At 63.0% G+C, this 224,061-nt stretch carries 211 protein-coding genes, 2 tRNA genes, 1 pseudogene and 1 riboswitch (2 of these 215 cut by a window edge); of the genes and pseudogenes, 117 read left to right on the forward strand and 97 right to left on the reverse strand.

All coding sequences use genetic code 11. The features are described 5' to 3' along the window. Window positions 1-352: the 5' portion of a 2-dehydro-3-deoxygalactonokinase gene (locus tag BHD07_RS05975; protein ID WP_100669269.1), read on the reverse strand. The gene continues 569 nt to the left of window position 1, outside the view; the window shows 352 of its 921 coding nt (coding positions 1-352); the start codon lies at window positions 350-352; its stop codon lies beyond the left edge, outside the window. After that, complete coding sequence (locus BHD07_RS05980; protein WP_100669267.1) at window positions 349-1,119, reverse strand: SDR family NAD(P)-dependent oxidoreductase; 771 nt, start codon at window positions 1,117-1,119, stop codon at window positions 349-351. Before BHD07_RS05980 ends, BHD07_RS05975 begins: the two co-directional genes overlap by 4 nt. Window positions 1,120-1,239: 120 nt before the next feature. Here BHD07_RS05980 and BHD07_RS05985 point away from each other — a divergent pair, with 120 nt between their 5' ends. The 12 genes from BHD07_RS05985 to BHD07_RS06040 all read left to right on the forward strand — a co-directional run bounded on the left by BHD07_RS05985 (window position 1,240) and on the right by BHD07_RS06040 (window position 13,393). Further along, entirely contained in the window at window positions 1,240-2,100 is an 861-nt protein-coding gene (locus tag BHD07_RS05985) for an IclR family transcriptional regulator (RefSeq protein ID WP_338279330.1), read from the forward strand. Between the two features lie 225 nt (window positions 2,101-2,325). Beyond that, window positions 2,326-3,066, forward strand: a complete 741-nt coding sequence (locus BHD07_RS05990; protein ID WP_100669263.1) for a helix-turn-helix transcriptional regulator — start codon at window positions 2,326-2,328, stop codon at window positions 3,064-3,066. Between the two features lie 173 nt (window positions 3,067-3,239). After that, entirely contained in the window at window positions 3,240-4,073 is an 834-nt protein-coding gene (gene nurR / locus BHD07_RS05995) for a LuxR family transcriptional regulator NurR (protein WP_018094375.1), read from the forward strand. Between the two features lie 622 nt (window positions 4,074-4,695). Further along, complete coding sequence (locus BHD07_RS06000; RefSeq protein WP_100669261.1) at window positions 4,696-5,847, forward strand: Mrp/NBP35 family ATP-binding protein; 1,152 nt, start codon at window positions 4,696-4,698, stop codon at window positions 5,845-5,847. Window positions 5,848-6,167: 320 nt separating this feature from the next. Further along, the gene (locus tag BHD07_RS06005; RefSeq protein ID WP_100669259.1) at window positions 6,168-7,148 is read left to right on the forward strand and encodes a magnesium transporter CorA family protein; all 981 of its coding nucleotides are present in this window, start codon (window positions 6,168-6,170) and stop codon (window positions 7,146-7,148) included. A gap of 16 nt (window positions 7,149-7,164) precedes the next feature. Beyond that, on the forward strand, window positions 7,165-9,066 hold the full coding sequence (locus BHD07_RS06010; RefSeq protein ID WP_033047212.1) for a potassium transporter Kup: 1,902 nt from the start codon (window positions 7,165-7,167) through the stop codon (window positions 9,064-9,066). A gap of 205 nt (window positions 9,067-9,271) precedes the next feature. After that, the gene (locus BHD07_RS06015; protein ID WP_100669257.1) at window positions 9,272-10,429 is read left to right on the forward strand and encodes a cell wall hydrolase; all 1,158 of its coding nucleotides are present in this window, start codon (window positions 9,272-9,274) and stop codon (window positions 10,427-10,429) included. A gap of 289 nt (window positions 10,430-10,718) precedes the next feature. Next, complete coding sequence (locus tag BHD07_RS06020) at window positions 10,719-11,081, forward strand: AtpZ/AtpI family protein (protein WP_198516564.1); 363 nt, start codon at window positions 10,719-10,721, stop codon at window positions 11,079-11,081. Between the two features lie 60 nt (window positions 11,082-11,141). Next, window positions 11,142-11,894 carry a F0F1 ATP synthase subunit A gene (locus BHD07_RS06025; protein WP_018094382.1) on the forward strand — a complete coding sequence of 251 codons (753 nt, stop codon included), beginning with the start codon at window positions 11,142-11,144 and terminating at the stop codon, window positions 11,892-11,894. 84 nt (window positions 11,895-11,978) lie between these two features. Further along, window positions 11,979-12,206 (forward strand): F0F1 ATP synthase subunit C, encoded by a 228-nt coding sequence (locus tag BHD07_RS06030; RefSeq protein ID WP_003533642.1) that lies wholly within the window; start codon window positions 11,979-11,981, stop codon window positions 12,204-12,206. 73 nt (window positions 12,207-12,279) lie between these two features. Then, window positions 12,280-12,894 (forward strand): F0F1 ATP synthase subunit B, encoded by a 615-nt coding sequence (locus BHD07_RS06035; RefSeq protein ID WP_338278425.1) that lies wholly within the window; start codon window positions 12,280-12,282, stop codon window positions 12,892-12,894. A 13-nt stretch (window positions 12,895-12,907) separates the two neighbouring features. After that, window positions 12,908-13,393, forward strand: a complete 486-nt coding sequence (locus tag BHD07_RS06040) for a F0F1 ATP synthase subunit B (RefSeq protein ID WP_018094384.1) — start codon at window positions 12,908-12,910, stop codon at window positions 13,391-13,393. A gap of 238 nt (window positions 13,394-13,631) precedes the next feature. Here BHD07_RS06040 and BHD07_RS06045 read toward each other — a convergent pair whose 3' ends face one another. Continuing rightward, a complete protein-coding gene (locus BHD07_RS06045; protein ID WP_100669251.1) occupies window positions 13,632-14,282 on the reverse strand; it encodes a ribonuclease HII in 651 nt (216 codons plus the stop codon). Between the two features lie 187 nt (window positions 14,283-14,469). Then, window positions 14,470-15,627 carry a PA0069 family radical SAM protein gene (locus tag BHD07_RS06050; RefSeq protein ID WP_100669249.1) on the reverse strand — a complete coding sequence of 386 codons (1,158 nt, stop codon included), beginning with the start codon at window positions 15,625-15,627 and terminating at the stop codon, window positions 14,470-14,472. A gap of 177 nt (window positions 15,628-15,804) precedes the next feature. Between BHD07_RS06050 and BHD07_RS06055 the strand changes: the two genes are divergently transcribed. Next, entirely contained in the window at window positions 15,805-16,362 is a 558-nt protein-coding gene (locus tag BHD07_RS06055; RefSeq protein ID WP_100669247.1) for a glycosyl transferase, read from the forward strand. 68 nt (window positions 16,363-16,430) lie between these two features. Here BHD07_RS06055 and BHD07_RS06060 read toward each other — a convergent pair whose 3' ends face one another. The 5 genes from BHD07_RS06060 to BHD07_RS06080 form a co-directional block, all read right to left on the reverse strand. After that, a complete protein-coding gene (locus BHD07_RS06060) occupies window positions 16,431-17,510 on the reverse strand; it encodes a hypothetical protein (RefSeq protein WP_100669245.1) in 1,080 nt (359 codons plus the stop codon). 457 nt (window positions 17,511-17,967) lie between these two features. After that, a complete protein-coding gene (gene moaB / locus BHD07_RS06065) occupies window positions 17,968-18,510 on the reverse strand; it encodes a molybdenum cofactor biosynthesis protein B (protein WP_018094389.1) in 543 nt (180 codons plus the stop codon). A gap of 6 nt (window positions 18,511-18,516) precedes the next feature. Beyond that, complete coding sequence (locus tag BHD07_RS06070) at window positions 18,517-19,422, reverse strand: 4-(cytidine 5'-diphospho)-2-C-methyl-D-erythritol kinase (RefSeq protein WP_100669243.1); 906 nt, start codon at window positions 19,420-19,422, stop codon at window positions 18,517-18,519. 7 nt (window positions 19,423-19,429) lie between these two features. Beyond that, window positions 19,430-21,253, reverse strand: a complete 1,824-nt coding sequence (locus tag BHD07_RS06075) for a tetratricopeptide repeat protein (protein WP_338278431.1) — start codon at window positions 21,251-21,253, stop codon at window positions 19,430-19,432. A gap of 262 nt (window positions 21,254-21,515) precedes the next feature. Continuing rightward, window positions 21,516-22,532, reverse strand: a complete 1,017-nt coding sequence (locus BHD07_RS06080; protein ID WP_010968861.1) for a polyprenyl synthetase family protein — start codon at window positions 22,530-22,532, stop codon at window positions 21,516-21,518. Window positions 22,533-22,639: 107 nt separating this feature from the next. On the opposite strand from BHD07_RS06080, the gene BHD07_RS06085 reads away from it, so the two are divergent. From BHD07_RS06085 to BHD07_RS06105, 5 genes are all read left to right on the forward strand, one after another. Continuing rightward, on the forward strand, window positions 22,640-22,861 hold the full coding sequence (locus tag BHD07_RS06085; protein ID WP_100669239.1) for a putative signal transducing protein: 222 nt from the start codon (window positions 22,640-22,642) through the stop codon (window positions 22,859-22,861). A gap of 34 nt (window positions 22,862-22,895) precedes the next feature. Beyond that, window positions 22,896-23,666, forward strand: coding sequence for a tRNA1(Val) (adenine(37)-N6)-methyltransferase (locus BHD07_RS06090; protein WP_100669994.1), 771 nt, complete (start codon window positions 22,896-22,898; stop codon window positions 23,664-23,666). A 138-nt stretch (window positions 23,667-23,804) separates the two neighbouring features. Then, on the forward strand, window positions 23,805-24,671 hold the full coding sequence (locus BHD07_RS06095; protein ID WP_100669237.1) for a S49 family peptidase: 867 nt from the start codon (window positions 23,805-23,807) through the stop codon (window positions 24,669-24,671). A gap of 145 nt (window positions 24,672-24,816) precedes the next feature. Then, complete coding sequence (locus tag BHD07_RS06100) at window positions 24,817-25,008, forward strand: hypothetical protein (protein WP_003533286.1); 192 nt, start codon at window positions 24,817-24,819, stop codon at window positions 25,006-25,008. Window positions 25,009-25,107: 99 nt separating this feature from the next. Next, on the forward strand, window positions 25,108-26,070 hold the full coding sequence (locus BHD07_RS06105) for a glycine--tRNA ligase subunit alpha (protein WP_018094396.1): 963 nt from the start codon (window positions 25,108-25,110) through the stop codon (window positions 26,068-26,070). Here the strand turns inward: BHD07_RS06105 and BHD07_RS06110 are convergent, their stop codons facing one another. After that, a complete protein-coding gene (locus BHD07_RS06110) occupies window positions 26,071-26,316 on the reverse strand; it encodes a hypothetical protein (protein WP_338278439.1) in 246 nt (81 codons plus the stop codon). 239 nt (window positions 26,317-26,555) lie between these two features. Here BHD07_RS06110 and BHD07_RS06115 point away from each other — a divergent pair, with 239 nt between their 5' ends. From BHD07_RS06115 to BHD07_RS06130, 4 genes are all read left to right on the forward strand, one after another. Next, the gene (locus tag BHD07_RS06115; RefSeq protein WP_018094398.1) at window positions 26,556-27,104 is read left to right on the forward strand and encodes a LemA family protein; all 549 of its coding nucleotides are present in this window, start codon (window positions 26,556-26,558) and stop codon (window positions 27,102-27,104) included. Window positions 27,105-27,222: 118 nt separating this feature from the next. Next, complete coding sequence (locus tag BHD07_RS06120) at window positions 27,223-29,157, forward strand: DUF2207 domain-containing protein (protein WP_100669233.1); 1,935 nt, start codon at window positions 27,223-27,225, stop codon at window positions 29,155-29,157. Between the two features lie 91 nt (window positions 29,158-29,248). Continuing rightward, on the forward strand, window positions 29,249-31,414 hold the full coding sequence (gene glyS / locus BHD07_RS06125; protein ID WP_100669231.1) for a glycine--tRNA ligase subunit beta: 2,166 nt from the start codon (window positions 29,249-29,251) through the stop codon (window positions 31,412-31,414). Between the two features lie 59 nt (window positions 31,415-31,473). Continuing rightward, complete coding sequence (locus tag BHD07_RS06130) at window positions 31,474-31,989, forward strand: DUF523 domain-containing protein (protein WP_100669229.1); 516 nt, start codon at window positions 31,474-31,476, stop codon at window positions 31,987-31,989. A 110-nt stretch (window positions 31,990-32,099) separates the two neighbouring features. Here BHD07_RS06130 and BHD07_RS06135 read toward each other — a convergent pair whose 3' ends face one another. The 5 genes from BHD07_RS06135 to BHD07_RS06155 form a co-directional block, all read right to left on the reverse strand. Next, window positions 32,100-32,582, reverse strand: coding sequence for a plant virulence effector HPE1-like domain-containing protein (locus BHD07_RS06135; protein ID WP_100669227.1), 483 nt, complete (start codon window positions 32,580-32,582; stop codon window positions 32,100-32,102). A 116-nt stretch (window positions 32,583-32,698) separates the two neighbouring features. Beyond that, on the reverse strand, window positions 32,699-33,970 hold the full coding sequence (purD, locus tag BHD07_RS06140; RefSeq protein ID WP_100669225.1) for a phosphoribosylamine--glycine ligase: 1,272 nt from the start codon (window positions 33,968-33,970) through the stop codon (window positions 32,699-32,701). Between the two features lie 127 nt (window positions 33,971-34,097). Then, a complete protein-coding gene (locus BHD07_RS06145; protein ID WP_338278446.1) occupies window positions 34,098-36,470 on the reverse strand; it encodes a putative bifunctional diguanylate cyclase/phosphodiesterase in 2,373 nt (790 codons plus the stop codon). Then, window positions 36,467-37,507, reverse strand: coding sequence for a polyamine ABC transporter substrate-binding protein (locus BHD07_RS06150; protein ID WP_100669221.1), 1,041 nt, complete (start codon window positions 37,505-37,507; stop codon window positions 36,467-36,469). Before BHD07_RS06150 ends, BHD07_RS06145 begins: the two co-directional genes overlap by 4 nt. Window positions 37,508-37,612: 105 nt before the next feature. Continuing rightward, window positions 37,613-38,809, reverse strand: a complete 1,197-nt coding sequence (locus BHD07_RS06155; RefSeq protein WP_018094406.1) for an MFS transporter — start codon at window positions 38,807-38,809, stop codon at window positions 37,613-37,615. Between the two features lie 114 nt (window positions 38,810-38,923). Between BHD07_RS06155 and BHD07_RS06160 the strand changes: the two genes are divergently transcribed. From BHD07_RS06160 to ubiA, 3 genes are all read left to right on the forward strand, one after another. Continuing rightward, entirely contained in the window at window positions 38,924-39,739 is an 816-nt protein-coding gene (locus BHD07_RS06160) for an AraC family transcriptional regulator (protein ID WP_018094407.1), read from the forward strand. Between the two features lie 579 nt (window positions 39,740-40,318). Next, window positions 40,319-41,125 carry a MipA/OmpV family protein gene (locus BHD07_RS06165; RefSeq protein WP_338278451.1) on the forward strand — a complete coding sequence of 269 codons (807 nt, stop codon included), beginning with the start codon at window positions 40,319-40,321 and terminating at the stop codon, window positions 41,123-41,125. Between the two features lie 73 nt (window positions 41,126-41,198). Further along, window positions 41,199-42,158, forward strand: a complete 960-nt coding sequence (ubiA, locus tag BHD07_RS06170; protein WP_100669219.1) for a 4-hydroxybenzoate octaprenyltransferase — start codon at window positions 41,199-41,201, stop codon at window positions 42,156-42,158. A 79-nt stretch (window positions 42,159-42,237) separates the two neighbouring features. Here the strand turns inward: ubiA and BHD07_RS06175 are convergent, their stop codons facing one another. Then, window positions 42,238-42,804, reverse strand: a complete 567-nt coding sequence (locus BHD07_RS06175; RefSeq protein ID WP_100669217.1) for a DUF6101 family protein — start codon at window positions 42,802-42,804, stop codon at window positions 42,238-42,240. A 371-nt stretch (window positions 42,805-43,175) separates the two neighbouring features. Between BHD07_RS06175 and BHD07_RS06180 the strand changes: the two genes are divergently transcribed. Beyond that, window positions 43,176-45,485, forward strand: coding sequence for a DUF1217 domain-containing protein (locus tag BHD07_RS06180; RefSeq protein ID WP_338278455.1), 2,310 nt, complete (start codon window positions 43,176-43,178; stop codon window positions 45,483-45,485). Between the two features lie 40 nt (window positions 45,486-45,525). Here the strand turns inward: BHD07_RS06180 and BHD07_RS06185 are convergent, their stop codons facing one another. The 3 genes from BHD07_RS06185 to BHD07_RS06195 all read right to left on the reverse strand — a co-directional run bounded on the left by BHD07_RS06185 (window position 45,526) and on the right by BHD07_RS06195 (window position 48,639). Further along, a complete protein-coding gene (locus BHD07_RS06185; RefSeq protein ID WP_100669213.1) occupies window positions 45,526-46,959 on the reverse strand; it encodes an FAD-binding oxidoreductase in 1,434 nt (477 codons plus the stop codon). Between the two features lie 46 nt (window positions 46,960-47,005). Further along, the gene (locus BHD07_RS06190; RefSeq protein WP_100669211.1) at window positions 47,006-47,980 is read right to left on the reverse strand and encodes an L-threonylcarbamoyladenylate synthase; all 975 of its coding nucleotides are present in this window, start codon (window positions 47,978-47,980) and stop codon (window positions 47,006-47,008) included. A 65-nt stretch (window positions 47,981-48,045) separates the two neighbouring features. Further along, a complete protein-coding gene (locus BHD07_RS06195; RefSeq protein ID WP_100669993.1) occupies window positions 48,046-48,639 on the reverse strand; it encodes a DUF6656 family protein in 594 nt (197 codons plus the stop codon). Window positions 48,640-48,959: 320 nt separating this feature from the next. Further along, window positions 48,960-49,162, forward strand: a riboswitch (cobalamin riboswitch). A 113-nt stretch (window positions 49,163-49,275) separates the two neighbouring features. Here BHD07_RS06195 and BHD07_RS06200 point away from each other — a divergent pair. Further along, window positions 49,276-50,520 (forward strand): aromatic ring-hydroxylating oxygenase subunit alpha, encoded by a 1,245-nt coding sequence (locus BHD07_RS06200; RefSeq protein WP_100669209.1) that lies wholly within the window; start codon window positions 49,276-49,278, stop codon window positions 50,518-50,520. Further along, window positions 50,517-51,617, forward strand: coding sequence for a hybrid-cluster NAD(P)-dependent oxidoreductase (locus tag BHD07_RS06205; RefSeq protein WP_198516563.1), 1,101 nt, complete (start codon window positions 50,517-50,519; stop codon window positions 51,615-51,617). The genes BHD07_RS06200 and BHD07_RS06205 overlap by 4 nt, the downstream gene beginning before the upstream one ends. A gap of 1 nt (window position 51,618) precedes the next feature. On the opposite strand, the gene BHD07_RS06210 is transcribed toward BHD07_RS06205, so the two are convergent. After that, window positions 51,619-52,680, reverse strand: a complete 1,062-nt coding sequence (locus BHD07_RS06210) for a glycoside hydrolase family 25 protein (RefSeq protein WP_198516562.1) — start codon at window positions 52,678-52,680, stop codon at window positions 51,619-51,621. A gap of 258 nt (window positions 52,681-52,938) precedes the next feature. Here BHD07_RS06210 and BHD07_RS06215 point away from each other — a divergent pair, with 258 nt between their 5' ends. Continuing rightward, window positions 52,939-53,358 carry a BA14K family protein gene (locus BHD07_RS06215; RefSeq protein WP_018094417.1) on the forward strand — a complete coding sequence of 140 codons (420 nt, stop codon included), beginning with the start codon at window positions 52,939-52,941 and terminating at the stop codon, window positions 53,356-53,358. Between the two features lie 14 nt (window positions 53,359-53,372). Here the strand turns inward: BHD07_RS06215 and BHD07_RS06220 are convergent, their stop codons facing one another. Further along, the gene (locus BHD07_RS06220) at window positions 53,373-54,362 is read right to left on the reverse strand and encodes a transporter (RefSeq protein ID WP_100669205.1); all 990 of its coding nucleotides are present in this window, start codon (window positions 54,360-54,362) and stop codon (window positions 53,373-53,375) included. A gap of 192 nt (window positions 54,363-54,554) precedes the next feature. Here BHD07_RS06220 and BHD07_RS06225 point away from each other — a divergent pair, with 192 nt between their 5' ends. From BHD07_RS06225 to mcpU, 3 genes are all read left to right on the forward strand, one after another. Beyond that, window positions 54,555-56,336, forward strand: coding sequence for an acyl-CoA dehydrogenase (locus BHD07_RS06225; protein WP_100669203.1), 1,782 nt, complete (start codon window positions 54,555-54,557; stop codon window positions 56,334-56,336). A 9-nt stretch (window positions 56,337-56,345) separates the two neighbouring features. Next, window positions 56,346-57,098 (forward strand): crotonase/enoyl-CoA hydratase family protein, encoded by a 753-nt coding sequence (locus BHD07_RS06230; protein ID WP_100669201.1) that lies wholly within the window; start codon window positions 56,346-56,348, stop codon window positions 57,096-57,098. Between the two features lie 294 nt (window positions 57,099-57,392). Further along, window positions 57,393-59,489, forward strand: coding sequence for a methyl-accepting chemotaxis protein McpU (gene mcpU, locus BHD07_RS06235; protein ID WP_100669199.1), 2,097 nt, complete (start codon window positions 57,393-57,395; stop codon window positions 59,487-59,489). 78 nt (window positions 59,490-59,567) lie between these two features. Here mcpU and BHD07_RS06240 read toward each other — a convergent pair whose 3' ends face one another. The 7 genes from BHD07_RS06240 to BHD07_RS06270 all read right to left on the reverse strand — a co-directional run bounded on the left by BHD07_RS06240 (window position 59,568) and on the right by BHD07_RS06270 (window position 67,091). Beyond that, window positions 59,568-60,815, reverse strand: coding sequence for a class I SAM-dependent RNA methyltransferase (locus BHD07_RS06240; RefSeq protein WP_100669197.1), 1,248 nt, complete (start codon window positions 60,813-60,815; stop codon window positions 59,568-59,570). Then, window positions 60,812-61,567 carry a TlyA family RNA methyltransferase gene (locus BHD07_RS06245; RefSeq protein WP_100669195.1) on the reverse strand — a complete coding sequence of 252 codons (756 nt, stop codon included), beginning with the start codon at window positions 61,565-61,567 and terminating at the stop codon, window positions 60,812-60,814. Before BHD07_RS06245 ends, BHD07_RS06240 begins: the two co-directional genes overlap by 4 nt. A gap of 51 nt (window positions 61,568-61,618) precedes the next feature. Then, the gene (dxs, locus tag BHD07_RS06250; RefSeq protein WP_198516604.1) at window positions 61,619-63,532 is read right to left on the reverse strand and encodes a 1-deoxy-D-xylulose-5-phosphate synthase; all 1,914 of its coding nucleotides are present in this window, start codon (window positions 63,530-63,532) and stop codon (window positions 61,619-61,621) included. Between the two features lie 220 nt (window positions 63,533-63,752). After that, a complete protein-coding gene (locus tag BHD07_RS06255; RefSeq protein ID WP_100669193.1) occupies window positions 63,753-64,676 on the reverse strand; it encodes a pirin family protein in 924 nt (307 codons plus the stop codon). Between the two features lie 199 nt (window positions 64,677-64,875). Beyond that, entirely contained in the window at window positions 64,876-65,127 is a 252-nt protein-coding gene (locus BHD07_RS06260; RefSeq protein WP_003535810.1) for an exodeoxyribonuclease VII small subunit, read from the reverse strand. A 3-nt stretch (window positions 65,128-65,130) separates the two neighbouring features. Further along, the gene (locus BHD07_RS06265; RefSeq protein ID WP_100669191.1) at window positions 65,131-66,060 is read right to left on the reverse strand and encodes a histone deacetylase family protein; all 930 of its coding nucleotides are present in this window, start codon (window positions 66,058-66,060) and stop codon (window positions 65,131-65,133) included. A 62-nt stretch (window positions 66,061-66,122) separates the two neighbouring features. Continuing rightward, complete coding sequence (locus BHD07_RS06270) at window positions 66,123-67,091, reverse strand: zinc-dependent alcohol dehydrogenase family protein (RefSeq protein WP_338278469.1); 969 nt, start codon at window positions 67,089-67,091, stop codon at window positions 66,123-66,125. Window positions 67,092-67,104: 13 nt separating this feature from the next. Between BHD07_RS06270 and BHD07_RS06275 the strand changes: the two genes are divergently transcribed. After that, on the forward strand, window positions 67,105-67,506 hold the full coding sequence (locus BHD07_RS06275) for an acyl-CoA thioesterase (RefSeq protein WP_018094428.1): 402 nt from the start codon (window positions 67,105-67,107) through the stop codon (window positions 67,504-67,506). Here BHD07_RS06275 and BHD07_RS06280 read toward each other — a convergent pair. The 5 genes from BHD07_RS06280 to BHD07_RS06300 are packed head-to-tail and all read right to left on the reverse strand — an operon-like array spanning window position 67,494 to window position 72,046. Then, on the reverse strand, window positions 67,494-68,687 hold the full coding sequence (locus BHD07_RS06280) for a thiolase family protein (protein WP_338278471.1): 1,194 nt from the start codon (window positions 68,685-68,687) through the stop codon (window positions 67,494-67,496). The two genes, BHD07_RS06275 and BHD07_RS06280, sit on opposite strands and share 13 nt — an antisense overlap. Then, window positions 68,671-70,167, reverse strand: a complete 1,497-nt coding sequence (locus tag BHD07_RS06285; protein ID WP_338278473.1) for a class I adenylate-forming enzyme family protein — start codon at window positions 70,165-70,167, stop codon at window positions 68,671-68,673. Before BHD07_RS06285 ends, BHD07_RS06280 begins: the two co-directional genes overlap by 17 nt. Window positions 70,168-70,171: 4 nt before the next feature. Next, window positions 70,172-70,735 (reverse strand): biotin transporter BioY, encoded by a 564-nt coding sequence (locus tag BHD07_RS06290; protein WP_338278475.1) that lies wholly within the window; start codon window positions 70,733-70,735, stop codon window positions 70,172-70,174. Window positions 70,736-70,766: 31 nt separating this feature from the next. After that, complete coding sequence (locus BHD07_RS06295) at window positions 70,767-71,372, reverse strand: energy-coupling factor transporter transmembrane protein EcfT (protein ID WP_338278477.1); 606 nt, start codon at window positions 71,370-71,372, stop codon at window positions 70,767-70,769. Continuing rightward, entirely contained in the window at window positions 71,366-72,046 is a 681-nt protein-coding gene (locus BHD07_RS06300) for an energy-coupling factor ABC transporter ATP-binding protein (RefSeq protein WP_100669179.1), read from the reverse strand. Before BHD07_RS06300 ends, BHD07_RS06295 begins: the two co-directional genes overlap by 7 nt. A 132-nt stretch (window positions 72,047-72,178) precedes the next feature. On the opposite strand from BHD07_RS06300, the gene BHD07_RS06305 reads away from it, so the two are divergent. Together BHD07_RS06305 and tldD are read left to right on the forward strand one after the other, a co-directional pair. Continuing rightward, window positions 72,179-73,378 (forward strand): winged helix-turn-helix domain-containing protein, encoded by a 1,200-nt coding sequence (locus BHD07_RS06305; protein WP_338278480.1) that lies wholly within the window; start codon window positions 72,179-72,181, stop codon window positions 73,376-73,378. Window positions 73,379-73,480: 102 nt separating this feature from the next. Continuing rightward, a complete protein-coding gene (tldD, locus tag BHD07_RS06310) occupies window positions 73,481-74,896 on the forward strand; it encodes a metalloprotease TldD (RefSeq protein ID WP_338278482.1) in 1,416 nt (471 codons plus the stop codon). Window positions 74,897-74,980: 84 nt separating this feature from the next. On the opposite strand, the gene BHD07_RS06315 is transcribed toward tldD, so the two are convergent. Beyond that, a complete protein-coding gene (locus BHD07_RS06315) occupies window positions 74,981-76,210 on the reverse strand; it encodes a D-alanyl-D-alanine carboxypeptidase (RefSeq protein WP_338278485.1) in 1,230 nt (409 codons plus the stop codon). Between the two features lie 211 nt (window positions 76,211-76,421). On the opposite strand from BHD07_RS06315, the gene BHD07_RS06320 reads away from it, so the two are divergent. After that, window positions 76,422-77,480 carry a polysaccharide deacetylase family protein gene (locus BHD07_RS06320; protein ID WP_338278487.1) on the forward strand — a complete coding sequence of 353 codons (1,059 nt, stop codon included), beginning with the start codon at window positions 76,422-76,424 and terminating at the stop codon, window positions 77,478-77,480. Between the two features lie 23 nt (window positions 77,481-77,503). Here the strand turns inward: BHD07_RS06320 and pdxH are convergent, their stop codons facing one another. Continuing rightward, complete coding sequence (gene pdxH / locus BHD07_RS06325; protein ID WP_018094438.1) at window positions 77,504-78,124, reverse strand: pyridoxamine 5'-phosphate oxidase; 621 nt, start codon at window positions 78,122-78,124, stop codon at window positions 77,504-77,506. A gap of 140 nt (window positions 78,125-78,264) precedes the next feature. Here pdxH and BHD07_RS06330 point away from each other — a divergent pair, with 140 nt between their 5' ends. The 4 genes from BHD07_RS06330 to BHD07_RS06345 all read left to right on the forward strand — a co-directional run bounded on the left by BHD07_RS06330 (window position 78,265) and on the right by BHD07_RS06345 (window position 81,726). After that, the gene (locus BHD07_RS06330; RefSeq protein ID WP_198516561.1) at window positions 78,265-78,720 is read left to right on the forward strand and encodes an RT0821/Lpp0805 family surface protein; all 456 of its coding nucleotides are present in this window, start codon (window positions 78,265-78,267) and stop codon (window positions 78,718-78,720) included. A 215-nt stretch (window positions 78,721-78,935) separates the two neighbouring features. Further along, window positions 78,936-79,979, forward strand: coding sequence for a DnaJ C-terminal domain-containing protein (locus BHD07_RS06335; RefSeq protein WP_275596634.1), 1,044 nt, complete (start codon window positions 78,936-78,938; stop codon window positions 79,977-79,979). A gap of 199 nt (window positions 79,980-80,178) precedes the next feature. Beyond that, complete coding sequence (fabI, locus tag BHD07_RS06340) at window positions 80,179-80,997, forward strand: enoyl-ACP reductase FabI (RefSeq protein ID WP_100669167.1); 819 nt, start codon at window positions 80,179-80,181, stop codon at window positions 80,995-80,997. 102 nt (window positions 80,998-81,099) lie between these two features. Continuing rightward, window positions 81,100-81,726 (forward strand): histidine phosphatase family protein, encoded by a 627-nt coding sequence (locus tag BHD07_RS06345; protein WP_338278491.1) that lies wholly within the window; start codon window positions 81,100-81,102, stop codon window positions 81,724-81,726. Window positions 81,727-81,736: 10 nt separating this feature from the next. Here the strand turns inward: BHD07_RS06345 and BHD07_RS06350 are convergent, their stop codons facing one another. Continuing rightward, window positions 81,737-81,997: a DUF1344 domain-containing protein gene (locus BHD07_RS06350; protein ID WP_003532345.1), complete on the reverse strand. Its 261-nt coding sequence runs from the start codon at window positions 81,995-81,997 to the stop codon at window positions 81,737-81,739. A gap of 438 nt (window positions 81,998-82,435) precedes the next feature. On the opposite strand from BHD07_RS06350, the gene aroC reads away from it, so the two are divergent. Both aroC and ribB read left to right on the forward strand, forming a co-directional pair. Beyond that, on the forward strand, window positions 82,436-83,533 hold the full coding sequence (gene aroC, locus BHD07_RS06355) for a chorismate synthase (RefSeq protein WP_100669165.1): 1,098 nt from the start codon (window positions 82,436-82,438) through the stop codon (window positions 83,531-83,533). A 113-nt stretch (window positions 83,534-83,646) separates the two neighbouring features. Next, entirely contained in the window at window positions 83,647-84,747 is a 1,101-nt protein-coding gene (gene ribB, locus BHD07_RS06360; protein WP_018094444.1) for a 3,4-dihydroxy-2-butanone-4-phosphate synthase, read from the forward strand. A 69-nt stretch (window positions 84,748-84,816) separates the two neighbouring features. Here ribB and BHD07_RS06365 read toward each other — a convergent pair whose 3' ends face one another. Next, window positions 84,817-85,347: an invasion associated locus B family protein gene (locus BHD07_RS06365; protein WP_026168549.1), complete on the reverse strand. Its 531-nt coding sequence runs from the start codon at window positions 85,345-85,347 to the stop codon at window positions 84,817-84,819. Between the two features lie 400 nt (window positions 85,348-85,747). Here BHD07_RS06365 and coxB point away from each other — a divergent pair, with 400 nt between their 5' ends. The 12 genes from coxB (at window position 85,748) to rnhA (ending at window position 95,085) form a co-directional block, all read left to right on the forward strand. Further along, the gene (gene coxB, locus BHD07_RS06370) at window positions 85,748-86,632 is read left to right on the forward strand and encodes a cytochrome c oxidase subunit II (RefSeq protein WP_100669161.1); all 885 of its coding nucleotides are present in this window, start codon (window positions 85,748-85,750) and stop codon (window positions 86,630-86,632) included. 19 nt (window positions 86,633-86,651) lie between these two features. Continuing rightward, window positions 86,652-88,340: a cytochrome c oxidase subunit I gene (gene ctaD / locus BHD07_RS06375; protein ID WP_003532329.1), complete on the forward strand. Its 1,689-nt coding sequence runs from the start codon at window positions 86,652-86,654 to the stop codon at window positions 88,338-88,340. 98 nt (window positions 88,341-88,438) lie between these two features. Beyond that, on the forward strand, window positions 88,439-89,389 hold the full coding sequence (locus BHD07_RS06380; RefSeq protein ID WP_198516603.1) for a heme o synthase: 951 nt from the start codon (window positions 88,439-88,441) through the stop codon (window positions 89,387-89,389). Then, window positions 89,389-89,529 carry a hypothetical protein gene (locus BHD07_RS06385; protein WP_010968907.1) on the forward strand — a complete coding sequence of 47 codons (141 nt, stop codon included), beginning with the start codon at window positions 89,389-89,391 and terminating at the stop codon, window positions 89,527-89,529. The genes BHD07_RS06380 and BHD07_RS06385 overlap by 1 nt, the downstream gene beginning before the upstream one ends. A gap of 11 nt (window positions 89,530-89,540) precedes the next feature. Then, entirely contained in the window at window positions 89,541-90,137 is a 597-nt protein-coding gene (locus BHD07_RS06390; protein WP_100669157.1) for a cytochrome c oxidase assembly protein, read from the forward strand. 61 nt (window positions 90,138-90,198) lie between these two features. Beyond that, window positions 90,199-91,077, forward strand: a complete 879-nt coding sequence (locus BHD07_RS06395; protein ID WP_100669988.1) for a cytochrome c oxidase subunit 3 — start codon at window positions 90,199-90,201, stop codon at window positions 91,075-91,077. Window positions 91,078-91,173: 96 nt separating this feature from the next. After that, a complete protein-coding gene (locus BHD07_RS06400) occupies window positions 91,174-91,275 on the forward strand; it encodes a L,D-transpeptidase (protein ID WP_234819171.1) in 102 nt (33 codons plus the stop codon). Then, complete coding sequence (locus BHD07_RS06405; protein ID WP_100669155.1) at window positions 91,272-91,655, forward strand: DUF983 domain-containing protein; 384 nt, start codon at window positions 91,272-91,274, stop codon at window positions 91,653-91,655. The genes BHD07_RS06400 and BHD07_RS06405 overlap by 4 nt, the downstream gene beginning before the upstream one ends. After that, entirely contained in the window at window positions 91,624-92,391 is a 768-nt protein-coding gene (locus BHD07_RS06410; RefSeq protein ID WP_198516560.1) for an SURF1 family protein, read from the forward strand. The genes BHD07_RS06405 and BHD07_RS06410 overlap by 32 nt, the downstream gene beginning before the upstream one ends. Window positions 92,392-92,483: 92 nt before the next feature. Further along, window positions 92,484-93,494 (forward strand): 4-hydroxy-3-methylbut-2-enyl diphosphate reductase, encoded by a 1,011-nt coding sequence (gene ispH / locus BHD07_RS06415; RefSeq protein ID WP_100669985.1) that lies wholly within the window; start codon window positions 92,484-92,486, stop codon window positions 93,492-93,494. A 152-nt stretch (window positions 93,495-93,646) separates the two neighbouring features. Next, window positions 93,647-94,627, forward strand: a complete 981-nt coding sequence (locus tag BHD07_RS06420) for a homoserine kinase (RefSeq protein ID WP_100669153.1) — start codon at window positions 93,647-93,649, stop codon at window positions 94,625-94,627. Further along, entirely contained in the window at window positions 94,624-95,085 is a 462-nt protein-coding gene (gene rnhA / locus BHD07_RS06425; protein ID WP_018094452.1) for a ribonuclease HI, read from the forward strand. Before BHD07_RS06420 ends, rnhA begins: the two co-directional genes overlap by 4 nt. Window positions 95,086-95,292: 207 nt before the next feature. Here rnhA and BHD07_RS06430 read toward each other — a convergent pair whose 3' ends face one another. Then, window positions 95,293-95,778, reverse strand: a complete 486-nt coding sequence (locus tag BHD07_RS06430) for a peroxiredoxin (RefSeq protein ID WP_018094453.1) — start codon at window positions 95,776-95,778, stop codon at window positions 95,293-95,295. A gap of 55 nt (window positions 95,779-95,833) precedes the next feature. Next, on the reverse strand, window positions 95,834-96,661 hold the full coding sequence (locus BHD07_RS06435) for a protein-disulfide reductase DsbD domain-containing protein (protein ID WP_198516905.1): 828 nt from the start codon (window positions 96,659-96,661) through the stop codon (window positions 95,834-95,836). A 203-nt stretch (window positions 96,662-96,864) separates the two neighbouring features. On the opposite strand from BHD07_RS06435, the gene BHD07_RS06440 reads away from it, so the two are divergent. After that, the gene (locus BHD07_RS06440) at window positions 96,865-97,470 is read left to right on the forward strand and encodes a YqgE/AlgH family protein (RefSeq protein WP_018094455.1); all 606 of its coding nucleotides are present in this window, start codon (window positions 96,865-96,867) and stop codon (window positions 97,468-97,470) included. Between the two features lie 149 nt (window positions 97,471-97,619). On the opposite strand, the gene BHD07_RS06445 is transcribed toward BHD07_RS06440, so the two are convergent. From BHD07_RS06445 to thrC, 4 genes are all read right to left on the reverse strand, one after another. Continuing rightward, entirely contained in the window at window positions 97,620-100,532 is a 2,913-nt protein-coding gene (locus tag BHD07_RS06445; RefSeq protein WP_100674571.1) for a sensor domain-containing phosphodiesterase, read from the reverse strand. Beyond that, the gene (locus tag BHD07_RS06450; protein WP_100674570.1) at window positions 100,532-101,143 is read right to left on the reverse strand and encodes a GNAT family N-acetyltransferase; all 612 of its coding nucleotides are present in this window, start codon (window positions 101,141-101,143) and stop codon (window positions 100,532-100,534) included. Before BHD07_RS06450 ends, BHD07_RS06445 begins: the two co-directional genes overlap by 1 nt. 270 nt (window positions 101,144-101,413) lie before the next feature. Continuing rightward, a complete protein-coding gene (locus BHD07_RS06455; RefSeq protein ID WP_018094458.1) occupies window positions 101,414-102,715 on the reverse strand; it encodes a M16 family metallopeptidase in 1,302 nt (433 codons plus the stop codon). A gap of 15 nt (window positions 102,716-102,730) precedes the next feature. Next, a complete protein-coding gene (gene thrC / locus BHD07_RS06460; protein WP_198516904.1) occupies window positions 102,731-104,137 on the reverse strand; it encodes a threonine synthase in 1,407 nt (468 codons plus the stop codon). Between the two features lie 343 nt (window positions 104,138-104,480). Between thrC and BHD07_RS06465 the strand changes: the two genes are divergently transcribed. Then, on the forward strand, window positions 104,481-105,026 hold the full coding sequence (locus BHD07_RS06465) for a hypothetical protein (RefSeq protein ID WP_275596625.1): 546 nt from the start codon (window positions 104,481-104,483) through the stop codon (window positions 105,024-105,026). A gap of 192 nt (window positions 105,027-105,218) precedes the next feature. Here the strand turns inward: BHD07_RS06465 and BHD07_RS06470 are convergent, their stop codons facing one another. From BHD07_RS06470 to BHD07_RS06480, 3 genes are all read right to left on the reverse strand, one after another. Further along, entirely contained in the window at window positions 105,219-106,325 is a 1,107-nt protein-coding gene (locus BHD07_RS06470; RefSeq protein WP_338278510.1) for an ABC transporter substrate-binding protein, read from the reverse strand. Window positions 106,326-106,481: 156 nt separating this feature from the next. Beyond that, complete coding sequence (locus tag BHD07_RS06475) at window positions 106,482-107,177, reverse strand: HAD family hydrolase (RefSeq protein ID WP_100674567.1); 696 nt, start codon at window positions 107,175-107,177, stop codon at window positions 106,482-106,484. Window positions 107,178-107,361: 184 nt separating this feature from the next. Further along, on the reverse strand, window positions 107,362-108,045 hold the full coding sequence (locus BHD07_RS06480) for an ArsR/SmtB family transcription factor (protein ID WP_338279336.1): 684 nt from the start codon (window positions 108,043-108,045) through the stop codon (window positions 107,362-107,364). Between the two features lie 168 nt (window positions 108,046-108,213). Here BHD07_RS06480 and BHD07_RS06485 point away from each other — a divergent pair, with 168 nt between their 5' ends. After that, window positions 108,214-109,344 (forward strand): site-specific DNA-methyltransferase, encoded by a 1,131-nt coding sequence (locus BHD07_RS06485; RefSeq protein ID WP_324763059.1) that lies wholly within the window; start codon window positions 108,214-108,216, stop codon window positions 109,342-109,344. Window positions 109,345-109,477: 133 nt separating this feature from the next. Here the strand turns inward: BHD07_RS06485 and BHD07_RS06490 are convergent, their stop codons facing one another. Together BHD07_RS06490 and mutY are read right to left on the reverse strand one after the other, a co-directional pair. Continuing rightward, a complete protein-coding gene (locus BHD07_RS06490; RefSeq protein WP_100674566.1) occupies window positions 109,478-110,134 on the reverse strand; it encodes an HAD family hydrolase in 657 nt (218 codons plus the stop codon). Between the two features lie 72 nt (window positions 110,135-110,206). After that, window positions 110,207-111,307, reverse strand: a complete 1,101-nt coding sequence (gene mutY, locus BHD07_RS06495; protein ID WP_338278516.1) for an A/G-specific adenine glycosylase — start codon at window positions 111,305-111,307, stop codon at window positions 110,207-110,209. 90 nt (window positions 111,308-111,397) lie between these two features. On the opposite strand from mutY, the gene BHD07_RS06500 reads away from it, so the two are divergent. The 5 genes from BHD07_RS06500 (at window position 111,398) to ppdK (ending at window position 119,823) form a co-directional block, all read left to right on the forward strand. Continuing rightward, window positions 111,398-111,904 carry a DUF721 domain-containing protein gene (locus BHD07_RS06500; protein WP_026168555.1) on the forward strand — a complete coding sequence of 169 codons (507 nt, stop codon included), beginning with the start codon at window positions 111,398-111,400 and terminating at the stop codon, window positions 111,902-111,904. Window positions 111,905-112,014: 110 nt separating this feature from the next. Next, complete coding sequence (locus BHD07_RS06505; RefSeq protein WP_338278518.1) at window positions 112,015-112,824, forward strand: DsbA family protein; 810 nt, start codon at window positions 112,015-112,017, stop codon at window positions 112,822-112,824. Between the two features lie 77 nt (window positions 112,825-112,901). Next, window positions 112,902-113,273: an endonuclease domain-containing protein gene (locus BHD07_RS06510; RefSeq protein WP_338278520.1), complete on the forward strand. Its 372-nt coding sequence runs from the start codon at window positions 112,902-112,904 to the stop codon at window positions 113,271-113,273. A gap of 196 nt (window positions 113,274-113,469) precedes the next feature. After that, window positions 113,470-116,931 carry a chromosome segregation SMC family protein gene (locus BHD07_RS06515; protein WP_338278522.1) on the forward strand — a complete coding sequence of 1,154 codons (3,462 nt, stop codon included), beginning with the start codon at window positions 113,470-113,472 and terminating at the stop codon, window positions 116,929-116,931. Between the two features lie 195 nt (window positions 116,932-117,126). Next, window positions 117,127-119,823, forward strand: a complete 2,697-nt coding sequence (gene ppdK, locus BHD07_RS06520; protein ID WP_100674561.1) for a pyruvate, phosphate dikinase — start codon at window positions 117,127-117,129, stop codon at window positions 119,821-119,823. 42 nt (window positions 119,824-119,865) lie between these two features. Here ppdK and BHD07_RS06525 read toward each other — a convergent pair whose 3' ends face one another. Both BHD07_RS06525 and BHD07_RS06530 read right to left on the reverse strand, forming a co-directional pair. After that, window positions 119,866-120,114 carry a hypothetical protein gene (locus tag BHD07_RS06525; protein ID WP_018094472.1) on the reverse strand — a complete coding sequence of 83 codons (249 nt, stop codon included), beginning with the start codon at window positions 120,112-120,114 and terminating at the stop codon, window positions 119,866-119,868. Between the two features lie 168 nt (window positions 120,115-120,282). Beyond that, a complete protein-coding gene (locus tag BHD07_RS06530; protein ID WP_100674560.1) occupies window positions 120,283-120,672 on the reverse strand; it encodes a hypothetical protein in 390 nt (129 codons plus the stop codon). A 294-nt stretch (window positions 120,673-120,966) separates the two neighbouring features. Here BHD07_RS06530 and BHD07_RS06535 point away from each other — a divergent pair, with 294 nt between their 5' ends. After that, window positions 120,967-121,875 carry a DUF1499 domain-containing protein gene (locus BHD07_RS06535; RefSeq protein ID WP_324763065.1) on the forward strand — a complete coding sequence of 303 codons (909 nt, stop codon included), beginning with the start codon at window positions 120,967-120,969 and terminating at the stop codon, window positions 121,873-121,875. 53 nt (window positions 121,876-121,928) lie between these two features. Here the strand turns inward: BHD07_RS06535 and BHD07_RS06540 are convergent, their stop codons facing one another. Continuing rightward, the gene (locus tag BHD07_RS06540; protein ID WP_338279338.1) at window positions 121,929-122,837 is read right to left on the reverse strand and encodes an MBL fold metallo-hydrolase; all 909 of its coding nucleotides are present in this window, start codon (window positions 122,835-122,837) and stop codon (window positions 121,929-121,931) included. Window positions 122,838-123,071: 234 nt separating this feature from the next. On the opposite strand from BHD07_RS06540, the gene BHD07_RS06545 reads away from it, so the two are divergent. The 3 genes and pseudogenes from BHD07_RS06545 (at window position 123,072) to BHD07_RS06555 (ending at window position 127,043) form a co-directional block, all read left to right on the forward strand. Beyond that, window positions 123,072-123,146, forward strand: a tRNA-Gln gene (locus BHD07_RS06545). Window positions 123,147-123,483: 337 nt separating this feature from the next. Beyond that, the gene (locus BHD07_RS06550; protein WP_338278527.1) at window positions 123,484-124,080 is read left to right on the forward strand and encodes a hypothetical protein; all 597 of its coding nucleotides are present in this window, start codon (window positions 123,484-123,486) and stop codon (window positions 124,078-124,080) included. 345 nt (window positions 124,081-124,425) lie between these two features. After that, window positions 124,426-127,043: pseudogene (locus BHD07_RS06555) on the forward strand (DUF3772 domain-containing protein). A 93-nt stretch (window positions 127,044-127,136) separates the two neighbouring features. On the opposite strand, the gene BHD07_RS06560 reads toward BHD07_RS06555, so the two are convergent. Next, complete coding sequence (locus BHD07_RS06560) at window positions 127,137-127,550, reverse strand: hypothetical protein (RefSeq protein ID WP_275596615.1); 414 nt, start codon at window positions 127,548-127,550, stop codon at window positions 127,137-127,139. 278 nt (window positions 127,551-127,828) lie between these two features. Here BHD07_RS06560 and BHD07_RS06565 point away from each other — a divergent pair. After that, window positions 127,829-127,905 (forward strand) — tRNA-Pro (locus BHD07_RS06565). Between the two features lie 194 nt (window positions 127,906-128,099). Continuing rightward, window positions 128,100-128,243, forward strand: a complete 144-nt coding sequence (locus tag BHD07_RS06570; protein ID WP_127711632.1) for a hypothetical protein — start codon at window positions 128,100-128,102, stop codon at window positions 128,241-128,243. Between the two features lie 114 nt (window positions 128,244-128,357). Here the strand turns inward: BHD07_RS06570 and cysN are convergent, their stop codons facing one another. The 4 genes from cysN to BHD07_RS06590 all read right to left on the reverse strand — a co-directional run bounded on the left by cysN (window position 128,358) and on the right by BHD07_RS06590 (window position 133,146). Beyond that, window positions 128,358-129,854 (reverse strand): sulfate adenylyltransferase subunit CysN, encoded by a 1,497-nt coding sequence (gene cysN, locus BHD07_RS06575; protein ID WP_338278532.1) that lies wholly within the window; start codon window positions 129,852-129,854, stop codon window positions 128,358-128,360. Then, complete coding sequence (gene cysD, locus BHD07_RS06580; protein WP_127711630.1) at window positions 129,854-130,807, reverse strand: sulfate adenylyltransferase subunit CysD; 954 nt, start codon at window positions 130,805-130,807, stop codon at window positions 129,854-129,856. The genes cysN and cysD overlap by 1 nt, the downstream gene beginning before the upstream one ends. A 48-nt stretch (window positions 130,808-130,855) precedes the next feature. After that, a complete protein-coding gene (locus tag BHD07_RS06585) occupies window positions 130,856-131,650 on the reverse strand; it encodes a phosphoadenylyl-sulfate reductase (RefSeq protein WP_338278536.1) in 795 nt (264 codons plus the stop codon). Window positions 131,651-131,793: 143 nt separating this feature from the next. After that, complete coding sequence (locus tag BHD07_RS06590; protein ID WP_100674572.1) at window positions 131,794-133,146, reverse strand: chloride channel protein; 1,353 nt, start codon at window positions 133,144-133,146, stop codon at window positions 131,794-131,796. 156 nt (window positions 133,147-133,302) lie between these two features. Here BHD07_RS06590 and BHD07_RS06595 point away from each other — a divergent pair, with 156 nt between their 5' ends. After that, the gene (locus tag BHD07_RS06595) at window positions 133,303-133,689 is read left to right on the forward strand and encodes a DUF6152 family protein (protein WP_026168560.1); all 387 of its coding nucleotides are present in this window, start codon (window positions 133,303-133,305) and stop codon (window positions 133,687-133,689) included. Further along, window positions 133,689-134,168, forward strand: a complete 480-nt coding sequence (locus BHD07_RS06600; RefSeq protein ID WP_018094486.1) for a DUF6644 family protein — start codon at window positions 133,689-133,691, stop codon at window positions 134,166-134,168. The genes BHD07_RS06595 and BHD07_RS06600 overlap by 1 nt, the downstream gene beginning before the upstream one ends. 1 nt (window position 134,169) lies before the next feature. Here the strand turns inward: BHD07_RS06600 and betA are convergent, their stop codons facing one another. From betA to betI, 4 genes are all read right to left on the reverse strand, one after another. Further along, window positions 134,170-135,819 carry a choline dehydrogenase gene (gene betA / locus BHD07_RS06605; protein WP_100674555.1) on the reverse strand — a complete coding sequence of 550 codons (1,650 nt, stop codon included), beginning with the start codon at window positions 135,817-135,819 and terminating at the stop codon, window positions 134,170-134,172. Between the two features lie 160 nt (window positions 135,820-135,979). Further along, entirely contained in the window at window positions 135,980-137,443 is a 1,464-nt protein-coding gene (gene betB, locus BHD07_RS06610; RefSeq protein ID WP_338278541.1) for a betaine-aldehyde dehydrogenase, read from the reverse strand. 1 nt (window position 137,444) lies between these two features. Further along, entirely contained in the window at window positions 137,445-138,983 is a 1,539-nt protein-coding gene (gene betC / locus BHD07_RS06615) for a choline-sulfatase (RefSeq protein ID WP_338278543.1), read from the reverse strand. A gap of 103 nt (window positions 138,984-139,086) precedes the next feature. Then, on the reverse strand, window positions 139,087-139,707 hold the full coding sequence (betI, locus tag BHD07_RS06620) for a transcriptional regulator BetI (RefSeq protein ID WP_338278545.1): 621 nt from the start codon (window positions 139,705-139,707) through the stop codon (window positions 139,087-139,089). 144 nt (window positions 139,708-139,851) lie between these two features. On the opposite strand from betI, the gene BHD07_RS06625 reads away from it, so the two are divergent. The 3 genes from BHD07_RS06625 to BHD07_RS06635 all read left to right on the forward strand — a co-directional run bounded on the left by BHD07_RS06625 (window position 139,852) and on the right by BHD07_RS06635 (window position 143,388). Then, a complete protein-coding gene (locus tag BHD07_RS06625; RefSeq protein ID WP_018094491.1) occupies window positions 139,852-140,400 on the forward strand; it encodes an HdeD family acid-resistance protein in 549 nt (182 codons plus the stop codon). Window positions 140,401-140,507: 107 nt separating this feature from the next. Continuing rightward, window positions 140,508-142,307 carry a GGDEF domain-containing protein gene (locus BHD07_RS06630; protein WP_338278547.1) on the forward strand — a complete coding sequence of 600 codons (1,800 nt, stop codon included), beginning with the start codon at window positions 140,508-140,510 and terminating at the stop codon, window positions 142,305-142,307. A 79-nt stretch (window positions 142,308-142,386) separates the two neighbouring features. Then, window positions 142,387-143,388 carry an NAD(P)H-quinone oxidoreductase gene (locus BHD07_RS06635; RefSeq protein WP_100674551.1) on the forward strand — a complete coding sequence of 334 codons (1,002 nt, stop codon included), beginning with the start codon at window positions 142,387-142,389 and terminating at the stop codon, window positions 143,386-143,388. Between the two features lie 301 nt (window positions 143,389-143,689). Here BHD07_RS06635 and BHD07_RS06640 read toward each other — a convergent pair whose 3' ends face one another. Next, a complete protein-coding gene (locus tag BHD07_RS06640; RefSeq protein ID WP_100674550.1) occupies window positions 143,690-144,427 on the reverse strand; it encodes a DUF3750 domain-containing protein in 738 nt (245 codons plus the stop codon). Between the two features lie 71 nt (window positions 144,428-144,498). On the opposite strand from BHD07_RS06640, the gene BHD07_RS06645 reads away from it, so the two are divergent. From BHD07_RS06645 to BHD07_RS06655, 3 genes are all read left to right on the forward strand, one after another. Continuing rightward, the gene (locus BHD07_RS06645; RefSeq protein ID WP_338278550.1) at window positions 144,499-145,506 is read left to right on the forward strand and encodes an asparaginase; all 1,008 of its coding nucleotides are present in this window, start codon (window positions 144,499-144,501) and stop codon (window positions 145,504-145,506) included. Between the two features lie 90 nt (window positions 145,507-145,596). After that, window positions 145,597-146,217 carry a glutathione S-transferase family protein gene (locus tag BHD07_RS06650; protein ID WP_338278552.1) on the forward strand — a complete coding sequence of 207 codons (621 nt, stop codon included), beginning with the start codon at window positions 145,597-145,599 and terminating at the stop codon, window positions 146,215-146,217. A gap of 386 nt (window positions 146,218-146,603) precedes the next feature. Further along, window positions 146,604-147,512, forward strand: a complete 909-nt coding sequence (locus BHD07_RS06655) for a LysR substrate-binding domain-containing protein (RefSeq protein ID WP_338278554.1) — start codon at window positions 146,604-146,606, stop codon at window positions 147,510-147,512. A 30-nt stretch (window positions 147,513-147,542) separates the two neighbouring features. Here the strand turns inward: BHD07_RS06655 and BHD07_RS06660 are convergent, their stop codons facing one another. Continuing rightward, complete coding sequence (locus BHD07_RS06660) at window positions 147,543-148,202, reverse strand: glutathione S-transferase family protein (protein WP_338278556.1); 660 nt, start codon at window positions 148,200-148,202, stop codon at window positions 147,543-147,545. A gap of 262 nt (window positions 148,203-148,464) precedes the next feature. Between BHD07_RS06660 and BHD07_RS06665 the strand changes: the two genes are divergently transcribed. Both BHD07_RS06665 and BHD07_RS06670 read left to right on the forward strand, forming a co-directional pair. Then, window positions 148,465-150,783 carry a putative bifunctional diguanylate cyclase/phosphodiesterase gene (locus BHD07_RS06665; RefSeq protein ID WP_338278558.1) on the forward strand — a complete coding sequence of 773 codons (2,319 nt, stop codon included), beginning with the start codon at window positions 148,465-148,467 and terminating at the stop codon, window positions 150,781-150,783. 185 nt (window positions 150,784-150,968) lie between these two features. Continuing rightward, window positions 150,969-151,748: a L,D-transpeptidase family protein gene (locus tag BHD07_RS06670; RefSeq protein ID WP_275596600.1), complete on the forward strand. Its 780-nt coding sequence runs from the start codon at window positions 150,969-150,971 to the stop codon at window positions 151,746-151,748. Between the two features lie 160 nt (window positions 151,749-151,908). Here the strand turns inward: BHD07_RS06670 and BHD07_RS06675 are convergent, their stop codons facing one another. The 3 genes from BHD07_RS06675 to BHD07_RS06685 all read right to left on the reverse strand — a co-directional run bounded on the left by BHD07_RS06675 (window position 151,909) and on the right by BHD07_RS06685 (window position 153,456). Next, window positions 151,909-152,436, reverse strand: coding sequence for a GNAT family N-acetyltransferase (locus BHD07_RS06675; RefSeq protein ID WP_338278560.1), 528 nt, complete (start codon window positions 152,434-152,436; stop codon window positions 151,909-151,911). After that, entirely contained in the window at window positions 152,433-152,711 is a 279-nt protein-coding gene (locus BHD07_RS06680; RefSeq protein ID WP_100674542.1) for a type II toxin-antitoxin system TacA family antitoxin, read from the reverse strand. The genes BHD07_RS06675 and BHD07_RS06680 overlap by 4 nt, the downstream gene beginning before the upstream one ends. A gap of 268 nt (window positions 152,712-152,979) precedes the next feature. Then, window positions 152,980-153,456, reverse strand: coding sequence for a MarR family winged helix-turn-helix transcriptional regulator (locus tag BHD07_RS06685; RefSeq protein ID WP_275596599.1), 477 nt, complete (start codon window positions 153,454-153,456; stop codon window positions 152,980-152,982). A 108-nt stretch (window positions 153,457-153,564) separates the two neighbouring features. Between BHD07_RS06685 and BHD07_RS06690 the strand changes: the two genes are divergently transcribed. Then, window positions 153,565-153,987, forward strand: coding sequence for an organic hydroperoxide resistance protein (locus tag BHD07_RS06690; protein ID WP_010968954.1), 423 nt, complete (start codon window positions 153,565-153,567; stop codon window positions 153,985-153,987). Window positions 153,988-154,355: 368 nt separating this feature from the next. Here BHD07_RS06690 and BHD07_RS06695 read toward each other — a convergent pair whose 3' ends face one another. Beyond that, complete coding sequence (locus BHD07_RS06695; protein ID WP_100674540.1) at window positions 154,356-155,918, reverse strand: helicase HerA-like C-terminal domain-containing protein; 1,563 nt, start codon at window positions 155,916-155,918, stop codon at window positions 154,356-154,358. Between the two features lie 290 nt (window positions 155,919-156,208). Here BHD07_RS06695 and BHD07_RS06700 point away from each other — a divergent pair, with 290 nt between their 5' ends. Continuing rightward, window positions 156,209-156,601, forward strand: coding sequence for a DUF2780 domain-containing protein (locus BHD07_RS06700; RefSeq protein WP_100674539.1), 393 nt, complete (start codon window positions 156,209-156,211; stop codon window positions 156,599-156,601). Window positions 156,602-156,698: 97 nt separating this feature from the next. On the opposite strand, the gene BHD07_RS06705 is transcribed toward BHD07_RS06700, so the two are convergent. The 5 genes from BHD07_RS06705 to BHD07_RS06725 form a co-directional block, all read right to left on the reverse strand. Continuing rightward, the gene (locus tag BHD07_RS06705; RefSeq protein WP_275596597.1) at window positions 156,699-157,526 is read right to left on the reverse strand and encodes an aldo/keto reductase; all 828 of its coding nucleotides are present in this window, start codon (window positions 157,524-157,526) and stop codon (window positions 156,699-156,701) included. Between the two features lie 139 nt (window positions 157,527-157,665). Then, on the reverse strand, window positions 157,666-158,439 hold the full coding sequence (tam, locus tag BHD07_RS06710) for a trans-aconitate 2-methyltransferase (protein ID WP_338278570.1): 774 nt from the start codon (window positions 158,437-158,439) through the stop codon (window positions 157,666-157,668). Window positions 158,440-158,452: 13 nt separating this feature from the next. Then, complete coding sequence (locus BHD07_RS06715; protein WP_100674536.1) at window positions 158,453-159,115, reverse strand: haloacid dehalogenase type II; 663 nt, start codon at window positions 159,113-159,115, stop codon at window positions 158,453-158,455. Window positions 159,116-159,295: 180 nt separating this feature from the next. Next, window positions 159,296-159,847 carry a phosphatase gene (locus BHD07_RS06720; protein ID WP_324763085.1) on the reverse strand — a complete coding sequence of 184 codons (552 nt, stop codon included), beginning with the start codon at window positions 159,845-159,847 and terminating at the stop codon, window positions 159,296-159,298. 66 nt (window positions 159,848-159,913) lie between these two features. Then, window positions 159,914-160,954, reverse strand: a complete 1,041-nt coding sequence (locus BHD07_RS06725) for a zinc-dependent alcohol dehydrogenase family protein (protein WP_018094510.1) — start codon at window positions 160,952-160,954, stop codon at window positions 159,914-159,916. 153 nt (window positions 160,955-161,107) lie between these two features. Here BHD07_RS06725 and BHD07_RS06730 point away from each other — a divergent pair, with 153 nt between their 5' ends. Beyond that, a complete protein-coding gene (locus tag BHD07_RS06730; RefSeq protein ID WP_338278574.1) occupies window positions 161,108-161,989 on the forward strand; it encodes a branched-chain amino acid aminotransferase in 882 nt (293 codons plus the stop codon). A 76-nt stretch (window positions 161,990-162,065) separates the two neighbouring features. Here the strand turns inward: BHD07_RS06730 and BHD07_RS06735 are convergent, their stop codons facing one another. Then, the gene (locus BHD07_RS06735; RefSeq protein ID WP_100674532.1) at window positions 162,066-162,476 is read right to left on the reverse strand and encodes a VOC family protein; all 411 of its coding nucleotides are present in this window, start codon (window positions 162,474-162,476) and stop codon (window positions 162,066-162,068) included. A 231-nt stretch (window positions 162,477-162,707) separates the two neighbouring features. Here BHD07_RS06735 and BHD07_RS06740 point away from each other — a divergent pair, with 231 nt between their 5' ends. Then, window positions 162,708-163,310, forward strand: coding sequence for a superoxide dismutase (locus tag BHD07_RS06740; protein WP_018094513.1), 603 nt, complete (start codon window positions 162,708-162,710; stop codon window positions 163,308-163,310). A gap of 94 nt (window positions 163,311-163,404) precedes the next feature. Here BHD07_RS06740 and BHD07_RS06745 read toward each other — a convergent pair whose 3' ends face one another. Beyond that, on the reverse strand, window positions 163,405-164,118 hold the full coding sequence (locus BHD07_RS06745; protein ID WP_275596592.1) for a helix-turn-helix transcriptional regulator: 714 nt from the start codon (window positions 164,116-164,118) through the stop codon (window positions 163,405-163,407). Between the two features lie 127 nt (window positions 164,119-164,245). Between BHD07_RS06745 and BHD07_RS06750 the strand changes: the two genes are divergently transcribed. The 3 genes from BHD07_RS06750 (at window position 164,246) to BHD07_RS06760 (ending at window position 166,572) form a co-directional block, all read left to right on the forward strand. After that, entirely contained in the window at window positions 164,246-164,884 is a 639-nt protein-coding gene (locus tag BHD07_RS06750) for a LysE family translocator (RefSeq protein WP_100674530.1), read from the forward strand. Window positions 164,885-165,088: 204 nt separating this feature from the next. Further along, entirely contained in the window at window positions 165,089-165,535 is a 447-nt protein-coding gene (locus BHD07_RS06755; protein WP_013844129.1) for a c-type cytochrome, read from the forward strand. Window positions 165,536-165,657: 122 nt separating this feature from the next. Next, window positions 165,658-166,572, forward strand: coding sequence for a c-type cytochrome (locus BHD07_RS06760; protein WP_338278583.1), 915 nt, complete (start codon window positions 165,658-165,660; stop codon window positions 166,570-166,572). Between the two features lie 23 nt (window positions 166,573-166,595). On the opposite strand, the gene BHD07_RS06765 is transcribed toward BHD07_RS06760, so the two are convergent. After that, window positions 166,596-167,099: a GNAT family N-acetyltransferase gene (locus BHD07_RS06765; protein WP_100674527.1), complete on the reverse strand. Its 504-nt coding sequence runs from the start codon at window positions 167,097-167,099 to the stop codon at window positions 166,596-166,598. Window positions 167,100-167,288: 189 nt separating this feature from the next. Beyond that, window positions 167,289-167,702, reverse strand: coding sequence for a MerR family transcriptional regulator (locus BHD07_RS06770; RefSeq protein ID WP_018094518.1), 414 nt, complete (start codon window positions 167,700-167,702; stop codon window positions 167,289-167,291). 289 nt (window positions 167,703-167,991) lie between these two features. Between BHD07_RS06770 and bla the strand changes: the two genes are divergently transcribed. Then, the gene (gene bla / locus BHD07_RS06775) at window positions 167,992-168,882 is read left to right on the forward strand and encodes a class A beta-lactamase (RefSeq protein WP_338278587.1); all 891 of its coding nucleotides are present in this window, start codon (window positions 167,992-167,994) and stop codon (window positions 168,880-168,882) included. Between the two features lie 134 nt (window positions 168,883-169,016). On the opposite strand, the gene BHD07_RS06780 is transcribed toward bla, so the two are convergent. The 6 genes from BHD07_RS06780 to BHD07_RS06805 all read right to left on the reverse strand — a co-directional run bounded on the left by BHD07_RS06780 (window position 169,017) and on the right by BHD07_RS06805 (window position 177,986). Then, window positions 169,017-171,350: a glucose/quinate/shikimate family membrane-bound PQQ-dependent dehydrogenase gene (locus tag BHD07_RS06780; protein WP_338278589.1), complete on the reverse strand. Its 2,334-nt coding sequence runs from the start codon at window positions 171,348-171,350 to the stop codon at window positions 169,017-169,019. Between the two features lie 230 nt (window positions 171,351-171,580). Further along, window positions 171,581-173,053, reverse strand: a complete 1,473-nt coding sequence (locus BHD07_RS06785) for a protein adenylyltransferase SelO (protein ID WP_338278591.1) — start codon at window positions 173,051-173,053, stop codon at window positions 171,581-171,583. 167 nt (window positions 173,054-173,220) lie between these two features. Further along, window positions 173,221-174,177 (reverse strand): homocysteine S-methyltransferase family protein, encoded by a 957-nt coding sequence (locus BHD07_RS06790; protein ID WP_324763092.1) that lies wholly within the window; start codon window positions 174,175-174,177, stop codon window positions 173,221-173,223. 94 nt (window positions 174,178-174,271) lie between these two features. Then, complete coding sequence (locus tag BHD07_RS06795; RefSeq protein ID WP_338278593.1) at window positions 174,272-174,799, reverse strand: DUF1697 domain-containing protein; 528 nt, start codon at window positions 174,797-174,799, stop codon at window positions 174,272-174,274. 12 nt (window positions 174,800-174,811) lie between these two features. Continuing rightward, window positions 174,812-176,920 carry a S9 family peptidase gene (locus tag BHD07_RS06800; RefSeq protein ID WP_338278595.1) on the reverse strand — a complete coding sequence of 703 codons (2,109 nt, stop codon included), beginning with the start codon at window positions 176,918-176,920 and terminating at the stop codon, window positions 174,812-174,814. A gap of 175 nt (window positions 176,921-177,095) precedes the next feature. Then, entirely contained in the window at window positions 177,096-177,986 is an 891-nt protein-coding gene (locus BHD07_RS06805) for a VOC family protein (protein WP_338278597.1), read from the reverse strand. A gap of 341 nt (window positions 177,987-178,327) precedes the next feature. Here BHD07_RS06805 and BHD07_RS06810 point away from each other — a divergent pair, with 341 nt between their 5' ends. From BHD07_RS06810 to trhA, 3 genes are all read left to right on the forward strand, one after another. Next, window positions 178,328-178,750: a universal stress protein gene (locus tag BHD07_RS06810; RefSeq protein WP_100671998.1), complete on the forward strand. Its 423-nt coding sequence runs from the start codon at window positions 178,328-178,330 to the stop codon at window positions 178,748-178,750. A gap of 59 nt (window positions 178,751-178,809) precedes the next feature. After that, window positions 178,810-179,154 carry a TraR/DksA family transcriptional regulator gene (locus tag BHD07_RS06815; RefSeq protein WP_018094528.1) on the forward strand — a complete coding sequence of 115 codons (345 nt, stop codon included), beginning with the start codon at window positions 178,810-178,812 and terminating at the stop codon, window positions 179,152-179,154. A 264-nt stretch (window positions 179,155-179,418) separates the two neighbouring features. Further along, a complete protein-coding gene (trhA, locus tag BHD07_RS06820) occupies window positions 179,419-180,081 on the forward strand; it encodes a PAQR family membrane homeostasis protein TrhA (RefSeq protein ID WP_100672000.1) in 663 nt (220 codons plus the stop codon). Window positions 180,082-180,103: 22 nt separating this feature from the next. On the opposite strand, the gene BHD07_RS06825 is transcribed toward trhA, so the two are convergent. Together BHD07_RS06825 and msrB are read right to left on the reverse strand one after the other, a co-directional pair. Next, the gene (locus BHD07_RS06825) at window positions 180,104-180,601 is read right to left on the reverse strand and encodes a hypothetical protein (RefSeq protein ID WP_338278602.1); all 498 of its coding nucleotides are present in this window, start codon (window positions 180,599-180,601) and stop codon (window positions 180,104-180,106) included. 190 nt (window positions 180,602-180,791) lie between these two features. Further along, the gene (msrB, locus tag BHD07_RS06830; protein ID WP_338278604.1) at window positions 180,792-181,199 is read right to left on the reverse strand and encodes a peptide-methionine (R)-S-oxide reductase MsrB; all 408 of its coding nucleotides are present in this window, start codon (window positions 181,197-181,199) and stop codon (window positions 180,792-180,794) included. A 252-nt stretch (window positions 181,200-181,451) separates the two neighbouring features. Between msrB and BHD07_RS06835 the strand changes: the two genes are divergently transcribed. The 8 genes from BHD07_RS06835 to mucR all read left to right on the forward strand — a co-directional run bounded on the left by BHD07_RS06835 (window position 181,452) and on the right by mucR (window position 188,235). After that, the gene (locus BHD07_RS06835; RefSeq protein ID WP_275596582.1) at window positions 181,452-183,827 is read left to right on the forward strand and encodes a putative monovalent cation/H+ antiporter subunit A; all 2,376 of its coding nucleotides are present in this window, start codon (window positions 181,452-181,454) and stop codon (window positions 183,825-183,827) included. Then, entirely contained in the window at window positions 183,824-184,243 is a 420-nt protein-coding gene (locus BHD07_RS06840; protein WP_018094534.1) for a Na(+)/H(+) antiporter subunit B, read from the forward strand. Before BHD07_RS06835 ends, BHD07_RS06840 begins: the two co-directional genes overlap by 4 nt. After that, window positions 184,243-184,620 carry a Na+/H+ antiporter subunit C gene (locus tag BHD07_RS06845; RefSeq protein WP_003527393.1) on the forward strand — a complete coding sequence of 126 codons (378 nt, stop codon included), beginning with the start codon at window positions 184,243-184,245 and terminating at the stop codon, window positions 184,618-184,620. The genes BHD07_RS06840 and BHD07_RS06845 overlap by 1 nt, the downstream gene beginning before the upstream one ends. A gap of 6 nt (window positions 184,621-184,626) precedes the next feature. Further along, window positions 184,627-186,192 carry a Na+/H+ antiporter subunit D gene (locus tag BHD07_RS06850; RefSeq protein WP_338278609.1) on the forward strand — a complete coding sequence of 522 codons (1,566 nt, stop codon included), beginning with the start codon at window positions 184,627-184,629 and terminating at the stop codon, window positions 186,190-186,192. Beyond that, window positions 186,189-186,665 carry a Na+/H+ antiporter subunit E gene (locus BHD07_RS06855; RefSeq protein WP_100672006.1) on the forward strand — a complete coding sequence of 159 codons (477 nt, stop codon included), beginning with the start codon at window positions 186,189-186,191 and terminating at the stop codon, window positions 186,663-186,665. The genes BHD07_RS06850 and BHD07_RS06855 overlap by 4 nt, the downstream gene beginning before the upstream one ends. Next, window positions 186,662-187,048, forward strand: coding sequence for a cation:proton antiporter (locus BHD07_RS06860; protein WP_100672007.1), 387 nt, complete (start codon window positions 186,662-186,664; stop codon window positions 187,046-187,048). Before BHD07_RS06855 ends, BHD07_RS06860 begins: the two co-directional genes overlap by 4 nt. Continuing rightward, window positions 187,048-187,398, forward strand: a complete 351-nt coding sequence (gene mnhG / locus BHD07_RS06865; protein WP_100672008.1) for a monovalent cation/H(+) antiporter subunit G — start codon at window positions 187,048-187,050, stop codon at window positions 187,396-187,398. Before BHD07_RS06860 ends, mnhG begins: the two co-directional genes overlap by 1 nt. Window positions 187,399-187,803: 405 nt before the next feature. After that, the gene (gene mucR, locus BHD07_RS06870; protein ID WP_018094540.1) at window positions 187,804-188,235 is read left to right on the forward strand and encodes an exopolysaccharide biosynthesis transcriptional regulator MucR; all 432 of its coding nucleotides are present in this window, start codon (window positions 187,804-187,806) and stop codon (window positions 188,233-188,235) included. Window positions 188,236-188,435: 200 nt separating this feature from the next. Here mucR and BHD07_RS06875 read toward each other — a convergent pair whose 3' ends face one another. Both BHD07_RS06875 and BHD07_RS06880 read right to left on the reverse strand, forming a co-directional pair. Next, window positions 188,436-188,858 (reverse strand): SufE family protein, encoded by a 423-nt coding sequence (locus tag BHD07_RS06875; protein WP_100672009.1) that lies wholly within the window; start codon window positions 188,856-188,858, stop codon window positions 188,436-188,438. A gap of 179 nt (window positions 188,859-189,037) precedes the next feature. Then, entirely contained in the window at window positions 189,038-189,475 is a 438-nt protein-coding gene (locus tag BHD07_RS06880; RefSeq protein WP_100672010.1) for a DUF5330 domain-containing protein, read from the reverse strand. A 515-nt stretch (window positions 189,476-189,990) separates the two neighbouring features. On the opposite strand from BHD07_RS06880, the gene BHD07_RS06885 reads away from it, so the two are divergent. The 3 genes from BHD07_RS06885 (at window position 189,991) to BHD07_RS06895 (ending at window position 192,915) form a co-directional block, all read left to right on the forward strand. Further along, on the forward strand, window positions 189,991-191,568 hold the full coding sequence (locus BHD07_RS06885; protein WP_338278611.1) for a sensor histidine kinase: 1,578 nt from the start codon (window positions 189,991-189,993) through the stop codon (window positions 191,566-191,568). Next, window positions 191,540-192,493 carry a peptidoglycan-binding domain-containing protein gene (locus BHD07_RS06890; RefSeq protein WP_338278612.1) on the forward strand — a complete coding sequence of 318 codons (954 nt, stop codon included), beginning with the start codon at window positions 191,540-191,542 and terminating at the stop codon, window positions 192,491-192,493. The genes BHD07_RS06885 and BHD07_RS06890 overlap by 29 nt, the downstream gene beginning before the upstream one ends. Window positions 192,494-192,579: 86 nt before the next feature. Continuing rightward, entirely contained in the window at window positions 192,580-192,915 is a 336-nt protein-coding gene (locus BHD07_RS06895) for a DUF1491 family protein (RefSeq protein WP_018094545.1), read from the forward strand. Window positions 192,916-193,087: 172 nt separating this feature from the next. Here BHD07_RS06895 and BHD07_RS06900 read toward each other — a convergent pair whose 3' ends face one another. After that, window positions 193,088-194,143 carry a DUF2336 domain-containing protein gene (locus BHD07_RS06900; protein ID WP_338278613.1) on the reverse strand — a complete coding sequence of 352 codons (1,056 nt, stop codon included), beginning with the start codon at window positions 194,141-194,143 and terminating at the stop codon, window positions 193,088-193,090. 242 nt (window positions 194,144-194,385) lie between these two features. Here BHD07_RS06900 and BHD07_RS06905 point away from each other — a divergent pair, with 242 nt between their 5' ends. From BHD07_RS06905 to BHD07_RS06915, 3 genes are all read left to right on the forward strand, one after another. Beyond that, complete coding sequence (locus tag BHD07_RS06905; RefSeq protein WP_338278615.1) at window positions 194,386-195,036, forward strand: SH3 domain-containing protein; 651 nt, start codon at window positions 194,386-194,388, stop codon at window positions 195,034-195,036. Between the two features lie 157 nt (window positions 195,037-195,193). Continuing rightward, window positions 195,194-195,478, forward strand: coding sequence for a hypothetical protein (locus BHD07_RS06910; RefSeq protein WP_018094548.1), 285 nt, complete (start codon window positions 195,194-195,196; stop codon window positions 195,476-195,478). Window positions 195,479-195,765: 287 nt separating this feature from the next. Continuing rightward, window positions 195,766-195,936: a hypothetical protein gene (locus BHD07_RS06915; RefSeq protein WP_013844138.1), complete on the forward strand. Its 171-nt coding sequence runs from the start codon at window positions 195,766-195,768 to the stop codon at window positions 195,934-195,936. A 108-nt stretch (window positions 195,937-196,044) separates the two neighbouring features. On the opposite strand, the gene BHD07_RS06920 is transcribed toward BHD07_RS06915, so the two are convergent. From BHD07_RS06920 to BHD07_RS06930, 3 genes are all read right to left on the reverse strand, one after another. Beyond that, window positions 196,045-196,590, reverse strand: coding sequence for a DUF1254 domain-containing protein (locus BHD07_RS06920; protein ID WP_018094549.1), 546 nt, complete (start codon window positions 196,588-196,590; stop codon window positions 196,045-196,047). Then, window positions 196,583-197,170 (reverse strand): DUF1214 domain-containing protein, encoded by a 588-nt coding sequence (locus BHD07_RS06925; protein WP_100672015.1) that lies wholly within the window; start codon window positions 197,168-197,170, stop codon window positions 196,583-196,585. Before BHD07_RS06925 ends, BHD07_RS06920 begins: the two co-directional genes overlap by 8 nt. Window positions 197,171-197,267: 97 nt before the next feature. Then, complete coding sequence (locus tag BHD07_RS06930; protein ID WP_338278622.1) at window positions 197,268-199,502, reverse strand: transglycosylase domain-containing protein; 2,235 nt, start codon at window positions 199,500-199,502, stop codon at window positions 197,268-197,270. A gap of 120 nt (window positions 199,503-199,622) precedes the next feature. On the opposite strand from BHD07_RS06930, the gene BHD07_RS06935 reads away from it, so the two are divergent. After that, window positions 199,623-200,090, forward strand: a complete 468-nt coding sequence (locus BHD07_RS06935; RefSeq protein WP_003527370.1) for a YcgN family cysteine cluster protein — start codon at window positions 199,623-199,625, stop codon at window positions 200,088-200,090. Between the two features lie 43 nt (window positions 200,091-200,133). On the opposite strand, the gene BHD07_RS06940 is transcribed toward BHD07_RS06935, so the two are convergent. Then, the gene (locus BHD07_RS06940) at window positions 200,134-200,469 is read right to left on the reverse strand and encodes an MmcQ/YjbR family DNA-binding protein (RefSeq protein WP_100672018.1); all 336 of its coding nucleotides are present in this window, start codon (window positions 200,467-200,469) and stop codon (window positions 200,134-200,136) included. A 65-nt stretch (window positions 200,470-200,534) separates the two neighbouring features. Beyond that, window positions 200,535-200,675 carry a hypothetical protein gene (locus BHD07_RS06945; protein WP_003527368.1) on the reverse strand — a complete coding sequence of 47 codons (141 nt, stop codon included), beginning with the start codon at window positions 200,673-200,675 and terminating at the stop codon, window positions 200,535-200,537. 344 nt (window positions 200,676-201,019) lie between these two features. Here BHD07_RS06945 and feuN point away from each other — a divergent pair, with 344 nt between their 5' ends. The 12 genes from feuN (at window position 201,020) to BHD07_RS07005 (ending at window position 215,282) form a co-directional block, all read left to right on the forward strand. Next, entirely contained in the window at window positions 201,020-201,271 is a 252-nt protein-coding gene (gene feuN, locus BHD07_RS06950) for a two-component system FeuPQ modulator FeuN (RefSeq protein WP_003527365.1), read from the forward strand. 41 nt (window positions 201,272-201,312) lie between these two features. Next, complete coding sequence (feuP, locus tag BHD07_RS06955; RefSeq protein WP_003527364.1) at window positions 201,313-201,984, forward strand: two-component system response regulator FeuP; 672 nt, start codon at window positions 201,313-201,315, stop codon at window positions 201,982-201,984. After that, window positions 201,974-203,359: a two-component system sensor histidine kinase FeuQ gene (gene feuQ / locus BHD07_RS06960; protein WP_100672019.1), complete on the forward strand. Its 1,386-nt coding sequence runs from the start codon at window positions 201,974-201,976 to the stop codon at window positions 203,357-203,359. The genes feuP and feuQ overlap by 11 nt, the downstream gene beginning before the upstream one ends. A gap of 214 nt (window positions 203,360-203,573) precedes the next feature. Next, the gene (locus BHD07_RS06965) at window positions 203,574-204,020 is read left to right on the forward strand and encodes a hypothetical protein (protein WP_100672020.1); all 447 of its coding nucleotides are present in this window, start codon (window positions 203,574-203,576) and stop codon (window positions 204,018-204,020) included. 171 nt (window positions 204,021-204,191) lie between these two features. Then, window positions 204,192-205,337 (forward strand): c-type cytochrome biogenesis protein CcmI, encoded by a 1,146-nt coding sequence (gene ccmI / locus BHD07_RS06970; RefSeq protein ID WP_338278630.1) that lies wholly within the window; start codon window positions 204,192-204,194, stop codon window positions 205,335-205,337. After that, a complete protein-coding gene (gene ccmE / locus BHD07_RS06975) occupies window positions 205,334-205,786 on the forward strand; it encodes a cytochrome c maturation protein CcmE (protein ID WP_029958929.1) in 453 nt (150 codons plus the stop codon). Before ccmI ends, ccmE begins: the two co-directional genes overlap by 4 nt. Further along, window positions 205,783-207,765 (forward strand): heme lyase CcmF/NrfE family subunit, encoded by a 1,983-nt coding sequence (locus tag BHD07_RS06980; RefSeq protein WP_338278632.1) that lies wholly within the window; start codon window positions 205,783-205,785, stop codon window positions 207,763-207,765. The genes ccmE and BHD07_RS06980 overlap by 4 nt, the downstream gene beginning before the upstream one ends. Continuing rightward, window positions 207,765-208,220: a cytochrome c-type biogenesis protein gene (locus BHD07_RS06985; protein ID WP_100672259.1), complete on the forward strand. Its 456-nt coding sequence runs from the start codon at window positions 207,765-207,767 to the stop codon at window positions 208,218-208,220. Before BHD07_RS06980 ends, BHD07_RS06985 begins: the two co-directional genes overlap by 1 nt. Before the next feature lie 270 nt (window positions 208,221-208,490). Next, window positions 208,491-210,041, forward strand: a complete 1,551-nt coding sequence (locus BHD07_RS06990; protein WP_338278634.1) for a Do family serine endopeptidase — start codon at window positions 208,491-208,493, stop codon at window positions 210,039-210,041. A gap of 149 nt (window positions 210,042-210,190) precedes the next feature. Next, the gene (locus BHD07_RS06995) at window positions 210,191-210,892 is read left to right on the forward strand and encodes a response regulator transcription factor (protein WP_018094561.1); all 702 of its coding nucleotides are present in this window, start codon (window positions 210,191-210,193) and stop codon (window positions 210,890-210,892) included. Continuing rightward, entirely contained in the window at window positions 210,889-212,286 is a 1,398-nt protein-coding gene (locus tag BHD07_RS07000) for a sensor histidine kinase (RefSeq protein ID WP_100672025.1), read from the forward strand. The genes BHD07_RS06995 and BHD07_RS07000 overlap by 4 nt, the downstream gene beginning before the upstream one ends. A gap of 35 nt (window positions 212,287-212,321) precedes the next feature. Further along, window positions 212,322-215,282, forward strand: coding sequence for a bifunctional [glutamine synthetase] adenylyltransferase/[glutamine synthetase]-adenylyl-L-tyrosine phosphorylase (locus tag BHD07_RS07005; RefSeq protein ID WP_100672026.1), 2,961 nt, complete (start codon window positions 212,322-212,324; stop codon window positions 215,280-215,282). A 10-nt stretch (window positions 215,283-215,292) separates the two neighbouring features. On the opposite strand, the gene BHD07_RS07010 is transcribed toward BHD07_RS07005, so the two are convergent. Together BHD07_RS07010 and pepN are read right to left on the reverse strand one after the other, a co-directional pair. Further along, on the reverse strand, window positions 215,293-217,620 hold the full coding sequence (locus BHD07_RS07010; protein ID WP_198516714.1) for a PAS domain-containing sensor histidine kinase: 2,328 nt from the start codon (window positions 217,618-217,620) through the stop codon (window positions 215,293-215,295). 324 nt (window positions 217,621-217,944) lie between these two features. Further along, window positions 217,945-220,599 (reverse strand): aminopeptidase N, encoded by a 2,655-nt coding sequence (pepN, locus tag BHD07_RS07015; RefSeq protein WP_100672027.1) that lies wholly within the window; start codon window positions 220,597-220,599, stop codon window positions 217,945-217,947. Between the two features lie 429 nt (window positions 220,600-221,028). On the opposite strand from pepN, the gene BHD07_RS07020 reads away from it, so the two are divergent. Beyond that, complete coding sequence (locus BHD07_RS07020) at window positions 221,029-221,967, forward strand: DMT family transporter (RefSeq protein ID WP_018094566.1); 939 nt, start codon at window positions 221,029-221,031, stop codon at window positions 221,965-221,967. A gap of 9 nt (window positions 221,968-221,976) precedes the next feature. On the opposite strand, the gene BHD07_RS07025 is transcribed toward BHD07_RS07020, so the two are convergent. From BHD07_RS07025 to BHD07_RS07040, 4 genes are all read right to left on the reverse strand, one after another. Then, window positions 221,977-223,266 carry an MFS transporter gene (locus BHD07_RS07025; protein WP_338278640.1) on the reverse strand — a complete coding sequence of 430 codons (1,290 nt, stop codon included), beginning with the start codon at window positions 223,264-223,266 and terminating at the stop codon, window positions 221,977-221,979. 260 nt (window positions 223,267-223,526) lie between these two features. Further along, the gene (locus tag BHD07_RS07030) at window positions 223,527-223,682 is read right to left on the reverse strand and encodes a hypothetical protein (protein WP_100672029.1); all 156 of its coding nucleotides are present in this window, start codon (window positions 223,680-223,682) and stop codon (window positions 223,527-223,529) included. A 37-nt stretch (window positions 223,683-223,719) separates the two neighbouring features. Beyond that, window positions 223,720-223,896, reverse strand: coding sequence for a hypothetical protein (locus BHD07_RS07035; RefSeq protein ID WP_100672030.1), 177 nt, complete (start codon window positions 223,894-223,896; stop codon window positions 223,720-223,722). 138 nt (window positions 223,897-224,034) lie between these two features. Then, on the reverse strand, window positions 224,035-224,061 hold the 3' portion of the coding sequence (locus BHD07_RS07040; protein ID WP_100672031.1) for a uracil-DNA glycosylase. Its footprint extends 837 nt past the window's final position; the window shows 27 of its 864 coding nt (coding positions 838-864); its start codon lies beyond the right edge, outside the window; its stop codon occupies window positions 224,035-224,037.

Consider the following 224,061-nt stretch of genomic DNA (forward strand, 5'->3'; position numbering starts at 1 on the left):
GTTGGTCGCGCTGGGCGAGACCGGGGAGAATGCGGATGTCGCGGTCGACATCGGGAATGGCCGTGGCACGGCCGGCAATCTCGGCGAGTGCTGCGGGCGTTTCGATATACCCGGCCTCCTTCCAGCCCTGACGGGCGCCTGCCATGCCGCAGATGATGATCGGCAGATGCGCAGGCGCGGAGACCGCGGCGAGATGGCCGTCGAGAATCGTGTGAAAGCCGGTCTTTGCGGCCGTCGTCATGCCCTCGGCGCTGCGGCGTTCGGCCAGCACCGCACCGTCCTCGCCGATGATCCACAGGCGGAAGCTGGATGTTCCCCAATCCACTGCGGCATAATAGCCTGCCGTCGTCAAAACACGCCTCCATCGATGATCATGGTCTGTGCGGTCATCGCCGCCGAACTGTCCGACGCCAGAAAGAGGCATGGGCCGACGAGATCGTCGGCGACGAGCATGCGCTTGAGGCACTGCCTTTCCTGCATCCGCGCGATCGATTCTTCCGTGAGCCACAAGCGCCGCTGCCGCTCCGTAACGATCATGCCGGGCAGGATCGCGTTGACGCGGATGTTATCCGGTCCGAGCTTGCCGGCGAGCGATTTGGTGAGGCCTATGATCCCGGCTTTGGCTGCAGAGTAGGCGGGGATTTCCGGCATGTTGAGCATGAAGGCGATCGAGGAGAAATTGATGATCGATCCGCCGCCTTGCTGCTGCATGTGGGGCGCGACCGCCTGGCACATGAAGAAGATATGCCTGAGGTTGACGGAAAGGCTTTCGTCCCAGCTCTGCTCGGTCACCGCTTCGAGCGCCTGCCGGTCGTCGCGCGCGGCGTTGTTGACGAGGACACGGACGGAGCCGAGTTTGGCGGCCGCCTCGTCGGCTGCGGCCCGCACGGCCCCGACATTGCGGAGGTCTGCCTGGATGAAATGCGGCGCCTGCCCGGTCTGGGCCGCGACCTTCTCGCAGAGCGCCAGGCTCGCTTCCGCTGCAATGTCCACGAAGGCGACGTGGGCGCCTTGCCGGGCGAACGCCTGCACCAGTGCGGCTCCTATGCCGGAGCCGCCGCCGGTGACCAGAACTCCGCAATCGCGCAGATCAGGAAACTGGCTGCTCGGCAAGGTCATGGCTTCTCCCTGATACCGCGGCTGCGGGATTGGTTGTTCCAATATTCGGAACTGTGTTTTATTATATGGAATTATCGCGCCAATGCTTTTACCCTGTCAAGATAGCGCAGCGGAAAGCGGATAAGAATGAAGCGGAAGAAAGAAGACGATATGGAAGGTGACCTCGTCGGCACCGGCACGCTTGGCAAGGCAATGGCCGTGCTGGAGGCAGTAGCCATGGCCGACCGCCCTCAGCGCTTCACGGATATATTGCAGACCGTTCGTCAGCCCCGCGGAACCCTGCACCGGCTGCTTGGCCATCTCGTCGAAGAGGGCTTGCTGGTGCAGCGCCGGGACTTGTCCTACGAGCCCGGGCTTCGCCTGTTGAAATTTGCTTATCGCTCCTGGTCGGGGAACCGGTTTCGAGAGATCGCCGCCCCCTATCTCCTGCACCTGCACCAATTGACCGGCGAGACGGTGCATCTGGGCGTGCTGCGGGAGACCGAGATCATCTATGTCGACAAGGTGGAAAGCCGGCAGACCGTGCGTATGAGTTCGCAGATCGGCAAGGCGTCGCCGGCCTATTGTACGGGGATCGGCAAGGCGGCTCTGTCGGTTCTTCCCGCAGGCGAATTGCAGCGGATATCGACCGGAATGGCGTTTCACCCGTTCACGGCGCAAACGCATCGTTCGATAGAATCGCTCCTTGCCGAGATCGAGGAAATCCGGCACTACGGCCATGCCCTCGACCGGGAGGAGCACGAGGCGGAGATCTGCTGCGTGGCCGCCCCGATCAGCGTTCCGGAACACGACCTGGTCGGAGGGATCTCCGTGACCGGTCCCTCCTATCGGGTCAGCCTGCAGCAGCTGACCGCCTGGGCGCAGGACGTGCGCGAGGTGGCGGCAGAGATCGAGGAAGAGGTCCGGATCCGGCTTGGCCCGGGGCGGGAAAAGGGTGCTGCGGCGCCGCGTGTCCTGCCGGACGAGCAAAGGTCGCCGTGACGGTTAAGGATTACAGCATGTTTTCCACGAAAAAGTGCGCGGGACCGCTTTACGGTAAATTAGAAGTTTCGACTGGACGAAAAGGTTCAAGATAAGTAGCTTCAATGCCGGTCTGCTGCCACGGCTGGTTGCATCGGGCGGAATTCTGGTGGAAGCGAAGGCGTGGGTATGACAGCGCGAGCGTCATGCTCCAGCTGGAACGCGGATGTGAGAGGCGGGCGGAAGATGATCGATTTCAGCGTGGATATATCCTCATTGGTCCTCCCTGACGGTCACGCTGTCAGCGGGTCGATCGACAGCGAGGATGATGTGCGGAGCGCGCTCGGCCGGGTGTCGGAAGGTTTCGGTTTTCGAGGCTTCATGGTCCTCGCCATTCCCGAGTCGGGGTCCCACAGCCTCACTGCGCAGGCGCTCATGACGACCTGGCCGATGGATTTCCTCAGGCGTTATGACAGTGCCCGCCTGATCGACGGCAGTCCCGTGATACAGCGGTTGCGGCGCAGCACAATTCCCTTCACCTACGATGCTCATCTGCTGGCGCGCGGGCGTGTGGACGGAAAGGGCGAAGCTGCCATATGCGTTTTCGAACAGGCGAACATGCCGCGCGGGGTGTATCTGCCGGTCCATGATGCCGCGGGTCACCGCGCCGCCATCGCCTTCGGCGGTGACAGGTCCGCCGTGTCCGACGACGAGATGCAGGCTCTGAACCTCTGGGCCGGCCTTCTATACAGCCGGCTGAGCGAAGTCCGAACGCGCGACCGACGCGGCCCGGGCAGCCTTTCCCGGCGCGAGATCGAGTGTTTGCGCTGGGCCGCGGCTGGCAAGACGACGGTGGAGATGGCCCGCATCATGGCACTGTCGGAATATACGGTGAACCACTATCTCAACCGTGCGACGCGCAAGCTCGATTCGGTCAATCGCGTCCAAACTGTCGCCAAGGCGATACGCGCGGGCTTGATCAATTGATCGACGCCGGGCGGGACATGAACAGAGCCCCTTTACTCTCTCATCCCTGTGACAAGCACGGGAAATGGAGGCACGCGAACGCGACGCGGCCGTCTTTCGGCGCGAGCGGCTGAAGGCGGGGTCGGCGTTCATCGGCACGGTCGAAATGCACAGGGTTTTGCGCGTCAGAGGTGATGATCGTCAATCACCTGTTGGCATTGCTCGGCCGCTCGGGCTATTTGATAGTCGATGACTGCGATGGAACCGCACCGATGCAAGAGATGATCACGAGGGGGACGACTGATATCGATCTGCCCCGGGGCGGCGATTTCGCGCCTGAGATAGCAAGGCTCGAGACCCAGTTCGACATTATTCGCTACATGCGGCGGATTACGCCGATTTTCGGCTTCAAGACGTTTCTCATCTGTTCGATCCCTGCAGTCGAGGTAGAGCGGCTCTCCGCCACCACGGTGATCTCGAACATGCCGGCCGAGCTCCTCAACAAATATGACAGCCTTTCGATGCTGCGCTTCAGCACCGGGGTGCGACGGTTGAGAGAGACGACGACGCCGTTTCAGATCAAGCTTGAAGACTGGGAGAGGGAGGGAGGCAAGCCCGACTCTGCCGCGGATTACATCGCCATGTTGCGCGACAACGGCATATTCCAAGCCAATTACTTCCCGGTCCACGATGCCGAAGGTGGCCGCGGCGCGGTCATCCTCATGGGCCCGGAAGCGGAATTACCGATGACGGCGGCGATGGAACTGCAGATGATCGCAATTCACGTCTATAACCGGCTTGCCGAGATCGGCTCTGTCTGGAAGAACACCAACACGGTTCTTTCCGAACGGGAGATCCAGTGCCTGAGCTGGACGGCTGCCGGCAAGACCAGCTCAGAAATCGCCGGTATCCTCGGTCTGTCGGAGCACACGGTGAATCATTACCTCAACCACGTCACGAAGAAGCTCGACGCGGTGAACCGCACGCAGGCGGTCGTGAAGGCGATGAAAAAGGGCTATATCAGCTAGGGCCTGTTGAGAGTCATCCTCTGCCATCATCTCTGTGCTTGTCACAGGAATGAGGGTAGCGCCGCGTCTGCGGCGCGGGAAGCGTTCTTTCAGCCCAAGGACTTGGTCTGGCTGGATTCCTGTGACAAGCACAGGAATGAGGAAATCAAACAAGCCGCAGCGGTTATTCGATCTCAACAGCTTTCGCCGGCAGCCCCATCGGCCGGAGCAATGGCCGGCGCATCTGAGAGCATTTCGTGTCCAAATGGCGCGCCTGCTCAGGAAATGAGCAGCGCAGTCTCTTGCGCATCCGCGATAGTTGAAGAGCAACTCATTGGAAACTCTGGTTTTTTCCGGAAGGCTCCAACTGGCACGCATTGTGCATATTCAGTTCCGTGTCCAGAGGGGACCATAATAAGACAGCGCCCAGGAAGGTCGCGACAAGGGCCGCCGCCGATCGCCCGTGATCCCGGATGTACGGACACGATGATCGGTTGGCGGCCCTCTCATTTTCCCACCTGTCGCATTGGCGAAGTGCCCCGGCTCGACTATCTAATACCCAGTTCCTTAAATCGGGTGCGATTTGGGCTAGCGATAGAGCAGTCGAAAGCGTTGCGCGCCAACGAAAGAGCAAGAGGCCGACATGCCGGATGTCACCCGGGAAATGGTTTTGGAGAAGCTACGGACCGTCCGCGGTCCGGATATGGAAGGAAACATCGTCGACCTCGGCCTTGTGTCCGATGTGTTCATTTCCGACGGCAAGGCCTACTTCTCGATCACCGTGCCGGCGGATCGGGCGAAGGAGCTCGAACCGATGCGGGCGGCCGCCGAACGGGTCGTGCGCGAGATTCCCGGCGTGAAGGCCGCCATGGTGGCATTGACTGCCGACCGCAAGGCCGCTCCGCAGAAGGGCCCGGTGGAGCGGCCCCGGCCGGCCCCGACGGGCCATGCGCCGGCGCAGCGCGCGGGCGGTGCGGCACCAAAGGCGGGCATCCCCGGCGTCGGTGCCATCATCGCCGTCGCCTCCGGCAAGGGCGGAGTCGGCAAGTCCACCACCTCCGTCAATCTGGCGTTGGCGCTTCAGGCAAACGGGCTGAAGGTCGGGCTCCTCGACGCGGATATCTACGGCCCTTCGATGCCGCGGCTTTTGAAGATTTCCGGCCGCCCGCAACAGATCGAGGGGCGGCTTATCCGCCCTATGGAAAACTACGGCCTGAAAGTCATGTCGATGGGCTTCCTCGTGGACGAGGAGGTCGCGATGATCTGGCGCGGCCCGATGATCCAGTCGGCGCTCCTGCAGATGTTGCGCGAGGTGGCGTGGGGGGACCTCGACGTCCTGGTCGTGGACATGCCTCCCGGCACCGGTGACGCACAGCTGACGATGGCTCAGCAGGTGCCGCTCGCAGGCGCCGTCATCGTGTCGACGCCGCAGGACCTGGCGCTCGTGGATGCCCGCAAGGGTCTCGCCATGTTCCGCAAGGTTGAGGTTCCGGTTCTCGGGATCGTCGAAAACATGAGCTATTTCGTGGCGCCCGATACGGGCAGGCGCTACGACATCTTCGGTCATGGCGGCGCGCGCAAGGAAGCCGAGCGCATCGGCGTACCGTTCCTTGGAGAGGTGCCCCTGACCATGGGTATCCGGGAGACCTCCGATGCGGGAACCCCTCTCGTGGCGTCCGAGCCCGATGGCGAGGTCGCGCGCGTCTATCGCGACATCGCGGCGCGGGTCTGGGGAGAGGTCACCGCTGCCCGGCAGGACAAAAGCCGTGCGATGCCGAACATCGTCTTCGAATAGCGCTTCGCCGCGGTCATGCCCAAGCGACATGCCGGGGAATTCAGTGCGGCGCGACCGAGACATCCGACAGGGAAGCACCGGATCCCCGAAGGCCATTGATTTTGCGCCGGGGTTGAGTCATATCCCCTTGGCTCGCATAGGCAAGTCAAAGCGAGCCACTGCCATCGCCGGAGACTTTGGTCACCCGACTGCCGTCATGCGGCGTCGAAACGGCTGAAAGCCTTCATCGGATGAATCTGCTTTGTGGAAAATCGTGTGGCGGCTGATCCTGCGAAATCATCAAGGTTCATCGTCGTCGGCTGCATGAAAAAGGCGGCCGCATGATCACAGGCTATTGTGTCAACGGTGAAGCGGTCGCTCTCTCCACGGCCGAACCGCCGTCGGGCCTGCGTCCCGATCTCGTCTGGATAGACCTTGTCGAGCCAACCAAGGCGGAAGACCTGATGATCGAGGGACTGCTCGGAATTCCCATTCCGACGCGGGACGATCTGAGGGACATCGAACCTTCGAGCAGGCTTTATACCGACGACGGTGCCGTCTTCATGACCGCTTCGCTCGTCTATCGAAGCGACACGGAAATGCCGGGGTTGACGGATGTCGGCTTCATTCTGGCAGGCAAGCGCCTTGTCACCGTCCGCTATGCCGAGCCGAGGGCCTTCGGCCTTTTCAAGGCCGGCATGCATCGTATCCCCGGCGGCTGCCGCAACGGCGCGGTGATTCTGACGCGCCTGCTCGAGACGATTGTGGACAGGACGGCGGAAATTCTCGAGCAGGCTGTCGACAGGATCGACGACCTGGCGCTTCAGGTCTTCGGCGACAAGGCGTCTGGCCGGCGGCACCGGCCACCGCACTTTCTCGAAGCACGCCTGCGCGACGTCGCGGGCCATCACCGGCTTGTTGCGAAAACGCGCGACAGCCTCGCTTCGCTCTCCAGGCTGCTGACCTTCGTCTATACGGTTCCCGACGTTCAAGCAGACAAGGAAAGCCGGGAACTTTGCCGTACGGTATCGCGGGACATCCAGTCGCTCTCGGAACACACGGCTTTCATCTCTGGAAATATCACCTTCCTGCTCGATGCCTCGCTCGGCCTGATCAATGTCGAGCAGAATGCGATCATCAAGATCTTCTCGATCGCTTCGGTCGTTCTGTTGCCGCCGACGCTGGTCGCTTCTGTCTACGGCATGAACTTTCGCATCATGCCTGAGCTTGAATGGCAGTTCGGCTATCCGTGGGCGCTTGCGGCCATGGTACTTTCGGCCGTGATCCCCTTTTTCTTCTTCCGCTGGAAAGGCTGGCTCTAAGGGCCTGTTGAGCAACATGTCTCAATTGTCTGCTCCCGCTACACCTGGGGTGGAGAATATTCGCCGCCTGCTGGTTCTGGCGCTTGGCTCCGTCGGCGTCGTGTATGGCGATATCGGCACCAGCCCTCTCTATGCCTTCCGCGAGGCGTTGCGCCCCGTTGCGCACGACGGTGTGACGGACGTCGAGATCATCGGTCTGATCTCGCTGATGATCTGGGCGCTGACGATCATTGTCACGATAAAATACGTGCTTTTCCTGCTGCGGGCGGACAACCAGGGCGAGGGCGGCACGCTCTCCCTGCTTGCGCTGCTCATGAAGACCGCCAATGGTCACACGGCGATACTGTTCTTCATGGGCATTGCCGGCGCCGCACTCTTCATCGGCGACGCGATGATAACACCGGCACTGTCGGTGCTCTCGGCCGTCGAGGGTTTGAAGTTGGTGACCCCGGCCCTTTCGGACTACGTCGTTCCGATCGCCGTGGTCATCCTCCTGCTCCTCTTCGCCGTTCAGTCCAAGGGTACTGCCGCGGTTTCCAATTTCTTCGGCCCGATAACGCTCATCTGGTTCGTCGTCATGGGCGCGATCGGTTTCGTCCATATTTCCGACGACCTGTCGATCTTCAGAGCCTTCAACCCGTATTATTCCGTCACCTTCCTGTTCAACGAAGGCTATGTCGGTATCGTCGTACTCGGCGCCGTCTTCCTGACGGTCACGGGTGCCGAGGCGCTTTACGCCGATCTCGGCCATTTCGGCAGGCGGCCGATCCAATGGGCCTGGTTCACCGTGGTCTTCCCAGCGCTCACGCTGAACTATCTGGGGCAGGGCGCCTTCGTGCTGAAGAACCCGGAGGCGATGTCCGATCCCTTCTTCCTGATGTTTCCGAAATGGGCGCTGCTGCCCGCCGTCATTCTCGCGACAGCGGCCACCATCATCGCCAGTCAAGCGGTCATAACCGGCGCCTTTTCGCTGACGCGCCAGGCCATCCACCTTGGTTTCCTGCCGCGCATGGCGATCTTCCATACGTCCGAGACCCATACGGGCCAGATTTACCTGCCGAACGTCAACACGCTTTTGATGTTCGGCGTCATGGCGCTCGTCTTCCTCTTCGGCTCCTCCGAGGCGCTCGCAACTGCCTATGGCATCTCCGTCACCGGTGCGATGGTGGTCACCACGGTGCTTTCCTTCGAATTCCTGCGTATGCGGTGGAACTGGCCGAGCTGGTGGGCAGCGGGTGCGCTGCTGCCGCTGTTCGCACTGGAATTCGTCTTCCTGGGCGCCAACATGCTGAAGATCCACGACGGGGGCTACGTGCCGATCCTGATTGCGGCGACCTTCATCGTCATCATGTGGACCTGGAAGCGCGGCACAGCAATCCTGCACGCCAAGACCCGCCATATCGACATTCCGCTGGCAAGCTTCATCAAATCGGTCGAGCGCCAGAGCGAGCACGCGCCGGTGTCGGTGACCGGCACGGCGATATTCCTGACCAGCGATCCGGAATCGACTCCTGCCGCCCTGCTGCACAACATCAAACACAACCACGTTCTGCATCAGCAGAACTTCATTCTGACGATCCGGACGGCAAACACGCCGAAGGTGCCGAGGGAAGAGCGGGTCAGCGCGCGGCGGTTGTCGGAGCGTTTCACTCTGCTGGAAATGAAGTTCGGCTTCATGGAAACGCAGAATGTCTCCCAGGCGCTGGGCCTCTTCAGAAAGTCGGGCCTGAAATTCGACATCATGTCCACCTCTTTCTATCTCGGCCGCCGCAAACTTGTGCCCGACGCCCAGTCCGGCATGCCGCATTGGCAGGACCGTCTGTTCATCGCACTCGCCAATGCTGCGATCGATCCCTCCGATTATTTCCGCCTGCCGACGAACCGGGTGGTCGAACTCGGCTCTCACGTGATCATCTGATCCGTTTCACTGCGTCCGCATTAACCAAACATCAAGGTTAATGCCGCATTTTCAAGGCTCAAGCGAAGCGGTCCCGGCGAGCCGGCCGGCCGCTTCCAAACCCTAGCGTCCTGCATGGAATCTTGTCGCTGGCTCATCGCCGGCTTGCGAGAGCGCGTGCTTGAGAAAGAGTTCCTGGAGCCGACCGGTGCGTAAGAGTTGGAAGTTGCGTGACAAGTTTCGGTTTTCGTTCTCGGCCTGGCGCGCCCCGGCGATCCTAGGCCTTGCCGTATTCCTGGGCTTTCCCTCGGCGGTCGCCTATTCGGACATTGCGACGTTTCTGTCCGGCATCAACCGCGGCGGCGAGCGTTGGCGCACCTATCTCACTCCTTCGCCGGCCGGCTCTCTCCACGAAGTCGAGATGGTCTTCACGGACCCGATCACCACCGGTGCGCTCGACGGCGGCGCCGGCATGACCCTGCCGGAAGGCGGCCGCGTGGCGCTGACCGCCGAATCGAAACACCAGGGGACGCCGGACGAGGATCGCGTGACGCGGAAGCTGAAGAAGGGGCGAATCGTCGCGGTAACGCCGGTGACCCCGCCCAAGGACTTCAGCGCCGGATCCATCCTTCAGCGCACGAGCTCGCTTATCGGCCCGGCCCTCGACGGCCCCGAGAAGATGGTCTTCGCCAAGCCGAAGATCAAAGGCAAGGAGATCGAGATCGCCACGGTCTTTTACCGCAAGACGCCGCCGAAGCCGGAACCGGGCCTCTCGCCGATGCTGGCCAAGCTCGTCACCAACGACAAGCCCGACATTCTTGCGACTGCCTATGTCCGGCCCGAGCCGGACTATGCGCGTGAATCACCCTTCGATTCGATCCTGCGGAACGACGAAAATGCAGGGCGCTTCATTCCGGATATCGCGCCCGACGATCATGCCTGGGCGGCAACGCCGCTGCCGCCAACCGTCTTCAGCAAGGAAGAGCAGACCTGTCTGGCCGAGGGAATCTATTTCGAGGCACGCAGCGAATCCGTCAAGGGTCAGGCCGCGGTGGCGCAGGTCATTCTCAATCGCGTCCGCAATCCGACCTACCCGAAGACGATCTGCGGCGTCGTCTACCAGAACAAGGCCTGGCGCAACCGCTGCCAGTTCTCTTTCGCCTGCGACATGATCCGCGACCTGATCTATTCGCGATCGCACTGGAAGACGGCCAAGGAAGTCGCGCTGGCGGTTACCTCCGGAAGGATATGGCTGTCGGAAGTCGGCTCGGCGACCCATTATCACGCCACCTATGTGAATCCCGCCTGGGCGAAGACGATGAAGCGGGTCGGCAAGATCGGACTGCACATCTTCTACAGAACCTATGGCGGCGGCTGGAGCTGACGGCGTGGCCGCCTCCGCGCCCCTGCCAGCCGCCGGAGCCGCGGGCGTGACCCCGTCGTTGGCGGCGATTCCCTCTGCACCTTTGTCGCAGCTTGCCGGATTTATCATTAAGTCGTTGAATTAACACAATAATATTGTCCACGTCGAAGGTGCCTCCATGCCTTGACTATGCGGGTGCCTAAAACTATGTTGCGCGCGACTTCAAATGGGGCCGAAGCGTGGCTTGAACAGCGGCCGTTTGTATGACCGAGATCGCGTTCGACCGCGTGGGGGTGCAAAGGGGAGCCATGTGACGGAGAAGCCGGAAGAAAGTCTGGAAGCGCGGCTCAAGCGTCTCGGCGACGACATCAAGTCCAAGAAGCGGGCGGATGTCTCGGAAGGGGCGGATGGGCGCGCCGATGAAAGCCGCAAGGGGTACGCGGCGGCGATGAAGCTTTCGAGCGAATTCATCGCCGGCATCTTGGTCGGGGCGTTTCTGGGCTATCTTTTGGACCACTTTGCGGGTACAGGGCCGTGGGGCTTGATCGTCCTCCTGCTACTCGGCTTCTGTGCCGGCGTGTTGAACGTGCTGCGTTCCGCCGGTCTGGTGGCGAAGCCCGACGAGCGGAAGGGCGAGCCGGGCACGGACAAAGAGGATGGCGGCGGCGTCTGATACGTCGCCGGGAAGAACAGGATTTCCGCTCGCGGGCGGGCAAAACGAAAGAGAAGCGCGGTGTCAAACGATCCGACCCACCAGTTCCTGGTCAACAAGATTGTCCCGATCGAGATTGGCGGAATTGACTTTTCCTTCACCAATGCGTCGCTGTTCATGGTCGCGACCGTGGGTGCGGCCGCGGGCTTCCTCTATCTGACGACGTCGCAGCGTGGGCTGATCCCGACGCGCATGCAGTCGGTTTCGGAAATGTCCTACGAATTCATCGCCTCGATGCTTCGCGAGGGCGCCGGCAGTCACGGGATGAAATTCTTCCCGATGGTCTTCTCGCTGTTCATGTTCATCCTGACGGCGAACCTGCTCGGCATGGTCCCCTATTTCTTCACCGTCACCAGCCAGATCATCGTCACCTTCGCGCTTGCGGTCTTCGTGATCGGCACCGTCCTTCTCTACGGCTTCTACAAGCACGGCTTCGGCTTCCTCAAGCTGTTCGTGCCGCAAGGCGTGCCGGGCGCGCTTCTGCCGCTTGTCGTCTCGATCGAAATCATTTCGTTCCTTTCCCGTCCGATCAGCCTCTCGGTCCGTCTTTTCGCCAACATGCTGGCGGGCCACATCACGCTGAAGGTCTTCGCAGGCTTCGTCGCATCGCTCAGCGCTTTTGGAGCGCTCGGCATCGGCGGCGCGATCCTGCCGCTCATCATGACCGTCGCCCTCACCGGTCTTGAATTCCTTGTCGCCTTCCTCCAGGCCTATGTCTTTGCGGTGCTGACCTGCATGTACCTCAACGATGCGGTCCACCCCGGAGGCCACTAAGGAATAAACAGTCGCTGGTTTCCGGTCGGCTTGCCGCCGGAAGCGCAAATCCTAAGCCGCAACACCATTTCGAAGGAGTCAATCATGGAAGCGGAAGCAGCAAAGTACATCGGTGCAGGTCTTGCATGCCTTGGTATGGCCGGCACGGCTCTCGGCCTCGGCAACATCTTCGGCAGCTACCTGTCCGGCGCTCTGCGCAATCCGTCGGCAGCTGACGGCCAGTTCGGCCGCCTCGTATTCGGCTTCGCCGTTACGGAAGCTCTGGGCATCTTCTCGCTGCTCATTGCACTCCTCCTCCTCTTCGCCGTCTGATATCGGCAGAAGTTTTGGCCGCGGCCCGTCGGGCCGCGGCCGCGCATATTCTTGAGTGCACCTGGAGGTGAGCATGTTTGTGACCGAGGCATACGCCCAGTCATCCACCACCGAAGGCGCCGAAGCACACGATGCCGCTGCGGCCGGTGAGGTGCACACCGAAACGGGTGTGGCCCACGAAGGCGAGCATGGCTCCGGCGTGTTCCCGCCCTTCGATTCGACCCATTTCGCTTCGCAGCTTCTTTGGCTCGCGATTACGTTCGGGCTTTTCTATCTCCTGATGTCGAAAGTCATCATCCCCCGGATCGGCGGTATCCTCGAGACGCGCCATGACCGGATCGCTCAGGACCTCGACGAGGCATCTCGTCTGAAGGGCGAGGCCGATGCGGCCATCGCCGCCTACGAGCAGGAACTGGCAGGCGCAAGGGCAAAAGGCCATTCGATTGCGGACACCGCACGCGAAGCTGCCAAGACGAAGGCCAAGGCCGATCGCGACGGTGTCGAAGCCGAGCTCGCGAAGAAGATTGCCGCCGCAGAGGCGCGCATCGGCGACATCAAGTCAAAAGCGCTTGCCGATGTCGGCGCCATCGCCGAGGAAACTGCAGCGGCCGTGGTCAAGCAATTGATTGGCGGAACCGTCACCAAGTCCGAGATCGCTGCGGCGTTCAAGGCTTCGGCCGGCAACTGAGGATAAGAGAACAATGGCTCTTGATGCGACTTTCTATGCCCTCGTAGGCCTTATTCTCTTCTTTGCCCTCATCGCCTATCTCAAGGTTCCGGGCATGGTCGGCAAGGCACTCGACGCCCGCGCCGACAAGATCAGCAACGAACTGGCGGAAGCGAAGCGTCTGCGCGAGGAAGCGCAGAGCCTCGTTGCCGAATATCAGCGCAAGCGCAAGGATGCCGAGGCGGAAGCCGCGAGCATCGTCGCCGCTGCCCAGCGCGAAGCAGAGATGCTGACGGCGGAAGCAAGGCAGAAGACCGAAGAATATGTCGCGCGCCGCACCGCACTTTCCGAACAGAAGATCAAGCAGGCCGAAAGCGATGCGATCAATGCGGTTCGTGCTGCTGCCGTAGACCTGGCAATCAGCGCAGCCGAGAAAGTGATCGCGAGCAAGGCCGACGCAGGCGCTCAGGAGTCGCTCTTCAAGAAGGCGCTCGGCGAGGTCAAGTCACGCTTGAACTGAGCGTCGGTTCGACCGAGATTCAAGGGCCCCGCTTCGGCGGGGTTTTTTCGTTGCGCGCATGGGAGGTTGTCTCCGACATCCCCCGGTCGGGTTCAGCGGTTGTGATCGTGTCGACCAAGCCCTTGCCGGGAGGGACGCTCATGCCTACAGCCTGGATCAGGGCGGCGGAGCCGCTTTGCGCGGCGCGGAAGAAAGCTTCCGGTTTACGCCCCCGATCAAGGGCCAGGGCCGACGTCGACTACAATTGTCGGAACGGGCGGAAGCTCATGCGGTGCAGGGAGCAGGGGCCATGGCTTTCGATCGCGGTGCGATGCTTCACCGTCGCATAGCCCGCGTGATGGGCAAAGCCGTAGAGGGGAAAGGTTGCATCGGCCCGGGCCATCATCCGGTCGCGGGTGACTTTGGCGACGATCGATGCGGCGGCGATCGACACCGAGCGGCTGTCGCCTTTGACGATGGCCTTGGCGTGACAGGTAAGCCCGGGAGGGACGTCGCGGCCGTCGACGAGAACGATGCGAGCCGCCACCTCCAGGCCATGAACGGCGCGGCGCATCGCATCGAGGCTGGCTTTCAGTATGTCGGTCGTATCGATGCGGGCCGACGAGGACGAGGCGATCGAGACCGTCGCCGTCGCCAGAATCTCCTCGAACAATGCCTCGCGCTGCTCCGCGCTCAAGAGCTTGCTATCGTTGAGGCCCGCCGGGATCGCCTCCGGATTGAGGATGACAGCCGCAGCGACGACAGGGCCCGCGAGCGGACCACGCCCGGCCTCGTCGGCGCCCGCCACCGGCCAGAGACCGTCGCGCTGCGCCGCGCGTTCGAACGCGAAATCCGGAACGGCCGGCGGAAGAGGGAAAAGAGGGGAATCGGGCTGTTTGCTGCGTGTCATGCGGGCGACATTGGCATACTCGCCCGATTCCCTTCAAGCCCCCGGCTCGGTTTGCGGCGGTTGCCGGGGAAGACCAGCACCGCCCCCGAGGCAAAGGGCGGACACTGGAAGTTTTAAGGCACATCGGCGGTCGAGATCGTGACGTTTTTTCAATCTCCGGTGCGATGGCCTGTCGAAAAGGTCTGCATCAAAGCAGCGACAGTTGAACCCCCATCCCGAGCGGCGGCACGAAGAGATCGCTGCGCAATTGCCGGCGCGTCAGATTGAGACCGAGCCGCTTGGCGGCAAGCTCGAACCGACGGCCGATCTGCCAGGCATAAGGTCCGCTGCCCTTCATTCGTTTACCGAACTCGGCATCGTAATCCTTGCCGCCGCGCATGGAACGGATGAGCGACATGACATGCCGGTAGCGGTCCGGATAGTTTCTGAGAAGCCAATCACGGAACAGGGGGCTCACCTCCAGCGGAAGCCGGAGGAGGACGTAGCTCGCATCCGACGCGCCGGCCGTCTTCGCCGAATCGAGCACGCGCTCGATCTCGTGGTCGTTCAGCGCCGGAATGATCGGCGCGACCAGAACGCCAGCGGGAATGCCGGCCTCGGAAATTGCGCGTAGCGCCTCCAGCCGCTTGGTGGGCGTCGACGCCCGCGGCTCCATGCTGCGCGCCAGTTTCCGGTCGAGCGTGGTCACCGAAATCCCGACCCGGGCAAGCCCCTTTTCCGCCATCGGCGCCAGCAGGTCGATGTCGCGCGTCACCATGGCCGATTTGGTAACGATCATGACCGGATGATTGGCGTCCTTGAGCACCTCCAGGATCTGGCGCATGATCCGCCATTCCTTTTCTATCGGCTGATAGGGATCGGTATTTGTGCCGATCGCGATCGGACGGAGCTTATAGTCCGGCTTCGCCAGCTCGCGCTCGAGAAGACGTGGCGCGTCCGGCTTGGCGAAGAGCTTGGCTTCGAAATCGAGCCCTGCCGAGAGCCCCATATAGGCGTGCGTAGGCCGCGCGAAGCAGTAGATGCAGCCGTGCTCGCAGCCACGATAGGGATTGATCGATCGGTCGAAAGATATATCGGGAGAATCGTTGCGCGTGATCGCGGTCTTCGGCTTTTCTATCTGGACCTCGGTCTTGAACGGCGGCAGCTCCTCGAGCGTTTGCCAACCGTCATCGAAGACTTCGCGCGTCATCGGCTCGAAGCGTCCGGAGATGTTGAGGGCGGCACCGCGGCCGCGCCGACGATCGACGTCGATTCTGATGCCGGTTCCGGCGACGAGGGCTTCCGCCACATCCGCGCTGTTGCCTGGCGCATAGACGCCCTGCTTGAGTTGAGACAGATCGTTCATCGAAATCTCCCGGAACCATGTTCGGTTCGCTTGGTGCTGATTATTTTCCTAGCGTAGAAGAGGGAACAAATCAAGAACAAATATTCAGCACAGGTCCGGGGAAGGTCCGTCATCATCCCGCACCCTGTGCGGAACGGCGCTTGTAGCAATCTGCGCTGCGATGCGGTAGGAACGCCTATGCTGACGGTCATCATGGAAACGAAGGACAACGAAGCGGAGCTCGCACAGACGCTCTCGGCGCTCGTTGCCGGTGCGGTGGAAGGGCTCGTCAGCGATGTCATAATCCTGGACCACGGATCGACCGACGGCTCTCCCAGGATCGCGGATGCGGCTGGCTGCCGCTTCTGCCTCGACTGGGATCTCGGCGATGTCCTTCGTTCGGCCCGCGGCGAGTGGCTGATGCTGCTGGAGCCTGGTGCCCGCCCCATCGGTCGCTGGGTGGATGAATTGGCCGAATACGTCTCTTTGAACAGGAGCCCGGCGCAGTTTTCTCCCTCGCGAATGCATAAGCGCCCGCTTCTCAAGCGCCTGGCACACAGGTCGCCGCCGCTGGAGTCCGGATTTCTGATGCCGAAGGGTGATGCAGTCGCGGCTGCGCGCGGCAACATGCCGCTCAGCGGCCTTACGAGCGGACGAGCTGCCCGCAAACTTGCGACCGAGCTCGTCCCAGCCTGGGTCGCAATGGAGAACCGGTCGACCGGTGAACGGCATCGGACGCCTGATTCCAAGATGTGAGCTTGCGATAGGTTGTCCATTCGCCCCCCGACCGAGGTGTCGGAGGGACCCAAATGGCATCGTTGTTGTCAGAGCGAGCGGACTGCAAGCGAGTTCAATTGCCAGGCCGAGTCGATCGAAATGTCGATGCTGACGTCATTGAGGAGTGCCCAGATGCGATCGGCCACGCCGACATAGATCCAGAGCTCGCGGCCAGCGGGGAAGGCCATCTCGGTGAAGAGGTTGATGATTCTTCGTTCCCCAGGAACGGCCTGGATTGAGGTGCCGGGGAAGCTCTCGCCATCGCCGCTGCAGTCGAGGCCCGAGGCGAACCACTGGTCGCTCACCTCGTTCGCCGGTTCGACATCCTCCCAGTTCCAGAACACAGCCAACACGAGGCGGCCGCGCGTCGTCGCGTGAAAGTCGGACCACCCGAACTCGTCGTAGGTCGAAATGTGATGGCGGCAGATGAGGGCCGACAGGTCGGCCTTGACTTGCAGTATCCCGGTGCGAAGCGTCTTGAACGGCACGAGATAGCCGTTCTCCCGATAGGCACAGAGAAGATCCACGTCGGAGGCATCGCTGTTGCGGGCGATCAGTTTCGATCCAAACCGGCCGGCACAGTCCAGATAGGAACTGTTCTCCACGATTGCTCCGTCGCCGGTTGCCTGATTCTGATCGAGTCTGTCCCAGCAACCTCCAAAGGGCGGGAGAAACAGCTTTTCCTTGTCCGGATCGGGCGCGACATACACGATCGGTGGCTGTTTGAAGATGTCGGTCACGCTGCCGACCACCGTTTCGTGGCGGTGGAAGGCTTCAGGGCTCTTCACCAACGCGCCGACTTCGCCATAGGCGCGCTTATGAAGCCGTTTGAGCGCGTTCAGATCAAGGTCGGCATTCCTGGCCTCCACGAACGACCTGTATCGAAGACCGGGGCCGCGCGGATCATCCCGCAAGCCCGACCTTGCAACATTCTTGATCCTGTCGCGCAGTTCAGGTGCCATAATATGCCGTCGCTGCTCCGCGAAAGACCGGCGCAATGCGTCCAGCCTGTCCACCGTTGCCTGCCATTCATCCTTCCGCCGCCTTTCGTAGAGCGCCCGCAGCCCCAGCGGAATCTCGGCCTCAGGCCAATCCGTTTTCGAATATGTATGCTCTGCCGTTCCCATGACCTCCTCCTTACCCTCGCGGGGTCGCGGCGCGGAGCCTCGAGCGGCGCGCCTGCGTCGTTAGTGAAAACCGGGAAAAGGGGCTCCGAGGCGGTAAACAGGAATGGGGTTTCTCCGGCGACGAGAAGCCGTCATATGCCGGTGGCAGCCCCGAGCTGAGCCTCTTCTCCGAAGCAAGAATGGGGCGTACCTTGCGGTACCCCCCAAAGTGGCTCTCAAATGACCTTGTTTATGCAAATAATCGTCTGTGAAAATGTCTTGCCATGCAGGCCCACCGTTGCGAACGGGCAGCACGTCGTAGCCTTCTCTCTTTTCCCGATATTGCCCCAGAAAAGAGGCCGGACATTCGCTCGAAGCAATTAAACGGTGCTTGCCTTGCCCGCTTCGAGCCAAGCCGACGAAGGCAAACTAACGGGATTCTGGGCGCTGGGCTGTTCCAAACGGAACACGAATTTCGTCAGCCGCGCTTCAGGTGCTCGTCGAGTCTCGGCATGATCTCGACGAAATTGCACGGCATGTGCCGGTAATCGAGTTGCTGCTTCAGGATTTCGTCCCAGGCATCCTTGCAGGCACCGGGGGATCCGGGCAGGACGAAGATGAAGGTCGCGTTGGCGACCCCGCCCGTGGCTCGCGACTGGATCGTCGACGTGCCGATCTTCTCGTAAGAGATCCGGTGGAACACCTCCGAAAAGCCATCCATGCGTTTCTCGAAGAGCGGCTCCAGCGCTTCCGGCGTCACGTCGCGGCCCGTGAAGCCGGTGCCCCCGGTGGTGATGACGACGTCGATCGCGGCATCGAGCGTCCAGGCCTTTACCTGTCCGTAGATCTTCTCGCGCTCGTCGGGAACGATTGTCCGCGCCTCGAGCCGGTGGCCGGCCTCCCGTATTCTCGCTTCGAGCACATCGCCGGACTTGTCGTCCGCGCGTGTGCGCGTGTCCGAGACCGTGAGCACGGCGATGCCGATGGGAATGAAGGGGCGTCTTTCATCGAGGCCGGGCATCTGGCGTTATCCTGATTTTCCCGCGGTTCGCGTCGCCTGAACGTACCATCGCGGGTGGTCGGCGGAAATGGTCTCAGCGGCACGCTCGGCGCTTTTCGTCCCCGTGAACAGTCCGAAGCAGGTGGCGCCTGAGCCGGACATCCGCACGAGCGCGGCGCCTGCATCGTGCAGTGCATTCGAGACGGTTTCGATCATCGGCTCGTGCGCACGTGCCGGCGGCTCCAGATCGTTCCGCATGGCCGCCATGGCCGTCAGCCATTCGGCAGTCGAGCGGGCATCTTCAGGCAAGACCAGCGCAGGATTGGTCTTCCTGACGAGCGATCGGAAGATAACCGGCGTGGAGACCGCGACGAGGGGGTTGACGAGGACGACGTCGAAGGGCGGCAGCTCGGGAAAAGGCGTGATCTCTTCGCCGATGCCTCTCGCGACGAGGGGGCCTCGGTCGAGACACATCGGAACGTCCGCGCCGAGCTGCAGCGCAAGGCTGTCGAGCCTTGCCGCTTCGACGGTTGCGCCCCAGAGCGACAGCAGCCCGCGCAGAGTCGCGGCGGCATCGGCCGAGCCGCCGCCGATCCCCGATGCTATCGGCAGGTTCTTCTCGAGATGCAGATGAACCGGGCCGGCCATTCCACCCTGCGCCGAAAGCTCGCGCCGCAACAGGTCCCGGGCGCGGAGCACGAGATTACCACCATTGCCCTCGGCTGAAAGGTCGGTGGCGAAGCGGCCCGACACCGTGAAACGGTCCCTTTCCGCCGCGGTCAGCCCGACCCGGTCGCCACATTCGGCGAAGGTCACCAGGCTTTCCAGCAGATGGTGGCCGTCGGCGCGCTGCCCGACGACGTGCAGCGCGAGATTGATCTTGGCGGGCGCCGCAAAGGTCAGTGCGAAGCCCGGAATGCCGTCTGCCTGCATGTTACGGTCAGGACTTCTTGTCCGGCGCTGTCTCGGTCTTTTTCGGCAGTATTTCCTTGGCATCCGCCGCGGCCGGGACCGGTTCCTTAAGCGGCGGCAGACCGTTTTCGATCTTCGCCTTGATCTTCGGAATTTCCGCTTCCTCGGGCTTCAGCTCCAGCGCCTGATTCCACTGGAACACGGCTTCGAGCTTGCGGCCGACGCGCCAGTAGGCATCGCCGAGGTGGTCGTTGATCGTCGCGTCGCCGGCCATCAGTTCGGCAGCGCGCTCGAGCTCGGTCACAGCCTCGTCGAACCGGTTCATGCGGAAATAGGCCCAGCCGAGCGAGTCGACGATATAGCCGTCGTCGGGCTTGAGTTCGACCGCCTTGCGGATCATCTCAAGCCCGTCCTCGAGGTTGATGTTCATATCGACCCAGGAATAGCCGAGATAGTTCAGAACCTGCGGCTGATCCGGGTTGAGCTCCAGTGCCTTGCGAAAGTTCGGCTCGGCCTTTTCCCAGAGCTTCTGGCGTTCGTAGGCAATGCCGCGCTGGAAGAAGACGGTCCAGTCGCTCCGCTTCGGCACGGGGCCGATCGCGGCGACCGCGCGGTCGTAAAGCTCGCCCATCTCCTTGTAGTCCTTGGCGTCGGAAAGCACGCTGCCATAGGCGAGATAGTTGCGGATGTTCTTGGGATCGACGTCGATCAGCCCTTTGAGATGTTTTTTCGCCTCGTCTACCTTGCCGATGCCGGCGAGGCTGAGGCCAAGCTGAAGTTCGGAAAGGCGGCGCATCGGCGAGCTCTCCGGCACGCTCTTGTAAAGCGCTATCGCCTCTTCCGGCTTTTTGAGGTTTTCGGCGATCCCGCCGAGCATCACGAGAATATCGGCGCTTTCCGGGTCGAGCCGACGCGCCGTCTGAAGGTAGAGCGAAACGATGTCTTCCGCGCCTTCGCGGTTGAGCGCGCCACCGATCGAAAAGAGAACGGCGGCCGCACCCTGCACGGCGTTGCGTACCTGCTGCTCCTGCGGCTTCCCTTCCTCGACACTCTTCCTCAGCGCCTCGAGCGGAGTGTAGTTGTTGACGAGGCTTTCGCCGACAGCGATCGTATCCAACGCCTTCTGCTTGTTGCCTTCGCGCGCTTCGAATCGCGCCAGCGCCTCGACGGCCCGCATGAAAGTGTCCGGCGCGGCGCCGCCGCCTTCTCGGTCAAGAATGGCGTCGTTGAGCCGGGCGCGCGCCGTCGTCTTGTCGCCGGCCGCAAGCGCAATCGCCCCCGCATGATAGTTCCTGAAGATCCGGAACCATTCCGGGCCATCCAAATTCTTGATCTGCGCCAGCGCTTCCTTCGGTCGGCCCTGGCCGAACTTGGCCCAGGCGGAAAGCAGCGAGCTCATCAGCCGGTCGAGATCGTTCGGACCGTCGTAGTTCAAGAGCTTTTGCGCGTTGCGGTATTCTCGCTTGCGGATGGCTTCAATCGCGCGGACCACCGTGGTGATCCTTTCGACGGCGGGATCCGATTTCAGCTCTTCGGCGATCTTGGCGCCTTCATCGAACTTGCCGCTCATCAGCAGCGTGATCATCAGCCGCTGCTTGACATCGTTATTGCCGGGCTCGAACCTGAGTGCGGTGCGATAGAGTTCGGTTGCCGCCGCAAAGTCGCGATCGACGTCTGCCGTGCGCGCCGCAAGGAATGCGCCGGCAAAGGTGTTGACGCTCCTGATGTCGAAAGGCTCGGCGTCTTCGACCGGCGCCTTCTCCTCGGCAAAGGCCTGCTGGTCGCCGGTCACCGTTGCAAGAACCAGCATTGCCGCGCCGCTGAGAAGGCGAAGGAATGTATTCTGCCGCATATCAAACCTTTCATTACCGGTGGTACGATTGGAGACGCCACCGCTGGTTGGCCCGGAGCCGATTGGAAATCGGGCGCAAGTCTTCAAGAATAGAATGGCTTTTTTGGCGCAGCGCGGCAAGAAAATCCTCCGGAGAGGTCTTCGTCCGCCGCTGCTGCGGCGCCGGGTCCCGTGCCGGAAGCGTAAGCCTCGCGGCAACACTTTGAATTGCTGCATGTTTCTGCCCTTGGATCGGCCGCGATGCAAGGAAACATGAAGTGGCTCAGCTTACCCGATCGATGCAGAAATCGATCACCTCGACGAGCGCCGATTTCCATGGGGAAGCCGGCAGCGGCGCGAGCGCGTCGCGGGCGATCGTACCGTAGTGTTTGGCACGGGCGATCGTATCCGTAAGGCCGCCGTAGCGACGGATGAGACCCAGCGCCTTTTCGAGATTTGCCGCGTCGCTTGCGCCGCCCTCGATCGCCTCGCGCCAGAACGCCCGGTCTTGCGGCGTCCCGCGGCGATAGGAGAGAATGACAGGCAGCGTGATCTTGCCTTCGCGAAAATCGTCTCCAACATTCTTGCCGAGATCGCTCGACGTTCCGCCATAGTCGAGAACGTCGTCGACCAGCTGGAAGGCAAGGCCGAGATTGGTGCCGTAGGACTTCAGCGCGTTGCGGTCGGCTTTGCTTCCGCCTGCGACGATCGGCCCGACCTCGGAGGCGGCGGCGAAGAGGGCCGCTGTCTTGGCGCGGATGACCTGCAGATAGTCGTCCTCGGTCGTCTCCATGTTCTTGGCGACCGAAAGCTGCAGGACCTCGCCCTCCGCGATCACCGATGCGGCGGTCGAAAGGACGTCGAGCGCATCGATCGAGCCGACGTCGACCATCATGCGGAAAGCCTGCCCGAGCAGGAAATCGCCGACGAGCACGCTTGCCTGATTGCCCCAGATCGTCCGCGCCGTCGATTTGCCGCGCCTCAGATCGCTCTCGTCGACCACGTCGTCGTGCAAAAGGGTCGCCGTGTGCATGAACTCGACGCTGGTCGCGAGCTTGATGTGACCATCGCCCTCGTAGCCGAACATCGAAGCGGCTGCGAGCGTCAGCATCGGCCGGAGCCGTTTGCCGCCCGAGGAAATCAGGTGGTTGGCGACTTCCGGGATCATCTGGACGTCGGAACCCGCCTTGGAAAGAATGAGCTGGTTGACCCGCTCCATGTCGGACAGCGTCAGGTCGACAAGCGGCTTCACAGATGCCTGTTTGTTTTTATTGTCTTCCAGCGGTATCACTACGCCCAACGCCCGGACTCCTGTTTCGTTGCGGGTTCGACAATAGAAAGAGGGGCTTCGGGCGGCAAGAGGCGAATTGTCCCGCCCGCAGCTTTAAGACAGGAAAATAGAGCCGGATGAAAGAGCTGATCCGCACCAATGATGCCGTCCTTCTTTCCTTTGCGGAAAGCCTGATGAAGGATGCCGGGATCGGATGCTTCATCGCCGATCAGGACATGAGCATACTCGAAGGATCGCTCGGCCTCCTGCCGCGGCGCTTCCTGGTCGCCGAGGACGATGCCAACCGGGCGCGGCGCATTCTGATCGATGCGGGCCTCGAACGGGAATTGCGGCAATGATCGGCTGCGGCCCTTCCGCGAGGCGGAAAGCGGCATGAGGGGAATTCCGGAGACGGTGGATGCTTTCCACCGCGGCAGGTTCCACCTGATCCAGCCTCTGGGTCAGGGGCATCGTTCGGGAATGGATGCGATGCTGGTCGCATCCCTCGTTTCCTGCCGCAGCGCGTGCCGCGTCGCCGATCTCGGCGCCGGCGCCGGTGCGGCCGGCCTGGCCGTCGCGTCGCGGATCGAGGAGGCCGAAGTGCTGCTGGTCGAGCGTTCGCCGGTCATGGCGGATTTTGCGCGCCGCAGCCTCGCATTGCCTGAGAACGCGCATCTTGCCGGCCGGGTCTCGGTGCTCGAAGCCGATGTCGCGCTGAGCGGCAAGGCGCGCGCGGCCGCGGGTCTCCCGGACGACACATTCGACCACGTGATCATGAACCCACCCTTCAACGACGCCGCGGATCGCAGGACGCCCGACCGGCTGAAGGCGGAGGCCCATGCAATGAGCGGCGACCTGTTCGAAGCGTGGATCAAAACGGCCGGAGCAATCATGAAGCCGGGCGGGCAGCTTTCCCTGATCGCCCGGCCCGAATCGATCGCCGGGATCATCGAAGCCTGCGGCCGCCGCTTCGGCGGCATAGAGATCACCCCGCTTCTGCCGCGGGCAGGCGAAAATGCCGTGCGCATCCTCGTATCCGCGATCAAGCAGAGCCGCAAGCGGCTGGCGCTGCGCGCGCCGCTCGTGATGCACGGGGAGGGCCACCGGTTCTCGCCCGAGGTCGACGATCTCAACAACGGCCGCGCGGCCTATCATCGCCGATGATTAACCGTAAGCAGGGCATTGCGTTTGCGACGCCAATGCATACATGCACGACGACGATTTGGATTGCTGCATGTCTTTGTTCTTAAATCGGCTAGGATTTAAGAAGATATGCAGAGATTGCAGCGGGCAGGAGTTGAAATGGCCGGATTCTTCAGAAAGCTGATGCCGAAGCGCTTCCGCAGGGATGGTGTGACGATTCCGGCGATCAGGCTGCATGGCGCAATCATGGCCGGCGGCAGCCCGCTGCGCCCGGCTCTCAATCTTGCGACGGTTGCGCCGCTGCTCGAAAAGGCCTTCTCCGTCAAAGAGGCCCCGGCCGTTGCCATCTCCATCAACTCTCCGGGCGGTTCGCCGGTGCAGTCCCGTCTTATCTATCAGCGCATCCGCGATCTCGCGCAGGAGAAGAGGAAGCGCGTGCTGATCTTCGTCGAGGACGTGGCGGCGTCCGGTGGTTACTTGATCGCACTGGCCGGCGATGAGATCATCGCCGATCCGACCTCGATCGTCGGCTCGATCGGCGTCGTTTCGGGCGGCTTCGGTTTCCCCGATCTCCTGAAGAAGATCGGCGTCGAGAGACGGGTCTACACGGCGGGCGAAAACAAGGTGGTTCTCGATCCTTTCCAGCCGGAGAAGGAGCGTGACATCGAATTTCTCAAAGGCCTGCAGCTCGAGATCCACGACATCTTCATCCAGATGGTCAAGAGCAGGCGCGGTTCGCTCCTGGCCGACCATCCCGATCTTTTCTCGGGGCTGTTCTGGACGGGGCAACGTGGCCAGGAACTCGGCCTGGTCGACGCTCTCGGCGACATGCGGGGCGAGGTGAAGAAGCGCTATGGAGAAAAAGCGCGGCTGGAGCTGATCCAGCCGGCCCGAAGCCTCTTCGGGCGACGTCAGCCCGGGGCAGCCGTAGCCGGAGCAATCGCGGGGCCGCTCGTCGCAACGGCGGCTGCAGGTCTTGTCGACGCCGTCGAGGAACGGGCGCTCTGGGCGCGTTTCGGTCTTTGAATCGGCCCTGTTCCTTGCGTGAGCGTGTGTTTTTGAAGAACGGTCTCGCGGCATCTGGCCAGCACCGCAAGAGCGCGCTAACACTGCGATTTGCTGCATCCCCTCGCGCCGTCGTTCCATTGGAGGGAAATGCAGAGGAGGAACCATGCCGCAGATCATCCTGCTTCTGATTATCGCCGTCATCGCCTGGATCGGCTATCGCAAGTTCATCGCAGACGCCGAGAAGCTGACGCGTCAGCGTGAGCGCCTGCGCAGGCAGCGCGAGACTGGCGCAAACGGCACGCTCGTCAAGGACGCCGAGACCGGCGAGTACCGCCTGAAGCGCGACGACGAGTGAGGCTGCCTGACCGAATACCGGCGGGTGAAGGCGCTTGACCCTCGCCCTGCGGCATGGCACCTGTCCCCGCAAATCTTGACGAATTCGGACCCGGATCCCATGACGATTGCACCCCTCCCGGACCACATGAACCCGAAGCGCTCCTTTCAGGCTCTGATCCTGACGCTGCACAACTATTGGGCCGACAAGGGTTGCGCCGTGCTTCAGCCCTACGACATGGAGGTCGGCGCAGGCACGTTCCATCCGGCGACGACCCTCAGGGCGCTCGGGCCGAAGCCATGGCGTGCGGCCTATGTGCAGCCGTCGAGGCGCCCGACCGACGGTCGCTACGGCGAAAATCCCAACCGGCTGCAGCACTATTACCAGTATCAGGTGATCTTGAAGCCCAACCCTTCCAATCTGCAGGAGCTTTATCTCGGCTCGCTCGAGGCGATCGGCCTCGATCCGCTGCTGCACGATATCCGTTTCGTCGAGGATGACTGGGAGAGCCCGACGCTCGGCGCCTGGGGCCTCGGCTGGGAATGCTGGTGCGATGGCATGGAAGTGTCGCAGTTCACCTATTTCCAGCAGGTTTGCGGCATCGAATGCTCTCCGGTTTCCGGCGAACTGACCTACGGCCTCGAGCGCCTGGCGATGTATGTCCAGGGCGTCGACAATGTCTACGACCTCAACTTCAACGGCCGCGAGGGCGCCGAGAAGATCAGCTATGGCGATGTCTTTCTGCAGGCGGAGCAGGAATATTCGCGGCACAATTTCGAATACGCCAACACGGCGATGCTGCATCAGCATTTCATCGATGCGGAAAAGGAATGCCTGGCGTTGCTGGCCGCCGGTGCGCCTGATGACTCCAGCAACAACCGCCTGCACAAATGCGTCTTCCCCGCCTATGACCAGTGCATCAAGGCGAGCCACGTCTTCAATCTTCTCGATGCCCGGGGCGTGATTTCGGTGACCGAGCGCCAGAGCTACATCCTGCGCGTGCGTACGCTCGCGAAAGCCTGCGGCGAAGCCTTCCTGCTGACCGAGGCCGGCGGCGCCAACTGGAACAGGGAAGCGGCCTGATCAAGAGGTCGCGGAGGTCCTCCGGCCGCATGGCTGGGCAAGCGGGTCCGATCGCTGCGAGCAGATGTGCTCGCTCCCGTCGAGCCGCCACTTCGGCGCCGGCGCTCTGACGCTCGACAACTCGCCGGCATAGATTTGCAGCGCGCGGCGCACACCGCTCGGCCTTTCGATCGGACCCGCGCTTGCATGGGTCGCGAAAAGGGCGGCAAAGGCGATCACGTTGATGAAGCTCACGGGGGTGTTCATGGCGGCACTAAGCGTTGAGGTTGTTCGATGGATGGACTATCGAGCATCCGCCGACGCGTTGCCGTTACCGGTGGAACAGCCTGAGGCTGCAGACGTCGGCACCACCCGTTAGGCAGGGGCTGGGGGCGGTCTTGTGATCGGCGGCTGTAGAACTTTGAATGGCTGACCGGTTTGTTCTTGAATCGAATAGAATTTAGGAAAACATGCAGTAGGATCGCCGTGATCCAAAGGAGGGTTTGATGATCGGGCTGGCAATTGGCGTCGCCGTTATTCTTTATCTCGTCTTCGTCTATAACGGCCTCGTCAAGGCGCGGCAGATGGCCGAGGAGGCCTGGTCCGGCATCGACGTGCAGTTGAAGCGGCGCGCCGATCTCATCCCGAACCTGATCGAGACGGTGAAGGGTTACGCCGCTCACGAGAAGTCGACGCTCGAGGAGGTCGTTACGCTGCGCAACCGGGCTCAGGCGGTGCCGGAAGGCGATGTCGCGGCGCGGGCCGCGGCCGAAGGCGCGCTTTCGCAGGCGCTTGGCCGCGTCTTCGCGCTCGCCGAATCCTATCCGGACCTGAAGGCCAACGAGAATTTCGCAGAACTCCAGCGTTCGTTGGAAACGATCGAGGGCGAGATCCAAATGTCTAGGCGCTACTACAACGGCGCAGCGCGCGATCTCAACGTCAAGGTCGAGAGCTTCCCGTCGAACCTGATCGCCAACGCCTTCCGCTTCGTCAAGGCCAGCTATTTCGAGATCACCAACGAGGCGGACCGCGCGGTTCCCTCGGTCAAGTTCTAGATCAATTTCACTGAATCAATAAAACGATCTATCGGTTCGAAACCGCGCACTTCCGGACGGAAAACCGTTAAATACTTATCTGGAAGTGCTCCGGTGGGCCTGAAAAAGGGAAATCCCGATGAGGCGGCTTTTCGCGGCGCTTGCGCTCGTCACCTTCGTTCTTGCAGCGCCGCTCGTCGCGGCGGCGGAAGAGTTCATCTCCGCCTACCATTCGGTCATAGAGGTCGCGAAAGACGGCACGCTCACGGTCACCGAGACGATCACGGCGAATGTCGAAGGCAACCGTATCCGGCGCGGCATCTACCGCGACTTTCCGCTGACCTTCGTCGACGAGCGCGGTGGCCGCAGCAAGGTCGACTTCAACCTTCTCTCCGTCGAGCGGGACGGCGACGAAGAGGAATACCGCACGGAATCGATCAGCGGCGGCATCCGCATCTATACGGGAAGCGCCGACGTGCTCCTGCCGCATGGCGCACACACCTTTCAGATCACCTACGACACGAGCCGGCAGATCCGCTTCTTCGACGACCACGACGAACTCTATTGGAACGTGACCGGAACCGAATGGGCATTCCCGATCGAGGAGGCGACCGCCACCGTCACCTTGCCGAAGGGCGTGAAGGCGGAGGCGCTCGACGTCTTTACCGGCGGCTACGGCGCGACCGAAAAGGATGCGCGCGCGGTGGAGGAGGGCGACGAGATATTCTTCGCGACCACGCGCCGACTGCGCCCGCAGGAGGGATTGACCGTCGCGATCAAGCTGCCCAAGGGCAGCATCGAACGGCCGACCGCCTCCCAGGAAAATATCTGGTGGCTGCGCGATCACATGACTCTGGTCATCGCCGGGTCCGGCCTCCTCCTCGTCCTGCTCTATTACGGGCGCGCCTGGGTGCGTGTCGGCCGCGACCCGGCCCGCGGCGTCATGGTCCCGCGCTGGGATCCTCCGCACGGCGTCTCGCCCGCGCTCGTCAACTATATCGATAACAAGGGCTTTTCCGGCGAAGGATGGACAGCGCTTTCCGCGGCGGCGCTCAACCTTGCGGTCAAGGGGCATGTCATCCTCGAAGACCTGAAGAAGGCGGTCGTCATCACCGCCACGGGCAAGAACGGCGAGAAGCTGCCGACCGGCGAAGCGGCCTTGATGAAAGCGGTGGACGCGGCCGGCGGCAAGCTCACCATCGACAGGGCGAACGGCAAGAAGATAGAGGCGGCGGGCTCCGGCTTCCGCAGCGCGATGGAGCGCGAGCATCGCGGCAAGTATTACCGCGCCAATACCGGATACGTGGTTGGCGGCATCGTACTTTCCGTCGCCACTCTCGCGGCGCTGTTCGTCTTCGGTGACCTGAGCGAGGACAGCGTTCCTTTCGTCATCGTCCCGGTCTTCCTCGCCGTCTTCATTTCCGCCTTCGCCGTTTCGGTCGGTAAATCGCTCCGGCGCGGCTCGAGCCTCGCACGCCGAATTCTGTCGATCGTCGTGCTTGCCTTCATCGGCTTCGTGCTGTTCACGGTTTTCTCGAGCATTCTCGCCGCGCTCGTCTTTTCGGCCAGCGATCCGGGCGACCTGCCGCTGTTCTTCGCGATCGGTGGCATCGTCCTCGTCAACGGGCTTTTCTATTACCTCATGGGCGCGCCGACGCCGCTCGGCACGCGCATGATGGATGGCATCGACGGACTCAGGCAATATCTTACGCTCGCCGAGAAAGACCGTCTGAACATGCAGGGCGCGCCGGAAATGTCGCCGCGGCATTTCGAGACCCTGCTCCCCTATGCCGTCGCACTCGGTGTGGAAAAGCCCTGGAGCGAGACCTTCGAGCGTTGGCTGCTTGCGGCTTCGGCGGGCGCGGCGGCAGCCGCCTATCAGCCGAGCTGGTATCACGGCGACAGCTTCGGGCCTGGATCCTTCACCGACACGATCGGCGGTTTCGCCGGTTCGATGGCGGATACGATGACGTCTTCCTTGCCGCCGCCTGCGAAGAGTTCGTCCTCGGGCTTTTCTTCCGGCGGCGGATTTTCCGGCGGTGGCGGTGGCGGCGGTGGCGGTGGCGGCTGGTGACAGCGGATTTCCTCGCCGGCCGTGATGACATTTTCGCCAGAGCTTGCTAAGTCCGCCGCAACCTTCCGGAACAGAACGAAGTCTCGAATCCATGCCCGATCTCCTTATTGAATTGCGATCCGAAGAAATCCCCGCCCGCATGCAGCGCAAGGCGGCCGGCGATCTGAAGAAGCTCGTGACGGACGCTCTGGTTGAGGCGGGGCTCACCTATGAAGGCGCGCGCGAATACTGGACGCCGAGGCGGCTGGCGCTCGACATCCGCGGCCTGACCGCGCGCTCCGCCGACCTGCGCGAGGAGCGCAAGGGTCCGCGCATCGACGCGAACGAGAAGGCGATCGACGGCTTTCTCCGCGCCGCGGGCCTCTCCTCCATCAGCGAGGCTCATGTCCATAACGACCCGAAGAAGGGCGATTTCTATGTGGCGCACATCGTAAAGCCCGGCCGGGAGGCGGAAGAGATCATCGCCGATGTGATGCCGGCGATCATCCGCGACTTTCCCTGGCCGAAATCCATGCGCTCCGGTGCCGCTTCGGCCAAACCGGGCAGTCTTCGCTGGGTCCGGCCGCTGCAGTCGATCGTCTGCACGTTCGGCGCGGAACACGACGAGACGAAGGTGATCCCCTTCGAAATCGATGGCATCGTCGCCTCGAACGTCACCTACGGCCACAGGTTCCACGCGCCGGAGGCGATCACGGTCCGCCGCTTCGCCGACTACGCCGAGAAGCTTGAAAAGGCGAAGGTCGTGATCGATGCGGAGCGCCGCAAGGAGATCATCTCGGCCGACGCCCACAACATCGCTTTCGCCAACGGCCTCGAGCTCGTTGAAGACGAGGGCCTCCTGGAGGAAGTCGCCGGTCTCGTCGAATGGCCGAGGGTGCTGATGGGCAGCTTCGAGGAAAGCTATCTCGAAATCCCGTCCGAAATCATCCGACTGACGATCAAGACCAACCAGAAATGCTTCGTCACGCGCAAGCCCGGCGCCGAAACGCTGTCCAACCGGTTCATTCTCGTCTCGAACATCGAGGCGAAGGACGGCGGCAGGGAGATCGCCCACGGCAACGGCAAGGTCGTGCGTGCGCGGCTCTCCGACGCGGCGCATTTCTGGAAGCGCGACCAGGGCGATTTGCCGGATCTCGAAACGCTGACGGCGTCTGCCGAGAAGTTCGGCCTCGATCTGAAAAAGCCTCTCGACCAGCGGATGGCGAAGCTCGACGCCCTGAACGTGACTTTCCATGCCAAGCTCGGCACGCAGGGCGATCGTGTCGTCCGAATCCGCTCGCTCGCCGCAGCGCTCGCCAAGCTCACCGGTGCCGATCCCGCCTCCGTCGATCGCGCAGTCGTGCTCGCCAAGGCGGACCTTCGCACCGAGGCAGTCGGCGAATTCCCGGAGCTGCAGGGCATCATGGGCCACAAATATGCCGTTCTGCAGGGTGAAAGCGCGGCCGTCGCCAATGCGATCGAGGATCACTACAAGCCGCAGGGACCATCCGACCGTGTGCCGACCGATCCCGTCTCGGTAACGGTGGCGCTTGCCGACAAGCTCGATACCCTCGTCGGCTTCTGGGCAATCGACGAAAAGCCGACCGGTTCCAAGGACCCCTATGCGCTGCGCCGTGCGGCACTCGGCGTGATCCGGCTCATTCTGGAGGGAAGTGCGCGGCTGCCGCTTCTGCCTTGTTTCGATGTGGCGCTCGCCGCCCTGAAGGCACAGCGTCCGGATATCGCAGCCGAGATTTCCGCCGATCTGCTCGCCTTCTTCCACGATCGCCTGAAGGTTTACCTGCGCGATCTCGGCGCGCGATACGATCTGATCGATGCGGTGCTCGCGTCGGATGCGGACGATCTGTTGATGATCGCCCGCCGCGTCGAGGCGCTGACCGCCTTCATCACGGCTGAGGAGGGCAGGAACCTGCTCACCGGCACGAAACGTGCGACGCAGATTCTCGCTGCCGAAGAGAAGAAGGGTACGGAAGTCGCCGAGAGCGTCGACGAAGCATTGTTCCGGCTCGACGCCGAGCGGACGCTGCACGCTTCGATCAAGGTCGCGTCGGACGATGCGCGCGACGCGATCGTCAAGGAGGATTTCCGCTCGGCCATGGAGGCGCTCTCGAAACTGCGCGAGCCGGTCGACGATTTCTTCAACGATGTTCTCGTCAATGACGAGGACAAGGCGATCCGTGCCAACCGCCTCGCGCTGCTGGGCCTCATCCGCTCGGCGACGGGTGAGGTGGCGGACTTCTCGAAGATATCGGGGTAACTCGAAGCGCTCTGCACCGCAGAGGTTGCCGCGTTGACGACCGGCCGATATGAAAACTCATGACCGCCAGGATTCTCGTCAGTGCCTGCCTCATGGGACATGCCGTTCGTTACGACGGCGCATCGAAGCCGCTCATTCACCCGGCGATCGATCGCTGGAGGAGGGAAGGGCGGCTCGTCACCATCTGTCCGGAAATGTCGGCCGGCATGCCGGTGCCGCGTCTGCCGGCCGAGATCGAAGGGGGCAGGACGGGCGCCGACGTGCTCGCCGGCAGGACGCGCGTCCTCGAAAAGACGGGCGGCGATGTGACGTCGGCGTTTCGTCGCGCAGCGGAGAATGCGCTTGCGCTGGCACGCGAGACGAATTGCCGGTTTGCCCTGCTGATCGACGGCAGTCCATCCTGCGGCTCCCGCTTCATCTATGACGGCCGGTTCAGCGGCGAACGTATTGCGGGTGAGGGCGTGACGGCCGCGCTGCTGCGGGCCAACGGCATCGAAATCTATTCCGATCGTGAGATAGAGACCTTGGTCGCAAGGGTCGGCGATGCCGGCAACGAAGTTGGGGTATCGCTCTAAAGATTACGCCCCTGCTTCTCTCAGGGGCGCAACCTCTCGCTTTTGCAGCGAATTTGCCCGTCAGCCTTGAACGTCGACTGACTGGGGCAGGGAACGTTAATAATATGGTATCAATCTAGGCGAAGATCGAAAATAGCCGGATCAATTTTCCGTGAACCGCCGCTGGCCATGGAGGCAGCAACCGCGGCGGTTTTTGCGGTATGGTCGATGGAGATTTCCGCGATCTCGCCGCGGTGGGTGCTTGCCGGGACGTCGGCCACTGCCGGTTCGCCGGTCTGCATTCCCGCGGCCCGGATCGCGACATCCGATGCATCGTTGACGAAAATCACCGGCGAGCCGCCCAGCCACGCCTCCGTGCGCACCGACTTCACCTCTCCATGGATTTCCTTGAGCTCCACGCGATCCGTGCCCGGCGCAAGATCCGGGACGACGTAGGAAGGCTTCCTCTTTGGCTGCAAGGGCGGGCAGGCCGCGCAGGAAACCGTCGCGACGCTCGAATTGACAGCCTCGCCGGAGGTGATGTTGTCGATCGAAGAGGCTGCCGCGGGACCGGCGGTATAGACGAGAGCGGCTGTGATCAGCAGGGAACGCATTGATCTCTCCTCGATTGGTCAAGGTGAGAATAGCGGTCTCCCCTTACCTTCCGGTCAGGAGAAATCATAAAATTTGAACGATACGGCCTTTCCTGCAGCGCCGCTCGCTGAAGCCGTCAGGCAGTCTCGCGCGCGACCGCCCGCCAGCCGATGTCGCTGCGATAGAAGCCGTTCTCCCAGCGAACGCCGCGAACCGCCGCATAGGCTGCGTCCTTCGCCTCACCGACGGTCTTTCCCGTGGCGGTGACGTTCAGCACCCGGCCGCCGGTTGCGACCAGCCCGCCTTCCTTCATTGCGGTTCCGGCATGAAATACCTTGGTCGCGGCGGACGCGTCGGGCAGGGCCTCGATCGGTGTATTTTTTTCGTAGGCGCCCGGATAGCCGCGCGAGGCCATCACCACGGTCAGGGCAACGTCGTCGCGCCACTCCGCTTTCGTCTCTTCGAGCGCTCCGGTGGCCGCCGCGTAGAGCAGCGGCAGGAGGTCGCTCTCGAGCCGCATCATCAGCACCTGGCATTCGGGATCGCCGAAGCGGACATTGTATTCGATGAGTTCCGGGCCCTTGTCCGTGATCATCAGGCCGGCAAAGAACACGCCGGCGAAGGGATGACCGCTTTCGGCCATGCCGCGGACGGTGGGCTCGATTATCTCTTTCATCGTCCGTTCCACCATCTCGGCGGTCATGACCGGCGCGGGCGAATAGGCGCCCATGCCGCCGGTGTTCGGCCCGGTGTCGCCGTCGCCGACACGTTTGTGATCCTGCGCGGAGGCGAGCGGCAGCACGCTCTTGCCGTCGCAAAGGCAGAAGAAGCTGGCTTCCTCGCCGTCGAGATAGGCCTCGACGACCACTTCGGCGCCGGCCGCGCCGAAGGCGCCCGCGAAGCATTCGTCGACTGCGGCAAGGGCCTCGTCGAGGCTCATCGCCACCGTCACGCCCTTGCCGGCGGCAAGCCCGTCGGCCTTGATGACAATCGGTGCGCCCTCTTGGCGGACATAGGCCTTGGCGGACGCGGCATCGGTAAAGCGTCTATAGGCCCCGGTCGGAATCCCGTATCTCGCGCAGAGGTCCTTGGTGAAACCCTTGGAGCCTTCAAGCTGGGCCGCTGCGGCCGAAGGGCCGAAGGTGGGAATATCGGCCGCGCGAAGCACGTCGCCAAGACCGGCGACCAGGGGCGCTTCGGGACCGACGACCACGAAATCGATCGCATGGGTCCTGCAGAAATCGACGACGGCCTCGTGATCTTCCGTGTCGAGGTCGACGATCGTGGCCTCCTCGGCGATGCCCGGATTACCGGGGGCGGCATAAAGCTGGGTCAGCCACGGCGATTGCGCGATCTTCCATGCAAGCGCATGCTCGCGGCCGCCCGATCCGATCAGAAGAACCTTCATCGCCATCCTCGCCGTCAGGAATTGTTGCGCTGCGGTTAAGACGGCCGGCGGGACGAGGTCAAGGAAAAAGCGGCCCGCGCTGCAAATTTCCTGGTGCCAGCCGGCGTGATTCTGTCGGGGAGTAACGTCAGCGCCGGCTTGCAGCCACCGGCCAGCCGTCGTCGTCAGCCGGCTTGTCTGCGGCGAGCGCGACCCGGGAGAGCGCCCATATCGCCAGCTCGGTAAGCGGGAGTGGCTTGCTGATCAGATAGCCCTGAAAGCGGTCGCAGCCCGCCGCCGTGAGCATGGCGAGCTTTTCCGGCGTATCGACGCCTTCGCCGACCACGGTCATCTCCTTCGCGTGGCACAGCGCGACGACCGCTTTGAGTACCGCCAGCGATCGCGAAGCGGCCAGGTTGGAGACGAGCGCCCGGTCGAGCTTGATGGTATCCGCGGCATAATCGATGATCTGCTGAACCGATGTGTAGCCGGCGCCGAAGTCGTCTATCGAGAGCCGGAAGCCTTTGCTCCTGAGTTCTTCCATGTTCAGGCGCAATTGATCGCTGATCTGGACGGCGAACGTTTCGGTGAGCTCGATGTCGATCGATCGCGCCTCCAGGCCGTGGCGCGTGAGGCAGTCCGAAAAATGGTCGTTGATCGACTTCGAGTGCAGTTCGGCCGAGGAGATGTTGATCGCCAGAACCGTATCGGGGCCGAACAGCGCCTTCAGCTGGTGGCAATCCGACATCGCCTTGTCGATAACCCACCAGTCGATTTTCGTGAACAGACCGGAGCTCTCGGCTATCGGAACGAATTCGTCGGGCGTCACATGCCCCAGGACCGGCGAGTGCCAGCGCAACAGAGCCTCGCAGCCGGTGACTTTTCCGCCGGCGTCGACGATCGGCATGTAGACCAGGTGAAACTGCTCGTCGGGATCGAGCGAGCGCAGCTCATCCTGGATCTGCCGCTGGCGGGTGCGCTTGTCGTTGAGCGCGCGGGAGAAGCGGGCGGACCGGTTCTTGCCGGCGCTCTTCGCCTGGTACATGGCAGCGTCGGCATTCGAGATCAGCTCCGCGACCGAGCTCGCATCATCAGGACATGCGGCAACGCCGATGCTTGCCGTGACCGGATAACGCTTGCCGGAAAGCTCGAACCCGTCTGAAAACAGAGCGAGGATCGCGCCGCAAACTTCCCGCACCGCGCCGTCGCCGAGCTGCGAACGCAACAGAACCGCGAATTCGTCGCCGGAGAGCCGCGCGAGGATGGCCGGCTCCTGTCCGCGCCTGCGCGTGATCGCTCCGACATCGCGTGCGATCCGGGCGGCGAGCGTTTTCAAGAGCTCGTCGCCGACATCGTGGCCGTGCTTGTCGTTGACGAACTTGAAGTTGTCGATGTCGATGAAAAGCAGGCTGCATTTCTCGCCGGATGCGACAGCCTCCTGGACGGCCTGCGCGGCAAGCATGTTGAAGCGTCCCCGGTTGCTGATGCCCGTCAACGTGTCGGTCCAGGAACTCCGCTGCACGAGCTGGAGCGACTGGACGGATTGTCGATGCATCTCCCGGATGTTTCGGGTCAGACGGCCGATTTCGCCGGCCTCGTCCACCTCGGCGATTTCCGCGCGCGCGCCGGCCATCACCGCCATGACATTGGTATCGAGCGTTGCGATCGGGCCCGTGATGAAGCGGCGGATGAGCACGATGATCAGCCAGATCGAAAAGAGGCTCATGGCCAAAGCGCCGAGGGCGAGGAGCACTTTCTGCCGCATCATCTGGGCTTCGAAATGCGCATCAGAAACCGTCAGCGTCGCATGCAAGGCGGGCCCGAGAGGAACGCTTGCCGACAGATCGTCGGTCACGGCAAGCGGCCACGGCTGGAGGACGATATCGGCGCCATATTCCCTTTTCAGCGGGGCCAGCAGCCTGAGAAAGCGGTCGGGCTGTACCGCAACCTGCATCAGCAGCGCATTTGCCCTGTTGCTGGGAGCCGGCCGGCCAAAGGTTACCGGATCGACGAACAGCGAATAGACGATCCGCGGCCGGTCGCCGGCGGAGTCGACATAGCTCCAGTCGCCGAGTTTCGATCCGTTGAGCAACTGGCGCGCGAGATCGAGCTGTGCCGGATCGATTTCCGCAAAGGGATCCCAACTGTTCTCGAAGTAGTACTCCGCTTCCAGCTTGCTGTTGAGAACGGCCAGGGAGATAAACCCCGCAGGGTCGTCGGACAGCGAGGTCAGGCTCTCCTGCAGCCGCACACCGAGCGCATTGGCGCGATATTTCTTGTCGGTTTCGGCCACGTATTGCCGCAGCGCGTTGCCGCTCAAAAGCGCGTTAAGGGCACCGCGGCTGCGCCGAACCTCGTTCTGGAAGACGGAGGCGGCATGTTCGAGCCGTTGTGAGAGCTTGGCGTGCTCGAGTGCGCGGATGGAACGGCTCTGGGCGACGTGTACGGAGAGAGCCGCGAGAAGATAACCCGCCAGCACGACCGGAAAGATGAGGATGAGCGCACGCTTGCCGAGGGTCACTGGAAGTTCGCCAACGTGTTGATGATTCGCCGGCGCGCTTCGATCGACCTGACGGACAATTCCTGGTGATGCTGGTTTTTCGCCATGATTTCGGACGGCGGGTAGATTTCCGGATCGGAGCGCATGGTCTCCGGAAGGAGCTTGAGAGCCGCGCCGCTTGCAGTCGGCATGTTGAGCGCGATCGCGTTGGCAGCGGCGGCCTCCGGCGATCCGATGAAGTTCAGGAATTCGAGAGCCCTTTGCTTGCGAGGGGATGCGGCCGTGACGGAAAAACAGTCGAGCCACGACAGCGTGCCCTCTTTCGGGACCGCGTAGCGCCATAGCCCCGCCTTGCCGGCTTTACTGTTGAGCACATGCTGATCGCCGCTATAGCCCAGCGCCAGATATATATTTCCGGCCAAGGCCGGATCCTGGATCGAGGTGACGACGTAGTCGTAGGTCAGCACGGACGGGGCCTGCGTCTTCAGGAGCGCGAATGCGGCCTTCAGCGTTGCCGTGTCGTCGGCATTGACGGAGGCGCCGAGCAGCATCAGCGGGGGCACGAAAATTTCGCTGTGGTCGGCGAACATGGCGATGTGCTTCTGCAACGCCGGTGCCGGACGCATCATGTCACGCCAGGATGTCGGTGGCGGCGTGACCACATCGGAGCGATAGAGGATGCCGACCGTGCCCCAGAAGTAGGGAAGGCCGTAACCGGCGCAGGATTTGCGCCATTGCGGCGCATAGTCAGCGATCGCGGGCAGATTGGTCTCGGAGAGCGGCTCGATGATGCCCTTCCGTCCGAAAAGCGTCGCGCCGTTCTCATCGACGATGACCAGATCGATGTTACGGCCCGGATCGGCAAGAATCTCGTCGCGGGCATCGTCGCTGTCGAAATTGATCTGGCGGATGGAAACGCCCGTCTTTTCGGTCCAGCGGTCGATGAGACTCTCGGCGATATAGTCTTCCCAGATAAGCAGGTTGAGCGTTTCGGCGCGGCTCGCAGAAGCGCAAAGCAGTGTCGCCAGAAAGACGGAAATAGCCCTGCGTGCCTTCATTCTCTGCCCCTGCACACCCCCATCGCCGGACGCTATCCGGCAATGATTGAGGAATGCTTACGTCCGGAGCAGAGATCGTGCGGGCGCGAGGCGCCCGCACGCTGTTTATCGCGCCGGCAGCTTCGGCAGAAATACGGTGAGCAGCCCGAGGAGCGGCAGATAGGAGCAGATCTTATAGACGAACTCGATGCCCTGCCGATCGGCGAAGACGCCGAGGACCGCGGCGCCCATGCCGCCGGCACCGAAGGCGAAACCGAAGAAAACGCCGGCGATGAGCCCCACCCGGCCCGGAACGAGTTCCTGCGCGAAGACGACGATCGCCGAGAAAGCGGACGAGAAGATGAGGCCGATGATGACGCTCAGCACGCCCGTCCAGAACAGGTTCGCATAAGGCAGCAGAAGGGTGAACGGAACGACCCCGAGGATCGAGAACCAGATGACGAAGCGGGCGCCGTATCGATCGCCGATCGGGCCGCCGAGGAAGGTTCCTGCGGCCGCCGAACCGAGGAAGAGGAACAGCATTAGCTGCGCCTGCTGTACGCTGGTGCCGAACCTTTCAATGACGAAGAAGGTGAAATAGCTCGAGATGCTGGTGAGATAGACGTTCTTCGTAGCCGTCAGCAGGACGAGGATCGCGATCGTCCACAGGACCCGCGCCTTCGGCAAGGGCAGCGCGCGGCTGGGGACGGGACGGCTCATGGTCGCGCGGCGGTGGCGGACGTACCACATGCTCACCCAGGAAAGCACGAAGAACCCGGTGATGGCGACGATGGAGAACCAGCCGAGGCTGCCCTGGCCGAAAGGGAGCACGATGAATGCGGCCAGCAGCGGGCCAAGCGCGCTTCCGGCATTGCCGCCGACCTGGAACAGCGACTGAGCCAGCCCGTGGCGGCCGCCCGACGCAAGCCGGGCCACGCGGGAGGATTCGGGGTGGAAGATCGCCGACCCGATGCCGATCAGGCTCGCTGCCAAGAGAAGCATCCAGAAATGGTCGGCATTGGCGAGAAGCAGAAGGCCCATGCAGGTCGAGAGCATGGCGAACGGCAGCGAATAGGGTAGCGCCCAACGATCCGTCACGATGCCGATGGCCGGCTGCAGCATCGACGCCGTCACCTGAAACGTGAACGTCAGAAGTCCGATCTGGACGAAATCGAGCGCGTAGTTTTCCTTGAGCAAAGGATAGAGCGCCGTCAGCAGCGATTGCATGATGTCGTTCAGCATATGACAGAAGCTGACCGCCAGGATGACCGAAAATGCTGTCTTTTCCGGGCTGATGGTGCCCGCCGACGTGACCGTTGCCATGGAGAATGTTTCCTTAGGAGCCGGCTCGCCAACGGAGCCTTTTCGGTCATCTCTAGACGGCTTGCCGCTGGCCTGCTTTTGTGATTTGGTCGAGTTCTTTCGAGAGTGGGCCATATGGCGAAATCCGACCGACATCACCTGCCAAAGTTGCCGGACGCGGACCATTTCAGAAGCCTGGAATGGATCGAGAAGGCGAATGCGCCCGTTCTCGCGATCGGGAGGGACTACGCCTGCGGGCTCACCGTGCCCTCCCACAGCCACAGCCGGACTCAACTCTGGTGGGCGCGTTCGGGGGTGGTGCTCGTCTATACATCGGAGGGACGCTGGATGATTCCCCCGGGACACGCCCTGCTGGTTCCCGCGGGAATCGAGCATTCGGCCGAGATGGTCAGCGATGTGCGTATGCATTCCATCTACATCCCGCCGGAGGCAAGCGAAGCGCGCCGGCCCCTCGTCCTGGAGATGAGCGCGCTCGTCGGCAGCCTCATCGACGAACTCGTCGGCGCCGGGAACGAAGCATCGTCGGAACGGCGCGAAAGCCTGATCATGGAATTGCTGCTCACGGAAATACCGCGGCTCAACCAGCGACCTTTAGGCCTGCCTTTCCCGCGCGACCGCAAGCTCGCAGCCCTCTGCCGGCAATTTCTGGAAGCGCCGTCGGCATCCGCGAATATCGACGCGTGGGCGGCGCGCATGGGCATCAGCCGGCGTTCCTTCACGCGGCTCTTCCGGCAGGAGACGGGCGTGAGCTTCGTCACGTGGCGACAGCATGCCTGCATCTTCGCCTCGCTGCCGCGCATTGCGGACGGCGAGCCGATCACCACGGTGGCGCTCGACGCCGGTTACGAGAACGTCGCAGCTTTCACGACCATGTTCCGCCGCATGCTGGGTGCGCCGCCGAGCGTCTATCTGCGTGACCAGCGGACCTGAACGGCGTCGGCAATTTTCGTTGAAATGCGCCAAGGCCTGTTGAAATTCGAGCCACCCGCGGCGGCCTGTTTGATTTCCTCATTCCCCGCGCCGCGGACGCGGCGCTGCTGGATCCCTGTGACGAGCACAGGGATGAGGGGAGGAGAGGTTGCAGTCCTCCGATACGTTTCCTACAGCGCCGCGCGTCTTATGAGACGCGCAAAGATCGCTGTAGCACTTTGAGCTGCTGCATGTTTTGACCATTGATCGGCTACGATCAACATGCAGTAGCGCACGGTCGGTACTCGAGGAATTCAAGCGCATCGCCATGCGTGCCGACAAGACCGACCGGAGCTTCAACGCCGTTATCCATCTCGCAGCAGCCGTCATAAACTCAAAATGAATTGCAACAGGCCCTAGTTCAATTTGCGACGTAGCCGCGGTTCGGTATGAATCCCGAAGCTGAACAGATCGGATTAACGGAATCTCATGGACTTGCCGAAGATAAGAAGGCGTTGTATGAATGGGTAAACACCCATTATACGTGCTTTGGGCACGTCCTGGGTTTGCCAGCCCAATAAATTATTCTTCGGAGTATAGATGAGAACTCATGTTGTTTTTCTTGCGTCTCAGGCTTTTCTTCTTGCAGCCGGAGTCGTTGCCGCCGAAGAACGCCGGTACCCCTGGTCTGGAGACTGGTATCTGAAGATAGGCGCCACTGGTTTTCTCGGTCCGAAGTATGAAGGCGGTTCGAAGCGCATGCTTCAGGCGGCGCCGCTCGTTTCGCTCGGCAAGCCTGGCAGCGCCGTGCGCTTTTCGTCGCGCAACGACAACATGTCCTACGCCCTGCTCGACCAGGGACATTTCCGCGCGGGCGCCGTCGGCAAATTGATTTTCGAGCGTGACGAGGACGATTCGAGCGATCTTAAAGGCCTCGACCATCCGAAATTCGGCGGCGAAATCGGCGGTTTCGCGGAAGTCTACCCCACGGACTGGATGCGCCTTCGCGCAGAGATACGTCAGGGTATCCGCAGCCATCACGGGGTCGTCGCCGATGTCGCGGCGGATGCTTTCGCCGATCTCGGCGAAACCGTCCGCATTTCCGCCGGACCGCGGTTGACGGCGGCATCGAGCGATTATTTCGACGCCTATTATGGCGTCAACGCAGCGGAGTCCGCTGCTTCGGGACTCGGCACCTATGATCCGGGTGGCGGTATTCACTCCGCGGGGTTCGGGGCGGAGATCAACTGGATGGCGACCGAGAAGCTCGAAACGGGTGTCTATGCCGAATATCGGCGATTGATGGGCGCTGCCGCCGATTCAAGCCTCGTACGCGAGCGCGGCAGCCCCGACCAGTTCCTCGTCGGGGTGACCGCGACCTATCGCTTCGATTTCACGCTCCCCTGACGGGTCGGCCTGGATGGCGGCGGGATGAAATGGAGCGCTTGACCGGCAGGTTTTGCGGGGCCAAACAGAGGCCATGAACAGTTCTTCCATCGATTCCGGCCGCGTGCACGACGCGCCGTCCAACAATTGGGTCTATCGGGTTCTGCCGCGAGCGCTGTGGCCCTATGCGCAGCTCGCGCGTTGGGACCGGCCGATCGGCTGGCAATTGCTCTTGTGGCCGTGCCTCTGGTCGGCGGCCTTGGCGTCCGGAACGGCGGCATCGCTCGGCAGCTTTTCGGCTGGGCGATTTCTCTTCCATGTCTTTCTGTTCGTTGTCGGAGCGATTGCCATGCGCGGCGCCGGCTGTACCTACAACGACATCGTCGATCACGACATCGACATGGAAGTGGCACGTACGCGCTCCCGACCGCTGCCTTCCGGCCGCGTCACCCGTTTTCAGGCGAAGGCATTCATGCTGTTGCAGGCCCTTGTGGGCCTCGTCGTGCTGCTGCAGTTCAATGGTTTCACGATTTTTCTCGGCTTCCTTTCGCTGGCGCTGGTCGCGATCTATCCTTTCGCCAAGCGCTTCACGGACTGGCCGCAGTTTTTCCTGGGGCTCGCCTTCTCCTGGGGCGCGATCATGGGCTGGACCGCTGAGTTCGGCAGCCTCTCCCTGGCCGCGATCATCCTCTACGTTGCCGCCATCGCCTGGACCATCGGTTATGATACGATCTATGCCTATCAGGACAGGGAGGATGACGAGCTGATCGGCGTTCGCTCGACCGCCCGCCGCTTCGGCGACAACCCGCGGCCCTGGCTTATCGGGCTATACGGGATTGCGGTTTTCCTGATGCTTTTCGCCTTCCTGTCCGCCGGCGCCGGATTTTTCGCCTATGTCGGGCTTCTGGTGGCCGCGGTGATGCTCGCCTATCAGATTCTCGTATTGAACATTCACGATCCGCTACAATGTCTGGCGCTGTTCAAGTTCAACGGCGTCGTCGGCCTGATCATCTTTGCCGGACTTGTGCTCTCGCTTCTCGTGCGGCTCATTTGAACGCAGAAGCTGGCCCTAAGGCGCGGAGCGCCGAAGGGCCGGCTTGCTGATCGATGTCTTGTGGCTTGGAACGCTGCGGTCACGCCCGGGCGATGATTTCGCGGCCGTCGATCTTCATCTGGATGCCGAGACTGCCGGTGGAGCGGCGCACGAGAAAGCGCGGCCGGCGCTCGGCGAAAAAGGAATGGCGGCGGCGCGGCTTTGCGGGAGCGGTGCGAACATCGCCGATATGTTCCTCGAGCGGCCGTGCGACCCCGTCGGCTTCCACCATGAGCATCGGAATGCGATAGGCTTCGGCCCAGGCGCGCCAATCGGCTGCGATGTCCGAAAGATCATGAGCCACGAGCAGCGGGATACAGAGATCCGGATCATCGTGATGAAGTTCGAGCGTCACTGTAACCTCCCCGTCGCCATGGTCGATTGCCCGTGCCGCCACACCCTTGAAAGCTCGCGCCGGCAGAGCGATCGAAAGCGGCAGGCCGCTGAATGGTAGCACCTTGCGCAGAACAGCGCCACGCTCGTCAAGGCTGATGCTGACATTCCCCGTGTGCCCGCGCAGCACGTAGCTTGCTTGCTGCGGAAAGCGCTTCGGGTCAAGTCTGAGCGTGTTTCCGACCCAAGCCGGCTGAGAGAGTGTATTGCGCATTTCATATCGCCCTTGTTTTTCCTTGAGAGCCGTTTCCGGCTTTCCTCTCGGGACTTTTCGTCCTCTGGGGGCGGAGGATAGGCGGGCTCCGTTCCGGGCGGCTTAAAATTCGCGGTTAAAAAAACTTTGCTGTCTCCGATGGTTAGCAAAAGCCGAGGCCGCAAGGTTTCTCATTCGTCAATGAAACCGCGGGCATTTTCGTTGTGCTTTGCCGGGGCGGAATGCGGGCGGAAAACGGGCACCCGTTCTTTCTCATCCGCTCCAGCGGGAAAGCCACACACAAGCATGCTGCGCGATCTTCGCCATCATCGGAGTGGTTTCAGGGGATGTCGGCGCGCCGGCGGTCCCCGTTCCTTGCTGGCGGGCGACGCATGGTTTCGACTTATCTCGACTACAATCTGATCGCACGGGACATGAAGCTCAGCCTGAAGCGCGTGTCGGAGCAGACGATCGTCGCCCGCGACACGCAGTATTACAGGGAGAACATCGGCAGTGTGGCCTCCGTCGACGAGTTCCTCGCCGACTACCGCCTCTATTCCTACGCGATGAAGGCCTATGGCCTGGCAGATATGATCGAGTCGGTCGCCTTCATGAGGAAGGTGCTCGAAAGCGACCTGTCCGACGATAACAGCTTTGCCAACAAGCTGACGGACGAACGATACCGCGAATTCACGATGGCGTTCAGCTTCAGCGGTGGAACGGCGGTTTCCCAGACCGAAGCGCAGCTCGACGAGATGATCGGGCTCTACAATACGAGTATCGCCAGCATCGGGGAAACCCAGAAGGAAGAGACGCGCTACTACAACGTCATGATCGACAAGGTAACGAGCGTCGATCAGCTTCTGAACAATGAGCGTCTGCGGACCTATGTCTTCACCGTCTTCGGTATCGACGAGAGTACGTACTCCCGTGAAACGCTCCGCAACGTTCTCTCCAGCAATGCCGACGATCCGGACAGCTATGAGAAAACCGTGCTCGAACCCAGACTATCGGAGCTCGAGGCTGCCAGAGCCGACGCCCAGGCGAAGCTCCAGCAGAGCGGCACGACGGAGGCGGAAAAGCTGGAACTCCGGGCGAAGATAGCCACCTACAACAAGTCGATTTCCACGGTCAGCAATTACCTGGCGATGGCGGCGGCTTTCCAGTTCAACGCCGACGGCACGGTGGCCGCGGGATCGGCGCAGACCGCCGCGCACAAGAAGACCATGAATGAACTCTACGTCTCCAGCAATCCCCGGATCACCCCCCAGGCAGCGCTCCTGAACAAGGCCTATTTCGAGGAAAAGATCGCGAGCATCACGACCGTCAGCGAGCTTGTCGCCGATACGCGCCTCTATAACTACATCCGCACGGCCTTCGATCTCAACGAGGTCACCATCGTGCCGGCGACGATCAAGAATATCCTGACCAGCGATCCGGACGACCCGAACAGCTACATCAATACGATCGGCAAGGGCAACGAGAACTACAAGGCGCTCGCGAGAGCCTTCAACTTCCAGGCGGACGGCACGCTCGCGGCGGGCGATGCGGCGCAGACCACGGAACAGACGACACTCACCTCCAGCCGTTACATGACGCGCTACAACGACAAGGACGACGCAGCGGACGCGAAGGCGATCGGCGCCTATAAGCTTGCCGTCGAGAAGATGGCGTCCGTCGGCGACTTCATCGACACGGCTTCGATCTACGATTTCGCGCTGCAAGCCGTCGGCCTCGATCCGGACGCCGAAAGCGCACGGACGATCAAGCGGGTGCTGACCAGCGATCTCACCGATCCGGAAAGCTTCGTCTACACGCTGAAGGACGAGCGTTACCTGAAGCTCGCCCAGCTGTTCAACTTTACGACATCGGGCGACATCGGCGTTCCGGCATTGGCGCAGTCGGAGACGCTGATTCAGGAGACCGCCAAGACCTACATCGTCAATAAGTCCCGTTTTGGCTCGGAGGAGGACAAGACCAAGGCCAAAGCGGATGCCGAATATTACACGGCCGAGGTCGCCAAACTCTCTTCTCTCGACGAATTTCTGGCCGATTCCCGCCTGGTCGATTTCGCTCTCGCGGCAAACGGCATCGATCCCGAGAAGGTCACCGTCGATTTCCTTCGCGACATCTTCACCTCCGATCTGGACGATCCCAAGAGCTTCATCAATCAGCAGCAGAACTCCGGGGCCTATATCGCCCTGGTCACCTCGTTCAATTTCGACCGCGGCGGCAACGTGCTGCGCGAGGACAAGAGCGTCATCGTCACGCGGCAGGGGCTTTACGAGACCCTCGACCGGTATCTGCACCAGACGCTGGAAGAACAGGCCGGCGAGGACAATGCAGGTGTCCGCCTGGCACTCTATTTCGAGCGCCAGGCAGGCTCGCTCGTCGACGCTTACGATCTCCTGGCCGATGATGCGCTCGCCGAAGTGTTCCGCACGATCTTCAGCCTGCCCGACGAATTCAGTTCCATGGACATCGACCAGCAGGCAAAGATCGTCGAGAAGAACCTCGAGCTCGAGAAGCTGAGCGATCCGGCCGAGCTGAAGAAGCTCCTCGCGCGCTTCACCGTGCTCTACGATCTGGAGAACAACATGGAAGTCGATCCGGCCGTGGTGGTGCTCTCGGGCAGCGGCAGCAATATAGGCATCAGCGCCGATACGCTCTTCCAACTGTCGCAGCTCAGGAAGGGCGGGTAGGGCTTAACGGCGGCCGGACCGGCACGCGTCGTTACTCGCCTCAATCCTCGCGCAGCACCTTATCGGGGTTCATGATCCCCGCCGGGTCGAAGGCGTGTTTGATCCGCCGCATGAGCTCGATCTCGATCGGCGAGCGGATCGCCGCGAGTTCGTCGCGTTTCAACTGGCCGATGCCATGCTCGGCAGATATCGAGCCCTCATGCTTGAGCACGACGGCGTGAACGATCGCATTGATCTCGCGCCACCGGTCGAGAAAGCCCTGCTTGTCCGCGCCGACGGGCTGGGAGATGTTGTAGTGGATATTGCCGTCGCCCATATGGCCGAAAGCGCAGATGCGTGCGCCGGGAATGGCCTTGGAGACCAGCGCATCGGCTTCCGTCATGAAGGCCGGAATGCTCGATACCGGGACCGAAACGTCATGCTTGATCGAGCCGCCTTCGGGCTTTTGTGCCGGCGACATGCTTTCGCGCATGTGCCAGAGCGCTCTGCGCTGCGCTTCGTTCTGGGCGATGACGGCGTTCTCGACGAGACCGTCGGAGATGACCGCTTCGAGAAGGTCTTGCACCATCCGCTCCGCGCTTTCGGCGGTATCCGAGGTGGAGATATCGATCAGCGCGTACCACGGATGCGTCGTTTCCATCGGATCTCTCACGCCGGCGATGTGCCGAGTGGTGAACTCGATGCCGAGCCGCGGCATCAGTTCGAAGCCCGTCAGGGCCGGCCCGCAGAGGCTCGATGCCCGATCGAAAAGCGCCAGTGCGTCCTCGACGCTTCTGAGGCCGGCAAAAGCCACCTGGTGACCCCGCGGTTTCGGGAAGAGCTTCAAAACGGCGCCGGTTATGACGCCGAGTGTTCCCTCGGCACCGATGAAAAGATCGCGCAGATCGTAGCCCGTATTGTCCTTCTTGAGGCGTCTGAGCCCGTTCCAGATCTCCCCGGTCGGAAGCACGACCTCCAGCCCCAGGCAAAGCTGGCGCATATTGCCATAGACAAGCACGGCAGTGCCGCCGGCATTGGTAGAAAGATTGCCGCCGATCCGGGCGGAGCCTTCCGAGCCGAGTGACAGGGGAAAAAGCCGGTCGACGTCATCGGCGGCCTTCTGGATATCCGCCAGAATACAACCGGCATCGGCTACGATCACGTTGCCGACCGGGTCGATGTCGCGGATGCGGTTCAGCCGCTCGAGGGAAAGGACCACGTCGGCTCTGCCCTCGCGCGGAATCTGGCCGGCCACATGTCCGGTATTGCCGCCCTGCGGCACGACTGCCGTTCGGGTCTGGCTCGCAAGCCGCATGACCAGCGAAACTTCCTCGACGGAGCCGGGCCTGAGCACGAGCGGCGTCGTGCCGTGATAGAGCCCGCGGGACTCGACCAGGTAGGGGGCCGTGTCGGCGGGTGCGGTGAGGGCATTGCCGGGCCCGACGATGTCGACGAAGGAGGCGATGAGTTCGGGAGATGGAAGTATGGTGGTCATGGCCCTGCCTCGGATCACGTGGTTGCTTCAAGCGTGCCGGTGGCCATCAGCCCCGCGGCGCGGCCGCGCGCTGCAGCCGGTCGATGATCGCTTCGCCGAGCCCCACGCTCGGGATCGGGCCGAAAGCGATGGTCGCGGCGCCGCTGGCATCCGCCTTTTTCATATAATCGAAAAGATTGGCCGCGGCTTCCCGCAGGCTGCCGCCCGGACTGAGATCCAGGACGATCGCGGCATCGCCTTCACCGGGAAGTGCCTTTCCGCCGAAGCGGATGAGGGCCTCTCCTTTCCGGACCTCATCGGCATCGAGCCGCACAGCGGCACCGGGAGCGTAATGCGAGGCGAGCATGCCGGGCGCCTCGATGACAGCGCCGGCGGTCTCAGGACGCTCGATGGCGAGACCGGTCAAAGCTTCGATCTCTGCCGCGTCGAGCCCCCCGGGCCTCAGCAGCCGCAGCCTTCCGCTCTCGACCTTGACGATGGTCGATTCCAGGCCGATCGCGGCCGGGCCTGCGTCGAGGATGAGCTTCAGCCTGGAGCCGAGATCCGCCTGCACATGGGCCGCACTGGTGGGACTGATCTTGCCCGAGGTGTTGGCGCTCGGCGCCGCCAACGGCCGTCCGAACCGGGCGATCACCCGACGCGAGAAGCCGTCGGGCATCCGAATTCCGAGCGTATCGAGACCGGCGGATGCGAGCGTGTGCACGGTGCTTTCCCGCCGCTGCGGCAGGATCAGCGTGAGGGGGCCAGGCCAAAAAGCCTCGGCCAAACGTCTCGAGACCGGATCGAAGGTCACATGCGCCTCCGCCATCGCCAGATCGGAGACGTGACAGATCAGCGGATTGAACCGCGGCCGCCCCTTCATCTCGTAGATGCGGCTGATCGCATCGGGGGTCGTGGCATCGGCGGCAAGGCCGTATACGGTCTCCGTGGGGATCGCCACGGGTTCCCCGTCCGAAAGAACTGCGCAAGCCGTCTCGATTGCCCGCTCCGGTTCGATGCGCGTGTCGATGATTTCGGCCATGGCGTTCTGATCCTTTCCGTCGCTTCCTTAACGGAGCGATTGCAAAAACAGAACGATTTTCTTGGTCAAAGGCTGCGAATGATCCGCCGCAAGGCTTCGTCGCGTGCGCCGAGCATCAGCACGTTCTTCAGCGCCACCTTCGGATCCTGCGTCCGGAAAATCAGGCCGTTGCCGCGCACGTTGCGGTTGACGACGATCCGCTCTTCGCCGGCATTGGGCTCGATCGCGACGGCGAAATACATGCGCGAATAGCCCGGCTGGATCCGGTCGAAGAAATCGGTCTCGTTCCCGAGGTCGCAGAAGAAGTTCGCGAGATAAAAGGACCAGGTGATCTCATGTCCCTTGGCGAGGCAGGTTTTCGCGGCGGTCACGTGGCAGTAGCCGAGATGCGGACTGTTGGCGAGCGTGCGATGGAAGACCATCTTCGGGAACTGCATCGAGGCATGAAACCCGTTGATTCGGCTGTGGGTCGTCTCGCCCGCCGTCGTCAGCTTCCGCGCCGTTCGCTGCGCAACCTCGGCATAACTGAGATACTGACGCTCGTTCGCCATCCACCGGCGTCTGTCGATCCGGCCGGTCCGCAGGAACTCGGTGTGAGCCTTGGCTTTCGCCGGTGCGGCCGCCTTGTCGGCAGCGTCGTAATATCGGAGTTTTGCCATGGGCGTCGTCGCGCCATCCTGTCCGAAAGCGGGTTGATGGTAGCGAACGTAAATCATCACAGTTAACGAATTGGTTCGTTTGCGGCCGTGCGGGCATCGATCAGACCTTGTGTCGGTGGGCCGTGTCGTAAAATGGCCAGTCGCCTTCGCGCCATGAACGGCGCTGCCGAAAAATCCGCCGGCTGCGCGGAGATTCACCTACTTCCTTGTTTGTTATGGACAATATCCGTCTGCCAATAGTGCCGATTGCGCCGCGAATGGCTGTCGTCTTTCTGGAATCGGATGTCGTCTATTGGCAGTTGCCGGACCGGCCCTCAGGCTTAGATGAGGACACTCAAGGTGCTGCCTCGAAGGGAAGGCGGAGAATTGGGAAGCCGGTCAAATCCCGGCGCTGCCCCCGCAACGGTGGTGGAGCGAACAGCCACGGCAGAAGGCCACTGGACACAGCGTCCGGGAAGGCGCCGGGCAGGTCCCTTGCGGACAGCTCCAGAGCCCGGAAACCAGCCTTGAAGCAGAAACAGACCGTAGCTGGTTGCGGCGGGCAGCCGGATCGGAGCCAATTGCGTTGCGGGTCCATGCGGCCGGCGCGGGTTCCAGTCCTGCCTCTCCGAAACGGCGGAAAACGAGGATAAGGGCATGGAAATTCAGACCGAAATGCTGCGCAAGCTGAAGACCCGTCGCGATGGCTACAGCCTCGACCGCGCCTTCTACGTCGATCCTGATTATTATCGCCAGGACCTGGAGCAGATCTGGTACAAGGATTGGCTGTTCATCGGCCATGATTGTGAAGTCCCGCGGCCGGGGAACTATTTCACGGTGCAGGTCGGCGATTACCCGGTCGTTATCGTGCGAGACAGACAGGGCGCGGTGCGGGCACTGCATAATTCGTGCCGCCATCGCGGCTCGCGCGTCTGCACGCAGCACAAAGGCTCATCCGCCAAACTCGTCTGTCCCTACCACCAGTGGACCTACGAGCTCGACGGCCGCCTGCTCTTCGCGCGGCAGATGCCTGAGGGCTTCGACCCGGCCGAACACAGTCTTAAGCCGATCCACTGCGAAACCGTCGGCGGTTACATCTTCATCAGCCTTGCCGAACAGCCGATGGACTTCCGGCCGTTCCGCGAGACGGTCGCGGCCTATCTCGCGCCGCACCGCCTCGGGGAAACGAAGGTCGCCTTCGAGAGCACGATCGTCGAGAAGGGCAATTGGAAGCTGGTCTGGGAGAACAATCGCGAGTGCTACCACTGCGCCGCCAATCATCCGGAACTCTGCCGTACCTATCCCGAAGCGCCGACCGTCACCGGTGTCCAGGGGGCGATGAACGACCCGGAAATCGGCGCCCATTGGCAGAAATGCGAGGCGGCGGGCCTTCCGAGCGCTTTCAGGATCGCGCCCACCGGCCAGTTCCGCATGACGAGAATGCCCCTGATCAACGGCGCCGAGAGCTATACGATGTCCGGACAGAAGGCCGTACGCAGGCAGCTCTCTGCCGGGCTCGACGCCGATGGCATCGGCACGCTGCTCCTCTTCCATTATCCGACGACGTGGAACCACATTCTGGGCGATCATGCGATCACCTTCCGCGTTCTGCCGCTCGGGCCGGAACTGACGCAGGTTACGACCAAATGGCTGGTCAACAAGGATGCGGTGGAGGGCGTCGACTATACGATAGACGAGCTGACGCACGTCTGGACGGAGACCAACGACCAGGACCGGCAGATCGTCGAGGAAAACGCGTTCGGGATCCGCTCGCCGGCCTATGAGCCGGGTCCATATTCGGCCGAACACGAGGGCGGCGTCATGCAGTTCGTCGAGTGGTATTCGAACTTCATGCTGGACCGCCTTCAGGGCGGGGCCACGCAGCTCTCGCGGGTGGCATGACCATGGAAATGCCTCGCTCCTTTCACCATTTCGACGAGCTCGATCCCTGGAGAGACCGTCAGCACATGCTGGAGTGCACGTCGGCCGTAGCCGAAGCCGCCGACGTGATGACTTTCACCTTCCGCTCCGACAAGCCGGCCTGGTTCCGCTACCTGCCCGGGCAGTTCGTGACGCTCGAACTGCCCGTCTCGGCCGAGCCGGTGATGCGCACCTATACGCTGTCATCCTCGCCCTCGCGCCCGCTTTCGGTCGCGGTCACGGTCAAGGCGCAGCCGGGAAGCATCGGCACCCGCTGGATGTTCGACAATCTGAAACCGGGCATGATGCTCAAGGCGTTCGGGCCGCTCGGCGATTTCAGCTTCGTCCGTCATCCCGGTGAAAAGTATCTCTTCATTTCGGCGGGGTCGGGCGTCACGCCGATGATGTCGATGACGCGCTGGATGGCCGACTGCGCACCGGAAACGGATGTCACCTTCATTTCCTGCGCCCGCCGCCCGGACGATCTCCTCTTCAGAACGGAGCTCGAAGTTCTCGCGCGTCAGATGCCGCGGCTCAATCTCGGCTTCCTCGTGGAGGGGCATGAGGCGCGGCATGGCTGGCATGGTCTGCGCGGGCGCATCGACGCGGCGAAGCTGCCGATGCTCGCACCGGATTTCGTGGAAAGAACCGTTTTCTGCTGCGGGCCCGAGCCGTTCATGGGCAATGTTCGGGCAATGCTGGAATCGGCGGGCTTCGACATGGCCGGCTATCACCAGGAGAGCTTCCAGCCCGCCGCGGCGCCGGCGGCCGAGGAGCTTGCAATTCGGGCGGGGCCGGCGGCCGATGCCGGGGCCGGTGCGGCGCGGGTGACCTTTACCATGAGCGGCAAGGAGGCGACCGCCGTTCCCGGCCAGACGATTCTGCAGACGGCCCGGGCCAACGGCGTCAGGATCGGGGCCGCCTGCGAGGGCGGCATCTGCGGAACGTGCCGGGTGATGAAGATCGCCGGCGATGTCGAGATGAACCACAATGGCGGCATTCTCGACGATGAGATCGAGGAGGGCTACATCCTCGCCTGCTGTTCGCGGCCGACAAGCGACGTCCAGATCGAGGCCTGAGTTACCGCCGCTCGGATTGGTAGGGCAGGCGTGCCTCGGCGGCCCTGACGGCGATGGAGCCGGTAACCGTCTCGTCGGCGCCCGCCCCTGATCCGCTCTCCGCCTCGGCGCGGCTTATCACCAGCGGCCGCGAAAGAGCGGCCGTTGCACTCGCATTCAACGCCGGGATCGTGCCGACGGTGGCCGAGGCGATAACGGTGAGCACCGGCGGCTTCTCCGGAAGAAGCGCGCCATGGGGCCAGACTCTCTTCAGTGCCGATGCACTCATCGCTGCGACATTCACGTCTATATCGTCGAGGGTGCCGGGCACCCGATAGGGGCAACGCTTCTTTCCGCAATTATGCGCCGACGAGAATTGCCAGAGCGCGTAGCGGTCCCAGTTTCCCATCGGAAAGACTTTGCGGATATCGGGCTTATAGCGCGCATACCAGAGCGGAAGACGCGCTAGAAGCCGATGCTTGAAGCGGTTGGCGGCAATGTGTTTCGCGGTTGCGTGGTTGGTATAGAGGACGGGATAGCGCCCCGTCCGGGCCTTCACATGGCCGGCGAAGATTGCTGCGTCTTCGAGCGACATGTATTTTTCCGGATCGATCCCTTCGATATCGAGCACCATCAGCTCGTCGTCGCGCGGATCGGCATAGTCGATGAAGTGGTTCGCCTGATCGACGGGGTTGCCGGGCCTTGCCAGATGATAGGCGCCCCAGAGCAGGCCATGCGAGCGCGCGATCATCCGGCGCGTCTGATAGAGTTCCCGGCTGACCGCATATTTGCGCCACATCGTCTTGCAATGTGCAACCGTATCGCCGCCGTGGTCACCGGTACAAGTGTAGCTTTCCGGCAGGCCGTCGGAAGCCTTCGCGATGAAGCCCGCTATCCGCTTGTCCTTCAGCATGGCTTCCCAGTCGATGCTGTTCAGCTCGTAAGCGTCGACGATGAGGGCGTTCCGCCGCTCTTTCCACGGCTCCACTTCGCTCGCGCGTGCGTTCGCCGCCGCGAAGGTCAGGCCCATGAGGACCGCCAGGCGCAAGATCATCCCTATGATCGAGATTCCCCGCTTTTCCATTCTCTGAGATTGCCGACTTAGAGTTAAGAGGTCGTAAATCTCAGCCCCGGCCTCAATCTGCGCGAGGCGGACGCTTCTGTACACCGACCTCAAGAGGCAAAGTCGACGGCCCGATTCCGCCCAGGATTGTATCGACGGCGAGATTTTTCCTTTGCTGCATCCGCGCGCGATGGTTGCTTCCGGCGACTTCTGCCCTAGTCTTGGTATGTCGCCCTTGCAAGGGCCGGTTGTACATGAAATCGAAGGCAGGAGGAAATGATGTCACTGAAATGGCTTTCGGGCGCGCTTGCAGCGATGACGCTGGCGGCATCGGCGGTGCCGTCTCAGGCTTTCACGCCTCTGCCCCCGCGGGTTGCCGTCGAGAGCGCCGTCACGGACGTTCAGTACGCGCCGCGGCGCGGTTATTATCGGTATGGCGACTTCTATTACTATAACGGCTATCGTGGGTACCGCTATCAGCGGCCCGGCTACCGCTATTACCGCGGTTGGTGGTACCCGGGGGCTGCCTTCCGACCCGGCATCGTGATCGAGCGTCGTCCCGCCGTTCGCCCGCCGGTGCGCTACGGCAGCCGGCATGTCCAATGGTGCTATGATCGCTACCGCTCTTACAGGGCTTACGACAACAGCTATCAGCCCTATAACGGGCCCCGCCGGCAGTGCTATTCTCCCTATAGCTGATCGGTCCGCTTCGCTCAAATAATGCCGATGCGCTTGAGCACGAGCCAGGCAACGCCCATCGACAAGGCAATGAACATTCCCGCAAAAACGGTGCCGCTGCCCTCGGAGAAGGGTAGCGCCCCCGTGTTCATGCCGAAAAAGCCGGTCACCAGCGTCGGCGGCAGAAGGAAGGCTGTCATCAGCGAGAGGATATAGAGATGGCGGTTCGTTTCCGAGGAAATCTTGCTGTCGATTTCCTCGTGCAGCAGCCGTGCGCGTTCCTGAAGAGCGAACACATCGCGGTCGACGGATTCCAGCCGATCGGAGAGCCTCTCGGTCACGTCGATGAAGCCCGGCGGCACCTCATCCTCTTCCAGTGCCCCGGCCCGGCGCAGCAGGGCGAGCACGGTCCTTAAGTGCCGGTGCAGCCGCACGACGGTCCGTCGCAAGGGCGCCAGCCCCGGCTGTTTCCTGTGTCCCGCCTCGCCATAGACATGGTCCTCGATGATGTTCAATTCCTCCGTCAATTCGAGCACCAGCGTGATCAGGGTGCGCTGGAACTCGACGACGAGCATTTCGAAGAGATCGATCGGGCGGCTGCATTTGGAGCTCTTTTCCACGGCCGCCTTCACCCGGTCGATGCTCCTTAGCGGATGCAGGCGCGTGGTGATGATCATCCGGTCGCTGACGGCGAAATGAAGCCAGCCGATCGTCTGCGTCACCGCGTCGAATGTCCGCTCGAAATCGACCAGCGTGCCGTGCACGACGTCATCCGCGACCGTGATCGCCGCCTGCGTGTCGTGGCTCGTAAGGGTCGCGATTGCCTCCTGCGGAAGATTGCCGATGCGCTCGATCAGCGCCGGTGTGCGCGCGTCGCTGAGCGCGAGGTGCAACCAGACCCAGTCTTCACCTGCCTTAAGGCTTTCAACGGGCGAATCGGCAGCTATGCGCTGACACCGGCTTTCGCCCGGTGCGAACCGGTAGGCCCAGACGAGGCCCGGTATTTCGGGTGAAATCAGGTTCATCGGAGTGCCTCGGCCCGGAGCGGTCGAGTCGGCTTCTATTCGCGGCCCATGACAGTTTTGTTACAGTTTCCCTGGCCGTAACCGCCAGCCGCCCGTGGCGAGTTGACGTTGACGTTCACGTAAAAATGACTAGTCTGCTGCGCATCTAATAGGCGCCGGCTGCGGACGGCGGCGGATGCAGGGAGGAGCACCATGTACAAGGCACCGGTCGACGAGATCGCATTCACCCTGAAACACGTCGCCGGCCTGTCCGAGGTGCTCGACGCCGGGACGTTCGGCGAACTCGGCGACGACCTTGTGGACGCGATCCTCGGCGAGGCCGGGCGCTTCGCCTCGGAAGAGGTGGCGCCGCTCGGCGAGGCGGGCGACCGGCAGGGATCGCGGCTCGTCGATGGCGCCGTCAAGACGCCGGAGGGCTGGCGGGAGCTTTACCGCAACTGGATCGCCGGCGGCTGGAACGGCCTGACGGCTCCGGAAGCTTTCGGCGGGCAGAACCTGCCGCACATGTTGCACGTCGCCGCCATGGAAATGTGGAACAGCGGCTCGATGGCCTTCGCCCTTGCGCCGACGCTTACCATGGGCGCCATCGAAGCGCTCGAGAAGCACGGCACCGACGCTCTGAAGGCGACCTTCCTGCCGAAGATGGTTTCGGGCGAATGGATGGGGACCATGAACCTGACCGAGCCGCATGCCGGTTCGGACCTCGGCGTGCTGAAGACCCGCGCCGAGCGCCGCGGCGACGGCACCTATCGCATCGTGGGGCAAAAGATCTTCATCACCTGGGGCGAGCACGATTTCACCGACAATATCGTCCATCTGGTACTCGCGCGGCTGCCCGATGCGCCATCCGGAACGAAGGGCATTTCGCTGTTTCTCGTGCCGAAGTTCCTCGTCAACGAGGACGGTACGCTTGGCGAGCGCAACGACGTTTTCTGCCACTCGCTGGAGCACAAACTCGGCATCCACGGATCGCCGACCTGCACCATGATCTACGGCGACGGGAAATTCGGCCGCGAGAAGGGGGCGATCGGCTATCTGATCGGTGAGGAAAACCGCGGTCTCGCCTGCATGTTCACAATGATGAACAATGCGCGGCTCGCGGTCGGGATGCAGGGCGTCGCCATCGCGGAGGCCGCCACCCAGAAAGCGATCGCCTACGCCAAGGAGCGCACGCAGGGCCGCGCGCCGGGGTGGAGCGGCGACGGCATGAGTCCGATCATAGAGCATCCGGATATCGCCCGCACGCTGCTGACGATGAAAGCGCTGACGCAGGGATCGCGCGCCATCGCCTATGCCTGCGCCCACGCCGTCGACATGGCGCATGCCGCGCAAGGGGAGGGAGCCCGCCACTGGCAGGAGCGTTCGAGCCTGCTGACGCCGATCGCCAAGTCCTTCGCCACCGACGCCGGCGTCGACGTCGCCTCGATGGGCATTCAGGTCCATGGCGGCATGGGCTTCATCGAGGAGACCGGGGCCGCGCGCTATCTCCGCGACGCCCGAATCGCGCCGATCTACGAAGGCACCAACGGCATTCAGGCGATCGACCTCGTCACCCGCAAGCTGACGCTCTCCGATGGCGCACAGGTGCGCGGCTTCATCGCCGAACTCCGAGAGGTCGCCGCTGCCGCTGCCGCGTCGAACAGGGAAGGCTTCGGCGAGACGGCCGCACGGCTCGATGCGGCGGTTGCGGATCTCGAAGGGGCGACCGACTGGCTGCTTTCGAGGCTTCGCGACGGAAAGCTCGCCGAGGCGCTCGCCGGCGCGACCGCCTACCAGCGCCTGTTCGGCCTCGTGCTGACCGGAGTCTATCTCGCCAAAGGCGGCCTTGCCGAAGCCGGTGACGGGCGGCAGGACCGGCGCGTTGCGCTTTGCCGCTTCGCAGCGGAAAACCTGCTCTCGGAGACGAGCGCGCTCAAGGACCGTGTCGTCAACGGGGCGGAAAGTCTCGCCGCAGCCCGTTCCATACTCGACTGAGGGAAACCCATGACCGACCACGTGCTCGTCGAACGGCCGGAAGCCTATCCCGGCGTTCAGCTTATCCGCTTCAATCGGCCGGAGAAGAAGAACGCCATCACGCGCCAGATGTACGCCAGGATGACGGAGGCGCTGACCGCTGCCGGAACGGATCCCGCCATCCGCGCGATGGCATTCCTCGGAACGGAAGGGTGCTTCTCGGCCGGCAACGACATGGCCGACTTCCTCGCCTTCGCCATGGGGGGCAGCATGGGGGACGAGGTTTTGGACTTCCTGCGGGCGCTTGCCGGCGCGACGAAACCGATCGTTTCCGGCGTAGACGGACTGGCCATCGGCATCGGCACGACGATCCACCTCCATTGCGACCTGACGGTCGCCTCGGCCCGCTCGGTGTTCAAGACCCCGTTCGTCGATCTGGCGCTCGTTCCGGAAGCGGCCTCGAGCCTGAGCGCTCCGCGCATCATGGGCCATCAGCGCGCCTTTGCCCTGCTTGCTGCCGGCGAGCCGCTCGACGCGGCCGGTGCACGCGAGGCGGGGCTTATCTGGAAGATCGTGGAAGAGACCGCCGTCGAGGAGGAAACGCTATCAGCTGCAGCGCGCCTGGCAAAAAAACCGCCGGAAGCGCTGCGCATCGCCCGCGACCTCATTCGCGGCGATCGCAGCGATGTGCTTGCCCGGATCGAGGAGGAGGCGAAGCATTTTGCCGCGCAATTGAAAAGCGCCGAGGCGCGCGCCGCGTTCGAGGCCTTCATGCGCCGGTAGGCGGCAATTCGCCAGGTCGCTTCCAGCCATCGCGACTTTGCATGGATCAATTTTAATCGCTTCTTAAATAGCTCCCGCTAGCGTCCAGCCGCAGTAGGTCTCCCTCGGCGCCGCAGGAATTGTGCGGCACGCGAGACCCCCGGCCGCATGAAGCATTGCCGGCTCCGCCTTTGCGGCATGTCCCATCGTTTTCCCGCCGTCCTTCAAGTCGCTCAGCGGCCGATCCGTCGCGCCCGGGAAGATCATCGCGAGCTCATCCCGGCGGCGTTGCCGCCTCTTTCAGGGAGCCCCACCTTGTCCAAACGATCGAATCTCATGACGCGCATTCTCGTTGCCGCGTCCTGCGTCGTCGTCGGCGCCTTTGCAGGCTTTTCCGTCTATATCGACAGTCTCCAGCGCGCCACGACCACGAAAGCAGTGGAGGAGGATATCGCTTCCTCCGGAAATCAGGCGGCGCAGAGCGTCGCCAACTGGCTGAACGGCCGTGTGACGCTGACCGCGATGGCGGCGGACGCTGCCGGCCGGGTGGCTGACGAAGCGGCCATTCAGGGCGTCCTGAAGAACGACGTGCTGACCGGCGAATTCATCTCCACCTATGTCGGCGACGAGAGCGGCCGGTTCATGATCTGGCCGGATTCGAAAATGCCCGACGGCTACGATCCGCGCCAGCGCCCCTGGTATCAGCAGGCGGTGAAAGCCGATGCACGCGTCCTTACCGAACCCTATGTCGACGCGTCGAGCGGCGACCTGATCATCAGCGCCGCTGTGCCGGTGAAGCACGAAGGCAAGCTTTACGGTGTGACCGGCAGCGATTTCTCGCTGAAGGCCCTCGTTTCCATGGTCAACGGCATCGATGTCGGCGGCGAAGGCTTTGCGTTCCTTGCCAACAAGGATGGCCAGATACTGGTTCATCCGAATGCCAAGCTCGTGACGAAGACGCTCGCCGACGCCTTCCCGGCGGATACGCCGGCGATCGGCACCGGGATCATGCACACCGAGCTCGACGGCAAGCCGATGCTCGTGAGCTTCGTGCCGGTGAAGGGGCTCCCGTCGGTCGAATGGTATGTCGGCTTCGCGCTCGATGCGGATGTCGCCTATTCGGCGATCAGCCAGTTCCGCGTCGCCGCGACGATCGCCACGATCCTGGCGGTCGGCGCCATGATCGCCTTCCTCGCCACACTTCTGAGCCGCCTCGTCATCCGTCCGGTAACCGACATGACCGGCGCCATGGAGAAGCTCGCAGCCGGCAGTCTCGACGTTACGATTCCGGGTGAGGAGCGGCGCGACCAGATCGGGTCGATGGCGGCGGCCGTCGCCGTTTTCCGCGCCAATGCGGTCGAACGGAAGCGCCTGGAAGACGAGGCCGAATCCAACCGGTCGCTTTCGGAGCGCGAGCGCCTCGAGCGCGAGGCGCAGAAGACCCGCGATGCAGCCGAGGTTCAGCATGCGGTCGATGCGCTGGCAACGGGTCTCGGACGGCTGGCCGACGGCGATCTCGCCTATCGGATCGGCAGTCCCTTTGCCGATCGCCTGGATCGCCTCCGGGAAGACTTCAACAATTCGGTCGCCAAGCTGCACGACGCGCTTTGCGCCGTCGGGGCGAATGCCCGCGCGATCGACGCGGGTGCGAGCGAAATCCGTTCGGCCGCCGACGACCTCGCACGCCGCACCGAACAGCAGGCGGCATCCGTCGAAGAAACGGCCGCTGCGCTCGAGGAGATCACCACGACCGTCCGCGATTCCGCCCACCGGGCCGAGGAAGTCGGTGCGCTGGTCGCCCGTACCCGTGCCGGTGCGGAGAAGTCCGGGGAAGTGGTGCAGAATGCGGTTGAGGCCATGCATGCCATCGAGAAATCATCAGGAGAAATCTCGAACATTATCGGCGTCATCGACGACATCGCCTTCCAGACCAATCTCCTGGCGCTGAATGCCGGCGTCGAAGCGGCACGGGCAGGCGAGGCGGGCAAGGGTTTCGCGGTCGTCGCCCAGGAGGTGCGCGAACTCGCTCAACGCTCGGCCAATGCCGCCAAGGAAATCAAGGCGCTGATCACGACCTCCGGCGAGCAGGTACATTCCGGCGTGACGCTGGTCGGCGATACCGGACGGGCGCTGCAGGCGATCGTCGCCGAGGTGCAGGAGATCAACAAGCATGTAAGCGCAATCGTGACCGCGACTCGCGAGCAGTCGACCGGTCTCCAGGAGATCAACACGGCCGTCAACACGATGGACCAGGGCACGCAGCAGAACGCCGCGATGGTCGAGCAGCAGACGGCCGCCAGTCACGGTCTCGCATCCGAGGCAGCGGCGCTCAACGCGCTGCTCTCCCAGTTCATACTGGGCGAGACGCAAGCGGCCTCTTACCAGGCCGCGAGCCGCCGCCGCGCGGCCTGACGGCGATCCCAGGGAACGTGCAGCGGTTTCCGTGGAACAGCTTGAACCAACAAGGCCCGGTTCGTTGCCGGGCCTTTTTCATTTTTCGAGCGTCGCTACCGTTTCCACATGCGCCGACCAGAGGAACTGGTCGATCGGCGTCACCCCGGTAATGCGATAACCGGCTGCGGTCAGTATCGAAAGGTCCCTCGCCAGGCTCACCGGATTACAGGAGACGGCGGCGACCTTCTTCACGCCGGATCGGGCAAGCTCGTGACATTGCGTTTCGGCGCCGGCGCGGGGCGGGTCGAAGACCACGGCGTCGAAGGCTTTCAATTCCTGCGCCATCATCGGCCGGCGGAAAAGATCGCGCTTCTCGGCGGTCACCGGCTTCAGCCCCTGGGTGTTGCGTGCGGCGAAATCCAGCGCCTTCACGGCCCTGTCGTCGCCTTCGACCGCGTGAACGCGTGCCGTTCGTGCAATCCTCAGCGCAAAAGTGCCGATGCCGGCGAAGAGATCGGCAACGCGCTTCGCCTTGCCGACGTGAGCCAGCACCAGCTTCGCCATCGCGTCTTCGGCAGGCCGTGTCGCCTGAGTGAAGGCGCCGGGCGGCGGCAAAACCGTCACACCGCCGAAATCGATCGCGGGCTTGATCGGCTCGACGACGATCTCGCCATTCAAGCTGACGCGCGCGATGCCTCGCTCGCCAAGAACGGCATCGACGGTAGAGCGCCGCTGCGGATCGCTGAGTTTCACCCCCTCGAAGGCGAGATCGAGGCCCGTATCGGTTTCCAGCACGGTGATACGGAATGGTTCGGCGCTCGACGCCATGGCCGCGGCAATTTTGCGGATGGTCGCCAGCCGCGAGACGATGCCCGGGCTGGTGATCGGACATTCGCCGATCGAAACGATATGATGGCTCTGCATCTGGTTATAGCCGAGCAGCAGTTCCTTTTCCGTCCGCCGGGCGGTGAAAACGGCACGGCGGCGATCGCCGGGCCGCGCGATGATCAGCGGAGCGACCTCCGGCGTCAGTCCCTTCGTCCTCAAGGCGTCGATGACGAGATTGCGCTTGAAGGCGTGGTAGAGCGCGTCGGACGCGTGCTGCAGCGTGCAGCCGCCGCACGTCCCGTTGACACCGTCCGGCCCGAAATGCCGGCATGGCGGCTCGACCCGCTCCGGGGAAGCCTGCTTCAGCGATATCAGCGTGCCGTTCGCCTTGTTGACCGCGAGCGAGACGGTCTCGCCGGGGAGCGTGAACGGTGCAAAGACGGGGCCGGCTTCCGTCCGAGCGACGCCGTCGCCTTGGGCGCCGAGACGATCGATGGTCACGATCCCGGTGCTCATGGCTTGCGCCCCGCCAGAAGAAATTCGCTGTTGCCGTCACCGCCGGCAATGGGCGAGGGGATCAGGCCGAGGCTTCGCCAGCCCATGTCTTCGACAAGCCACCGCTCGAGTTCGGCTGCCACCGCCGGAGCGCTCTCCGGAACCTTCAGCAGCCCGGCCTTGCTGATCGCATCGCGGCCGGCCTCGAACTGCGGCTTGACGAGCAGGATGCAGCAGGCGCCCGGTTCCGCCAGGCCGAGGGCCGGCGGCAGCGCCAGCTTCAGCGAGATGAAGGAGACATCCGAGACGATGAAATTGATGGCGCGTTCACCGACGTCGCCGCGGGTCATGGACCGGGCATTCAGGCCTTCGATGTTCGTCACGCGCGGGTCTTCGGCGACGCGCGGATGTATCTGACCGTGGCCGACATCGACGGCGACCACATGCGCGGCGCCGCGCTTCAGCAGCACCTCGGTAAAGCCGCCGGTCGAGGCCCCGACGTCGAGACAGGTCTGCTCCGATGGATCGAGGCCGAAGTGATCGAGCGCCGCCACGAGTTTCAGTGCCGCACGCGAAACATAATCCTGCGCCGGATCGTCAATGGTGAGCGTAACGCTTTGCGCGAAGGTCGAGGCCGGCTTGGTCACGGTGCGGCCGTCGACCTTCACGGTTCCCCGCTGGATCGCGTCGCGTGCGCGTGCGCGGCTGGCCACCAAGCCCCTGTTCAGGAGCAATTGATCGAGGCGGATCGTCATCTGTGTATCTTGGGACATGGGTCGTCATCGCGCGTCCCGCCGCGCAATGCAAGTGAACTCTTGGACGGCTCAGCCGGCGGCGCCGAGGCCGACGCCGTGCTTCTGGCCGAGCGCCTTGAAGACGGTCGATACGATGCCGGCGCGGTCGAGGCCGGCACGGGCGTACATTGCTTCCGGTTTTGCCTGCTCCATCCAAATGTCGGGCATGACCATGGGGCGCACTTTGAGGCCGCCGTCGAGGAGGCCTTCTTCCGCAAGGAACTGCAGCACGTGGCTTGCGAAGCCGCCGACCGCCCCTTCCTCGATGGTGATCAGAACCTCGTGATGGCGGGCAAGCTGACGGATCAGATCATGATCGAGCGGCTTGGCGAAGCGGGCGTCGGCGACCGTCGTCGAGAGGCCGGCTGCATCCAGGTCTTCCGCCGCCAGCAGACAGTCGGCGAGCCGTGTGCCGAAGGAAAGCAGCGCCACCTTGCTCCCCTGCTTGACGATCCGGCCCTTGCCGATCGCAAGAATTTCGCCGCGCTCCGGCAACTCGACGCCGACGCCTTCGCCGCGCGGATAGCGGAACGAAATCGGACCCTCGTCGTAGGCCGCGGCGGTGCGCACCATATGCTTCAGTTCCGCCTCGTCGGCCGCCGCCATGACGACGAAGCCCGGCAGTGTCGCCAGATAGGTCGTGTCGAAGGAGCCGGCATGGGTCGGCCCGTCGGCGCCGACGAAGCCGGCGCGGTCGATCGGAAAGCGGACAGGCAGACCCTGGATGGCCACGTCGTGGACAACCTGATCATAGGCGCGTTGCAGGAAGGTGGAATAAAGCGCCGCAAAGGGTTTGTACCCCTCCGCCGCAAGGCCGGCGGCGAAAGTCACGGCATGCTGCTCGGCTATGCCGACATCGAAGCAGCGCGAGGGATGCACCGAGGCGAACTTATCGAGGCCCGTCCCGGACGGCATGGCGGCAGTGATCGCAACGATCTTGTCGTCGAGGGTCGCCTCCTGCGTGAGCGCGTCCGCGAAGACGGAGGTGTAGGCGGGTGCGTTGGGCTTCGCTTTCGCCTGAGCCCCGGTAATCACGTCGAATTTGTTGACGCCGTGATACTTGTCGGCCGCGGCTTCCGCTGGCGGATAGCCCTTGCCCTTCTGCGTGACGACATGGATCAGGACCGGGCCTTTCGCATTGTCGCGAACGTTGCGCAGGACCGGAAGCAGGTGGTCGAAGGAGTGTCCGTCGATCGGACCGATATGGTAGAAGCCCATCTCCTCGAAGAGCGTGCCGCCGGTGACGTAGCCCCGGGCATGCTCCACCGCGCGGGTGATCGCCCGGTCGACGGTCTTGCCGAGATAGGCAGTGAGTTTCTTGCCGACCTCGCGAATGCCCATATAGGTCCGCCCGGAGGCGAGCCGCGCCAGATAGGCGCTCATCGCGCCCGTCGGTGGTGCGATCGACATGTCGTTGTCGTTGAGAATGACGATGAGGCGCGCATCGAGCGCGCCGGCATTATTAAGCGCTTCGAAGGCCATCCCGGCCGACATCGCGCCGTCGCCGATCACCGCGATCACATTGCGGCTCTTGCCGTCGAGTTCGGCGGCGACAGCCATGCCGAGACCGGCCGAGATCGAGGTGGAGGAGTGCGCTGCGCCGAAGGGGTCGTATTCGCTTTCCGCCCGCCGGGTGAAGCCCGAGAGCCCGTCTTCCTGGCGCAAGGTGCGGATGCGATCGCGCCGGCCGGTCAGGATCTTGTGCGGATAGCACTGGTGTCCGACATCGAAGATCAAGCGGTCATGCGGCGTGTCGAAGATCTTGTGGATGGCGATCGTCAGTTCGACGACGCCGAGGCCCGCGCCCAGATGCCCCCCGGTGCGCGACACGGCATCGACCATCTCGGCACGCAATTCGGCCGCCAGCTGCGGCAGGTCCCTGTCGTCGATCTTCTTCAGATCGTCGGGATATTCGACCTTATCGAGCAGGGGAGTTGCCGGCATCGGATTGGTTGGCAGTTGTGTCACGCTGCATGCCTCATGCGCGCCGGAGATAGGCGCGCGCATTGTTGTTGGGTCGTCGGAACGGCTCTTTCTTAGAGGTAATCGCCGTTGAATGCAAAATTAGGCTTTCCTGCGGCTTCAACCAAGGGCGGGATGAGGAAAACCTGCGCGGTTTTCCGTCGCATCGCGATCCAATCCCTGAAAACGAGCTTAACGGAGATCAGCTTGCGGGCAAGGGTATGAACTCTTCCTCGTCTCCCGGCACGATATCGAAGCGTCCCGTGCGCCATTCTTCCTTTGCCTTGTCGATCCGCTCCTTGGAGGAGGAAACGAAGTTCCACCAGATATGGCGCGGCGAGCCGAGCGCTGCCCCGCCGAAGAGCATCACGTGACAGCCCGCAGGCCCCGCGGTGATGGTGATTTCGTCGCCGGGACGAAAGACGAGGAGTTGATTGTCGTCGAAATGGTCGCCGGCGATGATCGCTTCGCCGGCAAGGATGTAGAGCGCGCGCTCTTCCCAGTTGGCCGCGAACGGCGCGCTCTTGCCGGGCTCGATCATGAGGTCGACATAGATCGTATCGGTAAAGGTGGAGACGGGCGAAGCCGCCCCTTCGAACTGACCGATGACGACGCGCGCGCGAACCCCGCCATCGGCAAGATGCGGCAGCATACGCTCCTCGGTATGCGCGAAGACCGGATCGATCTCCTCCATGGCGTCGGGCAGCGCCAGCCAGGTCTGCAGTCCTGAAAGAGAGCGTTCGTGCCCGCGCTGGTTTTCCGGCGAGCGCTCCGAATGCACGATGCCGCGCCCGGCGGTCATCAGGTTCACGTCGCCCGGGCGAATGACCATTTCGGTGCCGAGGCTGTCGCGGTGCTTGATCTCGCCGTCGAACAGGTAGGTGACGGTTGAAAGGCCGATATGCGGATGCGGGCGGACGTCGATCGCCTGGCCGGCACGCAGCAGCGCCGGGCCCATCCGGTCGAAGAAGATGAAAGGACCCACGAGCCGGCGCTTTGCCGTCGGCAGCGCCCGCCTGACCTGCAGGCCGCCGATATCGCTGGTACGCGGGATGATCAGATGCTCGATTGCGTCGCAGGCGGGCTTGTCGCCGGCGAGCGGATCGGGACCGGGAAAGAAGGACATGGCAGGCGCTCCGGTTGATGGCATTCACTGAAGATTACCGTCAGTGCTTCCGGTTCGGTAGCGGCAATCGGGAGACGGAGTGTTTCTGTTTCGAGTCCCGCAAGCGGGTTTGCACCGATGCGTGCCGCTTGTCCCTTCGCCCCGCCTGCGGGGAGTGCCGGCAGGCCGGATGAGGGGCGAATCTCGTCTGGAATGAAGACTACTCCGCGTCGAGCGGCTCGACTCCCTGCGGCCGGCCGGCGCGGTCGAGGCGGATCTTTTCGATACGGTCCTCTGCCGCCTTCAACAGGGCCTCGCAGTGCTTCTTCAGGGCCTCGCCGCGCTCGTAGATCTCGATCGATTTGTCGAGCGCGACGTCGCCGCGTTCAAGCGCCGAAACGATACGTTCCAATTCCTCGACAGCCTGCTCGAAGGAGAGGGCGGAAACGTCCGGTTGCGCATTGTTGTTCATGAATTACCCTCTCATCAATCTCAGAATATGCAGGCCGGCCGACTCGGCCAGGCCTTGCAAGTCATAGCCGCCTTCGAGCAGGCTGACGATGCGGTTGCCGGCGCTCCTGCCGGCAACGTCAATGAGACGACCCGTCGCCCAGTCGAAATCTTCGCCGACCAGATTGATCTGGGCCAATGGATCGCGGTGGTGGGCGTCGAAGCCGGCGGAAATCAGAAGAAAGTCGGGCCGGAAATTCTCAAGCGCGGGCAGCACGCGCGAACGGAAGGCATCGCGGAAATGCTCGCTGCCGCTATTGGGCGAAATCGGCGCATTGACGACATTGTTCCTGACGCCCGTCTCGTCCTTGGCACCGGTGCCGGGATAGAGCGGTATCTGATGCGTGGAGCAGAAGAGCACCGACGGGTCGTCCCAGAAAATGTCCTGTGTGCCGTTGCCGTGGTGGACGTCCCAGTCGACGATGGCAACGCGTTCGGCACCATGCGCCGCCTGCGCGTGGCGCGCGGCAATCGCTACATTGTTGAAAAAGCAGAAGCCCATGGCCCTGTTCTTCTCGGCATGGTGGCCGGGCGGGCGGGCTGCGACGAAGGCATTGTCCGCTTCCCCGGCGAAGACCGCGTCGACAGCCGCCACAGCACCGCCGATGCCGGTCAACGCGGCCTCAAGGCTTTGCGGGCCAGCATAGGTATCGGCCTCGAGCTGGTTGATGTCCTCGTCCGGGATGTCCCGCTTGATTCGCAGCAGGTGCTCTTCCGTGTGGGCGAGCAACACCAGATTTTCGTCACCCTTCGATGCCTCGACCCGCTCCAGATCCGCGAAATTCGGATGCTCCAACGCAAGATTCAAGGCCTTCAGCCGATCCGGCCGTTCGGGGTGCCCTTCCGGGACCTCGTGCTTCAGGAAGACCGGATTTTCGTAGAGATGCGTGGTCATCCGGCGAAACTAGTGCGCATGCCTGTCAAAATCCATGGCGCGCGACGCGAAACTGCCGATTTTCAACAGCGCGGATCGAGCAGGATCTTGCCGTCGCGATCCGGGTCGGCCTGATGCGCAAGGGCGTCGGCGAGCCTGCTCAAGGGGTAGGTGGCGGCAATGGGGCTGGCAAAGAGGCCGCTCTGCAGCCCGGCGAAGCTGCGCAGGAAAGCGGCTTCGAGTGTCTCCCGGCCGGCGGAATGCACCCAGGTTCTCAGCCAAAGAAAGGCGAAACGTATGTCGGGCCGGCCGCTGATCGCCGTCTGAGGCACGGGTGCGCCACTGAGCGCTCCATACTGGATGAAGGTCCCGCCGGGGCGAATGGACCGCCCGATCAGCTCGCCCGCCAGCGCGCCGCCGACGGCATCCAGCACCGCATCGAATTGGCTGTCCATGAGGAGATCGCCGCTCTCGGCCACCAGGATCCGGTGTGCCTCGCCGAGACGGCCGCGTCTCCTCTCGCTGCGAAGCATGGCCGTCGGCACCGCGCCTTCGAGCGCAAGCAGCTTCATCAGCATGCCGCCGATGGCAGAGCCCGCAGAGGTCACGCCGACATCCATGCCCTCGAGCGATCCGAAATGCTCCCGCAGCGCTTCGACAAGCCTCAACGCCGTTAGCGGATTGACATAGCTCATGGCCGCCTGCGCGTCTTCGATCCCGTCCGGCACGCGAAAGCACCATTCGGCGGGGCGGAGGAGGAATTGCTGCCAAAGCCCGCTCGCGCCGATCGGGACGACCCGATCTCCGGCCTTGATGCCTTGCACGTCCGGCCCGACGCGCCTGACGATGCCGACGCCCTCGAAGCCGGGGACGAAAGGCAGGACGGTGCGCGCGCTGTAGGCGCCCGTAACGGGGACCAGGTCCGAAGGATTGATTGCCGCGAGCGATATCTCGACCTCGACTTCGCCCGCGCCTGCGGCAGGGCGGGGTGCGTCCACGAGCTCGATGACTTGTCCGGGGTCGCCAAACTGTCTAACGAGTGTGGAGCGCATCGGGGAGCCTCGCATGGACGGCACAGAGCGGGAAAATGTCACGGAAGTCCGCATTCCGTTCCGCGATATAGACATGCACGGCCATATGCACAATGCGGCCTATTATGCGCATGCGGAGGCCGCGCTTGCCAATCTCTGGCGTCACCGGCCGGCAATTGCGGAAGAACCGGCCTATCTCGTCCGCCGCTCCGCCTGCATCTTCCATCGCGGTCTGCGCTTCGACGATCCCGCGCGCTTTACGGTGACCGTCGCGAAGATCGGCGGCAGCTCGATAGGTTTTGCCGTGCGCGTCGAGACCGGCGACAAACTTGCCGCCGAGGTCGAGATCGTCTGGGTGGCCGTCGACCGTGCCCGCCATCAACCGGTACAGCTGCCGGCCCCAACCCGGGAATGGCTCGCCGGCTATGCCGCCTGATCCGGTCTGCAGCTGCTGAAGTGGGCGGCGATCCCCATGCCGCCGCCGATGCCCATCATGGCCAGCCCTTCCGCCGGGGAGGAGGTCGCGAACATCTGCGAGAACAGCCGGACGACGAGAATGGCGCCGGAAGCGCCATAAGGGTGGCCGAGCGCGATCGCGCCGCCGTCGCTGTTGACGCGTTCGGGTGCGATATCGAGCTGGTCGAGGCTCCCGAGAACCTGCGAGGCGAAGGCCTCGTTGAATTCGATGAAATCGACCCGGGCCACATCGAGCGCGGGATTGCGCGCGCGAAGCTTCGCCATGGCGGGGACGGGGCCGAGGCCGAGCAGCTTCGGTTCGACGCCGGCCGTCGCCGCATCGGTGAAGACGAGACCGAAGGCGACGCCGCGCCTGCGCGCCTCCGCGAGGTTCGTCATCAGTACCATCGCCGCGCCGTCATTGACCGGGCATGCATTTCCGGCGGTGACGGTCCCGCCAGCAACGAAAACCGGCCTCAGTCGCGAGAGCGTCTCGGCAGAGGCGTTTGCGCGAGGGCACTCATCCCTTGCGACAGGCCCTGACGATGTCGGCACGGGCACGATCTCGCGCGAGAACCGGCCTGCCGCTTCGGCCGCGACGGCGCGTCGGTGGCTTTCGAGCGCAAACCGGTCCTGCCGCTCACGCGAGATGCCGCAGGCCGCGGCGACGTTCTCCGCTGCAACGCCCATATCCGGATCGCCGATCGAATCGGGCGCCATCCGCGCGCGCTGGACCGGCTGTGGCTCTTCGCCGCGCGTGAGCGGGGGCCGAAGTCGGATATGCGCGCGACTGGCGCTCTCGGTGCCTCCGGCAAGGTAGAAACGACCCGCGCCGGCCTGGATCTGCCGAGCAGCAAGGACGATCGCCTCCAGCCCGGAGCCGCATTGACGGTCGACGGTGACGCCCGGAATTGCGACGGGCAATCCTGCCTCCAGCGCGGCGAGACGTGCGAGATTGCCGGCACTGTTGGCGGCATTGCCGACGATCACGTCGTCGATCTCTGCCCGGTCGATGCCGGTATCCGCAATGATCCTTTCGATCAGCAAGGCGGCAAGGCTTGCAGGCTCGATCGCGGCAAGGCTGCCGTTGACGCGGCCGACCGGCGTTCGCAGTGCGGCGATGACGACCGGGGTGCGATCGGGGTCAGAGGAGGCGTTCAAGGGCACTGTTCTCCTCCGCGATCCATTGCCGAAGCTCTCCGGCCGCGACCTTGCCGGAGGCGGTCATCGGCATCTTCCGGCAGAGCCATATCCTGCGCGGGCGCTTGTAGCGCGGCAGGGCGGCGGCAAGATGACGTTCGAGTGCCGCATGGTCGAATCCGGCGCGGGGCTCGATCACCGCCGCAAGCTCGCTGCCGAGATCCGGATGATCGAGACCGAAGACAAGGGCCGCGTTCACGCCGCCGGCTCCCTGGATCACGATCTCCACCTCCGATGGATAGATGTTGTTCCCGCCCGAGACCACCATCCCGCCCGCCCGGCCGATGAGGTGCAGCGTGCCGCCCTCGTCAAGGAAACCGAGGTCACCGACCGTCGCGAGCTTTCCTTGCCGGCGGAATCCCGCTCCGTCGCCGCCCGCGATGTAACCGTCGGATATGAGCTCGCTTTCGACGAAGATCGTGCCCGTTTCTCCTGCGGGAAGGCGCTCACCTTTCTCGTCCCGGATCTGCAGGCGAACCCCGGGAAAGGCCTGTCCGATTGCGGTCGGCGTGTGTCTGTCCGTCGGCCGGGAAACGCTGATGAAGCCGAGTTCCGAGGCGCCGTAATATTCCGTGACCTGAGCCTTCGGAAAAGCGCGTGTCGCCGCTTCCCGATCCGCCGGCGTGAGCTTGGCTCCGGCGACGGTGATCCGTCTGACCGATGTCAACGGCGAACCGGCCGCGCGCTCGCAGAGCCGCCGCAGCATCGTCGGCACCAGCACCAGCCGTTTCGCCCCGGTGGCGGCAATCGTGGCCAAAGCCTGATCCGCCTCGAAGTGCCGAGCGCCCACGAATTCGGCTCCGGCCGTCAGGGTTTCCGCGAGCGCGTAAAGCGTCAGGCCGTGCGCCAACGGTCCCGGCGCGTAAGTCGTCGTCTCCGGCCCGAGCCCGAAAAAGCTCTGCCCGGTCTCAAGGCTCACCCGCCAGGACCGGCGGTCGCGGATGATCGCCTTCGGATCGCCGGTCGTGCCCGACGTGAAGACCACGAGAAAGGGATCACCGCCGCAGCCGGCGGGGATTGCGGGCGGAGCATCGGAGGCGCCTTGCAGCAGACGGCTTTGTCCTGCCGACGGCACGTCGATGCGCAAGAGATCGCGTTCGGCGCGGATGACGATCTCCGGCCGCAGGCGCTCTTTCATCCGTTGGCGCGCGATCTCGGGCAGATGCGGGTCGATCAGGGCGGCGCAATGGCCGGCCGCGGTCGCGGCAATGAAAGCGGCGGGAAAAAGCGGGTGATTTCCCGTTTCGAGCGCGACCAGCCGCACGCGCCCGGAAAGTATGCTTTCTTCTGTCGCCTGTGCACCCGAGCGGTGGATGGCCGAGAGGATGCGTCCGGCCTCCGCGGCAAGGTCGCCAAAGGTGAAAACCCGGCCTTCCATGCGGAAGGCCGGGGAAAACGGGCGTTCGCTCGCATGGATCGCGACTGCCTCGGAGAGCGGCACTGCGTCAGACGCGCGCCGGCAGCAGCGGATAGCCGGCGTAGACGGCCCGGGCGGCGAGCGTCGCGATCGCGGCCTTCAACAGGTCGCCCGGAACGAAGACGAGCGAACCGGTTGCGGCGGCCATCAGAGGCGTGCCGGTGACGGCAGAGAGCCACGGAACCCCGATCCCATAGAGCACGACGATGCCGCCAAGGACCGAGGCGAGGAAGAAACCGACAAACTGGCGCGCTTCCGAATTCGTGGACTGGACGAAGCGCTCGGCGATCAGGCCGGTAACGAAGGCGGCAACTGCCCAGCCGAAGATGAACCCGCCCGAGGGGCCGGCCAGGACGGCGAGTCCGCCGCGGCCGCCGGAAAGTACCGGCAGTCCGATCGTGACGAGCAGGATGAGCAGGAGGAAGGCGAGGGCGCCGCGCTTCGCGCCGATGATGCAGCCGGCGAGCATCACGCCCATCGACTGCGCCGTGATCGGAACGGGAATGAAGCCGAGCGTGATCGGCGGTACGAGGCCGAGCACAACGATGATGGCAGTGAAAAGCGCAACGAGGACGAGGTCTCTGGTGTTCATATAGCCCTACCTTTTATTAGAAAACGCGAATTTATTGACGGCGAAATCCCCTCGCGTCAATGGCCGCCGCGATCGTGTCCGCATCTTTCAGCGTCAGGATGATCAGCGGGCCGATGATGGTCAACGGCCGGATCGGCAGTCCGCGTGCCCGATGCGCTTCGGCGAGTGCCTGATACCGGGCGAAGATGTCGGGCACGAACCGCAGCACGAGGCCAAGCGCCAGACCGACATCTGCCGCCCTCAAGAGACCGAGGCGCTCCAGCGGCTTCAGGAGGATCGTTACCTCGTCCATGAAAGCGCCGATCGTCGTGGTCGCCGTGACCGCGGCTGCAAAGAGGACGAGCGCCATCAGCCGCAAGACGAGCGCCGCGACCTGCGGCACGGGAACGAGGAACAGATTGACCGCGGCAAGGATCAGAATGGTGAAGAAAACGAAACCGACGCGCGACAGCGCTTCGCGCGGTTTCAGCCCGAGCGAGAGGTAGAGCCAACCGCTGAGGAGAAAGGCAGGCAGCAGCAGGAAGGCTGAGTCCGTCGCGAAGAGCGCGATGCTCAAGACGGCGAGCGCGACAAGCTTGGCGCGCACCGGCACGCGGTGAAACCAGCTTCCTCCCTCGACATAGAGGCTCGTCAGCATCCGGCGACCTCGTGGTAGCGCCGGATTGTTTCGGCCGGCCCACCGTCGGCAACAAGGCGGCCCTCGTGAAAGAGCAGGACCCGTTCGGCGCTCTCGGCCAGCGCCAGATCATGGGTGATGACGATCGTGTCTTCGTCGAGCGTGTCGATCGTCTCGGCGACCATCCGGCGATTTCTGAGGTCGAGCTGATTGGTCGGCTCGTCGAGGATCAGAATTTTCGGCCCGGTGACGATGACGCTCGCCATGGCGACGAGTTGCGTTTCGCCTCCGGAAAGCTCGTGCACCCGCCTTCGTGCGAGGTGGCTGACGCCGAAGCGTACAAGGACTGCCTCGGTCCGCGACGCGATCTCATGCGCAGGCAGCCCCCGGTTCTTGAGCCCGAAGGCGATATCGTCGGTGACGATCGGCATGATCAGCTGGTGCTGCGGATTTTGAAAGATGAAACCGGCTTCGGCGAGCACTGCCCTGTCGTCCTCGACCGTGTCGAGGCCGTTGACCTTGACCCGTCCGGTCGTCGGCTTGACGAGCCCGTTGATCAGCCGTGCGAATGTGGTCTTTCCGGAGCCATTGAGACCGATGACGCCGACCCGCCGCTCATCGAGGGCAAGGCTCAGAGGTTGAAGCGCGACCCGTTCGCCGAAGCTGACCGAGCAATCGGTAAAGCGGATTTCCAAGCGTCGGTCCTCGCGATGTTTTGCGTGATCGCTCTATAGGACAAGTCGATCGTAAAGGGCAATGTAGTGTGGACAACAGGTCTGTTGCCGACTCACGTTTGAAACTTGGGAATAAAAGCCTACTCTTTGCTCATGACGATTCGCCTTTCCAATCGCGATGCCCGGCGCATCTTTCTCGCCAAGCAGGGGCTCTCGGCCGCGCCGCATCGCGCGCTCGGCAAGGACGGCTTGCTGCAATTGATTCACGACATGGGTTTCGTGCAGGTCGACAGCATAGCGACCGTCGAGCGGGCCCATCATCAGATTCTCTTTTCCCGCAATCAGACCTATCGCCGCGAGCATCTGGCCGAGCTTCTCGAAAAGGACGGCGAGCTCTTCGAACATTGGACCCACGACGCATCGATCATACCGAGCACCTTCTTCGTCTACTGGAAGCATCGCTTCAAATGGGAGAGCGAAACGCTCCGCGAGCGCTGGCGCAAATGGCGCGGAGAAGACTTCGACGCGGGCTGCGAGGAGACCTATGCGAGGATCGCGAACAATGGCGCCGTCATGGCGCGCCACCTTAAGGAGGACGGCCACGAATCCGGCGGCTGGTGGAACTGGCACCCGTCGAAAACGGCTCTCGAGGTGCTCTGGCGTCAGGGCAAGCTTGCGATCGCCCGGCGCGAAAATTTCCAGAAGGTCTATGATTTGACGGAACGCGTCATTCCGGCTCGCCATTACGACGGCGAGGTCGCGCATGAGGAGTTCATCGACTGGGCCTGCCGCAGCGCGCTCGAGCGGCTGGGCTTCGCCACCCACGGCGAGATCGCCGCCTTCTGGGATCTCGTATCGCCGGACGAGGCGAAGGAATGGGTCGCTGCCCATCGGGACGAACTGTGCGAGATCGTCATCGAATCTGCCAATGGCGGCAAGCCGCGCCCGTCCTTTGCCTTCGCCGGCTTTCCCGCCGGGCTCGGCGACATTCCCGACCCGCCCGCCCGCGTCCGGGTGCTGAGCCCCTTCGACCCGCTGCTGCGCGACCGGAACCGGGCCGAGCGGCTTTTCGATTTCTTCTACCGTATCGAGGTTTTCGTACCGGAGCCGAAGCGGGAATATGGCTATTATGTCTTCCCCCTGCTCGAAGGCGACCGGCTGATCGGCCGCATCGACATGAAGGCCGATCGCAAACGCGGAAGCCTCGACGTTCGGCGCCTCTGGCTGGAGCGCGGCGTCAAACCCTCTTCGGGCCGGATGGAAAAGCTTATGGCCGAACTCGACCGCATCGCCCGCTTTGCCGGCGTCGAGCAGGTCAAATTGCTCGATGGCTGGAACGCTGCCCTTTCCTGACCGATTTTTCGTGCTTTGTTTTTTCTTGGCTTGCGGGCCGGCGCTCCCTAAATGGAGCCAGTAAGTTTCACGACCCAATCCTTCACGGCAGGGAGCAGAACCATGGACACCAACCTGATGAGCCTCTTCGATGCGGACGAGGCGACGGTCCGCAAGGTTCTCTCCAAGACGCTTGCCGGCGCCGATGACGGCGAACTCTTCCTTGAGCATGCGCAGGCGGAGGTGCTTTCCTTCGACAATGGCCGCCTGAAGGGCGGCAGCTTCAATACCGACCAGGGCTTCGGTCTGCGGGCCGTCGCCGGCGAAGCCGTCGGCTACGCCCATGCCGGCGAACTGTCGCTTGCGGCCCTGAAGAGGGCGGCGGACGCCGTGGAGCAGGTGACCCGTGGCTATTCCGGCTCCTACGCGGCAGCCCCGCAGCGCACCAACAAAAAGCTCTACGGCGACGAGAACCCGATCGGCGAGCCGAGTTTCGAGACCAAGGTCAAGCTGCTTCAGGAGATCGACGCCTATCTGCGCGCCAAGGAGCCGAAGGTCCGCCAGGTGACCGCGACGATCGCGGCGAGCTGGCAGGTCGTGGATATTCTGAGAGCCGACGGGCACCGCGTCCACGATGTCCGGCCGATGACGCGGATCAACATTTCCGTCGTGGTCGGCGAGGGCGACCGTCAGGAAAGCGGCTCCTTCGGTATCGGCGGACGGCGTGGCTTCGGCGATTTCATAACCGAGGAAAACTGGAAAAGCGGGACGGAAGAGGCTTTGCGGCAAGCGCTCGTGAACCTCGAGGCGATCGATGCGCCGGCCGGCACCATGGATGTCGTGCTTGCCTCCGGCTGGCCGGGCGTCATGCTGCACGAAGCCGTCGGCCACGGCCTGGAGGGCGATTTCAACCGCAAGAAGACCTCCGCTTTCGCCGGGCTGCTCGGCGAGCAGGTCGCTGCGAAGGGCGTGACGGTCGTCGACGACGGCACGATCGAAGCGCGGCGGGGCTCCATCTCGATCGACGACGAGGGAACGCCGTCCGGCTACAATGTCCTGATCGAGGACGGCAAGCTCGTCGGCTATATGCAGGACCGGCAGAACGCCCGTCTGATGGGCATGGAACCGACCGGAAACGGCCGCCGCCAGGGCTACGCCCACGTGCCCATGCCGCGCATGACCAACACCTACATGCTTGCCGGGGACCGCACGCCCGATGAAATCATCTCGTCGGTGAAGAGGGGAATCTATGCCGTCTCCTTCGGCGGCGGCCAGGTCGATATTACCTCAGGCAAATTCGTCTTCGGCTGCACCGAGGCCTATCTGATCGAGAACGGCAAGGTCGGAGCGCCCGTCAAGGGTGCGATGCTGATCGGCAACGGTCCGGATGCGATGAAGCGGGTGACGATGGTCGGAAACGATACGAAGCTCGACACCGGCATCGGCAATTGCGGCAAGGCCGGCCAATGGGTACCGGTCGGCGTCGGCCAGCCACATCTGCGCATGGATCAGATCACCGTCGGCGGCACGCAGGCCTGACAACGTGCCCTCATCTGTGCTTGCTACGGAGATGAGGGCAGCTGCGTCTGTGGCGCCGGAAGCGTTCTTTCAGCTGTTGCGGACTCACCCCCCATCAGGAAGCAAGACGCAGTCATAGGACCTCTTTTTCAGGATGCTGCAGGCGGTCGTCGCCGCTTCGCGACTGGCGAAGCCTACGAAACCTACGCGATAGGCTCCGCCCGAGCCTGCGGCCTCGGTGTGGGGGGCGGCGCCGAGAAGGGCCGCGCCGCCAGCCGATTGTGCCTCGACGAGCATCTTGCGCGCGCCTTCCGCGGTCGGTGCGGAGGAAATCTGAATTCTCCAGCCGCTCGCCGGTGGTTTCGTGCCCGCGGCCGCCACTGCGGTTGGCCGGTCCGCCGGGACGATAGCTTCCGTCGGCGCTGCGGCGACAGCTTCGACCGGGGGCTGGGTACCCACATAAGACAAGGAAACGCCGGGCAAGCTTGCCACGTCGGCCAGGCGGGGTGCGCGTGCCGCTGCGATCATCGGGCGTCCGGGCGAGGAGACCCTGCCCAGGTGCTGGTCGAGGAGCGCCGCCATCTTCTCATCACGGCTTCGCGCGCTTCGCCCACCGAGCACCACGCCGATGATGCGGCGGTTGCCGTCGCTCACCGCGCTTACGAGATTGTAGCCGGAGGCCCGCGTGTAGCCGGTCTTGATGCCGTCCATCCCCTGGTATCGATACATCAGATTGTTGTGGCCTCGGATCACACGGCCGCGGAAGGCGAAACTCTGGACCGAGAACAGGCGGTACTCGCGCGGATAGTGTCGCATGAGGGCAACGGCGAGCCGCGCCATATCGCGAGCCGTGGTCACCTGTTCGCTTGCCGGCAGACCCGAAGCGTTGACGAAGAATGTGCGGTTCATGCCGAGCTGGCGCGCTTTTGCGTTCATCATTCTCGCAAAGCCTTCCTCGGAACCGCCAAGCCGTTCGGCCATGGCTGCCGCCGCGTCGTTGGCCGAACGAATGATCATGCCGTAGACAGCCTCTTCGACGGTGATCGTTCCGCCGGCCTTGACGCCGAGCTTCGTCGGCGGCTTGCGTGCAGCGGTCGCGGACATGGGCACAGGCGTTTTCCAGGCGATCTGGCCGCGGTGAAGCGCTTCGAAGGTCATGTAGAGCGTCATCATCTTGGTGAGAGACGCGGGATGGTGGAGCGTGTCGGGGTTTTCGGCAGAGAGAACCCGGCCCGTCCGAGCGTCGACGACAAGAGAGGCGTTGCCTGCCATTGCCTGAACGGCACCGAAGAAAAGCACGGCGATTGTCGCCAGAGCCAATCGAAAGCTCGTCATCGAACTCCCCCTCATAGAGATGTGCGGCCGATATCGACGCGGTACGCTGTTTTGACAGGCTCGAGGCGTCGTTGCAACCTCGCCGCACAAAAGGCGGCCCGCTCTTTCGCACCGTCCGGCCGATTCAGCAAGGCTTAACCCCGCAGAAGTTACCGTCCGGGCCGCAACGCCCGTCCACGCTCGACAGGACGATTTGAGAAGACGGAAGAAGATGAAACACGGCTTTGCGGGTTTGGTCCGCTACCATGCCAAGCGCGCCGCTATCACCGGCGGGCTCGAAGCTGCGCATCTGCTTGCGCGGGCACGGCTGATGGGGGCGGCCCGTGGGCGCGGGGCGATCTTCACCCTGCATCATGTTCGCCCGAGGGTTGCGCGGGCTTTCGATCCCAACGCCCATCTGGAAATCTCACCGGAATTCCTCGAAGAGGCGATCGTGACTTTGAAGCGGGACGGCTATCGCTTCATCCCGCTGGACGACCTGCCCGCCTGCCTTGCTTCCGCCGATACCCGGCCCTTCGCCTGCTTCACTCTCGATGACGGCTACCGCAATAATCTCGATCACGCCCTGCCGGTCTTCGAGCGCCACGGCGTGCCCTTCACCGTTTTCGTCACCGCCGGTTACATCGACCGCAGCCATACGCTCTGGTGGGAAACGCTCGCCGATCTTCTGTCCGTCTGCAGCAGGTTTCGCTTCGATTTCGGCGCAGGTGAGGAAGCGGTGGCGAGCGAAAACCTTGCGCAGAAGCAGGCCGCCTTCGATCGGATCGCCGCTTACGTCCATGGCAGCGATGAGGCCCATGCGCTCGCGACACTAAACAGGGCGGCGCAGGAGCACGGCATCGATCCGCTGGCCATCACCGAGCGTTTGACGCTGGATGAAGTGGGTCTTCGGAGCCTGGTCCGAAGCCCGCTTGCGAGCCTCGGCGGACACACGATCAGTCATCGCGCACTTGCGCGGCTTGGCGACGACGAGGCCAGCCGCGAAATCTCAGTCTCCGCCGAACGCGTCGGGACGATCACCGGTCGCCGGCCCACGAGCTTCGCCTATCCCTATGGGGACAGGGTCGCGGTTTCGCCCCGCGATCATCGGCTGGCGGCGGAACTCGGTTTTGCCGTGGCGGTGACGACGCAGCCCGGCATGTTGTCCGAGGCTGCCAATCCTCATGCGCTGCCGCGCATTTCGCTCAACGGCCATTTCCAGGCCGCGCGCTATGTGACCGCGCTCGGTTCCGGCATCCCGTTCCGGCTCTTTGCCCGCCAGGCAGCTTGAGGCGCGGTGACAGCGTCTTTCCGTCAGGGGTACATCCGCACTTTCGTCCAACCGCCATCCGGCGTTTCGCGGCGGAACTCGACACGGTCGTGCAGCCGGAAGGGACGGTCGTGCCAGAATTCGATCGACAGTGGACGGATGCGGAATCCGGACCAGTAGTCCGGACGTGGAATCTCGCCGATCGCATGCCGCGCCGTGTATTCGGCGACGGCCTTCTCCAGCGCAAAGCGGCTTTCGAGCGGCCGGGACTGCTTCGATGCCCAGGCGCCGATGCGGCTGCCGCGGGGCCGGCTCATGAAATATTCGTCGGCTTCCTGGTCGGAGACGACTTCGACCGGACCGCGCAGACGCACCTGGCGGCGCAGCGATTTCCAGTGGAAACACAGGGCCGCCTTTGGGGTCGCAAGCATTTCCCGGCCTTTCTGACTTTCGAAATTCGTGTACAAGACGAAGCCGCGTTCGTCGAACCCCTTGAGCAGGACCATGCGTACATTGGGCATGCCATCCGGGTCGACGGTCGCAAGGGCGACGGCGTTCGGATCGTTCACCTCGCTCTTTTCGGCTTCCTTCAGCCATGTGCCAAAAAGGGAAAAGGGCTCGCTTGCTTCCGTGAAGTCACCGGTTGTTAACTCGTTCGCGGTCATATTGTTTTCCAATGCCGTGTGTCTGGCGCGGGAACGCTTCGGGATGAGCCGAGTGGCGTTTCCGCATCGTAATAATGTCAGAGCCTGCCTGCGGACTTCCTTGGGACGTGGTGCGCTCTGGCGAGTCTGACAGGAATGCCGTGCAAGACATAGCAAAGCGGAACGATGGCAAGAAGGGTCTTTCCTTCGCATTGCTGCGCAGCGCGGCAATTTGCGTGACGATTCTCGCCCTGCCGGGGTGCATGGGCGCGGGCCTCGACGTCTTCGGGGGATCGGGCGTCGATCGTTCGGTCTCGACCGGAACCGTGCCGGTGGCGAAGACATCCGACGGCCTTTCCGATGCCATAGCCGTGCGCGACCTCGTTACCGCTGCCGACATCAGTCAGGGCAAGGACAGCACCATCCCCTGGGCAAATGCAAATTCCGGCAGCGCCGGCGTCATCAGCAGCATCCAGGAAGACCATGCCTCGGGCATGCGTTGCCGCCGCTTCACGACGACCCGGCACTCCTTCGAGGGCATTGCCAAGTTCGATGGCAACACCTGCCAGCTCGGCAACGGGGAATGGTACCTGACGAGCTTCGGCCCGCGGAGCTGAAATCGCAGGTTAACCATATTGCCGCAAAGCGGCCGGCGAAGCGTCCCGGACGATGTTTTCGGCACCGCGTCCCGCTTCCGACTAACCGATAGTTAGCAACTTCGCCCGATCATCGCCCGGTGACGGAGAAGGTCTCGCAGACCCTCTTCGCTCGTCGTGAGGTGTCAGGCGGGCATCCGGGGAAGGACCGCCGAGTAGAGAAAACGATAGCAGCCATGCGCGATCCCTATGCAATTCTTGGTGTGCGTCGCACCGCCGGGCAAGAGGAAATCAAGGCGGCCTGGCGCTCCGTCGCCAGAGCGGTCCACCCCGATCACAATCAGGACGATCCCTCCGCCAACGAACGCTTCGCGGAAGCGGGCAGGGCCTATGAGCTGCTTCGCGATCCGGTGCGCAGAAGCCGTTACGATTGGGCGCGGCGCGAGGCGGAGCTTCGTCGCATGGAGGCGATGAAGGAGAAGATGCGAGGCGCGGAGGTGCCGGAGGACCCTGTCGGCACCGAAACGGCCGAGGAAGCGATTTCGCGCATATTCGGCGTCGAGCCGCAGCCCGCTGCCGCCAGGCCGAAATCCTCCGTGCGTGCCGCCGAACGGGAACGTGCGCCGGTGGAAGCCAAAACCGAGCTCGCCGCCGAAGCAAAACAAGAGCAGCCGAAAGCCGACGCGTTTGCCCGTCGCTCGATCATGCCGGCGGCGGATCTGGTCGCGGCGATCGTTCAGCGTATTCGCGGACGCATCGCGAAGACGGCCGAGAAGGTGCCGGATCTTGCCGTCGACGTTCACGCCAGTGTCGAGGACGTGATCAATCTCGCGCGGGTGCCGGTGGAGCTTCCGGACGGAGAACTGCTGAAGGTCCCCATCCCGGCCGGCGCTGCGGACGGCCAGGCGATCCGCCTGAAGGAGCAGGGCTACCGCGTTGCCGGTATGGCGCGCGGCGATGTGGTGGCAACCCTGCGCCTCCGCCAGGACGGCCCGTTCCGGACCCGCGGTCTCGACCTCGTGACCACATTGCCGATCGATCTTCAGAGCGCGGTTCTCGGCTGCGAAACGACGATCGATGCGCCGAACGGACCGCTCACGGTGACGGTGCCGGCGTGGTCGGGCTCCGACAAGGAGATCCGCATCGCCGGAAAAGGCTTGCGCGGGGCCGACGGGGACAGCGGCGACTTGGTCGTCGAATTGCGGGTGGTGCTGCACGAAAAACCGGACGACAAGGTGACGGACCTCATGCGATCCCAGCGTGACGGCCTCTTTTTATGAAGCTTTTCTGACAAGCTGAACCAATATTACGGGGACTAACAGTTCCTGATCTGCCTCCTGCTTGAACCGCTGTGGCGCCTATGCCATAGGCAATGCTCGACAATTGCCGCACCCGCTGCAGGAGGCGCGGCATCCTGGCATTCGTGAAATTTTGCCACCGGCAGCAGCTGGTGGAGGCAGACAGTATTGGGGACATTCCATGGCTCAGGCATCGGGTCTGATGAATGGCAAGCGCGGCGTCATTATGGGCGTCGCAAACAATCGCTCGATTGCATGGGGCATCGCGAAGGCCTTGTCCGAGGCGGGGGCCGAGATCGCGCTGACATGGCAGGGCGACGCTTTGAAGAAGCGCGTCGAGCCGCTGGCGCAGGAGCTTGGTGCCTTCATGGCCGGCCATTGCGATGTGACCGACCTCACCACGATCGATGCCGTATTCTCGGCTCTCGAAGAGAAGTGGGGCAAGATCGATTTCGTCGTGCACGCGATCGCCTTTTCCGACAAGGACGAATTGACCGGGCGCTACCTGGATACGAGCCGCGACAACTTCGCGCGTACGATGGACATTTCGGTCTATTCCTTCACGGCGGTCGCCGCACGTGCGGATCGCGTCATGAACGACGGCGGCTCGATACTGACGCTCACCTATTACGGCGCCGAGAAGGTCATGCCGCACTATAACGTCATGGGTGTCGCCAAGGCGGCCCTCGAGGCAAGCGTTCGCTATCTGGCGGTGGACCTCGGCAACCGCGGCATTCGCGTCAACGCGATCTCCGCCGGGCCCATCAAGACGCTTGCTGCGTCCGGCATCGGTGATTTCCGCTATATCCTGAAGTGGAACGAATACAACGCCCCGCTGAAGCGCACGGTCTCGATCGAGGAGGTCGGCAATTCTGCCCTCTACCTGCTTTCCGACCTGTCGAGCGGCGTTACCGGCGAAGTCCATCATGTTGATTCCGGCTACCACACGGTCGGCATGAAGGCCGTCGACGCGCCGGACATCAGCGTTGTGAAGGATTGACAGCCTTTGCTCGACAGCCGCCATGCGTCCTTCGGCCGCATGGCGGCTGTCGCACTTTGAACTGCTGCATGTTCTATCCTCAAACCGGCTGCAGCTTGCGGAATGTGCGGCAGGGATCGCGGCGGCTCGCCCGGAGTGGACATTGTGCTCATCTACATGGTTCGCCATGGACAAACGGACTGGAATGCGGAGAGCCGCCTTCAGGGTCAGAAGGACATCCCCCTCAACGAGACCGGACGGCAGCAGGCGACCGGGAACGGCGTCGCGCTGAGGAGGTTCCTCGGGAGTGGCGCCGCCGACTTCGATTTCGTCAGCAGCCCGCTCGGCCGTACGCGCGAAACCATGGAGCGTCTTCGGCGGGCGATGGATCTCGATCCCTCGGCCTACCGCACCGACGAGCGTCTGAAAGAGGTGTCCTTCGGCGACTGGGAAGGCTACACGCTTCCCGAACTGAAGCGGCTCGTGCCCGAGCGGATCGCAGAAAGGCGCGTCGCGAAATGGGATTTCATCCCGCCCGGACCCGACGCCGAAAGCTACGAAATTCTCTCCTGGCGTGTCGGTGCCTGGCTCAGGAGCGTGACGCGGCCTACCGTCTGCGTCAGCCATGGCGGCGTTATCAGGGCATTGTTCAAGCTGCTTGGGGAGATGGATGCCGATGAGGCGGCGGCCGCAGCGATCCCGCAGGACCGCCTGCTGAAAATCCTGGATGGCTCGATAGGCTGGCTCTGACGCCACAAACCTACTGAAGAATCTCCAGGTCGTTGATGACGCGCTTGCCGTCGACCTCGGTATAGAAGACAAGCACCTTGACGCCGGCCTCCAGCCCTTCGAAGTTGAACTCCTCGGGCGCCTGATAGCTCTTGCCGTCATCGAGGGAGAGGCTCAGCCGGTCGGTATCGACGCTGGTGATCACGGCTTCGACATCGGCACTCTCGGCAAGCGCGGAGAGCGGCGAAAGCAGGCTTGCGGTGGCCATGAGCGTGGCAATGACAAATCGCATCCTTGTTGCCCTCATCAATGATTTTGCGAATTTTGTTGTTCTCACGCTTTGATCCCCGATTGTGGCAAAAGTAGCCCTATGTCGTTGCTTTTTCGATGCAGTTGCCCACCGCATGGGAGGGTGAAGGCCGGTTCGGCGAATTGCAACCCGATGTTTCCGCGAAAGCGGCGGAGCGGCCCGGCGGCAGCCGAACTCTCCCGGTTTTCCACGGGAATTTAGCGGCACCTTCCTCAAGGCGCCAAGCCTGGGGGCAGGGGAGACGGCACGGGTGCCAGCCGCCGCCGCAGAAGGACTTTCCCGCGTGCCCGCTTTCCACTAAGAGAGGGCACGCGCGTCTTTCGCGTGGCCCTCGGAGCGGGCCAGCTGCGGCTCCGGGGTAATTGGAATAGACGCGAGGCGGCTCATCGGCCCTTCGCGATCCGGAGTTCGGTAGCCGCCATGTCGCACAATACATTCGGTCATCTTTTCCGCGTCACGACCTGGGGCGAAAGCCACGGTCCCGCACTTGGCTGTGTCGTCGACGGGTGTCCGCCCGGAATTCGCTTTACGCTCGCCGAAGTCCAGGCCTGGCTCGACAAGCGCAAGCCCGGCCAGTCGCGCTTCGTCACCCAGCGTCGTGAGGACGACCTTGTTAAGGTCCTTTCCGGCGTGATGCTCGATGACGACGGCGAGACGATGATTTCGACCGGTACGCCGATCTCGATGATGATCGAGAATACGGATCAGCGTTCCAAGGATTATTCCGAGATCGCCAAGCGCTACCGTCCCGGCCATGCCGACTATACCTACGATGCGAAATACGGCATCCGCGACTACCGCGGCGGCGGCCGCTCCTCGGCGCGCGAGACCGCTGCGCGCGTGGCGGCGGGCGCTATCGCCCGCAAGGTCGTGCCGGGCCTGGTGGTCCGCGGTGCACTCGTCCAGATCGGCAAGCACCGGATCGACCGTTCCAATTGGGACTGGGCGGAAGTGAACAACAATCCGTTCTTCGCACCCGACCCGGCGATTGTGCCCGTCTGGGAAGACTATCTCGACGGCATCCGTAAAGCGGGATCGTCGATCGGCGCCGTGGTCGAGGTGGTTGCCGAAGGCGTTCCGGCCGGCATCGGCGCGCCGATCTATGCCAAGCTCGATCAGGATATCGCCGCCAATCTTATGTCCATCAACGCGGTCAAAGGCGTCGAGATCGGCAACGGCTTCGCTGCAGCCGAGATCAGCGGCGAGGAGAACGCCGACGAGATGCGCATCGGAGCGCAGGGCGAACCGGTTTTCCTGTCCAACAATGCCGGCGGCATTCTGGGCGGGATCGCGACCGGGCAGCCGGTCGTTGCGCGCTTCGCCATCAAGCCGACCTCGTCCATTCTCACGGAGCGCCGTTCGATCGACAGCGACGGCAAGGAGGTCGACGTGCGCACCAAGGGCCGTCACGACCCCTGCGTCGGCATTCGGGCGGTGCCGATCGGAGAGGCCATGCTGGCCTGCGCCATCGCCGATCACTATCTGCGTGACCGCGGCCAGACCGGCCGGCTGAAGTAACTCGACTGCTGCAGCGGCCTTCGCGTTTCTGAAAGACAAGCGGCGCTGCAGGAAGGTGTGCAGCGGTTTTCCGTCGGGGAATGCACCAAACAGGATATTCGCGGAGACAAGACATGTCCTACGACCAGAAGCGCGTCGTCGAAGCCATTCGCGCCTTCGAAGCAGGCGAGATCGTCGTCGTCACCGACGACGGCGGCCGCGAGAATGAGGGCGACCTGATCGTCGCGGCGGTGCACTGCACGCCTGAGAAGATGGCCTTCATCGTGCGCCATACGTCCGGCATCGTCTGCGCGCCGATGCCGCGTGAGGAGGCAAAACGCCTCAACCTCAATGCGATGGTTGCGGAGAACGACTCCGCCCACACCACCGCCTTCACGGTCTCGGTCGACTTCAAGCACGGGACCACGACCGGCATTTCCGCCGACGACCGTACGCTGACGGTCAGGAACCTCGCCAATCCGAATGTCGGGCCGACGGATTTCGTCCGGCCCGGCCACATATTCCCTCTGGTGGCGCGCGAGGGCGGCGTGTTGATGCGCTCCGGCCATACCGAGGCCGCCGTCGATCTCTGCAGGCTCGCGAGCCTGCCGCCGATCGGCGTCATCTGCGAACTCGTCAACGATGACGGCACGGTCACGCGTGGACCGCAGGTCGAAGCCTTTGCCGAAACGCATGGCCTGAAGCAGGTCTCCGTAGCCGATCTCATTGCCTATCGCCAGCGCAAGGAGACCTTGATCGAGCAGGGCCATTCCTTCGAGATGGACACGCCCTACGGCAAGGCCAAGGGCCACACCTATTCGCTGCCCTGGGATACGATGCAGCACCTGGCCGTGGTCTTCGGAGACATTCGCGACGGCGTCGACATTCCCGTGCGCCTCCACCTCGAGAACGTCGGAGCCGACGTCTTCGGCCGCGGCCGCCAGATCGACGAGATCATGAAGCGCATCGCCGCTGAGGGGAGGGGCGTCATCGTCTATCTGCGAGAGGGCTCGGTGGGGGTCGGAATTTCGCAGACCGCGCGAAAGGGCAAGCACGAGAGGGAAGCCCACTCGGAGGCACAGGAGCGTGAAAGCGAGTGGCTGGAGATTGGCCTCGGCGCGCAGATCCTGAAAGACCTCGGCATCACCTCCATTCGCCTTCTTTCATCGCGCGAGCGGCACTACGTCGGCCTGGAGGGCTTCGGCATCAAGATCGCCGCGACCGAGATTCTGTAAATCCGGAAGAGCCCGAAATAAAAGCCGCGTCACCGGACGCGGCTTCCTCGCCTTTGAAGAAAGCTGCCGTTACGGCAGGGCGTCGTAGCCTTCGTCGAAGCCCTTGAGGTCGACGGGGATGCCGATGCCTTCCTCGGGCGACTGGAAAACGATGAAGGTCGCCGTCGCGCCGGCGCGGAAGGTCTTGAGGAGCTCGTCTTCGAGCACGACCTCGGCGTAGCAGCCGTCGGAGAAGCAGCGCACGAAATAGGCGCGGCCGATGTCCTTGCCGTCGACATTGAGGCCGAGGCCGTTCGGCAGGAGCACGCCGAGCGGCGCAAGCACCCGAAGGATCTTCGCCTTGCGGTCGGCGGTCTTGAGCACGACGACCGAGAGGCCGACTTCCGGCCTGTCTTCGGCGATGACGTTCTGCATCAGCGCGCACTGTTCGGCCGAGGCGCCCGCCGGCTGGTCGCAGACGATCGACCACGCGCCGTGGTTTGACTTCACCGTGCCCGGCGTTGCGTTGGATTGCTGGGCCAAGCCTGCTGCGGGGAGTGCGAAGGCGGCAATTGCGAGCGCGGCCAGGGCGGGCAGCCGGGAGAAGAGGGACAGGCCCATGTAAACCTCAAAAACCTCGAATCATTAGGGCTATTCTTGAAGCGCGCGAGGATAAATGAAAAGCCCTGGTCGTTACATTCCAGTGTCATATGGCCGAAATTGGGCCCTCCCGGCACGAAATAGGCCTGGCGAGGGCCGCCTTCTCTCCGCCGATGAACGTGGCTGCCCGCAAATGGGGCGGCGAATACCGGCCCGCGCGCGGGCGCCGGTGCGTGGGAGGGCTTTCGACCGGTTGCGAGGTCTCCTGTGCGAAAACTTCCGCTTTGTGCAAAAATGCCGCACGAGGTTGCTTGGACAGATGTTGCGGCGCTGGTCAAACTGTGGTTTGAAGCGCTTCAGTATCGCAGGGATTCTGCGTTCCGGGTTTGATCCTGATCAAGCGCATTGGGGAGACGTAATTGTGAAAAACAAGGCCTATGCAGTTCTGGCAGCGCTTGCCTGTCTGCTTTTTGCTTCGAGCGCCTTTGCTGACAAGCCTGTCGACTGGCAGACGAACTTTCAGGCGGCTGCTACGGGCATCATGGAAGAAATCACGTGGTTTGAACACTATACCCTGTGGTTCATCATTCCGATCACACTTTTCGTTCTCCTGCTGCTGGTCATCGTGGTCGTCAAGTTCCGCGAGAGTGCCAATCCTGTTCCGTCGAGGACCAGCCACAATACGCTGATCGAAGTCATCTGGACGGTCGGCCCGGTTATCGTGCTGCTTTTCCTCGCGATTCCCTCATTCCAGCTTTTGACCGCGCAGCTCACGCCTCCGGAAAATCCGGACCTGACGGTCAAGGCGACCGGCAACCAGTGGTACTGGTCCTATGAATATGAAGTCGGCGAAAGCCCGCTCTCCTTCGATAGCCTGCTCCTGAAGGACGAGGATCGTGCGGGCCTCGGCAAGGAGGATAAGGCGCAGTATCCGCGGCTTCTCGCCGTCGACAACGAAGTCGTCGTGCCGGTCGGCAAGACCGTTCGCCTGCTCGTCACGGCTGCCGACGTGATACATGCCTTCGCCATGCCGGCTTTCGGCGTCAAGATCGACGCGGTTCCCGGCCGCCTCAATGAAACCTGGTTCAAGGCCGATCGCGAAGGTCTCTATTACGGCCAGTGTTCCGAGCTCTGCGGCAAGGATCACGCCTATATGCCGATCGCCGTCCGCGTTGTTGCGCAGGATAAATACGACGCCTGGCTCGCCGCCGCCGCAACCAATGTCGGCGAAGCGAACAAGGCGCTCATGGCGTCCGTAGACGGCGCGGCCAAGGCCGTTGACGTCGCCGACAACGCCGCACAGTAATCGGAAGTGGAGCTTGACCATGGCTGGAACAGCCGTTCATCACGATCAACGCCATGATCATTCCGATCATGGCCACGCGGACCACGCGCACAAGCCGCTGACTTTCTTTCAGCGCTGGTTCCTGTCGACCAACCACAAGGACATCGGTACGCTCTACCTGATCTTCGCGATCATCGCCGGCATTATCGGCGGTACGCTGTCGGTCTTCATGCGCGCCGAACTGCAGGAGCCGGGCATCCAGATCTTCCACGGTCTGGCCCAAATGGTCTATGGCTTCGAGGGTGATGCTGCCATCGACGGCGGCAAGCACATGTTCAACGTCTTCACGACCGCTCACGCGCTGATCATGATCTTCTTCATGGTCATGCCGGCGCTGATCGGCGGCTTCGCCAACTGGATGGTGCCGATCATGATCGGTGCGCCGGACATGGCGTTCCCGCGCATGAACAACATTTCGTTCTGGCTGATCGTGCCGGCCTTCCTGCTGGTGCTCCTTTCGATGTTCGTCGAAGGCCCTGCAGGCGCCTATGGCGCGGGCGGCGGCTGGACGATCTATCCGCCATTCTCGACATCCGGCATGCCAGGGCCCGCGATGGATCTCGCGATCCTCGGACTGCACATTGCCGGCGCCTCGTCGATCCTCGGCGCGATCAACTTCATCACCACCATCCTCAACATGCGCGCTCCGGGCATGACGCTGCACAAGATGCCGCTCTTTGCCTGGTCGGTTCTGATCACCGCCTTCCTGCTCCTGCTCTCGCTGCCGGTTCTCGCGGGCGCGATCACCATGCTGCTGACGGACCGCAACTTCGGCACGACCTTCTTCGCGCCGGAAGGCGGCGGTGACCCGATCCTGTTCCAGCACCTGTTCTGGTTCTTCGGTCATCCGGAAGTGTACATTCTGATTCTGCCGGGCTTCGGCATCGTCAGCCACATCATCTCGACCTTCTCGCGCAAGCCGATCTTCGGTTATCTCGGCATGGCCTACGCCATGGTCGCGATCGGCGCCGTCGGCTTCATCGTGTGGGCGCACCACATGTACACGGTCGGCATGTCGCTCCAGACGCAGCGCTACTTCGTCTTCGCGACGATGGTCATCGCTGTGCCGACGGGTGTGAAGATCTTCTCCTGGATCGCGACGATGTGGGGTGGCTCGATCCGCTTCGCGACGCCGATGGTCTGGGCGATCGGCTTCATCTTCCTGTTCACCGTCGGCGGCGTGACGGGCGTCCAGCTCGCCAATGCCGGCCTCGACCGTGCGCTGCACGACACCTATTACGTGGTGGCGCACTTCCACTACGTGCTGTCGCTCGGCGCCGTCTTCGCCATCTTCGCGGCCTGGTACTACTGGTTCCCGAAGATGACCGGCTACATGTACTCGGAGTTTCTGGGCAAGCTGCATTTCTGGGTGATGTTCGTCGGCGTGAACCTGATCTTCTTCCCGCAGCACTTCCTCGGGCTCGCAGGCATGCCGCGCCGTTACATCGACTATCCGGACGCCTTTGCCGGCTGGAACATGGTTTCGTCCTACGGCTCCTACATCGCGGCGGTCGGCGTGCTGATCTTCCTCTTCTGTGTCGCCGAAGCTTTCGCCAAGAAGCGCGTTGCGGGGGATAACCCCTGGGGCGAGGGCGCCAACACCCTGGAATGGCAGCTGTCTTCGCCGCCGCCGTTCCACCAGTGGGAGCAGCTCCCGCGGATCAAGTGACGGGTAACGAACAGAAGCCGCCGGTTTCGGCGGCTTCTCCCCGCCGGGATACCGGCGTGACGCGGCTGTTTTTGCCGCAGCAAGTTCAAGGTACGGACATGACGGTCATCGACAATCACGAGGTAGTTGGCATGGAAGGCGCACCGCGACTTTCCGAGGCCTCTGCGCGCGATTATTTCGAGCTCCTGAAGCCGCGCGTCATGTCTCTCGTCGTCTTCACCGCATTCGCCGGGCTCATCCTTGCCCCCGGCCATATCAATCCGTTCATCGGCTTCACCGCCATTCTCTGCATCGCCATCGGAGCCGGCGCTTCCGGTGCGCTGAACATGTGGTACGACGCGGATATCGACGCGGTGATGAGCCGCACGGCCAAGCGTCCGATTCCGGCCGGCAAGATTTTGCCCCAGGAGGCGCTTGCCTTCGGGCTGACCCTGTCGGCATTCTCGGTGATCATCCTCGGGCTCGCCGTTCACTGGCTCGCAGCCGGGTTGCTCGCCTTCACGATCTTCTTCTACGTGGCCATCTACACGATGTGGCTGAAGCGCTCGACGCCGCAGAACATCGTCATCGGTGGAGCCGCCGGGGCCTTCCCCCCAATGATAGGCTGGGCCTGCGTGACCGGCGGCGTGTCGGTCGAGAGCATCGTGCTCTTCCTCATCATCTTTCTCTGGACGCCGGCGCATTTCTGGGCCCTGGCTCTCTTCAAGATGGGCGATTACGGCGCGGTCGGCGTGCCGATGATGCCGAATGTCTGCGGCGAGGCGACGACCAAGCGGCAGATCGTCATCTATGCCGTGCTCACCGCGATCAGCGGCGTCTGTCCCACCTTGCTCGGCTTCGCGAGCCTGGGCTATGGAGCCTTTGCCACGGCCATGGGGCTCGGTTTCGTCTGGTATTCGCTGGGTGTGCTGCGCATGCCCGAAGGCGACAAGCGCATGGTACCGGCGAAGAAGCTCTTCGCATTCTCGATCGCCTATCTTTTCGCGATATTCTCGGCGCTTCTGGTCGATTACGCGATCGCCCGGATCTGGCTTGGAGGTATCGTCTGATGGAAACCGTCGAACTCAACGAGGCTCAGAAGAAGTCTCGCCGCGGCCGCAACATCGCGCTCGGTATCGTGCTGGCGGCCCTGGTCGCGATTTTCTACGTCGTCACGCTGGTCAAGGTCGGCGGCGGCATGGTGAATTGAAGGCGTTGCGCATGGCGGAGAATGGACAGGCAGATCGGAAGGAACGCTCGAACGGCGTGATCGTCGGCACGTGCCTTGCATTTGTGGCCGGCATGATCGGCATGGCCTATGCCGCCGTTCCGCTCTACGACATGTTCTGCCGCGTTACGGGCTACAACGGTACGACGCAGCGGGTCGAGCAGGCATCCGACCTCATCCTCGACGAGAAGGTCAAGGTTACGTTCGACGCCAATGTCGCTGCCGGACTGCCTTGGGAGTTCGTCCCGGTTCAACGGGATATCGACATCAGGATCGGCGAGACGGTACAGATCATGTACCGTGCGAAGAACCTGGCTTCGACGCCGACGACGGGCCAGGCGACGTTCAACGTGACGCCGATGGCGGCCGGTGCCTATTTCAACAAGGTGCAATGCTTCTGCTTCACCGAGACGACGCTTCAGCCGGGCGAGGAAATGGAGATGCCGGTCGTCTTCTTCGTCGATCCGGAGATCGTCAAGCCGGTCGAGACGAAGGGCATCAAGACTTTGACGCTGTCCTACACCTTCTATCCGCGCGAACCCTCCAAGCCGGTCGCGCAAGTGAAGGCGAAGGCAGAAAACAAACTTTGACATGCGCGCCGTTTCGGCTATGCCGGGCGGCGACAAGAGAGGACTATCGGGGGTTATCGACATGGCCGGAGCGCATCAGAAGCAACACGACTATCACATCATCGACCCGAGCCCGTGGCCGCTGCTTGCCTCCATCGGAGCCTTCGTCATGGCCTTCGGCGGCGTCGGCTACATGCGCTATCTCTCCGGCGGCTCGTTCAAGTTGTTCGGGCTTGAGTTCGCCAACCCGTGGGTCTTCTTCATCGGTCTGGCGCTGATCCTTTATACCATGTTCGGCTGGTGGTCGGACACCATCAAGGAAGCGCATGAGGGCCACCATACCCGCGTCGTGTCGCTGCACCTGCGCTACGGCATGATCATGTTCATCGCTTCCGAGGTGATGTTCTTCGCTGCCTGGTTCTGGGCATTCTTCGACGCCAGCCTCTTTCCCGGCGAAGCGATCCAGGCCGCGCGCGCCGAGTTTACCGGCGGCGTCTGGCCGCCCAAGGGCATCGAGGTCCTCGATCCCTGGCACCTGCCGCTCTACAACACCGTCATCCTGCTGCTCTCCGGCACGACTGCGACCTGGGCGCACCACGCGCTGCTGCACAACGACCGCAAGGGCCTCGTCTACGGCCTGACGCTCACGGTCCTGCTCGGCGTTCTCTTCTCCTACGTGCAGGGCTACGAATATGCGCACGCGCCGTTCGCGTTCAAGGATTCGATCTACGGTGCGACCTTCTTCATGGCGACCGGCTTCCACGGTTTCCACGTGCTGGTCGGCACGATCTTCCTGCTCGTCTGCCTGCTGCGCGCCCTGCGGGGCGACTTCACGCCGAAGCACCACTTCGGCTTCGAAGCGGCGGCCTGGTACTGGCATTTCGTCGACGTCGTCTGGCTGTTCCTCTTCTTCTCCATCTACATCTGGGGTGGCTGGGGCGCGCCGATCGCCCACGGCTGATGCTGTTTTTGCTTTGTTGATGACGGGGGCGGCCGAGAGGTCGCCCCGTTTCGTTTGAACATATGGTATTTCGGTTGGCCGGCGTTTTTGACGCAGATGTTCGATTGGACGAATGGCTGCATTGCCGTTACCAATGCCGAGATGGACGAAATCCGGGACATGGTTCCCGACAATACCGCGATCGTGACCACGCCATGAACGAAGACAAGGCGCTCTACCCGCCCGTCGATCCCGTGATGACGGGAATCAAGGGTCTTTGCCCCCGCTGCGGCCAGGGAAAGCTCTTCGACGGCCTGCTGAAGGTTCGGCCGGCTTGCAGCAGTTGCGAGCTCGATTATGGTTTCGCGGACTCCGGCGATGGCCCGGTCGTCTTCGTCATCCTGATCGTCGGCTTCGTCGTCGTCGGCGCGGCGCTCTGGATGGAGATCAATGTCAACCCGCCGCTCTGGCTGCATTTCCTCCTGTGGATACCGCTTGCAACCATCTTGAGCCTGGCGCTGACGCGCCTGCTGAAGGGCGTGCTCATCAATCTGCAATACCGAAACAATGCACGCCCGGGTGAAATCGACCGTGGTTGACGAGCGCATGCCGGCCCCGCACAGCCGCGCCGGCCGTCTGGCGGGCGTTGTCCTGGTGCTCGCCGCTTTCGCCGTGCTCGTGTCGCTCGGTACCTGGCAGATGCAACGGCTGCATTGGAAGGAGGCGCTGATCGGTGCAATTGCCGAGCGGCGTTCGGCGCCGGCCGTCTCGCTCGGCAAGATCGAGGCCATGGCCGCGGCCGGCGAAGACATCGACTACCGGACGGTGCATGTGTCCGGCGTGTACGACCACGGCAAGGAGCGCCATTTCTTCGCCACCCATGAAGGCCGTACCGGCTTCTACGTCTTCACGCCTCTCATGCTGGCCGATGGCCGGGCGATTTTCGTGAACCGCGGCTTCGTCCCCTTCGAAAAGAAGGACGCCTCCACGCGGGCGGAAGGGCAGACCGCCGGAAGTGTGGCGATCGACGGTCTTGCGCGGCCGAAGCTTTCCGGAAAGCCGTCGACGCTGGTACCGGACAACGACGCCGCCAAGAACATCTTCTACTGGAAGGACCTCGATGCGATGGCGGACTCTGCCGGCATCGCATCCGATCGCGTCGTTTCCTTCTTTATCGATGCCGATGCAGCGGAAAATCCCGGCGGCCTTCCGATCGGCGGCGTGACCCAGTTCGATTTGCCGAACAATCACCTGCAATATGCGCTGACCTGGTACGGCCTTGCAGCCGCCCTCGTCGCCGTCAGCGGCATCTACGTCTATCGGCGCAGGCGGTAGGGCGCGCCGGTTCTTCCTTGTGTGCCCGGTCGTTGCCGCTATATATGGCGCATGCCGACATCTGGTTTGTTCGTTCCACTGGCGTTTTCATGATGGCCCCATCCACAGCAGCAAAATCCCCGATCACCATCCGCCTCTGCGGGCCGCGTGGCTTCTGCGCGGGCGTCGACCGGGCGATCCAGATCGTGGTGCTCGCGCTCAAGGAGTTCGGCGCGCCGGTCTATGTCCGCCATGAGATCGTGCATAACCGTTACGTCGTGGAGGGGCTCGAAGCCAAGGGGGCGATTTTCGTCGAGGAACTCGACGAGATCCCGCCCGAGCACCGCGAGCAGCCCGTGGTCTTCTCCGCCCATGGAGTGCCGAAATCCGTTCCGGCCGATGCGGACGCGCGCAATCTCTTCTATCTCGACGCCACCTGTCCGCTCGTCTCGAAGGTGCACAAGCAGGCGATGCGCCATCATCGTATGGGACGCCACGTCGTGCTGATCGGCCATGCCGGACACCCGGAGGTTATCGGCACCATGGGACAATTGCCGGAGGGGGCGGTCTCCCTCGTCGAGACCGTCGAGGATGCGGAGGTCTATATGCCGCCGGACCCTGACAATCTCGGTTTCGTCACGCAGACGACGCTCTCGGTCGACGACACCGCCGGCGTCATCAAACGGCTGCATGAGCGCTTTCCGAACCTGACGGCGCCTGCGGCCGATTCGATCTGCTATGCCACCACGAACCGGCAGGAAGCGGTGAAGCAGGCGGCGCTCGGCTGCGACCTTTTCCTGGTCGTCGGCGCACCCAACTCATCGAACTCGAAGCGCCTCGTCGAAGTTGCGTTGAGGGCAGGGGCGAAGAAAGCCGTTCTCGTCCAGCGCGCCTCCGAAATCGACTGGGCGACGGTGGGGGATATCTCGATGGTCGGGTTGTCGGCGGGTGCTTCCGCACCGGAGGTGATCGTCAACGAGATCATCGAAGCGTTCCGCGAGCGCTACGATGCCACGGTCGAGCTTGCCGACACGGTGGAGGAAAACGAGCACTTTCTCGTCAACCGCGAGCTCCGGCACGTCGAACTCACGGGGGCCGACATGGCCTTCGTCAACGGCGAGTAGCTCGGCCAGAGCATGTCGATGTTTCAAGGAAACACTGAAATGCTCCCCATTTGAACCAACGCGCTTCCGGACGGAAAACCGTCACACGCTTTTCTGGAAGTGCTCTAGCCGCTTAATATCTCGCAATTCGCATCTCTGGAAAGTAACGCGCCTTGGCAGTTTATACCGATATCACGGAAGACGAGCTGATCCGTTTCCTCGCCGCCTACGAGGTGGGATCGCTGACCTCCTACAAGGGGATCGCCGAAGGCGTGGAGAATTCGAACTTCCTTCTCCACACGACGGAAGGAGCCTATATCCTCACGCTTTACGAGAAGCGGGTAAACGCCGACGATCTGCCGTTTTTCCTGGGCCTCATGCATCACCTCGCCCAGCGGGGGCTTTCCTGCCCGCTGCCCCTTCCACGCGCCGACGGCAAGCTTCTCGGAACGCTCTCCGGAAGACCTGCGGCGGTGATCTCGTTTCTGGAAGGCATGTGGCTGAGGAAGCCCGAGGCGCAGCACTGCCGCGAAGTCGGGCGGGCGCTCGCATCGATGCACCAGGCGGGCGAGGGCTTTGCCCTGAAGCGCCCGAACGCGCTCTCCGTCGAAGGCTGGCGACCGCTATGGCGGAACTCCGAAGCGCGTGCCGACGAGGTTCAAGCCGGCCTAAAGGACGAGATCGCGACGGAGCTCGCCTTTCTCGAGGAGCATTGGCCGAAGGATCTGCCGAAAGGCGTGATCCACGCTGATCTCTTCCCCGACAACGTGTTTTTCCTCGGCGATCGCCTTTCCGGCCTTATCGATTTCTACTTCGCCTGCAACGATTTCCTCGCCTACGACGTCGCCATCTGCCTGAACTCCTGGTGCTTCGAGAAGGATGGCTCCTACAACATCACCAAGGGCATGGCGCTGCTTTCCGGCTATGAGAGCGTGCGGAGATTGACGGCGGAAGAAGTAGAGGCGCTGCCGCTGCTTGCGCGCGGATCCGCACTCCGCTTCTTCCTGACGCGCCTCTATGACTGGCTGACGACGCCGCCGGGCGCGCTTGTGGTCAAGAAAGATCCGCTCGAATATCTGACGAAGATCCGATTCCACCGCGCCATCGTCTCGAGCGCCGAATACGGCCTCAGACGCGAAGAGGCCTCGGCATGAAGCACGTCGACATCTTTACCGACGGTGCGTGCTCGGGAAATCCGGGACCGGGCGGTTGGGGCGCGGTCCTGCGCTACGGCGACGTGGAGAAGGAATTGTCCGGCGGGGAGGCGGAGACGACGAACAACCGCATGGAGCTTCTTGCGGCGATCTCTGCCCTCAACGCGCTCAGGCAGCCCTGTGAGGTCGATCTCCATACCGACAGCAAATATGTCATGGACGGGATCTCCAAATGGATACACGGCTGGAAGCGCAACGGCTGGAAAACCGGCGACCGGAAGCCGGTAAAGAACGGCGAATTATGGCAGGCGCTCGATGAGGCGAGGAATCGTCACAACGTGACTTGGCACTGGGTGAAGGGCCACGCCGGTCACCCGGAGAACGAACGCGCCGACGAACTCGCCCGCAAGGGCATGGAACCGTTCAAGAGAGCGCGTCGCGCCGACGCGGTGAAGTGAATTCGAATGGGGTATAATGCGAGGCTGTGATTTCACTTGCGGCTGCCCCTCTTCCTAGGGCTCGACCCGGACTAGTCCAGCCTCTCTTCCCCGCAGGCGGGGAAGCGGGACCTTCGGGGCATGCCGCTTATCCCTTCGCCCCGCGTGCGGGGAGAAGGTGGCCGGCAGGCCGGATGAGGGGCAGATGCTTGCAGTCCGCCTTCAGAATCAGAGCAGCTCAAGCATCGCGGCCGCACCGGAAGCGGTCGCCTGTCCCGGGCTTTCCTCGACGTTCAGCGCCTTGACGACGCCGTCTTCGACCAGCATCGAATAGCGTTTCGAGCGGATGCCGAGCGTGCCGGCCGAAAGATCGATCTCCATGCCGATCGCCTTGGTAAAGGCGGCATTCCAGTCCGAGAGGAAATGGATCTTGCCCATGCCGCCGGAGTGGGTCGCCCAGGCGCCCATCACATGCAGGTCGTTGACCGCGACCACGGCGATATCGTCGACGCCGCGCGCAAGAATGGCGTCGCGATTTTCCAGATAGCCGGGAAGGTGGTTGAGCGAGCAAGTCGGGGTAAAAGCACCCGGCACCGCGAAAAGAACCACGCGTTTGCCCTTGAAGAGCTGCTCTGTCGTTACCTCGACCGGGCCGTCTGCGGTCTTCTCCTTGAAGGTGGCGTTGGGCAGCTTGTCTCCGACGGCAATGGTCACTGGTATCTCCTCGTTTCTATGCAGCAGCGGTGTTTCGCAGGACTATAGGGTCGGCTCAATCAAACGCAAGCGTCGTTTCCATGCTGCGCCTGCCCGCGCGCAGGGTGAGCGTGATCGGCTTTCCCGCGACGGTCTTGTCCTTGCCGGAGAGCTTCACCGGAACGTCGGCCCGGCGCTCGGCGCCCTGCGCATCGTGAAAAACCGGCACGCCGAAAAAGACGCCCGACGGTCCGGCGAGAAAGAGATCGGCTGACCCGGCAGCCGCATCCGGCGGCAACACGAACTCAATCCGTAGCTTGCCGGCGGACGCATCGAATTTCGAGGTGACCACCCTGAAGTTCTCGGATGGCTGTTCCGGCAGCGCGGAGAGCGCCTTCTCGATGCGCGCACCGTCGAGCGGATTGTCGAACTCGCCGCTTTTGAGCGCAAGGGTCACATCGCCCTGCACGGGGATGCAGATATCTTCGCAGATGCCGAGGAAGACGGAGGCGCGGATGGTGACGTCGCCGCCGTTGCCGGTCTTCCTGAGCATCAGCGGGAAAGCCACCGGCGCGTCATATCCGGTGTAGCGCCCAGGCCCTTCGCCGAACGTCTTCGGCACTGGAAAGCGGATCGACCGCAGCGAGACGCCGCCGGAGGGATCGATGGTCACTTGTGGTGGTATGCCGCTTGCGCCGGGATCGCGCCAATAGGTCTTCCAGCCGGGGTTCAGTCGAACTTCAAGAATGGCGGGAATGATACCATCCGGGTTCGGGTGCGAAGCGACAATGCGGAAAGCGCCGCCGGGCGAGGTCACCCATTCGCTGGCGGCTCCATAGGACTGGGCAGGCAGAAAAAAAGCGAGGAGAAGGCTTGCCGTCGCGATGCGCTGGGCCATCTTCATTGGGGTCGAGCGTCGGGTCATGGCCAAGCTGTATCGCGTTTCGCCCTTGGCCTCCAGCGGTCCCGATATGCCGCTGCGATCATAATTGCTTGATCGGCAAGACGAGAGCATGGACAGGGTGTCGCTTGCGTGGGCGCAAATATCGGCGAACGCCACGTAGAAGCGCTTTTCATTTCGTCGCGAATTGATAGGCTATCATCATCATGGCGAAAAACGTGCTGAATACGATACGCGAACGTGGCTTCCTTGACGGTCAATTCCTGATCGCCATGCCCGGCATGTTCGACACGAATTTCGCCCGGACGGTCATCTTCGTCTGCGCCCATTCGGAAGACGGGGCGATGGGTTTCATCCTGAATCGTCCGCAGCGCCTGACCTTCCCGGATGTTCTGCTGCACCTGCAGCTTCTGGACCCGGATGAGGCCATCCGCCTGCCGTCGGCTACGCGCGAGTTCCAGATCCAGGCCGGAGGCCCCGTCGAGACCGGGCGCGGCTTCGTACTGCATTCGGACGATTATCTGAGCGACTCCAGCATTCCCGTCAGTGACGACATCTGCCTGACGGCGACGCTCGATATCGTCAGGGCGATCTCGCGCGGCGAGGGACCTCTCAAGGCCACCATGCTGCTCGGCTATGCGGGATGGGGCCCAGGCCAGCTGGAGGCCGAAATCACCCAGAACGGCTGGCTGACCTGCCCTGCGCAGGAGGAGCTGATCTTCAGCCGGGACCTCGACGAGAAGTACGACAGAGCGCTGGCCCTGATGGGTGTCAGCCCGGCGATGCTCTCGACGGACTCAGGCCACGCTTGATTGCCCCCGGCCGCCTGCCGTCACCTTCTCCCCGCAGGCAGGGCGAAGCGTCAAGCGGCGGTCGCTCGATCATCTCTTCAAATCGGTGGCTGTAGCAGGAGGAGCGTGCCGCTTGTCCCTTCGCCCAATGGGCCAGGGGGCAGATGCCCTCATGCCCGCTTCATCAGCGGAAATCGCTCCTTCAGGAGCCTCAGGATCGATTCCGATCCCACCGGCGGACCGAACAGGAAGCTCTGACCGTAGTCGCAGCCCATCTGCGCGAGCTGGATCGCATCCTCCTCGGATTCGATTCCCTCCGCGACCACCCGCATGTCGAGCTCGCGCGCCATCGTGATCACCGAGCGCAGGATGACCGCGCGCTTGTCGCTTGGATCGCGGACCAGCGCCTTGTCGATCTTGATCGTGTCGAACGGGAAGCGGGTGAGATAGGAGAGCGACGAGTGGCCGGTGCCGAAATCGTCGAGCGCCAGCCGCAGCCCGGCTTCGCGGAGCTTTTCAAGCACGAGCCTGGCCTGCTCGGGGTTCTCCATGACAAGCGATTCCGTCAGTTCCATTTTGATCTGCGCCGGATCGCAGCGGCTCTTGCTGAGAATCGCGCGCATGTCGTCATAGAGTTCGTTGTTCAGAAGCTGCGCGCTCGACAGGTTGATCGAGATGAAGATCGGCAGGTCGCCGGTCTGCGCCTGCCACTCGGCAAGATCGCTCGTGGCCTTGTCGAAGGCGAACAGACCCAGCTGGTTTATCAGGTCGGAATTCTCCGCAATGGGGATGAATTCAGTCGGCGAGATATTTCCGCGCTTCGGATGGTCCCAGCGCATGAGCGCTTCGAAGCCGGCGATTTCGGCATCGCTAAGGCGGACGATGGGCTGGTATACGAGGGAAAGCTCCTTGCGCTCCATGGCGCGTTTGAGGTCGGCTTCGAGTTGTAGGCGGTCCGAGCCGGAGGTCCGGAAAGCCGGACGGAACGGTTCGACCCGGTTGCCGCCCGCCTTCTTGGCGCGGAACATCGCAAGCTCGGCATCGTCGAGCAGTCCAGCAGCGCTCTGCTCCTGATCGAGCCATGAGACGAGGCCGATCGAAGCGGTCAGGTTGATCTCCCGATTTCCGTAGTTGAGCGGTACCATGATCGCCTTGCTGACCGCATCGGCGAAGTCGGCGATCTTGGGCGGATCGCGTTCGGACATGAGGATCAAGCCGAACTGGTCACCACCGAGACGCGCGAGCGTGTCCTGCGGGCGCAGAAGCCTGCGCAGGCGGCGCGTCAGCGCGATGAGGACGTTGTCGCCGGCGGCGATCCCGAGCATGTCGTTGACCTGCTTGTAGCGGTCGATGTCGATGGCAAGCACGGTCGGGCGTATCGAGTTGCTGCCGTCGCCCATCAGGAGGATCGCCTGCAGGCGATCGAGAAAGACCTGTCTGTTCGGCAGGCCGGTCAGATTGTCCAGAAGCGCGTTGTGCAGGAGCCGCTCGACCGAATTGCGCTGTTCGGTGATGTCGTTGATGGTTCCGACGCATCGGATGATTTCGCCATTGGCGCCGAGCACCGGGCGCGCCCGGATCGAGAGCCAATGATAATGGCCATCCTCGGCGCGCACGCGGAATTCATGGTTGAGCCGCCCGCGGCGATGCTCGAGCAGGACGTCGAGCGTTGCGCGGAAACGGTCGCGGTCGTCGGGGTGCAGCCGCGGCACCCAATTGCGCACCGGCCCGTTCATCGTTCCGAGCGAAAGCCCGAGTTGGTGCGAGATATCGGGAATGGTAACGACCCGGTCGCGCGCCACGTCCCAGTCCCAGACGGTGTCGCCTGATCCCGTGAGTGCCAGCGCCTGGCGCTCGAGATCGGAGAACAGGCCGAGCTGATAGGCCCCGCCGGAAAAGGCGTGCTGCATGACGGTGAAGCCGATCAGAAGCACGATGAGTACAAGGCCGCCACCGAGTGCCGGCTGCACGATGTCGTTGGCGAGTTGACCGGTCACCGCGAGCCAGGCGCCGAACAGCCACACAAGGATCAACAGCCAGGCGGGAACGAGAAGGATCGCGCGGTCATAACGGTTGAAGCCCAGATAGGCGATCAGCACGATGCCGACGGTTGCCGTCAGCGCGAAGGACAGGCGGGCGATGCCGGAGGCGATCGCCGGATCGTAGACGGCGACGCCGAAGAGCAGCCCGAGGCCGAGAATCCATGCGAGCGTCGCGTAGCCGAGATGCTGATGCCAGCGATTGAGATTGAGATAGGTGAACAGGAAGACCACGAGACCGGCCGCGAGGAACACCTCCGTGCCCGCTCGCCATATGCGCTCGTCGTCGGCAGTCACGGTGATGAGCTTCGAAAGGAAGCCGAAATCGACGCAGATATAGGCAAGCACGGCCCAGGCGAGCGCGGCGGTGGCCGGCAGCATAGACGTGCCCTTGACGACGAAAAGGATCGTCAGGAACACCGCGAGCAGCCCGGCGATGCCGAGCACGATACCGCGATACAGGGTGAAGGCGTTGACGGTATCCTTGTAGGCGTCCGGCTGCCAAAGATAGATCTGTGGTAGCTCCGGCGTGGTGAGTTCGGCAACGAAAGTGATGACCGCACCCGGATTGAGCGTGATCCGGAAGACATCCGCTTCTTCGCTCGGTTGCCGGTCCAGCGCAAAACCCTCGCTCGGCGTGATCGAGAGTATTCGCTGCGAGCCGAGGTCGGGCCAGAAGAGCTTCGAATTCACGAGCCGGAAATGCGGTGCGACGATAACGCGTTCGAGCTGCTCTTCCGAAACATTCGCGAGCGCGAATACGGCCCAGTCGCCCTGGTGGTTTTCCGTGCTGGAACGCACTTCGATGCGTCTGACGATGCCGTCCGTGCCGGGAGCGGTCGAAACCTGAAAGGCATCGCCTCTGCCGCTGTAGATCTCCGTCGTGGCGGTAAGGTCGAGCGCCGTGTCCTCGCGCGAGATCTTCACCGGCTCGAGCGCATGCGCAACGCCGCCGCCAAGACCAAGGGCGAAAACGACGAATGCGACCAGAAACGCCGCCAGCCTTGCGGCTGGCCATGCGAGCGGCTTACGGGTCAGGGGCATCAAAGGGGCAAATTCCTGTTGGGTACGGCATCGACGGAGAGGAGCGAAAACATCAAATGGTCCCGCCACTGCCCGTTTATCTTCAAATACTGTCTCAAATAGCCTTCACGCTCAAAGCCGGCCTTTTCAAGGAGCCGGATGCTCCGTGCGTTTTCTGGAATACAGGCTGCTTCGATACGGTGCAACTCGAGCCCCGTGAAGATGTAGGGGATCGTCAGCTTCAAGGCCTCGTACATATGACCCTGTCCGGCATGTTTCTGGCCCATCCAGTAGCCGATCATGCAGTTCTGCGCAGCACCGCGGCGGATATGACCGATGGTGAGACCGCCAAGCAGCGTTTCGTCCGGCCTGTTGAAGAGGAAGAGCGGTACGGCCTGACCGGACGCGAATTCCTGCTCGTTGCGATTGACGCGGCTGCGAAAGGCGCCCTCGGTCATTTCGTCGGCGCGCCAGGTAGGCTCCCACGGCTCCAGGAAGGCGCGGCTTTCGCTGCGCAACCGATACCATTGCCGGTAGTCGGCGTAGCGGGGGAGGCGGAGCAGGTAATGCTGGCTGGCGATCTCGACCGTATCCGGCTGCCGCGAAAGGAACCGAAAAACCGATCTTGTCATCTATGCCTCCAGGCCAATACCGCGTCGGCGCCGCCGCAGTTCGGTCGAACCGAATGCATGTCGCCCAGACAATATGCGGCGGTTGGGACGACCTGCACGAGAACAATTCCCTAATGCGCGTCGGTTGAGTCCGATCGAACGCGACGCGCTTCAGGGCACTGTCTCAATGCGAAACGTTGCACAAGTTTACGCCCAAATCGAATCCGATTTTAAGAATTGTACAAGGAAAACGAGGACGTTGAAGGAAGGCATGCGACTGGCAACGGCCGGTCAGCTCGCCGCAGCATGGATCGCGTCCGCCTTCGCGGTCAGGGAGGCCAATATGTCGTTCAGGGGAGCGAGCTGCCCGAGCGGCCCGATGGCCGACAACGTCGGAACCGTGTCGAAGAACAGGCGGCCGGCCAGGTCGGTGAGGCGCTCGATGGTGATGCCCGACAGGCGTTCCATCAGTTCCTCATTAGGAATGGGCCGGCCGTACAGCATCATCTGCCGTGCGATTTGTCCCGCACGCGCGGCCGGGCTTTCCTGGCCCATCAGCAATTGCGCCCGGATCTGTGCGCGGGCACGCTCGATCTCCTGCTGATCGATGCTCAAGGACGACTTGCGCAATTCATCGACGATCACCGGCATCAATTCCGGCAGGTTTTCTCCGCCCGTTGCCGCATGTACGCCGAAGATGCCGGTATCGGAAAAGCCCCAATGGAAGGCGTAGACCGAATAACAGAGGCCTCTATGTTCGCGCACTTCCTGGAACAGGCGGGAAGACATGCCGCCGCCGAGGATGTTGGCAAGGATCTGCGAACAATAGAAATCACGCGCGTGATAGGCCTTGCCTTCGAAGCCGAGCAGAACCTGCGCGTCCATCAGGTCGCGGCTCTCGCGGCTGTCGCCGCCGGTGTAGCGCGCGGTCTCGATGACGGGGGCGCAAACGGGTTCGGCGGGCAGGGAGGCGAAACGCTCCTCCACCTGGCGCACTATGGTGTCGTGATCGACGGCGCCGGCGGCAACGATGAAGGTGCGGTCGGTCGTATAGTTGCGGCCGAGATACTGCCGGATCTGATCCGCGCTGAAGGACATCACCGTTTCCGGCGTGCCGAGGATCGGCCTGCCGACCGTCTGGCCGCGATAGGCGGTCTCGGCAAAGCGATCGAAGACGACGTCGTCCGGCGTGTCGTCCGCCGCGCCGATCTCCTGGAGGATGACCTGCTTCTCGCGACGGAGCTCGTCCGCCTCGAAGGTCGATTCCGTCAGAATGTCGGCGAGGATATCGACCGCCAGCGGCAGATGGTCCTTGAGCACGCGGGCATAGTAGGAAGTCGTTTCGGTCGAGGTGGCGGCGTTGACCTCGCCGCCCACATTCTCGATTTCCTCGGCGATCTGGCGGGCGCTGCGCCGCCTCGTGCCCTTGAAAGCCATGTGCTCCAGGAGATGCGCAATTCCGTGTTCATTCACGGTTTCGTTGCGCGAACCGGACTTGATCCAGACTCCGAGCGCCACGCTTTCCAGATGCGGCATTCGCTCGGTAACCACCGTCAGCCCGGAAGGGAGCCGGGTGCACTCAACTTTCATCATCCGTGATCTTTCGCTCTATTCCCGAACGCGGGTACGCTCGCCGATGAAGGTTTCGACGCTCTTGAGCTCCGGATCCAGGATGTCGAAACGCTCCGCCCTAGTCATGAGATCAGCAAGCCACGTCGGAAGCGCGGGGTCAATACCACTTGCCGATTTTACTGCGGCGGGGAATTTTGCCGGATGGGCAGTCGCAAGGGTGACCATCGGGGCGGAGTTCTTCTCGTGCTTGGCTGCCACGAAAACGCCGATTGCCGTATGCGGATCAAGGAGATAGCCGGTTTCGTCGAAGGTCTTGCGGATCGTCTTCGCCACATCTTTCTCCGAGGCGCGGCCCGCGCGAAATTCCTTGCGGATTTTTTTCAGCGCTGCGTCGCCGAGCGTGAACGAGCCGGATTGCCTGAGGCTCGCCATGGCTGCGCGGACTTCCGCCGGATCGCGCTCGTTCGCCTCGAAGATGAGCCTTTCGAAGTTCGACGAGATCTGGATGTCCATCGAAGGCGAGGTCGTCGCCTTGACGTCGCGCATCTCGTAACGGCCGTTCTTCAGGGTGCGCGCCAGAATGTCGTTTTCGTTGGTGGCGATGATCAGCTTGTCGATCGGCAGACCCATGCGCTTGGCGACGTAGCCTGCGAAAATATCGCCGAAATTGCCGGTCGGCACGGTGAAGGAGATCTTCCGGTCGGGCGCGCCGAGAGCGACCGCCGTCGTAAAGTAGTAGACGATCTGAGCCATGATACGCGCCCAGTTGATCGAATTGACGCCGGAAAGCTTCACGCGGTCGCGGAAGGCCTGGTCGTTGAACATGGCTTTGACCAGGTTCTGGCAATCGTCGAAATTGCCCTTGACGGCGACCGCGTGCACGTTCGATGCCGTGGACGTGGTCATCTGTCTTTGCTGCACCGGCGACACTTTGCCCTGCGGAAAGAGGATGAAGATATCGGTGCGATCGCGGCCGGCGAAGGCGTCGATCGCGGCGCCGCCGGTATCGCCGGAAGTCGCTCCCACGATCGTCGCCCGCTCACCCCGTTCGGCAAGGACATAGTCCATCAGCCGGGCGAGCAACTGCATGGCGACGTCCTTGAAGGCGAGCGTCGAACCGTGAAAGAGCTCCATCACGAAAGCGTTCGGTCCGGTCTGGACCAGGGGTGCTACGGCCGGATGACGGAAAGTGGCGTAGGCCTCGTCGATCATCTCGCGGAACTTGGCCGCCGGGATTTCGCCATTGGTGAAGGGTTCGAGAACGGTGAAGGCGATCTCCTGATAGGATTTGCCGCGCAGCGCCCGGATCTCTTTTTTCGAGAGCGCCGGCCATTCCTTCGGCAGGTAAAGTCCGCCGTCGCGAGCAAGTCCTGCCAGAAGAGCATCGCAAAAACCGAGAGAGGCCGCTTCTCCCCGTGTCGAAATATACTTCACCGTCGTCATCCTTCGTCGTTTGCGCGTCTGAATGAGACGCGCGGCGCTGCAGGCGCTTTTGCGTCAGTCCCTGGCAAATCGCGCGGCCATTCTTGTCACCGTGGCAATTTCACGTCGGTTTCGGAAATTTCGGTTGGGGAGCGTGGACCGGTCGATTTTTGATTTCGCCGCTGATATAGACGATGCCCGAAGGTCAAGAAAGGCCTCCAGCCGTTTTCGGCCCTGAGCTCGAGTTGACCCGAGGCGGTCTCGAGCTCTCGCCCGTTGAAGCCGGCCGCGGCGAGTTTGGCTTTGTTATAGGCCGAAATCATCGCGGTTTGGGAGTTCGTCCGTTCAGTAGAGGTTGTGCAACGTGTCTGGCAAAGTATCTCGCCGTGTTCTCGCAGTATCCCTTCTTTTGGCCGCTGCCGGCTGTAACAAGACGCAATCGGGTGGCGCCATCGACGCCGGCGGAAGCGCGACGGCGCCGACGCCTGCGGTGATCCAGGCGGCCTGCCCGCCGATCAGCCTCCGGGACGGTACCTCCTCCTACCGCACCTATGCAAAGGGTGCCAAGGACGATCCGAGCAAGATCGTCTATCAGGCCTCGCTTGCCGACACGACGCGCCAATGCGTGCAGAGCCCGGACAAGCTGACGATGACGGTCGTGGTGCAGGGTCGCGTGGTCGCCGGTCCCGCCGGCGGGCCGGGCAGGGTGACGCTGCCGATCCGCGTCGCCGCCACGGATGGCGAGAAGACGCTTTATTCGGAGCTCACTCAATACCCGGTCGAAGTGCCGGCGGGCAGCGCCACCACCCAGTTCGTTTTCACCAAGGCCGATGTGACGCTTCCTGCCGGCGCCGGCGCCGAAGCGAAGGTCTTCGTAGGATTTGACGAAGGTCCGTACAGGACCAAGTAATACCCGCCCCTCATCCGGCGTGCCGGCCACCTTCTCCCCGCAGGCGGGGCGAAGGACGCGAGCGGCACGCTCCCAGCTCTCTCTTTACGTTGAAGATGCGGAGGCGATGCCGCTTGTCCCTTCTCCCCGTAAGACGGGGAGAAGGTGCCGGCAGGCGGATGAGGGGCGAGCTCAACTCCGTTCAGCGGCCGCTTACTCGACCGCGACGCTCTGGCCGCCTTCCCACTTGTAAAGCGAGAAGCTTGGCGAGGTGAGGTCGCCGCTTTCGCCGTAGGTCAGCTTGCCGATGACCGTGTCGATCGCGTCGCCGGATTTGATGGCGGTGGCAACGGCAGTCGCGTCGTCGGGCGAGCTCGCCTTCTCGATGCCCGCCTTGAGAACCTGCACGGCGGCATAGGCGTTGAGCGTGAAGGCTTCCGCGGGGATGTTCTTGGCCTTGAGGGCCTCGATCACCGGTGCGGCGGCCGGGTTGCGCGTGGCGTCGCTGGCATTGGTGTAGATGGTGCCCGATGCGGCTTCGCCACCGATTGCCCAGAACTCGGTGTTGGAAAGACCGTCGCCGCCGAGGAGCTGCGCCTTCACGCCCTGGTCATGCATCTGGCGAGCGAGCAGCCCGCCCTCCGCGTGATAGCCGCCGAAATAGACGACGTCGACGTTCTCGGACTTGAGGCGGGTGACGATCGCCCCGAAGTCCTTCTCGCCGGGCGTCAGGCCCTCATAGACCACCTCGGTGATGCCGCCTGCGTTGATCGCAGCCTTGAAGCCGTCGGCAAGACCCTTGCCATACGCTCCCTTGTCGTGAAGGACCGCGACGCGCTTGTCCTTGAAGTTCTTGACGACGTAGTCGGCGGCGACCACGGCCTGCTGATCATCGCGTCCGCAGGTGCGCAGAACGTTCCACAGGCCGCGGGTGGTCAGGTCCGGGGTCGTTGCCGTCGGCGTGACCATCAGGATACCGTTTTCCGCCAGCACGTCGGATGCCGGCATCGAGGTGCCGGAAAGCACCGGTCCGACCACGTATTTTATGCCTTCGCCCGCCAGCTGGTTGGCGACCGAGACGGCCTGCTTGGGTTCGCCCGCGTCGTCGACGATCTTGACGACAAGTTTCTCGCCATTGACGCCGCCGGCGCTGTTGATCGCTTCGATCGCCGCTTCGGCGCCGTTCTTGACCTGCTCGCCGAAGGCCGCGACGGGACCGGTGAGCGGCGTGATGACGCCGATGGTGATGTCGGCATGGGCGAGCGGCGCAAACGCGACGCTGGCCGCCAGGGCCATTCCGGTCAATCGTGAAAGACGCATTGTGTTTCCTCCTTGGAAAATTCCCCCTTCTGGGGGTTTGCTTGATATGCCCGCGCGCAGTCTGAAAATCGGCCGATTCTCGGAGGAAGTCCATGCGGCTTCAACGCGGCATGGAATCCTCGCCCGCCCTAAGCCGTTCCCCCCTAAGCCGTCCCCCTAAGCCGTCATGGACTCCGACCATTCCGCGAGCGCGGCGATTACTCCGGGAAGCGCCGCCATTCGCGAGATGACCGTTTCGGCACCGGCTTCCGTCAGCTTGTCCGCATGGGCTGCAAACGTATGCGAACCGCCGGTAAAACCGACGACGCGCATGCCCGCCGCGCGTGCGCCATGAATGCCGTGAACCGAGTCTTCGATGACAAGAACGCGTGCCGGATCGACGCCGAACTGTGCGGCCCCATGCAGGAAGATGTCCGGCTTCGGCTTGACGCGATCCGGCCCGAGATCGCGCGCGGAATAGATGTGCTTGCCGAAATGATCCTTGATTCCGACTTTGCCGAGCATCATCGCAAGCCGTTTGGAAGTGGAGTTGGAGCAGATGCAATGCGGAAGCGTCAGTTGCATGAGTGCCGGCCGCACGCCTTCGATGATCTTGACGTCGCGGGCAAGCCGCATGTCGAGAATGGCATCGACCTTGTCGATCAGGGAGGCGGAGAGCGGAATGCTTGCTTCCTTCTCGACCGCCAGCAACGTGTCGCGCCAGGTCATGCCGGAAAAGCGTTCGGACATTTCCTCGATGCTGATCGGATAGCCCGCTTCCGTCAGCAGTCCGGCCTCGACTTCCGAAGCGATGATTTCCGAGTCGACGAGCACGCCGTCGCAGTCGAAGATGATGAGGTCGATACCCGTCATAAATCGGTTCCTTGGGAGAAAGGCGCCGCCGGCAGGGGAGGAGCTGAAAAGCGGCGCGGGAAACGGTGTTCGCAGCTTTATACGATGGCGGATCAAAGCTCAACCTGGGGCAGGAGATGGAGAACCGGGGATTGTGGCCGATTCAACTCACAATCGCTGCAGCCGACGGTACAAATCGTCGTGATCACCGCGGGAAGAGCTCGAGAAAGGCCTTCTCGCCTGGCGCCGTAAAGCGAACTGCACGGCTGCTCTGCTCCCGTTTCGCCCAGCCCTTGTCGATGAAGAGCGTCAGCAACGCCTCCCCGAGAGAACCGGCGAGATGCGACCGCCGCTCGCTCCAGTCGAGGCAGGTGCGGCAGATCGGCCGCCTGGATTTCCTGAGCGCGGCGTAGTCGATCCCGAGCGACTCGATGCGGACACGCCCGGCATCGGTCAGGGCCAGATCGTCGTCGCCCGTCATTTCCATCTGCCGGGCGGCGATCAGGCTGTCCAGCATGCGCACGCCGTAATCGCCGGCAAGATGGTTGTAGCAGACGCGTGCCTTGCGCAGTGCCGGGTCCTTCGGTCCGGGCCGCGAGCGCGTCAGGCCGCGCCCGGCGGCAAAACCCATGAGGCCTTCGAGCATGAGGCCGACTTCGTCCTCGCTCAGCGCGTAATAGCGGTGCCGGCCCTGCTTGCGCTGTGTCAGCAAGCCGCCCGCCTCCAGCTTGGCGAGGTGCGAACTGGCGGTCTGCAGCGTGATGCCGGCCTGGGCTGCGAGCTCCGTCGGCGTCAGCGCCTGGCCGCCCATCAGAGCGGTCAGCATGTTCGCGCGTGCAGGATCGCCGATCAACGAGCCGATAAGAGCTATGTCCGGACCTTCCTTCATACTTCGATGGTAGTCGAAGTATCGCCGGCGGGCAAGTCCCGGACGGCGCCGCCTGGACGATGGCCCCTGCAGCGACGCAAATTTTTCCGGCGCCTTCAGGCTTTGGTAACCATCTTCGGTAACCATAAGCCTATCGTCAGTCCGAGTAAGCGTATTTGCGAGTTGCCAATGTCATCAGTTGTTTCGCTTGCCGAAATCTCCCGTGCCGCCCGTCCGCTGAACTGGCTGGACAGCATCATCAAGGGAGATTGCGTGGCCGCGCTGAACGCGCTTCCCGATCATTCGGTCGATGTCGTCTTCGCCGACCCGCCCTATAATCTTCAGCTCGGCGGCACCTTGCACCGGCCCGACCAGTCGCTGGTCGATGCAGTGGACGACGATTGGGACCAGTTTGCCTCCTTCGAAGCCTATGACGCTTTCACCCGCGCCTGGCTGCTTGCCTGCCGGCGTGTCCTGAAGCCCACCGGCACGCTCTGGGTCATCGGTTCCTACCACAATATCTTCCGGGTCGGCGCGATCCTTCAGGACCTGCACTTCTGGGTCTTGAACGATATCATCTGGCGCAAGACCAATCCGATGCCGAACTTCAAGGGCCGCCGCTTCCAGAACGCGCATGAAACGCTGATCTGGGCGACGCCGAACGCCAAAGCCAAGGGCTATACCTTCAACTACGAAGCGATGAAGGCGGCGAACGATGACGTTCAGATGCGCTCCGACTGGCTGTTCCCCATCTGCTCCGGTTCCGAGCGGCTGAAGGGAGACGACGGTAAGAAGGTACACCCGACACAAAAGCCGGAAGCGCTGCTTGCCCGCATTCTGATGGCCTCGACCAAGCCCGGCGACGTCGTGCTCGACCCGTTCTTCGGCTCCGGCACCACCGGGGCGGTCGCCAAGCGCCTCGGCCGGCACTTCGTCGGCATCGAGCGCGAGCAGGACTATATCGACGCCGCCGCCGAGCGTATCGCGGCCGTGGAGCCGCTCGGCAAGGCCACGCTCTCGGTCATGACCGGCAAGAAGGCGGAGCCGCGAGTCGCCTTCAACACTCTGGTGGAAAGCGGGCTCATCAAGCCCGGCACGGTTCTGACGGATGCGAAGCGCCGCTACAGCGCGATCGTTCGCGCCGACGGCACGCTTGCGTCCGGCGGCGAGGCCGGATCCATTCATCGCCTCGGTGCGAAAGTGCAGGGCCTCGACGCCTGCAACGGCTGGACCTTCTGGCACTTCGAGGAGGGAAGCGCGTTGAAACCGATCGACGAGCTCAGATCCGTCATTCGAAACGACCTGGCAAAACTGAACTGATCAACCAGTTCCGCCTGGGTCTTCGATAAGCGCCCCCCTCCGGTTTTTGTACCTTCAGTCCCGGATGAGCGCTTTAAACGCCCGGAATCCGAAGAGGATTCCGGGCGTTTGTATCAATTCTGGCGTCGGCCGATTACAGCACGGCGGCCGCTGTCAGTGCGGGTGCCGCCTCGGAAGGCTGGATACCGTAGGCCGCCAGATCGGCCTTCAGCCTTTCTGCGCCGGTGAACTGAACTGCGTGCCAGCCGGCCGCTTGCGCGCCCTCGACATTGGCGGCGCTGTCGTCGATGAAGAGCGTCGCGCCCGGATCGAGATCGAAGGCCTTCGCGTGGGTCCGGTAGATGGCGAGATCGGGCTTGATGAGCCGCACGTCGCCGGAGACCGTAACCCCGCGCGGCAGGGTCAGGAAGGGATAAAGCTTCTGCGCCTCCCGGAAAGTGTCGGAGGCGAAATTGGTCAGCATCGTGACGTCCCAGCCGTCGGCGATCAGGCCTTCCATGATGGCGACCGTCCCCACATAGGCGTGCGGCACCATTTCATGCCAGTGCCGGCGAAAGGCGCGGATGTGATCTTCCCGTTCGGGATGGTTGCGGATGAGGAGTGCCTCCGCCTCTTCCCAGGAGCGGCCGCGATCCTGCTCTATGTTCCAGTCTGACGTGCAGACATTGGCGAAGAACCAGTTGCGTTCCGCCTCGTCCGGTATGAGGCGCGAATAGGGAAGGTTCGGATCGTAATGGATCAGCACCTTGCCGATGTCGAAAACGATGTGGCGGATATCGATGCTGCTCATTGGTATTCCTGCCGATCCTTGGCTTGCGACCGAAATTGGGCCGGAGCGGCCGCAAAGCGCTCCGCCTTGCATTTAGCCCGCTTCGAACGCGTGCGGTATAGCCTTGGCGATTGCCTTTTTCATGACAGTCGGAAGCGCCTGCGCCTTGAGCGAGGCGAGCGGCTCCCACCATCCGCTCGTGCCGGTCCGCACCTCTCCGACATTGGCGCGCCAGACCCTGGCCCGAAAGACGGAAAGGTGCAACTCGAAGTGCGTGAAGACGTGGTTCACGGTCCCGCACGGCTCCCACGCTGCCGGGAAGGGATGAGCGTCTATCGAGGTGTCGCCGTCGCGGCGCGCCGTCCAGTCCGTGCCTGGCACTTCTGTCATGCCGCCGAGGAGGCCCGTTTCGGGGCGCTTGCGAAGATAGACCGCCTCGAAGCCGTCGACGGCGACGAAGGCCGCACCCCGGCGCAGCGGCTTCTCCTTCCTGGCTGCCTTGCGCGGAAATGTCTCCGGGTCGGCTGTTTTCAGGGCCCGGCAATCCGCGCGAAAGGGACAGAGGGAACAGGCAGGCCGTTTCGGCGTGCAGATCGTGGCGCCGAGATCCATCATCGCCTGCGCGAAATCGCCCGGCCGATCGGTCGGGGTCAGCGCGTGGACGAGGGCCCGCATTTCGGGCTTGGCCGCGGGCAGCGGCGTCTCGACGGCATGGAGGCGCGAGATCACGCGCTCCACATTTCCGTCGAGAACGGCACTTGCCCGGTTGAAGGCGATCGCGGCGATCGCTGCGGCGGTGTAGTCGCCGATGCCCGGCAGCGCTTTCAGCCCCTCTTCGCTATCGGGAAAACGGCTGCCATGATCGCGGGCGACCGCTTCGGCACATTTCTTCAGGTTTCGCGCGCGGGCGTAGTAGCCGAGGCCGGCCCAGGCCTTCATCACATCCTCGGTGTCCGCAGCGGCAAGGTCACCGACTGTGGGCCACAGGGTCAGGAATTTCTCGAAATAGGCTTTGACTGCCTGGACCGTCGTCTGCTGAAGCATCACCTCCGACAGCCAGACGCGATAGGGGTCGGCAACCGCACCTTTCCGCGCCGCTGCCGGCGGCACCCGCCATGGAAGGTCGCGGTGGTGGCGATCGTACCATTCGAGAAGAAGTGCGGCGCTCGCCGCCTGTGGAAGATCGCGCATCATTTGCAGGGAGATCCTTTTGCGGCCTATACTTGGCCGATGCCGGCTTGAGCCGCAAGGTTCGATCGAAATTGCAAAACAGAAAGTCGTTCCGTGAGTGAGAGAAAGGCCCGCAAGGGCGTCGTTCAGATCAGCGAAGTTGCCAACGGCCTGATCGATCCGGTGCTGGCGAAGCGGGCCGGCATCAACACGATGCTGCTCGGTTCGTGGGACGAAATCGCGGGCGCGGAGTTTGCCGATTGCACCCGGCCGGAAAGAATTGCCTGGCCGCGCCGCGCTTCCGAGATCGCCGGCGAAGGCGGATACCAGCCGGGTGTGCTGACGGTCGCGTGCGAAGGCGCCCGGGCGCTTTTCCTGACCCATGCCCAGGGCGAGCTGATCCAGCGCATCAACGGCTTCTTCGGTTTCCACGCAATCGGCCAGTTGCGCATCGTCCAGAAGCCGGTCGCACCGCCGCCCAAGCGCTACAGCCGACCGCTGCCCCTTGTCGGCGAGGCTGCCCGGCGGCTCGAAACCATGGTGGAAGGCGTCGAAAGCGACGCGTTGAAGGCGGCGCTGAAGCGGCTCGGCACTGCCGTTCTGTCGACGCCGCGGCGATGACGGTCACGATTGTTTGAACGCTGTCGAAACACCCCCTCTTGTCGCCCCGCACGTGGCAAGTTATCGAAATCACGCTTCAATTTCCCTCGAGTAGAACACGGGTCCTGTCCATGTCCGCTTCCCAAACAAGCCTTCCGAAACGCCTGCTGAGCGGCGTCGCCGTTGCAGCGCTCGCTCTGGCGCTCGCAGCCTGCAGCGATGAAAAGAAGGAGGCGGCTTCAACGACGCCCGCCGAGACCACGGCGAGCACCGATGCGACGACCACCGCCTCGACGTCTCAGGCGCCTGCCGCCGCGAGCGAGGCGAAGCCGGCGACCGAAGTGGCGCAGGCCACAACCCCTGCCGCCAAGGTCGAGTTGCCGAAGTCGGAGGGCAGCGTCGACATGGCGAAGCTCCTGGAGCCCGGAGCGCTGCCGGAAATGGCGCTCGGAGAGGCCAATGCGCCGGTCACCATCGTCGAATACATGTCGATGACCTGCCCGCATTGCGCCAATTTCCACAACGATACATTCGACGCGATCAAGGCGAAGTATATCGACAGCGGCAAGGTACGCTTCATCGTCCGCGAATTCCCCTTCGACCCGCGCGCGGCAGCCGCCTTCATGCTGGCGCGCTGTGCGCCGGAGGGGCAGTATTTCCCGATGGTTTCCATGCTGTTCAAGCAGCAGGAGCAGTGGGCGGCTGCACAGAACGGCCGCGATGCACTCCTGCAATTGTCGAAACTCGCCGGTTTTACACAGGAGAGCTTCGAGGCCTGCTTGACGAACCAGAAACTTCTGGATGATGTGAATGCAGTCATGCAGAGGGGCGCCAAGGAATTCGGGGTCAAGTCGACTCCGACCTTCTTCGTCAACGGTGAGCACTATTCGGGGGACATGTCGGTTGACGTTATGTCGGCCCTCATCGACAGCAAGCTCTGATCCTTCGCTTTCAATTCCGACGGGCGACGGCGGCAGCCGTGCGCCCGTTTTTTGTCTCCGGTCGGTGGGGCTTCGCCATGCCTCACGCTGACGTATCGCCGGAAGTTCGCGGCAACGCCCGCCGCATGCGCAATGCCATGACGGAGGCGGAAACCAAGCTCTGGAATGAACTGCGTGCGCATCGGCTGATGGGGCTTGGTTTTCGCCGGCAAGTTCCGATCGCCGGTTACATCGTGGATTTCGCCTGTGCCGCGCATCGATTGATCGTCGAGGTCGATGGTTCGCAGCATGCGAGACCTCAAAGTGCTGACTACGACCGGCAGCGTACTCGGCGTCTTGAGGCGGATGGCTGGACGATTTTGCGTTTCTGGAACGATGACGTGCTGCGCGACATCGACAATGTCTGCGAGCATATTGTCCGTGTGATCGGGAAGGGGGCGTTCGAGTGAGGCGGTCGTGGCTCACCCCCCTCTGCCCTGCCGGGCATCTCCCCCACAAGGGGGGAGATTGGCATGTGGCAATGTCTCCTTCAACCGCTGGTCTCGTATGCGGGGCTTTGCTCCTTGCCGATCTCCCCCCTTGTGGGGGAGATGCCCGGCAGGGCAGAGGGGGGTATGCGCCGCCGTCCACCCCAGCGTGTCCCTCATGAAATTCACCCGGCTGCGCCTGCTCGGCTTCAAGTCCTTTGTCGAACCGACGGAATTCGTCATCGAGCGTGGCCTGACCGGGGTCGTCGGACCGAACGGCTGCGGCAAGTCCAACCTCGTCGAGGCGCTCCGCTGGGTGATGGGCGAGAACTCCTACAAGAACATGCGTGCCTCCGGCATGGACGACGTGATCTTTTCCGGATCCGGCAACCGCCCGGCGCGCAACACGGCCGAAGTCGGCCTTTACCTGGACAATAGCGACCGCACCGCGCCCGCAGCCTTCAACGACAGCGACGAGATACAGGTGACGCGCCGTATCGAGCGCGAGCAAGGCTCGGTCTACCGCATCAATGGCAAGGAGGCGCGCGCCAAGGACGTGCAGTTGCTGTTTGCCGATGCGTCCACCGGTGCGCGCTCGCCCTCGATGGTGGGCCAGGGCCGCATCGGCGAGCTGATCGCCGCCAAGCCGCAGGCGCGCCGGCAGCTGCTCGAGGAGGCGGCCGGCATTTCCGGTCTCCATTCGCGCCGGCATGAGGCGGAACTCAGGCTGAAGGCGGCCGAAACCAATCTGGAGCGCCTCGACGACGTCACCTCGCAGCTCGAAAGCCAGATCGAGAGCCTCAAGCGCCAGGCGCGCCAGGCCAACCGGTTCAAGATGCTGTCGGCGGAAATCCGCCGGCACGAGGCGATCCTGTTCCATACCCGCTGGGTGCAGGCCAAGGAAGCGGAGGCCGAGGCGACCAGCCAGCTGAACCAGATCACTGCGCTCGTCGCCGAGAAGGCGCAGGCGCAGATGGAAGCCGCCAAGGCTCAGGCGATCGCGAGCCTCAAGCTGCCGGAACTGCGTGAAAGCGAGGCGAAGTTCGCTGCCGGGCTGCAGCGCCTGCAGATCGCTCGCGCGCAGCTCGAGGAGGATGCCGGCCGGATCCTGCGCCGCCGTGAGGAATTGCAGCGGCGACTGGCGCAACTTGCGGAGGACATTGCCCGCGAAGAGCGGCTGGTCGCCGACAATGCCGGCATTCTCGCCCGCCTCGATCAGGAGGAGGAAGATCTGCGAGACGCGCTGGCCGAGGCGGATGATCGCGGCGCTCAGGCGCGTGAAAGGCTCGACGAGGCCAATGAAAAGCTAGCGGCGAGCGAAGCCGGTCTCGCCCGCATTACGGCCGAGCGCGCCGAGGCGCAAGCCGCGCGCAACCAGATCGAGAGAGCGCTGCGCGATCTCTCCGAGCGGCAGGCGCGCCTTGCACGCCAGCTTGCGGATCAGGGGCGCGAAGTCGACGAGCTTGACGGTCAGATGGCGCGACTCCCCGACCCGGACGAAAAGAGGGGGCAGGTGGAGCTTGCGGAGGCGGCGCTGGAGGAGGCCGAGGCCGCCGTCGCCGCCGTCGAAGAGAGACTCGCCGAGGCGCGCGCCGACGAAGCCGCGGCGCGCCCGCCCGTCGACGAGGCCCGGGCGCGGCTGAACGGCATCGAGACGGAAGCGCGAACGATCCGGCGCATGCTGGAGGCGGCCGGCGGCAGCACCTATCCGGCCGTCGTCGAGGAGATGAAAGTCGAGCGCGGCTTCGAGGCGGCGCTCGGCGCGGCTCTTGGCGACGACCTCGATTCGCCCCTGGAACAGGCGGCGCCGGCGCACTGGCGCATGCCCGGCGACGATGCGAACGATCCCGCATTGCCGGCTGGCGCCCTCCCTTTGATCGATTTCGTCCAGGCACCGGAGGCGCTGAGACGAGCGCTCCGGCAGATCGGGATCATCGAGAGCGACGAGGAGGCGGAGCGACTGCTGCCGCTCCTCAGGACCGGCCAGCGGCTGGTGACGAGGCAAGGCGCCGTCTGGCGGTGGGACGGCCACGTTACCGGCTCGGAAGCGCCGAGTGCTGCGGCCCTGAGGCTCGCCCAGAAGAACCGCCTTTCCGAACTGGAAGGTGCAGCCGAGGAGGCGAGCGAGGCATTGCTGAAGGCGGAGGCGCATCTTGCCGCTGCCGGCGCGCACATCCGCGCCGAGGATGAGCGGCTGAGGCTTTCGCGCGAGGCGCAACGCATGCTTGCACGGCAGCTCTCCGAGGCGCGCGATGCCTTGGCAGCCGCCGAGCGGGCCTCCGGCGATCTTGCCCGGCGCCGCGCGGTGCTTGCCGAGACGAAGCTCCAGATCGAGGGGCAGGCCGAGGAGATCGCCGAAGAGATCGAGGCGGCCAGGGAGGCCTCTGCCGGTCAGCCGGACCTTGCAGAGCTCGACCTGCGGCTGAGCAATCGGACGGCCGAAGTTGCGACCGACCGTGCGGCGGCGGCCGAGGCTCGCGCCGCACATGACGGTCTCGCACGCGAAAACGATGGGCGCCTCAGGCGGCTTGCGGCCATCGCCGGCGAGCGAGAGACCTGGGCAGCGAGGGCGGCGAGCGCCGAAGATCACATTGCGACGCTTCGCGAGCGCGAGGCGGAGGCGCGCGAGGAGGTCGAGGAACTGCTCGATGCGCCTGACGAGTTCGACGACAAGCGCCGCGCGCTGATGAACGAGCTGCAAAAGGCGGAGGCGTCACGCCGAGAGGCGGCCGACAGACTCGCCGAGGCGGAAAACCACCAGCGCGAAGCGGATCGCCAGGCCGCCACCGCGCTCTCGGAGCTGGCAGAGGTACGCGAAAAGCGCGGCCGCGCCGAAGAGCGGCTCGTTTCTGCGCGGGAGCGGCGTGTCGAGATAGAGGCGCGCATCCTCGAAGCATTGTCCTGCGCCCCCCATGAAGTGATGCGCCTTACCGGCCTCGGCCCCGACGAAGGACTGCCGGATATGCGCAGCGTGGAACGGGAACTCGAGCGGCTGAAGATCGAGCGGGAAAGGCTCGGCGCCGTCAACCTGCGCGCCGACGAGGAGCAGAAGGAGCTTTCGGAGCGGCTCGCGGCGCTGCTCAAGGAACGTGACGACGTCATCGAGGCGATCCGCAGGCTGAGGAGTGCCATCCAGAACCTCAACCGCGAGGGCCGCGAGCGGCTGATTGCCGCGTTCGACGTGGTCAATGTGCAGTTCCAGCGGCTTTTCACCCATCTCTTCGGGGGCGGCACGGCGGAACTGCAGCTCATCGAAAGCGACGACCCGCTGGAAGCGGGGCTCGAAATCCTTGCCCGGCCGCCCGGCAAGAAGCCGCAGACGATGACGCTGCTTTCCGGCGGCGAGCAGGCGTTGACTGCAATGGCGCTGATCTTTGCCGTCTTCCTCACCAATCCGGCCCCGATCTGCGTTCTCGATGAGGTGGATGCGCCGCTCGACGACCACAATGTCGAGCGCTACTGCAACCTGATGGACGAAATGGCGGCCTCCACCGAGACCCGCTTCGTCATCATCACCCACAATCCGATCACCATGGCCCGGATGAATCGCCTGTTCGGGGTCACGATGGCGGAGCAGGGGGTCTCGCAGCTCGTCTCGGTCGACCTGCAGACGGCAGAGCGGCTGCGCGAAGCCGTCTGATGGCGACCTCCAATTTGGTGCACTGCAACAAAATCTTCGCCGAGTGCATTTTCAGGCCGGAGCATATACTGTAGATGGTCTGGAGCGGGGTGAGGAAAAGTGCGTGCGCTTTTCCGCCCGCATCCCGCTCTGACTTCTTAGATTCGATCACGTTCATGATTTTAGGTCGGCGACTGTTTCGGGTGGAGAACAGGCATGGCGAAATGGGTATATACCTTCGGTGCGGGAGAGGCCGAAGGGGGCGCGGAAGACCGCGACCGGCTGGGCGGCAAGGGGGCTAACCTCGCGGAGATGTGCAATCTCGGCCTGCCGGTGCCGCCGGGGCTCACAATCGTCACCGCTGCCTGCAACAGCTATCTCGAGAAGGGCCGCTGCATGCCCGAGGGTCTGCGCGAGCAGGTCCGCGAGGGCATCGCGCGGATGGAGAAAATCACCGGGCGCGTCTTCGGCGATACGAACCGCCCGCTGCTTCTGTCGGTCCGTTCCGGCGCGCGCGCCTCCATGCCGGGAATGATGGACACGGTCCTGAACCTCGGCCTCAACGATCAATCCGTGCATGCGCTCGGTCACGACGCCGGCGATGCGCGCTTTGCCTGGGACAGTTACCGCCGCTTCATCCAGATGTATGGCGATGTGGTGATGGGGGTGGACCACGAGGTTTTCGAGGAAGTTCTGGAGGACGAGAAGGCGCGCCTCGGTCACGAGCAGGACACGGAGCTTTCCGCCGTCGAATGGCAGCACGTGATCTCGCGCTACAAGGAGGCGATCGAGGAGATGCTCGGCGTGCCTTTCCCGCAGGACCCGGAAATTCAGCTCTGGGGCGCGATCGGTGCCGTCTTTTCGAGCTGGATGAACCCGCGGGCCATCACCTACCGGCACCTTCACGGCATACCGGCCGGCTGGGGCACGGCCGTCAACGTCCAGGCCATGGTCTTCGGCAATCTCGGCAATTCGTCGGCGACGGGCGTCGCCTTCACGCGCAACCCGTCGACGGGCGAGAAAGAGCTCTATGGCGAGTTTCTCGTCAATGCTCAGGGCGAGGACGTGGTCGCCGGCATCCGCACGCCGCAGAACATCACCGAAGCGGCCCGCATCGCGTCCGGTTCGGACAAGCCGTCACTGGAAAAGCTGATGCCGGAGGCTTTTTCCGAGTTCGAAAAGATATGCAACGCGCTCGAGCGCCACTACCGCGACATGCAGGACATCGAGTTCACGATCGAACGCGGCAAGCTTTGGATGCTGCAGACGCGTTCCGGCAAGCGAACGGCCAAGTCGGCGCTGAAGATCGCCGTCGACATGGCCGAGGAAGGGCTGATCTCGAAGGAGGAGGCGGTGGCGCGCATCGATCCGGCTTCGCTCGACCAGCTTCTGCATCCGACGATCGACCCTCATGCCCGCCGTGACATTATCGGTTCCGGCCTGCCGGCCTCGCCGGGTGCCGCCACGGGCGAGATCGTCTTCAGCTCCGACGAGGCGGTGCAGGCGGTCAAGGAAGGCCGCAAGGTCATCCTCGTTCGCGTCGAGACGAGTCCTGAAGACATTCACGGCATGCATGCGGCTGAAGGCATACTGACGACCCGCGGCGGCATGACCAGCCACGCGGCGGTCGTCGCGCGCGGTATGGGTACGCCTTGCGTATCGGGCGCCGGCAGCATCCGCGTCGATCAGCGAAACGAGCTCCTGATCGCCGCGAGCGTCACGCTGCGGAAGGGCGACGTGATCACCATCGACGGCTCCTCCGGCCAGGTGCTGAAGGGCGAGATCCCCATGCTGCAGCCGGAACTTTCGGGCGACTTCGGCAAGATCATGCAATGGGCCGACGCAAGCCGCCGCATGACCGTGCGCACCAATGCCGAGACGCCGGCGGATGCGCGCGCCGCCCGCTCCTTCGGCGCCGAAGGCATTGGACTCTGCCGTACGGAGCACATGTTCTTCGAGGACGACCGCATCAATGTGATGCGCGAGATGATCCTGGCCGAAGACGAAGCAGGGCGGCGGGCAGCACTTTCCAAGCTTCTGCCCATGCAGCGCTCCGATTTCGTCGAGCTCTTTTCGATCATGCACGGCCTGCCGGTCACGATCCGTCTTCTCGACCCGCCGCTGCACGAGTTCCTGCCGAAAACCGACGAGGAAATCGCAGAGGTTGCGCGCGTGCTGACGATCGATCCCGCGGAACTTCGTCAGCGGGTCGATGCACTTCACGAGTTCAATCCGATGCTCGGGCATCGCGGTTGCCGACTGGCGATCTCCTATCCGGAAATCGCCGAGATGCAGGCGCGCGCGATTTTCGAGGCGGCGGTCCAGGCTGCCCACGATACCGGCGCTGCCGTCGTTCCCGAGATCATGGTGCCGCTCGTCGGCCTGCGCGCCGAGCTCGATTACGTCAAGGCGCGGATCGAGGCGGTCGCCAAGGAGGTCGTCGGCGAGGCTGGCGTGAACATCGATTATCTGATCGGCACGATGATCGAGTTGCCGCGGGCGGCCCTCAGGGCGGACACGATCGCCGAATCGGCAGATTTTTTCTCTTTCGGCACCAACGACCTGACGCAGACCACCTTCGGCATTTCGCGCGATGACGCAGCCCTGTTCCTGGCCACCTATCAGCAGAAGGGCATTATAGAGCAGGATCCCTTCGTCTCGCTCGATTTCGAGGGCGTGGGCGAACTGATCCAGATCGCGGCGGAGCGGGGCCGGCGGACCAAGAACGGGTTGAAGCTCGGGATCTGCGGCGAGCATGGCGGCGATCCCGTCTCGATTCGCTTCTGCGAGGAAGCGGGTCTCGATTACGTCTCCTGCTCGCCGTTCCGAGTGCCGATCGCGAGACTTGCGGCGGCACAGGCGACGATCAACGGCCGCGAGGTCGCCGAGGTTCAAGCTCTGGCGGCGAGCTGACGGTCGTCGATCTTCGTCCGGAGTTGTGAGCCGTCTCGCCGGTCAGTGCCAGTAATAGGGGCCGCGCAGGAAGACGTCGTTGTCGTACCGGAAAGCGCGCGCTTCCGCCCGACGATCGAGATCTATGCGCTGCAGGCAGTTTGCGAACGCATCCGTGCCCCTTCTGAAGCCGTAGGAGGCGCATGTATTTTCGTCTCTCGCTCGACGTTCCTGCGGCGACATCGACTGGCACGCGGCAAGCACCAGCCCCACGGCCGCAAGGCCAAGCAGTCTCATGGTCATCGTCGTCATCCTTGCCTCCTGACCGGCACCCATTCGCGGGGACAGAGTCCGATGGCATTCCGCTGGACGACAGGCATGATAATGCAACGCATAAGACGAAACCCGTGGGCGCGATTCAACTCGTCGACATCATGCGCCCGTTGCGCATAGCTGGTCAATCGCCCCACGGAGTGCGGTTCAGATCCGCTCGAGGACGCCGACGAAGGAGTTGGCGAAGCTCTTGAGACCGGCGGTGTGCTCGCTCGGCTGCTCGACGCGGATGGTGGTGCCGTCCTGAGCGAGACAGATGAACAGGATGATCGGTGTCTTATCCTCCGCCTGGCCGTGGCGTATCGCGGCGATCGTCACGCAATCGTCGACGAGACCGGAAGCCGGCAGAACGAAGAGCAGCTCGGCGCCGATGTCGTGAGCCACCTTATGTGTGAAGCCGACGAAATCGTCCTTGTCGCCGGAAAAGCGATCGAGCGAAAGCTCCAACTCGAGAAGTGCCATGGGCATCGCGGCTTCGCCGACCGGGGGCGGAGGGGCGGGGATGGCGATCTCCATGGTAGATTGCTGTGCGGCCATGATGTCTCTCCGTTGATTTGCCGCGCCTCTTGCCGGCGACGACGGCCGATGCCTCCAAATGCTACAGCGCCGTGTGTCCGGCCAAATAGTAAACCTGAATAGGTGGTTAACGAGAATGGCAAATTTGCGGCACCCGTGTGAGTGGCGCCGCCAAATTCGCCGCCCGCATTCTCTCTTTGGCCTCCATGGGGTGATCTCCATCGCCGATGGGGGAAAGATACGGGGTTTGCACTACCCGAGCCATGGTCTAAGAAAGGCGAGGTCCTTTTCCGCCTCGGGGATTGATTCCGTTAGATGATTGTCCGGTACGAGCGTCCCTATTCCTACGCGGCACATTGGGCGCGCCGCATCGCCCGCATCGCCTTCATCGTTTTTCTGCTGTCGCTGCTGTCGCATCGTTTCGGTCCTCTGACGACGCCGCACTTTCTGACGCTGGCGTTGATCGCCGGGGGCTTGGCTCTCCTTAGCGTCGTGCTGGCAACGGTCGGGCTCACGCGTCTTTGGCAGGTGGCAGCGATCGGCGGGGCCGCTTCCGTTTCGGCGCTCTTCTACGCGGCGGTTCCGCTCGGATTCCTCGGTTATGGGGCCGTGCAATACCTGACGCGACCGGCGCTCTACGAGGTCAGTACCGATACCTCGACGCCCCCGCCCTGGATCAGGACGCCGGCATCAGGGGAAAGCTGGCTCGGGCGCAAGCGTCCGGTGACGCGGGAAGACCGCGAGGCGCAGGTTGAAGCCTATCCGGGGCTTACGGGCCGGCGCTACGAAGGGGCGCTGGACCGTGTATTCCAGGGCGTGCGCAAGGTCGTCGAGCAGACGCGGATCACCATCACTGCTGAGTTCGGCGCCGACAACGCGCGGGCGGACCTCGAAGACCTCGCCGTACGACCCGAGGCAGGCGGGGATGCGAATGCCGGACCGAACGTCATCCCCGTTCCAACCGCTCGACCCACGCAACTGGTCGACGACGGCATACCGGGACGGCGATCCAGCGACGTCGTCCTGCAAGGCGAGTGGCGGAGCCTTGTCGTCGGCTTCCGATTCGACGTGCTGATCAGATTGCGCGAAGAGGCGGAAACGACCTTCGTCGATCTGCGCGTGGCTTCGCGCTACGGCCGCCATGACCTCGGCATGGGAGCCATGTTCGCGGAGGAGTTCCTGCGCGACCTCGACGCCGAGCTCCTGGGGATCGCGGGCGATTAGAGAGTGCGCGCGGTTTTCTGCCGCGGATTGCGCCTTTCAGCGATCCAACCGCGTCACGCCAGCCGGTATGCGCTGGCGAGCGACGGCGGCCCCTCTGTTTCGACGCGCCCCTGTTCGATGAGGTCTTCGATATGCGCCAGCAGCGAGAGTGCCGCAGCGCCGTGCAGCCGTGGGTCGGTCGAGGCATAGATCACCTTGACCATGTCGGCGATCTGCCGGTCGCCCGCACGCAGGCGTTCGAGCACCGCGCGCTCGCGCATCCTGCGATGCGCCTTCAACGCCCGCACGAAGGAGGCAGGCTCGTTGACCGCACCGCCATGGCCTGGCAGGTAGATCCGATCGTCGCGCTGGAGCAGCTTGTCGAGCGAGGCCATGTAATCGGCCATGGCTCCGTCCGGCGGCGCGACGATGCTCGTCGCCCAGGCCATCACATGATCGGCGGAAAAGAGGATTCCGGTTCCATCGAGCGCAAATGCCATGTGGTTGGCCGTGTGCCCCGGCGTCGCTACCGCCGTCAGGCTCCAGCCGTCGCCTTCGACGTGTGCCCCGTCGCAAAGCGCGACATCGGGCACGAAGTCCATGTCCGAACTTTCGGCGAAGGGATTGACCTCGCCGGCATGCAGCGGCCTGGCTGCCCGGTGCGGTCCTTCGCCCACGACCATCGCGCCGGTTGCCCGGGCGAGCCTGCCGACGAGCGGAGAGTGGTCGCGATGGGTATGGCTGACGGCGATATGCGTCACCTCGCGCCCTTTGAGTGCGGCCATCAGCGCATGGAAATGTGCCTCGTCCTCGGGGCCGGGGTCGATTATCGCGACCGAACTTCGGCCGACAATATAGGTGTTCGTGCCGTGGAAGGTAAACGGACTGGGATTGTTGACCGTGATGCGCTGTACGTTCTCGGCTACGCTCACCGGTTCGCCATAGGCGGGCTTGAAATCGAGGTCGAATTCCGGAGCTTGCATGTCCTGGCCTGTCATCCACTCGGCCTCCCGCTTGCACGTCACCCTCGGGAGTTTTAGGGGGCGGCGCGACCATAGGCCAAAGGCCGGGCGGAGGAAACATCGGTTCGGGCCTGAGATTGCTGCCGGACCGCGAGCGATAAATCTGCGCGCCAAACGAAGTTAAGCATTGTGAGCGCGCACGAGCTTTGCTAATCAGGCGCTCGATTTGGCGAAGAGATTACCTGCCAGTTTAGTTGGGGCGTAGCCAAGCGGTAAGGCAGCGGTTTTTGGTACCGCCATTCCCTGGTTCGAATCCAGGCGCCCCAGCCACACTTCACACCACCGAACCTATACCTTGCCGAAGATGACGGCGTGGTCGATGCGCTCGACGACAGAGCTGCCGACTGTAATTCGGTTTACCGGCATGAAAACCGAAAAGCACCGTTCTTCTGCGGCAGTCATATTCAGACGTATTTGGCGCCCCTGGGGGAATAGGTCCCAGAGAAAATGCGGGTTCGGCAGAAATCTTATACCCTTATAAGTTATATAAAATAATGCATATTTTTGGCGGTCTCATCGAGGACTGAAATGCATTTTAGTATTTATGATTGACAAGAAACGTATTCGCCTATTTCCTGTAGGTGTATTCGCGCTGAGGATAGCGAAGATGAAAGCGATTATTCTTGTCAATGTCGCACACTGCCTTGCATCGTTGATTATCGCATATGAAGCGTGCGCGGGTCCATTCGGCATAGAGCAGGGGCAGAGTAAAAATTCTCTTGAACTCAGAAACGTAGCGCCACACGGCGGCATATATAATCTTCGTTCCGTCCCGAGGCGTCACCCCGATTTTGAAGTATACGCAGCAGAAATCAGCGAAAGATTTGGTGTTTGCCGTGTCAGTGCGGGATCGATGATGTTCAGGAAGGATCGATTCGGAACGGACGTTCGATCGAAGTTCGAAGAGATTGTACAGGAACTCGAAGATATTTACGGCAGGGGAAAGCGCTTCGAGCATTTGAAGGCAGGTCCACGCTGGCATGAAAGGCGTGACTGGGTGATGTCCATAACGCAGAACGAGCGGATGCACCGATACGAATGGTCAGTCGCGCATGGTTCGAAGCTCAAGGACGCGATCAAATATATAGAGCTGAGAGTCCAGGGCATCGGCGAGGACGTATCGTTCATCGCCCTGGAATACGACTTCGAGAACCGTGACAAGTGCCTCGCAGAGAAAGCACAGAATCTCGCAAGCACCCTGTGAGGGCGCAACGCCTCGCCTCCTGACGGCCGAGATTTGCGCGGCGGAAATTTCGTAAGGGCTGCCTCGGACGCGGACGGATCGAGGCGGGCAACAACCTCCTGCAATATGCCGATAATGGCTGCCGGCGAAAGCCGACGCGTCGAATCTCCGAGCGGTGTCTCCGTTCGGAATGCGGCCGTCGTGCCGGCGTCTGCGAGGCGCTCCCGGCCGGATAGCCGGCGCAAATCGGCGGGGTGAGGTTGGATAATCCGGTCGGCAACCTTATGGTGCGCCTTTGCAAACCCCGGGCTCGGCTTCACCGCGCTCGGCAGAGGCACGATGCAGAACACCGGAATAGGACTGATAATGACGAGCATGCGGTTCCTTCTTCGTCGCACATCCGCGACGGGCCCAACCTTCGAAAGAGCTTTGGATCAGGCCCGTTCGGTCAGCACATTGCTTCGATTGCTTCTCGTCGCATTCCTGCTGACATTTGCACCGGCTGCCCTTGCCCAGGACGGCGGCGGACAGCCGGAAGCCGGCGCAGCAGCCGATGTGCAGGGCCAGAGTAGTGCCTTACCGGAGGTGCCGCCGAAAGCCTTTCCGGAGGAGCAGGCACGCATCGATGCCTGGCAAGCGACGCTGGAGCGTGTGGAGGCCGCGCTCCAGGCCGAACGCGTAGACGACGTCACTCTTTCACAGCTGCGCAGCCAGATCGCCAAGATTCCCATGCAAGCCGCCGGGCTCAAGGCAGCCCTGCAGCCGCGATTGCAGCTCGTCAATCAGCGCATCGAGCAGTTGAAGCCGGCCGACGAGCAGGCCGCCCGCAACCAGACCGAAGCGATCAAATCCGAACAGGCGCAACTACAGTCGGAGGCGGCCGGCCTGCAGGGCGTCGTCCAGCAGGCCGATCTCATCGCGCTTCGCGGCCAGCAGGATATAGACACGATCGGAGAGCGGCGGCGGGCCCTCTTTACGAGCTCCATTCTGCAGCGCTCGCAGAGCCTTGCCGATCCTTCCTTCTGGTTCGATCTGGCCGCCGCGACACCGGAGACGCTGGCAGACCAGTCCCGCGTGGTCGGGTACTGGTTCGGCGCCCTGGTCGAACGCACGGGCCGTTCGGCCGCGGGCATTCTCGTGGTCGTGATTGGCTTCGCCGCCTTTCTCCTGTCGCCGGGCCGGCGCTGGCTTACTCGGCGCACGAGCCGCGACCCTTCGGTTCTCCACCCGTCGGGGCTCGCCAAGGCGACCGCAGCGGCGGCCATCACGCTTGCGAACTTGCTGATCCCGGCTGTCGCCTTCTTCGTGCTCTACCAAGCCATGTCCATTCTGAAGGTTCTCCCGGCGGATCTGGCGACGGTCCTGCGGCCGGTCCTTTTCGGGCTGACCTTCGCATCCTTCTTTTACGGACTCTCGATCGCCGTTCTCGCACCGGAACGGCCCAGCTGGCGGCTCGTCGAGGTTACGGACACGGCGGCCGAGCGGCTGATTCCGATAATAGTGGCCATGGCTGTGGTGAATGTCGGCGGCCTTGCCCTCGACGCGTTCCTGAAGGCGACTCATGCGCCCCTCTCCTTTGCCGTCGCGGCCCAAGGCCTCGGTGCCATCGCGCTCGGCATTCTCGCCATGGTCGCGCTCAGATTTGTCGCGCGCGAAGATGATGACGAGAATCCGCAGGGAACGAGCTCGGCGTGGCGCCTGCTCATTCCGGTTACCTGGGCGGTCGCCGCGCTCACCGTTATTGCGCCGCTCGCCGGCTTCGTGGCTTTCGGACGCTTCGCCGCGCTGCAGATCGTCTTCACGACGGCGGTGCTGATGAGCCTCGTGCTGTTGCTGCGTCTTGCGGACGAGGCGATTTCCTACGGCTTTTCGGTGCAGACGCGGATCGGCGGCTTCATGCGGCAGGCGATCGGCCTGAAGCCCAACACGATCAGCCAGATCGGTGTGATCCTTGCCGGGTTCGCGCGCCTGATCGTGATCATGGTAGCCGTTATGGCCCTTCTCGCGCCCTGGGGCATCCAGTCGGAGGATGTGGTCGGCACCTTCACTTCCGCCTTCTTCGGATTCGAGATCGCCGGATTTTCGTTCTCGCCTTCTGCGATTCTCGGCGCGATCGTCGTTTTCGTCGTCGTGATCGTCGCAACGCGCGGTTTCCAGAGGTGGCTCGACGGCCGCCTTTTGCCGCAAACCAGCCTCGACACCGGCCTCAGGACGTCGATCCATACGGGGGTGGGCTATGTCGGCGCTGCAATCGCGGGTCTCGTGGCCTTTTCCTATGCGGGTCTCAACCTCCAGAACGTCGCAATCGTCGCCAGCGCCCTGTCCGTCGGCATCGGTTTCGGCCTGCAGTCCATCGTCAACAACTTCGTCAGCGGGATCATCCTGCTTGCCGAACGGCCCTTCAAGGTCGGGGACCGCATCGAGGTCGGCCCGAATACGGGCATCGTCCAGCGCGTCAGCGTCAGGGCTACCCAGATCCAGACCTTCGACAATGTGACCGTGATCGTACCCAATGCCGATCTGATCAGCGGCCAGGTGGTCAACTGGATGCATGGCGACTTCTCGGCGCGCCTGAAGATTCCGGTGGGGTCTCCTATGAATCGGACCCGGAGCAGGTGCGGCGGGTTCTGCTGGAAATCGCCATGGACAATCCGCGGGTCTTGAGAATTCCGGAGCCTTTCGTTTCCTTCACCGATTTCGGAGCCGATGCCCTGCAGTTCACCTTGTTCTGCCACGTCGGCAACATCAACGCCGATGCGGGGGCGGCGAGCGATATGCGTTTCGAAATCGCCAAACGCTTCCGCGAGGAAAAGATCGAAATGCCCTTCGGCCAGCGCGACATCCATCTTCGCGATCTCGCCAGCATCGAGGGGCTGGTCCGCGAGCTGTTCGATGGCCGCACAGCCGCGCCGGCAGCAGCGTCTCGGCCGGGGCAAACGCGCGCGAAACGTCGGAAGAGTGCGGCCGAGGCCGCCAGCGAATGAGTATGAAAGGCAGTCCCGGATGACGAAGCAGGCCCGCTGGCTTTCGGCAGCGGGCCCGGGGGTAGCCGAGGTAGCCGAGACGGTTCGAGCTGACTACTCCGCCTTTGCGCCGCCCAAAAACTCCTCGCACCAGCTCGGCCCGTTCGGACGCTTGCGGTCGCCGGCGATCCGGATCGCGCGGATGACGTAGTCGGAGGAGACGGTCAGCTGAACGGAGCAGCTCAGATATTCCGTGCGCGCGGCAGAGATGCGCTTGCCGCGTTTGCCGTCGGCGGTCTTTTCGTATTCCGCCGGGATCCTGCGCGTCTTGTAACCGCCCTTCCAGCTATAAATGGTGTCGCCGCCCGCTTCGACGTCGGAAATGGGTGGCCCGAACTGAGCGAAGAAGGGCCCTGCCGGCTGGCCGAGCCAGCGTGCCTCGACCGCATTTCTCGTGATCCCGGTCGTCGTCGTGCAGCCGGCAAGAAGCAGCCCGAGGGCGCCCGCCGTCATCATGCGGAAATTCATGTGTCTGTCCCTTAGATATGTCCTGAAACCTGCGGCGCGGAAGGGCCGGAATCCCCGGTTTTCCTTGCAGTCCGCCGAGGCTCTAGCGCTAAAAGCCGTGAAAGAAAATCGGCTCGGAGCATTGCCGCAGAGGAAATTGGAGAGCGTTGCAGAAACGCCCTATCGCTTATGAGATGGGACGTGCCGGCGGCCGGAACATTTTCACCTTCAGCGCGGTCTTTTTTGCGATAGGCGCTTGTGAAATCAAAAATGCTGTTCTATAGAGGCGCCGCTGGTCACGGAGTGTAGCGCAGTCTGGTAGCGCACCACGTTCGGGACGTGGGGGTCGAGTGTTCGAATCACTCCACTCCGACCAGCTGTAAATCTCCCCCAACCGTATCTTTTTTTCCGGCTTTCTGCCGGTTTGCCTGGTCGCTCTCACATTGCGGCGGCCGATGCCTTTGCCGCACCTTTATTGTTCACAGAGAAACGGGTTGTTCCTGAAAATCCGTCTTATCGGAGTGAACAATCGGAGCGAATATCCTTCAAACGCAAACCCGTGAGGCAGCGATGTCGAAGGAACCCATCTTCACTCTGCGCGAAATTCTCGTCTGGGCCGCCATTCTGGGCAGTGTAGTCGGCTACCAGCTTTGGAATCATGCCGATCCACAGCCGCTGACGATCGACCTCGCAACGGTCGAGCGGCGGGCCTGACCGTATTGACGGCCTCCACCTTAGAAGCGCGTGCCTGCACTCAGACCGTCTCCCGATCAGAGCAGCAAAAAGGGGCCATGCGGCCCCTTCGCTGACAGGCAAACGGTAAGAGCATCAGCCGTCGATCGAGTCGATGATACCCACCGCCTTCGCGGCGGTTATCCGGCGCACCTCAACTTCTTCGCGGCGGGCGGCGAAGAGCTCCGTCGCCATGAGCTGATCGGCAAGATCTGCCGGCAGCGACAGGATTACCCGGCTTTCCTCGGCATGGATGCCCCCGAGCGCGGCGCGCTTGGCAGTGATCATGCCGCCCGCCACCGTGTTGTTGGTGTCGGGGTCGATCAGGATGAAGGCGCCGGTCGTGCGGTTCTGCTCATAGGTGTCGAAGATCGCCTGTTCGTCGAAGGCGAGGTGCACCTTGCCGATCGCGTTCATCGGCAGTTCGTCTGCGTGGTTCCACTTGCCGCTCTTGAGTTCGAGCTGGCTGACCGGCTGCACCTGCACGCGCTGGCGGCGGCTGCCGGACTTCAGCCAGTAGCGCTTGCCCGGCTGGATGCCTTCCGGCTGCAGCGCCACGAGTTGCGCATCGAAGGCGAGCCCGGTCATCGGCTGGCTGTCGATCGAGGCGATCACGTCGCCGCGGGAAACGTCCACCTGGCGGTCGAGCACCAGCGTGATCGCGTCTCCGGCTACCGCCGCATTGCGCACGAGATCGAAGGTGACGATCTTGCTCACATTGGCGACCATGCCCGACGGCAGGATGACGACGGAGTCCCCCGGCTTCACCGAGCCGCCTGCAACCGTGCCCTGATAGCCGCGGAAGCTCTCTCCCGGGCGCGATACGCGCTGCACCGGCAGGCGGAAGCCGACGGTCTGGGCGGAGCGGGTCGTGGCAAGCTCCAGAATTTCGATGAGCGTCGGGCCGTCATACCAGGGCATGGAAGCGCGGCCGTCATAGACGACGTTCTCGCCCTTGAGCGCCGAGACCGGGATTGCGGTGACCTGGCGCACCCCGAGCGAAAGGGCCAGCTCCCGGAACTCGTGCGAGATCTGGTCGAAGCGGGCGCGGTCATAATTCGTCAGGTCGATCTTGTTGACGGCGAGCACGAACTGGCGGATGCCCATCAGCGTCGCGATCGTCGCGTGGCGGCGGGTCTGCTCCAAAAGGCCGACGCGCGCGTCCACGAGCAGCACGGCGAGGTCGGCGGTCGAAGCGCCGGTCGCCATATTGCGGGTATATTGCTCGTGGCCGGGCGTGTCGGCGACGATGAAGGAGCGCTTGTCGGTCGCGAAATAGCGATAGGCCACGTCGATGGTGATGCCCTGTTCACGCTCGGCCTGAAGGCCGTCGAGCAGGAGAGCGAAATCCGGAAGGCCGAGATCGTTCTGCTTGCCGCCGGAATCGCGCTGAAGGCTTGCCGCCTGGTCTTCCTTGACCGCCTTGGTGTCCCAAAGCAGCCGGCCGATCAGCGTCGATTTGCCGTCGTCGACGCTGCCGCAGGTGATGAGGCGAAGGGGGCGCGTGTCGCGCACGACCCGCGCAGTCTCCTGCATCGGAAGGGATACGACGGTTTGATCCAGGACTGCGTTCGCTGCTGCCGGTGCGGTCATCAGAAATATCCTTCGCGTTTCTTCTTTTCCATCGAACCGGCCTGATCGCGATCGATCGCGCGGCCCTGACGTTCGGAGACGGTCGCGGTTTCAAGTTCGGCAATGATGTCGTCGAGCGTGTCGGCTTCGGAGCGGATCGCGCCGGTGAGCGGGAAGCAGCCGAGCGTGCGGAAGCGGATGACTTCCTCGCGCTTGACCTCGCCGGGAAGCAGCTCGAGGCGAGGATCCTCGGCGAGGATCAGCATGCCGTCGCGCTCTACGACGGGGCGCTTCTTGGCAAAATAGAGCGGAACGATCGGGATCTCTTCCGCCTGGATGTAGCGCCAGATGTCGACCTCGGTCCAGTTGGACAGAGGGAAGGCACGGACGCTCTCGCCCTTGCGGATCATGCCGTTATAGACGTTCCAGAGTTCCGGGCGCTGATTGCGCGGATCCCAGCGATGATCGGGCGTGCGGAAGGAGTAGATGCGCTCCTTGGCACGGCTTGCCTCCTCGTCGCGGCGCGCGCCGCCGAATGCGGCGTCGTACTGACCCGCGTCGAGCGCCTGGCGCAACGCTTCGGTCTTCATGATGTCGGTATAGAGCGCCGATCCGTGCGTGAACGGCGTGACGTTCTCGGCTGCGCCGCGCGGATTGGTGTGGGCGACGAGGTCGAGATCGTATCTCGCGGCCATCTCGTCACGGAATGCGATCATCTCGCGGAACTTCCAGCCCGTATCGATATGCAGGAGCGGGAAGGGGATGCGGCCGGGATAGAAGGCCTTGCGCGCAAGATGCAGCAGGACCGACGAATCCTTGCCGATCGAGTAAAGCATTACGGGGCGCTCGAATTCGGCCGCAACCTCGCGGAAGATGTGTATCGCTTCGTTCTCCAGCGCCTTCAGATGCGGATCGAGCGGCGGTTTCGTGCTCTGCGGATTATGCAGTTCCGTTTCCGGAAGAGTGTGGGGCATTGCTAACTCCGGGGGGAAGATCGTGGTCTTCGGGTGCGCGCGTGGCGCTCAGGCCGCGTTGCTGGCGTTGGGGATGATCGAGGAAGCCGCTTCCGGCACATGCAGGCCGCATTCGCGCTTCTCATCGTTCTCCCACCACCAGCGCCCGGCGCGCTCCGGCTCACCGGGCTTGATCGCCCGGGTGCAGGGCTCGCAACCGATCGACGGATAGCCGCGGCTGTGCAGCGGGTTGACGGGGATGGCCTCTGCCGCGACGTGGGCCTGGATCGTCTCAATGTCCCAGTCGGCGAGCGGATTGATCTTGATGAGCCCGCGCTCGACGTCGGCTTCAGCGAAAGGGGTCGTGGCACGGTTGCCCGACTGCCCGCGCCGCAGGCCGGTAATCCAGTAGCTTGCCCCTTCGAGTGCGCGCGCAAGCGGCTTCAGCTTGCGCACGCCACAACAGGCGTGCCGGGCTTCGACGCTTTCGTAGAACCCGTTCATGCCGTATTGCGCCACATAGGCTTCGATATCGGCTTTCTCGGGATAATAGCGCTTGATGAGGATGCCATAGGTCTCCTCGGTCTTGTCGATCAGGGCCACGGTCTCGTCGAAAAGACGGCCGGTCTTCAGCGTCGCGACTTCGATATCGAGATGGCTGCTGCCGATCGCGGCGGTAATGACCTGGTCCTCGATGCCGAGCGAAGTGGTAAAGACCGCGCGGCCTTCCAGCCCGGCGATGAATGCCAGACGGCCGGAAAGATCCAGCCCTTCGAGCTCGTCGTTGATGGCCTGGGCCTCTGCCTCGAGGGCAAACTCTTCCGCGTCGACCGCCACTTCTGCTTTGCGGGATTGCGTCGTCATGGCTGCATCCTGTTGCAATTTGCACGGAATATGGCAGCCGTTCATGACAATGGACAGAAATAGCGGTTTCTAATGCCGCGCGAACGGAGCAAATATCTCTCTGATCCCCAGAGGCCTTGAAAAAGGCGCCCGTGGCCGGTGCCTCACTGAGGTGCGGCTTCGCTTTTCGCGCTGCTCCTGCGCAGGAGAATGCTCTGGGCGATGAATGTTCTGGAAAGACCGTGATAGAGCGGCTCGGGCGAAACGAGCCGGGCGGTGACATAGCCAAGCATCGATGCGGCCATCAGCGCGATCACGCCCTGATGGTTGCCGGTCATCTCCATGATGATGACGAAGGCGGTCATCGGCGCCTGGACGATGCCGGCGAAATAGCCGGCCATGCCGAGCACGGCTCCCAAGGCGATGCTGGTTCCGAAAAGTGAACTCATCGTGCTGCCGAGTCCTGCGCCGATCGCAAGAGAGGGGGCGAAGATGCCGCCGGGGATACCCGAGATCATCGCCGCGAAGCTCGCGAACAGCTTGCCCAGAAAGAAGAAATAGGGAAGCGGCTCACCTGCGACCGCCGCTTGCGCCTGCTCGTAGCCGGTTCCGAAGGTGGCACCACCCGACAGGACCCCGACGATGCCGGTGGCGACGCCGCATCCGCCAGCCAGCATGAGCATGCGCTTCACGGGAGCCGGCTGCGCCCAGCGGCGGATACGCCGCGTCAGCCGAAGGCTGGCCGCGCTAAAGGCGGCGCCAAGAAGCCCGCCGCCTATTCCGCAGGCGAGAATGAGCAGGAAATCCTTGGCGCCGCTCGCCGTCGTCGAGCTGGTGCCGAAATAGGTGTAGTTGCCGGAGAGGCTCAGGGCCGCGAGGCCGGACAATATAACTGCGGTCAGAACGAGTCCGTTTGCGCGAGACTCGTAGGTCCGGCTCATTTCCTCGATCGCGAAGACGATACCCGCCAGCGGTGTGTTGAATGCAGCCGCGATCCCCGCGGCGGAGCCGGCAAGTATGAGCCCGCGCGCGTGAGCCATTCCGCCCCAGCGGGCGGCCTGCAGCATGATCGAGGCGCCGACTTGGACGGTAGGGCCTTCGCGACCAATCGATGCCCCGCCGAAGAGCCCGAGGACCGTAAGCAGGATCTTCCCGAAGGCAAGCCGCAGCGACAGCAGGCGCGAGCGCTCTTCCTCGCCATGCAGATGCCTTGCAGCGATGGCCTGCGGGATGCCGCTGCCTTGCGCATTGGGGAAGAAGCGGATGGCGAGCCAGGCAGAGAGGACGAAAACCGCAGGTGTGAGGAGCAGGGGAAGCAGAAAGCTCCATTCCCCGGCATCCGTCAGCCGGCGGAAGGCGTGTTGCGCCCAATCGGCGGCTTCGGCGAAGGCGACGCTGATCACGCCGATCGCAATTGCGCCGACCCAGAAGACCAGTCTTGGCCGCCAGACGCCGTAGGATCCCCAAAGGACTCTGGACCGGCGGAGGAGTTTCGATTTGGTGTAGGCCGAAGGCATCAGGTTTTCTTAGCGAGTATGCCCTTCGAACACAAATCGGGCGTCTGCCCATGCAGGACCGTGAGACCCTGCCGTTCAACAATCGGTGAGCGCGCTGTTCTTGCCCCATGCGTGCTCCATGTTCAGGCATCATCAACGCAGGAGAAGGAAATGCCGATGGCTACGTCTTTGTCGTCACGCCTCCCCGCGGCCGGTTTGCTGAGCCTGCTTCTGGTGACGGGCGCCTACGCGCATCACGGCTGGTCCTGGGCGGAGGCCGATCAGGTCGAGCTTTCAGGGACGATCCGCGAGATCTCCATGGCGCCGCCGCATCCGACCCTTCAGGTCGAGACGACGGATGACGGCACCTGGCGGGTCGAACTCGGCAACCCGCGGCTCACCCAGCGTTCGGGCTTTGTGGAGGGGGTCGCCAAGGCGGGCGATCCGATCGTGGTGCTGGGCAACCGCTCGCTCGACCGGAACGAGAAGAGGATGAAGGCCGTGCGGATCACCGTCGCCGGCAAGGTCTACGACATCTATCCGGAGCGCATACGGACGAATTGATGGAGGAGGCGCTGACGTGGATCGGGGCGTTGCCCTTCGCTTTGGCGATACGGCGCTCCGCGGTGCTCTACATCTTCGTGAATGCCGCCCACATACTCTCGATCGGGATAATCGTCGGTTCGATCCTGCCGCTCGACCTGCGGCTGCTCGGCTTCTTCCGCGACGTGCCGATCGGTGTGGTCGGCCCCTATCTTTCACGCGCGGCTGCGATCGGCATCGCGTTGGCCATCGTCACCGGTTTCTGTCTCTTCAGCGTTCGCCCGGTTGAGTATGCCGGCAACCCCGCCTTCCTGACGAAGATGACGCTGCTCGCGCTCGGCGTACTCAACGCCGCCATATTGCACCTGACCCCGCAATGGCGCGACGCAATCAAAGGCGGGCCGCTCTCCCCGAGGGTCCGCCTTTCAGCGCTGCTTTCCATGTCGATCTGGACCGGTGCGGTCCTAGCCGGGCGCTGGATAGGTTTCCTCTCGGAATAAGTTACCTGTCGCTCACCGCCCAGCGCGGATTGATCCACGGCTCCTGGTTCGAGCGGGCGAGCGGCTGCTTGCCGAGGATATGATCGGCGGCCTTTTCGCCGGTCATGATCGAGGGGGCGTTGAGGTTGCCATAGGTGATGTGCGGGAAGATCGAGGAGTCGGCGACACGAAGCCCGTCGACGCCGATAACCCGGGTTTCGGGGTCGACCACGGCCATCGGATCGTCCTTCGCCCCCATCTTGCAGGTGCCGCAGGGATGATAGGCGCTTTCGAGATGCTCGCGCAGGAACCCATCGATCTCCTCGTCCGTCTGCACCTTCTCGCCGGGCTGGATTTCGGGGCCGCGATAGAGGTCGAAAGCCTTCTGGCCGAAGATCTCGCGCGTCAGCCGAACGCAATGGCGGAACTTCTCCCAGTCCTCCGGATGGCTCATATAGTTGAAGCGGATCACCGGGTCGGCCTTGGGATCGGACGAGCGAAGGGTGACGTCACCGCGCGACTTGGACAGATTATAGCCGACATGTACCTGGAAGCCGTGCGACTTCGCCGCCGCCTTGCCGTCATAGCTGATCGCCACCGGCAGGAAGTGGTATTGGATGTCCGGCTGCTTCACGCCGGGTGCCGAACGCAGGAAGGCGCAGGACTCGAACTGGTTGGAAATTCCGAGGCCTCTCTTGAAGAAGAGCCATTGCGCACCGGCGACGCCCTGCCAGAACCATGGCAGCCAGGAATAGAGTGACACCGGCTTCGTGCTCACCTGCTGGAAATAGAATTCCATGTGGTCCTGCAGGTTCCGGCCGACGCCGGGTCGGTCGACCTTCACGTCAATTCCCATCTCCTTGAGGTGCGCGGCCGGTCCGATGCCGGAAAGCATCAGCAGCTTCGGCGAATTGAACGAGGAGGCGGAGACGATCACTTCGCGGTTGGCCTTCACCACCTCGATCCGTCCGCCCCGCTCGATCTCCACGCCCGTCGCCCGGCCGTTCTCGATCACGACCTTGCGGGCGAAGCAACGGATGAGCTCGACATTCGGACGTTTGAGGGCCGGCCTCAGATAGGCGGAAGCGGCCGACCAGCGGCGGCCCTGCCACGTCGTCTGCTCCATCAGCCCGAAGCCCTCCTGCTTCGAGCCGTTATAGTCCTCGGTGACTTCGAAGCCGGCCTCTTTTCCCGCTTCGATGAAGGCGTGAAAAAGGGGATTCTTGACCGGGCCGCGCTTGACGTGCAGCGGCCCATCGGTGCCGCGCCAGCCCTCTTCGCCGCCATGCGAATGCTCCATCCGCTTGTAATAGGGCAGCACGTCCGCATAGGCCCAGCCTTTGGCGCCGAGTTCCTCCCAGCGGTTGAAGTCTTCCGAATGGCCCCGGACATAGACCATGCCGTTGATCGAGGAGGAGCCGCCGATCACCTTGCCGCGCGGCGCGGTGATGCGCCGGTTGTTGAGGTTCGGTTCGGGTTCGGAGAGATAGCCCCAATTATAGCGGTTCATGTTCATCGGCCAGGCAAGCGCCGCCGGCATCTGGATGAACGGGCCGACATCGGAGCCGCCGAACTCGAGCACGATGACCGAATTCCTGCCGTCTTCCGACAGGCGATAGGCGAGCGCTGAGCCCGCCGAGCCGGAACCGATGATGACGAAATCTGCCTGCATGAGCGTGGTCTTTCTTGCTTCTGGGATGGCCCCTCAATCCGGCTGCCGCCGCCTTCTCCCGCGCGCGAGGGAAAGAGGGATATGCCGCGCCTGTCCCCTCTCCCCGCGCGGGGAGAGGGTTAGTCCTCGGGTCAAACCCGAGAGGGCATAACTGCAAAGCTCAATACGGCGCCTCGACCGGCCCCATGCCGACATAGACGGTCTTGAGCTCGGTATAGTGGTTCAGCGCCGCGACCGAATTCTCGCGTCCGAAGCCCGACTGCTTGGACCCGCCGAAGGGGATCTCTACCGGGCAGAGATTATAGGTGTTGATCCAGAGCGTGCCGGCCTCGAGCCGGTCGGCGACCCGGTGGGCGCGGGTGAGGTCAGCGGTGAAGACGCCGGCCGATAGGCCGAACTCCGTGGCGTTGGCGCGTCGGATGACTTCCGCCTCGTCGTCGAAATCGAGCACGCACATGACCGGTCCGAAGATTTCTTCCCGCGCGATCGTCATACCGTCGGTGACGTCGGCGAAGACGGTCGGCTGGATATAGGTGCCTTCGCCGCTCACATTGTTGGGAATGCCGCCGCCGGTGACGAGGCGCGCCCCTTCCGCTCTGCCCTTCTCGATATAGGAGAAGACCTTGTCGCGTTGCGCCGCCGAGACCATCGGCCCAAGCTGCGTCGTCTCGTCCAGGGGGTCGCCGATGACGATCGCTTCGGTGCGTTCCTTGAGACGGGCGAGGAAGGGCTCCTTGATCTTCTTCTGCACGAAGACGCGGGTACCGTTGGAGCAGACCTGGCCGGTCGAGTAGAAATTGCCGAGCATTGCGCCGCCGATCGCGCTTTCGAGATCGGAATCCTCGAAGACGATCAGAGGCGACTTGCCGCCGAGCTCCATGGTGACGTGCTTGAGTTCCGCGGCGGCGGCGCCGGCCACCTTCTTTCCGGTCGGCACGGAGCCGGTGAGCGACACCTTTGCGACGTCCGGATGGTTGACGAGGAGCGGGCCCGTCGCGCGGTCACCCTGAATGACGTTGAAGAGGCCCTTCGGCAGACCCGCTTCGATAAGGATTTCGGCGATCTTAAGTGCGCCGAGCGGGGTGTTTTCCGAAGGCTTGAACACCATCGCATTGCCGGCGACGAGTGCGGGCGCACCCTTCCAGCAGGCGATCTGCTGAGGGTAGTTCCAGGCGCCGATGCCGACGCAGACGCCGAGCGGCACCCGCTTGGTATAGGCAAAGTCGCCACCGAGCGGGATATAATCGCCGTTGAGTGCGGCGGGCGCGACGCCGCCGAAAAATTCGAAACTGTCGGCGCCGGACGTCGGGTCGGCCACGATGGTTTCCTGGATCGGCTTGCCCGTGTCGAGCGTTTCGAGCTCGGAAAGCTCGCGGTTGCGCTGGCGCATGATCTCGGCGGCCCGCTTGAGGATGCGGCCGCGCGCGGTCGGGCTCATCGCCGCCCATTCCGGCTGTGCGCGCTTCGCCGCTGCGATCGCGTATTCGACGATCGAAGGCGTTGCCGCGTAGAGGCGGGCGATGACTTCGCCGGTCGCCGGATAGATGCTCTCGATCACCGTGCCGCCGGTGTCCTCGACATATTCGCCGTCGATGAAGTGCGAGGCTTTCGGTTGGGCTCTCATCTCATTCTCCTCGCGGATAGCGTTTGGACTCCTCGAGATTGTCGAGGTTCATGTGATTGCGCATGTATCGCTCCGATGCCTTTTGCAGCGGCTGGTGATCCCAGGGGTAATAGGCGCCGTTTCTCAGCGCCTCGTAGACGACCCAGCGGCGGGCCTGGCTTTCGCGCACGGCAGCATCGAAGGCCTGCATGTCCCAATGGGCGGCGCGCATGTCCTGGAATGCGGTAAGCGTTGCCTGGTCGACAGGTCCGCGCGGCTTCGCTGCGAGGTTCGTGAGCTCCAGCGGATCGGTCTCGAGGTCGAAGAGCTGGTCCGGATCGAGTGCGCAGTGGATGTATTTCCACTTGCCCTCGCGAATGGCGACCAACGGCGCATAGGAGGCCTCGGCCGCATATTCCATCAGCACCGGTTCGGTGCGCTCGACGCCGTTGACCATCGGCACGAGGCTGACGCCATCGGTCCAGGGCTTCACTTCCTCGAGCGAAATGCCGGCGAGGTCCGCAAGCGTCGGCGTCACGTCGAGATTGGAGGTCGGCGTCAGATGCAGGCCGGGTGCGATACCGGGGCCGGCAATCATCAGCGGCACGCGCGCCGAGCCTTCGAAGAAGTTCATCTTGAACCAGAGGCCGCGCTCGCCGAGCATGTCGCCGTGGTCGGAACAGAAGAGGATGAGGGTGTCATCGAGCATCCGCGTCCGCGTGAGGGTGTCGACCAGTTCGCCGACCTTCTCGTCGAGATAGGAGATGTTGGCGAAATAGGCGCGGCGAGAGCGGCGGACATTCTCCTCCGTCAGCTCGAAGTTCCGGTAATCGCAGGACAGCATGATGCGCTGCGAATGCGGGTCCTGCTCGTCGAGGGGGATAGCGTCGACCTCGGGCGTGAGGTGCTCGCAATCTTCGTAGAGGTCCCAGAATTTGCGCCGCGCGACATAGGGGTCGTGCGGATGGGTAAAGGAGACGGTGAGGCACCAGGGGCGCCGGCTCGCATCGTCGTTTTCCCGCGAAAGCTGGTAGAGTTTCTGGTTGGCGAGGAATGCCACCTCGTCGTCATATTCCATCTGGTTGGTGATCTCGGCGACCCCGGCGCCGGTGACGGAGCCGAGATTGTGATACCACCAGTCGATGCGCTCGCCCGGCTTGCGGTAATCCGGCGTCCAGCCGAAATCGGCCGGATAGATGTCGGTCGTCAGCCGCTCCTCGAAGCCGTGCAACTGGTCCGGTCCGACGAAATGCATCTTGCCGGAAAGCGCGGTGTAATAGCCGGCCCGGCGCAGGTGATGTGCATAGGTCGGGATCGACGACTGGTACTCGGCGGCATTGTCATAAACCCGCGTGCGGCTCGGCAATTGCCCGGCCATGAAGGATGCTCGGGCTGGGGCACATAGTGGCGACGAGGTGTAGTTGTTGCGGAAACGGGCCGATCGCTTGGCCAGCGCCTTCAGGTTGGGCGCGTGCAGGAAGTCTGCAGGCCCGTCCGGAAAAAGCTTTCCGTTCAGCTGGTCCACCATGATGATCAGAATATTCGGCTTCCCGGTGGTCACTTGAGCGTTTCCTCGTGGTTCGAATTCTTGCTTCGTCTTGCTTGGCCGGTCGGCGATTGTCAGCTGCGGCTGCCGCCGCCTTCTGCCCGCCGGGAGGGAGGGGCTAATCCTCGGAGTAAACCCGGGGAGGGGAGCCTTTCCCGTCGCTCGCCCTCAGATGCGCATTCACGTAATCTTCCGTGAGCGCCACCGAGGCTTCGATGCTGATCGGCGCCGATTTCAAACTTTGCCGGATGTAGAGCCCGTCGATCATCGCAGCGGCGCCCTCGGCGATGCGTTCCGCGTCATCTGCCGGGCAGAGCGCTCTCAGACCCGCGAGCAGGTTTGAGCGCAGCCGCCGCGCATAGATCACCAGCAGCCGCCGCACTTCCTCCGACCGTTGCGCCTCCGAATAGAAGGCGAGCCAGGCTGCGACCGTCTCCGGCGCGAACTGATCGGCGCGAAAACTCACGCTGATCAGAGCACTCACCTTTGCGCGCGGCGTCGAGGCCGCCTTCATCGCAGACACGGCGTCGTCGCGCAGCTTGCCGAGAAGGCTGCGGATGGTGGCGATCAGCAACTGTTCCTTGCTGCCGAAATAGTGATGCGCGAGCGCGGGCGAAACGCCGGCCGTCCGCGCGATATCCGACATGGTGACCGCGAGCGTCCCTTGGTCGCCAATCACGCGCAGCGCCGCATCGACCAGCGCCTTGCGGCGCACCGGCTCCATTCCGACCTTGGGCATCTTCGAACTCCTCTGGCTCTAGCTTATTTTTGATTGATCCATCAATCAATAAAAAAATCCTGAGCTTTTCTCTTTCTTTTTGCTTGGAAATCCGGCTCAATCAGCGGGAGGCGTCCATGCGCATAGGCATGACTGGAGGTTGAAATGGTTCACGCGTTCGATCCCGCCGGCAGAGAGGCCCTTGCCGGAAAATGGGGGTGGTTCGTCGCACTCGGCGTGCTTCTGATCATGTGCGGCGGCATCGCCTTCGGAAACCTGCTGATGGCGACAGTCGCCTCCGTCTATTACGTCGGTCTCATCATGCTGATCGGCGGCCTGCTCAACCTCGCCCACGCCTTTCAGGTCAAAAACTGGGGAAGTGTCCTTTACTGGATCTTGAGCGGTGCCTTCTATGCTGCGGCAGGCCTGTTCGCTTTCATCAATCCTGTCCTCGCCTCCTCGGTGCTGACATTTCTGCTGGCGGTGGCGCTGATCGCCGCCGGTTGCTCCCGCATCTGGGTAGGGTTCAGGCTTCGTCCTCTTGGCGGCTGGGGGTGGATGGTCATCGGCGGCCTCGTGACCCTGCTAGCCGGCCTCATCATCGCTGCCGGCTGGCCGGTCGACAGCCTCTGGATACTGGGTCTTTTCCTGGCGGTCGATCTCGTCATGCAGGGGCTGGCCTCGATCGCCTTCGGGGTTCTCGCAAGGGGCTGAGCAGGCTTTTCCGAAGCTTCATCAAACTTTCACATTCGCGAAAGATTTCGTTGACGCCTGGCTCCGATGCTGGCGCACGTTTGTGTGTCCTATCCCTGGAGCCCGGCATGTCGGCCGCCCCCGCAGAAATCCTGCCACTTCGCCGTTTCGGCGACGACCAGATCGTGACCCTTGCCAAACTCGTCATCGAAAATGCCCTCCAGCCGATAGTGGAAGCGGCGACCGGGGCGGTGTTCGGCTATGAATCCCTGATGCGCGGTTTCGAGCGCCTGGGCTTTGCCTCGCCGGTCGAATTGCTCGACAGGGCCGAGAGCGCGGGGCAGTTGCTCGCGCTCGAGCACCTGATCAACAGCCGCGCCGTCGCCGCGTTTGCCACGCTCCCGGACTTTTCGGCGCGCACGCTCTTTCTCAATTTCGATGCGCGGCTCGTCGGCGCCGAGGGCGACATCGTCGATCGCCTCGTCAACCACTTGAAGCGTGCGAATATCGCGCCGTCCTCCCTTTGCTTCGAACTGTCGGAACGTTTCGACAGCAGCAAGATGCCTGATTTTTCCGCGCTCGTGCGGCAGCTGCGGCTTGCGGGATTCAAGCTCGCGATCGACGATTTCGGTGCGGGGTTCAACGGCTTGAAACTGCTCTGCGACCAGCCGGTCGACTATGTGAAGATCGACCGGCACTTCATCTGCGATATAGACAAGGACCCCCGCAAGCGGCACCTCGTCCGGCATACGGTCAACATGGCCCATGTGCTCGGGTCGCGGGTCATCGCCGAGGGCGTGGAGACGGAGGCGGAGTTTCTCGTCTGCCGAGATCTCGGTTGCGACCTCATGCAGGGCTACTTTATCGCCCGACCGACGACGCACGTCACGGAGCTGCAGGCCGTCTACGCTCATCTCGAACAGGCGGCCGGCGCTCGGCGCCCGTCTGCGACCCTTGACAGCATCCTGATCCGCAAGGAGATCGAGCAGCTTCCGGCAGCGAGGGAGAGCGACGATCTCGATTCCGTGTTCGACCTCTTCCGGCTCAATCCACGCCAGGCTTTCTTTCCGGTCCTGAATGCCAATGGCGAACCGCGCGGCATCCTGCACGAGTATCACGTCAAGGAGATGATCTATCATCCCTTTGGCCGCGACCTCCTGAAGAACCGCCTCTATCAGCGCCGCATCTCGCATTTCGTCACGCCCGCGCCGATCGCCGATCTCGACACGCCCGCCGACGAGATGCTCAAGATCTTCGCCGGCATGAACGGGAGCGACTGCGTCATCCTCACGGAGAACATGCGCTATGCCGGCATTCTCTCCGCTTCGTCGCTCCTGAAGATCATCAACGAGAAGCAGTTGAAGACGGCCCAGGAGCAGAATCCGTTGACGGGCCTCCCCGGCAATCGCGCGATCCGCGATTATGTCCAGCACGCGATCCTGGACGGCGACCAGGTCCGCTACTTCTGCTACTGCGACTTCGACGATTTCAAACCCTTCAACGATACCTACGGCTTCCAGAAGGGGGATCTCGCGATCACGCTCTTTGCGGCGCTCCTGCGGCGCCACTTCATTGGCGAAGGGAAGTTCCTGGGTCATGTCGGAGGCGACGATTTCTTCGTCGGCATCGACGGTTCCACCGAGGAGGATATCCGGGGCGTCCTTTCACGTCTGATCGACGACTTTCGCTCGGACGTCCGCCAGCTCTATTCGCCCGAGCATCTGTCGGCGGGACGGATCAGCGGATATGGCCGCGACGGCACCACGAAGGCTTTCCCCCTGATGCGCTGTTCGATCGCGGTGCTTTTGCTTCCGGAAGGCCTTGTCCTCTCGGACGGACAGACCGTGAGCAAGCGGATCGCGGAGATAAAGGCGCGCGCCAAGGCGAGCGAAGAAGGCCTCGTCATGGAGCCCCTGGACCGGACCTGAGCAGCGGATGCACGACGAACTTTCCCGAACGGCAAGAGGGCTATAGGTATAGGCGGAACCGTTTTGCGAGGATGCCGTCATGACCCTTCCGACAGAAATGACCTATGTCGATCTGCCTGGCCCCGGAGGGCCGGAGAATATGGTGCTGGCGCGGGGGGCGATGCCTGAGGTCCGGCCCGGCGACATTCTGATCCGCGTCGAAGCCTTCGGCATCAATCGGCCGGACGTCCTGCAGCGCAAGGGAGACTACCCGCTGCCCGCTGGGGCGAGCCCCATCCTCGGGCTCGAAGTGGCAGGCGAAGTGGTTGCTCTCGGCGAGGGAGCGGCCGGCTTCTCGACCGGCGACAAGGTCTGCGCTCTGGCCAATGGCGGCGCTTACGCGGAATATTGCGCCGTTCCCGCCACGCAGGCCCTTCGCTGGCCCAAGGGCTACGATGCCGCGAAGGCGGCAGCCTTGCCGGAGACTTTCTTCACGGTCTGGGCCAACGTCTTCGACATGGCCCGCCTGAAGGCCGGCGAAACGTTCCTTGTCCATGGAGGATCCAGCGGTATCGGCACGACCGCCATCCAGCTTGCCAAGGCACTCGGTGCAGAGGTCTTCGCGACCGCCGGCAACCTTGCGAAGTGCGAGGCCTGCGAGGCACTCGGGGCGAAACGTGCGATCAATTATCGTGAGGAGGATTTCAGGGCCGTCGTGCTGGAAGAAACCGGCGGTCGCGGGGTCGACGTCATTCTCGACATGGTGGGCGGGCGCTACTTCGATCGCAACATCGGCAGCCTGGCCAAGGACGGGCGCCTGTCGATCATCGCCTTCCTCGGTAGCGCCCGGGTGGAGGACGCCAACATTGCGCCAATTCTCATGAAGCGCCTGCAGATAATGGGTTCGTTGCTCCGGCCGCGCACCGCCGCCGAGAAGCAGGCAATCCGCGACGGGCTGGCGGAAAAGGTCTGGCCGCTGCTGGAAGGGGGCGAAGTTGCGCCGGTCATCCAGGCGATCCTGCCCTTCGCCGAGATTGCCGGCGCTCATCGGCTGATGGAGCAGGGCGATCATATCGGCAAGATCGTGATGCGGATCGGGTAGCAAAAGACAATAAGACGATGGTCGCCCTTGTATTGGCCCAAAGATCGCTTACGTTGGGATCAACGTCAACGAACAGAAAGGAAGGTGATCCAATGTCTAATGAGATTTCGGACCTCGTAATGGACATGGGAGAGGTGAAGGAGTCGAGGCAGCCCTCGGCTTGATAGCCGCCTTCCTTAGGGTCTCAGCACCCGGCCATTGTGAGGCCAAAGCTCATGGAAGGGCCGCCGCAGGGCGGCCCTTTTCCTATGGAGCGGGATGAGGAAAAATGTGTGCGGTTTTCCGCCAGCGTGCCATCCCCTCAGATTCCGAAGCGGCCGAGTGCCGGAATCTTGATGCCGGGCCGCGCGACGTCGAAGCCCGCCACCAGTCCCATGAAGTGCAGTTCCAGCCCGCTGCGCCAGCCGGCCGAGACGCCGGCGAGGCCGTAAAGCGTCGCATGCAGGTCGCGACCGTCGGCATCGACATGGAACAGTTTCCCCTCCGGCAGATAGTCGCGCCCGACCGCATCCGGCGGCAGCACGACGTCGAGCTCCGGCACCGATCGCAAGACATGGGCGACGAAAGTGTTGGAGTTGGGCCCGGGCCAGATTCGATAGGCGCCCGGCGAAGAATAGGGATAAGCCTCGATCGCCGTTTCGATCTTGGGGATCAGGCGCTTGGCTTCCTCGCCGCTGACTGCCACGACGATGCGCGGCTCGTTGGAATACCAGCGTCCGTCGGCCGCATAGGCGTTCTTGCGGATCGGCTTGCCCCAGCCGACCTTTTCATAACGGTTATAGGTAGGCGCCCCTTCGTCTTTGGTGACGATCCAGGCGTGGCTTGCCACCGCGCCCTTCATGCCTCCAGTGGTCGCCGAGAAGACGTATATCGCCGCCTGCGGGCTCGCAGCCGCATCCGCCAGAATACCTGACGACGACCAGTCCGCGTCGTGCCAGCTCTGCGGCCGCTCCTTGAGGTACCACAGGCCCGCCGAGGCGAGCGCCGGAAGCAGGTAGACGACGGCGAAAACGAGAAAGAGCTTGCGGAGGAATTTCATCTGCGGTGACTTTTCTGCCGTGGGATTCCTGATAGATGCATATCCGAAACTTGGAAAATTGAGGGCAGCCGATGTCGAATCCGGTTCTGGTCGAAGTAACGCGCGGAAATCTGGTCGAAAGCCGCCATCGGGGCATGATCGTCGCCGTCGATGGCAACGGAAAGATGCTGTTTTCCCTTGGCCAAACGGATGCTCATATCTTTCCGCGCTCCGCCTGCAAGGCAATGCAGGCCCTGCCGCTGATCGAAAGCGGTGCCGGCGACGCCTACGGTTTCGGCGATCGGGAGTTGGCGCTGGCCTGCTCGTCGCATTCGGGGGAGCCGGAACATGTAGCGCTCGCCGCCAAAATGCTGGCGGCTGCGGGGCGGGACGTCCAGGCGCTTGAGTGCGGCGCCCATTGGTCCTCCGACCAGAAGACGCTGATCGCCCAGGCCCGCTCACTCGAAGCGCCGAGCGCGCTCCACAACAACTGCTCGGGCAAGCATGCGGGCTTCGTCTGCGCCTGCTGCCATTCCGGGACCGAGGTCAAAGGCTATATCGGCTATGACCACCCGATCCAGCGGGAAATCCGCGGCGTCATGGCGGAGCTGACCGGAGCGATTCTTGATCGCGACAATTGCGGCGTCGACGGCTGCTCGATCCCCACCTACGCGCTCTCGATGAAAGGACTTGCTCATGGATTTGCCAGGATGGCGAGCGGAGTCGGTCTCGGGACGGAGCGGGCGCGGGCCTCGAAGCGTCTGATCGACGCCTGCATGGCAGAGCCCTTCTACGTCGCCGGCACCAAGCGCGCTTGCACGCGGCTGATGAAGACGGCTCCCGGCCGCATTTTTGCGAAGACCGGCGCCGAGGGCGTATTCTGTGCGGCGATACCGGAAAAGGGTATCGGCATCGCGCTGAAATGCGAGGACGGCACGACCCGGGCCGCCGAGGCGATGGTCGCCGCGACGCTTGCGCGCTTCTTTTCGGACGATGACGAAATCCATGAGGCGTTGATGGCTCAGGCCAATCACGCGATGCGCAACTGGAACGGAATGCACGTCGGCGACGTGCGGGTGACGGAAGCCTTTGCCGCCTGACGCGATCTCGCTCAGGACTTGTCAATCGCGGCGATTCGATCTTCTGTGCTTCGGCGCCGCCGTCAGCCGCGCAATTTGGGAGGAAGAACGATGCTGAAACTGTTTTATACGCCTGAAACCTGCTCGCTTGCCTCGCACATCGCGCTGGAGGAAGCCGGTGCCGGCTTTGAAGTGCATCGGGTCGATTTTTCCAAAGCCGAGCAGACCAAGCCGGACTACCTCACCATCAACCCCAAGGGGCGGGTGCCCGCCCTCGTGACCGACCGCGGTATCCTGACGGAGACGCCGGCCATTCTCGCCTATATCGCCCAAAGCTTCCCGAAGGCGCGGCTTGCGCCGCTTGACGATCCTTTCGAGTTCGCGCGGCTGCAGTCGTTTCTGAGCTATCTCTGCTCGACGGTTCACGTCGCTCATGCCCATGCGCGCCGGGCCGCGCGGTGGGCAGACGACCCGGCGGCGCAGGAGGCGATGAAGGCCAAGGTGCCGCAGAACATGGCCGACTGCTTCGCGCTGATCGAGCGCACGATGTTCGTCGGCCCCTTTGTCAGGGGCGACGCCTATTCGGTCGCCGATCCCTATCTCTTCACCATCGCCGGCTGGCTCGAGTCGGACGGTGTCGATCCGGCCCGGTTTCCGCGAATCCTCGACCATCGCAACCGGATGGCCGAGCGCCCGGCCGTCGCCAAGGTTCTGGCTGAAGTGCAGTCGTAACGGCAATCGGCCCGGATCGGCGGAGCCGAAGCGTTAAAACGGGCGTTGGTCGCCCTCAGTTGCAGAGGTTCTCCGCCCCAGTGCGCGGCCAAGGCCATCCGGGGAACGGCAGATCCGCGAGTTCGCGTTCACCCATACGGAAGAGATCCGGATGCTGGAGAGGGTCGCGCATCCAGTCGGAGGCGAGTCCTCGAACACTGTCGGACGAGGCCCCGGGGCGCTTCAGTATTGAGAAAAACTTCAGCATACAGTCACCGTTCAGCTCGGATTGGGGTAGCGCAGCCGGTCACGCCGGCCGCTCAACCCTTCAATCTTTTGGAGGAGAATCCACCTCTTTGTCGAAGTTTGCAATTGAGATTGCGAGGGCAGCGGTTTAGAAAAACTATATGAAAGACCTGAATAAGGTTCACCTGAACGGATTGCGCGCGGCCGAGGCGGTCGGCCGCCTGGGCTCGCTCGCCGCTGCGGCGGAGGAACTCGGCGTCACCGCCGGCGCCGTCAGCCAGCAGATTGCCAAGACCGAGGCGCAACTCGGTCGTACGCTTTTCGAGCGCTCGCCGCGGGGGCTTGTGGTTTCAGATAGCGGGCGCGCGCTGCTGACGCGATTGTCGAGCGCGTTCAGGGAGCTCGCCGAGGCAGTCGCCCAGGCACGCCGTCGTGACGATTCGGTATTGACGGTGTCGGTCGCGCCGGTCTTTGCGGCGCGCTGGCTCGTCTACCGGCTGGACCGCTTCGCCGAGCGTAATCCGGATATCCGGCTGAGGATCGACGCGACCACGACGCTCGCCAATCTGGAGACCTCCGATGTCGATCTCGGCATCCGCGTCGGGGCTGGCCGCTGGCCGGGCGTGCGATCGGAACTGCTGCTCGAGCAGGAGGTCTTCCCGGTCTGCTCGCCGGCACTGGCCGCCGGACTTCGTGAGCCCGCGGACATGCTGAAGCTGCCCGCGGTGATCGATGCGCATGCAATGTTTTCCTGGGAACTATGGCTCAAGACCGCCGGCCTCACCGGTGCGGCCATGACGGTGCGTCACACCTTCAACGACGCTTCCCTGGCGCTCGATGCGGCGATTGCCGGGCAGGGGGTAATGCTTGCCTGGCAGACGCTTGCCGGATACGCGCTGCTGAGGGGGTCTCTCGTGGCGCCGTTCGGCATTCGCGCCAAGACCGGCTTCGGGCACTACTTCGTCACCTCCGTCTCACGCCGCGAAAGCAAGGGCGCTGCCGCCTTCAAGCGCTGGGTGCGCGAGGAAGTGGAGGACGGAATGCGGCAGCTCGCGGCGATGACGGGATGAGAAGAGCCTTCGCTCACCCAGCCAGGTGCCTTATTCCGGTTCCTTCAGCCGTTCCTCCATCATCGCCTTGAAGGCGGGGCGGGATTGGCAGCGCGCCAGCCAGGCCTTGACCTGGCGGTGCCTTTCGAAAAGGTCCGTCTGGCTCATCGTGTAGCGGAAAACCTCCGCAAGATTGAGGTCCGCGACGGTAAAGCGGTCACCCACAACGTAGTCGCGATCGGCGAGGTGCGTTTCGAGTACGGAAAAGGCTTTTTCAAGGGAGCGGGCGCAGGCCGCGATCTCCGCCCGCCCTTCCGGCGTGTCCTCGATCCCGTTGTCATAGGCGAGAACGATCTTCACCGCATGCGGCTCGACCTCGGTCGCCGCCCACATCGTCCAGTTGCCGATCTGCCCTTCCTCCCGGATATCGGCCGGTGCCAGTGGTCCGCCGTGTTTGCGGGCGAGGTAAAGATTGTTGGCGAGCGACTCGGTCAGCACCAACCCGTCATCCTCGATCGCGGGTATGAGGCCCATCGGGTTTATGGCGAGGAAGCCCGGCGACTTCGTATTGAGGGGGGCATCCGCGGCCAGCGGATCGGCGACCCGGCGCGCCTGGACAACCGGCACCGACCGGAAGGGCAGGCCGAGTTCCCCCGCCATCCAGTAGTTGCGCGACGCGCGCGAACGGTAAACTCCATAGATCGTCAGCATTTCCCGCGTCCTCCGATTGTCGTTCAGCTCCTTGCAGCGCGCGCGTCGGACAGACGCGCAAAGATCGCTGTAACTCCTGCATGGTCATGCTGTAGGCCATCACCGTCCTCGGCAGAAGCCGTCGGCAATGATAGGTCGCATGAATTCTTTTGATGCGAAGTGGTTCCGCGCAACCTTTAGACGATTTTTCGCTGTGGAGTTTAGGGAAGCATAACCTCTTTTCGCTAAATCTGCGCGAGCGCCGCTCCTTCGGAGGTTTCGCTTGGCAAGAAAAACGTCCCGCAGCATCCGATATGCCGACCTGAACGCGGACGACAATGCGCAGACGCGCCGGCTGATCGATGCCGGCAGCCGCCTTGCCGACGAGGTCGCGCGTCTCTTTCCGCCCGAACCCGACATGGCCGACCGCCACTACTGGCTCGAAGCGATGATCAACCACGTTCCCGATTATATCTATGCGAAGGATACGGCGGGGCGCTTCCTGATCGCCAACGAGGCGACGGTCGCCGACAACGGCCTTGAATGCCTGCGAGACCTCGTCGGCAAGACCGATTTCGATCTGCACCCGCACGAGTTCGCCCAGGCCGTCGCCGATACCGAGCGACGCGTGTTGGAAACCGGCGAACCGATCTTCGGCATCGAGGAACGCGCCATCGTGACCAAGGGCCGCGATCGCTGGCTGATGACCTCGAAAGTGCCCTTGCGCAGCAAGAGCGGCGGGATCATCGGTATCGTCGGCATCTCGCGCGATATCAGCGATCGCAAGGCCGCGGAGCGCCTGCTCGAAGGTCAGGCCCGGTTGCTGGAAATGATCGCCAAGGGCAGGCCCCTTGGTGAGTTCTTCCACGAGCTGGTGCTGATGATCGAAGCGCTGCTGCCCGGGATCAAGGCCTCCATCCTGCTCCTTTCGGAGGATGGCGGGCATCTCCTGCACGGCGCTGCCCCCAGCCTCGACGCGGATTATTGCGCTGCCATCCATGGCGTCGAGATCGGCCCTGCGGCCGGCTCCTGCGGAACGGCTGCGTGGTGCGGCGAACAGGTGATCGTTTCCGACGTCTTCGCCGATCCGCTCTGGGAGGAATACGCGCCTCTCCTGGGGCCTTCCGGCCTCCGCTCCTGCTGGTCCACGCCCATCCTGTCGCGCGAGCGCAATGTGCTCGGGACATTCGCGCTGTACGCGCAGGAGGTTGGAACGCCGAGCGAGCAGCAGCAGGAACTGATTGCCATGGCCGCTCATCTCGCCGGAATAGCGATCGAGCGCAAGCGGGCGGAGGACCGCATCGGTTTCATGGCCCATCACGACGCCTTGACGGGGCTGCCGAACCGCGTCCTTTTCGAGGAGCAGGTCGCCGGCATGCTCGAGGAGATCCGCGAGCGGGATCAATGGGCCGTGCTCGCCTTTCTCGACCTCGACGATTTCAAACTGATCAATGACAGCCTTGGGCACGCCACAGGTGATGAGCTCCTGAAGGTCGTAGCCGGGCGCATGCGGGGTGCCGTGCGCAGGTCCGATTCCGTCGTGCGCGTCGGCGGCGACGAGTTCATCATCCTCCTGAACGGCCTGCCGAAGGAGCGGGACGTCGTTCTGTCGCGGCTGGAGGACATCCGCGCTGCAATCGCCATGCCGGTGCAGTTGCAGGGCCGCTCCCTGCAGGTGAACTGCAGCATGGGCGTGGCCTGCTTCCCCAACCAGGGCACGACGGCGGGCGAACTTCTCGCCAATGCCGACATGGCCATGTATCGCGCCAAGGAGCTCGGCCGCAACAACATCCAGGTCTTCACCGAGGCGATGGCCGCCAGAGCCCATGAAAAACTCCAGTCGCAAGAAGAGCTTCGCGAGGCGCTTGCGCGGGAGGAGTTCCTGCTGCATTTCCAACCGCAGATGAGCCTCGAGACCGGCCGCATCTTCGCTGCGGAGGCGCTGTTGCGCTGGCAGCACCCGGTGCGCGGCATCATCTCGCCCGCGGCATTCATTCCGCTCGCCGAGGAAACCGGTCTGATCGTCCCGATTGGAGACTGGGTCCTGCGCGCCGCCTGCCGCCAGCTGAAGGCCTGGCAGGACGCCGGTCTGCCGCCGCTGATCGTCAGCGTCAACGTTTCAGCGCGGCAGTTCCGCGAGCGCAACTGGGCGGCGCGTGTGGCGGCGGTTTTGGAGGAGACCGGCCTCGAGGCCCGTTACCTCGAACTCGAGCTCACCGAAAGTCTGATCATGCAGGACGTGCCGGGGGCGATCGCCACGATGCATGCGCTGGAGGCGATCGGCGTGCACCTTGCGATCGACGATTTCGGGACAGGCTATTCGAGCCTCAGCGCGCTCAAGCGCTTCCCGGTGCGCCGGCTGAAGATCGACCGGTCCTTCGTGACGGACATTCCGGACGATGCCGACGACATGGCGATTACATCCGCGATCATCTCGCTTGCACAGAAGCTCGGCCTGCGCGTCATTGCCGAGGGTGTCGAGACAAAGGCCCAGGTCGAGTTTCTCAAAGAAAGCGGCTGCGACGAGATCCAGGGCTACTTCTTCAGCCAGCCCTTGTCGGGCGAGGATTTCGAAGCGCTGCTTTCCTCCCAGCGGCCGTGATGTTCGCGAGCGGCCGTAAATGCAATCTGGTGCCACAGGGAGCGGTTTCCGCTTGCGTCCCGTTCCGACTTGCCGATAACCATTCGAGACGGCTTCGCAACGATTCACTTTCGAAGCACCTTGATCCGGCCCTCGGAATGGAGCACCTGGACTCTTTCCGTGCAGCACAACCCCGTTAGAGTTAGATGTCATCACTGCCAGCCTTGTCCCGACGTCAGTTTCTCCGCACATCCGGCTTGGCAATCGCCTCCGCCGGACTTGCGGGTTGTACCTCTTCGATGAATACGGACCGCTTCCGCGAGCAAACGATGCCGGTCTACCGCAATCCTGCGCTCGAAAGCCGCTGGAACGGGCCGCCGGGCGGGATCTTCGAGGGACCGGTCGGCGAGGGGCCGATCGGCCTGCCGCCGCAGGATGCCTATTACGCGGAGATCTATGCGGCGCGGGAGGATGGCGGCTTTCTCATCCCGGAGGTGCCCTTCAGACAGATCGATCCGCGCTTCTATCGCCAGGAGGTCGGCGATCCCTTCGGTGAGGCCCCCGGCACGATCGTCGTCGATACGGCCGACCGCTATCTGTACCTAGTCCAGCCGGGCGGGCGGGCGATGCGCTATGGCGTCGGGTTAGGCCGCGAAGGCTTCGCCTGGTCGGGCCGCGGTCTGATCCAGTGGAAGCAGAAATGGCCGAAGTGGACGCCGCCGAACGAAATGATCGCCCGTCAGCCGGTACTGGCGAAATATTCCGCCGATAATGGCGGCATGCCGCCGGGACTCGACAATCCGCTCGGCTCGCGCGCGCTCTACATCTTCCAGAACGGCCAGGATACGCTCTATCGCGTCCACGGGACGCCCGAATGGCAATCGATCGGCAAGGCGGTCTCTTCCGGTTGCGTCCGCATGGTCAATCAGGACGTGATCGATCTTTACGATCGCGTGCGCAACAAGGCGCCGATCCTCGTCATCTGACGGCCTGTGCGGGGGCGTAACGAAGGAGCCGTTCATCTCTGCGGCGAAAATCGCTTCTTTCTGCGTTTTGATGACCAGCGAAAGCGTTGCGTCATCACCCGATCGTATGGGCATCAAACAACCCGAACCGGCCGCCCAAAGCTACAGGCCGGAACGACCGTCAGAGAAGACCCTTGGCCTTGAGATCGGCGGCGAAGGTGACCAACGGCATGACCAGCGTGAGCGGCTGGTTCTGAAGCGGCTCTGCTCCGTAGCCGGCATACCATCGCGCAGCACGCTCGCCTTTGGCGTCGATAATCAGCAGCACGCCGCCGGCTTCGGACGCGACCCGCAAGCAGCGAAGCGCCGCGGCGGCAAGAAGCTGACCGCCCAGGCCGTGACCCGCTACGCTGACATCGGTGGCGATCCGCGCCAGCTTAAACCCGGAGACCTCGTGCTGGGCCAACCCCTGCGTCATCGACGCCGGCACGTCGTCGTGCTTCACGGCAGAAGGGGCCAACGTGTAGAAGCCGAGCACGCGGTTAGGCGTGGCGACATCGATCGCGCAGAAGGTTTTTGAGGCATTCTGTTCGTGGCTTTGACGCGCAAAGCGTCGAAGAAAATCATTCATGGCGGGATCGCCACAGTCGAAGGACTGGCGGTCATGCGATTTCGCGATTGCTTCCTCGTTCCAGACCGGCAGCGTCATAGAGTATCAGGCAACGCCGCTATCGCTGCCCGCAGCTTCGCGTTGGGCTTGGGGGGATTTTCCAGCAGTTCGAGCACACGCGCATGATCGCGCGCAGACAAGCGCACGACATCGGCCGCCTCGATCACGGCCTCGGCTTCACGCAAGGCGGTCTGCGTAACGAAGTTGGTTAGATCGGTGTCGCGCAACGCAGCGGCGCGCACGAGCTTGGCCTTCGTTTCCGGCGAGACCCGCAGATTCATGCGCTTATTGTCATCTACGGCAGCTCGGGGCATCTCCGTTGTCCTTGTATATCGTACACATTCAAGATGTACGCGATCACCCTCGGATTTTCAAGGCCGTGCGTCTTCATGATGTACGTGGCCTGCCCGACAACGCCGGGGGCGGGGGAGACGTTGCGGGTCTAACCGTAGATGTGGGCGTCCGAGACCGTGGCTCGACAAGGACATACAGCAGCTTGCGAATAGTTCGCGACCTACTCAACCCTTTGAACCCGAACTTCCGGACGGAGAGCGGTACACACTTTTCCTTCAGGTGCTCTTGTCAGCTTTCGTGTCGACTCCCGGCCAGCCGCTGCGTCAGCCTGTGCAGCGCGTCGCGCAATTCGCCGACCTCCTCCAGGCTGCAGCCTGATGCATTGCCGATGTCGCGCAGAATACCGAAGGCTTCGGCCTTCAGCTCCCGGCCGCCATCCGTCAGGCTGACGATCACCTGCCGCTCGTCCGCCGCATCGCGTACGCGGCGGACATATCCGCCTGCTTCCAGCCGCTTGAGCAGAGGCGAAAGGGTGCCTGAATCGAGGCCCAGTTCTTCGCCGATTCGTTTCACCGTCATGCGGTCCTGCTGCCAGAGCGTGAGCAACACGAGATATTGCGGATAGGTCAGCCCGAAGCGGTCGAGCAATGGCTTGTAGGCGCGATTGAAGGCATGCGCCGCCGAGTAGACGGCGAAACAGAGCTGGCGGCCGAGCGCCAGCACCTCATCGGAATCTGCGTCGAATTTTGCCGCTTTCCTCGTCATGATGTCATTGTCGCAAATTCACGCCGGCAAAGCAATTTGCAAAATTAATTTGCGCGCTATTTAATCTTGCGATATATAAATCCGGCAACCACAAGGAAGGAGACTGTCATGCCCATCCTCTACCGCACTACCGCGTCCGCGACCGGCGGCCGCGCCGGCCAGGCCAAGAGCAAGGACGGCGTTCTCGACGTGACGCTGACCGTTCCGAAGGAACTCGGAGGCGACGGCGCGCGCGGCACCAATCCCGAGCAACTCTTTGCCGCCGGCTATTCCGCCTGCTTCCTCGGTGCACTGAAATTCGTCGCCGGCAAGGAGAAGGTAAAGCTTGCGGAAGACACGACGGTGACGGGCACGGTCGGCATCGGACCCCGCGACGACGGGACAGGCTTCTTTATCGACGCGGCGCTGGAAATCTCGTCGCCCGGCGTGGAAAAGGCGGTCCTGGAAGACCTCGTCCAGAAGGCGCATATCGTTTGCCCTTACAGCCATGCGACCAGGGGCAATGTCGACGTTAAGCTGACGGTGGCCTGATAGGACCGTTGCAGATAGCCGAAGCCCGTAACCCCGGGCTTCGGCCTGCCCCGGCAGTTCCGCCGCAAGCAAGTGTCGGGGATAGATCTAAGGCCTGTTGAGATTCGGGCCACCCGCCGCGGCTTGTTTCATTTCCTCATTCCTGTGCTTGTCACAGGAATCCAGCCAGACCAAGTCCTTGGGCTGAAAGAACTCTTTCCGCGCCGCAGACGCGGCGCTGCTGGATCCCTGTGACGAGCACAGGGATGAGGAACGAGGAGACGTTGCAGTCCTCCGATAGGTTTCCTACAGCGCCGCGCGTCTTATGAGACGCGCTGGAAAACTATGTGCAGTTTTCCGCCCGCATCCCGCGTCTCAACGATCGTGATCTAGCGCTTCAGACTGCCGAGTATTCCGCGCACAAGGGCTCGCCCCACCTGGGTCGCAACCGTTCGCGCGACCGACTTCATCGCAGCTTCCATGATGGTTTCCCGCTTGTAGCCGGAGGATCGCGGCCGGGCCTGCTTGCCGGAAGGCGCTTCGGCCGCATCGTCGCCGAAGCCGGGCAGGGTCCAGCGGCTGCCGCCGGAAGTCTCCTCGGCGGGTTTTTCTTCTGCCTGCCGGGCAGCCTCCGCCTGTTCCGCTGCCTTGGCTGCACGTTTGGCAAGCATCTCATAAGCCGAGTCGCGGTCGAAGTCCTCGTCGTAGAGACCGCGCACCGGGCTCACGTCCACCACCTTCTGCCGCTCCGCATCCGTGAGCGGGCCAAGGCGCGACGAAGGCGGCCGGACCAGGGTTCGCTCGACGATCGACGGCGATCCCTTGCCCTCGAGCGTCGAGACCAGAGCTTCGCCGGTGCCAAGATTCGTGATCACGTCGGCACAATTGAAGTCGGGATTCGGGCGGAATGTGTCGGCAGCCGTCTTGACGGCCTTTTGTTCGCGCGGGGAATAGGCGCGCAATGCGTGCTGGACGCGGTTGCCGAGTTGGGCGAGGACCGTCTCCGGTACGTCCAGCGGGTTCTGCGTGACGAAATAGACACCGACGCCTTTAGAGCGGATCAGGCGGACGACCTGCTCGACACGCTCGACGAGAACCTTCGGCGCATCGTTGAAGAGCAGATGTGCCTCGTCGAAGAAGAACACCAGCTTCGGCTTGTCGGGGTCGCCGACTTCGGGCAGTTCTTCGAACAGCTCGGACAAGAGCCACAGCAGGAAGGTCGCGTAGAGACGCGGGTTCATCATCAGTTTGTCGGCGGCAAGCACCGAAATCGCGCCGCGCCCGTCATTTGTGGTCCGCATGATGTCGGTGATCTTCAGCGCCGGCTCGCCGAAGAAATGCTCCGCACCCTGCTGCTCCAGAATCAGGAGTTCGCGCTGGATAGAGCCGACGGAGGCCTTGGAGATGAAGCCGAACCGATTGGAAAGCTCGCTCGCATTCTCGCCCATGTAATTGAGCAGCGCCTGCAGGTCCTTGAGGTCGAGCAGCGGCAGGCCGCCCTCGTCGGCGATCTTGAAGGCGATGTTCAACACGCCTTCCTGCGCGTCCGTCGCATTCATCAGCCGCGACAGAAGAAGTGGGCCCATTTCGGAAATGGTGGTGCGGACCCTGTGGCCCTTCTCGCCGTAGAGATCCCAGAAGATCACCGGGAATTCCTGGAAATCGTAAGGCTCGAGGCCGATCTGCTCGGCGCGCTTCAGCAGGAAGTCCTTGGGCTCGCCCATGGCGCCGATACCGGACAGGTCGCCCTTCACGTCCGCGCAGAAGACCGGAACGCCCGCATTCGAGAAACCCTCGGCCAGGATCTGCAGCGTCACGGTCTTGCCGGTCCCAGTGGCGCCGGTGATCAGCCCGTGGCGGTTGCCGAACTTCAGCTCCAGATATTCGCCTTTGTTGATCGAATCGTCCGGCTTGCGGCTGGTTCCGATATAGATCTTGCCTTCCTGCAGCATGGGGGCTTCATCTCCGTCTTGTCAATTTTATCAATGAAAGCGGGTATTTCCCGCATGTCGCACAAAGTCGGTCATCGAAACATAGCGTGCATCTGTTATAGGCGGTGCGTCTGTTCCCGGCAACATGATTGCGGGCGCGAACAAGGCCGGATTGCCATCTGGCGAGCCCCGTGAAACGATGCTGCGAGGCGGCGGAATATGGTATTCGGCGTCCGTTTCGATGCTCTTGTTATTCCGGCATCGTTCATTTACCTTGACGTTAACGTCAAAATTCGATCGAGGAGATTTCCATGAGTGAACTGGTCACGCGCGTGGCGGAAAATGTCGGAATCGAGACCGCAACGGCGGAAAAGGCAGTCGGGATGATCCTCGGCTTCCTGCAGCGTGAGGCAGCCGAAGGCCCGGTCGCCCAGATGATCGAGGCGATCCCCGGTGCGACCGAACTGGTCGCCCAGTACAATGGCGAGGGCAGCGGTGGTGGCGGCCTTCTTGGCGGCCTGATGTCGGCGATCGGCGGCGGCGGCGTCATGGCGCTGGGGCAGCAATTGATGAGCCAGGGTCTTGGCATGGGAGAGATTACGGCGCTCGCGAAAGAGACGATCGCATTTGCCAAGGAGAAGGCGGGCGAGGAAGTCGTCGACGAGGTGGTCGCCTCCGTTCCGGGCCTCAGCCAGTTCGTCTGATTGCTCTGATGCGCAGGCAGGCCGTTACCCCCTCTGGCCGGCAGCCGGAGGAGGTAACGGTCGCGGTGCGGCATGGGGGCCTCTAAAGGCCTTCACCTCACGCATCCCATTCGGGAGCAAGACCCTGCGGATTGACGATCCGCCCGGACGGGCGGGCAAGCTCGCGGACTGCCGCCATCTCCTCCCGTGTCAGCGCGAAGTCGAATATCGCGAAATTCTCCTTGAGCCGCGCCTCCGTCGCCGTCTTCGAAAGCACGATCACATCCTGCTGTTGCACGAGCCAGCGCAGCGCCACTTGCGCCGCCGTCTTGCCGTGGCGGCCGCCGATCTCCGCGAGCAGCGGGTCGGCAGGCACTTTGCCGTTGGCCATGGCATAGTAAGCCGTGAGCGACATTCCGAGCCGCCGCGCCGTCTGGAGGACCTTCGTCTGGTCGAGATAAGGATGATACTCGACCTGGTTCGTGGCGATCGGCGCATCGCTGAGACGCGTCGCCTCTTCCATTTGCGCGGCGTTGAAGTTGCTGATGCCGATATGGCGTACTTTGCCGGCATTCCGCACCTTGTTCAGGGCGCCGATGCGTTCGGCCATCGGCACGTCGCTCCCCGGCCAGTGCAGAAGCAGCAGATCGACATGGTCGGTTCTCAGCTTTCTCAGGCTCTCATCGACCGAGGCGATGAAGGCGTCGTGGCGATAGTTGTCGACCCAGACCTTCGTGGTCAGGAAGATGTCCGCCCGTGCAATGCCGGACTTCTGGATGGCCTCGCCGACTTCCGCCTCGTTGCCGTAGATCTGTGCGGTGTCCACGTGGCGGAAACCGAGCTTCAGGGCCTGCGGCAGGATGCGAAGCACCTCCGCTCCGGACATACGGAATGTGCCGAAGCCGAGCGCGGGAATATTGGCGCCATTTGAACTGACTGCATGCATTGAGAACTCCTTCACTGCGAGCGCCCGGCGGGCCGAAGCGCGATCTCCTATACTTGTCCGCGCAAGGCGCGCCTTCAAGCTTGTCCGGAAAACAGGGCCGCGCCTGTCGGAGCGGCGAGAACCCGCACGCACTCGCGCTCTAGCGATTTTTTGTCGCCACGATGAAAAGCCGCGGGAAACGCAGGAGCACGCGCCCGTTTTTCATCGCCGGATAGGCCTTCCTGATCTTTTCGGCATAGGCGGCGAGATACCCCGCCCGCTGAGTGGTGGGCAGCGCGTCCAGATAGGGGCGTAATCCCGTGCCCTTCACCCATTCGACGATCGCGTTCGCATTTGCGAGCTGGTGATAGTAGACGGTGTGCCAGACATCGACGCGGACCTCCTTCGAGGTGAGCCTTTCGACGTAGGTAGCCGGTGAGGGCAGGGACCTGCGCCGAATGGTGCGGCCCGCGAAGGCCGGGGCGAAGGCGGCCTCCTCTGCCGTTTCCTCCATCAGAAGATGGGAGGATTCATCGAGATTGTCGGGCATCTGCACGGCAAGCGTTCCGCCGGGCGCAAGCGCCAGTATGAGCCGCTCGAAAAGCGTGACATGCTCCGGTAGCCACTGGAAGACCGCATTGGCAAAGAAGAGCGCGCTTTCCGCGGGCGGCGCCCAGGCGGCGAGGTCGCCTTTTTCGAAGCGAAGGTCCGGCAGGCGGGTGCGGGCGGCCGAAAGCATGTCATCGTCGCTGTCGATGCCGGTGAGCGGGCTGCCCGGAAATCGTTCGAGGATCAGCTCGGTCGAATTGCCCGGGCCGCAGCCGAGGTCGAAGGCAGGACCGGCGGGCAGATCGGGTACCTGCGCCAGCAGGTCGCGCGCCGGACGCGTCCGTTCGTCCTCGAACTTGGCATATTGCGCTGCAGACCAGGCCATGGGCGGGGCTCCTTCATACGCCGAATTGCAGGCTTTCGAGCGAGGGGAGGATCAGCGAAGGACCATGGTCCTTGTATTCATCCGGCCCGTCGGCCCGGTTGATCCAGACGGTGCGAAAGCCGAATTTCGTGGCGCCGGCGATATCCCACCGGTTCGAGGACTGGAACGAGACCGCCTGCGGATAGAGCCGGTAGCTCGTCGTCACCAGGTCGTAGACAGCCGGTGCCGTCTTGAACGCCTTGACGGCATCGACCGAGAAAACGTCGTCGATGATGATATCGAGTGCGGCGTTCTTGACGGCCGAGGCCAACATGGCCGGCGAACCGTTGGAAAGAATGGCGATGCGGGCGCCACGTTCCTTCAATCCCTTGAGGACCGCGGGAACTTCCGGATAACAGTCGAGCGCCCAATAGGCATCGAGAAGCGGCTTTTTGAGCCCGGGATCGGCTGAGGGGAAGCGCTGAAAGGCGTAGTCGAGCGACTGCTCGGTCAATTCCCAGAAGTCGACATAGGCGCCCATGAGCGAGCGCACCCAGGAGTATTCGAGCTGCTTGGCGCGCCAGAGTTCCGAAAAGGCCTGGCCGTCCGGCCCGATCGCATCGGCATGCCGGCGTACGGCCGCATGCACGTCGAAAAGCGTGCCATAGGCATCGAAGACATAGGCGGCGTAAGACATCGAGTTCTCCCGTCTATCCACCGTCCGGTCGGCGCGCCGGAGGTTTTCACCATTTTGCGCGAGTAGCCGCCGGGCAGGGGCTTGCGGCACTGCGTCGGAGACGCTGTGCCACAGCATTCTTTTGCGCGCATCATGTCAAAACTTTGTGCGCCGCACAATGTCTTCGTCGCCCGCCTTCGTTCAATCTTTCCAAACCTTTGCCGGGAAACGCAGCGCCTGTTTCGCAAGTTTGCCCTTGAGGCCGAGGGCCGCGTCGCAAAGGCCGAGCACGTGCCGGTTCGGTTTCGCCTCCGGGCGCAGCGCGTGAAGCGCTGCCGCAGCCTCCTCCGGTCCCAGATAGCGCGCCAGAACACCGAGGGTCAGCGCCGTCGAACGTCCGATGCCTCTGAGGCAGTGAACCAGCAGGTGCGCCTCTCCGGGCAGGCTGTCGATGAAGTCAAATGTCGCCTCGATGGCCGCCGGGCGCGCGGCATCCGGCGCATCCGGGTCGATGGTGTCGCCGAAGCGGAGTTCCAGATGCCGCTCCGGTGGCAGGTCGATCATCGAAAGCAGACGCGTCGCTGGCGCTCGGATGGAGACGAGATGCGTCGGCGCCCATAGCGCGCGATTGTGCCGCGCCTCGGTTTGCGAGCTCACGATGAGGCGCAACGGCCAGCCGTTCGGATGCGCCGGATTCGCGTCGAGTAGGGGCCGATAATAGGCGCTCTCGATAGCCTGAACCGCAAGAGCCATGACGTGCCTCCTGATTCGTCTCGGGTTGCGGCAGAATAGCAGCGCCGGCACGCAACCGAAATCCGGTCAGAACCGCGTGATGACACTGATGCCGAGGTCTGTCGCCCGGTCCATCGCAGCCAGCGCCGGCGCCGCCTCTTCGAGCGATATCTCACGGCCGATCAACTGCTTCGGGTTCAGTTTCCCGGCGGTGATCATTGCCAGCATCGCATCGTAACGCCAGGCCTGCATTCCGTGGCTTCCATAGATCTCCAGCTCATGGCCGATCACTTGCGCCATCGGAATCTGCGGCGTCGCGTGCTCAGCCAGCATAAGCCCGACCTGGACGTGCCGGCCGCGGCGGCGCAGATTTTTGATCGAGTTGAAGCAGGTAACGGGCGAGCCGAGCGCATCGAGCGAGACGTGGGCGCCACCTCGGGTGAGTTCCCTGACAGCTCCCGCGACGTCCTCCGTCTCGCGGCCGTCGATGGTGGCGACCGCCCCGAGCGTCCGGGCGAAGGCGAGCTTCTCTTCCGAGATGTCGATGGCGATGGGGTTGGCGCCGAGTGCGGCGGCGATCATGATTGCGGAGAGGCCGACACCGCCGCAGCCGTGCACAGCCACCCACTCGCCGCCCTTGACGCGGGCCTGGTCGACGACCGCACGGAAAGAGGTTGCGAAGCGGCAGCCGAGGCTCGCCGCCGTTGCGAAATCCATGTTCTCGGGCAGATGCACGAGGTTCTGCTCGGCAAAGTCGATCGCCACATATTCCGCAAACGAGCCCCAGTGGGTGAAACCCGGTTGAAACTGCGCTTCGCAGACCTGGCTGTTGCCGGAGCTGCATTCGAAGCAGCGGCCGCAACCGGAAACGAAGGGTACCGTCACCCGGTCGCCGATCCTGTAGCGGAGGACCCCGCGCCCGGTCGCCGCGATCGTGCCTGCCAGTTCGTGGCCCGGCACATGCGGAAGACGAATGTCCGGGTCGTGCCCCATCCAGCCGTGCCAGTCGCTGCGGCAAAGGCCGGTCGCTTCTATCTTGATCACGACGCCGTTCTCGGTCGGCGCCGGATCGGGAAGCGTCCGGATCTCCGGCATCTTCTCGAAGGCATCGTAATACATCGCTTTCATCGAGATCTCTCCCTTTGGGCGTTTTCATCATTCTGACACGTCGCCCGGGAGGGCTCCAGAATGGACGCCATGACATTTTTTGATGTACCCATTCACCCTCATGCTGCTTTTTCCGGCTAGAGCGGAAGTGCGTGAAGAAAGAAGGAGGCGCCGATGGCCGTCGATACATCCCCACGATCCACCACCTGGACCTTTGTCGATGGCGAATGGCTTGCCGGCAACCCGCCGCTGATCGGCCCGACATCCCATGCGATGTGGCTCGGTTCGACCGTATTCGACGGCGCCCGCTGGTTCGACGGCATCGCGCCGGACCTCGACCTCCATTGCCGGCGCGTCAACCGCTCCGCCGAGGCTCTGGGTCTCAGGCCAACGATGTCGGCCGAGGAGATCGAGGGACTGACCTGGGAAGGCGTGAAGAAGTTCGACGGCGAGACGGCGGTCTATGTGAAGCCCATGTATTGGGGCGAGCACGGGTCCTGGAGCGTCGTTGCGGTGGATCCTGAATCGACACGCTTCGCGCTTTGCCTTTTCGAGGCGCCGATGAGCAATGGCCGTGCCGGCTCGTCGCTGACACTCTCTCCCTTCCGCCGGCCGACGCTCGAATGCATGCCGACCGATGCCAAGGCCGGCTGCCTCTATCCCAACAACGCCCGCATCCTCAACGAGGCACGTTCGCGCGGTTTCGACAATGCCCTGGTGCGCGACATGCTCGGCAACATCGCGGAGACCGGCTCCTCGAATATCTTCATGGTGAAGGACGGCGTCGTCTTCACGCCGGCCGCCAACAGGACCTTCCTCGCCGGCATCACCCGCTCGCGCGTGATGGCCCTTCTCGGGGAGGCAGGCCACGAAGTGATCGAAACCAGCTTGACCATGGCCGATTTCGAAGGGGCCGACGAAATCTTCACCTCGGGCAACTATTCCAAGGTGCTGCCTGTCACTCGCCTCGAACAGCGCGAATTGCAGGCCGGTCCGGTCGCGGCGAAGGCGCGCGATCTCTACATGGACTGGGCGCACGCGACCGGAGGGAAGTGATCTCCTCTCAGTCTAGCCGGCCGTGATTTCTCCGCCGCCCTGAACGCGCGAGGCATCGCCAGTCGCCCGTCGAAGGTCACGGTTCAAGCGGACGGACGACCACATCGGCGGACGAGCGCGTGTTCGGTCCGTGATAGACCGCTTCGACATTGTTGCCGTCCGGGTCGAGGAGAAACGCGGCATAATAGCCCGGATGGTAGCTTCGCTCTCCGGGCGGTCCATTGTCGGTGCCGCCATTGGCCAGTCCGGCATCGTAGAACCGCTGCACCGCATCGGGGCCCGAGGCCTGGAATGCGAGGTGGACGCGGGTGCGGTAATCCTCCGCCGCGTCGACGAAGAACTCGTCGAACGCAAAGAACTCGTCGGTCTCGTAGGTCGGCTGGTGGCCAAGCGCGCCGAGCACCGCCTGATAGAACCGCTTGCTCGCCCTGAGGTCCCCGACGCGAAGATGCACATGGTCGATGAGCCGTCCCTGGTGAAATTCCATCGTCTTCTCCTGTGGCACGGTTGGGCACATGCCCTCGATAACGTAAGATAGGACCGCAAGGCGGCGCGTCGAGGCGCTTGCGCGCGAAGGCGGAAGTCACGAAAGCAATGAAAGTATTTTGCGTGGGTTAGCGAAATTTTGGCGCTGCATCGGTTGCCTCCCTGCAAGGCGGTGCCTATGTTCCGCTGACAGATTTCCCCGACGAAATCCATGCCAAGAGGAGATGCCACAATGGCTTTCGAATTGCCGAACCTTCCCTATGACTACGATGCGCTTGCGCCTTACATGTCGCGCGAAACGCTCGAATACCATCACGACAAGCACCACCTCGCTTACGTGACGAACGGCAACAAGCTCGCCGAGGAAGCCGGTCTTTCCGATCTTTCGCTGGAAGATATCGTCAAGAAATCCTACGGCACCAACCAGCCGTTGTTCAACAATGCCGGCCAGCACTACAACCATGTCCACTTCTGGAAGTGGATGAAGAAGGGCGGCGGCGGCACCAGCCTGCCCGGCAAGCTCGATGCGGCGGTCAAATCGGACCTTGGCGGCTACGACAAGTTCCGCGCCGATTTCATTGCTGCCGGCGCAGGTCAGTTCGGCTCGGGCTGGGCCTGGCTTTCCGTTAAGAACGGCAAGCTGGAAATCTCCAAGACCCCGAACGGCGAAAATCCGCTCGTCCACGGCGCAACCCCGATTCTCGGCGTCGATGTGTGGGAACATTCCTATTACATCGACTACCGCAACGCGCGTCCGAAATACCTGGAAGCCTTCGTCGACAATCTCATCAACTGGGATTACGTCCTCGAGCTGTACGAAGCGGCTGCAAAGTAAGCACTGCTTTCTACCAGCGGGAAATCGGCCCGGCGCTTGCGCCGGGCCTTTCGTTTTGAGGGGCGGTTTTCAGCGGCCATCTCGTCACAGTTTTCTACCCGTCCGCCGCCTCGAGCGGCCGAACCGCATTCGCCTGCCATCCCGCAATCCACATCTGCCTCAGCCGGTTGCCTTCGCCGCGGAAATAGGCGTCGGCGGGTTCGCAGTGTTCAACGCGGTCGGCGCGGAAGTTGCGGATATCCTGCCGCAATTCGCACCACGCGACCATCATCGCGTGTTCGGAATAATAGATCAGCGCAAGCGGTAGTACTGTGCGCTCGGTCGCGCGCCCGAGCTCGTCGCGATAGTCCAGCACCAGCTTCTGTTCGTCACGGATCGTCCGCCGGATCATGGCCAAGTCGACCGCCGGCGGCGGCGAGGCGATCGTGCCCCAGGCGTGCAGCGCCTGTGACTGGAAGGCCTTGCGCAGCGGTTCCGGCACGGCGCCGGTGATCTTCTGATTGACGCGCCGTGCCGCCGCCTTCAGCTCCTCGTCGCCCGTGCGAGCCAGAAGCGCAAGCGCCAGCACGATCGCCTCCGTCTCCTCGATCGAGAACATCAGCGGCGGCAGGTCAAAGCCGGGCCTCAGGATATAGCCGATGCCACGCTCGCCCTCGATCGGCACGCGCATCGCCTGCAGGGCGGCAATATCCCGGTAGATAGAGCGGGGCGTCACCTCCAGCGCGTCGGCGATTTGCGCCGCCGTCACCGGTGTACGGGCGAGCCGCAGCATCTGGATGATTTCGAAAAGACGCGACGCCTTGCGCATGAAGCGGCCTCTACCTGCTCACTCCTGACACGACCTTGTCAGTAGGAGAGAGATATAACACGCGCCAACGGGTTGAAACTAAACAATCCGCTCCTGGGATAGCACGGAAATCGGGTGAGCAACTGACATGACCTATGCGGAAAACCTCTGGCTCTTTTTCACCCTGCTCTTCGGCATCATCATCGTTCCCGGCATGGACATGGTTTTCGTCCTCGCCAATGCGATGACCGGCGGGCGCGCTTCCGGGCTTTCGGCAACGGCCGGAATCGTGGCAGGCGGCGTGCTGCACACGCTCTATGCAGCCCTTGGCGTCAGCGTCGTCCTGCATCTGGTGCCCCAGCTCTTCAACCTGCTGCTCGCTGCCGGCGCGGCCTATATCGCCTGGATCGGTTTTTCGCTCCTGCGCAGTTCCATCACCATCAGCGGCGTCGAAGGAGGGGCACGGCTGTCGCGTTGGGCGAGTTTTCGGCAGGGCGCCCTGACGAGCCTGATGAATCCCAAGGCCTATCTCTTCATGCTTGCGGTCTACCCGCAGTTCCTCAAGCCGCAGTTCGGCCCGGTGTGGTCCCAGGCGGCCGTCATGGCCGTGATGATCGCGCTGACGCAGCTTGCGGTCTATGGCGGGCTTGCACTTGCCGCCGGGCGCGGGCGTGATTTCCTCGTGGGCAGCCCCGGTGCCACGGTGACCATCGGCCGGCTCGCCGGTCTCCTCCTCGTCGTCATCGCCATCTTCACGGTATGGCATGGCTGGAGCGGGGCTGTTTAAGACGCCGTCGAACAAGTATAAAGATGAGTTCTGTAATCATATTTGAATATCTGAAGGCGTCGCCACGCAGCCAGGTATTGCGTCGGGAATTGTGCTGAATCGACAAGCACATCAAAAAAAAGTTACTTCCGTAGAAAACCCAAAATGCCATCATGCCGGCGCTTGAACACCACGCCGCGGAAGCGGGTCAGACCGGAGAACATGATGAAGATACGAGCTCTTATGCTTGCCGCAGCCCTGGCGGGCCTGGGCGTGACCGCCGTGACGGCGGCCGACGAGCCGCAGGCGGTGCGTCAGCAGCTGATGAAAAAGGTGGGAAAGGCCACGGGCGAACTCAGCGGCATCGCCAAGGGTGAAAAGCCTTATGACGCCGAGATCGTCAAAGCATCTCTGGCGACGATAAGCGAGACGGTGAAGGTTTTCCCGAATCACTTCCCGGCCGGCTCCGAAACGGGAATGGAAACCGAAGCAAGTCCGAAAATCTGGGAGAACATGGAGGACTTCAAGGAAAAGGCCGCCAAGCTCGGCGGTGACGCAGAAAAGATCCTTGCCCAATTGCCGGCAGATCAGGCCGGTGTCGGCGCCGCGCTCGGCATTCTGGGAAAGGACTGCAGCAGCTGTCACGAGACCTACCGCCTGAAGAAGAATTGACGATCAGACGGTTCTTCCAACCCGATTTGAACCGCGCCGGTTCGCCGGCGCGATCTCTCCGCAAGCAGGTCGAAAAGCCCTCCGGCCGTTGTCATCCGCATTCGTGATTTCAAGAGGAGCCCATGGGCCGGCGCGCGAGGTATCTGGTTTCTGGTCTGGTCCTGCTGGTGGTGGCGGGAGGGAGTCTCGCCTGGTGGCTGACCAAGCCCGATCGTTGGGACGCCGCTCATTGGGAGGGGCTCGGCGAGCCCGATCTCGCCAATGGCGAACGGATCTTCTGGGCCGGCGGCTGCGTCAGCTGCCACGCCGCTCCGGGCGCCAAGGACGACCAGAGGCTCGTCCTTGGCGGCGGCCGCACCCTGAAGAGCCCTTTCGGCACCTTTTATCCGCCCAACATCTCCCCCGATGAAACCGTTGGCATCGGCAACTGGACGCTTGCGGAGTTCGGCGACGCGATGACCCGCGGCGTCGGAAAGGACGGCGAGCATCTCTATCCCTCCTTCCCCTACGGCTCCTATATCCGGATGACCGCGAAGGACGTGAACGACCTTTGGGGCTTCATGCAGACGCTGCCGAAGAGCGGCAACGCGACACCTCCGCACGACCTGGCATTCCCCTACAATGTCCGCCAGGCGCTCGGAGCATGGAAGCTGCTGTATCTGAACGCGGAGCCGCGTACTCAGGTCAATACCGCCGACACCAAGCTCGCCCGCGGGCAATACCTCGTGGAGGGCCCTGGTCATTGCGGCGAATGTCACACGCCGCGCGATGCGCTTGGCGGCTTCGAGGAGGGCCGGTGGCTCACCGGCGCACCCAATCCCGAAGGCGAAGGCCGAATTCCCGACATCACCCCGTCTTCGAAAAGCATCGGGGGCTGGAGTGCATCCGACATCGCCTCCTATCTCGAAACCGGCTTCACGCCGGATTTCGACACGGTCGGCGGCTCGATGGTCGAGGTCCAGAAGAACATGGCGGAGCTGCCGGCCTCCGACCGCGATGCGATCGCGGCCTATCTCAAGGCGCTGCCGGCGCTGTAAACCGGAGCGACCCGCGGCCTCCGTCACCCGAGTCTCTGCAGGTAGCGCATGCCGGTTACCGGGCGCGGTACGAAACGCTCGGACTCGTAGAAACGGTGCGCCTGGAAGTTTCCGGTGGCGGCACTGACCGAGAGGTAGTCGCAGCCCGCCATTTTCGCCTGCTCGCGAGCCTTGGCCACGAGGTGGCGCCCGATGCCGGTGCCGCGGTGACCGGGGCGGACGAAGAGGTGGTGCATTTCCATGCCGCGGGCACCTTCGGCCGCCCGGTATTGCGGGACGAGAACGGCATAGCCGATCAACGCGCCGCCGGCTTCGGCGACCAGCGCCGTGATCCAGGGCGTGCGTCCGAAGAGATCCCGCTCGAGCTGTTCGGGCGTGACGGTTGCGGCATCGCCGTGATGGGCGGCAAGCTCGGCGACCATCTCGCGCAATTCGGCGAGATCACGTGGCTTGGCGCAACGGATCGTCACCATCGGCGCACGGGCCGACGGAACGGGCTGAAGGGTAGGGGTGACGGTCTGCAGCATTCTCGGCTCCTAATGGTTCTCTTCCGCCATCAGGTGCCGTGAAAAACAAAAGCCGCCTGATGGCGGCCTTGTTGAATATGATCAGCAGGCCGCTCCTATCGGAACAGCCAAAAATATACGCTGGAAATGGGCGCGTTCTTGATCATGCGCGTAGATTGTCCAAATCCCGGAATTTGTCAACGAGGAATTTCAATGCTCTTTTCCGCACAGCGAGTGGTCGGCAAGCGCGCGGATCACATGGCAATCGCCGATCGTGTGATCGCCATGGCAGGCGACGATGCGCTCGAGCTCATGCTCCAGCCTTCTGAGCCGGGCGATTTTTTCCCGCACGGAGGCAAGATGCTCGGTCGCGATGCGGTCCGCCTCGCCGCAGGGGCGTTCCGGATGTTCGCTCAATGCCAGAAGGTCCCGGATCGCCTCAATCGAAAGTCCGAGGTCGCGTGCGTGGCGGATAAAGGCGAGCCTTTCAAGCTCGTGCTTTTCATAGCGCCGCTGATTGCCCTCCGAGCGCTCCGGCGCCGCGAGCAGTCCCATCTGCTCGTAATAGCGGATGGTCGGGATTTTTACGCCCGTCCGCCGGGAAAGATCGCCGATCGTATACATGCGATGGCCCAGTGCTCCAACACTTTGAAACTGCGTGTTTCCGGACGGAAACCGTCACACCGCTTCCTTATCCTCTAGTCTCTAGAGCTTTATATGGACAGGGAGCTGCCGCCGATCAAGCCTTGAAAGCGGCATCCGGGGTTCGTTCCGTGTCGAAGAGCGCAGCTTCGGGCACAAGCCCGCCGCAATCGCCCTTTAGCGATTCGACCGTCGGAATCGACAGGAATAATATTCCAGATCAATAATTTAGCTATGTCTCGGCGCTTGAGCCCCACAGACGGAGGAAGACATGCCTTTGCACATTACCCGCCGAGCAATGCTGGCCGCGTCGGCCATGCTCTATCCGGCATTCGTGCTCGGAACGCCCGCGAATGCGGCCGGTGGGGCGGAGGAAGACGTCACGGAACGACTTCGCCGGCTTGAAGAGCGCACCGGCGGACGCCTCGGGGTTGCCGTGCTCGACACCGAGACCAACATCTCGTTCGGGCACCGGGAGGCCGAGCGTTTCGCCATGTGTTCGACCTTCAAGGCGCTTGCGGCGGCTTGCGCGCTGGCACGCGTCGATCGCGGGGAGGAAAAGCTCGAACGGCGGATCACCTTCGGCAAGGAGGTCCTGCTGCCTCACTCGCCGGTGACGGAAAAGCATGTGGGTGGCAACGGCATGACGGTCGCGGAACTCTGCGAGGCGGCGATCACCATCAGCGACAATGCCGCCGGCAACCTGCTGCTCGAAAGCTTCGGGGGACCCGAGGGCCTGACGTCCTGGCTGCGCTCGATCGGCGACGAGACCACGCGGCTCGACCGAACGGAGCCCGAGCTGAACGAGGCCAGGAAGGGCGATCCGCGCGACACCACCACACCGGCCGCCATGCTCGACACACTCGGGAAATTGGTCCTGGGTCCAGTCCTCTCGCAAGAAGGGCGCCAGCAGCTCATCGACTGGCTGGTTGCGAACAAGACCGGCGATGCGCGGCTACGGGCGGGCCTGCCCAAGGACTGGCGGATCGGAGACAAGACGGGAACGAGTATGACCGGTGCCGTTTCGGATATCGCCGTCGCCTGGCCACAGGGCCGTGGCCCGATCCTGATTTGCGTCTACATGGGCGAGGCCGAGGCGCCGCTCGACGACCTGAACCCAGTCTTCGCCGATATCGGCAGTATCGTCGCCGACATGGCCTAAGGCCTGTTGAGATACGGTCCGCCCGCCGCCGCTTGTTTGCCCTTCTCATCTCTGTGACAACCACAGAGATGAGAAGGGGAGAGATTGCAGTCCTCCGAAAAGCCCATGCGGGCGCGCGCATTCCGGTTCGGGCGTCAGGGCAGCGTATAGGCGATGACATAGTCGCCCGGCTTGGTGCCGACCGAACCGTGTCCGCCCGCTACGATCAGCACGTACTGCTTGTCGCCGACCGTATAGGTCATCGGGGTCGACTGGCCGCCGGCAGGAAGCCGCGCTTCCCAGAGCTGCTCACCCGTGGTCAGGTCGTAAGCCCGGAAGTAATCGTCGACCGCGGCACCCAGGAAAGCGAGACCGCCCTTGGTTATCATGGGTCCTCCGATGCCCGGTACGCCCAGCTTGAAGGGCAGCGGCAGCGGCGTCATGTCGTAGACCGTGCCGTTCTTGTGCTTGTAGGCGATCTTGCCGGTTCTGAGATCGGCGCCTGCGACATAGCCCCATGGCGGGGCTTGGCACGGAATCCCGAGCGGGCCGAGGAACGGACCCATAAAGACCCCGTAAGGTGCGCCTTCATTGCGGTTGAGGCCCTGTTCGCTACCCTTTTCGCCCTCGCCCTTCGGGGCGATCTGGTCGCGCGGAACGAGCCGCGAGGTGAAGGCGAGATAGGTCGGCATCCCGAACATCACCTGGCGTTCCGGGTCCACGGCGACCGAGCCCCAGTTGAAAGTCCCGAAATTTCCGGGATAGACGATCGTCCCCTCGAGGGAAGGCGGCGTGTAGCGCCCCTCGTATTTCAGCGATCTGAATTCGATACGGCACGCAAGCTGGTCGAACATGCTGATCCCCCACATGTCGCGCTCCATGAGCGGCGGGGGCATGAAGGTGAGGCCCGAGACCGGCTGGGTGGGGGCAGTGAAATCCTCGGGGATCGCGCCGCCGGGCGCGGGTACTTCCTCGATCGGGATAATCGGCTCCCCGTTTCGCCGGTCGAGCACATAGATGTCGCCCTGCTTGGTCGGTCCGACGAGGGCCGGCACGACGGTCCCGTCCTCTCTCGTGATGTCGAGCAGGGCGGGTTGCGCGGGCACGTCCATGTCCCACAGGTCGTGATGCACGGTCTGCCGTACCCAGCGTACCGCGCCCGTGTTGATGTCGAGGGCGACGATGGAGGAGGAATATTTCTCCACATGCTCGCTGCGTCCCATGCCGAGCTGATCGGGTACCTGGTTGCCCATGGGGATGTAGACGAGGCCGAGCCCCTCGTCATAGCTGAAGACCGACCAGCTGTTTGGCGAATTGGTGGTGTAGGTTTCACCCGGAGGCAGCGGCGTCGTCACGTCCGGATTTCCGCTGTCCCAGTTCCAGATGAGGGCGCCGGTGTTGATGTTGAAGGCGCGGATCACGCCCGACTGCTCCATGGTCGAATAGTTGTCGTTGACGGCACCGCCGATGATGATCTTGTCGCCGACGGCGACCGGCGGCGACGTCGAATAGTAATAGCCGGCCGGGTTGTACTTCATGCCCTGCTCCAGATGCAGGACCCCGTTATCGGCGAAGCTGGTGCACACCTCTCCATTCGTCGCGTCGAGCGCGATCAGGCGGGCGTCGGACGTCGGCAGATACACCCGTGCGGCGCAGGGGCTGCCGGGCGCCGCGGCCGGATCGGCCCAATAGGTGACACCGCGGCAGGTCTGGTGCTGACGGTCCGGGTTCATGCCGGAATTCGAATCGTACTTCCACTTCTCCTGGCCGGTGGCGGCGTCGAGCGCGATCGCCCAGTTGTGCGGTGTGCAGACATAGAGCGTGTCCTTCACCTTCAGCGGCGTCACCTGGTAGGTGGTTTCGCTGACGTCCTCCGGCAGCTTCACGTCACCGGTCTGATATTGCCATGCCACCTGGAGGTTCGAGACGTTCTCCGGGCGGATCTGGTCGAGCGGGGAATAACGCTGGCCGAAGGGCGTGCGCCCGTATTGGTGCCATTCGCCCGGCGGCACGTTGCCCCCGAGATTCGGGTTTGCCACGACTTCGCCCGGCAGATCGCCCCTGATGTCGTGGGGGTCCTGCGTCATCGAAAACAGCGCAACGCCGATCGATAGAAGGCTGGCCAGGGCGAGCGGCCAGGCGCGCGCGCCGTATTGCTCGCCGGTGGGGCTGACGAAGCCGAGGGGGCGCCGTATCCAGGGTGTGAGCAACCACAGCCCGAGCAGGATAATCACGCCGCCGCGAGGCCCGAGCTGCCACCAATCGAATCCCACCTCCCAGACCGCCCAGGCAAGCGAGCCCAGGACGACCAGCGCATAGACCCAGAGCGCGGCGGCGCGTCGGCGAAAGAGCAGAAACGCGGTGAGCAGAAAGCCCAGGCCAGCGACGAGGTAGTAAGGGCTGCCGCCGAGCAGCAGGAGCCGCGTTCCGCCCGCACCGAGGGCGAGGCCGATCACGGCAAAGACGATGGCGGTCAGGACGATGAGCATCAAGTAGAACTCCCGAGTTGAGGACGTGCCGTGGACACGACTGATTCCGCGGGCAGGCCCGGCCGGGCCTGGAGGAGAACGCGCATTACCGACACGAAGGCGCGGCTCCGTGCGGAGCCCGGTCGGTGCGCTATTTCGAAGTTAACGCAAAACGCGTGCCTTTCAATGGCCACAATCCGACGGAGACCGAGATTGTCGGCGCATGGTCGCGTGACGATCGACAGGGAATGTCAGGTGCCGCAGAAGGTTTGGAGCACTTCCTCGCCCGGCTTGGGTGGCGCGGCGTAGGCTTCGCGGCCCGGCTCGTCCTCGTAGGGACTGGAGGTCACGTCGACGAGCGCTTCGAAAAGCGAGAAATCCGCGTCTTGCGTTGCCGCATCGATCGCCTGTTCCACCCGGTGGTTGCGCGGAATGAAGGCGGGATTGACGGCGCGCATCGCGGCAGCGCGTTCGGTCGCCGGCTGCGGTTCGCGTTCGAGCCTTCGGCGCCAATCCACGAGCCAGGGTGAGAGTGCCTGCGGTTCTTCGAAGAGGCTTGCAAGCTCCGTATCGGCGGCCGCGTTTTCCGCGGATGCCGCCAGCCGGCGGAAGGTGAGAGTGAAATCGGCTTTCCCGTTCTGCATGAGCGTCAGCAGCGACTGAACGAGGTCGAGATCCTCGTCTTCGTCCGTGAACAGGCCGATCTTGCGCCGCATGCCGCCGAGCCAATGGTTCTGGAAGATACTCCCGTATTCGCCAAGAGCGTCGTTGGCGAGGTTCACGGCCGTGTCCGCCACGGGATCGAACAGCGTCACCAGCGTCTCGGCGAGGCGGGCGAGGTTCCACTGACCGATCGCCGGCTGGTTGGCATAGGCATAACGGCCGAACTGATCGATCGAACTGAACACCGTTTTCGAATCGTAAACGTCCATGAAGGCACAGGGGCCGAAATCGATCGTTTCGCCCGAAATCGTCATATTGTCGGTATTCATCACCCCATGGATGAAGCCGACATGCAGCCAGCGCGCGATCAGTGCAGCCTGACGCGCCGCGACCGCCTTGAAGAGCGCGAGATAGGGTTTCTCATCCTTCTTCAGCTCCGGATAATGACGGTCGATCACATAATCCGCGAGCGTCTTTATCGACTCCATGTCGCCGCGTGCCGCGAAGAACTGGAACGTGCCGACACGAATGTGGCTTGCCGCGACCCGGGTGAAGACGGCACCCGGCAGGATCTGTTCGCGGTAGACGGGCTGACCCGTGACCGTGGCGGCCAGCGCACGGGTCGTCGGCACGCCGAGCGCGTGCATCGCCTCGCTGACGATATATTCGCGTAGGACAGGCCCGAGCGCCGCCCGTCCGTCGCCGCGGCGGGAGTAGGGCGTCTGGCCGGCTCCCTTGAGCTGGATATCGCGCCGCCGTCCGCCGGCGTCGGTCACCTCTCCGAGCAGGATGGCACGTCCGTCGCCGAGCTGCGGCACGAAAGCGCCGAACTGGTGGCCCGCATAGGCCATGGCGAGCGGTTCGGCACCTTCGGGGACGAGATTACCCGAAAAGATCGCCGCGCCGTCGCGTTCGAGCGCTTCGGAGTCGAGCCCAAGCTCGACGGCCAGCGGTCGGTTGAGCTTGATCAGCCACGGTTCCGCGACCGGCGTCGGCTCCACACGGGCGTAGAAATTGGCCGGCAGCCGGGCGTAGCTGTTGTCGAAGCGGAATGCGGTCATCTTTGAAATTGGCTGCGTTGGAACGGAACTCATCGCGATACAGCGGCACGCCGGAAGTCGGCCGCCCTTTCGCAGCAAGTCTACACGAGCCTCGCGCTTTTCGCGAGTTTTCGGCCTGGACGCCTATATGAGCCCCCTCGCTCCTTCGTGCGAAGGGGCCGTCGCGATCAGGCACTGAGCGCAGCTCGTGGCAGGCACGCCTCGCAGATCGCCGCCATGTGCCGGTGGTCGGTACCGCAACAGCCGCCGAGCACCCGCAAATGCGGCAGGCGGCGGGTGAGCGAACGATAACGTTCTGCAAGGTCGCACGCGTCGCCCGCATCCAATGTCTCGCTCTCGTCGAGTTCGGCATGGCTCTTCGTCGAGGCATTGGCGCGAATGCCGCCGATCCGCCGGACCCAGGCGCTCTGCCGTTCCAGCACATTCTCGAAATGGGTCGGATGGGCGCAATTGATCATGTAGTAGTGCGGATAACCGCCGGTCTCGGCGTCCACCGTCTCGATCGCGTGCTGTAGCGAGCGACCGGTAACCAGGCGGCCGTCGGTCTCCACCGTGAAGGAGATGGCGCAGGGCATGTCATGGCCCCTGGCGGCCCGGACGACCCCGATCGCCTCCTCGGTATTCGTCATCGTGACGGCCGTGATCATGTCTGCTTGGCTGTCGGCAAAGGTGGCGACCTGGGCGCAATGATAGTCCTCCGCTTCGTCGGCCGTAATCCGGCCCGCCTGATAGCCATCGCCGCGCGGGCCGATCACGCCATTGAGGACGACCGGAGCCTGCGGCCGCTCGTACTCGGTGCGCAACCCCGTGAGGAGATCAACGGCATCCTGATTGACCTTTCTCAATGCCGCCGCATCGTAGCCGAGTTTTTCACCCCAATCGGCATTGGCGCGCCATGTGGCGGTATCGAGCACGAAGCCGGTGCCGTGGCGCCTGGCGATTTCGAGATAGCGCGTGTAGTAGCGCAGAAGCCGCCGCCGGCCTTCCGCCGTCGAGAGCAGGACGAAGGACGCGAAATGCGGGAGTTCGATCCCCTCCTGGAAGATCAGCGCGGTCTCCATGCCACCGTCGCTCAAGAACATGCCGCCCCGTACAAGCGGCAGATCGTGTCTGTACCTGGCCAAGTCCTCCACCTTTATCCCTCCTTGCGTTTGTTCTCCTGCCAAATTGGCAGGGGCGCAGCAGAGTATGCACAGGTGTCGGCGTCTCGCTGTAACGTCAGGAACCCTCTTCCATCGCGGCGGCCATTTCCGCCAGCTTGCGTATTGTGTTGAGATTGCGCGCCGTGCCCGGTCTGAGCGCCGGAAGCTTCAGCTTCGACCGTCCGGATCCATTCGGATAGTGGATATAGATTTCGCGCCCGTCGATCCGCACCTTTTCTCCATCGGGTGCCACCAGCTTGTCGAGCGCGTCGCGGGGAGGCGGCTCCGGCAGGAAGGTGATCAGCAGCAAGTTCGGCTTGGCATCGAGAAACCGCTCCGCCCTGGCGGCGACGTCCTCCAGTTGGCGACGGCTGCGGAGCAAGACTCCCGGCGCTTTGCCCATTTTCGCCGCCAGCGCCTGTTCGAGTTTCGCCTGCACTGCGGGCTCAGGCAGATCAGAGCGAAAAACGACGTTGCCGCTCTGGATATAGGTCTTGGCGCCCGCGAAGCCGAGCCCATCGCAGGCGGCCCTCAAGTCCGCCATCGTCAGCTTGCCGGTGCCGCCCACATTGACGGCTCTGAGCAGTGCTACATAGACCGGCACCGGCTCTTCCCCTTACGCCTTGCCTGCGACCTTGATGGCGAAGGCATATTCGAAGGCGATCTCCTCCAGCCGCTGAAAGCGACCGGAAGCGCCGCCGTGGCCGGCGTCCATGTTGGTCTTGAGCAGGATGGGTTCGCTGCCGGTCGTCTCCTCGCGCAGTTTCGCCACCCATTTCGCCGGTTCCCAATAGGTGACGCGCGGATCGGTCAGGCCTCCGAGCGCCAGAATGGCGGGATACGGCCTGGCACCGACATTGTCGTAGGGCGAGTAGCTCGCGATGATGTCGTAGAACTCCGGGCTGTCGATCGGATTGCCCCATTCGGGCCATTCCGGGGGTGTCAGCGGCAGCGTGTCGTCCAGCATCGTGCTGAGCACGTCGACGAAGGGCACCGCGGCGATGATGCCGCGGAACTTCTCCGGCGCCATATTGGCGATGGCGCCCATCAGCATGCCCCCAGCCGAGCCGCCCTCGGCGACGATGTTCGCGTAGGAGGTGAACTTCTCCTGATTCAAATAATCGGCGGCTGCGATGAAGTCTTTGAACGTATTGGTCTTCTTCGCCATCTTGCCGTCTTCGTACCAGTGGAAGCCCTTGTCCTTGCCGCCGCGGATATGGGCGATCGCATAGACGAAGCCGCGGTCGACGAGCGACAGGCAGTTGGTGTTGAAGCTGGCGGGAATGGTGATGCCGTAGGCACCGTAGCCGTAAAGCAGGCAAGGGGCGGATCCGTCGAGCGGTGTGTCCTTGCGATAGAGCAGGGTGATCGGCACCTGCTCGCCATCATGCGCCGGGGCGAATACCCGGCGGGTCACATAGGCGTCCGGATCGTGCCCGGAGGGGACTTCCTGCGTCTTGAGCAGCGTGCGCTTGCGCGTCTGCATGTCGTAGTCGAACAGTTGCGAAGGCGTCGTCATCGACGAATAGGAGAAGCGGATGATGTCGGTGTCGTATTCGGCCGCACCCGAAAGCCCCAGAGAATAGGCCTCCTCGGCGAATGCGATGGCGTGTTCCTCGCCGGTGCGGCGGTCGCGGATGACGATTTCCGGCAGCCCGTTGCGGCGCTGCAGCCAGACCAGATGCCGGGCATAGGCCATATGGCTGAGGATCAGCGTTCCCGGCTTGTGCGGCACGACCTCGCGCCAGTTTTCCTTCTGCGGCGCTTCCACCGGCGCTTCCATGATCTTGAAATCCTTGGCGCCGTCGGCATTGGTAAGAATGTAGAAGACGTCGCCGCCCTCGGTCATGGAATATTCAAGACCGGTTACGCGCTCCGCCACGATCCTGGGCTCCGCGGCAAGGTCGCTGGTCGGGATGAGCCGGTACTCGCTCGTCTCGTGGTCATGGATGTCGATATAGATGAAATCGTCGAGGAGCGAACCGCCGACAGACATGAAGAAGCCGGCATCGGGCTCCTCATAAACCAGCCGGTCCTCCGACTGCGGCGTGCCGATGACGTGGTGGAAGATCTTCGATGGCCGGTGGTTCTCGTCGAGCACGGTATAGAAGAAGCTCTTGCCGTCCGGCGCCCAGGCGCCGCCGCCGCCCGTATTTTCGAGCAGGTCCTCGAGGTCCTCGCCGGTCGAAAGATCGCGCACCTTCAAAGTGAAATATTCCGACCCTTTGTCGTCGTACCCCCAGATTCCGCGGGAATGATCGCTCGAATGGTCGAGCCCGGCGATACGGAAATAGGCCTTACCTTCAGCCTCCCTGTCGCCGTCGAGCAGCACCTTGCGGATCGTCTCGTCGCCCGCAGCACCCTCGCGCGGGATCCGGAAATAGCGCGGATGCTCGCCGCCGGTGACGTAGGACGTCCCGTAGGCAAAAGGGCCATCCTTCATCGGAACCGACGAATCGTCTTCCTTGATCCGGCCGCGCATTTCGGCAAACAGCGTCTTCTGCAGATCCTTCGTGTCCGCCATCGCGGCGTTCATATAGGTATTCTCCGCCTCCAGATGGCGACGGATCTCGGGATCCAGGATCGACGGATCCTTGAACATGGCCTGCCAGTTTTCGGCCCTGAGCCAAGCGTAATCGTCGGTGCGGGTCATGCCGTGGCGGGTATCCGTTGCCGGCTTTTTCGGGGCGACGGGTGCGGCGGGCAGGTTCTTGAATACGGACAAGGCATGTCTCCGGGATCGGTCCTGCTGCATGTCTTCCGGAGGGGAAAACAGGCAGCAGATTAATGCGCTACAGCGACCTCTTGCGCGTCTGACGAGACGTGCGGCGCCGTATGGGGGAGACAATGAGATAGAGGGCACCAGCGCGGCGATCAAGCGGAAAGGGCCGCCCAGACGCCTAGGCGACGAGTTTGAGGCCGATGCCCCACGGGTCGGTGAGGCTATACGTGTCGCCCTGCCTGTCCCTCGCTATTTCGAGCGCGTCGAGCTTCTGGATCGCCGCGTCGAGGGCCTCCGGGTCCCGGAAGCGGATCGTGTAGTCGGCAAGACCGGTCATGTTGCCCTGGCGTTTCGGCGCTCCGCGAGAATTCCAGATATTGGCTGCCACGTGGTGATGGTACTTGCCGGTCGCGAAGAAGCTGGCTCCAGGGTAGCGTGCCATGAGGTCGAGCCCCAGGCCATTGCGGAAAAAATCGTCCGCCTGCGGGATATCCGAGACCTGGAGGTGAATGTGACCGATCGTGGTGCCGGCCGGCAAGCCGTCCCAGCTGTTCTTCGGCACCTCGTCGTAGAGTGCCTGCAGATCGAGCGGCAGCGTGTTCATTGCCACCATGCCGTCCGCTCCGTAATTCCATTCGGCGCGTGGGCGATCGCGATAAATCTCGATTCCGTTACCCTCCGGATCAGCGAGATAGATCGCTTCGCTGACGAGGTGATCGGAGGCTCCCTGCAACTGCACCCCGTTTTCGGCGGCGTGCACGAGCCAGCGTCCGAGCTCGGTGCGGTCCGGAACCAGGAATGCGTGATGGAAGAGACCGGGTGCACTTCGCGGAGCCCTTACGGCATTGCCGTCGCCCGTCAATGTCAGCAGCGGTCTTCCGGCGACGCCGAGGGTCACGCCGCTTTTGTTCGCCTCGATCGACGACAGACCGATTATCCGCTGGTACCAGGACGAGACCGTCTCCAGGTCGCTGACGACAAGATGCGACCGATCGACATAAGCGGGCATCGCGGTCGCGTGATCGGCGGGAACGCTGGCCTGCGGCTTCGGTTGTGCGGTGTCCTTCATCCTATTCGCCTTTCGGACAGCGGGAGGGCGACGCCCGAGACTGTGATCTGCTGCCCAGATCCAATATGAGCACGTCAACACGTAGGCGAAAGCTCTTTTATTACTTGATGTTGTGTTCGACAAACGTTGACAGTCGCGGCGGCCGCGCTACCTTTAACGGTGGGAGCGATGGGAGCAGTGGGGCGGTCACTTTGATCCAAGTCAAGGCCCGTACAACCGTCACCGTGCGATATCGGTCCGGCGCAGGACGGCGTACGTGATGTGGTTTCCGTCCGTATCGGGAGCCAGGGGCCGTCGCATTCGGCGTGCGACGTGGTAACATAGGAAAAGGACGTAGCAGCATGTACAGGAAGATCATCGTGCCGATTGCCATGGATCAACTGGAGCACGGCGAGTCCGTCCTTGGCATTGCCGAGAAACTGATCGACGAGGGGGGAGAGATCATTCTGCTCAACGTCGTCGAGGATCTCAACGCCTATGCACAAGGTTACATGATCGTCGATTTTCCGCTGGAGATGATCGAGGAATCGCGCAAGCACGCGGTCAAGACCCTGGAAGCGCTGAAAACCAAGCATGGCATCAACGGACGCGTCGAAATCCGCACCGGCGGAGCTGCCGGCAGCATCAATGCACTGGCCGAGGAAGAGAAGGCCGACCTGGTGATCATCGCGTCCCACCGCCCGGGCCTGATCGACTATTTCATCGGGTCGACCGCCAGCCGTGTCGTCAGCCATTGCCCCTGCGCGGTTCTCGTCGACCGGTAACACTGGGAATAAACGGCACGGTGCAGGCCCCCTGCGCCGCGATCCGAAGGAGTCACGCAATGGATAAGTATGCGCTTGACGACTTTCGCGAACAGCTTTTGCGCCGCAAACGCGAACTTCATGGCCGGTTGGTGCAGATAGAGGAAGATCTCGAGCAGCCGATGAATGCCGATGTGCCGGATCGCGTAACGGAACGGGAGAGCGATGAGGTCCTGGAGGGACTCGGCCTGGCCGGCCAGGGCGAAATTCGCGCGATCGATGCTGCACTCAACCGCATCGAAGCAGGGACCTTCGGCATTTGCGTGCGTTGCGGCGACCCCATATCCCCGGAAAGGCTGCGCGCCGTGCCGCATGCTCCGCTCTGTCAGACCTGCGCCGCCGAGATCGCGACCGGCGGGAGATAACCGCCCAAAGATCCCACCTGCTCCAGAGAAAGCCGTTTGCCGCACGCTCCGGCGAAGGGTGCGGTATTTGTTGTAATGCGTTGCAAAAGTTGATCCTTTCGCCCGATCCTGGTGCTTTGCCGTGCCGCCGGCCTGTGGCAGGATGAACCGAACCAGGTGATCTTGCGGTGTTTCGAACCGTTCGAATCCGCCGTGATCGATCATGAGGTATTTCGTTGCTGCTGCAGGCTGCACGGATATCGAAAGCGGAGCGGGAGGGGCCGCGTGAAGGTTGCCGGCGTCAAATGGGACTACGACCGATCGGAGATGATCGCCGACGCAATCGTCCACGGGATCGGGCTTTCGGCGGCGCTCGTCGGTGTTACCGCCCTGATCTTTTACGCCACCGTCTGGAGCACGTCCGGGCAATTGGCCGCGGCTTCGATCTATGGCGGCGGGCTCATCGCCGCCCTGTCGATCTCATTCGTCTATAATCTCTTTCCGGTGGGCCGGGCCAAGTGGCTGCTGCGTCGGCTGGACCACTCCGGAATCTTCGTGCTGATCGCTGCAACCTACACGCCGTTTCTGCAGCGCGGCTGGGATGATCCGTTCCTCTTCTCGATGCTGGTCGCCATCTGGCTTATCGCAGCCGCCGGCATCGCCATGAAGTGCCTCCTGCCGGGGCGCTTCGATCGGCTGGCGATCCTGCTTTATCTCGCAATGGGCTGGAGCGGCTTGCTCGCCGCGAAATCCCTCTTTACCGCCTTGAGCGCGACGACCCTCACTCTGATCGTCATCGGTGGCGTCATCTATTCGGTCGGGGTCATCTTCCATGTCTGGGAGCGCCTGCGCTTCCAGAACGCCATCTGGCACGGCTTCGTCGTCACGGGAGCTGCTGTGCACTATTCCGCAGTCCTGACCTGCATCAGCAGCGCCGCCGTATCTTAAGCTTGGAGTCAGAGCTGCAGCTTCAGTCTGCAGCAGGCCGACATTCTTCCGACGGCCTGAGTGCCGAGGCCATGCGCGAGATGACCCCATCGAAACTGGTCAGTTTGCTCTTCCGATACTGGAGCCTGAAATAGGCGGCGCTGCCGTCGCAGAGCGCAATCGCCCGCGTATAGAAGACGTCGCTCTCGCGCGCGCCGGAAAAGCTCGCCCAGGCGGACGTGACGCGCGAGAAGATGATTCGCCAGTCGTCCTGCTTCTCGTAGCCGATCCTTTCGGCGACGTCGGTTTCAAAGTCGCCATCCGGCGGATGGGTGCCGAACACCATGAGCGTCGCACCGTTGTCATCGGCGTGAAATCTGACACCGTCGCCGTTATCGGCCTCGAGGCCCATCTCGAATCCGGGCGGGATCTCGACCGTGTAACCGAAGCGGGGATTGGCGTAAGGGTGCCAGTCGTCCTCGGCGACAGCGGGCGAGGCAAGCGTCACGAGGAGCAGAGATGCGATACAGGCACGGCGCATGCGGGGCGTCCTCTAGGCTTCGTTCGACCTGCCGCTTCTCCTCACCGCGCCGCGCGTTTTGTTCTGGACGCCGAGGGCCGCCGCAACGGCTTTGAACTGCTGCACCATCTTATCTTCAAAACGTTCCGGGTTTAAGGGCATGCGACAGATCACACGCAGGCTGGAAAGTGCCGCCGAAACAGGCCCGTGGTCAATCCTCCTCGAATGTCATCGCGGTGCCGTTCAGGCAATAGCGCAGGCCCGTCGGTGGAGGCCCGTCGGGGAAGACATGGCCGAGATGGGCGTCACAAGCGGCACAGCGAATCTCCGTTCTGACCATGTGGTGCGAGCGGTCGACATATTCAGAGATCGCGTCCGGATCGACCGGGGCGAAATAGCTGGGCCAGCCGCAGCCGGAATCGAACTTGGTATCCGAGCGAAACAGCGCGCGGCCGCAACAGACGCACTTGTAGGTGCCATGCCTTTTATTGTCGAGGAAGGGGCCGGTGAAGGGACGCTCGGTGCCATGTTCGCGTGTGACGCGGTACTGCTCGGGCGTCAGCGCTGCCCGCCACTCCTCGTTCGTCTTCGTAATCTTCGGCATCCGGTTTTCGGACATGGCTGCGCTCCTTTCGATTGCAGCGAATATATAGGATGGGTTCTGCTTGGGCACAAATGGGGGTCGATGCCAGGAGCTCCGCGTTTTGGACAGGATACTGATCGGGGTCGGGACGAAGCCGCTGCCCTCTACACAGTATAAACGTGGCATAACCTCACACCCCGGCCGATTTCCCTTGAGGCAGGCCCGACCATCTTCTATGTCCGGTTAAAGCTTGACTGAAAGATCAATGAGAAGGAGCGTGTCGATACGATGGATGCCGCGGCCCTGACATTCCTGGCCCTCGGTCTTCCCTTTGCCGCGGCCGTCGTCGCGCCGGCCCTGACCCGGCTTCTCGGCGGGAATGCCGCCTGGCTGTTGGCGCTGGCGCCACTCGCCGTCTTCATGCATCTCGCAGGCTTCATTCCGGAGGTCGCCGCCGGCGAGATCGTCACCGGCGGCTATATCTGGATACCATCCTTCAACGTCAGCTTCTCCTGGCTGATCGACGGCTTGTCACTGACATTTGCACTTCTGATTTCGGGCATCGGCACACTGATCGTCCTCTATTCGGGCGGATATCTGAAGGGGCATCCCGACCAGGGCCGCTTCTTTTCGTTCATTCTGATGTTCATGGGCTCGATGCAGGGGCTCGTCGTCTCGGACAGCTTCCTGATGCTCTTCGTCTTCTGGGAGCTGACGTCGATCACTTCGTTCCTGCTGATCGGCTTCGATCACGGCCGCGAGGCGGCGCGCCGCGCGGCTTTGCAGGCTCTGGTCGTGACCGGGGGAGGCGGACTTGCCTTGCTTGCCGGGCTCCTCATCCTGTGGAACGTCAGCGGCGTCACGCAATTTTCGCTGCTGCTGTCCTTCGGAGACGAACTGAAGCAGAGCCCCTTCTATCTCGCGGCGCTGCTCCTGGTCCTCGGCGGCGCATTCACCAAGTCGGCACAGTTTCCGTTTCACTTCTGGCTGCCGAACGCCATGGAAGCGCCGACTCCCGTTTCGGCCTATCTGCACTCGGCGACGATGGTAAAGGCGGGCGTCTATCTTCTGATGCGGCTCAACCCGGTGCTCGGCGGCACGACGGAGTGGCAGGTGCTGTTGCCGCTCTTCGGCGTGACGACGCTCGTCGCCGGAGCCGCCCTGGCAGTGCGCCAGACGGACCTGAAGATGATGCTGGCCTATACGACCATGTCGTCGCTGGGTCTTCTGGTCATGCTGACCGGGCTCGGCCTGCCCTACGCCATTGAAGCCGCAGTGCTTTACCTGGTGGCGCATGCCCTGTTCAAGGGGGCGCTGTTCATGGTGGCCGGCATTATCGATCATGAAACCGGTACGCGCCACCTGACGAAGCTCGGCGGCCTGCGCAGCGCCATGCCTCTGACCTTCGCCATAGCTCTTGCGGCGGCCCTGTCGATGGGCGGCCTTCCGCCATTTTTCGGGTTCCTTGCGAAAGAGGAAATCTACGCTGCACTCTCCGGTTTCGACCGTCGGTCCATGGTGTTCGCGGCCTTGACCATCCTCGGCAACGGCCTGATGTTCGCCGTCGGCTTCGCGATCGCTCTAAAACCGTTTCTCGGCCCTAAGGTCGATACGCCGAAGCATGCCCACGAGGCACCGGTGCTCCTCTGGATCGGCCCGGCTATCCTGGCTGCGATGGGCCTTTCCAGTGCGCTGATGTCGGGCCTCGTTCATCGGTTCGTGACCTCGCCCATGGCCTCGGCCGTTGCCGGCGAGCCGAGAACCGTGACGATATCGCTCGCACCGCATATCGGCGTGCCATTGTTGCTCTCCGTGGTGACGCTGGCGGTCGGCGTCGTTCTGTTCCTCAATCTGACGCGGCTGCGCGCGGCCATGGCGGTGATCCTCGCCGATATCGGCTGGGGACCGGATCGAGGCTTCGACCAGTTCATACGCGGCCTCGTGCGGTTTGCGGTCGCCGCGACCCGGCGCTTGCAGGGCGGCCGTCTCGATAACTACATGACCGTGACCTTCCTGCTCGTCGCCGCCGTCATGCTCGCATTGCCGCTGCGCTATGGCGAATTCCCGCGCGCACCTTTCTTTCCGGGCGACGTCCCGCTGCACGAATTCGCGATCATGGCGATCGCCGTGCTTGGCCTCTTCGCCGTGGTGCTGGCCGCGGACAGGCTGACGGCGATCGTGTCGCTCGGAATTCAGGGCTTCGCCGTTGCGATGCTCTTCCTGCTTTACGGCGCTCCGGATCTCGCCTTCACCCAGTTCATGATAGAGACGCTGTCCGTCGTCGTGCTGGCACTCGTGATGACCCGGCTGCGGCTGTCTCCCTCCGATCACCGACCACTCAGACAGAAGCTTCCCGACTTCACGATCGCGCTCGCCTGCGGAATCGGATTCGGCCTTTTCCTCCTCCGGGTTACCGGTGTGCCGTTCGATTCGACGCTGACGGAATTCTTCAACCTCTATTCGAAATCGATCGCGCACGGCGCGAACGTGGTCAACGTCATCATCGTCGACTTCCGCGGTACGGATACGCTCGGCGAAATTGCCGTCGTGCTGGTTGCCGGCCTGTCCATCCTTTCCCTCGTGCGGTTGCGGGCGGGATCGTTGAGACGCGGCGAAACGCGCGAGATCGCGGCCGCTGAAGCGAACACGAAGGAGCCGGTATGAAGTCGATCATTTTTCGGACCGTCGCGCCCTTCCTCGCCGGATTGATGATGCTTTTTTCTATCTTTGTGCTGCTGCGCGGCCACAACGAGCCCGGAGGCGGCTTCATAGGCGGTTTGATCGCCGTTTCGGCGCTGGCGATCTACGGCATCGCCCACGGTGTGGAGACGGTGCGGCGGGCGATATTCTTCCACCCGATGGCTATCGCGGGCGCCGGCCTTTTCGCCGCGACCTTGGCGGGACTGGCGTCACTTTTCGCGCGGGTGCCGTTCATGACCGGGCTGTGGATATATCCCTCCTTTTTCGGCGTCGAAGTTCCGCTCTCCACGGTCATGCTGTTCGATACGGGGGTCTACCTGGTCGTCGTCGGTGCCATCAGTTCGATCGCGCTGTCGCTTGAAGAAAGAGGGGGCGCCTGATGGAGACATGGTTTTCCCTGCTGGTCACTTTCTTCTTCACCGTCGCCATTTACCTGCTTCTGTCGAAATCCATCATCCGCGTCCTCCTGGGCGTGGCGATCCTGGGAAATGCGGTAAACCTTCTGATCTTCACCGGCGGCCGCCTGACGCGCGACGTACCGCCGGTCATAGCGGAGGGTGCCGATGTGCTTTCCGGTCCGGCGGCCAATGCCTTGCCGCAGGCGCTGATCCTGACCGCCATCGTCATTTCCTTCTCCTTCTTCGCCTTTCTCCTCGTTCTCGCCTGGCGCGCCTATGAAGACCTCGCGACAGACAACACGGACGAGATGCGTGTTGCGGAACCGGTGAACGAGCCGGCGCCGCCACTGGGATACTGACGCACCATGGCCGTTTCCACCCCCGCTCACGTCGATCTTTCCGCAGCCCTGATGCTTGCCCCCGCGTCGGCCGTCGAATGGCTCGTCGTTCTGCCCGTCGCCTGGTGCCTGGCCGTCGGCGCGCTCCTCGTGATGCTTCGTCGCTGGGCCGGCCTCCAGCCCGCAATAGCGCTTGCGAGCCTGGCCGTTCTGGTGTTGATCGACGTGGCGCTGCTCGATCACGTCGCGAGAAACGGGCCGATGACCATGGTGATGGGGCGTTGGCTGCCGCCGTTCGGCATCGCCTTCACGGTTGACCTGACCGGTGCGCTCTTTGCTCTGGTGGCGGCCTTGGTCGCTTTTGCGGCCGGCATCTTTTCGCTGGCCGATATCAACGACAGCGGCCGGCGCTATGGTTTCTATCCGCTGCTGATGCTGCTGATGGCCGGCGTATCGGGAGCCTTCCTCACGGGGGATATCTTCAACCTCTATGTCTGGTTCGAGGTCCTGCTGATTTCCTCCTTCGGGCTTCTGGTCCTCGGCTCCGAGCGCGGGCAGATCGACGGGACGGTGAAGTACGGCTTTCTGAACCTGGTCGCAACGACACTGTTCCTGGTCGCTACCGGCTTCCTCTACGCCGTGTTCGGCACGCTCAACATGGCCGACATCGCGCGTAAGGCCGACGAACTGCGCGTCAATGCGCCGTTGATGACTTTGGTCGGACTCTATGTTCTCGCCTTCGGCATGAAGGCGGCCGCGTTTCCCTTGAACTTCTGGTTGCCTGCTTCCTACCATACCCCTCGCGTCGTCGTGTCGGCGCTCTTTGCCGGCCTGCTCACCAAGGTCGGTATCTATGCGTTGATCCGCGTGACGGTCATGCTCTTTCCGATCGAAAGGGAGGAATTGAGCTTCGTACTGGCGCTCGTCGGTGCCCTGACGATGATGGTCGGCGTTCTCGGTGCGCTCGCGCAAACGGATTTTCGTCGCCTTCTCGGCTACCTCGTCGTTTCGGGCATAGGTTCGATGCTCGCAGGCCTAGCCATCGGCGGACCAGGCGGCATTGGCGGCGCGATCTTCTACGCGCTCCATTCGATGCTGGTGATGACGGGCCTTTATTTCGCCTCCGGGATCGCCATGCGCCTCGGTGCAGACAGCTCGATCGCAACGCTTGCGGGCCTTTACCGCAAGCATGCGGGGTTTGCGGCGCTGACCTTGATGCTGTGCTTCGCCATTTCGGGGCTGCCGCCCTTTTCCGGCTTCTGGCCGAAGGTCATGCTGGTGAAGGCGGCCATCGACATCGGCGCCTGGTGGCTTGCCGCCGCGCTCCTTCTCGTCGGCTTCTTCACCATGATTGCGACCGGCCGCCTTTTCCTCCTGGCCTATTGGCGAGACAGCGCAATACCCGAGGCGGCCGCCGGCCCGGCCCCCCTGTCCGCGACGGCCCTGGGTCCGCTTGCAGCACTTACGCTTCTGGCGCTTGCGCTCGGCCTCTATCCCGAACCGCTGCTTGCGATGATCCAGAGCGCCGCAGCCGGTCTTGCAGAGCCGTCCACTTACCTGAATTCAGTCTTTCCCGCAGGAGGTCCGCAATGAAATTCCTGCTGACCAACCTGGTCTTTACGCTTATCTGGGGAGCAATCAGCGCCAGCTTCACGCCCGCGAACCTCCTGCTGGGCTTCGCGGCCGGCGCCTTGTCGCTCTGGTTGATCCGGCGTGAGCTGCGCCCGGTGGCTTACCCGCTGAGACCGTTGCGGCTGCTGTTGCTCGCATTGTTGTTTTTCAAGGAGCTCGCGATTTCCGCAACGAAGGTCGCGATTCTGGTTCTCCGCTCGAACATGGCGCTGAAGCCTGGCATTTTTGCCTATCCGCTCGCGCTCAGGAGTGACTTCGAGATAACGCTGCTCGCCAATCTGATCACGCTGACGCCGGGTACGCTGTCGGTGGATGTCTCCGAAGATCGCAAGACCCTCTACGTCCATGCGCTCGACTGCGCCGACCCGGGGGCTCTACGGCGAGACATCGCCGGCGGCTTCGAACGTCGAATTCGGGAGGCCTTCGAACGATGACGCCCGCTGCAGTCCTGAGCACGGCCTCCGGCGTGGCGCTCGTGCTTCTCTCTCTCGCGCTGCTGTTGACGGTGCTGCGCATCATTCGCGGGCCGACTCTTCCGGACCGGGTGCTGGGCCTCGATATGCTGGTGGCGATTGCGATCGGCCTGATCGCGGTGATCGCTGTGAGAACCGGCTTCTATCTCTACATCGATATCGCGATCGCCCTCGGGCTCGTCGGCTTTCTTGCGACGGTCGCTTTCGCCCGCTTCATCCTGGCGCGCGGTCTTTCGCCGGAGCGCATGACGCCGGGCGCAACTGACCTGGCCCAGGCAAAGCCGTCGTCGACGCGCTCGCGCGCGGGACAGGCCGGGCGCCGCAAACGCAAGGGAGCGCGTTGATGGTTCTGCAAATCATCGCCTACCTCGTTGCGCTGATCATGATTGTCGGCGCCTGCTTCTCGCTGCTTGCCGCGGTTGGCCTCATCCGCTTCCCCGACCTTTACACCCGCATGCATGCGGCCTCGAAAGCCGGTACCGTCGGTTCGGGTCTGCTGCTCTTTGCGGCCGGGCTGCATTCGCTCGATGCCGCCGTCTTCGTGCGCGCACTTGCGGGATTTGGCTTCTTCGTGCTGACGGCACCGATCTCGGCCCATCTATTGGCAAAAGCCGCGCATCAAGCGGGCTACAGGATGACAAAACGATCGGTGATAGATCAGCTTCCCCATAAGGAAGAGCCGCGCGGGCATTGACGGGCAGCATTTCTGACTCTGTATTTGAGGACAATTTTGCCGAGCGTGACAATTTTAGCAACTCGGAATAAAGTTGCTGCATGCCGATAAATTTATGTTTGGACTTTTGGCAGATCAGTGTTAATGCAGTAAATGCAAAGTGTCGTCGTGGAAAATACTTTGAGATGAAATTCCAGCCTGAGTTGTGATGCTTGTCCGTTGCTTTGAGGTGTCGGCCGCTTTGGCGCCTTGGTGACGGTTCTTCCCTCTCGCAATTCGAGCCTTGATGTTGCGGCAGAACCGCAGTCTCCATTGCGAGATCGCGGTCGGTTCCGAGGCGGCAAGCGCTGATTGACGGCATTTTGTACATCCTCCCCCTGGAACTCTGTTTCAGGTTTCGTCGCTGGATTCCGATAGGAGAAAGAAATGACAGAGACTTCGCTCGGTGCGAGCAATGAACTCCTGGTTGAGCTTACGGCGGAGATCGTTGCCGCCTATGTAAGCAACCACGTGGTTCCGGTTGCCGAGCTGCCGACGCTCATAGCCGACGTGCATTCGGCTCTCAACAACACCACGGCTCCTGCACCGGTGGTCGTCCCGGTGGAAAAGCCGAAGCCCGCGGTTTCGGTCCGAAAGTCGGTGCAGGACGACCAGATCACATGTCTCGAATGCGGCGGCACCTTCAAGTCGTTGAAGCGGCATCTGATGACGCACCACAACCTTTCGCCGGAAGACTACCGAGACAAGTGGGATTTGCCTGCGGATTATCCGATGGTCGCGCCGGCATACGCGGAAGCACGCTCGCGGCTCGCCAAGGAAATGGGTCTCGGACAGCGTCGGAAGCGCCGCGGCAAGTGATCCGGGCGGCCCCACGGGGCCATCGGGAACGCGCAACGCCTGAGTTGTGTCATAAAGGCCGGCCGGTTCATTCGGGCCGGCTTTTCAGGACGTTTAAGTATTTCATTGAAACACTGACACGCTGCCACCCGTTGAAGCTACGCGCTTCCGGACGAAAACCGTTACGCACTTGTCCTGGAAGTGCTCTGACTCTTCGCCGGTCAGGCAGGCAGGCGTCCTTCGGCTTCGCTCTTGATACGCCGGATCATCGAGCGCAGGCCGTTCGCGCGTTGCGAGGAAAGGTGTTCGATGAGGCCGATCTTGCCGAAGATGTCGAGAGCGTCGGTTCTGGTAATTTCCGAAGCACGCTTGCCGGAGAAGATGGCGAGGACGATTGCCACGAGGCCGCGCACGATATGCGCATCCGATTCTCCCTCGAAGGTGAGAAGCGGGTCTTCAGCATCGCCCGTCGCATGGGTCACGAGCCAGACCTGGCTGGCACAGCCCTGCACCTTGTTCTCGCTCGTCCTCGAGGCTTCCGGCATCTCGGGCAGGTTCTTGCCAAGTTCGATCACATAGCGGTAGCGATCTTCCCATTCGTCGAGAAATGCAAAGTCGTCGATGATCTGGTCAAGTGAAGTCATGCTATGTCCGGCTTTCGGCGCCCGCTGCGTAGCGCAGTCCGCGTGAAACTGCTTCAATCGCAGTTCGGGCGCATCGTTTCACCTTCATATAGGAGAGGCGGGCCGCAAAGAGAACAGGCAATCGCGTTTCCCCGCGTGCCCGGCCGGAACGATCGGTCTTGCCTTCTCCGCGGCAGGGCTTACTTCCCGGAAGCCGGACCGGGATCGAGGCGGTGTTCCGGAACCGGCATACGCTTGAACGTTTGTTCGGCCTTCTCCGTCGCTTCCGCCGAAGGGATACTTTCTGCCGGTGCGACGGTACCGGTCATGACCTTGACGTCGGGAGCGGCGGCGTCGCCTTCCGCGAACTGGGTGTTGAGAAACTCATAGGCGATGCGAGCGCCTTCGCGGGCGCGATGTCCGAGGGCGACGAAAGTCTCCGCACCCTTCTCGCAGACGTCCGGCTTCTCTACGCAGATCGCGCTTATATATTGAAAGGCTTCGTTCGCGGCAGAGAATGTGCCGCCGATCTCCATCTTCGGGCCGTGCTCGAGCTTCTCGCTGCTCGACGGATCGAGAAACGGCAGCAGCACCAGCACCAGCGAGAACCAGAACGTCGCCTTTACGAGAAACCACATCTTGCGCCATCCTCTTTTGCCTTCGGCTCCGGCCGTGGTGTTTACGCTTCGAAACTAGCGCGGGAATCACAAGGCCGCTTTTCCAGAAACAACGGTATTTGCTTCAAATTTTATTGAAATTCAGGGATCAGCATATTCGTGCAGACGCTTTTCCCTGCATTTCAGCGGCCGTCGTTAACGCTCGTGGCTGAGGTCTCGGCCTCAAGCCTCGCGTTCCCGGCACCGGATAGTGGCGATGCCTGCCCAAATCGTTAACGCGAGCCGAAAAATCCACGAAAATCCGCTGCTTACGCACCGTTAACCACATCTGACGATGCTCGCTCGGATTGCCTCAAATCGGGAACTTTCGGTCGCCCCGGACGCCTCCGGAGAGCGGCCGTTTATTCTTTCATTAAGTCAGGGGTGCGAGATTCGGGTCATCACGAGGCGGTCGTCCGCGACGACGCGGAACGGTCCGAAATTGCCTCGCAAGAACGACAAATTCGGCAGGGCAAGGCGTGAGTTTATTGCGTGACATGGCTGGCAGATGGACATCCTTTGTGGATGAAGCGGCCGCACCCTGGCTGCCGCGCGGCGGCCTGGGCCCAGCAATTGCGCGTCACGACTTCAGACGCTTGCGTGCCGTCGCTGCCGTATCCCTGACCGCGCTGCCGATCGTCCCGCTCGCGCTGACCCTGGCATTGCCCGTATCCGCCGCGCTGCCGGCGGGAGCGGCGCTTTGGGCCTCGGCGTCCCTGCTGGCCGCGGCTGCAGCCATTGCGAGCGGCCGCGATTTCCCGGCGGCCGGCGAGGTGGAACTCGCGCCTGCACCGGAACTGCCCGATCTCAATGCGGCATATAATCTCTTTGCGGGTTTGGTGACCGTCCACGATGCCCGGGGCCACGTCCTGTCCGTCCACGGCCGCGATGCGAGTGAGTATCTGAAACTGATGCGCGATCCGCATGGGCGCGGCTTCATCGAGCAGATCCATGTGTCGGATCGCATCGCCTTCCTGAGAGCGATTGATTCGCTGCGCCTGGACAGCGAGCGCTCTGCCGTGGACATCCGTCTCGAACGGACGTCGGCAGATGGCGCTCAATTCGCACATATCTACTGCGAGATGACGCCGATTCGAGACGCTGAAGGAAATCTCCTTGCGATTGTCGCCCAGTCTCGCGATGTTTCCGAAGAGGCCCGCTTGCAGGCAGAGGCGGCCGCCAAGGCAGCACATGCCGAGTCGGCCAACGATGCCAAAACGCGGTTCCTTGCGGCCGTCAGCCATGAATTGCGCACGCCGCTCAATGCCATCCTCGGCTTTTCGGACGTGCTTGCAGGCGAATATTTCGGCAAGCTCGAAAACGATCGCCAGCGCGAATACGTGTCGCTGATCCATCAATCCGGCTCGCATCTTCTCTCGGTCGTCAACACGATGCTCGATATCAGCAAGATCGAAGCGGGCCGTTACGAGCTTCTCCTCGAACCGTTCCGTGTCGCCGAGGCGATCGCCGCCTGCGAGGCCATGCTGTCGCACCAGGCGCGCGAAAAAGGCGTGCGGCTGACGAGCCGCGTCACCCGTTCCGTCGGCGAGATCAATGCGGACCAGCGCGCCTTCCAGCAAATCCTCATCAATCTCATCGGCAACGCCATCAAGTTTACCGACCGCGGCGGGCTTGTCACGGTGGATGCCGCACTTGAAGGCAACATGCTGAAGCTGACGGTCAGCGACACCGGGATCGGGATCGCTGCGGACAAGCTGCAAATGCTCGGCCAACCTTTCGTCCAGATTCAGAATGACTATACCCGCCGCTACGAGGGTACCGGACTCGGCCTCTCGCTGGTCAAGGGACTTGCCGAACTGCATGGCGGCGATTTTGCGATCCGCAGCGCCGAGGGGGAGGGTACCGTTATCGTCGTAACCATTCCCAGCGATGCCGCAGGTGCGGCAGAAAGGGAGTGCCCGGATGCGCCCGTTACAGTGGAGTTTCCGCCGCGATTGAAGCAGCACGCAGACGGAAAGAGCGAAACCGGAGTGCCGGCGCTCTCCGAGGCTTTCCACACCGGAGAAATTGACAGGGAAGGGGGACATGGCGCCGCGCAAGCGAAAACAGCCTGAGCGCAAGCGGGCGGCGCGGCGCGGAGCGGGTCTGGCCTTGCGCGGACTCGCTGTCGTCGGCCGTGGTCTGGTGCTCACCGGTCGCCTGATCTCCCGCCATCCGGTGAGCGCCGGCGGGTCGGCGATCTTTGCCGTCGTCTTCAGTTTCGTCGCCGCAAACGCCATGTGGTACCAGAACGGTACTCATCCCTCGCCGCTTCTGCGTACCCGCGTGCCCCTCGTCAGTCCCGAAGTGGCCGAACGCCTTGCGGCTGCCAAAGGCGAGCCGGTCGAGCAGCGCGATGTTACCACCTTCGTCATAGAGCGGGAGGGGAACGCGAAAGCCGGCGATGCGGCAACGGACGGGCCCAACGAACGGCAGGCGTCGCTTCCGGCGCAGGACTCACCGGATGCGCCCGGCAGCACGGTCTCGACGCTGGTTGCGGACATCCAGAAGGAGCTGGCAAGGCTCGGCTTCTACGAAGGAGCGCCGGACGGCCGAAGCGGTCCGAAGACCTCGGCGGCGATCCTCCGCTTCGAAAAGCAGGCCGGCCGTATGGAGACGGGTGCGCCGAGTGACGATCTGCTTCGGGCACTGCGCAACGCCGGCGGCTCCCCGCCGGCAGTTGCGACGCCCGCCAACCGGCCCTATGCCGACCCGAAGACTGTTCCGGCCGAGGCGGATCCGGTTGCCGCTGCCATCCGCAGCGCCGAGAAGGACAACGCGCTCGGCTCCCGCACGGAGGTTCCCGTGTCGAGCGAAATGGTGATGAACATCCAGAAGGGGCTGAGCAATCTCGCCTATGCGGATGTCGTCGTCGATGGTGTTGCCGGCGATCAGACGCGCGCCGCCATCCGCCATTTCGAAAAACACTATCGTCTTCCTCCGACCGGAGAGCCCAACCCCAAGGTTCTCAAGAAGCTTAAGGAAATCGGAGCGCTCTGACGGTCAGAGCAAGAGGAGCAGTTGCGCACCACTGCCGGTCGACCGCTCCGTTTGCATCTCGCCGGTGGCGCGTGTATCAGCTGTGCATGCGCCTGAAGTCCCACATTTTCGTCTCCTCGCTTTTGCGGAACGCCTTTGGACGCGGCGGGTATGCGGCTGTGCTGCGCAAGGGAGCGGAGGACGCCGGCGCGATCTTCATCCGGCAGCGCGGACGATCGGGCTACGAGACGCTTTATGCGCCGGCGCCGCAGAATTTCTTCGATGAGGAAGGAGATACGTCGCGCCGCTTCGAGGTGCGATTGCGAGGCGCCGAGGCCGACGCGGTCGAACGGGCGCTTTCCTCGGAAATCCGCTTCGACCCGGACTGCTGGATCGTAGAGTTGGAACTCGACGACTGCAGCGATCTGTTCGATCTGGTTTGAGACCTGTCGAGATTCGGGATACCCGCCGCGGTTTGCTCGATCTCCTCATTCCTGTGCTCGTCACAGGAATCCAGCCAGCCCAAGTCCTTGGGCTGAAAGAACTCTTCCCGCGCCACGTAGCAATTTGAACTTCTGCATGTCGTTGTTCTTTGATCGGCTACGATGAACGGATCTAGAACTGGCCGAAGCCTCGCTTTGGTTGGACGGCCTTGCTTTGACGCGCAATCGGTTGCGCGTCGTGCCCGCGCGGGTCCGCGGCTCGATTATCCGCAAGCAGGCTCTCATGCCGTCCTGGCTTCGCCCCGTTTGCATCGGCGCGAACCCAGGACGCCACCCGTTCGCCGCTCGCCTGCCGGTCGAGACTTCCGATCAGCGCTTCGGCGCGGTTGCCGCCGCCGATTCTTTCGGAAAGATGGGGATAGAGCGCCTCGAGCACGCGGCTTTCCTCGTCCGCCGGAAAGGCGAGAGCTGCAAGCGTCGCGGCGAGTTGCTGGCCGGAAACATCGAGCAATATTCGGTCGGTGAGTGCGCGGCTTGCTCCGAGCGCGTCTGCCAGGGCCGTGGAGAAGAGGGTCGCTTCGCCATTGCGCGCAAAACGGACGAGCAGCGCGCAATGCAACTCGCTGACGGGTTGGATCGACGAGGTGCCGTTCTTCTCCTGTGATCCGACGCGCGCCAGCGCCTTGATTTCCGCGCGCAGCTTTTCTTCGCGATCGGCGGCTGCGGCAGCCGGCTGCGGATCGCTCGCCGCCGGGCGACTGGCGCCGTCGTGAAGACGTGCTGGGAGGGGAGCGGACTGATGATGCTCGACGAGCGCGTCGATCACCGAAGGCGAAAGGCTCTCCCGACGGGCAATGGCGTTCGCATGGCCCTGCCCTTGCTGGCGAATGATGGAAATGAGCACGCCGTCGGAAATCGCTGTCGCACGGGCAAGGAAGGCGGCGGCGATCGAAATGGGCATGCTGCCGATCAACAGGGCCACCGGCTCCGGCACGTGCAGGCATTGGGATAGTGCCGCCGCCGCCTGTCGGCGTGCCTCGTTGCTGGAGCCGAGGAAGAGCGGCTCGAACAGCTCCGCAAACTGCTTCATGTCGGACCTGCTTGGAATCCGAAGGCTCTCGAAGCCGGTGACGGTCGCCATCAGCACGACGTCCTTCAACCGCCCCGTCTGCGGCCGTTCCAACTCACGAAACCGGTTTGTCACGACATATCCTAAAACGCAAAGCATGACGGCATTCCGATGGCTCGGAACGACACACGTGTCTAAAACTAGATCGAAATCGTTAGCGCAGCATTAACTATGGACGTTGGGGCTTTATTCAGGCTTGCGTCATTCTGGTGACGAGCCGCCCCGGCAGCGGAGGCCGCTTTCCTCAGCCATAAAAAGTCCACAAGCGCTCCTATTTGATCCGATTGACGGCAAACGCCGGAAGCGAGTCGGGCTGCGGCCTCTCATGTGGGAGTTGATTTGTGAAGAAAATATTCTTGCGGGCAGCGGCTGCCTTTGCGCTGCTGCTCATGCCCGCGGCCGCATCGGCGGCCGAAGGTTTTGCCACTGCCAATGTCAATATGCGCTCGGGACCGAGTACATATTATCCGGCTGTAACGGTCATTCCGGTCGGCGAATCGGTGGAAATTCACGGCTGCCTGTCGGAGAGCCCCTGGTGCGACGTTTCCTTCTATGGCGGGCGGGGATGGGTGGCAGGCCGATACGTGCAGGCCGCCTATCGCAGCAGCCGGGTCTATGTGGAGCCGGAATACTACCGTCCGCTCGGCATTCCGACGGTCGTCTTCGAGTTCGACAGCTATTGGGATCGGAACTACCGCGGCCGTGAATTCTATCGCCATCGCGACCGCTGGAGGCATGACCGCGATTGGGATCGGGAGCGTGAACGCGACCGGCCGGAATGGGATCGCCGCCAGGTGCGGGAACGCCGAGACTGGGAGCGTGACCGGGAAAGGGAGCGGCGCGAATGGGAATCGGAGCGCGGCCGTGACGATGACCGCTGGCGGCGGGGGATCGAGGGCGCTGAACGGGAACAGTCGCGCCGCGAGCGCCGTTACCACGGGCAGAGGACGATCGCGGAATGCGACGGCGGCGATTTCCGCTGCGAAGAGTAGGCGCGGCGATTCGGCCGCTTCACTCCAGGGTGGGCGGCGATCGTCGCCGCCCTTCCTTGAGCCGCTGGTTCTTGCGTCGTCCTCCATGGGAACCAATCCGGCCTCGACGCGTTGAAATCGCGCAAAGGGTGATACCGGAATGGCAAGGAGCGGAGAGATGGCGGAGAAGAATCTGGCGGCAGTCGGTGCAGAGACGGGTGCCCAAACGCGGGCGTCCGGCGCACAGGCCGAATTGGAATCCCAGGTCCAGGAACTGAAGGCAGAGATCGCCCGGCTGACGGAGACCGTCTCGGCCATTGGCACCGGAGCCAAGGCGGTCGTGCAGGGGGAAGCGGAACTGATGACGCAGCGCGTCCGGGAGCGCGTTCGGGAAGAACCGATTTCGACATTGCTGACGGTCGCGGGTGTAGCTTTCCTTTTCGGTCTGATTGCAAGGCGCTGACGGACGGATTGCCGGATTTGCAAATCCCCCAGGATTGAGGATTGCGCGAGGTTAATGCGTCATGGTCTGGATTAACAAACGGTTAACCAGGCTGTGGCTCAATCGGCACAAGGCGGCTATTATCGCCTCGCCTCTTATGCCGAAACGGACGACATCCGGGTGACCGGAAGAAGGAGTGACTGAGAAGGGCGCGTCTGTCCGGGCACCGGAAAATGCGTCAGCCCGAAAACGGGCAGGGTGAAATCTGTACGGTAGTTCATCCGTCTCGTGAGACTATGGAGACGAGCATGGCAGACGTAATCAGAATGCAGGACCGGATCGTCAAACGCCCTCGACGGCGTCCTGTCGGGAAGGGCGGCGCCAAGGTGTTGTTCTTCACAGGAATCCGTTACGAGAGGCTGGACGGCCGCGGACCGCAGCCAACTGCCCCGGCTGGCCGCCAGGCCAAGAAGCAGTAAACCCGCGGGCAAAGCGCCGGCAGCGCCCGCCCGGGCGGTGCGCCCGTTCGCCGCCCGACTTCGACCACTTCGATTTCAGTTTCCCCCAAATCGCCGTTACCTTCGCCTCTACCGCTGGAAGGGCTCGCACCTCGACTCCGCAAGGAATGTGCGGACCAGGTCCTCGAAGCTGTCGAGAGGTGCCAGGGCTCGAAGAACTGCGTAACCTTCCTCGTCCTTCATCTCGATCATGATCGATTGCGCCAGCGCTTCGGGCGGCGACTTGCGCAGCTCGACGAGCTGGATCGGTGTGGCGACCACGAGGTCGAGATCGCCATGGACGGCTGTCTGGTCGTTCATGCTGAAGACCTCGTTCGACCCGCTGTCGAAGATCGCAAGCGACCAGAAGGGCACGTCGCCGCGCCCGACGAAGCGAGCCGGAGCGTCCGCCACCGAGAAGCTGCAGACGGCCGTACGCAGGAAGGGGTCGGCGTTGTTCAGGCCTGTCGGCCCCGGTTCGGCGGTCAGCGGAAAGAAGCTGTCCATTTCGAGCAGGCCGAGCACGCGCGTATAGGCATCGCGGCCGGTGAACTGGGGCAGGGCGAGCACGATCACGATATGAAGAAGCGCCGCTCCGACGAGACCGACGAGAATGGCGAAGATGATGCTACGCATGCCCGCACCCGGTTTTTGCGATCTTCGGCATTGCGAGGTCGATCAAGCCGGAGGACCCTGCCGTCGGCGTGTCCAGAAGGGTCAGCACGAGCGCGAAGCTGCCCGTCCGGGGTATCGCCAGCCAGTTGTCGGGCTGGGCAACCGGGGAAACGTGGATGACGAAGCGGCTGTCCTCGGCGCGCAGGACGGTCCAGGAATTGATTGCGGAGGGCAGGTCCGGCCCCGGCAACAGCGCGGTCCCGTCCGCCGCCGCCGCATAAAGGGTCCAGAACCGCGCCGGCGGTGTCATACCCGAAATGTCATAGGAGCAGGCGGCCGAGAGGCGCGCACCGGTATCGTCCGTGAGAGCGGTAAAGGCCAGTCCCTCGGCGCCGCCATAGAGCAATTCGCCGGCCCGGGCGCGGTGCGCCTTGGCATAGGGATCGGCGGAGACGGTCTGCGCTTCGGGAAAAGCGATCCAGGGACCGATCGCGATCGAGCCGAAACCGACGGTCGCCTTCAGCGCCCATACGGCCGTCCCGATTCCGCCGCCGAACGCGACGATGAGGGCAAGAGCGACAAGGAGGGGAACTCGAAACAAGTGGCGGCTCTATCGAATGTTGCGTCGTTTACCCTGTCGGCGCTCGTAGGGGCGCCGCTCGGCCTGTTCGCCAGAGAACGGATTTCTGACTGCAAAGTCAATTGTTTGTCGTGCCGGGCATGGTCCGCATGTTCACGCCGCGATCCGTCGGCTCGAGCACGGCCACCTTGCCGCCGGGTCTTTCGCGCGCCTTGAGCGGTTGCGCTTTCTCGAATGTGTCGCCGATCTTTTTCAAGAGCCGGGTTACGTCCGCGGATAATGACCGCGGCCGCACGAGCGGCGGCAGGGCGTTCTCGTCCGGCTTCGCAGTTTCGGCGACCCGCTCCTTCGCCGGTTTGGCGGGTGCGATTTCGATGCCCGGAATCGCGCGGTGCTCGATCCCCTGTTCGGCATAGTCCATCAGCCGCTTGAAGGTCATCGCCGGGAGAGATCCGCCGGTCATTTCATCGGTGGAGGTATAGTCGTCATTGCCGAACCAGACGGCTGTGGTGTAGTCGCCGGTGAAGCCGACGAACCATGCGTCGCGATAAGCCTGTGTCGTTCCGGTCTTGCCGCCGGTGACGATCCCGTTGTCGAGGGCTGCGCGCCGCGCCGTCCCGATGACCGGAATCTGCGTCAGGATGCGGTTCATCGACGAGACCGCCTGTTCGCTCAGAACCCTGCGTGGCGGCGGCGCGTCGCGCCCGAAGTCGTAGAGAATGTCGCCGTCATAGTTGAGAATCTGGCTGATGCCGTGGCGTTGCGACTGGAACCCGCCCGCCGGAAAGACCGCATAGGCCGTCGCCTGATCGAGCACGGTCACTTCGGAGGTGCCGAGCGGCATGGTCTTGTCGGTCCGAACCGGGGTCTCGACGCCCATTCTCCTGGCGGTCTCGGCAATGATTTCGGTACCGAGCTTGTCCTTGGCGAGGCGGACCGGAATAGTGTTGATCGATCTGGCGAGCGCGTTCATCATCGTTACCCGGCCGGCATATTTGCGGCCGTAGTTCTGCGGCGACCAGCCGCGCCAGGTGATTGGCGCGTCCACCACGATGGTTTCCGGTGTCATGCCCTTTTCCATCGCGGCAGCGTAGGTATAGACCTTGAAGGACGACCCCGGCTGGCGCAGCGCGCGCGTGGCGCGGTTGAACTGGCTTTCGCCGTAGTCGCGGCCGCCGACCATCGCCCGCACCGCGCCGCCATGCTCGACCATGACGAGAGCGCCCTGCTTGACCTTGTAGCTCTCGCCATATTGCCTGAGGCCCGATTCGACCGCTTCCTCGGCTGCTTGCTGCAGCCCCATGTCGATCGTCGTGCGCACGATCAGCGAATGCTGCGCGAAGGGAGCGGCAATGCGCTGGACCTCTTCGAAGGCCCAGTCGAGGAAGAAATCCGGTGCCTTGACCTGAGCACGATCGACCACCGAGGCTGGGGTCAGGCGGGCGGCGATCACCTGTCCTTCCGTCATCAGCCCACCCTGTACGAGATTGCTCAGGACCTCGTTGGCGCGGGCACGCGCCGCCGGCAGGTTCACATGGGGGGCATAGCGCGCCGGCGCCTTGAAGAGACCGGCGAGCATCGCCGACTCGGCAAGATTGACGTCGGTAATCGCCTTGCCGAAATAGAACTGCGCCGCCGCTGCCGCGCCGAAGGTGCCGCCGCCCATATAGGCGCGGTCGAGATAGAGGCGGAGGATTTCCTTTTTCGACAGGTTGGATTCGAGCCAGACGGCAAGAAAGGCTTCCTTGATCTTGCGCTCGATCGTCCTCTCGTTCGAGAGGAAAAGGTTCTTGGCCAGTTGCTGCGTCAGTGTCGAGCCGCCTTGAACGACCCCGCCGGCGCGAGCGTTTTCGGTCATGGCGCGTGCGAGCCCGAGAAAATCTATGCCCCAATGGTCGAAGAAGCGCCTGTCTTCCGTGGCGAGGACCGCTTTTATGAGGTGATCGGGCAGCTCGTCGATCGGGACGGAATCCTCGTGGATGATGCCCCGGTGGCCGATCTCGTTGCCGTAGCGGTCAAGAAAGGTGACTGCGAAATCGCTTTGCGCCCGCCAGTTGCCCTTGGTTTCCTCGAAAGCGGGAAGGGCGAGCGCCAGCATCAGCACCGAGCCCGCCGCGCCGAGGGTCATTCCCTCGCCGAGCACTTCGAAGAACGCTCTTTTCCAGCCGCGCACGCGAAAACGGCGGAAGAAGATGGTGGTGTCCTCCCACCACTCACCGAGCCGGAACCCTGCACTCCATACGGTCGAATCGATCCAGGAATCGATCCGAAGAAAGATGTGTCGCCTTTTCGGCCGGTTGTCCTCTTTCCTCGGTTCCTGCACGGCTTTCATGTCCCGAAGGTTCTGCCTCATGACGATATTTGCACGGGGCGGCAATCCAATCTACTTGCATATCGCGCAACCCGCCTTAAAAAACCGGCAATTTTCTGCGAAGTTTCAAAGTTGGCTCGGATTTTACGAAAGTGTGACTTTATGGGCGAAATGCCTTTCTGGAAGACGAAAGGTCTCGAGGAGATGACCGGCGCGGAGTGGGAGAGCCTCTGCGATGGTTGCGGGCTCTGTTGTCTCAACAAGCTCGAGGATTGGGACAGTTCCGAGATCGCCTGGACTTCGATCCGCTGCACCCTGCTGGATGGCGAAAGCTGTCGCTGCAAGGACTATGACAATCGCCAGGCAACCGTCCCGGACTGCATTCAATTGACGCCGAAAGCGGTGCGCGAAATCAGCTGGCTGCCGCCGACCTGCGGCTACCGTCTGGTTGCCGAAGGCAGGGATCTCTACTGGTGGCACCCGCTCGTCTCCGGCGATCCGGAGACCGTGCATGCGGCCGGCATATCCGTGCGCGGACGCACCGTCGCCGAGGACGGCATCGACATCGAAGATTATGAAGATTATCTCGTGACCTGGCCACTGGAGGTCGGCAGGGAACCGGCCGATTAGGGCACGCCTCAGAGTGCTGCAGCGACTTCGCGGACCGTCGCCGTCAGTGACGGCCGTTTTTGGTGACGAGGTTTCTCGGCGCGACATTGCGCCATGCGGTTTCCATGGACTGGCGAACGAGTTCGTCGTCGGCACCGACGAAATAGAATGATGTCCAGCCGCGTGCGCCCCAGCCGCCGGGAACGGCGGCGCAGACGCCGGGCTCCATTTCCAGAAGCATTCGCTGCTGGTCCGGCGTGAACTTGAATACGGCGCGACCGGCTTCCGGCAGGGTCATGAAAATCCGGTTGCCCACACGGAAATCCCGTGCACCGAAATGGGCATTTTCCTGGGTTCCCGGAAGGCTCAGGGCCAGCTTTTCGATTTCTTCGGACAGCATGGAAGGAGAGTAGCACGGAATTGCCGATTGGCAAAAATCCCGCGGCGCCGGGCCGCCGGGGCAATTCACTCTGCGGGAGGAACGGTCTTCTGTGCAGCCTCGCCGACCGTGCGCATTTCGCGCCACTCGTTCTCGAACCGCTCGAGCAGCGATTGCGGGATTCTGGATTGCGGTGATACCGGCGGCTTGTTCGCGAGTGTCTTCATCCGGACCTCCTTTGGGCGAGACTGTTGGACTGGGCGGACGATTCCACAGGATAAAGACTTTGTAAATCAGCGGTTTAAAGCATTTAAACGATTGAAAAAAATTTAAATCGATTAATTTCCCAGCCGATCCACAGAAAGGTGGCAGCAGTCTCGTTGATGCCCACGCCGAGCTGTCCCAAAGACTTGTTCGCCCAACTTCTGCAATCTACGGTCGATTCCCGTATCAGAGATCAGACAACCGCCGGACGCGAGTCCGCGGATCCACAAGGCCGACATTCATTTGCCATTCAGCCTGTATCGGTTAATGATTCCGGCATAGTGCTTCCCAAGTCGAAAGTGCGTTCATGTCTTCAGCATTGACCATAGCCGCGCTCGCCGCAGGCCTCGCAGGCTTTTCTCCGCCTGCCGTCAACATGCCTGCGGTTGTCGTCCGCGTGGCTGGCGATTGCAGCGCGGCCGCCGCGCAGGTGGTTGCCCAGACGGGTGGCGAGCTGCTTTCTGCCCAGCCGACCGGCGATGGGCAGTGCGTGGTGACGGTGCTCATCCCGGGCAACGGAGGGCGCCCCAAGAAAGTCACGGTGAAAGTGCCTATGTAAGCTTTTTCGGGAGTACCCGAAGGCAAGGGAAGTGGACGAGAATGCGCATTCTGATCGTCGAGGACGATACCAATCTGAACAGGCAGCTGGCCGACGCTCTCAAGGAGGCCGGTTATGTCGTCGATCAGGCTTATGACGGCGAAGAGGGCCACTATCTGGGCGATGCGGAGCCCTATGATGCGGTGATTCTCGATATAGGCCTTCCGGAGATGGACGGCATCACCGTTCTCGAGAAGTGGCGCGCAGACGGCAAGACCATGCCGGTGCTGATCCTGACGGCCCGCGATCGATGGAGCGACAAGGTCGCAGGCATCGATGCCGGCGCGGACGATTACGTGGCGAAGCCTTTCCACGTAGAGGAGGTGCTGGCCCGCATCCGTGCTTTGATCCGGCGGGCCGCCGGGCACGCAAGCTCCGAGATCGTCTGCGGCCCCGTCCGTCTCGACACCAAGGGCTCCAAGGCGACCGTCGCAGGCGTGGCGCTGAAGCTCACATCGCACGAGTTCCGCCTGCTTTCCTACCTCATGCATCATATGGGACAGGTGGTTTCCCGCACCGAGCTGGTCGAACACATGTATGATCAGGACTTCGATCGCGATTCCAACACGATCGAGGTTTTCATCGGCCGGCTCCGCAAGAAGATCGGCAATGATCTGATCGAAACGGTGCGCGGCCTCGGATATCGCATGCAAGCACCCGGCAATGGCCATTAGATCGCTCACGGCGCGCGTTCTGGCGGTTTCGACCGTCTGGGCCGTCGTTGCCCTCGTGGTGATCGGGGTCGTCATCTCCGCCCTTTATCGGCAGGGCTCCGAGCGCGGCTTTCAGGACCTGCTGCGGGCGCAGCTCTACAACGTCATCAACTCCATCTCTGTCGACGAGAAGGCCGCGCTCTCCGGTAGCCCGCAGCTTGGCGACCTGCGCTTTTCCCAACCGCAGACGGGCTGGTATTGGATCGTCGAGCCGATCGGCGAATTCGACACGCCGCCGCTGATATCGACTTCGCTCGGCACGGCGAAACTGCCGATCGTCAGCGTCGACGAGGTCCCCTTCGATATCCGCTACGAGCGGTTCTACACCACCACGGATCCGTTCGGAAACGCGGTGGAGGTGGCCGAAACCGAGGTCGTTCTCGACATTCAGGGCCACGCCGCCCGCTTCCGCGTCGCCGGCAATCGCGATGTCCTCGAGGCCGACATAGATCGCTTCACGCGCAACCTCACGATCGCCCTGTCCATTTTCGGTCTCGGCGGCCTTGGCGTTAACGCGCTCACGATCCTGTTCGGCCTGAAGCCGCTCGATCAGGTACGCCGCTCGCTCGAAAAGATCCGCACGGGGGAGAGCGAACGGCTGGATGGCGCGTTCCCGCGGGAGATCCAACCCCTTGCCAACGAGGTGAACGCGCTGATCGACAGCAATCGGCGTATCGTCGAACGCGCGCGCATGCAGGTCGGCAATCTGGCCCACTCGCTCAAGACGCCGATCGCCGTGCTGCTCAACGAGGCGAGAGTGCTGGAGGTGCCGCACGGCGAGCTGGTCAGGGCCCAGGCGGACGCCATGCAGACACAGGTGCAGTCCTATCTCAGCCGCGCCAGGATTGCCGCCCAGCGCGGGTCGATTCTGGCGCGGACCGAAGCCCAGCCGGCACTGGAAAGAATCATGCGGGTGATGCGGCGGCTCAACCCGGACAAGCAATTCAGCCTCTCCATCAATCCGCCCGGACTGGTGCTGGCGATGGAACAGCAGGACGTCGAGGAAACGGTCGGCAACTTGCTGGAAAACGCCGCCCGTTACGCGCATGATAGGATTTCGCTGAATGTTGAGCCGGCCCCCGAAGATGCGCGCGAAAGGGAGCCGGGCCGCCAGTGGATCGTGCTCCAGATTGACGACGACGGACCGGGGCTCGACCCCGATCAGATCGCGGTGGCGATGAAACGCGGCAAGCGGCTCGACGAGAGCAAGCCCGGAACCGGGCTCGGTCTTTCGATCGTAAGCGAGATCGTGGGTGAATATCAGGGAAGCGTGGAGCTCAGCCGTCGCGATGTGGGAGGGTTGCGGGCCACGCTCGTACTGCCGGCGGCGGTCTGAGCGCCGGTCGGATACGACTGATGCGGGACGATCGTGATCCGGCGGTCACACCCGGTCCTGAAAATGCCGGCGCTGACGGCAGGCGGTTGCCTCCACCCGCAGGTGGTGCAAAAAGAACTCGACCGAAGCCAGCCGTTTCGATGGATATTCCCGAGGCGCGACTGGCGACCGGCAAGAGGAATGAGTAGCGCGTATCATGAGGAATTACGCAGAAATGACGCGAGCTTTCGCGTCACGCGGCAGGATAGCGGTGGTGGCTTCGGGTGTAGCCCTCGCCGGCTGTGGCACGACCTCGTCCGGTCAGGGTGGGGCGGTTGCCGGGCTCGGAGCAGCGTCCACCCGCGTTGCATCGTCAGCCACCTATATCGAGGCCCTGCAGGGTGGCGTCGTTTCGCGTCTTGGCGGCGTCGAGCTCGGCAAGTCGGATCGGCAGCGGGCGCTCGAGGCCGAGTATCGCGCCCTCGAAGCCGCGCCGGGCGGGCAGCCCGTCGCCTGGCAAGGGCGGGGCGTCAGCGGCTCGGTCGTCGCTGCCGCACCCTATCAGGTCGGGTCGCAGAATTGCCGTCAGTACAGCCATACGGTGACCGTCAAGAGCCAACAGACCACGGCACGCGGCGCCGCCTGTCGCAACAGCGATGGAAGCTGGACGCCGCTCACCTGAGCGGCACCGCCCTCGAATATCGCGAACCGTGGAAGGCGTTGAATCGCCGGGGGCTGCTTTGGCGAGCGGATTCTCCTTGCGCGGCGGCATTCTTGCGGCGAAACGCCTCAAATATACGTCATTGCCGGTTTTCGAGTTGGAATGACATGGCCCTCATAGTATTCCCCAAGCATGTTGTTCTGGATCCTCGTCGCCCTTCTGACGGCGGCTGTCGCAGCCGTGCTTCTTCTGCCGCTCATGCGGGCGGCAGAGCCGCTGCCGTCTCGCCATAGTCACGACATCGAAGTCTATCGCGATCAGCTTGGCGAGTTGGCGCGGGACCGGGAGGCCGGTCTGATCGGAAGCGAGGAGGCCGAGCTGGCCAGGGCCGAGATCGCCCGCCGCATGCTGGCCGCCAGTGCCGCAGATCAGGCTGTGGCGGAGCGCACGCCGAAGCGGCTTCTATCCAACCGCCTGGCGCAGGCTTTCATTTTCCTCTGTCTTCCGGCCGTCGGCCTTTGTCTCTATTTGACGACCGGCAGCCCCGGTGTGCCGGCACAGCCGCTCGCGGCTCGCCTTGCCGATCCCGGCGACGACGTCAACATCCTGATCGCGAAGGCCGAAAACCACCTGGCCCTCAATCCGCAGGACGGCGCCGGCTGGGACCTGCTGGCGCCGATCTACATGCGCCACGGCCGCGTGGATGACGCCGTCGCCGCCTACGACCGCGCGATCCGCCTGCTCGGGCCAACCCCGGCAAGAATGGGCGGCTACGCCGAGGCTCTTGTGGCGCAGGCGGGCGGCCTGGTCACATCCGAGGCGCAGAACGCGCTGCAAAAGGCGCTGGCGCTCGACCCCGACGATCCGCGCTCCGCATTCTACCTCGCACTCGGCCTGAAGCAGGAGGGCAAGCACACCGAAGCGCTCGCAGCCTTCCGCAAGCTCGCGGAGAGCTCACCGGCCGATGCGCCCTGGCTGTCTCTGGTGAACCAGCATATCGCGGAGCTCGCCGCCGCCCCGGCCGGCCCAGGCCCTGCCGCGCCCGGAAATCCGGCTCCCGGCGATATCGCCGCCGCAGAGCAAATGAATGCCGGCGACCGGCAGGCGATGATCCGCGGCATGGTCGACAGCCTGGCAAGCCGCCTGAAAGAGGATCCGGCCAATCTGGAGGGGTGGATGCGCCTGATCCGTTCCTATGTGGTGCTCGACCAAAGGGACAGGGCGAAAATTGCGTTGCATGACGGGCTGAGGGCCTTCCCGGAAACGGGCGAGCAGGGAAAGCAGTTGCTGGCCTTGGCCCGGGAACTGGGGATCGACGCCGGCGGAGAGGCTGAATGACACGCAAGCAGAAAAGATTGGCGATAATCGGCGGCGGCGTGGCATTTCTGACGGCCGCGGTGCTGCTCGTCATGTTCGCCTTCAGCCAGGCGGTCGCCTATTTCTACGTTCCGGGCGATCTTGCGAAGGCGGGCGTCGCGCCGGGGACGCGCATCCGCCTCGGCGGGCTTGTCGAGGCGGGCTCCGTAAAGCGCGGCGAGGGAAGGACTATCACATTCACGGTGACGGATACGCTTGCGACCGTTCCGGTGACCTATACGGGCATCCTGCCCGACCTCTTCCGCGAGGGCCAGGGCGTGGTGGCCGAGGGAGCCTTCGTCGGCGGCAGCCCGGTTTTCGTTGCGGACACCGTCCTCGCAAAGCATGATGAGACATACATGCCGAAGGATGTCGCCGACCGCCTCAAAGCGCAGGGTGTCACGCTCGGCGGGGAGGAAAACATCCGATGATCATCGAACTCGGGCACTATGCACTGGTCCTGGCGCTCGCGACCGCGATCATCCAGGGGGTCTTGCCGGTCCTGGGAGTGCGGCGCGGCGACCCTTCCTTGATGGGCCTGGCAGCAAACGCGGCGCTCGTCTGCTTCCTGCTGGTGGCATTCTCCTTCGCGGTGCTGACATTCGCCTATGTGACATCGGATTTCTCGGTCAAGAACGTCTGGGAGAACTCGCATTCCCTCAAACCGCTGATCTACAAGATTACCGGGGTCTGGGGAAACCATGAAGGCTCGATGCTTCTCTGGCTGCTGATTCTCGTCTTCTTTTCCGCGATGGTGGCGCTCTTCGGCCGCAACCTGCCAGAGACGTTGAAGGCGAACGTGCTTGCGGTGCAGGCCTGGATCGCGACGGCGTTCGCGCTCTTCGTCCTGCTGACCTCCAATCCCTTCGCGCGGCTCGTGCCGGCACCGGGCGAGGGCAGGGATCTCAACCCCGTGCTGCAGGATATCGGGCTCGCGATCCACCCGCCCTTGCTTTATCTCGGCTATGTCGGCTTTTCCGTATGCTTCTCCTTCGCGGTCGCCGCCCTCATCGAGGGGCGGATCGACGCGGCCTGGGCGCGATGGGTGCGGCCGTGGACACTCGCCGCCTGGACCTTTCTTACCGCCGGCATCGCCATGGGCTCCTATTGGGCCTATTACGAGCTGGGCTGGGGCGGCTGGTGGTTCTGGGACCCGGTCGAAAACGCCTCTTTCATGCCTTGGCTTGCCGGAACGGCACTTCTCCACTCGGCCCTGGTCATGGAGAAGCGAGAGGCGCTGAAGATCTGGACCGTGCTGCTGGCGATCATGACCTTTTCGCTGTCGCTGCTCGGCACGTTCCTGGTGCGCTCCGGCGTGCTGACATCCGTCCATGCCTTCGCCACCGACCCGACCCGCGGCGTCTTCATTCTCGCCATCCTGGTCGTCTTCATCGGCGGTGCGTTTTCGCTCTTTGCCTTCCGTGCCTCCCATCTCAAGGCCGGGGGAATTTTCGCGCCGGTTTCGCGCGAGGGTGCGCTCGTCGTGAACAACCTGATCCTGACGACGGCCACGGCGACGGTGCTGACCGGCACGCTGTATCCGCTGGTACTCGAAGCGCTCACCGGCGACAAGATTTCGGTCGGCGCGCCGTTCTTCAACATGACGTTCGGTCTGCTGATGCTGCCGCTCATCGCCGTCGTTCCCTTCGGTCCGCTGCTTGCCTGGAAGCGCGGCGACCTTGCCGGTGCGGCGCAACGTCTGTTTGCGGCTGCCGCCCTGGGCCTGCTCGCTGCCGCGATCTGCTATTACGCGCTGCACGGCGGCCCGGTCCTGGCTCCCTTCGGCCTCGGCCTCGGCGTGTACCTGATCCTGGGAGCGCTTACCGATCTGGTTCTGCGCTCCGGTCTCGGCAAAGTGGCGGCGGGCGTCGCCTGGAGACGGCTTTCGGGACTGCCGCGTTCGGCTTTCGGCACGGCGCTCGCCCATATCGGGCTCGGAATCACCCTTATCGGGATAGTCACGGTCACGGCTTTCGAAACGGAAACGGTCGTCGAGATGAAGCCCGGCGCGGTAGTCGACGTCGGGCGCTACAGCCTGCGCTTCGACGGCATGCGTGAAGGGCGCGGGCCGAACTATACCGAGGAGGCCGGCCACTTCACCATCAGCCGAGGCGGGGTCGCGGTTACCGATATCTGGTCGTCGAAGCGGCTCTATTCCGCGCGCCGCATGCCGACGACGGAAGCCGGAATCCGGACCTTCGGCCTCAGTCAGCTCTATGTTTCGCTGGGCGACGACATGGCGGATGGCGGCATCGTCGTCCGCATCTGGTGGAAACCGCTGATTCTCTGCATCTGGGGCGGCGCGCTCGTGATGATGGCCGGCGGCATCGTCTCGCTCAGTGATCGGCGCCTTCGCGTGGGCGCACCGGCGCGTGCCAGAAAGGCGCTGGCGATGGGAGCTGCGGAATGATCAGGCGGCTGCTGCTCGCGCTCTTCCTTCTCCTTGCCTCGGTCGTTCCGAGCCTTGCCGTCAATCCTGACGAGGTGCTCGCAGATCCGGGGCTAGAGGCGCGTGCCCGTGCGATTTCCGCCCAGCTTCGCTGCATGGTCTGCCAGAACCAGTCGATCGACGACTCCAATGCCGAACTCGCCAAGGATCTGCGGCTGCTCGTGCGCGAGCGGCTGAAGAACGGCGATACGGACGAGGCTGTGATCTCCTACGTCGTCTCGCGCTATGGCGAATTCGTTCTTTTGAAACCTCGCTTCGAGGCCAAGACGCTCGTGCTGTGGGGCATGCCCGCCATCCTTCTCGTGGCCGGCATCGTCACCCTCGTCCTGGCGGGGCGGCGCCGCGCCGCGAGGATTCCCGGCGCCCCCCTTTCCGCCGAGGAAAAGGAAGCGCTGGACAAGCTCCTGCGGCCCTGATCTCGAGCGGGATTCCCGGCTTTGCGGCGCACCACCCGGCGCAGGGACTCCGGCAGCTTGCCGGGCCGAGCGGAACATTACCAAAAATTCATCTGCCGGACAGAACTCAGTAAGGTCCAACCCGTTACATCTTTCGACACAGGCTGTTTCCCCAGGGGACAGCCAGACGAGCGGATCTCCGGCAATCAGGCCCTTGGTCCGGCTCGGAGAAAGGTTTCGAAGCCGCCTGCCCCTGCAGGCGGGCTTCCTGAAAGAGAGAAGGCAAAGCGAATGTCCACGATCAAAAATTCCCGGCCCTCCTTGAAGACAGTGCTGAAGACAACGACGGTTGCGGGTGTCGCGGCCGTGCTGCTGACCACCGGCCTCCCGGCAGAGGTTACCAAGTCCTTCGCCGAAGCCGTCAGCGTGCCCGCTCCGGCTGTTCCGAGCTTCGCGAACGTCGTCGACGCCGTTTCTCCGGCGGTCGTCTCCGTCCGCGTGCAGGCACGTGAGCGCGTCAGCGACGATGGAAGCAACTTCACCTTCGATTTCGGCGGCCGCGGCTTCGAGGATCTGCCCGAAGACCATCCGCTGCGGCGCTTCTTCCGCGAATTCGGTCCCGGTGACAACGACCGCGCGGATCGCTGGCGGGACCGTCGCGGCCCCCGCGGCGAGGGTCGTCTCCGTCCGCGGGCACAAGGGTCCGGCTTCTTCATCACCGAGGACGGTTACCTCGTCACCAATAATCATGTCGTCTCCGACGGCTCGGCCTTCACCGTCATATTGAACGACGGTACCGAGCTCGATGCCAAGCTCGTCGGCAAGGACAGCCGGACCGATCTCGCCGTGCTCAAGGTCGACGACAAGCGCAAGTTCACCTATGTCAAGTTCGCCGACGACGAAAAGGTCCGCGTCGGCGACTGGGTGGTCGCCGTCGGCAATCCCTTCGGCCTCGGCGGCACGGTGACCGCGGGCATCATCTCCGCCCGGGGACGCGATATCGGTTCCGGCCCCTATGACGACTATCTGCAGGTCGACGCAGCGGTGAACCGCGGCAACTCCGGCGGCCCGACCTTCAACCTCGCAGGCGAAGTGGTCGGCATCAACACGGCCATCTTCTCGCCCTCCGGCGGCAATGTCGGCATCGCCTTCGCGATTCCCGCAACGGTCGCGAAAGACGTCGTCGACTCCTTGATGAAGGACGGCACGGTTTCGCGCGGCTGGCTGGGTGTCCAGATACAGCCGGTGACGAAGGACATCGCCGAGTCGCTCGGCCTGTCCGAAGCGAATGGCGCCCTCGTCGTCGAACCTCAGGCAGGCTCGCCGGGTGAAAAGGCGGGCATCAAGAACGGTGACATCGTGACGGCCCTGAATGGCGAACCGGTCAAGGATCCGCGCGATCTTGCCCGTCGGGTCGCGGCATTGCGCCCCGGCTCCACCGCCGAGGTCACGCTGTGGCGTAGCGGCAAGTCGGAGACGGTCAAGCTCGAAATCGGCACGCTGCCGAGCGATTCCAAGGAAACGCCGGCGACCAGCGAAGCGCAGCCCGATGAAGGTCAGGCAGGCGAGGAGGCGCTGGCAGACCTCGGCTTGACGGTAACCCCGTCGGACGACGACAGTGGCGTCACGATCACGTCCGTCGATCCGGACTCCGCCGCCAGTGATCGCGGCCTGAAGGAAGGCGAGAAGATCGTCTCCGTCAACAATCAGGACGTGAAATCGGCGGATGACGTTCTCAAGGTCATCAACAACGCCAAGAAGGATGGACGGACCAAGGCTCTGTTCCAGATCGAGGCTCAGGAAGGCAGCCGCTTCGTCGCACTCCCCATCGCTCAGGGCTGAGACGCCGCAGGAAGGGGCGCGGACTTTCCGAACCCCGCTCCGACTTGGAAGGCGCCGCGACATCGAAAACATGTCGCGGCGCTTGGTGTTTCAAATCCCGTCAGCCGCAGCGGGCTGAAACCGGTTGAGACGAACGGAGGTCCGGGACTATGGTCACCCGTATGAAGATTCTGATTGTTGAAGACGATCTGGAGGCGGCCGCCTATCTGGCCAAGGCATTCCGTGAGGCAGGCATCGTCTGCGATCACGCGAGCGACGGCGAGGCCGGCCTGTTCATGGCGAGCGAGAATGCCTATGACGTTCTCGTCGTGGACCGCATGCTTCCCCGCCGCGACGGTCTTTCGCTGATCACCGAACTCAGGCGCAAGGACATCCACACGCCCGTGCTCATTCTCTCCGCACTCGGGCAGGTGGACGACCGCGTCACCGGTCTGCGTGCCGGCGGCGACGATTACCTGCCGAAGCCCTACGCCTTCAGCGAGCTCCTCGCGCGTGTCGAGGTGCTCGGCCGCCGAAAGGGCGCACCCGAGCAGGACATGGTCTATCGCGTCGGCGATCTCGAACTCGACCGCCTGTCCCATTCGGTCCGACGGCAGGGCAAGGAGATATCCTTGCAGCCGCGCGAATTCCGGCTGCTCGAATACCTCATGAAAAATGCCGGGCAGGTGGTGACAAGAACCATGCTGCTCGAAAACGTGTGGGACTACCACTTCGACCCCCAGACCAATGTTATCGACGTGCACGTCTCGCGCCTGCGCTCGAAGATCGAGAAGGATTTCGATCCTCCCCTGCTGCGGACGATCCGGGGCGCCGGATACATGATCAAGGACGACCGGACCACGGACACATGAGCAGGGTAGGCGTGCTGTTCAGGACGACCGCAGTCCGGCTCTCTGCGCTCTATCTGGTCCTCTTCTCCCTGTGTGCGGCCTTCCTCGTCTTCTACGTGACCGGCATGTCGGAGCGCCTCCTGCAGCAGCAGACGCGGGAAGCGATCGCCGCCGAAGTGGCGCAGATCGCCGGCGTATACGACCGGGCCGGCATCAACGGGCTGCTTCGCTCGCTCGAGCGCCGGGCACGTCAGCCGGGAGCCAATCTCTACGTCATTGCGGGTCCGAACGGAGAGATCCTCGCCGGAAACGTGGCCGCGCTGGAGCCGGGGCTGCTCGATGACGAAGGATGGAAATCCGAGCCGTTCCGTTACCGGCGCTTCACCGACGAGAGCCGCGCCGACAGGCATGTCGCCCTTGCCCAGGTCCTGATGCTCGACAACGGGTTGAGAGTCCTCGTCGGACGCGACCTGCAGGAACCCGAAAAATTCCGTGCGCTCGTCCGTCAGGCGTTGATGGTCGCGCTCGGCATCATGGGGCTCGGTGCGCTGGTGATCTGGTTCGGCATCGGCCGCAACGCCTTGCGCCGGATCGACCGCATGTCGGAGGCGAGCACCAAGATCATGGCCGGCGACCTCTCGCAACGCTTGCCGACGAGCGGTTCCGGCGACGAGTTCGACCGTCTTTCGGAATCGCTGAACGCGATGCTCGAGCGCATCGAAAAGCTGAACGAAGGACTGAAACAGGTCTCGGACAACATAGCGCACGATCTCAAGACACCGCTGACGCGCTTGCGCAACAGGGCAGAGGCGGCGCTCGCCGATACCGAAGAGGGCAACCAGAGCGGTGCGCTCGAACAGATCATCGCCGAGTCCGATCAGCTGATTCGTACCTTCAACGCGCTTCTGATGATTTCCCGCGTCGAAGCCGGCTCCGCCGTCGCCGAGATGAACGAGGTCGACCTGGCGCAGATCGTGGCGGATTGCGTCGAACTCTACGAGCCGCTGGCGGAAGACAAGGAAATGCGCATCGAAGCGGAGGCGGCGGCGGGGGCGGCGATCTCCGGCAACCGCGAACTGATCAGCCAGGCGCTGGGCAACCTGATCGACAATGCGATCAAATATGCGGAAGGTGCCGAAAATCCGCTGATACGGGTTGAATTGAAGAGGAGCGCTCGTCACGTCGTGTTGACCGTTGCCGACCACGGGCCCGGCGTTCCGGAGAATATGCGCGGGGAGGTCGTCAAGCGTTTCGTTCGCCTGGACGAAAGCCGGTCGAAGCCGGGGACGGGCCTCGGCCTCTCGCTCGTCGAGGCCGTCATGGAGATGCACCGCGGCTCGCTGGAACTGTCGGCGACGGAGGAGGAAGGTCGGGGCCTGGCGGTGCGCATGGTTTTCCCGGCGGTTGCGACCTGATAAACCCATGACGGGAACCGAAGGGGGGATTGTGCATGGCGGAAGCGATCGAGCGGTCTTTGTCCGATATCGATGTGGTGGCGATTCGCCCGGCGAGCCAGGCGGACGCCAAAGCCGCCGTTTCCGTACTCAAGGATGCGGCGAAAGGCAGCGAGCAGATTGCCAAGCTCATTGCCTCGGACGCGCCGCTCAAGGATTTTCTCGTTGCCGCCTTCGCGCTTTCGCCATTCCTGCGGGACACGGCGCGTAGCCACCCGGCGATCCTCGAAGCATTGCTATCCGAGGCGCTGCCGACGTTTTTGAAGCGCAGGATCGAGGCCGCAAGGGTGTCCTGGCGGGGCGATGCGCCCGGGGCGGCGCTGCCGGATGCCGAGATCATGACGCGATTGAGACGGGCGAAGCGCGAGGTCGCCTTCGCCGTCGCGCTTGCGGACCTTTCGCGGCTTTTCGGTGGACGTGAGACGACACGGTGGCTCAGCGATTTTGCAGAGGCGGCCGTTTCGGCGGCGATCGATCATCTGCTGCTCGGCGCGCATGAAAGCGGCAAGTTCGTGTTGAAGGACAGTTCCGCGCCGTCCACCGCCTCCGGCGTCGTCGTGCTTGGAATGGGTAAGCTCGGCGCCGGCGAGCTCAACTATTCTTCCGATATCGATCTTGTCGTCTTCTACGATCCGCAGTCGGGCATCATCACAAATCGCGACGATGCTCCGGAAACCTTCGCCCGGCTTTTGCGGCGCCTGATTCGCATCCTGCAGGAGAGAACCGGCGACGGCTATGTCTTCCGCACGGATCTGCGGCTCAGGCCAGACCCGGGCTCCACGCCGCTTGCCATCCCGGTCGAGGCGGCAATGCTCTATTACGAGAGCAGGGGGCAGAACTGGGAACGGGCCGCCTTCATCAAGGCGCGGCCGATCGCGGGCGATCTGGAGGCGGGCGAACGCTTCCTCAAGGAACTGACGCCCTTCGTCTTCCGCAAGTACCTCGACTATGCGGCAATTGCCGACATTCACTCGATCAAGCGGCAGATCCATGCCCATAAGGGGCACGGAGAAATCGCCGTGAAGGGACACAACATCAAGCTTGGGCGCGGCGGCATCCGGGAGATCGAGTTCTTCGTTCAGACCCAGCAGCTGATCGCCGGCGGGCGCACGCCCGCGCTGCGGCTGCGCGAAACGGAAGCGATGCTGCGGATGCTCGCCGAGAGCGGCTGGATCGACGCGGCGACGGCCGAGGAGCTTACCGATGCCTATTGGTTCCTGCGCGACGTCGAGCACCGCATCCAGATGGTGCATGACGAGCAAACCCACCTCCTTCCGGAAACCGAGCCGGAGCTCAGGCGGATCGCCTATATGCTGGGCTTCGAGGATACGGCTTCCTTTTCGGATGCGCTGTCGCGCGTGCTGCGCGCCGTCGAGCGGCGCTATGCGCAGCTTTTCGAGCAGGAGGCGAAGCTATCTACCGAAACCGGAAACCTGGTCTTCACCGGTCAGCAGGACGATCCGGATACGCTCGAAACGCTGAAGAAGCTCGGTTTCCAGCGGCCGTCCGACATAGCGAATATCATTCGCACCTGGCACTACGGGCGCTATCGGGCAACGCAATCGGTCGAGGCGCGCGAGCGGCTGACGGAACTGACGCCGGAGTTCCTGCGCGTCTTCGGCGAAAGCAGGCGGGCCGACGAAGCGTTTCTGCGTTTTGACCACTTCCTCTCCGGTCTGCCCGCGGGGATCCAGCTCTTCTCGCTGCTCGGCAACAATCCCGGCCTCCTGTCGCTGATCGTCAATATCATGTCGTCGGCACCGCGCCTGGCGGACATCATCGCCGCCAAACCGCATGTCTTCGACGGCATGCTGGAGCCGGGGCTGCTTGCCGAACTGCCCACCAGGGATTATCTGGCGCCGCGCATCGCGACCTTCGTCGGCGCTGGCCGGCACTATGAGGAGGTGCTGGACCGTTTGCGCATCATCGCCGCCGAGCAGCGCTTCCTGATCGGTATCCGGCTGCTCACAGGCGCGATCACCGGCCTTCAGGCGGGGCGCGCTCTCACCGACCTTGCCGATCTGATCATTGCCGCCGCGCTCGATGCGGTTCTGGAGGAGGTCCGGTCGGCGCATGGACGTTTCCCCGGCGGGCGGGTCGCAATCGTCGGAATGGGCAAGCTCGGCAGTCACGAATTGACCGCCGGCTCCGATATCGATCTCATCCTGCTCTACGATTACGACGACGAAGTGTTCGAGTCCGACGGCGCCAAGCCGCTCGATCCGGTGCGTTATTTTACGCGGGTCACGCAGCGGCTGATCGCCGCGCTTTCCGCCCCGACCGCCGAGGGCATCCTCTACGACGTGGACATGAGGCTGCGACCCTCCGGCAACAAGGGGCCGGTTGCCACCCGCATAACCGCCTTCGCCAAGTACCAGCGAACGGAAGCCTGGACCTGGGAGCATCTGGCGCTGACGCGGGCGCGCTGCATCTGCGGCGACGAGAGCCTCGTCGGCGAAGCGGAGGCGATCTTTGCCGAGATCCTCACTGAAAAGCGCGACATCGCGAAGATCCGCAAGGACGTCGAGGAGATGCGCGGCCTGATCGACAAGGAGAAGCCGCCGAAGGACATCTGGGATTTCAAACTCATTCCCGGCGGATTGGTCGACATCGAGTTCATCGCCCAGTACCTCGCCCTGATCGCGCCGGCGAGGGGAGTGACGTCCCCTCCGGCCGGCACGCATACGCTCGAGGCGCTGAAGGCGCTCGGCGCCGGGATGATGAATGCGAACGATCTCGATACGGCTGCCGAAGCGCTCGTACTCTTCTCAGAGCTGTCGCAACTCGTGCGCCTCTGCATCGACGGCGACTTCGATCCGAAGGAAGCGCCGGCCGGTCTCGTGGATCTCGTCTGCCGTGCCGGAGACTATCCGGATCTGACGCATCTCGAAGCCGACATTCGCCGTTTCTCGAAGGCCGTGCGCCGGATCTTCCAGGGGGTCGTCGCTGCAGCGTAAGCGGGCGTAGTCAGCCGCGGTCGGGAATCCTGACCGATATGATGGTGCCGACATTCTCTGCCGAATGGATCTTCATCGTCCCGCCGTGAAGCCGCGTCAGCGAACGGGATATGGCGAGCCCGAGCCCGGAGCCGCCCTTGCTCTTGGCATATTGGCTCTGCACCTGCTCGAAGGGCTGGCCGATCTTCTGCAACGCGCCCTTGGGAATGCCGATGCCGGAATCGGCGATCGTCAGCGTGACGGCGCCCCTCACCTTGCGCGCCCGCAAGGAGATGCGGCCGCCTTCATTGGTGAACTTGACGGCATTGGAGAGGAGATTGAGCAGGACCTGCTTCATCGCCCGGCGGTCGGCGAACATCGTCAGGCCGGAGGATATCTGCTGGACCACGCGGATGTTCTTTCGCTCTGCCGGAATCGCCGTGAAACGAAGGGTCTCCTCGATGAGTGGCGCGAGATCGATCCGCTCGCGCGTGATGCGCATATGGCCGGCCTCGATCTTCGACATGTCGAGTATGTCGTTGATGACGTTGAGCAGATGCTTGCCGCTCTCGAATATGTCGCGCGAATACTCGTGGTATTTCTCCGAGCCGAGGGGGCCGAACATCTGGTCCTGCAGGATTTCCGAAAAGCCGAGAATGGCGTTCAGCGGGGTGCGCAGCTCGTGCGACATGTTGGCGAGGAATTCGGACTTTGCCCGGTTCGCGGCCTCGGCGCGCTCTTTCTCCGCCTGATAGTTCGCGTTGGCGACGGAAAGTTCGGCCTTCTGCTGCTCGAGCGTTACGCGGGAGGCGGACAGATCTCCGATGGTTGCCATCAGCCGCCGCTCCGATTCGCGCAGGCGAACTTGATGCCGCTTGAGGAGCGTGATGTCCGTGCCCACCGAGACGAGCCCGCCGTCGCGCGTGCGCCGCTCATTGATCTGCAGCCAGCGTTCGTCGGCAAGCTGAACCTCGCTCGTCTGCGAGTGATTGCTCCGGTCCGGATCGGCGACGCGCCGTTCGACAACGGGCCTTGCCGCCGCCGCATGGACGATCGTGCGTTCGGTGCCGGGCACCAGCACGTGGTCGGGCAACTGCCAGGCTTGCTGGTAATGGGTGTTGCACATCACCAGGCGATCGTGCTTGTCCCAGAGCACGAAGGCCTCCGAGGTGCACTCGATCGCGTCCGCCAGGCGCTGATCGGCCTCGGCGTAACGCTGCGCAAGCCTGTGTTGCTCGGTCACGTCCATCGCAATGCCGATCAGATGCGTCCGGCCCGACACGGTGCGGATCACCTGGGCACGCGCTCGAAGCCATACATAGTGGCCATCCGCATGGCGCATCCGGAACACCTGATCGATCTGGCGCTCGTTGCCTTTCGCGATCGCCCGAGCGACCCGGTATATGCCCCGGTCTTCGACATGCATGAGACGGGCGGCATCGCCGAACGAAAGCACGCTCGCGTCGCCCGGCATTCCCAGCATCTCGTACATCGAGCGGGACCAGAAGAGGCGCCGGTTGTCGAGATCGAAATCCCAGAGGCCGCAGCGTCCACGCGAGAGCGCCGTTTCGACGCGCAGGTTCGACTCGGCAAAGACCGCATCGGCATCTCGGGCGCGCTTTGCCTGGATGTAATAGGCATAGAGGACGACCATCAGGATTGCCGAAACGCCGGCAAACAGCGTGACGTTGAGTGAAATTTCGTCACGCCAGGCCGCTTCGAATCTGGCGATCGACGTCGCCGCCAGAACCGCGCCGCCGGAATCCGGCAATTGCCGGAGCGCGATGAAATGCTCGATGCCGTCGATCGACGCTCTTACGACGCCGGCACCCTCGCCGTAATATTGCAGCGTCGCGACCTCGGGAGCGATTGCGGAGAGCGTGCGCCCGATGAGATGGACGCCATCCTGCGTCCCGGCAAAGACGCGTCCGTCTCTGCGGACCGTCAGCAGGAAAATTCCGGCGTCCAGGATTTCGGCAGGCAGAAGTTCGGTGAGCCGGCGTTCGACCTCCCAGCGGCGGCCATCGGCGAAGAGTTCCGATCCGCCGGTCTGGAAAACACCGGCTGCCGCTGCGGCCGCGAGGCTGACCGTCCGGCGGGAGGAGGCTTCCATGCGGGCATGCTCGTCCATGATGCCCGACATCCGTGAGATCGCCACGATGAGAAGAAAAGCGATAATGAGGACCGGGATGGACCGCTTGAGCATCGGCTCGGCCATTGCGAGCTTCTGCGAGGCCGGTTCGGCAAATATCTTTGCCTGCTCGATGAACTCCCGTTCGAGGCTCGAAAAGCCCGGAAACTTGAGTCGCAACCGCCCTTCGGCTGCGCTTCCCCGTCGCGCGTCCGCCATCTTATCCAATTTGTCGTCCTCGAAAAGCGATCCGCACGCGACCATGCCGCAAGGAACGCTTGATTCTTCTCAGTCCGAAACGTCGGTCCCGTCTTTATCGGTTTCCCGGAAGCGGGCGTTTCAGTGATTCGGCGCGCCGCTCGCCCGAATCTGACTCAATGAATCACAGGGCGATTCGCCTTGTCCAGAGGTAACGGTAAAGATTTGTTAACCATATTTCATCGTTGGGAAATGATAGCCGGACTGCCAGAGCCGACTTCGGGCCAGATCCACGACGGTTTCAGGTCGATCCGACCTGAAACCGTCGTGTTCGGCGGTGTGCCGGTGCTCTGGTCAGTGCTTGTCTTTGAGCATGCGGTCGACGATGTCGCTGACATCGGCGGAAAGATTGGAGGCGCGCGCGATATCCTCGAGCGCGCTGCGGGCGTGGCCGGCCCGGATCTTTTCGAGCGACCGCCAGGAGCGCATCGACGTCAGAATACGCGCCGCAAGTTGCGGGTTGCGCGCATCGATGTCCAGAATCTGCCGGGCAAGGAAACGATAGCCTTCACCGTCGATGCGGTTGAAGCCGGTGGCATTCGCGAAGGCGAATGTGCCGACCAGTGAGCGAACGCGGTTCGGATTGCTGGCATTGAAGAGCGGATCCGACATCAGCGCCCGAACGCGGTCGAGCGTCGATGCTCCGGGAATCGTCGCCTGAATGGCGAACCACTTGTCGATGACCAGCGCGTTGTCGGCAAAGCGCGTCTTGAACGCGGCCAGGGCGTCCGCCGTCTCTTCGGCGCCCGGAAACCGATGCGCAAGAAGCGTCAGCGCCTGGCTGAGGTCGGTCATGTTGTTGGCGGACCGAAACGCATCAGCGGCTTTCTCCGGTTTTCCGTCGGCATAGACGAGGTAGGTGAGCCCGGAATTGCGCAGCGCCCGCCGCCCGGCGCTCTCGGCATCGGGACGGAACGGGCCGGACAGGGACATTTCGTTCACCAGTCGCGCAAAGGTGTCTTTGCCGGCCGTGGCGATGGCGGCCAGAATAGCCTGGCGGCCGGCGTGAATGGCATCCGGCTCGTTGTTGCCGCCGATTTCGCGGCCTATGTCGGTTTCGCTCGGCAGGGACAGCACTTGCGATCGGAACGCCGGCTCCAGTCGGTCGTCGCCGGCTGCTGCAAGCAGGGCGTCGACGAGCGCATCGTCACAGGCAACCGGCTGGCCGGTACGCGCTTCCGCTGCCGCCTTGACGAGATTGTCGAGGGCCATCGCGTTCAGCGCCTGCCAGCGTGCGAAGAGGTCGGTCTCGTGGCGCGCAATCAGCGCACGGTGCTCGGCGCTTTGCGCCAGGTGCAGATTGACGGGCGCGGAGAAGCCGCGATTGAAGGAGGGGACCGGCTCGGATGGCATGCCGGAAAAGGTGATCGTCTGTTTGCGCTCGGTCAGGTGCAGTACGTCGCCGGTGATCTCGGCGCCGGAGACGGCCGAGGGCCTCGCCTCGCTTCCGTCCGGAAGCAGCAATCCGAAGCGGAGCGGGATATGCATCGGTGCCTTGCTGCTCTGCCCGGGCGTCGGCGGAACGGTCTGCTCCAGCGATAGCGTGTATGTCTGGCTGGAGGCGTCATAGGTGCCCGCAGCGGTGACGAGCGGCGTTCCGGCCTGATGGTACCATAGCGAGAACTGCTTGAGGTCGCGGCCGCTCGCAGCCTCGAAGCAGGCAACGAAATCCTCGATCGTCACCGCCTGGCCGTCGTGCCGCTCGAAGTAGAGGTCCATTCCCCTCTTGAAGTGGTCGCGGCCGAGGATCGTCGCGATCATCCGCGTGACCTCGGATCCCTTCTCGTAAACCGTCGTCGTGTAGAAATTGTTGATTTCGCGGTATTGCGTCGGGCGCACCGGATGGGCGAGGGGGCCGGCATCCTCCGGGAACTGCTCGGATTTCAAGTGCCGCACTTCGGCGATCCGCTTCACGGCGCGCGAACGCATGTCGGCGGAAAACTCGTGGTCGCGATAGACGGTAAGGCCTTCCTTCAGGCAGAGCTGAAACCAGTCGCGGCAGGTGATGCGGTTGCCGGTCCAGTTGTGGAAATATTCGTGGGCGATGATCGCCTCGATATTGGCATAGTCCGCATCGGTCGCCGTCTCGGGATCGGCGAGCACGTATTTGTCGTTGAAGATGTTGAGCCCCTTGTTCTCCATGGCGCCCATGTTGAAATCGGAAACGGCAACGATCATGAAGATGTCGAGATCGTATTCGCGGCCGAAGACCTCCTCATCCCATTTCATCGACCGCTTCAGCGCATCCATGGCGTAGGCGGCACGCGGCTCCTTGCCGTGCTCGACATAGATCTTGAGCGCGACGTCGCGGCCGGAAGCGGTGGTGAAGGTGCCCTCGACGACGCCCAGATCGCCGGCAACGAGCGCGAACAGGTAGCTCGGCTTCGGATGCGGATCGAACCAGGAGGCAAAATGACGGCCGTCGCCCATGTCGGCGCCGCCGAGATAGTTGCCGTTCGAAAGCAGGAGCGGTGCGGAAGCCTTGTCCGCGATGATGTTCACGGTATAGACCGCCAGCACGTCGGGGCGATCCGGGAAGTAGGTGATGCGGCGGAAGCCTTCCGCTTCGCACTGGGTGCAATAGACGTCGCTCGTGCGGTAGAGGCCCATCAGCTTGGTGTTCGTCTCAGGCGACAAAGCCGTCGTGACGGTGATCTCGAAGGGCGCCGCTTCCGGCAGGCCACGAATGGTAAGCGTGTCGTCCGTCGCTTCATAGAGCGTGCCGGGAATCGCTTCCTGGTCGAGCAGCAGGCCGGTCATGGTGAGCTCGTCGCCGTCGAGAACGAGCGGTGCAGAGGGGCTGACGCCTTCGCGGCGATGGAAGATCATGCGCGCCTCGACCTTCGTTTCCCTCGGGTCGAGTTCGAAAGTCAGGTCCACCCTCTCGAGTACGAAATCGGTCGGCCGGTAGTTTTCCAGATGAACGATCTGGCCAGTGTTTGTCCGCATGGTCAGTCCTGCTTGCGCCTTCTTGCTCTTTTGATTTGTAGAGGGCGCTCGTGATGGTGAAAAGCCAAGATCCGAGATTTACGCACGAATGTGGTGCCGGCGACAGTACATCCGGCAGCAAAAACGCAGGGCCACTCCCGCCTCTTATTGACCGAAGGTTTATCGGAGCGGCACTAACAAGAACTAAATCCGTGACGATTTTTTCGGGCTTGCTAAATAACCTGCAGGCCCATTTTTCTCCGGCAACAAGCTTTGCATATGCGGGCGAATTCATCACGAAAAAACCAGCTCCATCACGAAATTTGATCCAACATGCTGCGCAAGCACGGCTAAGGTGGCGTGGTCCTTTCGCGGCCTTGCCGCCGCGTCCTCCCGTTTCTGTTGGCCTTCCGACCGGTTCGCCGATGTCAGTTTGAAAAGTTGCGTTTCATGGATGCGGACGATGTGAGCCCGATGAAGGGGATTGTGCTCAAGGTGCTCTCCGTCGTCGTCTTCGTGTGCATGTCGACCTGCATCAAGGCTGCGGGCGACGATATCCCCACCGGCCAGATCACCTTCTATCGCTCGGCTTTTGCGATGGTGCCGATCCTTGGATTTCTGGCATGCCGTGGCGCATTGCGGGACGCGTTCAGGACCACTGATATTACCGGACACCTGGTGCGCGGCTTTGTCGGCATTCTCGCCATGAGTTGCGGCTTTTACGGCCTCGTCCATCTGCCGCTGCCGGAGGCGATTGCGATCGGCTATGCCATGCCGCTGCTCGCCGTGGCTTTCGCAGCAATTTTTCTGGGCGAGATCGTGCGGCTCTATCGCTGGTCTGCGGTGTTTGTCGGGCTCGTCGGCGTGTTTATCATCTCCTGGCCGCGGCTCACGCTGTTCAACGAAGGCGGCTTCGGATCGGCCGAGGCCAAGGGTGCGGTCGCCGTACTGCTTTCGGCAGCGCTCGGGGCAACGGCGATGGTGCTCGTGCGCAAGCTCGTGCAGAAGGAGCGCACGCACACCATCGTCCTCTACTTTTCCCTCTCGGCCGCGGTGTTCTCGCTCGCGACGCTGCCTTTCGGCTGGTCCGAGCTTTCCTGGCAGGCCTTCGTTCTCCTGACGATCGCCGGCTTTTGCGGCGGCGTCGGGCAGATCCTGCTGACGGAAAGCTACCGCCACGCCGATATGTCGACGATCGCTCCCTTCGAATACACGTCGATCGTGCTCGGCATAGTCATCGGCTACTTCCTCTTCGGCGATGTGCCCACCCTGACCATGCTTGCCGGGACGGCGATCGTCGTCGGCGCGGGCATCTTCATCATCTACCGGGAGCATCGGCTGGGACTGGAGCGCAAGGGCGCGCGCAAGCACGTGACGCCGCAGGGATAAAGGGATGTGCTACTCGGCGCGTTGCTCCCAGGCAGGAACGGTATCGTCCTCGATGAGTTCGCCTGCGTCCTGCTGTGGGAGCGAACCGGTGACGTCGGGACCGGGGGTCGGCAGCACCGTGGTCGCCTGAAAATCGGTCTTCGCGACGAGGCCGTCATGCTGCTCGCGCTGAAGGATGCGCCACGCGGCATAGCCGCTGTAGAGTGCAAAATACACGGCAAGCGCGATGAACAGTGCGACGGGGCCAAACCGGTCCATGACCGGACCGACCATCAGCGGACCGGAGATCGTGCCGAGGCCGTAGGTGATCATCAGCCCGGATGAAATCTCCACATATTCGTCGGGGCGGGCAAGGTCGTTGGCATGCGCGACGTTCAGCGCGTAGATCGGGAAGAGGACCGTGCCGATGCAGGCGGCGAGTGCATAGAGAACCGGGGGACTGCTCGCAATCGAAACGGACATGGCAAGGCACGACACGACGCCGGCGATGCCGCAGGCAACCATGACGATGCGCCGGTCCATCCGGTCCGAGGCGCGGCCGATCGGGACCTGCGAGATCGCGCTGCCGGCCAGAAGCGACGCGAGTAGTGTCGCTCCCTCGCCGGTCGAAAGGCCGATCTTCTGGGTGAAGACGCCGCCGAGATTGAGCCACGCGCCCGAGAGCGCACCGGCGAGAAAGCCGCCGACGACGGCGACCGGCGAGCGGCGATAGAGTGCGGGGATATCGAAATTTGCGCGTGCCGGGGGGGCCGGCATCGGCGAGGAGGAAAGGGCGGTCGGCAGCAGGGCGAGCGAGAACAGCACGCCGCAAAGGATGAACAGGGAGGTGTTGCTCGGATCGCCGAGCGGCACCAGGTACTGTCCGCCGATCGTGCCGACCATGCTGGTGATGAGATAGAGCGAGAAGAGCAGGCCGCGATTGTCGTTCGTCACCCGCTCGTTCAGCCAACTCTCGATGACAAGATAGCTTCCGGCAATCGCAAAGCCCGACACGGCACGGAAGCCGATCCAGGCGCGCCAATCGACGACGAGCCCGCACATCAGGATCGCGATGGACAGGAGCGTTATCAGGGCGGTGAAGACGCGGACATGGCCGACACGCAGGACGAATTTAGGCGTGACGATGCAGGAAAGGGTGAACCCCAGCGTGTAGCCGGTTGCGAAGATCGAGATGGTGAGGGTCGACCAGCTTTCCGCCACGGAGCGTACAGGGATGACATAGCTCTGCAGCCCGAAGGCGACCATCATCAGGAAGGTCGAGAGCATCAGGCTGAAAACGGAAGCGAAGTTCGCCAGCATCGGCGCTCCTGGAGAGGGGATTAAGGAGCGGCTTCGTTTCGGCTCGGCCGATGAACTTCGTCACTCCGTCAAAACGAATCGAGAGTGGCTGTAACGAAGTTCCGGGGCGCTGTCGATTGCGACAGGGAATGGCGAAATGGCGCAGCCGGAAAGGCTGGAGCGGGATGAGGAAAGTGTGTGCGGATTTCCGCCCGCATCCGCGTTCCACCAATTGGAATCGATCACGTTGGTTTCAGGTCGATCCGGGACCCAAACGAGCCCTATCTCGGCAGCAACTGGCTCGGCGCGCCGTGATCGGCGCGGCGCCCGTCGCTGGCGATGCTCAGGCGGCTGTACTCGCGAGACGCGCGGACGGCGGTGCGAATGTCGGAGATCGTGTCGACGAGACCGCGAATGCCGTCGAGCGCCTTGGACATGATCGTTCTCTCCTGCAGTCTTTCCGGCGCAGGGCGTTCAGCGCTGGATGAATTCGGCGAAGATCTGAGCCGGGCGGGTCGTCCGCGCGAGACCGATTGCTGTCAGCTGCTCGTTGGCAGCCGACCCGAAGCTGTTGAACGGCGCGCGCGAGGAGGCACCGGCGTAGCGGAGCGTCTCGAAGCTGCTGTGAATCGGGCGATAGCGGGCAGTCATGGTTCAAATCCTTATCCATTCCTCCCGTCGTGCTATATTGCGGTGCAGCATGGGTTTTGCAATGCGCTAAAACGCCGCTCAGACATGCGCAAATCGCATGGCTTTTTTCACACCTTGTTCATAAATCGAGCAGTTGTATCAGCCGAGGCGCGACTTGAACGCCAG

It is taken from the genome of Sinorhizobium sp. KGO-5, from assembly GCF_036245905.1.
Classification (GTDB): Bacteria; Pseudomonadota; Alphaproteobacteria; order Rhizobiales; family Rhizobiaceae; genus Sinorhizobium; species Sinorhizobium meliloti_A.

What these genes read in the sequence shown, in the direction of transcription:
- BHD07_RS05980 (WP_100669267.1), bottom strand. Translation starts at nt 1,119, where the DNA reads ATGACCTTGCCGAGCAGCCAGTTTCCTGATCTGCGCGATTGCGGAGTT.
- BHD07_RS05990 (WP_100669263.1), top strand. Translation starts at nt 2,326, where the DNA reads ATGATCGATTTCAGCGTGGATATATCCTCATTGGTCCTCCCTGACGGT.
- nurR (WP_018094375.1), top strand. Translation starts at nt 3,240, where the DNA reads ATGATCGTCAATCACCTGTTGGCATTGCTCGGCCGCTCGGGCTATTTG.
- BHD07_RS06000 (WP_100669261.1), top strand. Translation starts at nt 4,696, where the DNA reads ATGCCGGATGTCACCCGGGAAATGGTTTTGGAGAAGCTACGGACCGTC.
- BHD07_RS06005 (WP_100669259.1), top strand. Translation starts at nt 6,168, where the DNA reads ATGATCACAGGCTATTGTGTCAACGGTGAAGCGGTCGCTCTCTCCACG.
- BHD07_RS06010 (WP_033047212.1), top strand. Translation starts at nt 7,165, where the DNA reads ATGTCTCAATTGTCTGCTCCCGCTACACCTGGGGTGGAGAATATTCGC.
- BHD07_RS06030 (WP_003533642.1), top strand. Translation starts at nt 11,979, where the DNA reads ATGGAAGCGGAAGCAGCAAAGTACATCGGTGCAGGTCTTGCATGCCTT.
- BHD07_RS06035 (WP_338278425.1), top strand. Translation starts at nt 12,280, where the DNA reads ATGTTTGTGACCGAGGCATACGCCCAGTCATCCACCACCGAAGGCGCC.
- BHD07_RS06040 (WP_018094384.1), top strand. Translation starts at nt 12,908, where the DNA reads ATGGCTCTTGATGCGACTTTCTATGCCCTCGTAGGCCTTATTCTCTTC.
- BHD07_RS06045 (WP_100669251.1), bottom strand. Translation starts at nt 14,282, where the DNA reads ATGACACGCAGCAAACAGCCCGATTCCCCTCTTTTCCCTCTTCCGCCG.
- BHD07_RS06050 (WP_100669249.1), bottom strand. Translation starts at nt 15,627, where the DNA reads ATGAACGATCTGTCTCAACTCAAGCAGGGCGTCTATGCGCCAGGCAAC.
- BHD07_RS06055 (WP_100669247.1), top strand. Translation starts at nt 15,805, where the DNA reads ATGCTGACGGTCATCATGGAAACGAAGGACAACGAAGCGGAGCTCGCA.
- BHD07_RS06060 (WP_100669245.1), bottom strand. Translation starts at nt 17,510, where the DNA reads ATGGGAACGGCAGAGCATACATATTCGAAAACGGATTGGCCTGAGGCC.
- moaB (WP_018094389.1), bottom strand. Translation starts at nt 18,510, where the DNA reads ATGCCCGGCCTCGATGAAAGACGCCCCTTCATTCCCATCGGCATCGCC.
- BHD07_RS06070 (WP_100669243.1), bottom strand. Translation starts at nt 19,422, where the DNA reads ATGCAGGCAGACGGCATTCCGGGCTTCGCACTGACCTTTGCGGCGCCC.
- BHD07_RS06075 (WP_338278431.1), bottom strand. Translation starts at nt 21,253, where the DNA reads ATGCGGCAGAATACATTCCTTCGCCTTCTCAGCGGCGCGGCAATGCTG.
- BHD07_RS06085 (WP_100669239.1), top strand. Translation starts at nt 22,640, where the DNA reads ATGAAAGAGCTGATCCGCACCAATGATGCCGTCCTTCTTTCCTTTGCG.
- BHD07_RS06090 (WP_100669994.1), top strand. Translation starts at nt 22,896, where the DNA reads ATGAGGGGAATTCCGGAGACGGTGGATGCTTTCCACCGCGGCAGGTTC.
- BHD07_RS06095 (WP_100669237.1), top strand. Translation starts at nt 23,805, where the DNA reads ATGGCCGGATTCTTCAGAAAGCTGATGCCGAAGCGCTTCCGCAGGGAT.
- BHD07_RS06100 (WP_003533286.1), top strand. Translation starts at nt 24,817, where the DNA reads ATGCCGCAGATCATCCTGCTTCTGATTATCGCCGTCATCGCCTGGATC.
- BHD07_RS06105 (WP_018094396.1), top strand. Translation starts at nt 25,108, where the DNA reads ATGACGATTGCACCCCTCCCGGACCACATGAACCCGAAGCGCTCCTTT.
- BHD07_RS06110 (WP_338278439.1), bottom strand. Translation starts at nt 26,316, where the DNA reads ATGAACACCCCCGTGAGCTTCATCAACGTGATCGCCTTTGCCGCCCTT.
- BHD07_RS06115 (WP_018094398.1), top strand. Translation starts at nt 26,556, where the DNA reads ATGATCGGGCTGGCAATTGGCGTCGCCGTTATTCTTTATCTCGTCTTC.
- BHD07_RS06120 (WP_100669233.1), top strand. Translation starts at nt 27,223, where the DNA reads ATGAGGCGGCTTTTCGCGGCGCTTGCGCTCGTCACCTTCGTTCTTGCA.
- glyS (WP_100669231.1), top strand. Translation starts at nt 29,249, where the DNA reads ATGCCCGATCTCCTTATTGAATTGCGATCCGAAGAAATCCCCGCCCGC.
- BHD07_RS06130 (WP_100669229.1), top strand. Translation starts at nt 31,474, where the DNA reads ATGACCGCCAGGATTCTCGTCAGTGCCTGCCTCATGGGACATGCCGTT.
- BHD07_RS06135 (WP_100669227.1), bottom strand. Translation starts at nt 32,582, where the DNA reads ATGCGTTCCCTGCTGATCACAGCCGCTCTCGTCTATACCGCCGGTCCC.
- purD (WP_100669225.1), bottom strand. Translation starts at nt 33,970, where the DNA reads ATGAAGGTTCTTCTGATCGGATCGGGCGGCCGCGAGCATGCGCTTGCA.
- BHD07_RS06150 (WP_100669221.1), bottom strand. Translation starts at nt 37,507, where the DNA reads ATGAAGGCACGCAGGGCTATTTCCGTCTTTCTGGCGACACTGCTTTGC.
- BHD07_RS06155 (WP_018094406.1), bottom strand. Translation starts at nt 38,809, where the DNA reads ATGGCAACGGTCACGTCGGCGGGCACCATCAGCCCGGAAAAGACAGCA.
- BHD07_RS06160 (WP_018094407.1), top strand. Translation starts at nt 38,924, where the DNA reads ATGGCGAAATCCGACCGACATCACCTGCCAAAGTTGCCGGACGCGGAC.
- BHD07_RS06165 (WP_338278451.1), top strand. Translation starts at nt 40,319, where the DNA reads ATGAGAACTCATGTTGTTTTTCTTGCGTCTCAGGCTTTTCTTCTTGCA.
- ubiA (WP_100669219.1), top strand. Translation starts at nt 41,199, where the DNA reads ATGAACAGTTCTTCCATCGATTCCGGCCGCGTGCACGACGCGCCGTCC.
- BHD07_RS06175 (WP_100669217.1), bottom strand. Translation starts at nt 42,804, where the DNA reads ATGCGCAATACACTCTCTCAGCCGGCTTGGGTCGGAAACACGCTCAGA.
- BHD07_RS06180 (WP_338278455.1), top strand. Translation starts at nt 43,176, where the DNA reads ATGGTTTCGACTTATCTCGACTACAATCTGATCGCACGGGACATGAAG.
- BHD07_RS06185 (WP_100669213.1), bottom strand. Translation starts at nt 46,959, where the DNA reads ATGACCACCATACTTCCATCTCCCGAACTCATCGCCTCCTTCGTCGAC.
- BHD07_RS06190 (WP_100669211.1), bottom strand. Translation starts at nt 47,980, where the DNA reads ATGGCCGAAATCATCGACACGCGCATCGAACCGGAGCGGGCAATCGAG.
- BHD07_RS06195 (WP_100669993.1), bottom strand. Translation starts at nt 48,639, where the DNA reads ATGGCAAAACTCCGATATTACGACGCTGCCGACAAGGCGGCCGCACCG.
- BHD07_RS06200 (WP_100669209.1), top strand. Translation starts at nt 49,276, where the DNA reads ATGGAAATTCAGACCGAAATGCTGCGCAAGCTGAAGACCCGTCGCGAT.
- BHD07_RS06205 (WP_198516563.1), top strand. Translation starts at nt 50,517, where the DNA reads ATGACCATGGAAATGCCTCGCTCCTTTCACCATTTCGACGAGCTCGAT.
- BHD07_RS06210 (WP_198516562.1), bottom strand. Translation starts at nt 52,680, where the DNA reads ATGGAAAAGCGGGGAATCTCGATCATAGGGATGATCTTGCGCCTGGCG.
- BHD07_RS06215 (WP_018094417.1), top strand. Translation starts at nt 52,939, where the DNA reads ATGTCACTGAAATGGCTTTCGGGCGCGCTTGCAGCGATGACGCTGGCG.
- BHD07_RS06220 (WP_100669205.1), bottom strand. Translation starts at nt 54,362, where the DNA reads ATGAACCTGATTTCACCCGAAATACCGGGCCTCGTCTGGGCCTACCGG.
- BHD07_RS06225 (WP_100669203.1), top strand. Translation starts at nt 54,555, where the DNA reads ATGTACAAGGCACCGGTCGACGAGATCGCATTCACCCTGAAACACGTC.
- BHD07_RS06230 (WP_100669201.1), top strand. Translation starts at nt 56,346, where the DNA reads ATGACCGACCACGTGCTCGTCGAACGGCCGGAAGCCTATCCCGGCGTT.
- BHD07_RS06240 (WP_100669197.1), bottom strand. Translation starts at nt 60,815, where the DNA reads ATGAGCACCGGGATCGTGACCATCGATCGTCTCGGCGCCCAAGGCGAC.
- BHD07_RS06245 (WP_100669195.1), bottom strand. Translation starts at nt 61,567, where the DNA reads ATGTCCCAAGATACACAGATGACGATCCGCCTCGATCAATTGCTCCTG.
- dxs (WP_198516604.1), bottom strand. Translation starts at nt 63,532, where the DNA reads ATGCCGGCAACTCCCCTGCTCGATAAGGTCGAATATCCCGACGATCTG.
- BHD07_RS06255 (WP_100669193.1), bottom strand. Translation starts at nt 64,676, where the DNA reads ATGTCCTTCTTTCCCGGTCCCGATCCGCTCGCCGGCGACAAGCCCGCC.
- BHD07_RS06260 (WP_003535810.1), bottom strand. Translation starts at nt 65,127, where the DNA reads ATGAACAACAATGCGCAACCGGACGTTTCCGCCCTCTCCTTCGAGCAG.
- BHD07_RS06265 (WP_100669191.1), bottom strand. Translation starts at nt 66,060, where the DNA reads ATGACCACGCATCTCTACGAAAATCCGGTCTTCCTGAAGCACGAGGTC.
- BHD07_RS06270 (WP_338278469.1), bottom strand. Translation starts at nt 67,091, where the DNA reads ATGCGCTCCACACTCGTTAGACAGTTTGGCGACCCCGGACAAGTCATC.
- BHD07_RS06275 (WP_018094428.1), top strand. Translation starts at nt 67,105, where the DNA reads ATGGACGGCACAGAGCGGGAAAATGTCACGGAAGTCCGCATTCCGTTC.
- BHD07_RS06290 (WP_338278475.1), bottom strand. Translation starts at nt 70,735, where the DNA reads ATGAACACCAGAGACCTCGTCCTCGTTGCGCTTTTCACTGCCATCATC.
- BHD07_RS06295 (WP_338278477.1), bottom strand. Translation starts at nt 71,372, where the DNA reads ATGCTGACGAGCCTCTATGTCGAGGGAGGAAGCTGGTTTCACCGCGTG.
- BHD07_RS06305 (WP_338278480.1), top strand. Translation starts at nt 72,179, where the DNA reads ATGACGATTCGCCTTTCCAATCGCGATGCCCGGCGCATCTTTCTCGCC.
- tldD (WP_338278482.1), top strand. Translation starts at nt 73,481, where the DNA reads ATGGACACCAACCTGATGAGCCTCTTCGATGCGGACGAGGCGACGGTC.
- BHD07_RS06315 (WP_338278485.1), bottom strand. Translation starts at nt 76,210, where the DNA reads ATGACGAGCTTTCGATTGGCTCTGGCGACAATCGCCGTGCTTTTCTTC.
- BHD07_RS06320 (WP_338278487.1), top strand. Translation starts at nt 76,422, where the DNA reads ATGAAACACGGCTTTGCGGGTTTGGTCCGCTACCATGCCAAGCGCGCC.
- pdxH (WP_018094438.1), bottom strand. Translation starts at nt 78,124, where the DNA reads ATGACCGCGAACGAGTTAACAACCGGTGACTTCACGGAAGCAAGCGAG.
- BHD07_RS06335 (WP_275596634.1), top strand. Translation starts at nt 78,936, where the DNA reads ATGCGCGATCCCTATGCAATTCTTGGTGTGCGTCGCACCGCCGGGCAA.
- fabI (WP_100669167.1), top strand. Translation starts at nt 80,179, where the DNA reads ATGGCTCAGGCATCGGGTCTGATGAATGGCAAGCGCGGCGTCATTATG.
- BHD07_RS06345 (WP_338278491.1), top strand. Translation starts at nt 81,100, where the DNA reads ATGTGCGGCAGGGATCGCGGCGGCTCGCCCGGAGTGGACATTGTGCTC.
- BHD07_RS06350 (WP_003532345.1), bottom strand. Translation starts at nt 81,997, where the DNA reads ATGCGATTTGTCATTGCCACGCTCATGGCCACCGCAAGCCTGCTTTCG.
- aroC (WP_100669165.1), top strand. Translation starts at nt 82,436, where the DNA reads ATGTCGCACAATACATTCGGTCATCTTTTCCGCGTCACGACCTGGGGC.
- ribB (WP_018094444.1), top strand. Translation starts at nt 83,647, where the DNA reads ATGTCCTACGACCAGAAGCGCGTCGTCGAAGCCATTCGCGCCTTCGAA.
- BHD07_RS06365 (WP_026168549.1), bottom strand. Translation starts at nt 85,347, where the DNA reads ATGGGCCTGTCCCTCTTCTCCCGGCTGCCCGCCCTGGCCGCGCTCGCA.
- ctaD (WP_003532329.1), top strand. Translation starts at nt 86,652, where the DNA reads ATGGCTGGAACAGCCGTTCATCACGATCAACGCCATGATCATTCCGAT.
- BHD07_RS06380 (WP_198516603.1), top strand. Translation starts at nt 88,439, where the DNA reads ATGACGGTCATCGACAATCACGAGGTAGTTGGCATGGAAGGCGCACCG.
- BHD07_RS06385 (WP_010968907.1), top strand. Translation starts at nt 89,389, where the DNA reads ATGGAAACCGTCGAACTCAACGAGGCTCAGAAGAAGTCTCGCCGCGGC.
- BHD07_RS06390 (WP_100669157.1), top strand. Translation starts at nt 89,541, where the DNA reads ATGGCGGAGAATGGACAGGCAGATCGGAAGGAACGCTCGAACGGCGTG.
- BHD07_RS06395 (WP_100669988.1), top strand. Translation starts at nt 90,199, where the DNA reads ATGGCCGGAGCGCATCAGAAGCAACACGACTATCACATCATCGACCCG.
- BHD07_RS06400 (WP_234819171.1), top strand. Translation starts at nt 91,174, where the DNA reads ATGTTCGATTGGACGAATGGCTGCATTGCCGTTACCAATGCCGAGATG.
- BHD07_RS06405 (WP_100669155.1), top strand. Translation starts at nt 91,272, where the DNA reads ATGAACGAAGACAAGGCGCTCTACCCGCCCGTCGATCCCGTGATGACG.
- BHD07_RS06410 (WP_198516560.1), top strand. Translation starts at nt 91,624, where the DNA reads ATGCACGCCCGGGTGAAATCGACCGTGGTTGACGAGCGCATGCCGGCC.
- ispH (WP_100669985.1), top strand. Translation starts at nt 92,484, where the DNA reads ATGGCCCCATCCACAGCAGCAAAATCCCCGATCACCATCCGCCTCTGC.
- rnhA (WP_018094452.1), top strand. Translation starts at nt 94,624, where the DNA reads ATGAAGCACGTCGACATCTTTACCGACGGTGCGTGCTCGGGAAATCCG.
- BHD07_RS06435 (WP_198516905.1), bottom strand. Translation starts at nt 96,661, where the DNA reads ATGAAGATGGCCCAGCGCATCGCGACGGCAAGCCTTCTCCTCGCTTTT.
- BHD07_RS06440 (WP_018094455.1), top strand. Translation starts at nt 96,865, where the DNA reads ATGGCGAAAAACGTGCTGAATACGATACGCGAACGTGGCTTCCTTGAC.
- BHD07_RS06445 (WP_100674571.1), bottom strand. Translation starts at nt 100,532, where the DNA reads ATGCCCCTGACCCGTAAGCCGCTCGCATGGCCAGCCGCAAGGCTGGCG.
- BHD07_RS06450 (WP_100674570.1), bottom strand. Translation starts at nt 101,143, where the DNA reads ATGACAAGATCGGTTTTTCGGTTCCTTTCGCGGCAGCCGGATACGGTC.
- BHD07_RS06455 (WP_018094458.1), bottom strand. Translation starts at nt 102,715, where the DNA reads ATGATGAAAGTTGAGTGCACCCGGCTCCCTTCCGGGCTGACGGTGGTT.
- thrC (WP_198516904.1), bottom strand. Translation starts at nt 104,137, where the DNA reads ATGACGACGGTGAAGTATATTTCGACACGGGGAGAAGCGGCCTCTCTC.
- BHD07_RS06470 (WP_338278510.1), bottom strand. Translation starts at nt 106,325, where the DNA reads ATGCGTCTTTCACGATTGACCGGAATGGCCCTGGCGGCCAGCGTCGCG.
- BHD07_RS06475 (WP_100674567.1), bottom strand. Translation starts at nt 107,177, where the DNA reads ATGACGGGTATCGACCTCATCATCTTCGACTGCGACGGCGTGCTCGTC.
- BHD07_RS06480 (WP_338279336.1), bottom strand. Translation starts at nt 108,045, where the DNA reads ATGAAGGAAGGTCCGGACATAGCTCTTATCGGCTCGTTGATCGGCGAT.
- BHD07_RS06485 (WP_324763059.1), top strand. Translation starts at nt 108,214, where the DNA reads ATGTCATCAGTTGTTTCGCTTGCCGAAATCTCCCGTGCCGCCCGTCCG.
- BHD07_RS06490 (WP_100674566.1), bottom strand. Translation starts at nt 110,134, where the DNA reads ATGAGCAGCATCGATATCCGCCACATCGTTTTCGACATCGGCAAGGTG.
- mutY (WP_338278516.1), bottom strand. Translation starts at nt 111,307, where the DNA reads ATGATGCGCGATCTTCCACAGGCGGCGAGCGCCGCACTTCTTCTCGAA.
- BHD07_RS06505 (WP_338278518.1), top strand. Translation starts at nt 112,015, where the DNA reads ATGTCCGCTTCCCAAACAAGCCTTCCGAAACGCCTGCTGAGCGGCGTC.
- BHD07_RS06510 (WP_338278520.1), top strand. Translation starts at nt 112,902, where the DNA reads ATGCCTCACGCTGACGTATCGCCGGAAGTTCGCGGCAACGCCCGCCGC.
- BHD07_RS06515 (WP_338278522.1), top strand. Translation starts at nt 113,470, where the DNA reads ATGAAATTCACCCGGCTGCGCCTGCTCGGCTTCAAGTCCTTTGTCGAA.
- ppdK (WP_100674561.1), top strand. Translation starts at nt 117,127, where the DNA reads ATGGCGAAATGGGTATATACCTTCGGTGCGGGAGAGGCCGAAGGGGGC.
- BHD07_RS06525 (WP_018094472.1), bottom strand. Translation starts at nt 120,114, where the DNA reads ATGACGACGATGACCATGAGACTGCTTGGCCTTGCGGCCGTGGGGCTG.
- BHD07_RS06530 (WP_100674560.1), bottom strand. Translation starts at nt 120,672, where the DNA reads ATGGCCGCACAGCAATCTACCATGGAGATCGCCATCCCCGCCCCTCCG.
- BHD07_RS06535 (WP_324763065.1), top strand. Translation starts at nt 120,967, where the DNA reads ATGATTGTCCGGTACGAGCGTCCCTATTCCTACGCGGCACATTGGGCG.
- BHD07_RS06540 (WP_338279338.1), bottom strand. Translation starts at nt 122,837, where the DNA reads ATGCAAGCTCCGGAATTCGACCTCGATTTCAAGCCCGCCTATGGCGAA.
- BHD07_RS06550 (WP_338278527.1), top strand. Translation starts at nt 123,484, where the DNA reads ATGAAAGCGATTATTCTTGTCAATGTCGCACACTGCCTTGCATCGTTG.
- BHD07_RS06560 (WP_275596615.1), bottom strand. Translation starts at nt 127,550, where the DNA reads ATGAATTTCCGCATGATGACGGCGGGCGCCCTCGGGCTGCTTCTTGCC.
- BHD07_RS06570 (WP_127711632.1), top strand. Translation starts at nt 128,100, where the DNA reads ATGTCGAAGGAACCCATCTTCACTCTGCGCGAAATTCTCGTCTGGGCC.
- cysN (WP_338278532.1), bottom strand. Translation starts at nt 129,854, where the DNA reads ATGACCGCACCGGCAGCAGCGAACGCAGTCCTGGATCAAACCGTCGTA.
- cysD (WP_127711630.1), bottom strand. Translation starts at nt 130,807, where the DNA reads ATGCCCCACACTCTTCCGGAAACGGAACTGCATAATCCGCAGAGCACG.
- BHD07_RS06585 (WP_338278536.1), bottom strand. Translation starts at nt 131,650, where the DNA reads ATGACGACGCAATCCCGCAAAGCAGAAGTGGCGGTCGACGCGGAAGAG.
- BHD07_RS06590 (WP_100674572.1), bottom strand. Translation starts at nt 133,146, where the DNA reads ATGCCTTCGGCCTACACCAAATCGAAACTCCTCCGCCGGTCCAGAGTC.
- BHD07_RS06595 (WP_026168560.1), top strand. Translation starts at nt 133,303, where the DNA reads ATGGCTACGTCTTTGTCGTCACGCCTCCCCGCGGCCGGTTTGCTGAGC.
- BHD07_RS06600 (WP_018094486.1), top strand. Translation starts at nt 133,689, where the DNA reads ATGGAGGAGGCGCTGACGTGGATCGGGGCGTTGCCCTTCGCTTTGGCG.
- betA (WP_100674555.1), bottom strand. Translation starts at nt 135,819, where the DNA reads ATGCAGGCAGATTTCGTCATCATCGGTTCCGGCTCGGCGGGCTCAGCG.
- betB (WP_338278541.1), bottom strand. Translation starts at nt 137,443, where the DNA reads ATGAGAGCCCAACCGAAAGCCTCGCACTTCATCGACGGCGAATATGTC.
- betI (WP_338278545.1), bottom strand. Translation starts at nt 139,707, where the DNA reads ATGCCCAAGGTCGGAATGGAGCCGGTGCGCCGCAAGGCGCTGGTCGAT.
- BHD07_RS06625 (WP_018094491.1), top strand. Translation starts at nt 139,852, where the DNA reads ATGGTTCACGCGTTCGATCCCGCCGGCAGAGAGGCCCTTGCCGGAAAA.
- BHD07_RS06630 (WP_338278547.1), top strand. Translation starts at nt 140,508, where the DNA reads ATGTCGGCCGCCCCCGCAGAAATCCTGCCACTTCGCCGTTTCGGCGAC.
- BHD07_RS06635 (WP_100674551.1), top strand. Translation starts at nt 142,387, where the DNA reads ATGACCCTTCCGACAGAAATGACCTATGTCGATCTGCCTGGCCCCGGA.
- BHD07_RS06640 (WP_100674550.1), bottom strand. Translation starts at nt 144,427, where the DNA reads ATGAAATTCCTCCGCAAGCTCTTTCTCGTTTTCGCCGTCGTCTACCTG.
- BHD07_RS06645 (WP_338278550.1), top strand. Translation starts at nt 144,499, where the DNA reads ATGTCGAATCCGGTTCTGGTCGAAGTAACGCGCGGAAATCTGGTCGAA.
- BHD07_RS06650 (WP_338278552.1), top strand. Translation starts at nt 145,597, where the DNA reads ATGCTGAAACTGTTTTATACGCCTGAAACCTGCTCGCTTGCCTCGCAC.
- BHD07_RS06655 (WP_338278554.1), top strand. Translation starts at nt 146,604, where the DNA reads ATGAAAGACCTGAATAAGGTTCACCTGAACGGATTGCGCGCGGCCGAG.
- BHD07_RS06660 (WP_338278556.1), bottom strand. Translation starts at nt 148,202, where the DNA reads ATGCTGACGATCTATGGAGTTTACCGTTCGCGCGCGTCGCGCAACTAC.
- BHD07_RS06670 (WP_275596600.1), top strand. Translation starts at nt 150,969, where the DNA reads ATGTCATCACTGCCAGCCTTGTCCCGACGTCAGTTTCTCCGCACATCC.
- BHD07_RS06675 (WP_338278560.1), bottom strand. Translation starts at nt 152,436, where the DNA reads ATGACGCTGCCGGTCTGGAACGAGGAAGCAATCGCGAAATCGCATGAC.
- BHD07_RS06680 (WP_100674542.1), bottom strand. Translation starts at nt 152,711, where the DNA reads ATGCCCCGAGCTGCCGTAGATGACAATAAGCGCATGAATCTGCGGGTC.
- BHD07_RS06685 (WP_275596599.1), bottom strand. Translation starts at nt 153,456, where the DNA reads ATGACGAGGAAAGCGGCAAAATTCGACGCAGATTCCGATGAGGTGCTG.
- BHD07_RS06690 (WP_010968954.1), top strand. Translation starts at nt 153,565, where the DNA reads ATGCCCATCCTCTACCGCACTACCGCGTCCGCGACCGGCGGCCGCGCC.
- BHD07_RS06695 (WP_100674540.1), bottom strand. Translation starts at nt 155,918, where the DNA reads ATGCTGCAGGAAGGCAAGATCTATATCGGAACCAGCCGCAAGCCGGAC.
- BHD07_RS06700 (WP_100674539.1), top strand. Translation starts at nt 156,209, where the DNA reads ATGAGTGAACTGGTCACGCGCGTGGCGGAAAATGTCGGAATCGAGACC.
- BHD07_RS06705 (WP_275596597.1), bottom strand. Translation starts at nt 157,526, where the DNA reads ATGCATGCAGTCAGTTCAAATGGCGCCAATATTCCCGCGCTCGGCTTC.
- tam (WP_338278570.1), bottom strand. Translation starts at nt 158,439, where the DNA reads ATGGCCTGGTCTGCAGCGCAATATGCCAAGTTCGAGGACGAACGGACG.
- BHD07_RS06715 (WP_100674536.1), bottom strand. Translation starts at nt 159,115, where the DNA reads ATGTCTTACGCCGCCTATGTCTTCGATGCCTATGGCACGCTTTTCGAC.
- BHD07_RS06720 (WP_324763085.1), bottom strand. Translation starts at nt 159,847, where the DNA reads ATGGCTCTTGCGGTTCAGGCTATCGAGAGCGCCTATTATCGGCCCCTA.
- BHD07_RS06725 (WP_018094510.1), bottom strand. Translation starts at nt 160,954, where the DNA reads ATGAAAGCGATGTATTACGATGCCTTCGAGAAGATGCCGGAGATCCGG.
- BHD07_RS06730 (WP_338278574.1), top strand. Translation starts at nt 161,108, where the DNA reads ATGGCCGTCGATACATCCCCACGATCCACCACCTGGACCTTTGTCGAT.
- BHD07_RS06735 (WP_100674532.1), bottom strand. Translation starts at nt 162,476, where the DNA reads ATGGAATTTCACCAGGGACGGCTCATCGACCATGTGCATCTTCGCGTC.
- BHD07_RS06740 (WP_018094513.1), top strand. Translation starts at nt 162,708, where the DNA reads ATGGCTTTCGAATTGCCGAACCTTCCCTATGACTACGATGCGCTTGCG.
- BHD07_RS06745 (WP_275596592.1), bottom strand. Translation starts at nt 164,118, where the DNA reads ATGCGCAAGGCGTCGCGTCTTTTCGAAATCATCCAGATGCTGCGGCTC.
- BHD07_RS06750 (WP_100674530.1), top strand. Translation starts at nt 164,246, where the DNA reads ATGACCTATGCGGAAAACCTCTGGCTCTTTTTCACCCTGCTCTTCGGC.
- BHD07_RS06755 (WP_013844129.1), top strand. Translation starts at nt 165,089, where the DNA reads ATGAAGATACGAGCTCTTATGCTTGCCGCAGCCCTGGCGGGCCTGGGC.
- BHD07_RS06760 (WP_338278583.1), top strand. Translation starts at nt 165,658, where the DNA reads ATGGGCCGGCGCGCGAGGTATCTGGTTTCTGGTCTGGTCCTGCTGGTG.
- BHD07_RS06765 (WP_100674527.1), bottom strand. Translation starts at nt 167,099, where the DNA reads ATGCTGCAGACCGTCACCCCTACCCTTCAGCCCGTTCCGTCGGCCCGT.
- BHD07_RS06770 (WP_018094518.1), bottom strand. Translation starts at nt 167,702, where the DNA reads ATGTATACGATCGGCGATCTTTCCCGGCGGACGGGCGTAAAAATCCCG.
- bla (WP_338278587.1), top strand. Translation starts at nt 167,992, where the DNA reads ATGCCTTTGCACATTACCCGCCGAGCAATGCTGGCCGCGTCGGCCATG.
- BHD07_RS06780 (WP_338278589.1), bottom strand. Translation starts at nt 171,350, where the DNA reads ATGCTCATCGTCCTGACCGCCATCGTCTTTGCCGTGATCGGCCTCGCC.
- BHD07_RS06785 (WP_338278591.1), bottom strand. Translation starts at nt 173,053, where the DNA reads ATGACCGCATTCCGCTTCGACAACAGCTACGCCCGGCTGCCGGCCAAT.
- BHD07_RS06805 (WP_338278597.1), bottom strand. Translation starts at nt 177,986, where the DNA reads ATGAAGGACACCGCACAACCGAAGCCGCAGGCCAGCGTTCCCGCCGAT.
- BHD07_RS06810 (WP_100671998.1), top strand. Translation starts at nt 178,328, where the DNA reads ATGTACAGGAAGATCATCGTGCCGATTGCCATGGATCAACTGGAGCAC.
- BHD07_RS06815 (WP_018094528.1), top strand. Translation starts at nt 178,810, where the DNA reads ATGGATAAGTATGCGCTTGACGACTTTCGCGAACAGCTTTTGCGCCGC.
- BHD07_RS06825 (WP_338278602.1), bottom strand. Translation starts at nt 180,601, where the DNA reads ATGCGCCGTGCCTGTATCGCATCTCTGCTCCTCGTGACGCTTGCCTCG.
- msrB (WP_338278604.1), bottom strand. Translation starts at nt 181,199, where the DNA reads ATGTCCGAAAACCGGATGCCGAAGATTACGAAGACGAACGAGGAGTGG.
- BHD07_RS06835 (WP_275596582.1), top strand. Translation starts at nt 181,452, where the DNA reads ATGGATGCCGCGGCCCTGACATTCCTGGCCCTCGGTCTTCCCTTTGCC.
- BHD07_RS06840 (WP_018094534.1), top strand. Translation starts at nt 183,824, where the DNA reads ATGAAGTCGATCATTTTTCGGACCGTCGCGCCCTTCCTCGCCGGATTG.
- BHD07_RS06845 (WP_003527393.1), top strand. Translation starts at nt 184,243, where the DNA reads ATGGAGACATGGTTTTCCCTGCTGGTCACTTTCTTCTTCACCGTCGCC.
- BHD07_RS06850 (WP_338278609.1), top strand. Translation starts at nt 184,627, where the DNA reads ATGGCCGTTTCCACCCCCGCTCACGTCGATCTTTCCGCAGCCCTGATG.
- BHD07_RS06855 (WP_100672006.1), top strand. Translation starts at nt 186,189, where the DNA reads ATGAAATTCCTGCTGACCAACCTGGTCTTTACGCTTATCTGGGGAGCA.
- BHD07_RS06860 (WP_100672007.1), top strand. Translation starts at nt 186,662, where the DNA reads ATGACGCCCGCTGCAGTCCTGAGCACGGCCTCCGGCGTGGCGCTCGTG.
- mnhG (WP_100672008.1), top strand. Translation starts at nt 187,048, where the DNA reads ATGGTTCTGCAAATCATCGCCTACCTCGTTGCGCTGATCATGATTGTC.
- mucR (WP_018094540.1), top strand. Translation starts at nt 187,804, where the DNA reads ATGACAGAGACTTCGCTCGGTGCGAGCAATGAACTCCTGGTTGAGCTT.
- BHD07_RS06875 (WP_100672009.1), bottom strand. Translation starts at nt 188,858, where the DNA reads ATGACTTCACTTGACCAGATCATCGACGACTTTGCATTTCTCGACGAA.
- BHD07_RS06880 (WP_100672010.1), bottom strand. Translation starts at nt 189,475, where the DNA reads ATGTGGTTTCTCGTAAAGGCGACGTTCTGGTTCTCGCTGGTGCTGGTG.
- BHD07_RS06885 (WP_338278611.1), top strand. Translation starts at nt 189,991, where the DNA reads ATGGCTGGCAGATGGACATCCTTTGTGGATGAAGCGGCCGCACCCTGG.
- BHD07_RS06890 (WP_338278612.1), top strand. Translation starts at nt 191,540, where the DNA reads ATGGCGCCGCGCAAGCGAAAACAGCCTGAGCGCAAGCGGGCGGCGCGG.
- BHD07_RS06895 (WP_018094545.1), top strand. Translation starts at nt 192,580, where the DNA reads ATGCGCCTGAAGTCCCACATTTTCGTCTCCTCGCTTTTGCGGAACGCC.
- BHD07_RS06900 (WP_338278613.1), bottom strand. Translation starts at nt 194,143, where the DNA reads ATGCTTTGCGTTTTAGGATATGTCGTGACAAACCGGTTTCGTGAGTTG.
- BHD07_RS06910 (WP_018094548.1), top strand. Translation starts at nt 195,194, where the DNA reads ATGGCGGAGAAGAATCTGGCGGCAGTCGGTGCAGAGACGGGTGCCCAA.
- BHD07_RS06915 (WP_013844138.1), top strand. Translation starts at nt 195,766, where the DNA reads ATGGCAGACGTAATCAGAATGCAGGACCGGATCGTCAAACGCCCTCGA.
- BHD07_RS06920 (WP_018094549.1), bottom strand. Translation starts at nt 196,590, where the DNA reads ATGCGTAGCATCATCTTCGCCATTCTCGTCGGTCTCGTCGGAGCGGCG.
- BHD07_RS06930 (WP_338278622.1), bottom strand. Translation starts at nt 199,502, where the DNA reads ATGAGGCAGAACCTTCGGGACATGAAAGCCGTGCAGGAACCGAGGAAA.
- BHD07_RS06935 (WP_003527370.1), top strand. Translation starts at nt 199,623, where the DNA reads ATGGGCGAAATGCCTTTCTGGAAGACGAAAGGTCTCGAGGAGATGACC.
- BHD07_RS06940 (WP_100672018.1), bottom strand. Translation starts at nt 200,469, where the DNA reads ATGCTGTCCGAAGAAATCGAAAAGCTGGCCCTGAGCCTTCCGGGAACC.
- BHD07_RS06945 (WP_003527368.1), bottom strand. Translation starts at nt 200,675, where the DNA reads ATGAAGACACTCGCGAACAAGCCGCCGGTATCACCGCAATCCAGAATC.
- feuN (WP_003527365.1), top strand. Translation starts at nt 201,020, where the DNA reads ATGTCTTCAGCATTGACCATAGCCGCGCTCGCCGCAGGCCTCGCAGGC.
- feuP (WP_003527364.1), top strand. Translation starts at nt 201,313, where the DNA reads ATGCGCATTCTGATCGTCGAGGACGATACCAATCTGAACAGGCAGCTG.
- feuQ (WP_100672019.1), top strand. Translation starts at nt 201,974, where the DNA reads ATGGCCATTAGATCGCTCACGGCGCGCGTTCTGGCGGTTTCGACCGTC.
- BHD07_RS06965 (WP_100672020.1), top strand. Translation starts at nt 203,574, where the DNA reads ATGACGCGAGCTTTCGCGTCACGCGGCAGGATAGCGGTGGTGGCTTCG.
- ccmI (WP_338278630.1), top strand. Translation starts at nt 204,192, where the DNA reads ATGTTGTTCTGGATCCTCGTCGCCCTTCTGACGGCGGCTGTCGCAGCC.
- ccmE (WP_029958929.1), top strand. Translation starts at nt 205,334, where the DNA reads ATGACACGCAAGCAGAAAAGATTGGCGATAATCGGCGGCGGCGTGGCA.
- BHD07_RS06980 (WP_338278632.1), top strand. Translation starts at nt 205,783, where the DNA reads ATGATCATCGAACTCGGGCACTATGCACTGGTCCTGGCGCTCGCGACC.
- BHD07_RS06990 (WP_338278634.1), top strand. Translation starts at nt 208,491, where the DNA reads ATGTCCACGATCAAAAATTCCCGGCCCTCCTTGAAGACAGTGCTGAAG.
- BHD07_RS06995 (WP_018094561.1), top strand. Translation starts at nt 210,191, where the DNA reads ATGGTCACCCGTATGAAGATTCTGATTGTTGAAGACGATCTGGAGGCG.
- BHD07_RS07000 (WP_100672025.1), top strand. Translation starts at nt 210,889, where the DNA reads ATGAGCAGGGTAGGCGTGCTGTTCAGGACGACCGCAGTCCGGCTCTCT.
- BHD07_RS07005 (WP_100672026.1), top strand. Translation starts at nt 212,322, where the DNA reads ATGGCGGAAGCGATCGAGCGGTCTTTGTCCGATATCGATGTGGTGGCG.
- pepN (WP_100672027.1), bottom strand. Translation starts at nt 220,599, where the DNA reads ATGCGGACAAACACTGGCCAGATCGTTCATCTGGAAAACTACCGGCCG.
- BHD07_RS07020 (WP_018094566.1), top strand. Translation starts at nt 221,029, where the DNA reads ATGGATGCGGACGATGTGAGCCCGATGAAGGGGATTGTGCTCAAGGTG.
- BHD07_RS07025 (WP_338278640.1), bottom strand. Translation starts at nt 223,266, where the DNA reads ATGCTGGCGAACTTCGCTTCCGTTTTCAGCCTGATGCTCTCGACCTTC.
- BHD07_RS07030 (WP_100672029.1), bottom strand. Translation starts at nt 223,682, where the DNA reads ATGTCCAAGGCGCTCGACGGCATTCGCGGTCTCGTCGACACGATCTCC.
- BHD07_RS07035 (WP_100672030.1), bottom strand. Translation starts at nt 223,896, where the DNA reads ATGACTGCCCGCTATCGCCCGATTCACAGCAGCTTCGAGACGCTCCGC.